The following is a 215624-nucleotide window of genomic DNA, read 5'->3' as shown; positions in this document are numbered from 1 at the left end:
CCTGGCGTCCACCGACCATGGCGTCCACCGACCATGGCGTCCACCGACCATGGCGTCCACCGACCATGGCGTCCACCGACCATGGCGTCCACCGACCATGGCGTCCACCGACCATGGCGTCCACCGACCACGGCGTCCACCGACCATGGCGTCCACCGACCATGGCGTCCACCGACCACGGCGTCCACCGACCACGGCGTCCACCGACCACGGCGTCCACCGACTCATCCTGTCCACCGTCTCGCCCTGTGTCTCCGACCTGCCGTGTGTCTCCGACCTGCCGTGTGTCTCCGACCCGTCCTGCGTCCGCCACTCCGCCCTGCGTCCCTCGACCTAAACTCGCCCCATAAACTCCTAGGCCAGCCCCGCAGTCTCCCGAAGGGCGGACTCTCGAAGGAGCAACTCCCGCAAGAAGCGCACTCTCCGGAGGAGTGCACTGCCCGCAGGTTGCAGCCGATCCCCGACAAGCGAGAACCGGACGAGAAGAGCCGAGCGCCCGATGGCCGCCCCGCCCCAACCCGCCGCACCATGCCTTCCTCGGCCGACGAACCGGCCGTTGAACAAGACCTGACAGACAGGCACTCCCGTAGTCCGCGCTCGACGACGTTCGCCGAGCGAGCCTCAGCCCTGATGCCCGGTCGTCAAGCCGACCCCTGCGGCGCCACCGAGCCGGACCGACGACTGCCAGCGCTAGACGACCACTGCTGGACGATCAGCGCCATTCGACCGGCCACTCCTCCCGGGCCGAAACGAAGGTCCCGTGCTGCGGCACCGTGAACACCCAGCCACACTCCCGCAGCCTTGCCACAGCCTTGCGCGCCGTGACCTTGGCAACCCCATGCCGCCGCATCAACGACTCCTCGCTCGGAATCGCCCGGTGGGGCCGCAGCTCACCCCTCCGAATCCGTAGCACGATCTCGTCCGCGATCCGCACGTAGATGGCCCTCGAACGCTTCCGCAACGGCACCCCGGGCGGCCCCACGAACGTGCCCTCTCCCCGAACGGTGTGGACCAGCCGGCGCCTGCGAAGCTCCCGCGCCACGTTGCGCGCCGTGGTGCGCGCGATCTCGAACTCCACCTCCATGGCAGCCTCACTCGGCACGGCGTCGCCATGCGTCAGCTCACCGCTGGCGATCCATTCCTCGATGATCTCGGCGACCTGGATGTAGAGCGGGACAGGTCCGTCACGGTCGAGCACGTTCCCAGCGTAGACGTGTCGATACAAGCAGTTGAGTGAGATCAAGCCTGGGGCCACGACTCTTTCGGTGAGACATAACTGCCACGCTGCGCAACGGTGTAAATCCAGCCCTGCTCTCGCAGGAGCGCCATGGCCCGTCGCACAGTCTCACGCGCGACGCCGTACTGGCTGACCAAGGCAGCCTCGCCCGGGATAGGACGCCGTGGGCTGAACTCACCTGACTTGATCTGTTCCGCGATGTCCGAGGCGATCTGCTGGTACAGCGGTACTTTTCGCTTCTTGCGAGGAGCTTCGTCGGGTGTGCCGACGAACGCCCCTTCGCCCTGAACGGTATAGACAAGACCCTCTTCGCGCAGAACGTGAATCGCCCGCCTGGCCGTGGTCCTCGCCACGCCGAACTCCTGCTGGATGTCGGCCTCGCTGGGCACCGGATGTCCGGAGGAGAGCCCGGCAACGCGCCGCCGGATGATGTCGGCGATCTGGAGGTAGATGTGGGTGTCGCCGTCGTAGTCGAGCACACAGGAAACATAGGCGAAGAGGTACAAGACCTGGCATATCATGCTGTCCGTTTAGACAGATGCTCCTTACTGCCTCCATGAGAAGATACAACTAGACGTACTATTTGGTCATGACCGAGCTCGCCCTCGCGCCGCGAGTCACCTGTCTCGCCGCTCATGTCCCTCGCCCCCTCCCCGGCCACGCCGCTCTGCATTGGGCACCCCCTCGTCCACTCATGGAACGTGTACGCGTGCGCGACTACACGTGCACCTGCCAGCTCGTCTCCTACGAGCTCTGCCAAGCCGGCGGCCTCTTCTTCATCCGCAGAACGCGCAGAGGCGACGGAAGCACCCTGATCGATGAGAGCCCCCGATTCAGACCTGCCGCCGTAAAGACGATATGGATGCGGCTTCTGCACGGCGGAATGACCTAACTTATCCCCGCATCAGACTTAAAAACCCGCCCCCGACACCAGATCATTGTGTATCAACTGACATCTTTGGCACCGGAAACTTTTGCCCCGAGAACCTTTGTGTCGAAATCTACGCGTCGACCTTTGCCTCGACCTCTTGCGCCACCTCGGCATCTTGCGTCGGCATCATCTACGCCCGAATCGAGATGACCCCCGCCGTTCGGAACCACTTAAGTGCACGCCCTGCACCCTGTGAACCGCTGTGCCCGTGAAGAACCCGGGCCTCCCGAACGGCCCACGGTCCCTGCCTGACTGAACTTCTGGGTCATCTCGAACGGAATCCCCGCTTCCCGGCTCGCCTGCCGCCGCCGAGCCGGGTCTGACACGACATCCGTATCAGGGATATCAAGGTGCTCAGGATGTCGTGTTCCACGGCCGCGGGTACGACCGCGCCCGTTGAGCGGACAGGTGAACTCCGCTCACCTGTCCCGTACACGGCAGGTGTTCCCCCTGCACCGCACCTGCCGTCGGCCATGCCCACGACCACGAGACCCGGCACGGCCGCAGTGCTGGAGATCGCCTGGAAAAGTACCTCAACGTTCGGTGGAGCTTCGTCGACGCTACTCGCGATCACGTCCTCCCCTCAAAGGGACGTCACCAAGAGCAAGCCGCCACGAGATTCCACCCAGTGCAGGTCCGACAGCACCGGCCCCGCTGACTGGCGAGGACCGACGCCGCCGAGGTGAATATCGCCCTATCGGAGGCTGGGATCGTACTGGGTTCTTTGCTGCCGGCACTGACGAAAGAGGCCTCCCGGCACTGCCCGGTAGGTGTTGGCAGAGGGCCCGTATTCCAAGCCGAAGCCGCGGACCCGGAATACGGGCACCTCTGCCGGGCGCACGTGAAGACGCCATCCTTCACGCGCTGCGCGCCTTCGCGCCGCAACCCCAGGCGGAACGCCCCGGTCAGAAAACCATCGACGCGACCGAGAACGCTTCGCCTGAGATCGGCGCGGAAGCATGGATATGACCCTCGCCCCAGGAGGCGGAGGACCACACCCACGACGAGCACTGGCCGGCTGACGTCCATAACGGCCTACCCGCGGCATTAGATTCTCATGGGCCGAGCTTGGACAACGGCAGATCGACGCTATACACAAGATGATTCCCTTTGGCGTTCGGTGGGCGAGTGGACGGCATTTACGTGGGGATTCGCCGCCAAGCGGTGTCCGTGATGATCAGGTGGTCAAGCAGTCGCAATCCGACTGTTTCGGCAGCCTCGACGAGACGGGCGGTCGCTTCCAGATCGGCGTTGCTCGGATCCAGGGAGCCGCTTGGATGGTTGTGCGCGAGGCCGAACATCGCGCCGCCCGTGGTGAGCACTTCAATGATCATCTCGCGAACCGGCATCGCCGTGTGATCGGCGCCGCCTTCGGTGACGACGGACCGTTTCAGCACCCGTCCGCCCGTGTCACACACGACCATGACCAGGCGTTCCTGTGTGTGTCCGCGGAGGAGAGGGGCGCAATGGCCGGCCAACTCGGTGGTGCTGGTGATGCGTTCGCGCTCAGGTTCGGCCTCGGCCCGCCGGGCGAGGTGGAAGGCGGCCGCGACTCTCGCCGCCTTGGCGGGGCCGATGCCCGGTACGGTGAGCAGCCGATGCGGGTCGGAACGGCCCAGCCTGTCGAGGTCTCCACAGTGATCGATGACTTGTGAGGCCAGATCCAGGGCGCTGGAGCCGCGGAACCCCGAGCCGAGGAGCACGGCCAGCAGCTCCCGGTCCGCCAGGGCATTCGCACCCCTGGACATGAGGCGTTCGCGGGGCCGGTCTTGCTTGGACAAGTCTTTGAGACGCATCGGCAACCTCCGCGACTGTTCTATCAACGACGGCCGACAATTCCCGGTCTGCTTCTGCTAGTCGTTGATCGCCTACCGGTAGAGATTTCGGGTAAAGCGGATAAATGCCGGGCCGGCTTCGCAACGAGCACACAACGCTCACTTCCGAGACGTAGATGATGCTGCTGCTGTGCCTTCTCAGGAAGCATTTATCGCCATTTTTCGCGAGGTGGCCCGACTGCCCACAGTTTGGGTGATCTCGTCTACGGTGGGGAGCACGAAGTTGTGTTGCTCGGATCAGACGACCCGAGCGTTGTACAGCAGCACGCCCTCTCATCCCGGAGGGCGCTGGTCACGACGAACGTGCGCAGAAACGGTCGCGCATGGGCGGAGGCCCACGACAAGACGGCAGTCGACCGAAAGCCGATGCCTCAACCGGAAGTCTTACTGCTGTTTCAGCACTGCCGGGTTTCCCTGCGGACAGGCACTCGCCACCCGACCGTCCGCCTCGATCAGGTCACGCAACTCGCGCAGCCGGACAGGCGGTCCCCTTCCTGCCCCCCGTACCCGAGCTCTGGTTGCGCGCGGAGGGTGTGACCGCAGCCAGCTTCAACTCCGTGACCTGCCGCTCACGGAGGCACGGCGACGCGACCTCGCGCCGCGGAACCCCTGGCGATCGCATGGGCGCCCCTCCCGCCGGCGCGGCAATCAACCGTCAACAGCGGAAGCTGAGACCCGCGGGCATGTCGCGCCGCCGACACTCGCCGACGAAGAGCGTCCTCGGCGCTGCGACATCACAGGCGACGAATAGGCGGAGTGGGGGTGATGACTGCCTTGCTCGCCTTGGGCTTCGACGTACTGATGCGGAGTATGGATGGTGGAAGGCTCCGGGCGAGGAAATGGTGGGGCTCGCCCGGAGCCTTTCCGGGGGTCGGCTGAGCAGCTCCTACGCAGGCATGCTGTACGTCACCCGGAACCGGTCCCCGGGAATGACGATGTCGCTCGTCTCAACGGGACGATCGCCCGCCCAATGCGTACGCTCCACGTGCAGCACGTGCACCCCCGCCGACAGGTCAAGTGCGTCGCTCTCGGCTGGGCGGGGAACGCGGGTGCTGACGCTCTCGACGACCTCGGTGACCTTGATGCCGTGTGCGTACAGCCTCGCGAACAGACTGCGCCGCTCCTCCTCGGTATGCGGCGCGAAGTCCATCGGTTCGTACGAGGTGGCGATCTGGAGCGGTCTGCCGTCGCCGCGGAAGACGTAGTGCGTCTTGGTCAGCGTCGTGGTCTCCCTGATGCGGAGGCGGCGAGCGATCTCGGGCCCCGCCTCGGCCGGCTCGCTGTGCCATTCCCAGGTCACGCGTCTGCCCTGAGACTGCAGATCGGCCGCTATCGGGGCCGGATGGTCGAGGTAACGCCAACGGTGGAGCGGGGTCAGAACGGGGCGTTCCCTGACGTAATGGCCAGAGCCGACGCGGCCGATGATGAGACCCTCGCTCGCGAGCACACGCAGCGCATGACGAGCGGCTGTCTCGCCCACCCCGTATTTGCGGGTCAACTGCGCCCGCGACGGAATGGGCGCACCGGGGGGAAGGGTGCCGTCGGTGATCTGTCGCCGAATGTCTTCGACGACACGCAGGTAGACCGGATCTGAGGTGGCCACTAGTCCATCCCTGGGGGGTTCGTGTGAGGCGATGCCCCATGTTGCCGTATTCGGCAGGTAACCGACCGTCATCGAAGGCTGCTGGAGCCCCAACTTTGCGATGGCGGAAAATTATCGGAGAAAGTCTGTAACGCAGCCGTAAGGGCTCCCGATTCTCCGGTAGAGGTCGTCGATGTGTGTACCCCCGAGCACATATCGGCGGCCTCTTCCATTGCTCGTCTTGTCTGGCTGATCGGCGCAACCTGCTGTGACGTCGTGGAACGCGACGGCTACCTGCTCAACGACCGGCCCGGCAACCGTCTGCGCCGAACGGCCCGCGGTAATGTTCTGGTCCGATATGTCCTCCTCGTTCGTATGAAGAGGGGAAGCGTTCGACTCGATCTCATGGTCGAGAGAGCATGGCCTGAGAAGCCTGATTCGTCCTTGTTTGCTCCAACTGCGCCCATATGACTCTCCGTGAAGCCCGGGCCGGTGACGTTCAGCCTGCGCAACGTCCTTCCTGGTGCCTGTGATGCCGAGGAGGGACTGTCCGCATCGGACATCCATCTGTATAGATGGTGCAAGCCGGACGAGACGTAAGCCAGGATCGGGGACGTGTTTCAGGCCGCGCCCGAGGCGCCCTTCGGGATTTTGGGGCGAGGTCGGAGGGGTGGAGCTGAGCCGGGGCATTGAGGAGGCCCGCGAGGCTGGTCTGTGGCCTCTCCACGGGACACACCGGCGGCTGAGGCCGACGGGCGCCTGCACGGGCCGTTCACGGGTCGGAGATGCGAGGCCAGGACATGAGACCGGCTCTCTTCGTGGAGGGGCGATCGAAGGGGTGCGGAACAGGCTTGTCCTGGAACTCGCGCAACACCAACGCCGTCGCCCGGCCCGCGCGGTACCCCAGCCCCGGCGCGGTGCAGTCCGGCCGACCCCGGCTCGGCCCAGCCCAGCACGGTACAGTCCGGCACGGCGCGGTGCAGCACGGCCGACCCCGGCTGATTTCGGCCCAGCCGGCTCCACCCGGTACATCCCGGCCTAGCTCGGTAGAGTCAGGCACGGCACCGCACGGCACGGTGCAGGCCCGGCCCAAACGGGGCGCAGCCCCGGCCCGGTCAGTGCGGCCCGGTCCGCCAGCCCGACAGCAGCGCAGCGCGATCGGCCCGTCCCGGCGCGCTGCAGCCCGGCCCAAATAGGGCGCGGCCCAGCCCAGCTCAACCCTGCCCGGCCAAAGCGGCCCAGCCCAGCTCGACCACGGCCCTCCGACTACGGCCCTCCGACTACGGCCCTCCGACTACGGCCGCCCGACCACGGCCCAGCCCGACCGCGCGCAGCCCGACCGCGCGCAGCTCGGCCAAGGCTGGTCCGGCCCACCAGGGCCCGGCGCGACGACGGCGCAGAGCGGTCCGGCGCGGCCCGATGCAGTGCAATGCGGCCCCGGGAAGGTGCGACCCGCCGCCGGCGCACCTTTATGAGGGGGCGGCCGACGTCCGGCGCTACGGCAACCCTTGGACGGACCGGTCGGGATAGTGGATCGACCTGTTGGGGTAGCCCGGTTCGTACGGAGTCAGGAGCGGATTGCCCGAGCCGGGTGGTTTGTGAGCCGAGCCTCGGGGGAGCGTCCGCCGAAATGCCCGCGAAAGCGGGCAAAAAGCGGTTCCAGGCAGGCAAAGCGGGGTGGCGGCGTCCAATGGATTTCCGAATCCAGGTAGCGTTCGCACTATGGCATCGCCAACTGGAACCACCGATGCGCCCTTCGGCCGCATGCTGACCGCCATGGTCACGCCGTTCACCGCGGACGGCGAAGTCGATTACGGTGCTGTGCGTCGGCTCGCCACCTACCTGGTGGACGAGCAGCGCAACGACGGTTTGATCGTCAACGGGACGACCGGGGAATCCCCCACCACCTCGGACGAGGAGAAGCAGCGCATCGTCAGCGCCGTCCTCGACGCGGTCGGCGACCGCGCGGCCGTGGTGGCGGGAGCGGGCACGAACGACACCCGCCACAGCGTCGAGCTTGCCAAACAGGCAGCCCGCGCCGGCGCGCACGGGTTGCTCGTGGTGACGCCTTACTACAACAAGCCTCCACAGGAAGGGCTCTACCGGCACTTCACCGCCGTCGCCGACGCGACCGACCTTCCCGTGATGCTCTATGACATCCCGGGCCGCAGCGGTGTGCCGATCAAGACGGAGACGCTCATCCGGCTCGCGCAACACGAGCGCATCGTGGCCGTGAAGGACGCCAAGGGCGACCTGTTCGCCGCCAGCCAGGTGATGACGGCGACCGATCTCGCCTTCTACTCCGGCGACGATCTGCTCAACCTCGCCTGGCTCTCGCTCGGCGCTGCCGGGTTCGTCAGCGTGGTGGGACACGTGGTGGGTGCCGAGCTGGCACGGATGATCCGCCTGCACAAGAGCGGTGACATCACCGGAGCTCTGGCCGTTCACACCCAGGTCGCGCCCGTGGTGGACGGCATCATGCTGCGCGCGGGTGGCGCGATCATGGCAAAGGCGGCACTGAGCATGGTCGGCGTGCCGGTGGGCCCGGTACGGCTGCCGCTCGTGGACGCCACAGAACAGCAAATCGCCGAGCTGCGTGCTTGCCTGGTGGCCGGCGGGGTGAAGTTGACAGACGTATAGGAACGGGGAGGAACTGGCAGTTTTGTACAGACCATTTGATAGTGGGGGCCATGCATGAGCCATCCGCATCCTGAGCTTGGCCCCCCGCCGGCGCTGCCTGAAGGCGGCCTGCGCATCGTCGCGCTCGGCGGGCTGGGAGAGATCGGCCGCAACATGGCCGTATTCGAATACGACGGCCGCCTGCTGATCGTCGACTGCGGGGTCTTGTTCCCCGAACCCGACCAGCCGGGCGTCGACCTCATCCTGCCCGACTTCGAGTACATCAGGGACCGCCTCGACGACATCGAGGCCATGGTGCTGACACACGCCCACGAGGACCACATCGGGGCGGTGCCGTACCTGTTGCGTGAACGACGCAACATCCCTCTGATCGGTTCCAAGCTCACTTTGGCCCTGATCGAGGCCAAACTCAGCGAGCACCGGATCCAGCCGAACAAGCTGGAGGTCGTCGAAGGCGAACGGCACGTCTTCGGGCCGTTCGACTGCGAGTTCCTCGCGGTCAACCATTCGATCCCGGACGCACTGGCCGTGGCGATCAGGACACCGGCCGGCATCGTCCTGCACACCGGCGACTTCCGCATGGACCAGCTGCCGAGCGATGGCCGGCTCACCGACCTCGGCGGCTTCGCCAGGCTCGGCAGTGAGGGCGTCGACCTGCTGATGTCCGACTCCACCAACGCCGAGGTGCCCGGATTCGTCACCAGTGAGCGAGAGATCGCGCCGGTCATCGACGAGGTGATCCGCACCTCCGAGCAACGAGTCATCGTCGCCAGCTTCGCCTCTCACGTGCACCGCATCCAGCAGGTCATGGACGCCGCCGCCAAGCACGGCCGCAAGGTCGCCCTGGTCGGCCGATCCATGGTGCGCAACATGGGCGTGGCCCGCGACCTCGGCTACCTCAAGGTGCCACCGGAGCTGATCGTCGACTCCCGGGACATCGAGGAGTGGCCGCCGCAGGACGTGGTGCTCATCTGCACCGGTTCGCAGGGCGAGCCCATGGCGGCGTTGTCGCGGATGGCCAATCGCGATCACCCGATCCGCATCGCCCAGGGTGACACCGTGCTGCTGGCGTCCTCGCTCGTGCCCGGGAACGAGACAGCGGTCAACAAGGTGATCAACGGGCTGACCAGGTGGGGCGCCCGGGTCATTCACAAGGGCAACGCGAAGGTGCACGTCTCCGGCCATGCGGCCGCCGGCGAGCTCCTGTACGTGCTGAACCTGACCCGCCCCTCGAACTTCATGCCCGTGCACGGGGAGTGGCGCCACCTGCGCGCTCACGCCAAGCTGGCCGCCCTCACCGGCGTTCCCGACGACCACATCGTCATCGCCGAGGACGGGGTCGTGGTCGACCTGATCGACGGCAGGGCGAGGATCGCCGGCGCGGTGCATGCCGGCTACGTGTACGTGGACGGCACCTCCGTGGGAGAGATCACCGACACCTCGCTCAAGGACCGCAGGATTCTCGGCGACGAGGGATTCATCTCCGTGGTCGTGGTCGTCGATTCGGCCACCGGCAAACTCACCGCCGGCCCCGAGATCCACGCTCGCGGCTCGGGTATCGATCCTGCGCAGTTCGACGAGTTCATCCCGCAGATCGAGCGGGCGCTCGAGGAGAAGGCCGCCGATGGCGTGGTGGACATGCAGGAGATCCGCCGCGTGGTCCGGCGTACGGTGGGACGCTGGGTGAGCGACACCTACCGGCGCCGACCGATGATCATTCCTGTGGTGGTCGAAGTCTGACCACCCTGTCGGTACGGCAGACGTCACTCTCGTCTGCCGTACCGAGGTCATCCGCCTTCGCCGCACTGACGTCACCCTCGTCCGCCGCGCTGACGCCACTCGATTCTGTCGCAGCGACGACCTACGCCTCTGTCGTACGGACGTCACTCGCTCTTGCCGTACCGAGGGCAGGCCTTCGCCGCCATCCAGTGCTGATGGAGGTGTGCCGTCGAGACCGGCGGACGACACAGCGGCTCTGCCCCAGTTGGTCATGGCTGTGCAGGCATCGTGGGCGACCGTGCCTGAGGCCCCATCACCTACGGTGGGCAGCGCAGTTCTGCTGCCTGGGGCCGACGGCTCGTTACTGCTTTCCGCGGGCAACGCCCTCGCGCTGCTGTTCGTGAGCAGCGACAGGTTTTCATCCCGGTACGAGAGCGCCGGCAGAACCTCAGCGTGCTGAACCCTCCTCCGTCGCTCATGCTGCCGTGATCGCCGAGGCCTTCGCCGAACCCTGCGGGGACGCCACCGCGGCTGCGGCTGTCGGAGAACCAGCGAAACGACGCCTTGGCCAGGGGCCTGGATAGTTCCGAGAGGTGGCTTCCGCCAGGCGCAAACTGTCCACAGCAATCCCAGGAGACGCCGAAGGCCGCGCCAAACGCCCTGAACGCAGCGGTGCGCGGTTCCGGGTAGGGAGGACGGCCCCGCGCTCGCCGCCGGCTCTGGACGGCGGCGCGCGCCCGCTTCCCGGGGCATGTCGCTGGGAAGCGGGTACGGCCGTGAGGATGGTGGGTGCATGCAAAACCTCCCTTCGACGTCACCTCAGACGTCCGCTTCGATATGCCGCAAAGAGGCGCCCCGGCCCAGGTCAGACGTCCCTCCGGCGAATCGCCCAAGTGGCGGCGAGGAGGGGCAGGACCGCATAGGCGAGCAGGACTGTGGTGGCGGTCGCGGGTGACAGGAGAGAGCCGAACACCGAGGAGGCATTGCCGTCGCCGGTGATCTGCCGGGGGAGGGCGCCGATCATGACCGAACCGAGCCGCTCACTCCATGGCTCGGGGATGTTGCCGATGATCATCGGGATCACGTAGACGAGGCCGACGATGACCGCGATCGATCCGGCGGTGGAGCGGAGCAGAGCGCCCAGACCGAGCCCGAGCAGTGCGAACACCGGAACCGTGAGGCTGAGAACGGCCAGGATGGGCATCCTGTCCATGAACGGGTCGGCGTACGCACCGGAGAAGCGGTCGCCGAGCACTGCCCGGGACACGGCGTAAGTGCCGAAGACAGCGATCGGACCGATGATCAGGCCCACTGTGCCGACGGTGGCCGCTTTGGCACCGAGAACCGGCCAACGCCGAGGGACGACCGCGAGGCTCGTTCTGATGAGCCCCGTCGCGTACTCAGAAGTCACGACCAACGCGCCCAGGATGCCCAGGCACAGTTGAGGCACGATCACCAGGACTTCTTCAAGATCTGCGATGCGCGCGTCCGGGCGCTTGTCCAGCGGCGCGCTGTCGTACATCCCTGCGGCCATCACCGCAAGCGCGAGGCCCAGGAGGATGGTCCCCAGGCTCATGCCGAGGATCACGTAGGTGGATCGGACTGAGCGGACTTTCAACCATTCGGCGGTAAGGACACTCATGACGCCGCTCCCTGGCAGGCGGTGAGACGGGTGCGGTGCTCGAAGCCGTTTGGGGCTGTACAGGGGGCCGAGCGGCGGTCTTTCGCGGGGATCATGCGTTTCTTCTCCTGAAGCAGGTGATGGCCGATGGGAAGGGCGGCGTCGGGATAGGCGATGAGGACGGCGAGGGCGGCCCATGGCGGGAGGAAGCCGCCGCCGAAGCGGATCGAGAGGCGTTCGCCGGCCAGTTGCGGGATGAGGCTGGGCAGCAGGAATGTGGCGACGCGGGTGTTCCAGGGCGAGGGAAGGAAGCCACGATGCCAGGAGGACGAGGAACACCGCCGCGACGGAGGCGACGACGCCTGCCTTAGACCTCAGGGCAGTGCCGATGGCCAGCTCGGTGAGGGCCAGGGCGGTGACCGACATCCCAGAAGCCAGCAGCATCGGAAGATCGTCGGAGTAGAGGCCTAGTTGAACACGAGGTAGCGACGGTCCGCGATCACCGGCTCAGCGCATGAATCCTCAGGAGTGCCGCACTCGCCGACATGAAGCTCCCCAGGACGACGAGAGCGTTGTTGCCCAGGAATGACCTAGTGGCGTGCGGGACTGTGCCGGGGCTTGTGCGGATCATGTCAGCACGTACTCGCTGGGCACGGCCAGCATGCCCAGGACCGCCAGGTTGATCTGGATGAGTGGCAGGAGGCCCTCTTCCGGGTTCGGGGGCGTGCAGAACCCAGGGTGCTCGGCCAGGTTGCTGAGGTGGAACGTCCAAGCCGGGCCCAGAACCACCATGAGGACCGCCGTGCCTAGGACCTGACAGAGGGAAAGGCAGTGGACGCTGCTTGAGCCGCTCGGCGGAGAGGGCGGCCCTCATCTGGCTGCTCCGTACTGGATGCTGTCGGCCGTCAGGGCCATGTAGGCGTCCTCTAAGGACGGATAGCGACTGGTCAGGTCGGCGACCGTGGCCTCGGTGATGAGCCGGCCTCGGCCGACGATGACGATGCGTTCGGCGGTGAGGGCCATCTCGCTCATCAGATGGCTGGACAGCAGGATCGTCCGGCCCTCGGCGGCCAGGGAACGCATGAGGTCGCGGATCCAGCGCACACCGTCAGGGTCGAGGCCGTTGACCGGCTCGTCGAACATCAGCACACCGGGATCTCCCAGCAGCGCGGCGGCGATGCCCAGCCGTTGCTTCATCCCGAGAGAGAAACCGGCCACGCGTTTTCGCGCCACACCAGCCAGGCCCACCTCCTCCAATACGTAAGCTACACGCCTCGGGCCGATGTCGTTGGTGCGGGCCAGGGCGAGCAGGTGGTTGTAGGCACTGCGGCCACCCTGCACCGCGCCGGCGTCCAGCAGAGCGCCGACCTCGTGCATAGGCTTGCGCAACGAGGTGTAGCGGTGGCCGTTGATCAGCGCCTGCCCGGAAGTGGGGGCGTCCAGGCCCAATATCAGGCGCATCGTCGTCGACTTGCCTGCGCCGTTGGGGCCCAGGAAACCGGTCACATGGCCGGGCTCGACGTTGAAGGTCAGGTTGTCGACGGCGAGAGTGCCGCCATAACGCTTGGTGAGGTGCTGAAGCTCGATCACGGCGTGAAGCTTGCCGGACGGCGGGCGGCAAGCGCGTCGGACCACGGTCCGAACTTCAAGGTCAGACCCCGGGTTGATGTGCGCACGCCGCCGCAGCGGCTACGGTTCCTCGCGTGGACGAGAACCCCGACAGGGTGAGCAGCAAGGACCGCGGCCCCTTCTTCGCCAGAGGCCTGGGGCGCGGGCAGTTGGTCATGCTCGACCTGGTGGCGGGGATCGTCATCGCCTTCGTGTTCCTCACGTCCGCGGCCGCTGCGGCGCACCTTCCGCCGTGGGCGAAGGTCGCACTGCCGCTCGGGCTCGGGTTGCCCTTGGCGTTGCGGAGGGTGTGGCCGATGCCTGTCTTCCTGTTCACACTGGCGCTCGCGGTCGTAGCTCAGATCACGGGCGCCGTCACGTTCTCCTACTTCGCGCCCGCGTACGCGCTCTACGTGGTCGCGCTGAACGAGCGAGCCGGCAGCCTGGTGCCGGTCTCGGCCATCGGGTCGCTGAGTCTGTTCACCGTCGCGGGGTTGGTGGTGGCGGGTACGCCGCAGACCGTCCCCTCATGGGTCGTGAACCTCGACGAGCCGTTGATGGGCATCGCGGCGCTAGGCGGCGCCTGGACGATCGGCAGAGCCGTGTACGAGCGCCGACTGTACGCGGCGCGCAATGCCGAGCGACTGGCTGCGCAGGCGGTGACACAGGAACGGCTGCGCATTGCCCGAGAACTTCACGACGTCGTCACGCACAACGTGGGCTTGATCGCGGTCAAGGCCGGAGTGGCGAATCACGTGATCGCGACCAGGCCGGAGGAAGCGCGGGACGCCTTGCGCGTGATCGAGACCGCGAGCCGCGGCGCCTTGATCGAGATGCGGCACTTGCTCGGGATGTTGCGATCGACTTCTGATGCGGCGGATCGAACCCCGGCCCCAGGGCTTGCTGGGCTGGACGGTCTTGTCCGACAAGCTCGGTCCGCAGGAATTGAGGTGCAGTTCGAGGCGCGCTTCCACGCTGCCACGGGGAAGAGGAGCGTGATCGGAAGCCCGAGCGAAGACCAGGACGATTCGGATGGACAGCACGTCGGTGGCGATGAGCTTGTCGGTCGAGATGCTTCAGGTCGAGGTGCTGCCGGTCGAGATGACGATGACCGGGGCGTCGAGCGGCCCAACGGCATCGATGGCGTCGACCGTGGCGGTGCGCGGCGTAATGGCGCGGGCCGTCGTAATGGCGCGGGCCGTAACGGCATGAGCGGTGCCACGGCTGGTGGCTCTGTGACTGATGACAGTACGGCTCGTGGCGCTGGTGGAGACGGCGCTTCAGGTGACGGTGGAGGGGCCGAGGGTGTACGGGTCAACGGTGCACCAGCTGGCCCCGCGGCTTCTGGGCCCGCGGCTTCTGGGCCCGCGGCTTCTGGACCCAGGGCTTCCGGACCCACGGCTTTCGGTACCACGGCTTCTGACACCGCCGCCCTAGGCGCTGGTGCTGATGGCGTAGCTGTTAGTGGTGTCGTGTCTGGCGGCGAGGGCGTTGGTGACCACGGAGTTGGTGGCGGGGGCATTGGTGGCACTACCACGGCCGCCGGGTCTTCAGTAGCGCGATTGCCTGAAGGGGTCGAGCTGGCTGTGTACCGGATCGTGCAGGAGGCGCTTACCAACGTGATCAAGCATGCCGCGCCGGCACGGTGCCGGGTCTCCGTTCTGGGTGATGGAAGGGACGTGAGGATCGAAGTCGTCGACGACGGTCCGGGCAGGAGAACGCTGCCCTCTGCAGGGGCCGGTCATGGGCTGATCGGTATGCGAGAGCGGGTGATGATGTACGGCGGCGCCTTTGAGGCCGGAGGTCTGCCTGGACGAGGATTTCGGGTATTCGCACGCTTGCCGTACGGGGAGGAGGTCACGTGATTCGAGTGGTCATTGCCGACGACCAGGCCTTGCTCCGGGGCAGCTTCAAGGTGCTGGTCGACTCCGAGCCGGACCTCGCTGTGGTCGGAGAGGCGGCCACCGGGGCGGAGGCGGTCGCGGTAGCCCTGAGGCAGAAGCCAGACGTAGTGCTGATGGATGTACGAATGCCGGAGATGGACGGTATTGAGGCCACGCAGCAGGTCAGAGAGGTGTCTCGGGTTCTGGTTGTAACCATGTTCGACTTGGATGCGTATGTTTACGATGCTCTGCGCGCAGGGGCGAGCGGGTTCTTGCTCAAGGACACACCTCCCGCCGAGCTGCTGGCTGCCATTCGAATTGTGGCCGGCGGAGAAGCGCTGCTGGCTCCCACAGTCACGCGGCGGTTGATTGAGCAGTTCGCTCGTAGTCCGGTGTTTCCCCAGGTGAAAGGGCTGAATGGGGTCACGGAGCGGGAGCGCGAGGTGCTCCTGCTGATCGCGCGTGGATTGTCGAACGGGGAGATCGCTCTGCATTTGCAAGTGAGCTTGGCGACGGTGAAGACGCACATCACCCGGCTGCTGGCCAAGTTGGAGGCTCGGGATCGGGCGCAATTGGTGATTGCTGCCTACGAGAGTGGGTTGGTCTCTGCCGCGCTATGAGCGGCCGAGGGGTGACGTTGTTAGGGCATGTCGATAGCAAGGCAAGTATGTCGTAGTAGTCCGGATGCGGTTTGCGGGACCGTATATCGGTAGTGCTTGGCTGTCGCTGGTATGACTGGGCGGTTGGGGCAGTTCGTCGGACTGGCGGCTTTGCGACTTTAGAGCCCCCTATTGATGTATTGGGTGATGGCGCTTTGAGTATGTGCCCCCGATGGGGTCGAGGGCACTGATTTCGGTTAGGATTCGCCGTTTTCCAACAGGCGGTCGAGCCGGATGCCCAGGTCGATCATCTCGCAACGGAGTGAGTCGAGGGCTCGCACGAGGTCGGAGTGCGAAGTTTTGAGATAGTCGTTGAGCTGGCAGCGAACGCCGGCCACCTCGTCGCCCCACGCTGCGAAATCTTCGGCTACGTCGGCTCGGAGTTCGGCGATGTCCGTTCGGAGGGCGGTGATGATACTCACGGTTGCCGTGCGGTCAGTGTCGGCGATCATGCACGCCTCCAGAGCCTCAACACGCAGTTTCAGACCGAGGATCTCCGTCTGCACGTCCACGCATTCCTACCTTTGCGGTAGTCGGGAGAGACGTCGGCCTCTCATGGCCGGGTCTCGCTTGCTGTTATCCATGGTCGCAAGCAGTTGAGGGTGCTGTGGCACGAGCGGTCGGCGGCGGGAGTGGGTTTGTACTTCTGCGTGTTGAGCCGTTCATCCCGGAGCCCCAGCATGTCCGATTTGGCCGGAGTTTCGGGGGGAAGAAAACTGCCCCTGAGGACAGCTGAGTCATGGCCGTTTTGCCTGTTATGCGTGGAGTGTGAGTGTAGGGGTGTGGTGGAAGCGTTCGCCGGGGTTGGCTGCGGATGTGGGAGATGAGGGCCGGGCCGGTGCGAGGGGTTCCGGTAGGGGCGGTTGTCGTCCTGGCGGAGATGGCATCGCCCCTTGATGGAATCTGTGTCTAACGGTTTCAATGATCGATAGCGACGCTAGTTCCCGCGATGGCTCTTGGTGCGTTTGTATACTGGTTCGGGCTGCTGTGGCTGGCTGGTATTCTTGACGCAGAATCGAGTGGTGCCGAAAGGGCTCGGGGAGTTATCAGTGGGGCCTGATATTTTCCCGGCTTGGCGTAGGGCATGGTCGCAGATAATACGGTTAAGTTCGGCGTTCTGATGACTGTGGTCACATGTCGATTGGATCTGGCCATATCCGGTCGCTTTGGGTGATGCTGCTTAGTCTGGTCCGTGTGGGGCAGGGGTGACTGCTATGGCGATGACGATGAAGAAAGCACTGCTGCGGACTGGTGTGGCCAGCGCTGTAACAGCGGTCGTGGGATCAATCGGAACGAATCCTCGTACTCGTTGGTATCGGCGGCTGCGGAAGCCTGGCTGGCAGCCACCGGCGCAGGCGTTCCCACTGGTGTGGACGCCGCTCTATGCGCTCATCGCGTTCGGGGGAGCGCGGGCGCTGTCTCAGGGGGACGGGCAGCAGCAGAAGGCGGTCGAGCGGGCTCTGGCTGGAAATTTGGCACTCAACGCGACGTGGTCTGCGATCTTCTTCCGGGCGCGTTCGCCTCGGTGGGCGTTGGCCGAGATAGCGGCGCTCAACGTCTCTAACGTCGTGCTCGTCCGGCAGGCTATGAAGGTCGATCGCGTGGCAGGGATTGTCCTGTTGCCTTATGCGGTGTGGACTCTGTTCGCGACGGCTCTCAACGCTTCCATCGTTCGGCGTAATCGCTGAGTGCTGGGGATTGAGCTGGTGGTCTGACTCGTGCAGTGCGGCGGGCGGGTCTGTCGAAAGCGCCGAGACGGTTGTTGGGGGCCTCGTGTGCGCTGGCGGTGGGATGCCTGCGGGACCGGGCGATTCAGCCGATGTCGGCATCGGGGCTGAGTTCACCTGGGGGCGAGCTGACCTGGAGGTGAAGTCGGCTGGGTCTACACAGCCCCGCGGGAACTGGCCTCGCCAGTGGGAACCGGCCTCGCCAGTGGGAACCCGGCCTCGTCAGTGGGCATCGGGCTCGCAGTGGGCATCGGGCTCTGAGGGGTTGCAAGGCTTGAGGGGGCAGGGCCTTGTACGGGGGGGCCGGGTTGGGCGGCGGATATGCGGCCCGGTGAGTCGCTTCTGATCTGATGGGCTGTCGCTGGCGCAGGGCTGTTCTTTGGTGCACAGGGGGCGGACTGAAGTCGATGTTCCGGTCTGCCTTCGGAGGCGGCTGGTGGTGTGGTTGTGGTGTGTCTAGGGGAGTGGCGTCTGGGTGCACGGGGGTTTGGGCTAGGTGAGTTGGCGTAGGGCCTCGGTTAGGGCTGCCAGGCGGGTGGGGGAGGCCAAACCTGCGTGGTACAGGTGGAAGTCGGTGGCGCCGGCCTTGGCGTACGTTCTGATGTGGTCGGCCAGGATCGATGCGTCCGCTGGGCGTGGGGGGAGCGCGAGGACGTAGGCGCCTACGCGCTGGGTGGGCGTGGTCAGGGTGGTCAGGTGAGTCAGGCGGGGCGCGTCCTGGCTGGGATCGCCCCAGCAACTGGCTATCAGGACGTCGGCGGCGGGGTCGCCTGACGGGAGAGCGGCGAAGGCGCCGGTTGCCCAGGGGTCCGGGTTGGCGTGCAGGGCGATGGGGATGTTCGGGGCGAGTTCGCGGATGGTCGTCAGGAGGCGGCGGCGCAGGGCTGCGGAGAGAGCGACGCGGGTGGTGCGTACTTCGTCGGCGAGGGGACCGAGGGCTTCTTCCACGGTGAGGAAGTCGAAGGTCGGGAGGGTGCGGTCGAGGACTGCGCGGACTCTCGCTTCGGTGGGCTCCGGGTGACGAGGGGCGCAGGATGTGCAGAAGCAGAGGGAGAGCAGGTCGGAGTCCACGGAGGTCCAGTCGGCGCCGGACGTCTTTTCGTGGACGCTCAGGTGGCTGAAGCCCATTGGGCCACAGGCTTCCAGGATGAAACCGTCAGGCGCGGCGAGCGTGAGGATCTCCCTGACGAGGTGGTCGCAGTAGTCGAGGACGTCGTCGTGGGCGGGGCACAGCGCGTACGGGTACGGGTCGCCGAAGGCGTTCCGGACGATCAGATCGGGGTTCGCGGCGCCTAGTCGGGAGTTGTGGGTCAAGACCGTCCAGGCGTGAACCTGGAGGCCGACCGCTTTGAGGGCGTCCCTCGCCTGCAGGAAGGCGTCGGCCGGTGTCCAGGTCGGGGACGCCGGGCGTAGGCGGGACCAGGCGGATGGCCGTACCGGGAGGTAGAAGGCGGGGTACGGGGCGTCCAGGACGCGGTGTGACGGGTGGTACGGAGTGGCGGCCCGGGTCGAGTGGTAGCTGGCGGCCAGGGCGATCGCGTCCACGCCGAGCGCGGCGAGGCGGTCGGGTGCGGACGGGTCGCCGACCACGTCCCAGGGGTAGACATATGCGATGTTCATGGGACCCACTCGGCTCCTGACGGATGAGGCGGCTGCTGCTGTTACGTGGTTACTGCTTGGCTTTGGCTGGCTTGGTCTTGAGGGGACGGCCCGGCCCAGGTAGGGCGTTGCGCGGTGCGGCGTTCTGGGTGGTTGTGCACGGCCCTGGTAGGCGGCTGCGTGGGGGTGGTGTGTCGGGAGGGTGTGCGGAGCGGCGTGCTGATCGGTTGTGGGGACGGTGTGTAGGGCGGTTGTGCATGCCTTGATGGGCGGCTGTGCGGGCGGTGTGCCGGGAGGTCGTGCTGGGCGGTTGTGGGGGCAGTCGTTGGGCCGCTCTTACTAGGCAGCGCGATGGGCGGCTGTGTTGAGGGGTGGGTGGTGGCCTGGTGGTCGGGGCGGTGCTGTTGAAGCGGTCGTGCGACTGCCTTGGCGGGGCGGTCGTTATCAGTTGATGGTGGTGACGACTGTGGTGGCTGTCCTGGTGGTGCTGCCGGTTTCGGGCGCAGGATCGCCGGTCGGTCGGGGCTGCTGTGGCGGGCAGCTTTGATGCGGCGGTTGTTTGGGCTGGGCTGGATGAGTGGAAACGGCGGTGGGAAGGGGGCGTTCCCGGCGGGCGGTTTGACAGTTAGAGGTGGGGGAGGGGGTAGGGAGGAGCAGCGGGGCGGGAGTTGAGTGGGGAGGTTGGGGGTTACCAGCGGGGGCGGGTGGCGGAGAAGGTTGGGTCGAAGCGTTGCATGTACGTCGTGTCGTCCCGTGCCACGATTCCGCACTTCTCGTACTGCTCGTGCATGCGGGCCAGCGCGTCCCGGTCGAGTTCCACGCCCAGGCCGGGGGCGGTGGGGACGGGGACGGCGCCGTCGGTGAAGCGGAGTGCGCCGGGGGCGATCACGTCCTGGCCGTCCTGCCAGGGGGTGTGGGTGTCGCAGGCGAACGTGAGGTTCGGCGTGGCGGCGGCGAGGTGGGTCATGGCGGCCAGGCTGATGCCGAGGTGGGAGTTGGAATGCATGGACAGCGACAGGCCGAACGTCGCGCACAGGCTTGCCACGTGGGAGGAGCGGACGAGGCCGCCCCAGTAGTGGTGGTCCAGCAGGAGTACGCCGATCGCGCCGGCGGCGATCGCGGGGGGCAGGTGGTCGGGGGTGACCACGCACATGTTCGTGGCGAGGGGCATGGGGACGGAGGCGGCGACCTCGGCCATGCCGGAGATGTCGGGAGTGGGGTCCTCCAGGTACTGGAGCAGGCCGTCGAGTTCGCGGCCCACGCGGATGGAGGTCGCGACGCTCCAGGCGGCGTTGGGGTCGAGGCGGAGGGGCACGCCGGGGAACGCCTCGTGCAGGGCTCTGATCGCGGCGATCTCCTCGTCCGGCGGGTAGACGCCGCCCTTGAGTTTGATCGACTTGAAGCCGTACTCCTTGATGAGGAGGGCGGCCTGCTCGACGATGCCCGCCGGGTCCAGCGCGGCGCCGAAGCGGTCCGGCTGGTCGCCGGGGTGGCCGGCCCACTTGTAGAACAGGTACGCGCTGTAGTCGACGGCGTCGCGGACGCGGCCGCCGAGCAGGTCGACGACGGGCACCCCGGCCGCCTTGCCGCGAATGTCCAGGCAGGCCACCTCGAAGGCGGCGAAGACCCGGTCGACGCTCTTCTCCTTGGTCGCGACGCCGGTCAGGCCGTGCAGGTCGGTGACCACGTCGCCGACGGCGGCGGCTATGCGGGCGTACATCTCGTTCGTGGCGTGGACGTCCAGCCCGACCAGGGCCTGCGCGCACTCGCGCACCTTGCCGAGGTGGCCGAGGTCGCCGTAGGTCTCGCCCAGCCCGGTCAGTCCCTCGTCCGTGACGACCTCGACAATGGTACGGAGGGCCCATGGTTCGTGGACCCCGGCGGCGTTGAGGAGGGGTGGATCCCGGAATGCGACTGGGGTGACGTGGATCTCCCTGATGATCATCTCGACCGCCGTCCATATATGTGAACAAGAGACAGATTTGTGGACAAGTATCCAGAACTGTAAGAATTGGGCTGAAGAAGTGTCAAGACTCCGAAGGGCCATTCGATGATCTACGGACACGACCCCAGGACCGGCCAGACCGTGGGCGACGCCCTGCCAGAGACCGACACCGCCGGGGTCGACCTGGTCGTTTCCGCCGCGGCGGCCGCCGGGCAGGCCTGGCGGGCCACGCCGGCGGCCGAGCGGGCGCAGGCGCTGGAGGCCGTCGCCGACGCCCTCGCCGCGCACGTGGACGAGCTGTGGCAGCTCGCCGACCAGGAGACCGCCCTCGGCGAGGTACGCCTGCGCGGCGAGGTCGCGCGGACGGCGGGGCAGTTCCGGCTTTTCGCCGAGGTGATCAGGGATGGCGGTTACCTGGAGGCGATCATCGATCACGCCGACGCCTCCCTGACCCCGCCGCGGCCGGACGTACGGCGGATGAAGCACGCGCTGCCGGGCGTGGTGGCGGTGTTCGCGGCGAGCAACTTCCCGTTCGCGTTCTCGGTGGCCGGGGGCGACACCGCCTCGGCGCTGGCGGCCGGATGCGCGGTGGTCGTCAAGGCGCACCCGGGGCACCCCAACACCTCGGAGCGGGTGGCGAAGATCGTACGGGAGGCGCTGCCGTACCCGGATCTGCTGGGGCTGGTCCAGGGCATGGGGGCCGGGGCGGACCTGGTCCAGCATCCGCTGGTGGTGGCGGCCGGGTTCACCGGGTCGGTGGCCGGGGGTAAGGCGATCCAGCAGCTGATCGACGAACGGGAGACACCGATCCCGTTCTACGGTGAGCTCGGGAGCGTCAACCCGGTGGTCGTGCTGCCGTCCGCGCCCGTGGACAAGGTGGCGGCCGGGTTCGCGGGGTCGCTGACGCTGGGGGTCGGGCAGTTCTGTACGAACCCGGGGCTGATGTTCGTGCCCGAGGGCGACGAGCTGCGCAAGGCGCTCGTGGAGGCGGTCGAGGGGACGAGCGGCGGGCCGATGCTCGCCGAACGGATCAGGGACGGTTACCTGGGCGGCGTCCAACGGCTCGGCGAGCTGCAGCTGCTGGCCGAGGGCAAGGCCGGGGAGGGGAGCTGGGCCGTGACGCCGAAGGTGTTCACCGCTGACCTGGCCACCTTCGCGGAGAAGCTGCCGGAGATCGGGGAGGAGTGCTTCGGGCCGGCGTCGATCGTGGTGACGTACCGCGAGGTGGGGGAGCTGCGGGCGGTGCTCGAGCGGCTGGACGGGTCGCTCACGGCCACCGTCCACGGGACCGATCCGGACGAGGCCGGCGAGGTCGTCGAGGTGCTCGGACGCAAGGCGGGGCGGCTCATCTGGAACGGCTGGCCGACAGGGGTCGCGGTGTGCTGGGCGATGCACCATGGCGGGCCCTGGCCGTCGGCCACCACGGCGTCCACCTCGGTCGGGGCTACGGCGATCGAGCGGTGGCTGGCGCCGACGGCGTACCAGGACTGGCCGGAGGGGTTGCTGCCGGATGAGTTGAAGGATGGCAATCCGCTCGGGATTCCGCGGCGGGTGGATGGGCGGTTGCAGCTCGGCGGCTGACGACCGACAACTGCGCGCTGATGGCTGACGGCGCGCTCATGGCTGTTGGCTCAGGTGGTGCCCGGCCCACGCTGGCTCGTGGCCCGTGGCCGGTGTCGCGCGGCTCGTGGCTCGTGGCTCGTGGCCGGTGTCGCGCGGCTCGTGGCTCGTGACTCATGGCTGGTGGCCGGCGGCTGTTGATTCGGGCCCGCGTGCACGGCTCACGCCTGAGTGCTGGTGCCATGTGGCTGATGTCCTGTGGCTGGTGTCGCGTGGCTGGTGTCGCGTGGCTGGTGTCGCGTGGCCGGTGCCACGCGGCTCCTGTCAGCTGACTGGTGTCGGCCGGCTCCTGTCGGGTGACTGGTGTCGGGTGGTCGTGCCGCAAGGTAAGGGCTCCTGCTCCACGGCTCCTGCTCCACTGCTCCTGGGGCGGGGGCGTGGTGAAGGGCCATGGGTGAGGGCGGTGGCTGATCGCCGGTGGCTGGTGGGACGCGGCTGGTGGTGACAGGGCGGCCGTGGTTGGAAGGGGTGCTGGGGGAAACGGGAGGCTGGGGAAGAGGTGCGGGGAGGGGGCGGTGGAGGCAGGGCCGGGGGAGGCGGGTCAGGCGCCTGCTATTTCCAGCCCTGCCCCCACAATCCGCTCAAGCCGTTCCACATGCTCCACCGACGGATCCACCAGCGGCGCCCGCACCCCGCCGACCTCCAGCCCGCGCAGCCGCACCCCTGCCTTCACCAGCGACACCGCGTACCCGGGCACCAGGTCGCGCAGCTCCACCAGCGGCAGGTAGAACCCGGTCAGCAGCCGCTGCACCAGCGCCTCGTCCCCGGCGGTCAACGCCTTGTGGAAAGCGATCGCGATCTCGGGCGCGAACGCGAACACCGCGCTGGAGTACAGCGTCACCCCGAGCCCGCGGTACGCGGGCATGGTGAACTCGGCGGTCGGCAGCCCGTTGAAGAAGGTGAAGTCCCGGTGGCCGGCCTCCCGCACCCGCAGGATGATCCGTTGGAGCAGGTCGAAGTCGCCGAGGCCGTCCTTGAGGCCGACGATGTTCGGCACCTGGGCCAGCTCGGTCACGGCCTCGGGGGTGAAGCGGGCGTTGCCCCGCTGGTAGATGATCACCGGCAGCTCGGAGGCGGCGACGGCCACGTCGCGGACGTACCGGACCAGGCCGGCGGCGGGGGCGTTGACGAGGTAGGGGGGCATGAGCAGCAGCCCGTCGGCGCCGCGCGCGGCCGCCTCGCGGGCGATCGCGCGGGCGGCGGGGAGCGTGCCGCCGGCCCCGCCGAGCACGGGCACCCGCCCCCCGGCGGCGCTGACGGCGGCGGTGACGGCCCGCCCGTACTCGCCGAGGTCGAGGGCGTTGAACTCGCCGGTGCCGCACGCGGTGAACACCGCTCCCGCCCCGGCCGCGACCCCGTCGGCGACGTGCCGGGCGAGCACCGCCTCCGCGAGCTCGCCGGCGGCGTCGAACGGGGTCACCGGGAAGAAGAGAACGCCATCTAGCCGCATCAACGGTCCTTTCCTAGCGGATGCCCTCCCGGCGGAGGGTGGCAGCGAGCTTGCGGGTGTGCTTGATCACCGCTTCGGTGACCCGTTCGACGTCGGCGGGCGGCAGGGCGGCGGGCATCGAGCAGCTGATCGCGTCCGTGGCCGGGATGCGGTAGTCGACGGCCACGGCCACGCAGGCCAGACCGGGCGTGCCCTGTTCGCGTTCGCAGGCCCAGCCCCGGGTGCGCACCTGGTCCAGCTCGCCGGTCAGTTTGCCCAGGTCGGTGATGGAGTGCTCGGTGAGTCCCTGGAGGGGGTCGGGGAGCAGGGCCACGACCTCGTCGTCGGTGAGCTGGGCGAGCAGGACCTGGCCGAGCGCGGTGACGTGGGCGGGCAGCCGCCGGCCGACCCTGGGGATGACGTGCGCGGCCTCGCGCGACTCCCTGGTGGCCAGGTAGAGCACGTGGGCACCGTCCCGGCGGGCGAAGTGCACCGTCTGCCCGATCTCGTCCCGCAGGTCCTCCAGGGTTTCCTGGGCGAAGGGCAGCGCGGGATCCTTGTCGAGGTACGCCGTCCCGGTGAGCAGCGCGTGCGGCCCGATCCCGAACGCCGAGCGGGCCGAGTCGGTCTCGACCCAGTTGAGCTCGACCAGCGTGCGCATGAGGGCGTGCAGGCTGCTGCGCGGGAAACCGGTGCGCTGCTGGAGCTCCGACAGCGTCAGGGTCTCGTGCGACTCCGCCAGCGCTTCCAGGATGCGTACGGTCCGCTCGGCGGACTTGACCAGCTGGGGCTCCATACTCGTCCCATCTCACTCCACAATGCCGACACATCCAGCATATGGGATAGCGTCCAGATACGTGGACGCTATCCCTTGACCGCTATCCCTTGATCGCCCCGCTGGTAAGGCCGCGCATGAACTGCCGCTGGAAGGCCAGGAACGCGATGATCGACGGCAGCAGCGCCAGCAGCGAGGCCGCGAGCAGCACCCCGATGCCGACCTCCTCGTCCGAGCGGAGCGAGCGCAGCGCGATGGGCAGCGTCCACATGGTCGACTCGGTCGCCACGATCAGCGGCAGCAGGTACTGGTCCCAGATCATGGTGAACCCGAAGACGCCGATCACGCCGAGCGCCGGCCGGCACAGCGGCACGATGATCGTGGCGAAGATGCGCAGCTCGCCCGCCCCGTCGATGCGCGCGGCCTCCTCCAGCTCGACCGGCACCTCCTTCATGAACTCGGTCATGACCAGGATCGAGAACCCCCAGGCACCGACGGGCAGGATCATCCCCGCGTACGTGCCGATGAGGTTGAGGTGCAGCACCGGCAGGTCGGCGAGGACGAGCGAGAGCGGGATCGCGATGATCTCCTCGGGCAGCATCATCGTGACCAGCATGAGCAGCATCACGACCGTCATGCCGCGGAACTTCTTGCGGGCCAGCGCGTACGCCGCGAAGACGCTCACCAGCATCTGCAGCAGCAGCCCGAAGCCGACGACCACGAACGAGTTCAGCAGGTAGAGGTAGACGTTCTTGTCCCCGGCCTGGATGAAGTTCTCCAGCGTGAACTCGTCCGGCCAGAGGGTGAACGAGGTGGGGTCGAGGGTCTTGCTGAACGCGCTGACCAGCAGCCCCACGAGCGGCCCCGTGAAGGCCACGACCATGAGCCCGTAGACGACGAAGCGCGCGGCGACGGCGAGCGGGCCCTTGCGCGACTCCAGCCCCAGTGCGCTGTCGAACCTCATGACGCCTGCCTCCTGCGCATCAGCTGCACGATCACCGTGAGCACGAGCGTGGCGAGGAACAGCACGATCCCGCCGGCCGAGGCGACGCCCAGCTCGTTCTTCTGGAAGCCGAGCTTGTAGATGAGCGTCATCAGCACCTCGGAGGAGTTGTTCGGCCCGCCGTTGGTGAGCACGTAGACCTCGACGAAGACGCGCAGCCCGCGGATGGCCGCGAGCGTGAACAGGATCCAGAACACCGGGCGCAGCGCGGGCAGCGTGATGTGCCGCAGCCGCCGCCAGGTGGAGGCCCCGTCCACGGCCGCCGCCTCGTAGAGCGTGCGGTCCACGCCGACCAGCCCGGCCAGGAAGATCATCATGTCGTACGGGGTGCCGCGCCAGACGCTCATGAGCATGATCGACCAGAGCGAGGAGTGCTCACTGGCCAGCCAGGGCTGCGGATCGACGCCCGCCCAGCCGATGATCACGTTGAGCATCCCGTTGTCGGCCGGATGGAACATGATCCGCCACACCTCGGCCACCGCCGCCATCGTCGTCACGACCGGCAGGAACGCCGCCGTCCTGACGAACCACAGGTAGCGCGCCGGCCCCTCGACGAGCAGCGCCAGCCCGAGCCCCAGCACGAGGGAGCCGATCGTGGTGCCGAGCGCCAGCACCACGCTGTGCCCGATGGCCGCGGCGAACAGGTCGTCGGTGATGATCGTGCGGTAGTTGTCGAGACCGACCCATTCGTCCCCGAGGAACGTCTGGACCTTGAACAGGCTCTTCCACAGGCCCACGACCATGGGGATGAACTTGAAGTACAGGAAGAGCAGCAGCGCGGGCGCCAGGAACAGCCAGGCGACCAGCGGCCCCCGCCACCGCGCCCGTCGGGCGCGGCGGCGAGGGGGCGCGGTGGCGGCTCCCGCCCGGGTCACGGTCGCGGTCATGACGCTTTCTGGCTCTGGAGTTCCTGGGTGAGCTTGGTGTTCAGCCCGTCCATGGCCGTCTTGACGTCCGCCGAGCAGTCGGCCCAGACGGTGTTGATCGCGTCGGCGGAGGTCTGCCGGATCGGCGCCCAGTTCGGCACCGGCGGCGCGTAGACCGCGAAGTCGTAGGACTCCTGGAAGACCTTCCAGCGCGGGTCCTGGCGTTCGGCGGCCATGTCCACGGTCCTGTTGACCGGCAGGCGGACGATGGCGCCGTTGGCGTCCTTGTTCATGCCGATCCGCTGGCCCTCGGGGGAGATCGCGAACTCGGCGAACTTCTTCTGCGCGTCCTGCAGCTGCGAGCCGGCCATGAGGTAGACGTTCTCGCCCTCGCCGAGGGTGCCGGGGCCGCCGGAGGGGCCCTTGGGCACGGGCAGGACCTCGATCTTGTCGGTGCCGACGCTCTTGACGAAGCGCGCGAGCACGTACGGGCCGACCAGGTAGATGCCGCCCTGGCCCTTCTCGAACACCTCGTGCGTGACGGTCGTGTCGTTGCTGACCGCGCCCGGGTTGACGGTCTTCGTCTTGCAGAACTGGTCCTGGAGGTACTGGACGGCCTCCACGAACCTGGGGTCGTTCGCGGTGGCGACGTACTTGCCGGGGCCGTTGGCCTTGAGGAAGTCGGCGCCGTTGGCGTAGATGAGGGAGGAGGCGTACCAGGAGGCGTAGCCGCGCTTGGTGCCGGCGGGGGCGACGAAGCCGCTGGTGTCCTTCTGGCCGTTGCCGTCGGGGTCCTTCTCGGTGAAGGCGACGGCCAGCTTGGTCAGGTCCTCCCAGGTCGCGGGCGGCTCCATGCCGACCTTCTCGCGCCAGTCCTTGCGGACGATCAGCGCGAACGCCTGGGCGGAGAAGGGCGCGGCGTAGAACTTGCCGTCGCTGCCCGCGGCGGCCTGCCAGGCCCGGTCGGCGAGGTCGCCGGAGCCGGATAAGCCCGCCTTGTCGACCTCCTGGAGCCAGCCCTGGCTGTGCATGTTGCCGAGTTGCGCGGTGTCGTTGATGACGATGTCGGGAAGCTGCCGCTGCGCGGCCTGCTGGTTGAGTTTGGTCTCGAAGTCGTCGAAAAGCGCGACGACCTTGGTCTTCACCCCGCTGGACCTGGTGAATGCGTCGGCGAGTTTCTGCGCCGTCTTGGCGGAGTCGGAATCGGGCGCCTGCCGGATCCAGATCTCCAGAGTGTCGTCGGTTGAACTCGATCCCCCGGAGCCGCAGCCGGTCACCGTTGCGGCGAGGGCCGCAGCGACCGCGACCCCCAGCAGACGACGTGACATCAGACCGCCTCCCGTTCACATACGTGGACATGAGTCGAAGACTTGAACTCGTGGCTGTGAACGTAACTAGCGCATGCTTCACGGTCAATATTCAAGTATGTGAATTTGGGTCAGAATCGTGTACACCATGAAGACATGCGCATTCTCATGACCGGTGCCGCGGGGAAAGTCGGCACGCTGCTCCGCCCCCGGCTCGCCCGCGAGGGTCGCGTCCTGCGGCTCTCCGATCTCCAGCCGGTCGAGCCCGGCCCGGGGGAGGAGCAGGTCGTCGCCGACCTCGCCGACCCGGCCGCCATGGCCGAGGCCGTCAAGGGCGTGGACGCCGTGCTCCACCTGGGCGGGCAGAGCCGCGAGCACCCCTGGGCCGACATCGTGCGGGCCAACATCGACGGCACGCAGGTGCTGCTGGAGGCGGCGCGCGAGGCGGGCGTACGCCAGCTCGTCCTCATGGGCAGCCACCACGCGGCCGGCTTCCACACCAGGCCGGCGGGCGGCGAGGACCTGCCGGACTACGCCTTCCCCCGCCCCGACACCTTCTACGGCGTCAGCAAGGTCGTCATGGAGGCCCTGGCCGGGCTCTACCACGACCGCTTCGGCATGAACATCACCGTCGTCCGGCTCGGCACCTGCAACGAAGGCCCGCTCGACACCCGCGGCCTGGCCACCTGGATCTCACCCGACGACCTGGCCCGCCTGGTCGAGGCCGCGCTGGTCGCGCCCGGCCTCCACGTGGTGTGGGGCGTCTCGGACAACACCCGCCGCTGGTGGTCGCTGAAGGAGGCCGAGTCCATCGGCTACGTCTCGCGCGACGACTCGGAGACGCTGGCGGCGCCCCTGATCGCCGAGCACGGCGAGCCCGACCTGTCGGACCCGGTGCACGACCGCGCGGGCGGCGTCTTCACACTGAAGGAGCTCGGCGGCCGCTGGTGACCGCCGACCATGGCAACCGGTTGCACGAACCTTGACGGGCAGAGCGGCAAAGGTCAAGGTTTGATCTGGCAACCGTTTGCAAGGGAGGACGGCGATGGCGGCGACGATCAAGGACGTGGCGCGCGCCTGCGGCGTGCACGTGTCCACAGTCTCCCGCACCTTCTCCGCGCCGCACCTGGTCAATCCTGCCACCAGGAGCCGGGTGCTGGCCGCGGCCGACGACCTCGGCTACCGGCCCAACCGGGCGGCCCGCGCGCTCACCACCGGGCGCACCTTCAACATGGGCCTCATCGTGGCCGACATCGCCAACCCGTTCTTCCCGCCGCTCATCAAGGCGGCCCAGGCGCAGGCCAGGGGCCGCGACTACCACGTGTTCGTGGCCGACACCGACGAGGACCCGCGGGTCGAGGAAGAGCTGATCAGGACGTTCACCAAGCAGGTGGACGGCGTCCTGCTGTGCAGCCCCCGCCTGTCCAACAAGATGATCGAGCGCCTGGCCGAGGACGTCCCGTTCGTGGTGGTCAACCGCCGCATCAAGGGCATGCCCGCGGTGCTCATGAACGTCGCCCAGGGCGCCAAGCTGGCCCTGGAGCACCTGGCCGGGCTCGGCCACCGCAGGATCGCGCTCGTGTCCGGCCCCATCGGGTCGTGGACCAGCAACGAGATGCAGGGTGTCGCCGCCGAGACGCCGGGGCTCGACCTCGTCTTCTTCGGCCCCAACCAGCCGACCGAGGGCGGCGGCCTGGCCGTGGCCGCCGACGTCGCGGCGTGCGGGGCGACCGCCGTGCTGGCCTACAACGATCTCGTCGCGCTCGGCCTCATCGAGGGGCTCGCCACGATGGACATCGGGGTACCAGACCAGATAAGTGTCATCGGGTTCGACGACATCCTGCCCGGCCGGCTCAACCGGCCGAAGCTCACCACGGTGGCCATGCCCGCCGTGGCCGCGGGGCGGATGGCGGTGGACCTGTTGCTGCAATCGGGGGGCGAGGGCGCGACGGTGACCCTCGACACCGCCCTCATAGTCCGCGAGTCCACGGGAAGGGCACAAAAATGATTTTCGGAACGCTGCCGTCCGGCGAGCAGGTGGAGCAGGTGGAGCTGTCGTCCGGACGGCTCCGCGCCGAGGTGCTGACGCTCGGCGCCGTCGTACGCTCGCTGGAGGTGTCGGGCCGCAACGTGGTGCTCGGGCTGGACACGCTGGAGGACTACCTCACCCGCAGCCGCTACTTCGGCGCGGTCGTCGGCCGCTACGGCAACCGCATCGCGGGCGGCCGCTTCACCCTCGACGGCGTCGAGTACACCCTGCCGGTCAACAACGGGCCCAACAGCCTGCACGGCGGCACCGAGGGCTTCGACTCCAAGGTGTGGGCCGTCGCCGACCGCTCGCCCTCCTCCGTCACGCTGACCCTGGTCAGCCCGGACGGCGACCAGGGCTACCCGGGCACGCTGACCGCGACGGTGACGTACACGCTGGAGGACGACGGCCTGCGCATCGACTACGCCACCGAGACCGACAAGCCGACCGTGGTCAACCTCACCAACCACTCCTACTTCAACCTCAAGGGGCAGGGCGAGGGCGACGTGCGCGACCACGTCGTACGCATCGCCGCCGAGCACTACCTGCCGGTCGACGCCGACAAGATCCCGACCGGGGAGCTGGCGCCGGTCAAGGGCACCCCGTTCGACTTCACCGAGCCGCACGCGCTCGGCGAGCGCATCGACGGCGGCTACGACCACTGCTACGTGCTCGACGGCGGCATGAGCGTCACGGCCGGCGGCCTCACCATGGAGGTCACCACGACCGAGCCGGGCGTGCAGTTCTACTCCGGCAGCATGCTGGACGGCACGGCCACGCCGTTCGGGCCGTTCGCGGGGCTGTGCCTGGAGACCCAGCACTTCCCCGACTCGCCCAACCAGCCGCAGTTCCCCTCCACGGTGCTGCGGCCGGGCGAGCGCCGGACCTCCACGACCACCTACCGGTTCACCACCTGATCGGGCCGAACGTGTAGGGGTCTTTGTACGGGTGTGCGGCGCGTCAGCGCGCGGAGTCCGGTGTCTCCGTCGTACCTTTGGCACCATGGCCACCCGTACGCCGAAAAGCGCATCCAAGGGGCCGGCGAAGCGGTCGACCCCGGCCCGCACGACGTCCGCGAAGCGGACGACGGCGTCGGCCGGGCGCCCCCGGCCGAGGACGGGCGCCTCCGGCCGCAAGTCCTCCGTCGCCCACCCCGATCCGATCAGCTGGGTCTTCACGATGATCGGCAAGCTGATCGTCGGGCTGTGGATGTTGTTCGCGGGCGGGGTCGGCAGCATGGCCCGCGCGCTCGGCAACAACGCCCGCGAGCTGGACCCGGCGCACCGGCGCGACGGGCTCGGGCTGGCCTGGCTCGCCGCCGCGATCGTGCTGGCCTCCATGACCTGGCGCAACGCCGACGGGGCCGTCTCCGGGGTGGTCAACGCGACCGTGCGCGGCGTGTTCGGCTCGCTGGCCTGGGCGCTGCCGCTGCTGCTCGGCCTGCTGGCCTGGCGTTACATGCGCCACCCCGACCAGAACGCCGACACCGGCCGCATGGTGATCGGCTGGGCGGCGCTGCTGGTCGGCGTGCTCGGCGTGATCCACGTGGCCAACGACACGCCGTACCCGGCCGGCGAGGGCCAGGGCATGGACAAGGTGTCGGCGGCCGGAGGCATGGTCGGCTTCATCGTCTCGGCGCCGCCGATGAGCATCCTGCCGTCGTGGATCACGATCCCGCTGCTGCTGCTCCTGTCGGCGTTCGGCGTCCTGGTGATCACCGCGACGCCGGTGCACCGCATCCCCGAGCGGCTGGCCGAGCTGCGGCACCTGCTCTTCGAGCGGCAGTCCGACCCGCTGCCGCGCGAGCCGAGCAGGAAGCGTCCCCGGACGAAGAAGCCCGCGGGCGACGGCGAGGGCGGCGACGGCGTCAAGCCCTACGACACGCCGGTGCTGTCGGAGAAGGACAAGGAGCGCGCCGAGCACTCGCCGGAGATCGTCCCCGGGCTCACCGACGAGGAGGACGCGGCGGTCGCCGCAGCCGCCGCGGCGGAGGCCGAGGCCGAGCGCAGGCCGCCGGAGCCGCCGCTGCCGACGCCCGCGCCGCGCAAGGTCGAGCAGCTCGTGCTGTCGCCGCAGGCGGGGCCGTACGCGCTGCCCGACCTGCAGTTCCTCAAGCCCGGCACCGCGCCCAAGCCGCAGACCAAGGCCAACACCACCGTGGTCAACGCGCTGACCAGCGTGCTGGAGCAGTTCAGCATCGACGCGCAGGTGATCGGCTTCACCCGCGGCCCGACCGTGACCCGCTACGAGATCGAGCTCGGCCCGGCGGTGAAGGTCGAGAAGGTCACCGCGCTCACCAAGAACATCGCCTACGCGGTCAAGTCCGCCGACGTGCGCATCCTGTCGCCGATCCCCGGCAAGTCGGCCATCGGCGTGGAGATCCCCAACGCCGACAAGGACCTCGTGGCGCTGGGCGACGTGCTGCGCTCGCAGGTGGCCCAGGCCGACCACCACCCGATGATCGTCGGCCTGGGCAAGGACGTCGAGGGCCGCACCATCGTGGCCAACCTGGCCAAGATGCCCCACCTGCTCATCGCGGGCGCCACCGGCGCCGGCAAGTCGGTCTGCGTCAACGGCCTGATCACCTCCATCCTCATGCGGTCCACGCCCGACGAGGTGCGCATGGTGCTGGTCGACCCCAAGCGGGTCGAGCTCAGCGTGTACGAGGGCATCCCCCACCTCATCACCCCGATCATCACGAACCCGAAGAAGGCCGCGGAGGCCCTGGAATGGGTCGTGGGGGAGATGGACCGGCGCTACGACGACCTGGCGGCGTCGGGGTTCCGGCACGTGGACGAGTTCAACAAGGCGGTGCGGGCGGGCAAGCTGCAGCCGCCGCCCGGCAGCGAGCGGGTCTACCAGCCGTACCCGTACCTGCTGGTGATCGTGGACGAGCTGGCCGACCTCATGATGGTGGCGCCGCGCGACGTCGAGGACTCGATCGTGCGCATCACGCAGCTCGCCCGCGCGGCCGGCATCCACCTGGTGATCGCCACGCAGCGGCCGTCCGTCGACGTCGTCACCGGCCTGATCAAGGCCAACGTGCCCTCCCGGCTGGCCTTCGCCGTCTCCAGCCTTACCGACTCGCGGGTCATCCTCGACCAGCCCGGCGCCGACAAGCTGGTCGGCCAGGGCGACGCGCTGTTCCTGCCGATGGGCGCGAGCAAGCCCATCCGGATCCAGAACGCGTTCGTCTCGGAGAAGGAGATCGCCGAGATCGTCGCGCACTGCAAGGCGCAGATGCAGGTCGAATACCGCGAGGACGTGGCGGCGGCGCCGGTCAAGCGGGAGATCGACGAGGAGATCGGCGACGACCTCGACCTGCTGATCCAGGCGGCCGAGCTGATCGTGACCACCCAGTTCGGCTCGACCTCGATGCTCCAGCGCAAGCTGCGGGTCGGCTTCGCCAAGGCGGGGCGGCTCATGGACCTCCTGGAGAGCCGCAACGTGGTCGGCCCGAGCGAGGGCTCCAAGGCGCGCGAAGTGCTCGTGAAGCCCGACGATTTGCCCGGTCTGCTGGCCGACCTGCGTGGCGAATGACCCCAATGCGGGGGCGAGCGGCGTCAACTGGTTGAATAGGAACCACTACGGAGAGTCGTGGTGGGGGAACCAGACGCCATCGGGGAGGCGTTCGCCGTGCAGGAACAGCAGAGCATCGGGGCCATGCTGGCGGCAGCCAGGCAGTCGGCCGGGATGTCGGTCGCGCAGGTCAGCGCGGCCACGCGCATCCGCGAGACCATCGTCCATTGCATCGAGCAGGATCTCTACGACCAGTGCGGAGGCCCGTTCTACGCCAGAGGCCACGTGAAGGCCATCGCCGCGGCCGTCGGGCTCGATCCCGAGGCCGTCGTCCACCAGTACGACCAGGAACACGGCGGGGCGCCGGAGCCGGTGCGGGCCTCGGCCGTCTTCCAGGCCGACAAGAAGATCAACCTGCCGGAGCGGCGGGGGCCCAACTGGTCGATGGCGCTGGGGGTGGCGCTGGCGATCGTGGTCGTGTTCGGCACGATGCGCATGCTCGGGGGAGCGGGCGACCAGGTGCAGGTGGCCGGGGTGCGGCAGTCGTCGGCCCGGCCGAGCGTGCCGCCCAACACCCCCATCACCGAGTCGCCCAAGGCGTCGCCGTCGCGCGGCACGCGTTCGAAGGAGATGGTGACGCTGCGGATCAGGGCCAAGCGCTCGTCGTACGTCGGGGTGCACGACGCCGATGGCCACCGGCTCTTCTCGGGCACGCTCAACGCGGGCAAGACCTCGGAATGGCGGGCGCCGGGCAAGGTGACCCTGCTGCTGAGCGACGCCACGGCGGTGACGCTGCAGGTCAACGGCAAGAAGGTGAAGCGGCTCGGGGAGCACGGGGAGATGGTGCGCACCTCGTTCGAGGCGCCGAAGGCACCGGTCAAGCAGAAGGCCCGCTAGCCGTCTCCGGTGGGCCAGTGCATCGGGTGGTGGCCAACTCCCGATACCGTAGTGTTCACCATGTCATCCCGCCGCACCGCATCGCTGATCACCCTGGGCTGCGCCCGCAACGAGGTCGACTCCGAGGAGCTGGCCGCGCGACTTGAGGCTGCCGGTTGGCAGCTCGGCGACGACGACCCCGACGTCGTCGTCGTCAACACGTGCGGCTTCATCGACTCGGCCAAAAAAGACTCCATCGACACGCTGCTCGCCGCCGCGGACTCCGGCGCCAAGGTCGTCGCCGCGGGCTGCATGGCCGAGCGCTACGGAGGCGAGCTGGCCGAGGCGCTGCCCGAGGCCAGCGCCGTCATCTCCTTCGACGACTACGCCGAGATCGGCGACCGGCTCGACGACGTGCTCGCCGGCCGGTCGCTGAAGCCTCACACGCCGCGTGACCGCCGCACCCTGCTGCCCATCTCGCCGGTCGAGCGCGCCGCCGCGCCCAAGACCGGCATTCCCGGCCACGGGGACCTGCCGTCGGGCGTCGCTCCCGCCAGCGGGCCCCGCGTGCTGCGCAAGCGGCTCGACGAGAGCCCCGTGGCCTCGCTGAAGCTCGCCTCCGGCTGCGACCGGCGCTGCACGTTCTGCGCCATCCCGTCCTTCCGTGGCTCCTACGTCTCGCGCGTCCCCGACGAGCTGCTGGCCGAGGCCGACTGGCTGGCCCATCGCGGGGTCCGCGAGCTGGTGCTGGTGAGCGAGAACTCCACCTCCTACGGCAAGGACCTCGGCGACCTGCGGGCGCTGGAGAAGCTGCTGCCGCGCCTGGCCGAGGTGGAGGGCGTCGAGCGGGTGCGGGTCAGCTACCTGCAGCCGGCCGAGCTGCGTCCCGGGCTCATCGACGTGATCTGCGGCACCGAGGGCGTGGCCCCCTACTTCGACCTGTCCTTCCAGCACGCCAGCAACGGCGTGCTGCGCCGGATGCGCCGCTTCGGCGACCCCGAGCGTTTCCTCGGGCTGCTGGAGAGCGTTCGCGAGCGCGCTCCCGAGGCGGGCGTGCGCTCCAACTTCATCGTGGGCTTCCCCGGCGAGACCGAGGAGGAGTTCGGCGAGCTGGTGGGCTTCCTCGAAGCCGCGCGGCTCGACGTCATCGGCGTGTTCGGCTACTCCGACGAGGACGGCACCGAGGCGGCCGACCTGCCCGGCAAGCTGGCGCAGGAGGTCATCGACGAGCGGGTGCGGGTGCTCACCGAGCTGGCCGAGGAGCTGACCGCCCAGCGGGCGGAGGAGCGCATCGGCACCGAGGTCGACGTGCTGATCGAGGACGACCTGGGCGACGGCGGCTACGAGGGCCGGGCCGCCCACCAGGGTCCCGAGGTCGACGGCTCGGTGACCGTGCAGGGCATCGGCCTGGTCAAGGGCCAGGTCGTGCGCGCGGTCGTGGTCGACGCCGAGGGGGTCGACCTGATCGCGCGCATCAAGGCCGGTCCATGAAGAAGGACGAGCGCCGTGCGGTGAGCCCGTGGAACATCGCCAACATCCTCACGGTCCTCCGGTTGGTGCTCGTCCCTTTCTTCGTGGTCTGTCTTTTCCTGCCCGGCACCGGCTGGCGGATCGCCGCGCTGGCGGTGTTCGGCGTGGCCTCGCTCACCGATCATCTCGACGGTGAGCTGGCCCGCCGCTACGGCCTCATCACCGACTTCGGCAAGATCGCCGACCCGATCGCCGACAAGGCGCTGACGGGCGCGGCGCTGGTGTGCCTGTCGGTCCTGCAGGAGCTGCCGTGGTGGGTCACGGTGGTGATCCTGGGGCGGGAGCTGGGCATCACCGCGCTCAGGTTCGTGCTGCTGCGGCACGCGGTGATCCCCGCCAGCTACGGCGGCAAGGTCAAGACCGTGCTGCAGATCGCGGCGATCGTCCTCTATCTCCTGCCGATGGCGCCGGACGTGCTGCGCTGGGTGGTGATGGGGGCCGCGCTCGTGGTGACGGTGCTCACCGGCGCCGACTACGTGTTCCGGGCGGTCAGACTGCGTAAGGTGGCCAGGCGGGCACGCGGGGAGTGATCGACGATGGACGTTGCGGATGCGCTGGCGCTGCTGGAGCGGCGGGGGGCGACGCTGGCGGTGGCCGAGTCGCTGACCGGAGGGCTGATCGGGGCGACCGTCACGGCGGTTCCCGGGGCGTCGCGGGTCTTCCGCGGCGGGGTGATCTCCTACGCCACCGAGCTCAAGCGCGACCTGCTGGGCGTGCCGGGCGAGCTCCTGGAGCGTGAGGGGGCGGTGCACCCCGAGGTGGCGGCGGCCATGGCGCGGGGCGTCGCGCGGGTCTGCGCGGCGAGCTACGGGATGGCCGTGACCGGGGTGGCCGGGCCGGAGCCCCAGGACGGCCGGCCCGTCGGCACCGTGTTCATCGCCGTCGCCGGTCCCGGCGGACAGGTCTGGGGACGCGAGTTGAGACTTGAGGGGTCACGCGAGCGTATAAGGGTAGAGACGGTGCACGAGGTAGTTGATCTCCTCTCAAGTGTGCTACAGGCGAACATAGGGGAACATTCCGGATGATTACCGTGTTACGTCCCGAGCGAACATGCCTTGCACGGTCTGACGCGGTGTCGGTGGATACGGGTACGGTGGAGCTGTGAGTGAGGTCCGTGAGCCAACTGCAAGCACCGAGCGCCCGGCAGGCGGGCCTGATGAGTCGCGCGGCGAGGCACAAGCGGCGAGCAAGGGGCGGCGACGCCCGGTGATGACGGCGAGGAGTATGTACGAAGCGAAGAAGACCAATGTGCGGCACGATCCGATCGCGCGGGGCGTGGTGAAGACATCCGCGCCGGGGAGGGAGCGACAGATGATTCTGCTGCGTCAGCTGCTCGGCGATGTGCTGAGGCGGTTGCGCGTGCGCCAGGGACGCACGCTGCGCGAGGTTTCCACGCTGGCCCGTGTCTCGCTCGGCTATTTGTCCGAGGTCGAGCGGGGGCAGAAGGAGGCGTCGTCGGAGCTGCTCGCGTCCATCTGCGGTGCGCTCGGAGTGCCACTCTCGCAGGTGCTGCGTGAGGTGTCCGACCAGTTCGCGCTGGCCGAGCTCCAGGCTGCTCCCGTGCTCGCCGATGTTCCCGAGCACGAGCGACTGCCTCTCGCGGAGACGGTTCCCGGATCGATCTCCGATTCCGTGTTCCCCGAAGTCAAGGACATGGTGGCTGCCTAACGAGGCTGGCAGCCGGCACACCACAGGATCAGCCGTTCCTGTGGCTGCGATCCCATCTCCCCTCGGCTGATGCGGGTGCCGCATCGGCGACAGGGTCTTCCTGCCCTGCCGTAGACCCACGTCGCGTTCGCCGGGCGGCGATCACCTGTCGTCACCGTGCCCGCGTGTTCGAGGTTGGCCGCCAGCAGGCGCTGTGCCAGCGATACGAGCCCGCCCAGATCCTCGATCTCCCCGACCTTCCTCCACGGCCAGATCCCCCGCAGGAACAAGGTCTCGGCGCGATAGATCGTGCCGATCCCCGCCAGGTTGCGCTGATCGAGCAGCGCCTCCCCGATGGTCCTGCCGGGCGCCTCGCGCAGCCTCCGCACGGCCTCGTCCGGGTCCCAGTCGGGCCCGAGCAGATCCGGCCCCAGGTGGCCCACCAGCCGCGCCTCGTCCTCCGTCCGTACGAGGTCCACCATCCTCAGCTTGCGGCCGAGCGCCGTGCAGTCGCGGTTGGCCAGGATCAGCCGCACCTGGTCGCCGGGCGGCACCCGGGCTCCCGGCCCGACGATCCGCCAGCTCCCGTCCATGCGCAGGTGCGTGTGCACGGACAGGCCGCCCTCGACGCGGGTGAGCAGGTGCTTGCCGCGCGAGAGCGTGGTCAGCACCTCGCGGCCGGTCAGGTCCGCGGTGGCGTGCCGCGGCACGCGGAAGTCGGACCTCGTGAGCACCCGTCCGTCGAGCGCGGAGCGCAGGCGGGCGGCCGTGCGGTGGACGGCGTCTCCCTCGGGCATCCTTCCAGTCTAGGAACCCGTTCCCTGCGGCTCGGCCGTGGACGTGGTCGGGGGAGATCAGGAACGTCGCGCTCTGGTGCACCAGGCGCTGAGCCGGGAGGTCAGTCCCAGGCGGCGGGGTCGGCGGCGAGCTGGCGGACGCGGTCGGGCAGCGTGCCGGCGGCGACCTGCTCCAGCGTGACCTCCTCCAGGATGGCGCGCTCGGTGGCGCGCAGCGCGATCCACACCTGCTGCAGCGACTCGGCCGGCCCCCGGTAGCCGACGTGCTCGGGCCGCTCGCCGCGTACGTTGGCGAGCGGGCCGTCCACCGCTCGGATCACGTCGGCGAGGGAGATCTCGCCCGCGGGCCGGGCCAGGACGTAGCCGCCCTCGGGGCCTCGCTGCCCGCGGACCAGCCCGGCGCGGCGCATCTGGAGCAGGATGTTCTCCAGGTATTTGGGAGGCATGTCCTGTTCCTTGGCGAGCTCGCCCACGGTCGTCGGGCCGGCACCCGCGGCGGCGAGTTCGGCGGCGGCTCGGAGGGCGTAGTCGACACGAGCGGAGAGGCGCATGTTCTCGATTATCCCTCCTGGTCAACACTGGTTAGCCGCACGGTCGTCGGATGGGGCAGGTGATCCGAGGCCCGGCGTCGTCCCGCGCGCGGCCCTCCGATACGGTGATCATGAAGAAATCTCGCGTTCACCTGCGACGTCTCTCGGGAACGCGAGCGCTAAACTTCCAACAATCTTTGCGATTTCGCAGTGACCGATGCGAAGTGACCGATTCGCAGTGGACCGACGGTGGGGATTCAGCGTGGTGGAGCGACGCCCAGGTGTGCCCAGGCTGCTGAGGGAGATCAACGACCGGGCCGCGCTCGAACTGCTGCTGGCCACCGGTCCCATGACCCGCGGCCAGATCGGCGACCTGACCGGCCTGTCCAAGGTCACGGCCTCGCAGACGCTGTCCAGGCTGGAGGAGCGCGGCCTGGTCGAGGTCGTCGGCACCCAGGCTGGCGGGCGCGGGCCCAACGCGGCCCTCTACTCGGTGATCCCCTCCAGCGCGTACGTCGCCGGCCTGGAGGTTGGCCCCGAACGCATCTCCTCGGCCGTCGCCGACATCCACGGCCACACCATCACCGAGATCACCGTCGACCCGAAGGGCCACGAGGACCCGGTCGCCGCCGTGCACGAGGCCATCGTCAAGGCCTGCCGCGGCGCCAAGGTCGGGCTGAGCAGACTGCGCGGCGTGGTGATCGGCACCCCCGGCGTGGTCGATCCGCGCAGCGGCGACGTGCGCTTCTCCTTCGACCTGCCCGGCTGGCACGAGGGCATCCACGGGGCGCTCGCCGGCGACCTGCGGCGCGAGGTGACGATCGAGAACGACGTCAACCTCGCCGCCATCGCCGAGCGCGCCGACGGGGCCGCCCAGGGCGTGGACGACTTCGTGCTGCTGTGGGCCAGCCGCGGCCTCGGCCTGGCGGTCATGCTCGGCGGCCGGCTGCACCGGGGGCGTTCCGGCAGCGCGGGCGAGATCGGCTACCTGCCGGTGCCCGGGGTGCCGCTGCCGGAGGACATCCGCACCGAGCCGGGGCGGCTGCCGTCGCTGGCGGGCGGCCTGCAGTCGCTGGTCAGCGCCGAGGCGGTGGCCGAGCTGGCCCAGGGCTACGGCTTCGCGGCCAGCAGCGCCGGCGAGTGCGTACGGGTCGCGATGGCCGCGGGCACGCGGGGCGAGCCGCTGCTCGACGAGATCGCCCAGCGGCTCGCGCTCGGCGTGGCCGCCGTGTGCGTGATCCTCGACCCCGGCCTCGTGGTGCTGGCCGGGGAGGTGGGGCAGGCGGGCGGCGACGCGCTCGCGTCCCGGGTGGAGGAGGCCGTGGCCCGCATCTGCCCGGTCCGGCCCCAGGTGGGCACCACCACGGTGACCGAGGGCAACCCGGTGCTGCGCGGCGCCGTGCTGGCCGCGCTCGACCAGGCCCGCGAGGAGCTGCTGGCCTCCTGAGTCAGGCGGTCTGGAGGAGCTCCACGGCCGCCTGGGCGTTGGCGCGGGCGGCCCCGTACGTCGCGATGTAGGCGGCGCTGTCCGGCCGCCACACCGGCAGCCCCATCTCGATGACGGTCGTGTCCGGCCGGGCCGTCACCAGCGCCGAGACCAGGTCCCGGCTCGCGGGGTGGCGATGGGCGTCCTTGACCACGACGACCAGGGACCGTCCGGCGGCCTTGGCCAGCAGCGCGGACGCGTCGGCGGCCGACGGCTCGACGCGGACGACCTCCGCCTCGGGCAGCCACGGCCCCACGCCCCACGGCACGTCGCCCACGGCGATCGTCGGCGGGGTGTCCACCTCGACCACCAGGGGCTCGACCAGGGGCTCGGGGACGCCGCTCAGCCGTACGGCGCGGCGGGCCGCGTGCAGGCCCACGACGTTGCGCTCGGCTGGCATCTCGCGGTCCCCGCCGAACCACTCCCGCAGCGCGGCCACCCGCGCCGCGGCCTCCTCCAGCCGCTCGCCCGACAGGCGGCCCTCGCGCACCGCCGAGACGATCTCGGCGATGATCGCCTGCACGTCGTCGTAGACGGGCAGCGGCCCGAGGCACAGCAGGTCGGCCCCGGCCGCGAGGGTCAGCACCGCGCCGCCGGCGAGGCCGACGCTGCGGGTGATGGCGTGCATGTCCAGGGCGTCGGTGACGACCACGCCGTCGAAACCGAGCTCGCCCCTGAGGAGCCCGGTCAGCGCCGCGCCGGACAGCGTCGCAGGCGAGTCGCCCGTCACGGCCGGCACGGCGACGTGCGCGGTCATCACCGACTTCGCCCCCGCCGCCACGGCCGCGCGGAACGGGGCGAGCTCCCGCTCGCGCAGCACGTCGAGGCCCACGTCCACGACCGGGATCGCCAGGTGGGAGTCCACGCGGGTGGCGCCGTGGCCGGGGAAGTGCTTGACGCAGGCGGCCACGCGCAGCGACTGCAGGCCTTCCACGGCGGCCACGGTGTGCCGGGCCACCAGGGCGGCGTCCGCGCCGAACGAGCGGGTGCCGATCACCGGGTTGTCGGCCTCGGTGTTGACGTCCGCGCTCGGCGCCATGTCGAGGTTGATGCCGCAGGAGGCCAGCTCGGCGGCGATGGCCCGGTAGACGCTGCGGGTCAGCCCGGGGTCGTCCACCGCCCCGAGCGCCGCGTTGCCCGGGTACGGGCTGCCGACGTGGTAGGCGAGCCGCGTGACGTCGCCGCCCTCCTCGTCCAGGGAGATGACGGGCTCACCGGCTCCCCGCAGCGCGGTGGTCAGCTCCCTCACCTGGCCGTGGTCGGCCACGTTGAACCCGAAGAGCGTCACGCCGCCCAGGCCGTGCTCCAGCTCGCGCAGCACCCAGTCGGGCGCCTCGGTGCCCTGGAAGGCGACGAGCAGTGTGCCGGCCGCCAGGCGGCGCAGCCCCCGATCACTCTGACTCATGGCTCCTCATCAAGTGGAAGATGGGCAGTGAAAATGGGCAGGGTCGTGCACGGCGCCGGCGGCGCCGTGCGGGGATGTGCCGCGTCAGCCCTTGACGGCCCCGGCGACCAGGCCGGAGACCATGCGGCGCTGCACGAGCAGGAAGAAGATGACGACCGGGATCGTCATCAGGGTGGATCCGGCCATGATCGCCCCCCAGTCGACGCCCTTCTGGCCGATGAAGTACTGCAGGGCGACGGGCATCGTGTAGCCCTCGGACTCCGACATCAGGTAGAGGGCGAAGACCAGGTCGTTCCACGCGGTGATGAACGAGAAGATGCTCGTCGCCACCAGACCGGGCGCGACCAGCGGGAAGAGCACCTTCCAGAAGGTCTGCATGCGCCCCGCGCCGTCGATCCAGGCCGCCTCCTCCAGCGACTTGGGGACCGCCGCGACGAACGTGCGGAGCATCCACACGCCGAACGGCAGCGTCAGCGCGACCTGGGTGACGATCAGCCCGATGAAGGTGTCGCCGAGCCCCACCCGCTTGACCATCATGTAGAGCGGGATGAGCAGCCCCTCGGCCGGCAGCATCTGCACGACCAGCAGCACGACGAGGAACACGCCGCGGCCCTTGAAGCGGAAGCGGGCGATGGCGGTGGCCGACAGCAGGGCGAAGGCCGAGCCGATGAGCACCGTCCCGAGCGCCACGATGGCGCTGTTGCGCATGTAGAGCCAGATGGAGTTGTTCGCGACGCCCTCGGTCAGCACCCGCGCGAAGTGATCGAAGGTGAAGTGCGTCGGGAACGGGACGAACTCCGTGGTGAAGATCTGGTCGTTCTCCTTGAAGCCGGTCGCCACCATCCAGTAGACGGGGAAGACGGCGTAGAGGAAGACCAGGACGCCGGCCGTGTTGAGGAGGATCTTGCCGAGCCTCTTGCGGGCGAGCGGGGTCACATCTCCTCCTGCTTCACGATCTGCCTGACGTACACGACGGTGATCACGAGCAGGACGATCGTCAGGACGACGGAGATCGCCGCGCCCATGCCCAGCTTCTGCGGGGCCTTGAACGCCTCGGCGACCGCGTACATGGACAGGTTGTAGGCGTCGCGGTTGGTGTGCCCGTTCATCAGCGTGTAGAGCTGGCTGAAGACCTTGAAGTCCCAGATGATCGACAGGATCGTCAGGACGGCGAAGACGGGCTTCAGCATCGGCAGGGTGATCTTGGTGAACGTGCGCCACGGCCCCGAGCCGTCGACCCTGGCCGCCTCGTACAGCTCGGCGGGGATGCCCTTGAGCCCGGCCAGCACCGACACCGCGACGAACGGGAAGCTGGCCCACACCACGCAGAAGACCAGCGCGATGTAGAGGGGCAGGGTGTCGGTGAGCCAGGGGGTGCCCACCCAGCTCCGCTGCCCGGCGGGCGGCGCGGCCAGCCAGTCGGGCAGCAGGTCGAGCGCCCAGTTGACGATGCCGGCCTCGGCGTCGAAGAGCGAGCGCCAGATGACGCCCTGCGCCACCGGCGGCACCGCCCAGGCGAACATGCACCCGATCACCACGAACAGCGACATCTTCCTGCCGAGCCGGTGCAGGAGCACCCCGACGGCGGTGCCGACGATCAGCGTGAGGCTGACCGCGACGAAGGCGAAGGCCACGGTGTTGCGGAGCGCCGCCCAGAAGATCTCGTTGGACAGGACCTTCTCGAAGTTCTCCAGGCCCACCGGCTCCGGCGGCTTGGTGCCGCGGACCTGGGCCAGGCCCACCTTCTGGAAGGCCATGACCGCGAGCTGGAACATCGGGTAGAGCAGCAGCCCCGCGATCACCAGCAGGCCGGGCACGAGCAGCACGTACGGGATGCTCCACGCCGGCAGCCCGCTCGCCCGCCCGCGGCCGCTCTCCTTCCTGCGCCGGTGACCCGGGGCGGGGGAGGAGCCCCCGTCCCGGGCGACCGTAGTCGGGTTCGCCATGCTCACTGGTTCAGGATCTCTTCGAGTTCCTTGTTGGCGTCGGCGAGGGCGGCGCCGGCGTCCTTCTTGCCCTCGATGACGGCCCGCGCGGCGTTCTGCAGCACCATCTTGGTGGCGTCGGCCTCGGCCCAGTTGGGGTCGGCGGGGAAGGCGCGGGCCTTGGCGAACGCCTGTGCGAACGCGCCCTGCGCCGGGTCCTCCTCAAGCTTGGCCAGGCTGTCCGGGTAGACCGGGAGCAGGCCGCCCTCGCTGGCGTAGCGGTCGGCCCAGGTCTTGCTGGTGGCCAGCTTGATGTACTCCTTGCCGAGGTCGGCCTCCTTGGTGCCGCCCCACAGCGCGATGTCGTTGCCGCCGAAGAAGGAGGGGGCGACGCCGCCGGTCTTGGCGGGCAGCGGGAAGAAGGCGAGCTTGTCGCTCTTCAGCTTGCCCTTCGAGTCCTCCTCGATGCCGGGGAGGTCCCAGCCCGCGGTGAGGTACATCGCGACCTTGTTGTTGGCGAAGCGCTTACGGATGTCGACCGTGTTGAGCGTGAGGTTCGCCTTGCTGGACAGGCCGCCCGTCACCAGGCCGGTGTAGGTCTCGAAGCCCTTGGCGAAGCCGGGCTCGGTGAGCTTGCCGACCCACTTGTCGCCCTCCTTGACGGCGAAGTCGCCGCCCTCGGACCAGGCGAACGCGGCCAGCAGGTGGTTGGCGTCGGAGCCGCCGTTGAAGGCGAAGCCGTCCACCCCCTCGCCCTTCTCCTTCTGGATCTTCTTGGCGGCGGCGACGAGCTCGTCCCAGGTCTTCGGGACCTCGATCTTGAGCTCCTCGAACCAGTCCTTGCGGTAGAGGACGGCGCGGGCGCCGGCGCCCCACGGCACGGCGTAGATCTCGCCGTCCACGGTCTCGTAGCCGTACAGGTTCTCGGGGATCTGCGCGCGGTCGCCCTCGCGGGCGATGTCCGTGATCGGGGTGAGCGCGTCCTGGCTCTGCCACATCGGGACCTGGTCGTTGCCGATCTCGGTCACGTCCGGGCCCGAGCCGGTGGCGGCGGCCGTGAACTTGTCGGCGACCTGCGGCCACGGGATCCACTCGAGCTTGACCTCGGCGCCGGTCTGCTGCTTGAACTCGGCGTTCAGCTCTTCCATGTACTTGGCCGCGGCCGGGTTGCTGTCGCCGAGGCGCCAGACGCTCAGCGTCTTGCCGGCGAACTTCGGGCCGCTGGCGGAGGCCGCGGCGCTCGGTGAGGAGGAGGGCGCCTCGCCGGAGCCACAGGCGGCCAGGCCCAGGGCCAGGGCGGCCGTGGTGACCGTAGTGGCTGTGATCTTCGCGATCCTCACAGGGTTCTCCCTTCCCGGGTGCTGGCCTACGGTCCGCACCAGGCTGATCGTCAAATGCCGAACGACGCTGCTAAACTAACAAGAAACTTTCTTAAAAGAAACGCTCGTTAGCCATTCGTGACGAGAGGGGTGCGGTAATGAGTCGAAGCCCGGGGGTTCCCCGGCTGCTGCGGCGGTTGAACGATCGCGCGGCACTCGAGCTCCTCCTCGTGGACGGCCCGCTCACCCGGGCCGAGCTGGGCGAGCGGACCGGGCTCTCCAAGGTAACCGCAGGTCAGCTCCTGGCTCGACTGGAGGAGCGGGGGCTGGTCGAGGTCGCGGGGGAGCGGGCGGGCGGCAGGGGGCCGCATGCCGCACTGTACGGGGTGGTGCCGTCCAGCGCCTACGTCGCCGGCCTGGAGGTGCTGCCCGACAGCCTCAAGGTCGGTGTGGCCGACATCACAGGCCGGATCGTGGTCGAGATCACGGTCAACCCCGCCGACGGCGGTGACCCGGTCCGCACGGTCCACGCCGCCGTGCAGCGCGCCTGCGGCACCGCCGGCATCGGGCTGGAGCGGCTCAAGGCGTTCGTCATCGGCACCAGGGGCGTCGTGGACCCGGTCAGCGGGGACGTGCGCTGGTCGTACGACCTGCCCGCCTGGCACGTCGGCGTGCTCGCCAGCCTCCGCCGCACCCTCGGCGCCTCCGTCACCATCGAGAACGACGTCAACCTGGTCGCCCTGGCCGAGCACACCTACGGCGCCGCCGTCGGCCACGACGACTTCGTGGTCATCTGGGCGGGCGTCGGCCAGGGCCTCGGCGTCATGCTGGACGGCCGGCTGCACCGCGGCATCACCGGCGGCGCGGGCGAGATCGGCTGGCTGCCGGTGCCCGGCGAGCCGCTGCCCGCCGACGTCTCCCAGCCGCAGTCCGGCTCCTTTCAGCGCCTGGTCGGCCACGACGCGCTGCGCGGCCTCGCCCGCGAGCACGGCGTGCAGGGGGCGACCGTCCCCGACCTGGTACGCAACGGCGGCGAGGACTTCCTCGACGCGGTCGCCGGGCGGCTGGCCGTGGGCGCGGCGGCGGTCACCGTCGTGCTCGACCCCGGCCTGATCGTGCTGAGCGGCGACGTGGGCCGGGCGGGCGGCGAGCGGCTGGCCGCGAAGGTGCAGGAGGCCGTGGCCCGCGTGTGCCCGAGCCGGCCCCCCGTCGTCACCACCAGGGTGGCCGGGAACCCCGTGCTGCGCGGGGCCCTGGTCGCCGCTCTGGACCAGGCCCGGGAACAGGTCTTCTCCGACACTGTGTGAAAATCGTTGCCCATGTGGCAGTCCCCGAACGACCCCAGGAACGATGTCGTGCTCATCTCGGACCCCCGGGTGGCCGCCATCCCGGTGCAGGAGTCGGACGAGCCGCTGGCCGAGGTACGCGGCCGGCTGCGGGTGGACGAGCGGCTGGCCGACCCTGACGGCGCCTGGGCGCACCTGCGCGCCGGGCTGCTGGAGCGGCTGGAGCGCGCCGAGGCCGGTCTGCCCGACGGCTACCACCTGCTGATCGTGGAGGGCTACCGGCCGATCGCCACCCAGTCCCTCTACTTCACCCGCTACCGCGACGAGCTGCTGGCCGCCAATCCCGGCATGACGGTCGAGGAGGCCCACGTCGCCGCCAGCCGGTACGTCTCCCCGGTCAGCGTGGCCCCGCACACCGCCGGCGCGGCCGTCGACCTCACCCTGTGCGACCCCGAGGGCGTCGAGTACGACATGGGCACCCAGGTCAACGACAACCCCGAGGAGAGCGCCGGCGCCTGCTACACCGCGGCCCCCGGCATCTCGGCCGACGCCCGCGCGCACCGCGACCTCCTCGCCGCCGTCCTGGAGCCGGCCGGCCTCGTCAACTACCCCACCGAGTGGTGGCACTGGTCCTACGGCGACCGCTACTGGGCGCTCGCCACAGGAGCGCCTCACGCCCTCTACGGCCCCACAGGTTTCACCGCCTGACCCCCTCGGGTCGGGAAGGTTTTCCGCGAGCTGTCGCCGGGGCACAACTCCTTGCGGAACTCACTCCCCCCAACGAGGTGCAGGCATGATTCCGCTGATCGGGATCGAAGAGGAATACCTCATCGTCGATCCCCGCACCCGCCACGTCTCTCCCCGGGCGACCGATGTCCTGGCCGCCACCACCGGGATGGCCGACGTGGTTCATGAGATCACCCGATTCCAGGTGGAGGCCCGTACGCCCCCCTCCACCGACCTGAGCGAGCTCGGCTCGCAACTGCGCGCCGTACGAAAGGAGGTGGCCGACGCCGCGCGGGCGTGCGGTCTCGCGATCGTCGCCAGCGGCATCCCCGTGCTCGGCGACGTGAGCTCGCCGCCGCTGACCGACGTGCCCCGCTACCTGCAGAGCAGGGTGGCCTACCGGGCGCTCCAGGACGAGATCACCATCTGCGCGCTCCACGTGCACGTGGACGTGCCCGACCGCGAGCACGCCGTCTACGTCGGCAACCACGTGCGCTGCTGGCTGCCGACGCTGATCGCGCTGGCCGCCAACTCGCCGTTCTTCGCCGGCCGCGACACCGGTTACGCCTCCTGGAGAGTGATCTCCTGGGGCCGGTGGCCGGTGGCGGGCGCGCCCCCCTACTTCGCCTCCTACGCCGACTACGAGCTGGCCGTGCGGGCACTCGACGACACGGGGGCGCTGATCGATCCCAAGACGGTCTACTGGGACACCCGTCCCTCGCCCAGCCTGCCCACGGTCGAGATCAGGGCGGCCGACGTGCCGCTCGACGTGAGCGACAGCCTCACACTGATCGGGCTCGTCCGCGCCCTGGTGGTGACCTCACTGGAAGCGGTACGCCGCGGCGACCACGGGCTGCCCGTCTCCTCCGAGGTGCTGCGCGCCGCCTACTGGCGGGCGGCCAGGGACGGCCTCGCGGGCGAGGGCGTGGACGTGCGCGACGGCACCCGCCTGCCCGCGAGCGTGCTGGCCTGGCGGCTGCTGGAGCACGTACGCCCGGCGCTGGCCGAGGCGGGTGACCTGGCCTTCGTGCAGGAGGGCCTGGACCGGCTGCTGCGCAAGGGGTCGGGCGCGATGCGCCAGCGGCGGGTGCACGCCCGCGGCCACGACCTGAACGACGTGGTGGACGACCTCATCGAGGCCACCGTCGCCTGAGACCCAGGCTTTCACTGGAGTGCGAGCGCCACGGCCACACCGAGGCCGAAGACGACCACCACGCCACGCAGGACCTTCGCCGACAGCAGTCTGGCCACGCGGGTGCCGAGGAAGCCACCCGCGAGGCTGGCCGGCGCGATCACCGCGACCGCCCCCCACCGCACGTCCGCGAAGAGCGAGAACGCCACCGCCGACACCGAGGTGATCACCAGCGCCAGCACGGCCCGTACGGCGTTGACCCGGTGCAGGCCGTCATGCAGGAACAACCCGAGCACGGCCAGCAGCAGCACGCCCATGCCGCCGTTGAAGTACGCGCCGTAGCACCCGCCGAGGAACACCCCGGCGTACACCCGGCGGCTCGGCGGCCCGTCGGCCGCGCCGCCGAGACGGGCGCGCAGCCACGGCTGGGCCAGCAGCGCGAGGCTGGCGAGACCCACCAGCCACGGCACGATCGACTCGAACACCCGGCCGGGCGTGACCAGCAGCAGCGCGCTGCCCGCCACCGCGCCCGTGACCGCCGTCGCCCCGAGCCTCACCACCCTGCGCCGCTGCCCGCGCAGCTCGGCCCGGTAGCCCAGGGCGCCGCCGAGATAGCCGGGCCACAGCGCCACCGCGTTGGTCACGGACGCGGTCAGGCCCGGATACCCCAACGCCAGCAGGGCGGGGAACGAGACGAGCGTGCCGCCGCCGGCCAGGGCGTTCACCACCCCGGCCAGCAGGCCGGACGCCGCCAGGAAGAGCAGCTCCGCGGGGCTCATCGGCCCGCGGCGTAGCCCTGGGCGCCACGCGGGTTGGCGGCGGCCTTGAGGAAGCCGCCGTCACGGGCCACCGCGCTGAGCCGCCCCAGCGACCACGGCCCCTGCACCTCGACCTCGTGCCCGCGCCGCCGCAGCTCGGCCACCACTCCGGCCTCAAGCCGCTCCTCCACGTGCAGCACGCCCGGCCGGGCGCCGCGCGGGAAGAACGAGCTGGGGAAGTGCTCGGTGTGGAACATGGGGGCGTCGATGGCCTCCTGCAGGTTGAGCCCGCCGTGGACGAGCGCCAGGAAGAAGTTCACGCTCCACTGGTCCTGCTGGTCGCCGCCCGGCGTGCCGAACGCCAGCCACGGCCGTCCGTCCTTGAGCGCGAACGACGGCGACAGCGTGGTGCGCGGGCGCGCCCCCGGCCGCAGCGACGAGGGCAGGCCCTCCTGCAGCCAGAACATCTGGGCCCGCGTGCCCAGGCAGAAGCCCAGCGCCGGGATGGTGGGGGAGCTCTGCAGCCAGCCGCCGCTCGGCGTGGCCGAGACCATGTTGCCCCAGCGGTCGACGACGTCCACGTGGCAGGTGTCGCCGCGGACCTGGCCGTCGGGCAGCGTCCGCTCCAGCCCGGCCGTGTCCACGGTGGGCTCGCCCACGCCCTCCGTGACCGGCACCCTGGCCCCGGGCAGGACGGGCAGCCGGGGCTCGCGCCCGCCGGGGGAGCCGGGCAGCAGGTCCAGGCTCGCCCGGGGGCCGATGAGCGCGCGCCGGGCGGCGTTGTAGGCCGGGTCGAGCAGGTCGGCGAGCGGCACGTCGGCGTCGCCGTACCAGGCCTCGCGGTCGGCGAAGGCGAGCTTGGCGGCCTCGGTCACCGTGTGGACGTAGTCGGCGCTCAGGTAGCCCATCGCGTCCAGGTCCACGCCGTCGAGCAGGGCGAGCTGCTGCAGGAACACCGGGCCCTGGCCCCACGGGCCGGTCTTGTACACCGTGTGACCCCGGTAGTCGAAGCCGACCGGCTCCTCGGTCGTGGCGCTCCAGCCCGCGAGGTCGTCGCCGGTCAGCAGGCCGCCGTGCACCTCTCCGGAGCTGTCGCGCCAGGCGGTCGTGGCGCTGAAGTCGGCGATCGCCTCGGCGACGAAACCCTCGTACCAGGCGTGCCGGGCGGCGGCGAGCTGGCCCTCACGGGTGCCGGACGCGGCCTCGGCCTCGGCGACGATCCGCCGGTAGGTGGCGGCGAGCACGGGGTTGGCCAGCCGCGAGCCCGGCTCGGGCACCCGGCCGCCGGGCAGCCAGGTGGCCGCCGAGGTGGGCCAGTCGGCCGTGAACAGGTCCTCGACCGCGGTGATCGTGGCCGAGACGCGCTCCAGCACGGGGACGCCGTGCTCGGCGTAGTGGATGGCGGCCGCGAGCACGTCGGCCAGCCGCCAGGTGCCCCACCGCTCCAGCAGGAGCATCCACCCGCCGAACGCCCCGGGAACGGTGGCGGCGAGCAGTCCGGTGCCGGGGACGACGTCCAGGCCCAGCTCGCGGAAGCGCTCGATGGTCGCGGCGGCCGGGGCCACGCCCTGCCCGCACACGACGTGCGTCCGCTGCTCGGCCTCGCTCCACAGCAGGATGGGCACCTCGCCGCCGGGGCCGTTCAGGTGCGGCTCGGCGACCTGCAGCACGAAGCCGGCGGCCACGGCCGCGTCGAAGGCGTTCCCGCCCCGCTCCAGGACGCTCATGCCGGTGGCCGAGGCCAGCCAGTGGGTGCCCGCGACCATGCCGAAGTCGCCCGTCAGCTCGGGCCTGGTGGTGAACAACGTCTCTCCTTCTTCCCGCTCCCCGGCCGGCGGCTCGGAGACTGTATACGACAGGGCCGGCGTCTCAATCGTTCGGGTGCCTGGCCGTCCGGCCGATCGCGGACAGGAACGAGCGCCGGGCGGCGGCCACGTGCGCGACCGCCCTGGCCTGCGCCTCGTCCTCGTCGCCCGCCACGATCGCCTCGCACAGCCCGAGGTGCTCGGTCCAGGAGTGCGGCCCGCGCACCGACGCCGTACGGCTGAAGACCCACTGCGCCCGTTGCAACATCGGCGTCATCATGAGGTGCAGGTAGGCGTTGCCCGCCGCCTCGCCCACGGCCAGGTGGAAGGCGGTGTTGAGGTCGGCCACCCGCTCCACCTCGCCGTTCTCGACGGCGTCCTTGGCCTGCTCCAGCACCGCGCGCAGCCGCCGCGCCGACTCCGGCGTGCGCTTGCGCGCGGCCAGCCGCGCCGCCAGCCCCTCGACGGCCATCCGTACGTCGAAGAGCTCCTCGCCCTCCTCCGCGGACAGGCGCGCGACCGTGGCCCCGAGACGGGGGACGACCTCGACGAAACCCTCGGCGGCGAGCACCCGGATGGACTCGCGGACCGGGTTGCGCGACACGCCGAGCGCGGCGGCCAGCCGGTCCTCGACCAGCCGTTCACCCTGGGCCAGCTCGCCGGACAGGATGCGGCGCCGCAGCTCCGCGGTGACCTCGTCACGCAAGGTCCGGTGGGCCGCGCCCAGCGTTAGATCGGTCATATCGGGCTTATCGTATACAAGATTTTCAGCCGTCCTGATCCGGCTCCCGCTTCCTGGACACCTCCCACAGGCGGTCGAACTCCGCCCTGAAGTGCTCGAACCAGAACAGGTCGCGGCGGCGCGTCACCGCGAAGACCGGATCGCGGCCCGCCGTGCTGTGCGTGCCCAGCTCCACGTACGCGACGCCGTGGTCGTCCGCCGGATCCAGCAGCACCACCCCGAACGCGGGCACGAACGGCAGGAACCGCACCTCGATCGCCCCCTCCAGCCCCTCCAGCAGGTGAAGCGTGGAGATGACCCGGTGCTCGAAGACCTCGCCGCGCCCGGCGATCGTGCTGCGCCGCGCCGCCTCCTCGGGAACCCCGCCGGACGGGTCGATGAGCAGCACCTTGACCGTCGCGCCCCGCTCCAGCGCCTTGCGCAGCTCCTCGACGTGCCCCCGCACCGTGCGGCTCAGCGTCACCCCCGCCAGGCGCAGGTCACGCGCCCGCCCCACCTGCTCGGCGAGCCCCTTCCGCTCGGCGGTCAGGAACGTGTCACCGGGGAGCCTGGCCTCGACCAGGCGGTTGAGCTCGGCGACCCGCGCCTCCAGGTCCGTCACCTGATGGCGGGGGCCGAGCGCGTTGACCGCGACGAGGGCGAGCGTGGCCAGCGTCGCCGCGCCCACCACCTTGGCGTCCACGACGTCGAAGACGCCGAGCACGCCCACCGCCAGCGCGATCAGCGCCGTGAGGTAGATCTCCAGGTTCTTGCCGGTGAGGAGGTCGGCCCGTAAACGCCGGAAGGAACTCATCCGGCTATTGTGATCGCTTCCCCGCCCTGCGGCGGAGGCCGGCTCTGCGGCGGAGGCCCGGCCCGCGGCGGAGTCCCAACCCTGCGGCGGAGGCCAAACCCCGCGGCGGAGGCCCGGCCCTGCGGCGGAGGCCCGGCCTGCCGCGGATCCCCGGCCCGCCGCGGAGCTTCGGTCAGGCGCGCAGGCGAAGGCCGCGCGGTGTGGGATGGAACCCGGCCGCCTCCAGGGCCGCCGCCAGCGGCGACTCCCCGATCGAGGCCCCGTCGGCGCGCTCGACGGTGAGCTTGCCGAGCGCGCCGTCGCGTACGGCGAGGGCCAGGGCGTCCACGGCCGGCTGCAGCCGCTCGTCGTCGGCGAACGACAGCAGGGTCTTGCCGCCGCGCTCCACGTAGAGGACGAGATGCCCGTCCACCAGCACCACCAGCGCGCCCGCCTTACGGCCCGGCTTGTGACCGACGTCGCCGGGACGCTGCGGCCACGACAGCGCGGCGCCGTACGGATTGGCCGGATCCGCCGCCGCCAGCACCACAGCCCGCCTAGCACCTTCCCGCCCGCCCCCGGGCCCGAACCCAGCGGGCCCCGGGCCTGGGTCGAGGGGTGGGGCGCCGGCGGCCGTCGGGGCGATGCCGGGTGCCATGGCGCGCATCCGGTCCACCGCCCCCGGCAGCGCGAACTGCGCACCCCCGAGCCCTTCGACGAAGTAGCCCCGCCGGCACCGCCCGCTCTCCTCGTACGCCCGAAGCACCTGGTAGACCGGCGTGAACCCGCCCGGCAGCCGCTCCGAGGTGACCGCCCCCCGCGTCACCACCCCGTGCCGTTCGAGCAGCGCCTCGGCCTGGGCCTGGGCCCGCTGGGTGGCGTCGGCCGCGGGCGCGGGCAGCAGCCACCACCGCCCCGCCACCGTCGGCGGCCCGCTGCGCGTGGGCAGCACCGCCCTCCGCCGCCGGGTCGTCGCCGGCCGGTGCGCGGGCCGCCCGGTGCCGAGCGTGGCCCGCAGCGGCGCCAGCGTGTCGCCGGAGATCCGCCCCGACCACACGAGGTCCCACAGAGCCGACACCAGCGTCTGGTCGTCCTGCGAGCCGAGCTGGTCGGAGATGCCGCGGAAGAACAGCGCGCCCCCGCCGCCCAGCAGCTCCAGCACCCGTTCGTGCACCGCCGTCATCGTGATCTCGGCGGGCTCGGGCAGCAGCAGCGGCGCGGTGTCGGCGAAGTAGAGCGACACCCAGCCGTCGCCGCCGGGCAACGACCCCTGCCCCACCCACATCACCTCGCCGGACGAGGTCAGCTCGTCCAGCAACGACGGGTGATAGCCGGGCACCCGCGCGGGCAGCACCAGGCTCTCCAGCGCCGACGCGGGCACGGCCGCCCCCTGGAGCTGCTCGATCGCCCGGACCAGCGCGTCCATGGCCCGCGCCGTCGCGCCGCCCCGCCGGTCACCGCCCGCCATCGGCCCGTCGGCGGAGGCGCCCGTGATGCCGTGCCAGGCCGGCAGGAACAGGGCGAGCGTCTCCGGCGCGACCGGCTCCACCTCCTTGCGCAGCCGGGCCAGCGACCGCCGCCGCAACATCCGCAGCACCCCGGCGTCGCACCACTCCTCGCCCCGCCCGCCGGGCCGGAACTCCCCGCTGACCACCCGCCCGGGCCCGGCCAGCCGCCGCAGGGCGTCGGTCACCACGGCCACGCCGAGCCCGAACCTGGCGGCGGCGGTGCCGGCGTGGAACGGGCCGCGGGTGCGGGCGTGCCGCGCCACCAGGTCGGCCAGCGGATCGGGCACCGGCTCCAGGAACACGTGCGGCACCCCCACCGGCAGCGGCACGCCCAGCGCGTCACGCAGCCGGCCGGCGTCCTCGACGGCCGCCCACTGCTCCTCGCCCGCGACGCGCACCCGGATGGCCCGCCGCGCCCGCTCCAGCTCCTCCAGCCAGGCCGGATCGCCGCCGCGTACGCTGACGTCGGGCGCCAGCAGCGGCCCGTGCGAGCGCAGCAGGTCGGCGAGGTCCTCGGCATCGCGCAGCGGCCGGTCGAGCCGGGCCAGCTCGCGCTCGGCGTCGGAGATGACGTCAGGATCGAGCAGCTCACGCAGGTCGGCCTGGCCCAGCAGCTCCGCCAGCAGCGACGTGTCCAGGGCCAGCGCCTGCGCCCGCCGCTCGGCCAGCGGCGCGTCGCCCTCGTACATGAACGCGCCCACGTAGTGGAACAGCAGCGACGCCGCGAACGGCGAGGCCTGCGAGGTCTCCACCTCCACCACCCGCACCCGGCGGGCGGCGATGTCGCGCATGAGCCGCACCAGCCCCGGCACGTCGAACACGTCCTGCAGGCACTCGCGCATCGTCTCCAGCACGATCGGGAACGAGGCGTACTGCGAGGCCACCCCCAGCAGATGGGCCGCCCGCTGCCGCTGCTGCCACAGCGGGCTGCGCCGCCCCGGCGTGCGGCGCGGCAGCAGCAGCGCCCGCCCCGCGCACTCGCGGAAGCGGGAGGCAAACAGCGCCGAGCCGCCCAGCTCCTCGGTGACGATCTGCTCGATCTCGTCGGCGTCGAAGGCCGCCACGTCGGCCGGCGGCTCGGCCAGCGTGTCGGGGACGCGCAGCACGATGCCGTCGTCGGAATGGAGCGCCTGCACGTCGACGCCGTAGCGCTCGCGCAGCCGCCGGTTGATCGCCAGCGCCCACGGCGCGTGCACCCGCGCGCCGTAGGGCGAGTGGATCACTATCCGCCAGTCGCCCAGCTCGTCGTGGAACCGCTCGACCAGCAGCGTGCGGTCGTCGGGCACGTAGCCGGTGGCCTGGCGCTGCTCCTCCAGGTAGGCGAGGAGGTTGCCCGCGGCGAAGTCGTCGAGCCCGGCCGCCCGCAGCCGTTCGGCCGCGCCGCCCTTGGCCTGCTCGCGCAGGAACTCCCCGATGGCCCGCCCCAGCTCGGCCGGCCGCCCCGGCGCGTCGCCGTGCCAGAACGGCAGTTTGCCCGGCTGCCCGGGCGCGGGGGAGACCAGCACCCGGTCGGCCGTGATGTCCTCGATCCGCCACGAGGTCGCGCCCAGCACGAACACGTCGCCCACGCGCGACTCGTAGACCATCTCCTCGTCCAGCTCGCCGACCCGGGAGGCCCGCTCGCCCACCAGGAACACGCCGAACAGGCCGCGGTCGGGGATCGTGCCGCCGTTGGTGACCGCGAGCCGCTGCGCGCCCGGCCGGCCCTGGAGCGTGCCGGTGACACGGTCCCAGACGACGCGCGGGCGCAGCTCGGCGAACTCCTCGCTCGGGTAGCGGCCGGCCAGCATGTCGAGCGTGGCCTCCAGCGCTGTGCGCGGCAGCGTGGCGTAGGGCGCGGCCCGCTTGACCACGGACTCCAGCTCGTCGACCGTCCACTCGTCCATCGCCGTCATGGCCACGATCTGCTGGGCCAGCACGTCGAGCGGGTTGCGCGGATAACGCATCTCCTCGATGTGGCCGGCCTGCATGCGCTCGGCCACCACGGCGGTCTGCACCAGGTCGCCGCGGTATTTCGGGAAGATCACGCCCTTGGACACCGCACCGACCTGGTGCCCGGCCCGGCCGATGCGCTGCAGGCCGCTCGCCACGCTCGGCGGCGCCTCCACGCACGCGACGAGATCGACCGAGCCCATGTCGATGCCCAGCTCCAGGCTGGAGGTGGCGACCACGGCGGGCAGCCGGCCCGACTTCAGCGCCTCCTCGATCTGCGCCCGCTCCTCCTTCGACACCGAGCCGTGGTGGGCGCGTACGACCTCCGTGACGACGCCCTTGGTGCCGCCCGCCTGCGCCATGACCTCGGCCGGGGTGCGCCGCGGCAGGTCGGACGGCGTCTCCCAGATCGACAGGTCGACGGCCTCCACGCCCTGGGAACGTTCGTAGGCCAGCTCGTTGAGGCGCGAGCACAGCCGCTCGGCCAGCCGACGGGAGTTGGCGAACACGATCGTCGAGCTGTGGGCCTCGATGAGCTCGAACAACCGGTCCTCGACGTGCGGCCAGATCGACCTGCCCCGCGGCTCCTCGCCGTCGCCGCCCTCCTCGGGGCCGGCGGCGGTCTCGGTCATGTCCTCGACCGGGACCACGACCTCGACCTCGATCCGCTTGTCGGCGGGCGGCTGCACCACCGTGGCCGGCCGCGCCCCGCCCAGGAACGCCGCCACCTCGCTCACCGGCCGCACCGTCGCCGACAGGCCGATGCGCTGCGCCGGCCGCTCCAGCAGCACGTCCAGCCGCTCAAGCGTGAGCGCCAGGTGGGCCCCGCGCTTGGTGGCGGCGACCGCGTGCACCTCGTCCACGATGACCGTCTCGACCCCGCGCAGCGCCTCCCGCGCCTGGCTGGTGAGCAGCAGGAACAGCGACTCCGGCGTGGTGATGAGGATGTCGGACGGCTTGGCCGCGAACCTCCTGCGGTCCTCCGCGGGCGTGTCGCCCGAGCGGATCGCCACCGAGATCTCCGGCACCGGCAGCCCGAGCCGCCGCGCCGTCTGCTTCAGCCCGGCCAGCGGCGCGCGCAGGTTGCGCTCGACGTCGACGGCGAGGGCCTTGAGCGGCGAGACGTAAAGGACCCGCGTGCCCCCGCCCGCCCCGGGATCACGGGGCTGCGCGGCCAGCCGGTCGAGCGACCACAGGAACGCCGCCAGCGTCTTGCCCGACCCCGTGGGCGCGACGACCAGCGTGTTGTCGCCGCGCGCGATCGACTCCCACGCCCCCTCCTGGGCGGCCGTGGGGGCCTCGAACGCCCCCGTGAACCACTGCTGGGTCATCGGGCTGAACTGGGCTAGCGTGCTCACCAGCCCATATTGCCTCGCGCCACCGACAGAAAACGCATTGTGCGGACGGCGGGTGGTTGAGCGGGCCTCCTGGCGGACATACAGCGACCGTGACCATTGACCACGCGGCCATCGAAGCCCGCCGTGCCGAGATCAGGCGCCGTCACGTGTTAGCGCGCCGGCCGTCGAGCAGCGCCCGTGGCCTGCACCATGTCGCCCTGCTCTCGTCGGACGTGGAGCGGACCGTCCAGTTCTACCAGGATCTGCTGGAGTTCCCGCTCACCGAGATCATCGAGAACCGCGACTACAAGGGCTCCAGCCACTTCTTCTTCGACATCGGCAACGGCAACCTGCTCGCCTTCTTCGACTTCCCCGGCCTCGACCTGGGGCCTTACCAGGAGGTGCTGGGAGGGCTGCACCACATCGCGATCTCCGTGGACCCGGCCACGTGGGAGCGCCTGCGCGGGAAACTGGAGATGGCCGGCGTGCCGCACCAGATCGAGAGCGGCGCCTCCATTTACTTCAAGGACCCCGACGGCGCGCGGCTGGAGCTGCTCGCCGACCATCTCGGTGAGATGTACGGCGCGCGGGTGCTGTGACCCCGCACGTGTCTGTCATCCACACCCCTCGGCACCCGCTCAGACGCGCATCCGCCTGACCGCCCGCTTGGAGCGTCAGCCGTCCGACTGAGGGTCTGCTCGGGGCGCCGACCATCTGCCTTGTGTCTGGTCGGACGCTGTTCATCCGGCTGAGCTCATCCGGATGAGCGGCGGCTCTGGAGGGTCAGCCGTCTGGCTGAGCGGCTGCTCGGGGTGCGGTCGAGCGGCTAGCGCCGCGAGGGCCGGCGCGTGCGCGGCTTGCCCGCCCGGGGCGCCTGCCTGATGCCGGCGTGCCGCTCCGCGCGCTCCGCCTTCTCCTTCTTGACGGCGTCACGTAACGCCGACAGCAGCCGGCGGCGTCTGGCCCTGTTGGCCTTCGTCGTGGGTGTCTTCGGGGGTGAAGACTTGTGGGTCTTTGGCATGGGGGTGTCCTACCCACCCCCTGGGCGCTTCCATACTTGATGGCATGCGGCTTACGGAATTCTGGCGGCGTATGAACGCACACTTCGGCGAGGCGTACGCCGAGTCGTGGGCCCGCGACTACGTGATCGCCCCGTTGGGTGGGCGCACCGTGATGCAGGCCCTGGCCGACGGCGAGAGCGCCAAGACGGTCTGGCGGGCGGTGTGCCAGGTCGAGGACGTCTCGTCCAAGCTGCGCTGACGCCGCTCACTCCTGGCCCTGGGAGGTGGCGTCCAGGGTCTGCCGGAGCGCGTCCGCCGTACGGCCGAGGTCGTCCGCGCCGCCCTGACCTCTCGGCGACCACAGGAACACCCAGCCGCCCGACGACGGGGTGGCGAAGACGAGCGTCTGGCGGCCCGTACGCGGATGCCACGCCCACAGCACCGGCTCGTCGCCGCCGACCATGCGGCTCACCAGTCCGTGGTCCGGCAGCAGCTCCGCGAGAGCCTGCAGATGGGCGCGTCGTTCACCGGTGTAGCCGCTCGCCACGTCACCGCCTCCAACCGTCGCCCCCTCCAGTGAGTCTCCCCAGCTCACCGCGCATGACAACACGCCGTCGCGAACGGTCGTGAACATCATCAGGGGCCCGCTCCCGCCGTGCTCCGGGTAACCTTCCGGCTCCCGTGTGTTCCTGCTGTGATCGAACAGCCGTTCGGCTACCATGGAGAACGCCGGGCCACGTCTTCCCCGGCAGTCGCAGAAAATGTCGGTGGCAGGCCGTAGCTTTCACTCGACTGATCGGACCACGACCCTCCAGGGGGAGTTCCCATGGCAATCAACGACCGCGAGAAGGCCCTCGAGACCGCACTCGCTCAGATCGAGCGGCAGTTCGGCAAGGGCTCTGTGATGCGCCTGGGCGACGACGCCCGAGCTCCCATCGAGGTGATCCCCACCGGGTCGATCTCCCTCGACGTGGCGCTCGGCATCGGCGGCCTCCCGCGCGGCCGCATCGTCGAGATCTACGGTCCGGAGTCGTCCGGCAAGACCACGATCGCGCTGCACGCGGTCGCCAACGCCCAGCGGGCCGGGGGCATCGCGGCGTTCATCGACGCCGAGCACGCCCTCGACCCCGAATACGCCAAGAAGCTGGGGGTCGACACCGACGCCCTGCTGGTCTCCCAGCCCGACACCGGTGAGCAGGCGCTGGAGATCGCCGACATGCTGATCCGGTCCGGTGCCGTCGACATCATCGTCATCGACTCGGTGGCCGCCCTGGTGCCCAAGGCCGAGATCGAGGGCGAGATGGGCGACAGCCACGTCGGCCTTCAGGCCCGCCTCATGTCGCAGGCCCTGCGCAAGGTCGCCGGCGCGCTCAACAGCACCGGCACCACCGCCATCTTCATCAACCAGCTGCGCGAGAAGATCGGCGTCATGTTCGGCAGCCCCGAGACCACGACCGGTGGCAAGGCGCTCAAGTTCTACGCCTCGGTGCGCATGGACATCCGCCGCATCGAGACGCTCAAGGACGGCACGGAGGCGGTCGGCAACCGCACCCGGGTCAAGGTCGTCAAGAACAAGATGGCCCCGCCCTTCCGGGTCGCCGACTTCGACATCCTCTACGGGGTGGGCATCTCCCGCGAGGGCGGCCTGATCGACATGGGCGTGGAGCACGGCTTCGTGCGCAAGTCGGGAGCCTGGTACACCTACGAGGGCGACCAGCTCGGCCAGGGCAAGGAGAACGCCCGCAACTTCCTGCGTAACCACCCCGACATGGCCAACGAGATCGAGAAGAAGATCAAGGACAAGCTGGGCGTGGGCCCGCGCCTCGATGCCCCGGCCGAGCCCGTCGCCGCTCCGGCTCCGGCGCCTGCCACCTCGGGCCGCGGCTCGAAGTCCACTCCGAAGCCGGGTGACGTCTGATCGTCGCCCATGAGTGACACGCCTTGGCCACAGGCGCCCCGGCCGCGGGGCGCCTGGCCCGACCACCCCTGCACCACTGGGGCCTGACCCGTGACTGACTCACCGACCCCTCCTCGTTCCCGTTCCGGTTCCCGGGCCAGTTCCGGTTCCAGTTCCCGTGACCTGGCCCGCTCCGCCGCGGACGGCTGGCCCTCCGTGGAGGAGTGGCGCGCCCAACGCCTCGCCCAACGCGCCTCGGACCCCTCCCAGGACCCCGGCGAGGAGCAGCCCGAGCCCTCCACCGACACCACCTCCGGCCCGGTGGACCCGGAGAACGCCGCCTACGCCCCCGGCGACCAGCACACTCCCCGCCAGAAAACCCCCGCAGCCAGCGCCAAAGCCACCAAGCCCCGCCGCCGCACCAAGCGACGCCCCCGCGAGGACGAAGACCGCACCCCCACCCCCCACACCGACGACCCCACACCGACGACCCCGGCCGAGGGCTGGTCGTCCGCCTCCCCCACTGAGGGATGGTCGCCCTCCGCCCCAGCCGAGGGCTGGTCACCCGCTACCCCGACCGAGACCTGGTCGCCCGCTGCCCCCGCCGAGGACCGGTCACCAGCCACCCCAACCGGGGCTTGGTCGTCCGCCTCCCCCACTGAGGGCCGGTCACCCGCTACCCCGACCGAGACCTGGTCGCCCGCCACTCCCACCGAGGGCCGGTCACCCGCTACCTCCACCGGGGCCTGGTCACCGTCGGTCCCCGCTGGGGCCTGGTCATCAACCCTCGCGGACGAACCACACTCGTCCGCCTCCTTCAGAGACCGTGCGGCGGCCGCCGCCACGTCCTTCTTCGGCGACGCTTCAAGCCACACTCCCGGCGAAGCCTCAAGCACCCACCCCTTCTTCGCCAACACACCAGCAGCACCTTCCACCGGCTCTTCCGACGGAGAGCCTGTGCTACCTGGGGGTTCTCCTGTCGATGCCGTAGCGCCCGCCGCGGACTCTTTGGAGGGAGATGCTGCCTCGGGCGGTGGCGATTCTGCTGGGCTTGCGTCTGGGGCCAGTCCCGTCGTCATGCCCATGGCCTCCGCCGGCCTGCGCGAGATTCCGCAGGAGGACTCGTCAGCCGACACGTCTGCTGGCGAGCCTCGCGAGATACCGTCCAGCCGTTCCCCTGCGGGGCCGCTGGGCATGCCGCTGAGTGGCCCTCGCGACGCGACGACAGACAGCCCGGGACCCTTCGTTCTGGAGGGCTCTGGATCGGCTGATGAGGCGCAGGAGCTTGAGAGCCGTTCCCGCACGTACGAGGCCGCTGACGTCCTCGACGTGCCGATCGGCAGCGCTTCGGATACGCCTTCAGATGGCTCTTCCGGCCTCCCCATAGGTGATCCTTCCGCAGCGAGCGGTTTTCGAGGCGAGACCGTACGCGGAGGCACTCCTCCGGCAGGGGGAAGCGACGCCGACCCCTTCGAGGTACACGCCACAGCGGATTCCGCCGAAGAGGATGCACAGCCGGATCCCCTCGAAGGGGGCGTAGCGGCGCATCCCGCTGAGGGCAGCACCATGCCGGATCCAACCCAGGAACATGGGACGGCGTATCCCTCCGTGCGGGAGATCGCGGTGGATCCCCCGCACGAGGACCTGACAGCGAATGCCGCCGAAGGGAACCAGGCGGCGGACCTCGCTGAAGAGGATGCCGTGGATGATCCCGCCGAGAACGCCACTACTCGGCGCTCCGCAGAGGAAACCGTCGTAGCGGGGTCCCCCGAGGAGGACGCCGATACCGAGGAGGACGGCACCGAGGGTGGCGTCACCACTCCGGGCGTCACCGCCGAGAGCGTGGCGGGGGGCGGTGGCGCTGCGGATGGTGGCGCCACGATAGGTGGCGCTGAAGAGAGTGGTGCCACGGAGGGCGGTGCTGCGGGTGTTGTCGCGGAGTCTCTTGAAGGGGCTTCGGGGGATCGGGGCGGCGAAAGGCGCTCTGCTGACGGTTCCAGTGCCCTGGACTGGGGTGGGAGTCTGCTGGGTGGTGGGGCTGAGGAGAGGCAGCGAGGCAGCGCGAGGAAAGGGGGGCGGGGCGGGCGTCGTGCCGGTAGTAAGGGGCGGCGGAGTTCCGGGCGTTCGGGGCTGCCGGATGGGCCCGATGAGGAGAGCCAGGCCGCGTCCGCGCCGCCGGCGGATCCGGAGTCGGTGGCTCGGGCCATCGTGCTTCGGCTCCTGACGATGGCGCCCAAGACGCGGGCTCAGCTCGCCGAGGCGCTTCGGAAGCGGGATGTGCCGGAGGAGGCGGCCGACGCGGTTCTCGATCGGTTCTCGGAGTTGGGGCTGATCAACGATGAGGCGTTCGCCGAGGCGTGGGTCGATTCCCGCCATCACGGGCGCGGGCTGGCCAAGCGTGCGCTGGCGGCCGAGTTGCGTCATCGGGGCGTGGACAACGACACGGTCAAGGAGGCTGTGGAGCGCCTGGATTCCGATCAGGAGGCGGAGACGGCTCGGCGGCTGGTGGATCGCAAGCTGGCGTCCACCCGCTCTCTCGATCCGCAGACCCGTACCCGCCGTCTGGCCGGCATGCTCGCCCGCAAGGGGTACTCCTCGGGGCTGGCGTACCGGGTGATTCGGGAGGCGCTGGATGAGGAGGGCATCGATGTGGAGGGCGATGGCTTTCCGTAGGGACGTGGCCGGCCGCCCGTCTGCCCCGTCTCCGGACGGGATCGGGGCGGCGAGGGGGGATTGCGGCATCGATGGATGATCTTGGGCTTGATGGGGAGTCACGGGCCCGTAAGACACGCTTGACGACTCGTTTGCTTGCTCGTGACCAGTTCGACGCATAACCTCGACGGCAGTGAGGAGTTACTCCGCGCAGTGCGGATTGCCATACCGGTGAGCGACGGACGAACGAGCGTGGTTGATGAAGGCGGGCGAGGTGTCGGCTGTGCGGGTCGACGCCCGGTCAGTCTTGGCTTGATATCGATCCCGGCACCGTACGGGCTTCGCGTGGCGTGCTTGTGACCCCTCCCATGGTCTGGGTCCGCGTTATGGGGTGTTGACGACGCGAGGAGGGCGGGGCGCACATGGGGCCGCTGGTCGTGGTGCTGATGGTGGCGGTGCTCGTGCTCGCGTTCGGGATGATCGTCGCGCTGCTCGTCGTCATACGCCGCACGTCCGGCACCGCACCCAAAGGGGTGGCGCGGCCGAGTCCCGAGCAGGTGCAGGTCGTGCACGAGGAGCTCGAACAGGCGCGTGAGGAGGCTCGGGAGATCCGCCAGAAGGCGGAGGTCGACGCCGAGGAGATGCTGCGCAGGTCCGAGGCGGCCGCCGAGAGCGCCGCGCGGATGCGGCAGGAGGTCGAGGCGGAGAGCCGCGTGCTCAAGACCGAGCTCAAGGAGCTGCGCGCCGACCTCGAACGCCGCGAGGCCCGCCTGGCCGAGCGCGAGCAGCGGCTGGACGAGGAGGCCCGCCGGCAGTCCGAGCGGGACAGGAAGCTGGCGGAGACGGAGATCGAGCTGGCCGGCCGGCGCGAGGAACTGCTGCAGGTGGAGGACGAGCGGCGGCTCATCCTGGAGCGGGTGACCGGGCTGACGGCCGAGCAGGCCAAGGCCGAGCTGGTCAAGGAGATCGAGAACCAGGCCAAGCGCGAGGCGGCGCTCATCGTACGGGAGATCGAGAGCCAGGCCCGCAAGGAGGGCGAGAAGCGCGCCACCAAGATCGTGACGCTGGCCGTGCAGCGGGTGGCGGCCGAGCAGACGGCCGAGTCGGTGGTCAGCGTGCTGCACCTGCCGGGCGACGAGATGAAGGGGCGCATCATCGGGCGCGAAGGGCGCAACATACGCGCCTTCGAGTCCACGACCGGCGTCAACCTCATCATCGACGACACGCCCGAAGCGGTGCTGCTGTCCTGCTTCGACCCGGTACGCCGGGAGACCGCGCGGCTCACCCTGGAGAAGCTCGTCCTCGACGGGCGCATCCACCCGCAGCGCATCGAGGAGGCGCACGAGCGCAGCCGGCAGGAGGTCCAGGACCTCTGCGCGCGGGCCGGGGAGGACGCCCTCGTCGAGCTGGGCATCACGGACATGCACCCCGAGCTGACGCTCCTGCTGGGCCAGCTCCGCTACCGCACCTCCTACGGCCAGAACGTGCTGAAGCACCTCATCGAGTCCGCGCACATCGCGGGCATCATGGCCGCCGAGCTGAAGCTGGACCAGCGGCTGGTCAAGCGGTGCGCCCTGCTGCACGACATCGGCAAGGCCCTCACGCACGAGGTCGAGGGCAGCCACGCGCTCATCGGCGCCGAGATCGCCCGCCGCTACGGCGAGGAGGAGGACGTGGTGCACGCCATCGAGGCGCACCACAACGAGGTCGAGGTGAAGACCGTCGAAGCGGTTCTCACGCAGGCGGCCGACGCCATCAGCGGCAGCCGGCCGGGCGCGCGGCGGGAGTCGCTGGAGGCGTACGTGAAGCGGCTGGAGCGGCTGGAGGAGATCGCGCAGTCGTACGAGGGCGTGGAGAAGGTGTTCGCCATGCAGGCCGGGCGGGAGATCCGGGTCATGGTGAAGCCGGACGCCATCGACGACATCCAGGCCCAGGTGATCGCGCGGGACGTGGCCAAGCAGGTCGAGGAGGAGCTGACCTATCCCGGGCAGATCAGGATCACGGTGGTGCGGGAGTCGCGGGCGACCGAGTTCGCCCGCTGAGCCGAGCGGAGCCGCCCCGGGGCCCGCGCCTTACGAGAAGATCTGCTGGTAGAAGGCGAGTTCGGCGGCCAGGGCGGCGGTGCGGGTCTCGGTGCGGCGGAAGCCGTGTGACTCGCTCTCGAACGCCAGATAGGTGCAGGCCACCCCGCGCTCCGACAGCGCGTCGGCGAAGGCCGCCGACTGCTCGGGCGGCACCACGGGATCGTCCAGGCCCTGCAGGAGCAGCATGGGGCAGGAGACGCCGCCGGCCAGGGCGAGCGGTTCGCGCTGGGCGTAGACCGCCGGGTCGGGGCGGCCGACGAGCCATTCCACGTACCGGGATTCGAAGTCGTGGGTGTGGGCGACGAGCGGGCTGAGGGCGCTGACGCCGTAGTAGGACACCCCGCCGGCGAAGACGTCCGAGCGGCAGCAGGCGGCCATCACGGTCCAGCCGCCCGCGCTGCCGCCGCGTACCGCGATCCTGGCCGGGTCGGCGAGCCCCTCGGCGGCCAGCCATTTCGCGGCGGCGACGACGTCGGCCACGTCCACCAGGCCCCACTGGCCGCGCAGGCGCTCGCGGTAGGCCCGGCCGTAGCCGGTCGAGCCGCCGTAGTTGACGTCGAGCACGCCGATGCCGCGCGTGGTGAAGAACGCCTTCTCCAGGTCGAACGCGCTGCCCGCGTGGGAGGTCGGGCCGCCGTGCACGAAGATCACGTATGGGGGAAGGCCCTCGGCGGCGGGCTCGTACGGCGGATAGAGGTAGGCGTGCACCTCCTCGCCCCCCGGCACCAGGACCGCGCGGGGGACGGGCAGGAGCGCGGGATCGGGCAGCCGTTCGGCGGCGTCCGGCCGCAGCGGCGTCGCGGCGCCCGAGGCGAGGTCGACGGTCGCGACGGAGCGGGGGACCGTGGCGGCGTAGCCGACGCCCGTGACGGACGTGCCGTCGGCGGTCAGCGCGGCGGCCCAGCCGCTGAAGGGGGTCTCCAGGTCGGTGAGGGTGCCCGACTCCGGGTCGAGCACGCCGAGCCGCAGGTCGCCGCGCCCGTGCAGGACCGCGAGCCGGTCGTCTTCGAGCACCGCGTACGGCAGGCCGCCGAGCTGCCACGGCGCCGCCGCGAACTCCTCCTCGGCGGGGCAGAGGGCACGGACGTCCTCGCCGTGCAGGTCGGTCTCGTACAGGTTCCACCAGCCGGAGGCGTCGGAGACGAGGTAGAGGTGGGCGTCGTCGCGCCAGGAGGGGGCCAGCACCGACTCGGCGGGGCCGCCCTTCACCGGCCATGACTCGCCGGTCTCCAGCCTGGTGACGCGGACCTCGGTGGCGTTCCAGGGCATGTGGGGGTGGTTCCAGCAGACATAGGCGAGATGTCGCCCGTCGGGGGACAGGGTGGGGGAGGCGTAGAAGTCGTGCCCGGTGACCCGTACGCGGGGCTCGGCGTCGCCGCCGAGGGGGACGGTCACGATGGCCCGGCTGACCGTGCCGTCGTCGGTGTGCCGTTCGCGTACGCACCAGACCTGCCCGTCGCGAACCAGCAGGTCGGCGTAGCGGGCGCCGTCCTGGGTGAGGGGCTGCGGTTTGCCGTCGGCGCCGAGCAGGTAGAGCCGCTGGTCCTCCAGGTTGGCGAAGACGACCTCGTTCGCAGGGGTCACGGCGTAGGGGTGGCCGCCGTACTCGTGGACCCTGGTGCGGGCGTTCCACGGGGGCGCGAGCAGGTCGTGGCAGGTGCCGTCGGGGGTGCGGCAGATGATCGTGGTGCGTCCGCCCTCGTCGGGGCGGTCCTCCGTCCACCACACCCGGCCGTCCCTGGCGGTGGGCCAGGCGGGGCGCGTGCCCGAAGCCGCCACGTCTCGCGTCGATATGGGGGAGGGCCAGAAAGGCATACCCGCATCCTGCCGGAAGATCACCGGCGGTGCCGCCAGGTCCCCCTAGATCACCGGCACTTCCGACCCCCGTCTGAGCTGCGCTCATGTTCCGCCAAGGGCTGCGGCTTCCCGCAGGAGCCGGCGGAGGACCCAGAGTGAGAAGGCGAGACCCCGAGAGGGGCAGGGAGGGTCAGGGGCAGGGTTCTGGGCGGGGGAGGGCGGCGGGGAGGGGGAGGCCGGTGTCGCCGAACCACTTGTGCAGCAGCCGGGTGGCCGTCCCGTCGTGCCACATCGCGGCGACCGCCGCGTTCACCGCCTCGCAGGTCGCCGTGTCCCCCTTCTTGATCCCGACTCCCCACCGCTCCTCGCCGATGGGATCGCCGAGCAGCCGGAACCGCCCGGGGGCGGCCGCCGCGTAGCCGGCCAGCACCAGGTTCTCGGTGCTCACCGCGTCGAGCTGTCCGGCGTCGAGCTTGCGTACGCAGTCGGAGTAGTTCTCGGCGGACACCAGGCGCGCCGGCAGGCCCAGTTTGCCGTCCGGCGGCGGGTCGACGATCCGCCGGTACGAGTTCGACCCCTTGGCCAGGCAGAGCCGCGTGCCGCGCAGGTCCTGGACGGTACGGATCGAGGTGTCCGTGGCGCGGACCATCGTGTCCTGGGGCACCGAGACGTACGGCCCGCCGAACGTCACCTTGGGCCTGCGCGCCTCGGTGATCGCGTAGGTGGCGAAGACCAGGTCCACGGCGCCGTTCTGGAGCATGGCCTCGCGGCTGGACGAGGGCGTCTCCCTCCAGGTGATCCGCACGTCCTCGCCGGGGGCGAGCGCCTGGACGACGTACTTGGCGACGTCGACGTCGAAGCCCTGCGGCTCGCCGGTGCCGGGCTTCAGCCCCAGCCCCGGCTGGTCCCACTTGGTGCCGACGGTGACCCGTCCGCTGCCCCTGACCTTTTCCACGACGGTGGCGTACGAGCCGCCGGAGCCGCAGGAGACGAGACACACGGCCAGGCAGAGGGGCGTCCCCGCGACCCGCATCCCACCACCGACCTCTCCCTGCGTCCAGGAGAAGTGTGCGTGCCGAAGATCGCGGGAGGGCCGCCACGCGAGCGGCCCTCACCGAGCCGTGACCCCTTCTTGGGGCTTTCCCTGCCAGGGGATCAGGTCCTCAGAGCGTGGCGGTGGCCCCTGCGCCGGCCCCTCCGGCGCCGACGGCCGGGGGAGCCGCGACCGGGCCCGCCGCGGACGTACGGCTGCGCCGGCTGCGCCGTTCCAGCCAGTGCGCGAGGGCGCCGAGTGCCAGGTTGATCAGCACGTAGATCAGCGCCAGCACGATCGCGCTCGGGATGAGGTTGCCGTAGTTGACCGCGAACTGCTTGAGCCCGGCGTTCAGCAGGTCCTCGTAGGCGATGATCCAGCCGAGCGCGGTGTCCTTGAGCAGCACGACCATCTGGCTGACGATCGCCGGCATCATGGCCGTCGTCGCCTGCGGCACCAGCACCAGCCGCATGACCTGCGACTTGCGCAGCCCGATGGCGTACGCGGCCTCGGACTGCCCCTTCGGCACGGCGAGGATGCCGGCCCGGACGATCTCCGCCAGCACCGACCCGTTGTACAGCGTCAGGCCGATGACCACGGCCCAGAACGCCGGCACGCTCATCGTGTAGCCGCTCAGCGTCGCCGGGCCGGCCTGCACGAAGAAGATGAGGATGAGCAGCGGGATGGCGCGGAAGAACTCCACGACGCCGCCGCACACCGTACGGATCACCTTGTGGTCGGAGAGCCGGCCGAGGCCGAACAGCACGCCGAAGATCACCGCGAGCACCGCCGCGACCACCGCCGCCTGCAACGTGCCGACCAGGCCGGGCAGGATGAACCCGGTCCAGGTGTCACCGCGCAGGAACGGCTCCCACTTGGCCGCGTCGAGCTGGCCCTTCTCGCCCAGCGTGGAGATGACCAGGTAGGCGATGAACAGCAGCACGGCGGCCGACAGCAGCGTGAGCGCGTTGTTGCGCAGCCGGGCACGCGGCCCGGGGGCGTCGAACAGGACGTTCGTGCTCATCGCGCCACCGCCATGCGCTTGGCCAGCCAGCCGAACAGGAAGCCGGTGGGAAGGGTCAGGACCATGTAACCGAAGGCGAAGCCCAGGAAGATGGGGATGGTGCCGCCGTAGTCGTCGAACATCTGCTTCATCTGCGCCGCGGCGTCGAGGTAGCTCGCCACGATGACGATCGTGGTGTTCTTGGCGAGCGCGATCAGGATGCTGCCGAGCGGCGAGATGACCGAACGGAACGCCTGGGGCAGCACCACGAGCCGCAGCGTCTGCGTGAACGTCAGGCCGATCGCGCGGGCCGCTTCCGCCTGCCCCATGGACACGGTGTTGATGCCCGAGCGCAGCGCCTCGCAGACGAACGTCGCGGTGTAGGCGGACAGACCGGCCACCGCCCACCAGAAGTAGTTGGTGGTGGGGTCGCCGGAGAAGGTGAGCTGCATCGTGTCGCTCAGCCCGAGTGCGCACAGGATCAGCACGAGGGTGAGCGGGGTGTTGCGCACCACGTTGACGTACGCCGCGCCGGCCCAGCGCAGGACGGGCGTCGGCGCGACCCGCATGGCCACCAGGACCGTGCCGAGAATGAGCGCGATGACGGCGCTGGTGAGGGTGAGCCTGATGGTCGCCCAGAACCCGAGGAGGATCTTGTCGAGCTCCTGGACGAGCGGCGAGAAATCAAAAAGGGCGGAGGTGTCCATGACTTTCCTCGTCAGGGGAGCTCACCGGCGGGCACGCAGACGCGCCCGCCGGTGAGTGACCGGGTCTTGGACGGGGATCAGGCGCAGCCCTCGGCGGGGGGCGCCGCGGTCTCCATCTTCAGTCCGGTGCCGTCGAAGTGCTTCGCCAGGAGCTTGGCGGCCGTGCCGTCGGACCACATCTCACCGATGATCTTGTTGATCTCGTTGCAGGTCTCGAGGTCGCCCTTCTTCAGGCCGACGCCGTACTTCTCGTCCGTGAACGGGGCGCCCGCGACCTTCACGCTGGAGCCCTCGCGCTTGGCGAAGCCGGCGAGGATCGTGTCGTCGGTCGTCACCACGTCGACGGCGCTGCTCTTGAGCTTGGCGATGCACTCGTCGTAACCGCCCGCGGGGACGAGGGTGGCCTCGACCTTGAGGTTCTGCTTGTTGGTGCCCTCGGTGATGTTCTTCCACGAGTTGGAGCCGCTGACCTGGCAGACCTTCTTGCCCTTCAGCGTCTCCAGGCTGGTGATCGAGGAGTCGTCGGCCCGGATCAGGGAGTCCTGGTGCGCCAGGTAGTAGGGCCCGGAGAAGGTCACCTGGGGCTTGCGGGCCTCGGTGATCGAGTAGGTCGCGATCACCATGTCGACCTGGCCCTGCTTCAGGAAGCTCTCACGGTTGGCCGAGCGGGCCTCCTTGAACTCGATCCCGCTCTCAGGAACGCCGAGCTTGCCGGCGATGTACTTGGCCACATCGACGTCGAAGCCCTCGACCGTGCCGTCAGGCTTCTTCAGCCCGAGCCCGGGTTGGTCGTACTTCACGCCGATGACGAGCTTCTTCTCGTCCTTGGCCTTCTGCAACACGGTGGTGGCCTCGCCGCCGCCGCAGGCGGTGAGACCGGCGATCATGGCGCCGGCCGCGGCCAGGGCAACACCCACCCGTCGGAACTGCATGTCCTACCTCGGCTCTCTCAATGCGTCAGAATCTTGGAAAGGAAATCCTTGGCCCGGTCGGTCTGAGGCGAGCCGAAGAAGGCGTCGGGGGTGTTCTCCTCGACGATCTGGCCGTCGGCCATGAACACCACCCGGTTCGCCGCCCGGCGGGCGAAGCCCATCTCGTGGGTGACCACCATCATGGTCATCCCATCGCGGGCCAGGCTCACCATGACATCCAGGACTTCCTGCACCATCTCGGGGTCCAGCGCGGACGTCGGCTCGTCGAAGAGGATCATCTTCGGCTCCATGGCGAGCGCCCGCGCGATCGCCACCCGCTGCTGCTGGCCGCCGGAGAGCTGCGCGGGGTACTTCTGCGCCTGCGCGGCGATGCCGACCCGCTCCAGCAGCTCCATGGCCCGCCGCTCGGCGGCCTCGCGGCTCTGGCCGCGCACCTTGATCGGGCCGAGCGTGACGTTCTCCAGGATCGTCTTGTGCGCGAACAGGTTGAAGGACTGAAAGACCATGCCGACTTCCGAACGCAGCCTGGCCAGCCCCTTGCCCTCCTCGGGAAGAGGCTGACCGTCGAAGACGATGCGGCCTCCGTCGATCGTCTCCAGCCGGTTGACGGTCCGGCAGAGGGTCGACTTCCCGCCCCCCGAGGGGCCGATGACGACCAGGACCTCGCCCCGGAAGACGGTCAAGTTGATGTCCTTCAGGACGTGCAGCGCCCCGAAGTGCTTGTTGACGTTCTCCAACCGTACGAGTGGAGCGCCGTCACCGTTGTCCGTCATGGGTAGAACCGTACGGGCCTCCAGGACGCTGGTCACTAACCGAGCGGTACCGATCCGATCACATCCGGCCGTCAAGCTGGCCTTTTAGATCGGTACGGACCGTCGGGAGCCGGACAACGACTACCCTGGAATGTGCCATGACTGTGACCCAGGAGGGCGCCCGCACGTACGAAGTGCGCACATACGGGTGCCAGATGAACGTCCACGACTCCGAGCGGCTTTCCGGCCTGCTGGAGGAGGCCGGCTACGTGCCCGCGTCCGGCGGCGAGACCGCCGACGTGGTCGTGTTCAACACGTGCGCCGTGCGGGAGAACGCCGACAACCGCCTGTACGGCAACCTCGGCCACCTCCGCCCCGCCAAGGTACGCAACCCGCGCATGCAGATCGCGGTGGGCGGCTGCCTGGCGCAGAAGGACCAGGGCGAGATCGTCCGCAAGGCGCCCTGGGTGGACGTGGTGTTCGGCACCCACAACATCGGCTCGCTGCCGGTGCTGCTGGAGCGGGCCCGCGTCGAGGGCGAGGCGCAGGTCGAGCTGAAGGAGTCGCTGGAGACCTTCCCCTCCACGCTGCCCACCAGGCGCGAGTCCGCCTACGCCGCCTGGGTCGCGATCTCGGTCGGCTGCAACAACACCTGCACCTTCTGCATCGTGCCGTCGCTGCGCGGCAAGGAGAAGGACCGCCGGCCGGGCGACATCCTGGCCGAGGTGCGCACGCTGGTCGAGCAGGGCGTCCTTGAGGTCACGCTGCTGGGCCAGAACGTCAACACCTACGGCGTCGAGTTCGGCGACCGGCTCGCCTTCGGCAAGCTGCTGCGCGCCTGCGGCGACGTCGAGGGCCTGGAGCGGGTGCGCTTCACCTCGCCGCACCCGGCCGCGTTCACCGACGACGTGATCGCCGCCATGGCCGAGACGCCCAACGTCATGCACCAGCTCCACATGCCGCTCCAGTCGGGCTCCGACCGGGTGCTGAAGGCCATGCGCCGCTCCTACCGCGCCGAGCGCTACCTCGGCATCATCGAGCGGGTGCGCGCCGCCATGCCCGACGCGGCGATCTCCACCGACATCATCGTGGGCTTCCCCGGCGAGACCGAGGAGGACTTCCAGGGCACGCTCGACGTGGTGCGGCAGAGCCGCTTCGCCAACGCCTTCACCTTCCAGTACTCCATCCGCCCCGGCACTCCGGCGGCCACCATGCCCGACCAGGTGCCGAAGGAGGTCGTCCAGGAGCGCTACGAGCGGCTGGTCGCGCTGCAGGAGGAGATCTCCTGGGAGGAGAACAAGAAGCAGGTCGGCCGCACCCTCGACGTGCTGGTCGCCGAGGGCGAGGGCCGCAAGGACGACGCCACGCGCCGCCTGTCCGGCCGCGCCCCCGACAACCGCCTGGTCCACTTCGCCGCCGGCGACGAGACGCCGCGGCCGGGCGACCTGGTGACGGTCGAGGTGACGTACGCGGCGCCGCACCACCTGGTGGCCGACGGCCCGGTGCGCGCGCTGCGCCGCACCCGCGCCGGCGACGCCTGGGAGGCCCGGCAGGGCGGCTCGGGGGCCGCTCCCGGTGTGATGCTCGGCATGCCGACCATCGGCCGCCCGGCTCCCGCTCCCGCCCCGGCGGCGAGTGGCTGCTCCCTCACCTGACCGCTCTGACCGGCGCGTTCGCTAACGGAGCCGAGCTTTCCCCTTACTGAAAACGATCTTTACTGTCAGTCCGGCCTATGTGATGATCGCTGGGTTTTGCCCGCGATTTTCGAAAGGGCCGGAGTGACTACACGACGATTACTCCCGGGGGAGGACCCCCGGACGCGGCGGCGCATCGCTCTCGTCAGCGCGCTGGCGCTGCCGCTTTCGCTCATGGCCGCCACCGCGGCCGCACAATCGATCTTCACCCCCATGTCCTCCGCGGCGAGCACGACGTCGCAGGCGGACACGACGGGGCTCGTGGCCGCGTACGGGATGAACGAGGGGACGGGCACGACGGTGTCCGACTCCTCGGGCCTGGGCAACACAGGCGAGGCGGAGAGCACGACCTGGGCCGGCGGCAAGTACGGCCAGGCGCTGTCCTTCAACGGCACCTTCAGCTGGGTCGCCGTCCCGCACGCCGCCTCGCTGCGCCTGACGACCGGTATGACGCTGTCGGCCTGGGTCAGGCCGTCCACCGTGGCCGCCTGGCGGAGCGTGGCCGCCAAGGAGCTGGGCAGCGAGGGGCTGTCCTACGGCCTGTACGCCTCCACCGACGGGTCGGTCCCGACCGGCTGGGCGCAGACCTCCGCCGACAGCTGGACCACCGCCGACGGCACGTCTCCGCTGGCGGTGAACACCTGGAGCCATCTCGCGGTCACCTACGACAACGCCGCGCTGCGGCTGTTCGTCAACGGTCGGCAGGTCACCCAGACCCCGCTGAGCGGCACCATCGCCGACGACGGCGGCGCGCTGCGGATCGGCGGGAACAACGTCTGGGGCGAGTTCTTCAAGGGCCTGATCGACGAGGTGCGGATCTACAACCGGGCGCAGAGCGCGAGCGAGATCCAGAGCGACATGGCCACGCCGATCACGGCGGCCCCGACCCCCACCCCGACGCAGACTCCGACCCCCACCCCGACCGATACGCCGACTCCGACAGTGACACCGTCGGACACGCCGACCCCGACGGTGACACCGTCGGACACGCCGACCCCGACGGTGACACCGTCGGACACCCCGACCCCGACGGTGACACCGTCGGACACCCCGACCCCGACAGTGACACCGACGGACACGCCGACCCCGACCGTCAGCCCCACGTCGACCCCCACCCCGACGCCGGACGGCCTAGTGGCGGCCTACGGGATGAACGAGGGCTCCGGCACCACCGTCAACGACTCCTCCGGCCACGGCAACACCGGCGCGGCCGCGGACACCACCTGGGCGACCGGCCGGCACGGCGGGGCCCTGTCCTTCAACGGCTCCTACAGCTGGGTCACCGTCCCGAACTCCACGTCCCTGACCATGAGCTCGGGCGTGACGGTCTCGGCATGGGTCCAGCCCACAACCTCGGGCGGCTCCTGGCGCACGGTGCTGCTGAAGGAGCACGAGTTCGGCGGCTCCTACGGCCTGTACGCCTCCACCACCACCGGCCCCTCGGGCTGGGTCATGACCGAGGCGGGCGAGGGGGGCGCCGTCAGGACCACCACACTGCCACTGAACCAGTGGAGCCACCTGGCCTCGACCTATGACGGCCAGGTCAACCGCCTGTACGTGAACGGCGTCCAGGTGGCCCAGTCCGCCCTCGGCGGTCACATCATCGACGACGGCGGCGACGTGCGCATCGGCGGGAACAACCTCTGGGGCGAGTACTTCAAGGGCCTCATCGACGAGGTGCGCGTCTACAACCGTCCCCAGACCGCGGCCGAGATCCAGTCCGACATGAACACCGCGATCGGCGCCCCGGCGCGGACCGCGGCGGCGGCGCGGGGGATGAGCGCGCCCGCCACCGACAAGAGCGTCGGCAAGCTGACCGCGACCGGCGTCCCGCACGTGACCACCTGGCTCGCGCCTGGCCGTTCCGGCGAGGCGACGGTCGAGGTGCAGCTCGCCCGGGCGCCCATGGCCGGCGAGCAGGGCGGCAAGGCCAGAACCGAGCGGGCGATCTGGTCCGGCCGGGCCACGGCCGCCGCGGGCGACTCCCTCGTGACCGTGCGGATTCCGAAGAGCCGGCTGCGGGCCGGACAGGAACTCAGGTGGCGCTTCCGTGTCACCGGCACGGGCGGCGCTGACGCCTGGAGCGACTGGCGCGCGGTGACCGTCAGGTGATCGGGCGGCGGGCGGCCATGAGACCGGCCGCCCGCCTCCTTCCCGGTCAACAGCCGTCGAGGATGGTCTCCATGGCCGACTTCTCGGCGGCGGTGACCCAGACGTCGTACTTCGCCTTGACGTCGATCTGGCGGGCGATGTACGTGCAGCGGTAGGACTTGAGCGGCGGCAGCCAGGTTGCGGCGTCGGAATCGCTCTTCTGGCCGTTCAGCGGGCCGTCCGTGGCCTGGAGGTTCAGCGGGTCGTTGGCGAACTCCTTGCGCTTGGTGGCCGACCACTGCTGGGCGCCCTTCTGCCAGGCGTCCGAGAGCGGGATGAGGTGGTCGATCTGGACGGCCGTGCTGGTGTCCTGGCCGCGCTTGAACTTGATCGTCTTGCCGCTGTAGGGGTCCTTCAGCGTGCCGGTCAGCACGATGCAGTCGTGCGTGCCGGACTTGAAGGTCTCGTCCTCCAGGTCGCGCTTGAGAATGTCGTTGCGGGTGTCGCAGCCGTTGCGGTCGACGTCGGCCCAGGAGGGGCCGAACTTGTCGCGGTCGAAGCCGGTGCGCGGGGCGCGGCCCTTGACCTGGAGCTTGGCGAGCTTCTTGCGGGCGTCGGAGATCGAGGCCGAGTCGGGCTTGGACGCCTTGCCGGAGGAGTCACCGGTGGAGAGCTGGGCGTCCAGCTCGCCGCACCCTGTCGCCAGCACCGCCACCGTGGACAGACCCGCCACCAACGCCCGTACGCGCACGTCGAACTCCCGAAACTCAAGGTTTTCGTAAAGCTTAGGGATAAATGCCCTCAAGAGCGTCGAGTAGCCATTCCGCGAGATAACGGGTGAACGACGACCGCACATGGATCCGGTACGTGTCCGCGGCCCGCCGCTCCAGCAGCACCGACGCCTGCCCCAGGAAGGTCTGGGCGTGGCCGGGGAACACCGACGGATGCAGGTCGAGCGGGCAGCCGGTGATCAGGACGTCGTCGGCCGCGGGGCCGGACAGCTCCAGAATCGTCCGCTGGTCCGACACGTCCACCCATTCCGGGCCGGGAGCGACGTTCCCGGTGACGAGCCACCAAGACGGGCCCAGCGCGAGGCCCATCCCGGGGTCTGCCCCCCGGACCTCCCACATGGGCTCGAAGGCGATCTCGCGCAGCCGCGCGGCCGGGGTGCTCGCCGCCTGGAAGCGGGCGGCGAACGCGGCGGCCGGGCTCTCGGCGGGCCGCGGCTCCCCCTGGTAGGGGCCCACTTCCACGGTCAGCGGCAGGCCGTCGCGGCGGTCGTTGCCAGGATCGAGGAAGACGGGGGAGCAGACGGTGACGGGGTGGGCCGCGCCGTCGCACACGGCGGTGAGCCGGTCGCCCGGCTCGACGTCCCTGACCAGGGCGAGCGCGAAGCCGCGGCCGAGCGCCGCGCTCGCGTAGCCGGAGGTGACGTGCCCCAGCGACGGCGTGCCGTCTCCGGAGGCGACCTGCCCGAGCGGGAGTGTGCCGTTGCCGGGGGTGAGCTGCCCGAGCGTCCCGCCGTCGGCGGGCGCCGGCGTGCGGACGAGTTGCGCGCCCTCGGGCACGACCGTCGCCGGGTCGTCGGGCAGCAGGCCGACCAGGCGTTTGCGGTCGGGGCGGGCGGTGTCCGGGCGGGCGTGGGAGCGCTTGCCGACGAAGTCGGGCTTGCGGGAGGAGACGATCCACGACATGCCGAGGTCCTGCGGCGTCACGGTGCCGTCGGTGTCCTGGCCGACGATGGCGAAGCCCTTCTCGGCGCGCAGCACGTGCATGGTCTCGGTCCCGTACGGCACCGCGCCCAGGTCGAGCACCGCCTCCCACAGCGCCCGGCCGTGCCGCCAGGGCACGTTCACCTCGTACGCCAGCTCGCCCGAGAAACTGATCCTGAACACCCGCCCAGGCACCCCGAGCACGTCGGTCTCCGCGTAGCGCATGAACGCCAGGTCCACCGCGCCGGGCGCGACGGCGGCGATCACCTCGCGGGCCCGCGGCCCGGCCACCGCGACCGTCGCCCAGTGGTCGGTCACCGAGGTGAACGACACCTCCAGCTCCGGCCACTCGGTCTGGTGCCACTCCTCCAGCCAGTCGAGCACGGCGGCGGCGTTGCCGGTGGTCGTGGTCATGAGATAGTGCGCCTCGGCCAGCCGGGTCGTCGTGCCGTCGTCGAACACCATGCCGTCCGCGCCGCACATCAGCCCGTAGCGGCAGGCGCCGACGGGCAGCGTGGAGTAGAGGTTCGTGTAGATCCGGTCGAGGAAGGCGCCCGCGTCCGCGCCCCGGACGTCGATCTTGCCGAGCGTGGAGGCGTCCATGGCGGCGACGCCGGTGCGCGCGGCCTCGCACTCGCGCCGCACGGCGGCCGCCATCGTCTCGCCCGCGCGCGGGAAGTACCAGGGGCGCTTCCACTGACCGACGTCCTCGAACACGGCCCCGAGCGCGACGTGCGCGTCGTGCATGGCCGTGGTCCTGACCGGGTCGGACAGCTCGCCCCGGTCGCGCCCGGCCAGCGTGGCAAAGGACACCGGCGTGTACGGCGGCCGGAACGTCGTCGTCCCCACCTGCCCCGGCGCCGCGCCCAGCAGGGCGGCCATCACGCCCACGACCACCACGCCCGAGGTCTTGCCCTGGTCGGCGCCGGTGCCCGCGGTCGTGTAGCGCTTGACGTGCTCCACCGAACGCAGCCCGGCCCCGGTGGCCCTGGCCAGGTCGGCCACGGTCACGTCCCGGTGCAGGTCGGCGAAGGCGGGCTCGGGCTCCGGCGAAGGACCGGTCACGGACCAGACGGCCGCCGGCGGGCGCTCGGGCCGCCGGTCGTCCTCGGGGACGCCTGACCCGTCCCAGGAGCTCCCGGCCGCCTCGGCCCCGGCGGCGTACCCGTCGGCGATGGCCTCGCTCGTGCCGTAGAGCCCGCGGCAGGCCCCGGCCGAACGCTCGGCCTGCGCGGACGTGCCCGGCACGAAGGCCAGCAGCTCCTCGTCGTAGCGGAGCCGGCCCTGGGACTGGCTGAACAGCTGCACCGCCGGGTTCCAGCCGCCCGCGACGGCCAGCAGATCGCACGCGAACTCCCGGTCGCCCGCCCGTACGCCGGTCAGCACGCCCTCGGCGTCGCCGGAGGTGCCCGTCACGACCTGCCCGGCCAGCACCTCCACCCCCTCGGCGGGCGGCGGGCCGGGCCGCGGGTCCACGATCGCCAGCACCTCCACCCCGGCGTCCGCCAGGTCGCGGGCGGCCTCGTAGCCGGAGTCGGCGCAGGCGAACACCACCGCCCGCCGTCCGGCCCGCACGCCGTACCGGTTGGCGTACGCGCGGGCGGCCGAGGCGAGCATCACCCCGGGCCGGTCGTTGCCGGGGAAGGCGAGCGAGCGCTCGTGCGCGCCCGTCGCCAGCACCACCCGCCGCGCCCTGATGTGCCACAGCCGCTCGCCGCGCGGCCGCCGCTCCACGGCGACCACGTAGTCGTGGTCGTAGTAGCCGACGGCGGTGGTCCTGGTCAGCACGCGGGCGGGCAGCTCCAGGCCGGCCACCCACTCCAGGGCGGGCCGGCCGTCCAGCGTGACCCGGCTGTTCAGCAGGTCGCCGCCGAGCCGCGGCTGGTCGTCGACGAGGATCACCCGCGCGCCCGCCCGCCCGGCGGCCGCCGTGGCCGCCAGCCCGGCCGGGCCGCCGCCGACCACGAGCACGTCGCAGTGCAGGTAGCCCTTGTCGCAGCGGCGCTCGTCCCGCGCGCCGGGGTCGACGCGGCCCTTGCCGCGCAGGCTCCATGCCTCCAGCCCGTCGTGCAGCTCGACCGTGGTGGCCGCGAGCATGGGGTCGGCGCCGACGCGGACCAGCGCGTTCGGCTCCTCGGGGCCGGCCGTGAAGACGCCGCGCGGGCGGCCCAGCTCCACGCTCCGGCCGACCACGCGCACCTCGTTACGCAGCAGCGCGGCGGCCAGCGTGTCGCCCGGCTCGCCCCGGTAGGCGCGGCCGTCGAAGGTGAATCTCATCTGATCTCCTGCGTGACCGTGTGCCGCTCGACGGTGAACCAGGTGCGGCAGCCGTGCGCGTGGAACCAGCGCTCGTGGAACCAGCCCTTGGGGTTGTCGCGCATGAAGACGTACTCGGCCCACTCGGCGTCCGTGGTCTCGCCGTCCGGGTAGGCGATGCCGGCCTGGCCGCCGTAGCGGAACTCGGTCTCGTCGCGCGGGCCGCAGAAGGGGCAGGGGATGAGCAGCATCAGTGCGCCACCGCCGCCGCGCCGTGCTCGTCGATGAGCGCCCCCGTGGTGAACCTCTCCAGCGCGAACGGCTCCGCGAGCGGGTGCGGGCGGCCGTGCGCGATCGTGTCGGCGTACACCCAGCCGGAGCCCGGGGTGGCCTTGAAGCCGCCGGTGCCCCAGCCCGCGTTGATGAAAAGGTTCTCGACCGGCGTGCGGCCGATGATCGGGGAGGCGTCGGGGGAGACGTCCACGATGCCGGCCCAGGTGCGCAGCACGCGCACCCGGCTGAAGATCGGGAACAGCTCCAGCGCCGCCGCCATCTGCGCCTCGATCACGTGCACGCCGCCGCGCTGGCCGTAGGAGTTGTACGCGTCGATGCCCGCCCCCATGACCAGCTCGCCCTTGTGCGCCTGGCTCACGTAGACGTGGACGGCGTTCGACATCACCACGCAGTCCAGCACCGGCTCCAGCAGCTCCGACACCAGCGCCTGCAACGGGTGCGACTGCAGCGGCAGCCGGAACCCGGCCAGCTCCGCCAGCACCGACGTGTGCCCGGCGGCGGCCAGCGCCACCTTGCCCGCCGCGATCCGGCCGCGCGTGGTGCGCACGGCCGCGACCCGGCCGCCGGTGATCTCGAAGCCGGTGACCTCGCAGCCCTGGACGAGGTCGATCCCGTACGCGTCCGCCTGCCGGGCCAGCGCCCATGCCACGTGGTCGTGCTTGGCGATGCCGCCGCGCCGCTGCAGCGTCGCGCCCAGGACCGGGTGCCTGGGCCGGTCGGAGACGTCGATGATCGGGCAGAACTTCTTCACCTCGGCGGCCTCCAGCCACTCGGCGTCCACGCCGTTGAGCCGGTTGGCCTCGACCCGGCGGCGGCCCTCGCGCACGTCGCCCAGGCTGTGCGCCAGGTTGAGCACGCCGCGCTGGCTGAACTGCAGGTCGTAGTCCAGCTCCTCGCTCAGCCCCTCCCACAGCTTGAGCGAGTGCTCGTAGATGGCGGCGCTCTCGTCCCACAGGTAGTTGGAGCGGATGATCGTGGTGTTGCGGGCCATGTTGCCGCCGGCCAGCCAGCCCTTCTCCAGGACGGCGACGTTGGTCAGGCCGTGGTTCCTGGCCAGGTAGTAGGCGGTGGCCAGGCCGTGGCCGCCGCCGCCGACGATCACCACGTCGTAGGACGGGCGCGGGTCGGGGTCGCGCCAGAGGAAGTCGGGGTGGGTGGTGGGCCGGGTCAACGCCTGATCTTCTCCATCCCGGGGTCGTACAGCGGCTCGGCGGCGACCTCCGCGGGGACACGGCGGCCGAAGTAGGAAATATCGACATTGGTCCCGGGGACGGCCAGCTCGGCCGGCAACCAGGCGTAGGCGATCGGGCGCTGGACGGTGTGCCCGTAGGCGGCGCTGGTGACGTATCCGACGGTGCGGCCGCCGTGCCGTACGGGCTCCTTGCCCATGACCACCTCGGCGCTGAGCAGCGGGACCAGCTTGCGGGTGACCTCGCGGCGCAGCGCGTCGCGGCCGAGGAAGTCCTTGTCGTCGCGGACGGCGAAGGCGAGCCCGGCCTCGTACGGGTTGTGCTCGCTCGTCATGTCCACCCCCCACAGACGGTAGCCCTTCTCCACCCGCAGGCTGTTGAACGCGGCCCGCCCGCCGGCCACCGCGAGGCCCCTGGCCCAGAGGGTGTCCCACAGCTTGAGCCCCATGTCGGCGGTGGTGTAGAGCTCCCAGCCCAGCTCGCCGACGTACGACACCCGCAGGGCCAGCACCGGAACGTGCCCGACATATCCGGACTTGCAGGTGAAGTAGCGGAAGCCCTCGTTCGACAGGTCCAGGTCCGTCAGCGGCTGCGCCAGCTCTCTCGCCCGCGGCCCCCACACCCCGACGCAGCAGGTGCCGGGCGTGATGTCGCTCACCCGTACGCCGCCCGGCGCGTGCCAGGAGAGCCAGTCGAGGTCGAGGTTGCCGTTCGCGCCGATCTGGAAGCGCTCCTCGGCCAGGCGGGCGACGGTCAGGTCCGAGCGGATGCCGCCCCTGGCGTCCAGCAGCAGGGTGTAGGTGACCGAGCCGGGCTTCCTGTCCACGTTGTTCGTGGTCATGCGCTGCAGGAACGCCGCCGAGCCCGGGCCGCTCACCTCGATCCGCTTGAGCGGGGTCATGTCGTAGAGCGCCACGCGCTCCCTGGTCGCGTGCGACTCGGCGGCCGCGATCGGCGACCAGTAGCGGCTCGCCCAGGCGTCCCGCTGCGCCGCGCCCTCGTCCGAGAGGCTCTCCAGCAGCGGCGCGTTCGCCTCGAACCACTGCGGCCGCTCCCAGCCGGACCCCTCCAGGAAGTACGCCCCCAGCTCCCGCTGCCGCACGTGGAACGGGCTGGTACGCAGCGGCCGCGGCGACTCCATCGGCTGCAGCGGATGGATGACGTCGTAGACCTCGACGAAGTTCTGCTTGCCGCGCTCCTCGACGAAAGCGGGCGAGAGCTGCGCCTGCTCGAACCTGGCCAGGTCGCACTCGTGCAGGTCGAACCCGGACGTCCCGTCCACCAGCAGCTCGGCCACCGCCCGCGCGACCCCCGCCGAGTGCGTCACCCACACGGCCTCGGCCAGCCAGAAGCCGTCGAGGTGCGGCGCCTCGCCGATCAGCGGGAAGCCGTCGGGGGTGAAGGAGAAGACGCCGTTGATGCCGTCCTCGTACGCGGAGCCGGCGAGGGCGGGCAGCAGCTCGACGGCGTCCCGCCAGGCCGGCTCGAAGTCCTCCTCGGTGAACGCCTGCACCGACGGCATCACGGTGCCCTTGGCCGGGATCTCCTCCTGGGTGACCGGCATGGGGCGGTGGGCGTAGGAGCCGATGCCGATGCGGTCGCCGTGCTGCCGGAAGTACAGGTCGCGGTCCTGGTGGCGGAGGATAGGGCCGGGGCGGCCCAGGTCGAGCGGGCCCGACTTGGCGTACTGGTGGGCGAGCGGCAGCAGCGGCACCGTCAGGCCGGCCAGCTTGCCGATCGACGGCCCCCAGAAGCCGGCCGCGCACACCACCACGTCGGCGGGGATCGTCCGGTGCTCCCCGCCGGCCAGCACCGACACGCCGGTGACCCGGCCGCCGTGCTGCTCGATGCCGACGACCGTGTGCCGTTCCAGGAAGCGCGCGCCGCGCTCGCTCGCCCGCGCCGCCTGCGTCTCGCCGCAGGCGGGCGCCGCGGCGAGTCCGTCCGTGGGCACGTGGAAGCCCCCGAACACCTTCGTACGGTCCAGCAGCGGCCACAGCTCCACGCAGGCGTCGGCGTCGAGCAGCCGGCCCTCGACGCCCCACGACTCGGCCCAGCCGAGCTTGCGGTGCAGGTCGGCCCAGCGTTCGGGGGTGGTGGCCACCTCCAGGCCGCCCACCTGGCGGAAGCAGTGCTCGCCGAGCGCCGTGTACTTGCGCACGGTGTAGGCGGCGAACTCCGTCATCGTCTTGGCGGGGTTGGTCTGGAAGACCAGGCCGGGCGCGTGCGAGCTGGATCCGCCCGCCGCGAACAGCGGCCCCTGCTCCAGCACGGTGACGTCGGTCCAGCCGCGTTCGGTGAGCTCGTCGGCCAGGGCGCACCCGACGATCCCGGCGCCGATGATCACCAAGCGGGGCCGACTCATGGCGCCTCCGGTTGTTCCTTAATGCGCAACACGCACCGGACTACGCAACGACCATAGATGGCCGCCCGCCCCTCGAACAAGACCTCCGTCCGCCTGTGGACCGCCGGAGCCGGCCCGCCGTACGCTCGTGATGGATCATGGCCTGTTCAGAGAGGTCGGCATGGCGCAGCGGCGCTTACTGGAAGGGCTGGGGGTCACCGTCGCCGAGGAGACGGCCTACCGCGCCCTGCTCCGGCACGGCCCCGCGACCCTCGGCGAGCTGGCCGCCGAGACCGGCTCCTCGGCCGCCGCCGTCCGCCGCGTGCTGCCCCGCCTCGAGGACCTCGGGCTCACCTCCCGCGTCGCCGGCCGGCCGCTCCGGCTCGTCGCCACCCCGCCGGACATCGCCGTCGACATCCTCGTCGCCCGCCGCCAGGAGGAGCTGACCCACAGCCGCGCCGCCGCCGCGCTGCTGGCCACCGAGGCCGCCGGGCGCGGCGGGCCGCAGCCTGAGGAGGTGCTGGAGGTGGTGACCGGGCGCGACGCCGTCGCCCGCCGCTACCTCCAGCTCGAACGCGACGCCATCCGGGAGCTGCTGGTGCTGGTGCATCCGCCGTACGCGGTGGACATCGGCGACGGCCACCGGCCCTCGCGCCGCGCCGCCCGCAGGGGAGCGCCCGTCGTCCGCGGCATCTACAGCCCGCTCGCCTTCGAGCAGCCCGGCATGCTCGCCCACACCCGCCGCGCCGTCGCCGACGGCGAGCAGGCCAGGCTGGGCGAGGTGCCGGTCAAGCTGGCCGTCGCCGACGCCCGCACCGCCATCCTGCCGCTGGCCTCGGACGAGGACCTGGCCGTCGAGAGCGCGCTCGTCGTGCACCCGTCAGCGCTGCTGGACGCCCTGGTCGGGCTCTTCGAGACGCTGTGGCGGGCCGCGGTGCCGCTGCGCCTGTCCGAGGACCGCCTCCAGCCCGACGGCCGGCCCCGCGCCCCCGACGCCGAGGTGCTCGCCCTGCTCGCCGGCGGCATGAAGGACGACGCCATCGCCCGCCAGCTCGGCCTCAGCCCGCGCACGGTGCAACGCCGCGTCCAGGTGCTCTGCGAACGCCTCGGCGCCCGCACCCGCTTCCACGCCGGCATCCTCGCCGCCCGACACGACCTGCTCAACGAATGAACGAGCAGCACGCCTAGGTGAGCAGGAAGCCGCCGTCCACCGGGAGGACGACGCCGGTGACGTAGGAGGACGCCTCGCTCGCCAGGAACACGGCGGCGGCCACCAGCTCGGCGGGGTCGCCCGGCCGCCGCATGACCACCCGCGCGTCCACCATCTGCTCGAGGTAGCCGGGCCGGTATTGGTCGGTCATCTCGGAGGCGAAGAACCCCGGCTCCAGGCAGTTGACCCGGATGCCGCGCCGCCCCGTCCACTGCTGCGCGAGGTCGCGGGTCAGCCCGGCGAGCGCCGCCTTGGAGGCGGTGTAGGCGGCCTGCGGCAGCCCGGCGGTGCTCTCGGCCAGCACGCTGCCGATGTTGACGATCGACGAGCCCGGCCGCATCACCCGCGCGCACGCCTGCGCCATCCAGTAGGCGCCCATCAGGTTGACCTCGACCACCTGGCGGAACTCGGCGGGCATCTCCTTCAGCGCGGGGACGGCGGTGCCGAGCCCGGCGTTGTTGACTAACACGTCGAGGCCGCCGAGGCCCTCGACCGCGGCGGCGGCGAGCGCCTCGCAGTCCTCGGGCTTCGCCACGTCGGCGGGCACGACCAGGCACCGGCGGCCGGTCTCCTCGACCAGCCGCCGCGTCTTCTCCAGGCGGTCGGCACGCCGGGCGCCGATCACGACGTCGGCGCCCGCCTCGGCCAGGCCGCGGGCGAAGGCCACCCCGAGCCCGGACGAGGCTCCGGTGACGATCGCCACCTTCCCGTCCAGACGGAACCGCTCCAGCACCCGCGCCGCCCTTCTCCGTTTTCGCCTACAGGCCGTATTCCTTGACGATGCGCTCGTGCCGGCCGACCTCGACGTCGATCTCGCGGGCGAGGTCGAGCCAGGCCAGCGGGTGCACCCACCGCTCGGTGGCGTCGTCGAGCAGGGCGTCGACCTCCTGCGGGCTGACGTCCGGCGGCACCGCGACCCAGCCGAACACGCCCGGCAGCGGCTCGCCCGAGGTGGGGTGGGTGACCTTGTAGTTCTCGTCGCTGTAGACCCACATCGGCCAGCCCCGCTCGGCCATGACCTCGGTGAACTCGGCCCAGTCGGACTCGCTCGGCGCGGCGCCGTCGAAGAAGTAGCTGGTGTAGCCGCCGGGGCGCAGAATGCGTACGGCCGCGAACGGCGGCACGAAGTTCTGCTGCTCCTGCGGGTCGTCGGGCACCGGCTCCAGCAGCTGCGGGTCGAAGACGACCAGGTCGCCGGCGTTGTAGTCCATGCCGCGCGGCTGCGGCAGGGCCAGCCGGGCGGTGGCGGGGCCGGTGCGGATGGACAGCACCTGGCGCTGGCCGCCGTCGGGCGCGGGGAGGATGACCCGGATGAGGCCCATCTCCTCCTCGATCGGGCCCTCCTTGGACTTGACCGGCATGCCGATCTTGGCGGCGCCCTTGCGGACGATGTCCCAGTCCTCGGCGGAGGTGGCCATGACGATCATGCGCCAGACGTCCTCGTCGGCCAGCTCGTCAAGGACCTCCACCAGCACCTGGGCGGCCCTGGCGTTCTGGTCGAGCTGCTGGGCGGCGCCGGACAGCAGGCGGCGGGCGTCGATGCCGGCCCCGGCCGCGACGGCGTGCTCGGCGGCGTCGAGCGCCTCCGGCCAGCGCTCGCGGGCGCTGTGCAGGCGGGCGAGCGCGACCTGCTGCGCGGCGTGCGGCAGCAGCGCGGCCATCTGCTCCAGCCGCTCGTCCTGGCGGGCCTCGATGAGCAGGGTGGTGAGGTAGGCGACGTCGTCGGCGTCGGCCTCGCCGATCTTGCCGGTGTCGACGAGGGTCTTCCAGTAGATGTCGGCGCCGGCCGCGGGGTAGCCGAGGAAGCCCAGCGTGGTGGTGTGGCGGCGGGTCGCCTCGATGTCGTCGCCGGACAGCGGCGCCAGCCAGCCCACCCACTTCTCGGGGTCGGCGTTGAAGCCGTCGGCCGCGTCGAACAGGCCCACCCGCTCCTCCAGCGTGCCGGGGGCCTCGTGCTCGGCGGTGGCGTCGGCGGCGGCCCGCAGCGCGGCGATGCGCTCGGTGAGGTCGTCGCCCGCGCGCAGCTCGGCGGTGCCGGACTCGGCGACGTCGGCCAGCAGCCTGGCCTGCCAGACGCCCTTGCGGCCGACGGCGAGGTCGCCGGCGATCAGCGCGAGCTCGACCCGGGCGCGGTAGCCGCCCATCATGCCGAAGTAGTCGATCCACTGGCGCAGCACCCGGCCGAGCTGCCAGGTGTTGGTGATCTGCGCGGAGCCGGCCATCAGGGCGACCGCGCGCGACCACTCGACGAACACGCGCGGGTGCTCGCCGACCACGTCGAGGTCGGGCAGCGCGTCGACGGCCTCGGCGACCCGGCCGAGCGTGGCGAGGATCAGCGCCCGGCGCACGCCGTCGCGGTGCTCCTTGGCCACCGGGTCGTCGGGCTGGTGGCCGGAGGCGGCCTGCAGGGCGTCGAGCGCGGCCTCGGCGCGGCCCGCGGCCAGCAGCGCGCGGGCGTGCTCGGCGCCGAGCTCCCAGCTCGGCGCGCGGCCGGCGGTGCGCAGCCGCTCGGTGGCGGACTCGGCGTAGCTGACGGCCTCGTCCGCCTTGCCGGCGTCGATCAGCGCGGCGACGTATTGGGTGACGAGGCCGGTGAAGGCGGGTCGCTCGGGGCTCAGGGCCTCCAGGTGGGCGCCCAGCGTCTCCAGGCGCTCGGTGGCGTAGCCGGGGCCGTCGGTGTTGGCCAGGGCGATGGCGAGGGCCTCGACCGCCGCCGGGGCGGACGGGCACTCGCGCACGTCTTCGCGCTGGGCGAACGCCAGCAGCTGCCGCGCGTCGTCGAGCGCGACCGCGCCCTGGGCGCGGTCGCCGATGCGGCCGACGAGGTGCCAGTAGCGGGCGTAGAACTCCAGCCAGGGCAGCTCAAGGGTCTCGGCCTGCTGCGCGATGGCGGGGGCCATGACGTCGAGCTGCGGGTATCGGCCCTCATAGGCCTGTGCGGGAAGGTCTCCCAGCGCCATGGCGAGGCCAACGTTGCCCGCCTCGGAAAGCTGCTGCTGGGTGTCGCCGACCCAGGCCCAGATGTCCACGTCCATGGGCAGTCAGTCTGCCAGGTCAACGAGCGTGCCCAAAACGCAGAAGGCCGATCAGCTCGTCCGTTTCGCTGTCGCCGAGCACGGAGAAGACCGGCGCCATGAGATCGTCGGTGCGCTCCTCGGCCTCGGCCCGGCGGGCCATGAGCTCAGGAGTCGGCTCGGGGTAGGGCTCCGGCCAGGAGAAGAACTGGGCGATCCGGGTGCCGGTGGCCTGTCCGAACGGGGTCGTGTCGTGCTCGGCGGCGAGCGTGGCCTCCAGCGGGTGCAGCCCGGCGGCGAGCACGACGTTGGCGTGCAGGCCGCCGCGCAGCTCGCGTACGCAGTGCATGAGCTGGACGGCGCGTGCCGGCGGGTCGTCGGCGAGCGGCACCGCCCGCCAGCCGGCGAACAGCGGCGCGCCCACGGACGACGCCGCGGCGACCACCGGCTCCAGCAGCTCGGCGAGCCTGGCGCAGCCCTCGTATCCGCCCAGCTTGCGCCGGCCCCAGGCGCGGCACACCTCTGCGTAGACCTCGACGGCGCGGTCGGCGGCGAGTTTGCGGCCGCCGTTCCAGCTCTCCTCGACGTGCTCGCGCGGGAAGAAGACGGCGACGGAGTGGACCACGTCGGCGTCGCACTCGCCGAGCACGCCGCAGCGGCCGCGGAAGTAGAGCTCGCGGGGGCCGAGGCCGTGCTCCTCGCAGGCGGCCTTGGCCTCCCGGGAGACCATGAAGCCGCCGCCGAGCTGCCCGATGGGCGCTTTCACCTGGACTGCGGTCGTGCGCGGGTCTGCCATGCCCCACCTCTCGGTTCGGGAATCAGACCCAGCATGCCTCAGCAGAACATCATTCTGCAAGCATGAGCTCGCCGCTGGCCACGATCACCGCCGGCCCGGACAGGTAGCTCGTCTCCTCTTCGAGGATGACGGTGAGCGTGCCGCCGAGCACCTCCACCGTCCAGGTGCCGGTGGTGTCGCCCGACAGGGCCGCCGCCGCGACCGCCGTCGCCACCGCGCCCGTGCCGCACGCGCGGGTCTCTCCCGAGCCGCGCTCGAAGACGCGCATCACCGCGCGGCTGACGCCCACCGGGTTGAACAGCTCGATGTTGACGCCGCTCGGGAAGACGCCGGTGTCGAAGCCGGGCTGGTGCGTGAGGTCGAGCTGGGCGACCGGATCGCCGATGGGGCAGGCCAGGTGCGGGTTGCCCATGTCGATCCGCATGCCGGGATAGTCGATGCCGCCCACGTGGGCCGTGCTCTCGCCGAGCACGTTCGGCTTGCCCATGTCGACCGTGACGTCGCCGTTCGGCTCCAGGTGCACCTGGCGCAGGCCGCCCCGCGTGGCGACGGCGAACCCGGAGGAGTCGGCGAGTCCCGCGTCGATGAGGTAGCGGGCGAAGACGCGCACGCCGTTGCCGCACATCTCGGCCATGCTGCCGTCGGCGTTTCGGTAGTCCATGAACCACTCCGCGGCGGACGCCTGCCCGGCCACCTCGTGGCTCCGCTTGGTGCGCACCACCCGGAGCACGCCGTCGGCCCCGAGTCCCGCCCTCCTGTCGCAGATCCTGGCGACGAGCGCGGCCGTCACGTCCAGCTCGCCGTCGTGATCGGGCAGGATGACGAAGTCGTTCTCGGTGCCGTGACCCTTCAGGAAGCGCATATTGCAAGTTTAGGGTGCGGGGTGTCCGGGGATCTCGGCGAGGGAGCGCTCGACAAGATCAGGGGCGTCGTACGGCAGCCACCGCACCCGCGGATCGCGCCTGAACCACGACTCCTGGCGGCGGGCGAAACGCCTGGTCGCCCGCACCGTCTCGGCCCGGGCCTGCTCCTCGCTCCACTCGCCGTTCAGGAAACGGATCACCTGCGCGTAGCCGAGCGCGCGGCCGGCCGTACGGCCCTCGGCCAGGCCCTGACCGAGCAGCGCGCGCACCTCCTCCACCAGGCCCGCCGCCCACATCCGGTCCACCCGGAGCTCGATCCGCTCGTCCAGCACGGGGCGCGGCACGTCCAGGCCGATCTGGACGCTCGGGTAGAGCGCGTCGTACGACGGCATCGTGGCCGAGAACGGCCGGCCCGAGTGCTCGATCACCTCCAGCGCCCGCACGATGCGGCGGCCGTTGCCGGGCAGGATCGCCGAGGCGGCGGCCGGGTCGAGGCCGCGCAGCCGCTCGTACAGCGGGGCCGGGCCGCGCTCGGCAAGCTCGGCCTCCAGCCGGGCCCGGATCTCGGGGTCGGTGCCGGGGAACTCCAGGTCGTCGAGCGCCGCCCGGACGTACAGGCCGCTGCCGCCGACCAGCACCGGCGTCGCGACCTTGTCGAACACCTCGCGCGCCAGCCGTTGGTACTCGGCCACGCTCGCGGTGACCGTGACGTCCCAGATGTCCAGCAGGTGGTGCGGCACGCCGCGCATCTCGGCGGGCGTCAGCTTCGCGGTGCCGATGTCCATGCCTCGGTAGAGCTGCATGGAGTCGGCGTTGACGCACTCGCCCCCGAGGCGGAGGGCGAGCTCCACGGCGAGGTCGGACTTCCCGGCCGCGGTGGGGCCGACGACGGCGATGACAGGCTGCTGGCGCACACGCACCAGTCTGTCGGAGGCCGGGGAGTGTCCGAGCCGCTCAGAGATCCAGCAGGGTCGGCTGCAGGTAGCCCTCGTGGGTGAGCAGCCACCGCTTGGTCTCCACGCCCACGCCGCCGCTGAACCCGCCGAGCCCGGTGCCCGCGATCACCCGGTGGCAGGGCACGAAGATCGGGATCGGGTTGGAGCCCATGATGGAGCCGATGCCCCGGGCGGGCACGCTCGTGCCGCTGAGCTTCGCCAGCTCGCCGTAGGTGACGGCGGACCCGTACGGGACCGCGTGCAGCGCCTGGAGCACCCGCCGCCGCGACCCCGCCATCAGCCGCCAGTCGATCGGCGTGCGGAAGGCGCGCAGCTCCCCGGCGAAATACGCGTCGAGCTCGGCGACGGCCGAGGCCGTACGATCCGGATCATGCACCTCGACCAGCCCGAGCCGCTCCGCCAGGCCCGCGCCGGAGCCCCAGCCCGACGCCACGAGCCCCGTCTCCGTGACGGCCAGCGTGAACGCGCCCACCGGCGTCGGCACCTCGGCCAGCGCCACCGTGCCCGCCGCGCCGGTCTCAGTGATGGTCATCATGTCCTCTCGTGAGCTCGTGGTGCTCGGCACCTCCAGCGCCGTTCCCACCCGACACCGTAACCACAACGGCTACCTCCTGCGCTGGGACGGTCAGGGTTTCCTCTTCGACCCCGGCGAGGGCACGCAGCGGCAGATGGTGCACGCCGGGGCGCGCGCGAACGACGTGCACTGGCTCTGCGTCACGCACTTCCACGGCGACCACTGCCTCGGCGTCCCCGGCGTCGTGCAGCGCATCGCCCGTGACCGGGTGCGGCATCCGGTGCGGGCGGTGTTCCCGGCCTCCGGGACGACGTACTGGCGGCGGCTGCGGCACGCCGCCGCCTTCGCCGACACCGACGTGATCTCCGAGCATCCCGTCTCCGGCCCGCTGGCCGCGATCGGGCCGCTGACCGCGCGCCGCCTGTCCCACCCCGTGGAGTCGTACGGCTACCGCGTCCAGGAGCCGCCCGGCCGCCGCATGCTGCCCGCCAGGCTCGCCGCCCACGGCATCCGCGGCCCCGAGGTCGGCGAGCTGCAGCGCAAGGGCTCCGTACGCGGCGTCACGCTGGAGGAGTGCAGCGAGCCCCGGCCGGGGCAGGCCGTCGCCTTCGTCATGGACACCCGGCTCTGCGACACCGTCTTCGAGCTGGCCAACGGGGCCGACCTGCTGGTCATCGAGGCCACGTTCCTGTCGGGGGAGAGCGCGCTCGCCAAGGAGTACGGGCACCTGACGGCGTACGAGGCGGGCCTCGTGGCGGCCGACGCGGGCGTGCGGCGGCTGGTGCTCACGCACTTCTCCGAACGGTACGGCTTCGACGACGAGCCCGCGTTCGTCGCCGAGGTGCGGCGCAGCTACGACGGGGAGGTCGTGCTGGCCCGCGACCTCATGAAGGTGCCGGTGCCGCGGCGTCAGTCCCACAGCGCGGCGAAGTAGCCGACGCCGTAGGGGGCGTCCCGCGCCAGCAGCGCCGTCATTTCCAAGATGGAAGTACGCAAGATGCAGCGCCGGGTGCGCCGCTCCCACCAGGCGCGAGCCGAGCAGGGCAAGCCGGTGGGCGGGCCTCGCCCCTTCGGCTGGCTGCCCGACCGCGTGACGCTCGATCCGGAGGAGCCCCCTGTCCTTCGCGCAAGGCCGCGCTTGAGTTCGCGGCCGGTCGCTCGCTGGACTCGATCGTCAAGGAGTGGCAGCGCCTCGGCGTCGTCACCTCACGGGGCAACCCCTGGATTCGGATGTCCCTGCGGTCCGCTCTGGAGAACCACCGCTGTGCGGCTGGCGGATGATCGGCGGGGAACTTCGTCCGTGACGCCCCACGGCATCCCCGTGGTGGGCCAGTGGGAGCCGATCCTGTCGCCCGACGAGTGGCGGGCTGTCATGGTTGTGATGGACAAGCGGAAGGGCACCGGGTCAACGGCGATGGAAGCGTCGGCGCGCCGATACCGACCGACGAGCGCGAACACCGGTACCTGCTGTCGGGCATCGTGCGCTGCGGCAAGCCGAAGGACGGAGACGGCCGCAATGGTCCGACGAGAAATGGCAGCGGATCGGGGTCATAAATCGGGATCATGAGTGACACCGGCGACCATCCTGGCTCAGGTCAAGGGGTGGCGGCATGAAGCCAGCGGGAGAAGTCGGGCATGGAGGCTCGCTGGAGAGCGGCCCTGATGTCGCAACCCGTCCGGCTCCACGGCGAACGAGTGACCGTGGATGCCGGGACGGGTGAGGCCTTGGACATCTACCGCACGGCCGACGAGTCCACCGGCTTCCTCCTCACGGCCTGCGGCAACCGGCGCGCCTCTCGCTGCCCGGCCTGCTCGGCCACCTATCGGGACGACATGTACCACCTGACCATCTCCGGCCTGCGCGCCACGAACGCGATGACCCCCACATCGGCCAACCGCTGTGCGCGGACTGCTACGACTACCGCAGTGCTGTCCTGTGGAACGCCCACGCGGGCGAGCTGTGGCGGCGCTTCACCCAGGCGCTACCCACAGCGCTGGCCCGGCTCGTCGGCATGCGCCGGGCTGCTCTGCGGCGTCTGCTGCGCATCTCCTACGCGAAGGTCGCCGAGTATCAGTCGCGGGGCCTGGTCCACTTCCACGCTGTGATCCGCCTTGACGGCCCCGACGGTCCAGCCGACCGCCCCCCGCCGTGGGCGACGGTCGCCCTCCTGGACCGCGCGATCAGGGACGCCGCCCGCTGCGTCGCGGTACCCATGCCCGGCGGTTCCGGAGCTGATCTGATGTGGGGTGACCAACTCGACGTCCGGCCCGTCTACGTCTCGACGGAACTGGACGGCGTGAGTGATCAGCGCGTCGCCGCCTACGTGGCCAAGTACGCGACCAAGGGCGCGGAGTCCGCCGGGACCGTGGACCGGCCCATCAAGAACGCGAGCGACATCGAACTCCTGCCCGTCACCGACCACGCACGCCGCATGATCTACACGTGCTTCGCCCTCGGCCGCCTGCCCGAATACCGGGAGATCTCGCTACGGCGGTGGGCTCACATGCTCGGCTACCGGGGCCACTTCTCCACGAAGTCACGCCACTACTCGATCACGCTCGGAGACCTGCGCCGGACTCGGGCCGAGTACCGCGCCGAGCAAGCGCGTCTTCTCCTCGGCCTACCGGCACCGGACCCGGACAAGGCCCTCACCTTGGCGGAGTGGTCCTACGCCGGAAGCGGTCACCGCCACGGGGAGGCGTTCTGGGCCGAAGTCACCCGCAACCGGATCGCCACAGCGAGGCGAATCGCCAAGCAATGTTCGGATTAGGATCATGGCTTATGGGACCTGTGCCAGCGACGCGCGGCGTTCTCTACGTGATCGCGTGTGGGGCGCCTGCGGCTGCCCATGTGCATGACCTGGTTCTGTTGGCTCAGGCCGCCGGATGGCAGGTGCATGTCGTCACGACCCCGATGGGCGAACGCTTCGTCGACGTTCCGCGACTGGAGCGATTGACCGGTGACCGAGTTCGCAGCACGTACCGGATGCCGGACGAACCGAAGGGGCTGCCCCCGGCCGACGCGGTGGTCGTCGCTCCGGCCACGTTCAACACGATCAACAAGTGGGCGGGCGGGATCGCCGACACGTTCGCGGTCGGGCTGCTGTGCGAGGTGATGGGCTTCGGTGTGCCGATCCTGGCCGTGCCCCTGCTCAAGGCGGCGCTCGCCCGGCACCTGGCCTTTGCCCGCAATGTCACCTGCCTTGAGGAGATGGGCGCGCGGGTCCTCTTCGATCCCGACGCCCCGCCCGAGTTCCGCATGCCATCCTGGGAACGAATCATGCAGGAGCTGCACAGCGTGGTCGGAGAGCGACACTCGCGGGAGTGATGTCATGGACGCCCGGCAGGAGATCGGCCAACGTATCGCTCGCGCACGCCGTCGGCGGGGCCTGTCACAGGCCGTCCTGTCCGGCCTCGTCGGCCGCTCCGAGAGCTGGCTCAGCCAGGTGGAACGAGGCCAGCGCTCGGTGGACAACCACACCGTGATCAACGCCCTCGCCGAGATCCTGGGCCTGGCCGTCGACGAACTCACCGCGAAGAAGAGCACCACCATGACGCGATACGAGGCCGCCCCCGGCATCCGGAGGGCCATGATGGGGTACGACGGCCTGTCCTCCTCCATTGCCCCCCACCTCGCGGGAGGGTCGGTGGAATCCCTCCTCTGGCTCCAGCATGAGATCCGTAGAGTGAACGATCTCTATCAGGCGACGCGCTACGACGAGGTCGGCCGCCGGCTGCCACGCCTGATCGTGGCGACGGAACTGGGCAGCCGTCACGCTCCCGCAGGTGCTCGCCGGGCCTATCAGACGCTCCGCTCGCTGACGTACCACTGCGCCACGACGACGCTGCGGCGAGTGGGCGAACCGGAGCTGGCGTGGGTGGCGGCGGATCGTTCTCTCGCCGCCGCCGAAGAGGCCGAACGGCCGCTGCTGGTCGCCGTGAGCGCGTACCGGCTCGGCTATGTCCTGATCCGGCTGCATGAGACGGAGCGGGCGCTACAGCTCGTCCTCCAGGCCGCCGACTCGCTGCGCCGTGGCCCGCGATCCTTGCCGGTGCTCGGCGCTCTCTACCTGGTCGCCGTCACGGCTGCTGCGGCGGCCTACGACCGGGCCGGTGTCGAGACCTTCCTCAACCAGGCACGGCACGCGGCCGATGCGATCGGTGAAGATCGTAACGACTTCTGGACGGCCTTCGGCCTGACGAACGTGGCCATTCACGAGGTGTCGGCAGCCGTCGAGTTCGGCGACGCCCGGCGAGCGATCAGCACCGGGGAGTCCGTGAACCTCTCGACACTGGCCACGGGCCTTGTCGGGCGGCGGGCACAGGTGCACCTGGACTTGGCTCGGGCGTACTCGATGCAGCGCAAGGACGCCGCCTCGGTCAACATGCTCCTGCAAGCGGAACGGCTCTCCCCCGAACTCGTACGGTATGGCGGGCGGCCCCGCGAACTGCTGACGCAGTTGCTCAAGCGTGAACACCGGGCGAGCACGCCCGAACTCAGGCCGCTGGCACAACGCGCTGGCATCATCTGACCCGCACTTTTCTGCGGGTTCTTGACCTTCACAGCGTTGCGGGCTGTGCTGATCGTCGCTGCCTACGGTTCCTGCTGACCGGATTCCTGGTGTCAGGAGGCAGTACCGATGAGCGTTCCCGTCAAGCACGTGAACACGGCGGCTTTCCCTGTGGTGGCCGCCGAACGCTTGCAGGTGGCCCTCAAGGATCACGACGTTACCGCCGAGGTGCACGACGGTTACGGCTTGGCGCTGGTGTCGGTGTGGGTCGGCCTGGTGGTCTGGTGCGATGGCCAGTGGTTCTGGTGGCGCGTGGGCTGGAACGAGCAACGTAAACAAGTCATGTACGCCCGTCACCCGGCGGACGAACCGGCGCGGGCCGCTCGCCGGGTGGCCTTCCGCTATGCCGAGCTGTACCGGAACCATCCGCGCCCGGGGCCGATTGCTGATCTCGCCTCGTCCACTCGATCGTGAGCGTACGGTGATTACGTCGCATGCTCGGGTCGTGATCAAGCAAATGCTGCACAGCCCGTCGCGCACTCGTTACTTGGCCTCATGCCTGATCGGGCGGAAGGGAATCGTTGTCGGCCTCCTGCGCGATGGCACCCTGGCCTTGGTCGAACTCGACGGCGACGCCGACGAGGCGCCGTATGGGGTGCGCCGCTGGGCCGTGCACCTGGACGACCTGGAGATCTACGACGACGCTGCGCCGCCGAAGCAGCCCGAAAGGCATCGGCTCGGGATAACGGAAAGTGGCAGTGAGGTCGTCCATGCCGTACCTGCCGACTCGACCGACAGCCTGTGTGGTGAGGCAGCCAAGCCCTTGCCGGTCTTGGGATGGTCCATGCCGTTCGCGCCCACGGCTTCGCGAGCGTGTCCCGAGTGCGTGCATGAGCTGGAACAACTCGCCCAGTTGGTGGCTGGTGCATCCCACGACCACTTTTCCCCCCGCCCCCGATACACCGGTTGAAAGTGTAGAGTCCTAGCCTCGTGACGGATCGCGTTCGATGCGGTACGACCGGAGCATGCGGTACGGGCAAAGGGGTGGGTACACGCCCGCGGAGCAGGCGCGGCGGGAGCGTGTACGGCTGCAGGCGGCCGAGTGGTTCGAGGCCGGAGAGTCGACCAGGACGGTCGCGGCGCGGTTACAGGTGCACGAGCGGTCGGTGACCCGCTGGCGCAAGGCATGGCGGGAGGCCGGCAGACCGGCGCTGCTGTCCAAGGGGCCGGTGTCGAGGGAGAAGCTGTCGGACCGGCAGTGGGCGCGGCTGGATGCCGAGTTACGGCGGGGCCCACTGGCCTGGGGATATGCCGAGGATCAGTGCTGGACGCTGGGCCGGGTCAAGACACTGATTGGACGGCTGTTCCACATCGGCTACACCATCGAGGGCGTGGGCAAGCTGCTGCACCGCCACGGCTGGTCGGTGCAGGTCCCGGCCCGGCGCGCGATCGAGCGGGACGAGGAGACCATCGCGTTGTGGAAGGCCGAGGTGTGGCCCGCGGTAAAAGAACCGCGGCGGACCTGGGCGCCTACCTCTGCTTCGAAGACGAAGCCGGGCAAGGGCTGAGGCCGCCGAAAGGACGCACCTGGGCACCGGTCGGCGCCCGGCCGGTGGTGACGGTCCGCGGCAGAGGCTCGGGCCAAGTCAACATGGCCGGCGTCCTGGCCTTCCGGGACGGCGAACGGCCGCACCTGTTCTACCGCATGCACATCTACCACGGCCGCAGGGGCGAGCCCAAGACCTTCTCCTGGATGGACTATCGGGACCTGATCGTGGCCACCCACCACCATCTGGGCGCGCCGCTGGTGTGGTGCTGGGACAACTTGAACGTGCACCTGGCCGGCCAGCTCGCCGACTTCGCCGCCCAGAACGCAGACTGGTTACGTATCGTCCAGCTCCCCGCCTACGCTCCCGAGCTCAACCCCGCCGAGGGCGTGTGGTCGCTGCTCCGCCGGGCCTTGGCCCACTTCGCCGTCACCGACCAGCCAGGTCTGGTCCGGATCGTCAAACGCAAGCTGAGGAAGATCCAGTACCGGCCTCACCTGCTCACCGGCTGTCTGACCCAGACCGGGCTCACCCTCGATACCCCGGCAAAGCCATGACCGACTCTACGAATTTAACCTGGTACTCGCCGATATCGGTAGACCCCTTTTATTGTGCGAGCCAGGAACTGTCCTTTGCTGGGAGCATTCATCAATTCCAGGTGCACGTGTAGGGGGACGTCGGCATATTGGTATATGGATCCGTTCTTGAATCGGATCTCCAGTGTCTGTGTGAGCGCATCGTACCCAACGGAATCCAAGTTGGAAGAGACGACGTTTTTTCGGTCCACTTCAACAGGTCCTCTATGTAGCATTGGTCTATGCGTTATCGGCGGCGAGCTTGATCGCTGCGTCGATGATGTCTTTTAGAATCTGGGGTGCATCGGACGTGGCATTTATTGCCGCGTGACGGTACAAGGCGGCACTCTTCCGAGGACTTCCGGAACCGCTAAGTTGGAGGTGTGAGAGTGCCGTATTCCATTCTGGCCACTCGGAGAGCAAAGTTCTTTCTAGGTCGTACTCGAACGCGGCGTATCGCTCGTTGACCTGTGTGCTTGGGTAGTCCTCTTGAGGCGCGTTTAGCCGTCGAAGTAGGCGCCTGTTTTCGGCTTTGGCGACATCCTTGCCTTTGTCTCCGTCGAAAACTACGAAGCAGGGTACTCCAAATTCTCGTAGAATGGCGTGAGCAAGTGCCAAGTTGCCCTTTCCGTTAACCTCGGCGACCACGACTCCGTGTGCTGCAAGACCCTCACCGCGCAGGGCTGCACCTTCGAGCACTGCTCGCTCTGTGTCTCCCTCCGTAAGTATGACGGATCGTGCGAAGAGGGCCTCGGGTAGATACTCCAGGGCCAGCTTCGCCAAGTTGCGCTCAACTGACTCCTGTCTTACGTCTCCGGCCAGGGATTGCTGTACATCCTCTTGAGTGGCGGTTCGCACTATTGTCTCGTACATGCCCTTTCCTGTGGAGGGCTGTCTCGTGAGTCGTCTAATCTCAGGGATTCCGTCCGCCGCCAAGAAGTAAGGGGCGTGGGTGGCATAGGTGACTTGAATCCCGCGTTTGCGATCGCTGGCCAATCGTCGGAGAGCGGCTGAGAACGCGCGAGCCTGAACGGGATGCTGGAACAACTCGGGTTCCTCAATGGCCAGGCAGATGACACGGTCGGTAGCGATTGCCTTGCGTCGGGCTAGAAGCTCAAGAGCGGATATTATGAGCGCACGTTGGAAACCGTGACCCTGTCGATCTACTTGTGTCACTGCGGCCCCGTCTCGAACGCTCACTTCGAACTGCACCGGAGGCGGCTTATAGGTAGGGACGCGAGGCTCGACGTCTACTCGGCGTCCGCGTGTAAACTCTTCGACAGCATTGGTCAACTCGTTGGAAAGGTCGGCGAGTTGTTGAGTGAAATGTTTGGTGTGAACCTCGCTGTGGCGCTCCACCAGCAGGCTGCCCAATAGTGCGAGATCTTCCTCGGCTGCGGTCCTGTCGATGGCCTGCTCTAGAATGCGTCCGATCACCGAAGCTTTTGAGTCTTGGGTTTCCTCGACGGCCCTCAAGTCTGCGCTGACGAAGACATAATCGAAAAGCCCAGACATTACTGCCTGGCCATTGAATCCGAAGAAATGACCGTCTGCGCTTAGTTCCCGTGATGACAGGCTGCCCTGATTCTGGCTCTCCCACACGGTCAGTGCGGATTCCATATCCCTTACGCTGCGAACCGCCGGAAGATCGAAATCGGGTCGCTCCTCGCGAAGTGTTTTATAAGCAGCTCGTTTGTCCTCTGCAGAGCGAGCAGTCCTGAATGCGTCGAACAGTGGGTTCGTGAACGCTCTGGCTGAGATCTTTTCGACTCCAGACTCCCAGCGCCGCCAGATGGTGACCGTTTCCGCCCCGGCTGGCGCGTACTTTCCCAACGCGTTCCGATCTTCCGGTGTAAGATCACTGAACTCAACTTCGACCACGATTTGGCGGCGGCCGGCTCCAACGGCCACGTCGTCTTCCGTGAGAGGAGTGCTCGATGCGCCATTGAAGAACCAGTTGAGGGCGCGAAGCACAGATGACTTTCCGATGCCATTGGGTCCGATGAACGTTGTGATGTTGTCGAACTGAATGTCGACATCGCGCAGGCAGCGAAAATTCTGGATACGCACTCTCTTGACTCTCACGAGAGAAGCCAAGCGTATCGCCGCCCCCGGCCGCAACAGCTTTCACTATAACTGCTTCTGCTGTCTCGTCGCTTCGTGGGCAGAATCCCCGGAGTGGTAGCGGAAGCGGTGCAGACGATCTTCAGTTCTCCTTCCTGCATAGCTGCGCGTTATTTGTCCGCAATGAGGAGATTTGGCGGGTCGCATGTCGGCTGGGAAGAAGAATTGTTACAGCGGCAGTACATTGTGATCTGGCCCACGGTCTCTGTGATCCTCGGCTGATGCTGCATGTAAGGGCAAAGTGTCTGCGCCAGGGACACCGGCCGGCGGTGGGCATCGAGGCGGCTCCACCTCGGCCGCCGCATGCTGCCCGCCAGGCTCGCCGCCCACGGCATCCGCGGCCCCGAGGTCGGCGAGCTGCAGCGCAAGGGCTCCGTACGCGGCGTCACGCTGGAGGAGTGCAGCGAGCCCCGGCCGGGGCAGGCCGTCGCCTTCGTCATGGACACCCGGCTCTGCGACACCGTCTTCGAGCTGGCCAACGGGGCCGACCTGCTGGTCATCGAGGCCACGTTCCTGTCGGGGGAGAGCGCGCTCGCCAAGGAGTACGGGCACCTGACGGCGTACGAGGCGGGCCTCGTGGCGGCCGACGCGGGCGTGCGGCGGCTGGTGCTCACGCACTTCTCCGAACGGTACGGCTTCGACGACGAGCCCGCGTTCGTCGCCGAGGTGCGGCGCAGCTACGACGGGGAGGTCGTGCTGGCCCGCGACCTCATGAAGGTGCCGGTGCCGCGGCGTCAGTCCCACAGCGCGGCGAAGTAGCCGACGCCGTAGGGGGCGTCGCGCGCCAGCAGCCTGCCGCGCGGCGCGGCGCCGGTGGCGGCCCCGGCGAGCACCTGGAGGGCGGCGCGGCCGGTGGCCCACAGCCGGTCGGCCTCCGCCGGGTCGAGTGCGGCGAGCGCGGCCGGGTCGGCGGCGTCGAGCGCCCGCGCCACCCGGTCGTCGAACGGGCCGGCGGCCTCGTCGTACCTGCCGGGCGCCTTCGGGGTCAGGCAGGCCGAGCCGTCGGCGAGCACCAGCAGCCCCACCCGTTCGCCGGACGCGGCCAGCTTCTCGCCGAGCGCCAGGCACTCGGCCGGCGCGGCGTCGAAGCCCACGGCCTGGCAGGCGTGGGGCACGCGCCCGTCCAGGAGGCAGCGGCCCACGGTCAGCGACAGCGGCAGGACGGGCTCGCCCGTGCCCGCGCCGGCGTCCAGGCCCCAGGGGCGCAGGCTGCCCGCCGCGCCGCCCGCGTACGCCTCGCTGTCCGCGGCCCCGCCCACCACGATCAGCACGTCGGGACGGGCGGCGAGCACGCCTTGGACGGCGGCGTCGCAGGCGGCGCGGAGCCGGGGCATCCCGGTCACGATCAGCGGGGTTTGCGGGCAGACGGCCGCGGCGGCAAGCACGAGCGCAAGCGTACGCGGCCCGTCACCGCCCGCCCCTCGCGAGGGCCGCTCAGAAGGGGCTGCCGCCCGCCTTGACCTTGGCCAGCAGCGCCACGGTGTGGGCGTGAGCGAGCCGGTGCAGGCCGGCCCCGAAGCTGACGCGCGCCACGCCCAGCTCGGCCAGCCGCGTGAGGCTCGGCGCGCCCGGCCGGAACAGCACATTCACCGGCCGGCCGCCGAGCGCGGTCACCAGGGCGCGGATCTCGTCCTCGTCGGCGAGCATGATGGGGTAGACGCAGTCGGCCCCCGCCTCCAGGTAGCGCTCCGCCCGCGCGAGCGCCTGCTCCCGTGAGGTCGAGCCGTGCAGGTAGGTGTCCACGCGGGCGTTGATCACCAGTGCCTGGCCGGCCGCCGCCCGCACCTCGGCCAGGAAGTCCGCCTGCTCGCCCGGGTCGATCAGCTCGCCGGTGCGCGGGTCGCTGTCCTCCAGGTTGCAGCCGGCCGCGCCGGCCGCCAGGAGGCGTTCGGCCAGCTCGGCGGGCTTGAGACCGTAGCCGCGCTCGACGTCGGCGGTGACCGGCACGTCCACCGCGCGGGCGATGCGGGCCACGGCGGACATCATCTCGTCCACCGGGACGCGCTCGCCGTCCTCGTGGCCGAGGACCCGGGCGACGGCGGCGCTGCCGGTCGCCACGGCGGGGAAGCCGGCCTCCTGGACGGCGCGCGCGGAGGCGGCGTCCCAGACGTTGGGCAGGATCACGGGCGTTCCGGGCACATGCAGCCCACGGAGGACACCGGCGTCGTCGATCGTCGTCATGCCCCTGACCCTAGGCGCGAGGTGGCCTGTCTCGAAGGTCCAATGATGGCCATAACCTCCGGACCACTTCGCCCCTGCCGCCTCCCGGCGTCAGCGGAGGCGGTTCAGCAGCCGCTGGTGGCGCACTGGCCGGAGACCAGGCCCCCGGGCCCGTCGGCCGGACTGTCGGCCTCCGAGGACTGCGGGGCCTTGGTGGGCGAGGTGGTGGCCTTCTTGCCGTCGCCGGTCTGCTTCGCGCCGGCGCCGCTGGCGGAGTCGCGGCTCGTGGAGGTGCCCGTGCCGGTCGAACCCGTGTCGGCCGCGCGGCCCGGGTCGGTGGCGGCGTCGCCCATGCTGCCGTCGTCGGGCAGGCCGTCGTCGGGGGCGTCGGTGCGGGCGTCGCCCATGGTGGCGTCGTCGGCGGCGTCGTCCTGAAGGTCGTCCTGGAGGCCGTCCTGGGCGCTGTCGTCGCCGCCGGTGCCCTGCGACGGCCCGGCCTCCTGCCGGGTGCCGGGGGTGGAGTCGCCGGAGGCCACCACGTAGCCCGCGCCGCCCGCCGCGATCAGCGCGACGAGCACTCCGGCCGCGATGGCGGCGGTCTTCTTGGTCTTCTTCTGGCGGGCGGCGCCGCGATTGTTCTTCGCCGGGCGTGAATCGCCCGGCCCGGTCAGGATCTCGTGGTGATCCGGTGCGGTCGGATCTTGCATGAGGGTGCAGCTCCTCGCGGTCGTATCGGGGAAAGCTCGCCGGCTTCCGCGGGTGATGGACCACACTAGCCGCATCGGCGGAATGCTCGCACACCAATCACAAAGGAATCACGACTTGTCCCCCCTTAGATCCATTTCTGCTGGTAGCCGGGGTCGCCTCGGGTCGGTCGCCGGAGCGGCCGGAGTCCTCGCCACCGCGGTTGTCGGCATATTCCTGGCATTCAGCGGCGCACCTGGTCCGGCCCCCCGAAGTACGCCGGAAAACCAAGGGGAAACGCCGATTTCCACAAGATCGAATTCATCGGACAGCACTCCGCGCGTCACTCGTATGACATTGATCGCATCTCCAACGGATGATGATGGAACGCTCCAATTCGCGGTGAGAACGCCGGTTCCGGCTCCCTGGGTGCGCGCCGTGCCCTCCCCGGGAGCGCCGGCGGACACCCCGCCCTTCCCGGACCTCGCGTCAGTGCGGTCCGTCCCGGGCGCGCGGCCTTCACCGGGGGCGCTGCCCGCCCCTTCCGCGCTCCGGCCGGCGGAGCCGGGGCCACCGGCGGCGCCCAGGCGGCCGACGGAGCCCAGACCGCCGGCGGAGCCCAGACCGCCGGCAGAGCCGCGTTCGCTGACGGAGCCTCGCCCCCGTGGCGCCGAGCCCGCCGCCCCGCCGCTGGGCCCCCGCCGTACGGGCTCTCCCACGCCGCAGCCTCCCCCGGAGGCCCCGCGCGAGGAGCCGCGCCCCGCGCATCCCGGGACCCCGATCGACCCCTGCGCGACCTTCCACGACTTCCGCCGCGACCCCTGCTACGCCTACCTGAACCGCCTCACGCGCTGACCCCTCCGGAAACGGGACCGCCCGCCTCCCCCGTGAACGGGGGAGGCGGGCGGGACGTTCCACAAGGGGATCTCAGCCGGGCAGGGTCAGTCGTCGTCGCGGTCGCCGCCGTTGTCGTCACCGTTGCCGTCGTCGTCCTTGTCGGCCGCCTTGGGGGCGTGCGCGGTCACCTTGCCGCTGGTGGCGTCCACGTCGACCTCGTGCACCTGGTCGCCCTTGACGAGCTCCAGCTCCCACTTGCCGGAGTCGTCGTGGTCCACCTCGCTCACCCAGGCGCCCTGGACCTGCTGGTGGGCCAGCTCGATGGCCTTCTCGGCGGTGATCTTGGGGGCGGTGGGCGCGGCGGTCGCGGCGTAGGCGGCGGCTCCGCCACCCGCCAGCAGCGTGACGGCCCCGGCACCGATGACGATGAACTTCTTCGTGTTTCGCATGACCCAAGGACATCGCGAACGCCGATAACCGCGCGCTAAGCGGCTCCTAAAACCACCTCAACACGCGCCCCGCCCCCGGACGGCGAGGAGACGGCCAGCCGGCCGCCGGACGACTCGGCCGTACGCCGGACGATGTCCAGCCCCAGCCCGGTCGAGCCGCCGCCGCTGATGCCGCGCTCCAGCAGCGCGGGATCGAACCCCGGCCCGGCGTCCTCCACGGTCAGCAGCGCGCCGTCCGGGTGCCCGGTCAGTCGTACCGACAACGCGGCGCCCTCGGGCGTGTGCGCGAAGACGTTGCCCAGCAGCGCGTCCACGCACGCCGCCAGCTCCTGGGCCCGTACGGCGACGCTCAGCGGCTCGCCGGGCAGCGTCACCTCGACCTCGCGCCCCTGGTCCTCGGCCAGCACCGACCAGAACCGCACCCGTTCGCGCACCACGGCGCCCGCCTCGCACGGCTCCCGGTCGGCCGTGCGGTTGCGCGCCTCCGTGATGAGCGCGCTCACCGCCCGTTCCAGCGCGTCCACCCGGGCCTGCAGCCGCGCCGCCTCCTCGGGCTCGCGCAGCGACTCGACGTCGAGCCGGAGGCCGGTCAGCGGCGTACGCAGCCGGTGCGACAGGTCCGCGACCGACTCACGCTCGGCGACCAGCAGCTCGTCGATCCGTCCTGCCAGGTGGTTGAGCGCCAGCGCCACCGAGCGCACCTCGGGCGGCCCGCCCGGCTCGGCCCGCGCGGCGAGGTCGCCGCCGGCCAGCCGGTGCGAGACGCGGGCGAGGCCGTCCACCGGCCGGGTCACGGCCTGCGCCAGCCGGTCGGCCAGCACGATCCCGAGCACCACCAGCCCCAGCCCCAGCGCGAGCAGCGCGGCCCACGCCTCGCGCACCCCCCGCATGAGCTCGGACTCCGGCACGAACACCCTGATCACCGCCGTGCCCTCGGGCGACTGGGCGGAGACCAGCACCTCCCTGCCGTCGTCGGCCTCGGCGGTCACGCTGCGCCCGGTGGCGGCCAGCCGCACCGCGGCCGAGCGCTCGGCCCGCGCGCCGAGGGTGGTGCCGTCCGGCAGGAACACCGTCACCGGCCGCGCCACCTGCTCCACCGCGAGCGGCAGGTCCGGCGTGCCGACGGCGACCGCCACGGACCCGGCCGTGGTGAGCGCCCGGTCCATGGCGCCGTTCTCGGCCACGGACCTGATGAGCACCGCCATCGGCACCAGCAGCGCGATCAGCACCAGCGACGTGGTGGCCGCCACCAGCAGCGCCAGCCAGCGCCTCATGCCGGCTCGACCAGCTTGACGCCGACCCCGCGCACGGTGTGCAGGTAGCGGGGCTCGGCCGCGGTCTCGCCGAGCTTCCTGCGCAGCCAGGACAGGTGCACGTCCACGGTCTTGTCGGCGCCCCCGTACGGGAGCTGCCACACCTCGGTCAGCAGCTCCCGCTTGGTCACCACCTCACCGGGCCGCGCCGCCAGGTAGTGCAGCACGTCGAACTCGCGCGGCGTCAGGTCGAGCTGCGTGCCGTCCAGCGTCGCGGTACGCGCCCGCGGATCCACCCGCAGCTCCCCGACCGCCAGCGGCTCGGGCGCCGACCCGCCCGCCCGCCGCAGCACCGCCCGCACCCGGGCGTCGAGCTGCGCCGCGCTGTACGGCTTGACCACGTAGTCGTCGGCCCCCGCGTCCAGCACGGGCACCATCTCGGCGTCCCCGTCGCGGGCGGTCGCCACGATGACCGGCACCCGGCTGACCGCCCGGAGCATCCGCAGCAGCTCCACCCCGTCCAGGTCGGGCAGTCCCAGGTCGAGCACGATGAGGTCGGGCCGGTCCTGCACGGCCAGTTTGAGCCCGTCGAGGGCGGTCGGCGAGGAGGACACCGCGTGCCCCAGCTCCCGCAGCCCCCGGCTGAGCGCCGTGCGGATCGCCACGTCGTCCTCGATGAGCAGAATGTCGGCCATAGCACGAACGTAGCCGCTCACTGACCCTGGCTTGGGACGCCTTAGCCTCCCTTTAACCCGCTCTTAGCCCGACGTGGGGGAAGCTGGCGGGGATGAAGAGATACCTGCTGGCATGGGCCGCCACCGCCGTCGTCGCGACCGGGACCTCCCTGGCCGTGCTCGGGCTCGTCGGCACCGGGGTCACCGGCGCCTCGGGGCACGTCCTGTCCGAGGAGGACGTGGCCGCCGCGCTCGCCACCGCCACCGTACGCGCCGCCGCCACGCCCGCCGCCGCGCCGGAAAGCAGCCGGCAGGGCAGGCTCATCCGCAGCGCGGGCGGCACGGTCATCGCCTCCTGCGACGGCGGCCTGGTGACGCTGCGCTCGTGGAGCCCGGCCCAGGACTACTCGGTCGACGGCGTCGAGCCGGGGCCGGCGGCCGAGGCAAAGGTCGAGTTCGAGCCGCGCGAGGGCGAGGAGATCGAGCTGACGATCGGCTGCTCGGCGGGCCGGCCGGTCCTGCTCCACGGCTGACCTTTTCAACCGGCCGTCGCGGAGCGATCATCGGAGCGACCCCCCTCAACGACGGAAGGGACCGCCGATGATCCGCCGCGTCCTCACCCCTCTGCTCGCCACTCTGCTCGCCGCCGCCGCCGTCACGGCCGCCACCGCGTCCCCGGCCCAGGCCCGCGCATGCAGGATCGACCACACCTGCGTGACCACGTTCTACTCCGACGGCACGTACACGACCGTCGTCGGGGAGCTCTACGAGGACTGCGCCGGCAACCGCTCCATGTGGGGCACCCGCGGCGTCCCGGTCTTCGTCGAGACGCCCTGCTGACGTCCGCGCGGGAGCCGTCAGCGGCTCCCGCGCACCTCGAGCGCGCCGAGCAGCTCCTCGGACGCCCTCGTGACGGCCTCGACCGCACGGTCGAACGCCTCGGCGTTGTGCGCGGCCGGCGCGCGGAATCCGGAGATCTTCCTGACGTACTGCAGCGCCGCGGCGCGCACGTCGTCCTCGCTGACGCTCTCGACGTAAGGAGGACGGAGGGTCTTGATGCTCCTGCACATGACTCAACCGTAATAGCCGATGCGCTCGCTTATCTCCTGGGCGCCCCGGGCCAGCAGCTCGCCCACCTCGGGCAGCCGCTCGGGCGTCAGCCGGTAGGACGGCCCTGACGCGCTGACCGCGGCCACCACGGTCCCGTCGCCGCCGCGCACCGGCGCGGCCACGGCGTTGAGCCCGACCTCCAGCTCCTCCACGGTGACCGCCCAGCCGCGCTCCCTGATCTCGGCCAGCCCGAGCGCGTCCGGCGCGGTGATCGTACGCGGGGTGTAGCGCTCCAGCTCGCCGCCGGGCAGCCGCAGCGCGCCGAAGGCGAGCAGCACCTTGCCGCTGGAGGTGGCGTGGGAGGGGGTGCGCTGGCCCACCCAGTTGTGGCCGCTGATCGCGGCCGGGCCGCGCACCTGGCTGATGTTGACCGTGGCGCCGTCCTGCGCCACCGCGACGTTGACGGTCTCGCCGACCGCGGCGGCCAGGCGCAGGCACACGGGCCGGCTCTCGCGGGCCAGGTCGAGCTGCGCGCTGGCCGCGCCGGCCAGCCTGATCACCCCGAACCCGAGCCGGTAACGGCCCCGGTCGCCGCTCTGCTCCACCAGCCCGCCCTGCTCCAGCGCCGCGAGCAGCCGGAACGCGGTGGACTTGTGCACGTCGAGCTCCGCCGCGAGGTCGGTCACCCGGGTGGCGCCCTCGCGGGCGAGGATCTCCAGGATCGCGATGGCCCGGTCGACCGACTGGACCGTCGTGCTGTTGCTCATGGCGCAACAGGTTACTAGGAGTGCGGGCCGAACTCCCTGCCGAAGTCGAGAGCGATCTTCCCCAGCCCCTCGGCCAGCTCCGTTCGGTCCAACGCGTCGATCCGCTCGGCCGGCCCCGACACCGACATGGCCGCCACCACCCGCTCGCCGTCGCGTACCGGCACCGCCATGCAGTGCACGCCCAGCTCCTCCTCGCCGAGGTCCATGGCGTAGCCGCGCTCGTGCACCGCCGCCAGCTCGGCGAGCATGGCGTCGATCTCGGTGATGGTGTTGGGGGTGCGGCGGGGCATGCCGGTGCGCTCGAACACCGCGACCGCCTCCTGCGGGGGCCGCCCCGCCAGCAGCACCTTGCCCACCGCCGTGCTGTGCGGCAGCACCCGCCGCCCCACCTCGGCGAACATCCGCAGCCGGCGCGGCGAGGACGCCTGCGCCACGTAGACGATGAAGTCGCCTTCGAGCACGGCCAGGTTCGCCGTCTCGCCGGACAGCTCCACCATCTTCTCGAGGTACGGCTGCGCCCGCACCCCGACCATGCCCTCCGCGACCCCGCCGAGCCGCACCAGCCCGCCCCCGAGCGCGTAGCGCCGGTCGGCCTCCTGGCGTACGTAGCCGCGGGCGACCAGCGTCTGCAGCAGCCGGTGGATCGTGCCGTACGGCAGCCCCGTGCGTGCCGCGATCTCCGACAGCCCCGCCTCGCCCCCGTGCTCGGCCAGCGCCTCCAGCACGTCGAGCGCCCGCTCCACCGACTGGACGCTCACAGGCTCACCCCGCGCAGGGAGGCGTCGAGGACCTCGGCCGTGTGCGCCACCCGGATGTCGTCGCCCGCCCGCCGCATCGCGGCCGCGATCTGCATCGTGCACCCCGGGTTGGCCGACACCAGCAGCTCCGCGCCGGTCGAGCCGACCGCCTTCGCCTTGCGGTCGCCGAGCTCGCGGGCGGCCTCGGGGCGGAAGATGTTGTACGTGCCGGCCGAGCCGCAGCAGATCGCCGACTCGGGGATCTCGCGCACCTCCAGCCCGGGGATGCCGGCCAGCAGCTCGCGTGGCTGCGAGCGTACGCCCTGGGCGTGGGCCAGGTGGCAGGCGTCGTGGTAGGCGACGGTGAGCGGCAGCGGATGCCGCTCGGCGACCGGCCCCAGCTCGGTCAGGAACTCCGACAGGTCGCGCACCTCGAACCGGGGCTCCTCGCCCAGCAGCTCGCCGTACTCCTTCATCGAGGAGCCGCAGCCCGCCGAGTTGACCACGACCGTGCTCACCCCGGCCCGCTCGAAGGCCCGGACCGTGCGCCGGGCCAGCCGCCTGGCCTGCTCCTCGCGCCCGGCGTGCACGCTGAGCGCGCCGCAGCAGCCCTGACGGGGCGGGATCACCACGTCGCAGCCCTCCATCGACAGCACCCGCGCCGTGGCCGCGTTGACCTGCGGGAAGAACTCGCGCTGCACGCAGCCGAGCAGCATGCCGACCACGGCCCGGCGCTCGCCCCTGGCCCGCACCACGCGCGGCAGCCGCTCGCGCCGCTCGACGCGGGGCGCGAGCGCGGCCATCGCGCCGAGGCTCGGGTTGGCCCTGCCGACGTAGCCGGCCATGCGCCGGGCGAGCGGCGTCACCGGCCGCGTCAGCCGCAGCCGGCGCGGATAGGGGAAGAGGCTGAACACGATGCCGCGCACCGCCCGCTCCTGGGGGTCGCGCTCGTGCCGCCGCTCCACCTCCACCCGGGTCAGCTCGATCAGCCGGTCGTAGCGCACGCCCGACGGGCAGGCGGTCACGCAGGCCATGCAGCCGAGGCAGGCGTCGAAGTGCCCGGCCATCTCCGGCGTCACCGGCGTGCCCTCGACGTGCTGCTTCATCAGGTGGATGCGCCCGCGCGGCGAGTCCATCTCCTCGCCCCACAGCACGTACGTCGGGCACGTCGGCAGGCAGAACCCGCAGTGCACGCAGTCGTTGATCAGTTTGGGGTCCATGCTCAGATGCCTCCCACGAACCGGCCGGGAGACATCCTGCGCCCGGGATCGAACCGTTCCTTGACGCGCCGCATCAGCGGCAGCGCGCTCACCTGCCCCCACCGGTCGAGCCCGGCGCGCGGCGCGGCCAGCACGTTCACCCGCCCGCCCCCGGCCTCCACCCGTCGCCGCAACCCGGCCAGGACCTCGGCTTCCACAGGTTCAGCCGGCACCAGCAGCACCCGCCCGGACAGCACCGACCCGCGCAGCGCCAGCCCGGCCCGCTCGGCCGCCTCCAGCACGGCCGCCAGGCCCGTGGCGGGGAACCGCGCCTCGACCAGCGTCTCGTCCCGGGGGACCAGCCCCCACCACGGGGGCGGCGCGTCGGAGATCTCGCCGCCGCCCACCAGCTCGCGCAGCGCCGCCGCCCGGCTCTCCGCCGCCGCACCCTCGGCCAGCACCGCGAGCACCGGGCGCGCGTCCGGCTCCGGCCGCTCCACCTCGGCGGCGCTCGGCTCGGCCTGCGAGGCGGCCAGCGCCGCCGCGATCCCCGGCAGGTCCGCCGCCTCGACCTCGGCACACACCCAGCGCCGCGCGGCGGGCAGCGGGTGCAGCCGGAACGTGGCCTCGGCGATGACGCCGAGCGTGCCGTAGGAGCCGGTGAAGAGCTTGCCGAGGTCGTAGCCCGCGACGTTCTTGACGACCTTGCCGCCCGAGCGGGCGATCGTGCCGTCCGCCAGCACCACCGTGACGCCGATGAGCAGGTCGCGCGGCGTGCCGTAGCGGAAGGCGCGCGGGCCGGCGGCCCCGGTGGCCAGCGTGCCGCCCACCGTCGCGTCCTCGGGCGCGTCGACCGCCAGCTCCTGGCCCTCGTCCGCGAGCGCGGCGGCCAGGGCGCCCATCGTCACCCCCGCCTGCGCGCGGACCACCAGGTCGCCCGCCGCGTGCTCCAGGACCTTGTCGAGACGGCTCAGGTCGAGCCGCACGTCGCAGCGCTCCGGGGGCGCCCCCCAGTGCAGCTTCGTGCCGCCGCCCGCGGGCACCACCGCGAGGTCCCGCTCGGCGCAGGCCCGCAGCACCGCCGCGACCTCCTCGACGCTCTCGGGCAGCGCGACCCACCGGGGGAGCACGCCGCCGACGGCGTCCCCGGGGCCCGCCTGCCCGACCGTCACACCCTCGATCAAAACTGCTCCGCCTTCCCCGACTCGACCAGCGGATGGACGCCCTTGCGCACGCCCGGCACCTCGCCGCACAGGCGCGGCGTGGGGAACACCTTGCCCGGATTGGCCAGGCCCTCCGGGTCGAACGCGCACCGGACGAGCTGCATGGTGTCGAGATCGGTCGCGCTGAACATCCGCGGCATGTAGCGCGCCTTGTCCACGCCGACGCCGTGCTCCCCGGTGATCGAGCCGCCGTGCTCGACGCACAGGTCGAGGATCGCGCCCGACACCACCTCGGCCCGCTCGCCCGCGCCCGGCTCGGCGTCGTCGAACAGCACCAGCGGATGCAGGTTGCCGTCTCCCGCGTGGAAGACGTTCGCCACCCTGATGCCGTGCTCGGCCGAGATCCGGTCGATGGCGGCCAGCACGCCGGGCAGCGCCGTGCGCGGCACCACGCCGTCCTGGACGATGTAGGCCGGGCTGATGCGGCCCACCGCCGCGAACGCCGACTTGCGGCCCTTCCAGATCGCCGCCCGCTCGGCCGCGTCCGCCGCCACGCGCAGCTCGAACGCGCCCGCGCAAATCTCCCTGAGCCGCGCGAACTGCCGCTCCACCTCCGCCGCCGGCCCGTCCAGCTCCACGATCAGCACCGCCCCGGCGCCCTCGGGGTAGGAGCAGGCCACGGCGGCCTCGGCCGCCTCGATCGCGAGCGCGTCCATCATCTCGATCGCGGCCGGCACGATGCCCGCCCCGATGATCTCCGAGACCGCCTGGCCGCCCTGCTCGATGCTCTCGTACGCGGCCAGCACCGTGGTGACGGCCTCCGGCGCCCGGCTGAGCCGTACGGTGATCTTGGTGGCGATGCCGAGCGTGCCCTCCGAGCCGATGAACGCGCCCAGCAGGTCGTAGCCGGGGTCCATCCGGTCCAGCGTGACCAGGTCGCCGTCAGGGGTGACGATCTCGCACGCCTCGACGTGGTTGACGGTGAAGCCGTACTTGAGGCAGTGGGCGCCGCCCGAGTTCTCCGCCACGTTGCCGCCGATCGAGCAGACCTGCTGGCTGGAGGGGTCGGGCGCGTAGTAGTAGCCCTGCTCGCGCACGGCCTCGGTGATGGCGAGGTTCGTCACGCCCGGCTCCACCACGGCCCGCCGGCCCGGCAGGTCGATCTCCAGGACGGCGCGCATCTTCGAGGTCACGATGAGCACGCCGTCCTCGCGGGGGAGCGCGCCCCCGGACAGGCCGGTGCCCGCGCCCCTGGCCACGAAGGGCACCCCGAAGTCGTTGCAGAGGCGTACCACCCGGGCGACCTGCTCGGCCGTGGCCGGCAGCACGACCACGCCCGGGGTCGCCCGGTGGTAGGTGAGGCCGTCGCACTCGTAGGTGCGCAGGCGCACCGGATCGGTGATGACCGAATCGCGGGGCAGCACCGAGAGCAACGCCGTCGTCAGTGTCTCCATCACGCCTTTTCTACGGCATCCGGGCGTAGGCGGGGAGGGTCAGGAACTCGGCGAAGTCGTCGTCGAGCGCCACTTCCTTGAACAGCGCCGTGGCCTGGCCGAACAGCTTCTCGTCGTACCCCGGCTCCTTGGCCGCCTGCTCCAGCTCCTCCGCGATGATCCGCTCGACCAGCTCCTTCGTCACCCGCTCGCCCGTGTCGGCCAGCGTGATGTCGTTGTGGATCCACTGCCAGATCTGCGAGCGGGAGATCTCGGCCGTGGCGGCGTCCTCCATGAGGTTGTGGATGGCCACCGCGCCGGAGCCGCCCATCCACGCGGCCAGGTAGCGCAGCGCCACGTCCACGTTGCTGCGCAGCCCGGCCTCGGTGATGTCGCCCGGCGTCTCGGAGACCGACAGCAGGTCGGCGGCCGAGACGGCGACGTCCTCACGCACCCGGTCGAGCTGGTTGGGCCGCTCGCCGAGCACCCCGTCGAAGACCTCCCTGCAGATCGGCACCAGGTCCGGGTGCGCCACCCACGAGCCGTCGAACCCATCGCCCGACTCGCGCGTCTTGTCCGCCCGCACCTTCTCCAGCGCCACCGCGTTGACCTCGGGGTCGCGGCGCGAGGGGATGAACGCCGCCATCCCGCCGATCGCGTGCGCGCCGCGCTTGTGGCAGGTGCGCACCAGCAGCTCGGTGTACGCGCGCATGAACGGCGCCGTCATCGTCACCGCGTTCCGCTCCGGCAGCAGGAACTCCCGCCCCCGGGTGCGGAACTTCTTGATCACGCTGAACAGGTAGTCCCAGCGGCCCGCGTTGAGCCCCGCCGAGTGCTCGCGCAGCTCGTAGAGGATCTCCTCCATCTCGAACGCGGCCGGGTAGGTCTCGATGAGCACGGTGGCCCTGATGGTGCCGTGCGGGATGCCGAGCAGCTCCTGCGCGCGGGTGAAGACGTCGTTCCAGAGCCGCGCCTCCAGGTGCGACTCCATCTTCGGCAGATAGAAGTACGGGCCCTTGCCCTTGTCGAGCTGCCGCTGCGCGCAGTGGAAGAAGTAGAGGCCGAAGTCGAACAGCGAGGCCGACACCGGCCGCCCGTCGACGTTCGCGTGCTTCTCGTCCAGGTGCCAGCCGCGCGGCCGGACCACGATCGTGGCCAGCTCGTCGTCCGGGCGCAGCGCGTAGGACTTGCCGCCGGTCTCGAAGTCGATCGCGCGGTCGAGCGCGTCGCGCAGGTTGAGCTGGCCGGCCACGCAGTTCTCCCAGAGCGGCGAGTTGGCGTCCTCGAAGTCGGCCAGCCACACCTTCGCGCCGGAGTTGAGCGCGTTGATGGTCATCTTCTTGTCGACCGGTCCGGTGATCTCGACGCGCCGGTCCTCCAGGCCGGACGCCGGGGACGCGACCTGCCAGTCGCCCTCCCTGATCTCCTTCGTCTCCGGCAGGAAGTCGAGGGTGCCGCCCGCCGACAGCTCCGCCTGCCGCGCCTGCCGGGCCTCCAGCAGCTCCAGCCGCCTGGAGTCGAACTCCCGGTGGAGCGCCGCCACGAAGTCGAGCGCCTGCGGGGTGAGGATCTCGTCGAACCGGTCGAGCCTCGGGCCGGTGATCTCCATACAGGGCCTCTTTTCCGCTCTGTGGAAAATGGATTCTGGATTGTGGAAGTGACGCTACTCTGCCCGGCCTTCCGGGTCAAAGACCGGGGGTCCCCCGGGTCGTCTTAGGGGACATCCCCGATGGGCGCGGGCGGCTCGCCGGGGGGAAGATCGATCCATGAGAACGATCGCGATCGCGGGTGGCCTGCTGGCCGGGGCCGCGCTGCTGACGGGCTGCGGACTGGACGCCATCGCCGGCCCCACCAACAAGGACACCAAGTCCTACGAGGTGACCGACCGGGTGACCGAGCTGCGGCTCGACGGCGCCTCCGGCGATGCCGTGATCACCGAGACCGGCGGCACGGCCGTCCGCGTCACCGAGACCCTGCGCTGGAGCGGCGACTCCAGGCCCACGCCCGAGCACAAGGTCGAGGGCGGCACGCTGGCCCTCTTCTACTCCTGCCCGTCCAGCCTGGGCACCTGCGGCGTCGACTACAGGATCGAGGTCCCCAAGGGGCTCGCCGTCGACCTGGAGACCGGGTCGGGTGACATCACGCTGCGCGCCCTCAGCGGGGACGTACGCGTCCACGTGGCCTCCGGCGACGTGGACGCCGCCGACCTGAGCGGCAAGAACGTCGTGGCCGACTCCGGCTCCGGCAACGTCGAGCTCAAGTACGCCACCGCCCCCACCAGCGCCCGGCTCAAGGCCGGTTCGGGGGACGTCTCCCTGTTCGTCCCCGACGGCGCCTACGACGTGTCGACCGACGTGGGCTCGGGCGACGTGGAGGTCTCGGTGAAGAACGACCGCTCCTCCCCGAACAAGATCTCCGTCAGCACCGGGTCGGGCAACATCAGCGTGTCAGCGCGATAACCAGGTGCTTACGCAGGGGATGTCGTGCCACCATCGGGGAAGACATCGAGGTGTCCAGACGTTTCCCTCATAGAGATGACACGAATGCACAAAAACACCGCACTCGACGAGTTCGAGACCACAGGCTTCGACACCGGGGAATTCGACCTTGAGGAGCGTCAGGCGCTGCGGCGCGTGGCGGGCCTCTCCACCGAGCTCCAGGACGTCTCCGAGGTCGAGTACCGGCAGCTGCGGCTTGAACGGGTCGTTCTCGTCGGCGTCTGGACCTCCGGCACCGCCGAGGACGCAGACAACTCCTTGCTGGAGCTCAAGCTTCTCGCGGAGACGGCCGGCTCCCAGGTGCTCGACGGCCTCATCCAGCGGCGCCAGAAGCCCGACCCCGCGACCTACATCGGCTCGGGCAAGGCCCTTGAGCTGCGCGACATCGTGGAGTCGACCGGCGCCGACACCGTGATCTGCGACGGTGAGCTGACCCCCGGCCAGCTCCGCCAGCTCGAAGACACCGTCAAGGTCAAGGTCATCGACCGCACGGCGCTGATCCTCGACATCTTCGCCCAGCATGCCAAGAGCCGCGAGGGCAAGGCCCAGGTCGAGCTGGCGCAGCTCCAATACCTGCTGCCGCGGCTGCGCGGCTGGGGTGGCAACCTGTCCCGCCAGGTCGGCGGACGGGCGGCGGGCGGCGTCGGCATCGGCGGCCGCGGCCCCGGTGAGACCAAGATCGAGCTGGACCGCCGCCGCATCCGCGAGCGGATGGCCAAGCTCCGCCGGCAGATCGGTGGCATGTCCACCGCGCGCGACACCAAGCGTCAAGCGCGCCAGCAGCGCGAGGTCCCGGCCGTGGCCATCGCCGGCTACACCAACGCCGGCAAGTCCTCGCTGCTCAACCGCGTCACCGGCGCGGGCGTGCTGGTGGAGGACGCGCTGTTCGCCACCCTCGACCCGACCGTGCGCCGCGCGCGCACGCCCGAAGGCAGGCTGTTCACGATCGCCGACACCGTCGGCTTCGTCCGCCACCTGCCGCACCAGCTCGTCGAGGCGTTCCGCTCCACGCTGGAGGAGGTCGCCGACGCCGATCTGATCCTGCACGTGGTCGACGGCTCGCACCCCGACCCCGAAGGCCAGCTCGCCGCCGTGCGCGAGGTGCTGGCCGACCTCGACGGCGTCTCGGGCATCCCCGAGATCGTCGTGGTCAACAAGGCCGACGCGGCCGACCAGGAGGTCCTCGACCGCATCACGCGGCGCGAGCGGCGCAGCATCGTGGTCTCGGCGCGCACCGGCAAGGGCATCCCCGAGCTCATGGAGCTCATCGAGCGGGAGCTGCCGCGGCTCGACCACGAGGTGCACCTGCTGGTGCCGTACGAGCGGGGCGACCTGGTCTCGCGGGCCCACAAGGAGGGCGAGGTGCTCTCCGTGGACCACGTCGAGGACGGCACGGTCCTTCACGCCCGCGTGCTGCCCAGTCTGTTCCAGGAGCTGGAGCGGGTGGGCAAGCCGGTGGAGCGCGTTTCGTAGAAGCACTTTCACGATTCACCCGGGGCGCCCCGCCGTACTGCGGTACGGTGGGGCGGTCCGATTGTCGGGCACGTCACGGCATGGCTGGGGAGGTCTTGCCGCAAAGCGTGCAGACTTGCCCAAAAGCGGCAGTGGTCCCTGAAGCCCTGGTATTGCTACGATTGGCCAGACCTGACGTAGGTCTGGCTGTCTTGGCTGAGGTTCGGCTTCCGGGTTTCGGATGATGACTGAAGGTGTCAAAGTCATCAGCGGGGGCCGCGTGAACGAGGTGGGGCTGGGTGACGGTGGGGATGACTGGTCTTTCTTCCGAATAACCCTGTACACCGGCCCGATATGTGAAATAACGTAACTGAACTGAAATCGCCGGATCATGACTCTGGCGATACGGTCACCGCACAACAGACGCGGATGAGAGCAGGAGACCCCCCATGTCGTCCGGACCCGGAGCGGACTCAGTGGGCGCGGCACAGGCCGTGCGCTGGGCCATGCGCTCGCGCGGGGGCTCGCGCAGGGCGGTGATGCGGTGACCGTTCGGCTCCTGACCAACATCGGCCGCCTCTGGACCGGCAACGAGGTCCTCAGCAACGCGGCCATCCTCGTGCACAACGACCGCATCGCGTGGGTCGGGCGGGCGCCCGACCTGCCGCAGAGCGTGCCCGGGGTCGTCGACGACATCGTCGACGTCGACCACGTGGAGAACCTCGGCGGCGCGCTGGTCACGCCCGGCCTCATCGACGCCCACACGCACCCCGTCTACGCCGGCAACCGCTACGCCGAGCTGGCCATCCGCACCGGCGGCTCCAGCGCCGCCTCGATCACCGCGGCGGGCGGCGGCGTCGGCTCGACCGTCACCGTGACCCGCGGCACCGACCCGTGGACCCTGTGCAACGGCGTACGCGAGCGGCTGCGCAGCTGGCTGCTCAGCGGCACCACCACCGTCGAGGCCAAGACCGGCTACCACCTCACGCGCGACGGCGAGCTCGCCGACGTGCGGCTCCTGCGTGAGCTGGAGAAGGAGCCGATGATGCCGCGCGTGCACGTCACGTTCCTCGCGGCGCACGTCGTGCCTCCGGAATACTTCGGCCGTCAGCGCGAATACGTCGAGGCCGTGGGCGCCTGGTGCGCCGACGCGGCCGCGGCCGGCGCCGACAGCGTCGACGTCTACTGCGACGAGGGCCACTTCACCACCGAGGAATCCCGCTGGGTCCTCGCCTCCGGCCGCAACGTCGGCCTGCTGCCGCGCATCCACGCCGGCCTCTTCGCCCGCCGCGGCGCCGTCCAGCTCGCCGCCGAGCTCGGCTGCGCCTCCGCCGACGGGTTGCACCACATGTCCGACGAGGACATCGCCATCATGTCCCGCTACGGCGTGCCCGCCGTGGTCTGCCCGGCCACCGCCCTCCAGCGCGGCCACCTCCCGCCGGTCCGCCAGATGATCAAGCACGGCGTGCAGATCGCGCTCGGCAGCGACCACAACCCCGGCTACTGCGGCATCACCTCGATGTCGCTGGTCATCGCGATGGCGGTGTCGGCGTTCGGGATGAGCGTCAACGACGCGCTGCGGGCCGCCACGCTGGGCGGCGCGACCGTGCTCGGGGCGCCCGACCGCGGCGTCCTCGCGCCCGGCCGCCTCGCCGACATCGTCCAGTGGGACGCCGACCACGAAGGCGCCTTCGCCTGGTCCTTCGGCCTCAAGCCACGCCGAGTGTGGCGGGGTGGGACGCCCGTTCAGTAGTTAGTCTCGGGGTATGCCGTCTTTGCCCCGAATCGCCGTCGTGACCGACTCGACTGCCTGCCTGGTTGACGAGGTGGACGGGGTTACGGTGGTCCCGATCACCATGATCGTCAGCGGCACCCCCCACGACGACCCCACCCCCCACGACGACCCCACCCCCCACGACGACCCCACGCCCCACGACGACCCCACGCCCCACGAGGACCCCATCCCCCACCCGAACCAGGCCCCTCCGGCCTCCTTCGACCCCACAGCTTTGGGCTCCGGCTCTGGTTCGGGCTCGGCCTCCACCTCCCGTCCCTCGCCCGCCCGCTTCGCCGCCTGCTATGCGGCGCTCGCGGAATCAGGCGTCACTGCAGTCGCCTCAATCCACTTATCAGCCGAAATGTCGGGCACCGTGGACTCCGCACGAGCGGCTGCCCGCGACGCGGCCATCCCGGTCGAGGTGATCGACAGCCGGTCCATAGGGATGGGCCTCGGCTACCCGGTCCTGGCCGCCGCCCGCGCCGCCGCCGCCGGCGCGTCATTGGAGACGGTGACATCGGCCGCCCGCCGGTGCGCCACGTCCACGCGGACGTACTTCTACGTCGACACCCTGGACAACTTGCGCCGCAGCGGCCGCATCGGCGCCGCCGCCCGCCTCCTCGGCTCGGCTCTCATGATCAAGCCTCTGCTCCACATCGTGGACGGCCAGATCTCCCTTCTGGAGAAGGTCCGCACCGCCACGCGCGCCATCGCCCGCCTGGAGGATCTGGCGGTGCAAGCGGCCGGCGACGGCCCCGTGGAACTGGCAGTCCAGCACCTGGCCGCCCGCCCCCGAGCCGAAGCCCTGGCGGAACGCCTCCGTAAACGCCTCCCCGCCCTCGCCGACCTTCAGGTGGTCGAGGTCGGTCCGGTCATCGGCGTACACGTGGGCCCTGGCATGCTCGGCCTCACCATCACCCCCCACACCTCTTGAGCCCCCACACTTCCTGGGCCCTAGCGCCTCCTCTTGAGCGGCCGCACCTTCCTGGGCCCGAGCGCTTCGTGAGCGGCCCCACTTCCTGGCCTTGGCGCCTTTTGAACCGGCGCACTCCCTGGGGCCCTGGCGCTTCCTGAGCGGCCGCACTTCCTGGGCCCGAGCGCGCCTCCTGAGCCGCCACCCCTCCTGAGCCCTAGTCGAGCCTGAGCTGCCACCCCTCCTGCGGCGCCCTCGCGCCCTCTGAGCCGAGCCTCCGTCCCAATCGCACGGCGTCCTCGGTACCTCTGCACCCCCTCTGGGCCGTTCGGACCCCGTGAGCCCTCGTAACGGCCTGTGCAGCGCTGCTATCCACAGGCTCTACGCCCATCGTCACCGCTATCCCCAGAACCCCGTTCGGCCCTTCGCCTCGTTCGCAATCGCCCTACTGTCTCTGCCGTGCGAACTCCCGATCCGACCACAGAGCGGGCCATAGCCGAATCCCGGCTACGGTCGCTCATCAACCCTCCACGCCGCCCCCGCCGTCTCTTGCCCTACCGTCGCACGCCCAGCCACGCCCCGCACAAGCTCACAACCCTCACCACCCGGGGCCAGGAGCTCGCCAAGAACCGCATACCCGGCACTCACCGCCACCAGGACAGTGCACCCCTCCACCCCACCGACCCATCTCCCCCCTTCCGCCGTTCCCGCGACGGCACCGCCACTCTTGACAGCACTCCCTACGCCGCCACCCCGAACCCCGGCACTTTCCGCCCCACCCACGACCTCGACGACTTGCTCGCCATCCGCGATGCCGGCCCCTTCTACTCCGGCCCTGAACTCACGAGCCCCCAGGACCACGACCTCACCTCAGAAGCCGCCGGATCCCCACCTGTCACCGACGACTTCGACCAGCACGCCTTCCCTTCGCCGGACAGCGGCCACCAGCCCTTCGAACCACCGCCGCGCCATCCCGACACCGCCGCCGCCCCCATCTCTCCCTCCTTCCAGGCATTCCGCGCCGCCCTGACCTCCCGGGCCCCAACCCTCGATCCCGGCAGGCCGGGCCTCCGCGTGCTGCTCGCCATCGGAGCAGTCGCGGTAGCGGCCGCCGTCTACTTCGTCTGGCAATCACAGCCAACCCCGCAACCGCTGCCGCCCCCCACCCCGACCGCCCTCGTGACACCCACCGCCGCCGCCACGATCAGATTGACCGTCCATGTCACCGGCAAGGTCCGCAAACCAGGCGTCTATCTCCTCCCCGCAGGCACCCGAGTGGCAGACGCGGTGACAGCGGCCGGCGGCCCCTCCCGTACCAGCGCGACGGGCTCCCTCAACCTGGCCAGACGCCTGATCGACGGCGAGCAGATCGTCGTAGGAGCCCCAGGAACATCCGCTGCCGTCCCCGGGGCGAGCCCGGCAGACGCCGTCCTCGACCTGAACACCGCGACCCCCGACCAGCTCGAACAACTCCCAGGCGTCGGCGAAGTCCTCGCCGCCCGCATCGCCGAGTTCCGCGACTCCCACGGCGGCTTCACCAGCGTCGAGCAACTACGCGAGGTCTCCGGCATAGGCCCGCGCAAGTACGCGGAGATCAAGCCGAAGGTCCGCATCTGACATGACCAGGCGCAAAGGCCCTCCGCCAAGCTCACAGCCACCAGGTGCGCAGCCAACCACGCCCCGACGAACCGAGTCCGATCCCCACCCAACCGCCATCAGCACGGCAGCAGCATCAGTACACAAGCCCACGTCACAACAGGACTCACCGAACGCCTCCAACGGCGAGCACGCACCGGACAGCGAGCACAAGCCCTCCTGGCCCCTCATGCTGCCTGCCCTGGCCGCCTGGGCCAGCGCCTTGGTTCTCCTGAGCTGCTCCGCCACCGTGGGCATGCTCGTCGCTGCCATCGCAGCCGTGGCCGCCGGAACAACCGCCTGGCACACCCGCCGCCGCCCCCGCTGGGGGAATCAGGACGCCACACGCCCCTCCACGTCCCGACAACCGCAAGCAGGCCAAGCGGGGATAGATGCCACTACCGAGCAGCACAGATGGCGCAATATCGTCCTAGCCTCACTGATCGCCGCAGCCGCGTCCTCAGCCTCTGTCGCACTCCGAGTACACGCCCTCACCACCGGACCAGTAGCCGATCTGGCGGCCAGGAACGTGACCATCACCGCCCAGATCGCGATCACCGATGATCCGAGACGCAGACCCCAGCACCACTACCAAGGCCCACAACAGTTCATCCAGGACAGGTACGTCGTCCCGGCCACCCTGAAGACCATCCGGTCGCACGCCACCACGACCACCGGCCACCAGTCAGTCAACGTCCCCATCACCGTCTTCGCCAGCGGCCGCACATGGGGTGCCCTGCTGCCGAGCCAGCAGGTTGAGGTCACCGGCCGCCTCGCCAGACCCACCCCTGGCGACCTGGAGGCGGCGATCCTCCTCGTACGCGGACCACCACGCGTACTGACGGCCCCGTCGCCCCTCCAAACCGCGGCCGGCAGCCTGCGAGCGGGCCTGCGTACCGCCGCCGACGCGTTGCCTCCGGACCAGCGCGGCCTCCTGCCCGGCCTCGTGGTGGGCGACGTCTCCCGCATGGACCCCCAGGTGTCGGCCGACCTCAAGGAGACCGGCCTGAACCACTTGAACGCGGTGAGCGGCGCCAACCTCGCCATCGTCGCGGGCGCTACGCTCGCGCTGTCCCGCCTGCTCAGGCTCTCCCTCACCACGAGAGCCGGCTTCGCCGCCCTTGCCATGCTCTGCTTCGCCGTGGTGGCACGTCCGTCGCCGAGCGTCCTGAGAGCGCTCCTCATGGGGTTGGCCGCCTGCGTAGCCCTGGCCACGGGCCGCGCCAAGGACGGGTTCGCGGCGCTCTCGGCGACCGTTCTGCTGTTGACGTTGTTCGCTCCCGAGCTGGCCCGCTCCTACGGCTTCGCCCTGTCGGTGGCGGCCACCGCCGGCATCCTGCTCATCGCCCCACGCTGGCGCGACCGCTGGTCACGGACGACCGCGAACAAGGAAGACGCCGCCGAGCACCAGGATGCGCGACCGGGAGGCGGCCGTCTCCTGCTGCCGCGCTGGCTGGCGGAGGCGGTGGCCGTGCCTGCGGCGGCGCAGGTGGCCGTGACGCCTGTCCTCGTGCTGATGTCGGGTCAGGTGACGCCCGTGGCGTTGCTCGCGAACCTGCTCGTCGCCCCGGCCGTGGCGCCGGCGACGTTGCTGGGGTTCGGGGCGGCGCTCGTCGCGCCCCTCTGGCCGGACGCCGCCGCGCTGCTGGTCATCCCCGCCGGGTACGCCGTCGGCTGGATCATCACGGTCGCCGGTTGGGCCGTCGATCTGCCGTTCGCCACGGTCCCGTGGCCGAGCGGGCTCGCGGGACTCGGCCTGCTGGCTGTCACCGTGGCCGTGGTGATGATCGTGCTTCGCCGTCGGGCTTGGCGCGTGCTGGCGTTGACCCTCGCGGGTACGGCGCTGGTGGCGGTGCTGGTCGTCCGCCCGCTCGTGGGGTCATGGCCGCCGGACGGATGGCTCATGATCATGTGCGACGTTGGCCAGGGCGACGGCATGGTGATCGCGGCTGGAGCCGGGCAGGGCGTGGTGGTGGACACCGGACCGGACCCGGTCCTCATGGATAAATGCCTGCGAAGAGCCGGCATCAAGGACGTACCGCTGCTTGTGCTCACTCACCCGCACGCCGACCACGTCAACGGTCTACCTGGGGTGTTGAGGAACCGGCGAGTCGGGGCGGTGGTCATCAGCTCCCGTCCTACCAACCCGCAGGCGAGCACCCGCATCTCGGCCGACCTGGCACGCCGCCGCATCCCCGAATGGGCGGTGGCGCCGGGGACCGGTTGGCGGTTCGGGCCGTCGGAGGTGAGCGTCATCGCGCCCGAGGCCGGCGGCGGCCCTGCGCACGGGCAGGGGGAGGGAAGCACGATCAACAACGCGAGCGTGGTGCTGTGGGTCCGCTGGCGGGCGGGGTCGATGCTCTTCGGCGGCGACCTGGAGACCGAGGCCCAGGACGAGCTGTTACGCCGGCATCCCGTACGCGCCGACATTCTCAAGACGCCCCACCACGGGTCGAACCGTCAGTCACCGGCCTTCCTCGCCTCGCTGGGAGCACGGGCGGCGCTGATCAGCGTGGGAGCCGACAACGACTACGGCCACCCTGCCCCGTCTACGCTCGCCCTGTTGCAACGCATCGGTGCCAGGCCCTACCGGACCGACCGATCAGGCGACCTGGCCGTGGTGGAGCGCGACGGCGGCCTGGCGATCGTGGCGCGGGGTGATCCCAGGGCACCGAAGGCGTACGGCCCACGCCGCGGGGACCGCGGCGACCAAGGGGACCACGGCGGCCACGGCGGCCACGGCGGCCACGGCGGCCACGGCGGCCGCGGGGACCAAGGCGGCTACGGGGACCACGGCGGCTACGGGGACCACGGGGACCACGGGGACCACGAGCATCAGGGAGAAAGGCTGCCTGGGGATGAGCTGGGGCAGAGCCGCGCCTTGAGGAGACGATCGCCTTCCGACGCACACGCCTTCGAGGAACAGGTGGCCTCAACTAGCTGGTGATCGCCGAGTCCTCGCGGATGAGATTGCAGAAGACGCAAGCCGTGATCGCGAGTCTGGCAGAGGGCTGTCGGCATGGGTGGCACGTCTGCGGCGGATCTCTCAGCGGTTCTTGTGCTGGCCGCCTCGCCCGGACGGCTCGCTTCGACTGCCATGTGAGGGGCGTGGGGTGTGGGGTTCGAGTACCGGGTTGTCGGCGGTGCATGGCATGCTGCCTGGCATGGCGGCAACCGATCCAGCACCTGTGACCCTGGTCCTCGGCGATGAGGAACTGCTGGCCGAGCGGGCGGTGAGTGGCGTGGTCGCGGCGGCGCGGGCCGTCGATCCGAGTGCCGAGGTGCACGACCTCGTCGGTGGCAAGGTGACGACGGGGGAGCTGACCCAGCTGACCTCGCCGTCGTTGTTCGGGGATCGGTCGGTGGTGGTGATCCGGAACGCGCAGGATCTGCCCAAGGACGTGATCACGAAGATCGTGACGTACGCCAAGCAGCCCTCCGACGACACTGTGCTCGTGCTGGCGCACCCCGGCGGGGTCAAGGGGAAGGCGCTGGTCGACGGGGTGAAGAAGGCCAAGGCCGCGGTGATCACAATCAGCAAGGTCACCAAGGCGGGCGAGCGCCTGGACTTCATCAAGGGGGAGTTCAAGCGGGTGGGGCGAGGGATCGCGCCGGACGCGGCGCAGGCGCTGCTCGACGCGGTGGGCAATGACCTGCGGGAGCTGGCGGCGGCGTGCAGCCAGCTGGCGTTCGACACGGATGACAAGACGATCGGTACGACCTCCGTGGCCCGCTACCACAAGGGGCGGGCGGAGGTCAGCGGGTTCAACGTGGCCGACTCGGCCATCGAGGGGCGGCTGGCGGAGGCGCTGGAGCAGCTTCGGTGGGCGCTCGGCACGGGAGTGGCGCCAGTGCTGCTGGTGAGCGCGCTGGCCAACGGGTTGCGTTCGCTGGCCAAGGTCGCCGGGGCACCGCGCAACGCGCGGGGGGCGCAGCTCGCCGGTCAGCTCGGCATGCCGCCCTGGAAGGTGGACCGGGTGAAGCGGCAGCTCAACGGCTGGGGGCCGGACGGGTTGTCGAGGGCCATCCAGGCGGTGGCCGACGCGGATGAGCAGGTCAAGGGCGGGGGAGCGGATCCGGCGTACGCGCTGGAGCACACAGTGCAGGTCATCGTGGCGAGCCGCACTGGTAGGTGAGCGGATGGAGCCCCACCGGCAGGTGGCTGGATGGGCCCGCGCCGGTAGGTGAGCGGATGGAGCTGTGCCGGCAGGTGGTCGGATGGGCCCGCGCCGGTAGGTGAGCGGATGGAGCTGTGCCGGCAGGTGGCTGGATGGCGGCGCATCGGCGGGTGAGCGGATGGGGCTGTACCGGTAGGTGGCTGGATGGGCCCGCGCCGGTAGGTGAGCGGATGGAGCTGTGCCGGCAGGTGGCTGGATGGCGGCGCATCGGCGGGTGAGCGGATGGGGCCGTACCGGTAGGTGGCTGGATGGGCCCGCGCCGGTAGGTGAGCGGATGGAGCTGTGCCGGCAGGTGGCTGGATGGTGGCGGACCGGCGGGCGAGCGGACGGGGCTGAGCCGGCAGATGACTGGATGGCGGCGCACAGGCGGGTGATTGCAGCGAGCCGCGACCTTAGGTGACCTTCGGTGCTGCTGCCGTCGTTGTCGCTGCTTCTTCCGCCGTTGCCGTTGCCGTCGCTGGCGCCGCTGTAGGTTCTGTGGCCTCGTCGGCTGTGGGTGATGCTGCTGGAGTGTGGGCCGGGCGGGTGGGGAGTTGTTTGCGTGGCCCAGCCGGGGAGCCCCTTTGCGCCGGAGAGGGTAGTCGGCGCAAAGGGGCGGCAGGTGGACAGGCCTCAGGTCAGAGGCGTAGGCCCACCAGGAGCGGGTCGTGGTCGGAGGAGCGGAACGGGTCGGGGGCGTACAGGTAGGGCGGGTTGAACTCGGTGTTGTAGTCCATGAACCGGCCCTCGTCGGCGTTGATGTGCCAGATCGTGGCGCCGGTCACGAGCTTGCGTGCCCCCTTGTCGGCGAGCACGTGGTCGAGCTCGCCGGACAGGCCCTCGAAGACGTAGCTGTAGCGGCCGTCCTTCTTGACGTGCTTCTTGCTCAGGCTGGTGAGCCTGGCATCCTCGAGGACGTGGATCGGGTCCTCCTCGCCGTAGGCGTTGAGGTCGCCGAGGACGAGCGCGTTCGGCAGCCGCAGGTCGTCGATCAGGGCCAGCACCGCCTGGGCCTGCTTGACGCGCTTGGCGTTGTAGCAGCTCTGCCCGTCGCCCTGGTCGGCGTCGGCGCCGCTCGCGGTCTCGTCGCCGTCGGTGCAGCCCTTGGACTTGAAGTGGTTCACCAGCACGGTGAACGTCTTGCCCTTGCCATTGGCGGGCCCGAAGGTCTGCGCGAGCGGCGGGCGGTTGAAGATCGGGTCGGCCGAGGACCGGGCCGCGCCGATCGGGGTCACCTTGCCCGGCTTGTAGATCAGCGCGGTCTGGATGAGGTCGGTGCCCGGGTTCGGGTGGGTGATGCCCTTGTAGGTGCCCGCGCCGGCCTTGGCGTTGAGGGCGTCGACCAGGGCGTTCAGCGCCACGTCGCCGTTGCGCTCGACCTCCATCAGGCCGGCCACGTCCGGGTCGAGCGTGGTGATGGTGGCGACCAGCTTGGCGAGCTGGCGGTCCCGCTCGGCGGCGTTGGTCGCGCCACGGGAGCCGAGCGTGGTGAACCAGTTGAGGGTGTTGAGGCTCGCCACCCGTACGTCGCCGCCGACCTTCTCGGGGCGGGTGGGGCGCGGGTTCTCGGCGGTGAAGACGACGGGCTTGGTCGGCTGCACGCGGTAGCGGTCGAAGCCGTAGCTGAGGACGCCGGTCAGGTCCTCGACCTCGTCGCCGAGCCGTACGCTCGCCGCGCCCTCGGTGTGGTACGGCAGCGTCGCCGGGTTCTGCGCGTTGGAGCCGTCGTCCAGCAGGATCGTACGCCGCGCGTCCTTCGCGGGGTCCACGCCCTTGCGGTCGGTCGGCTGCCACAGCCGCTCGTCCTCGGCGAGGGTGATCTCACCGAACCGGCCGAGGTTGTAGACCTCGGAGGCGGCGAGGTCGTCGGGGAAGGTCACGAGCATGTTCTCGTACCGTTCGAAGGTGACGTCCTTGGGGAGCGGCAGCTTCACCTTGACGGGCTTGACCGTGCCGGTGCCGCAGACGTTCACCGACGTGACCGGCGAGAGCTCGGTGAGGCCGTTGAACTCGACGGCCTTGCCGGAGACGAGCACCCGGTCGCCGGGCTTGACCGGCGAGGACGAGAAGGCGAACAGGCCCTCGGAGGTCGCCGGGTCGGCGTCCGGGGTGAGGGACTGCAGGTAGAAGCCGCCGAGTCCGCCGGAGCCCTGGAAGGAGCCGGTGACGACGCCTTCCACCCGTACGTTCTGCCCGGCGAGCGGACTGGTCTCGCCGTTGCCCTGCACCTGGGAGATCGGGTGCGTGGCCGGGGTGTCGCAGGTCTCGGAAGGAGTGGAGGTCGGCGTCACCGTGGGCGTAGCCGTGGGAGTCACTGTGGGGGAGGGGGACGGGTCGGCGCCGCAGGGGGCCGGGGCGGTGGCGGAGTTGCGCGGCGCGGGGGCCGCGGACTCGAAGTCGGCGCCGTTGTCGTCGGTGTCGGCGCAGCCGCCGCTCCTGCGGAAGGCGGCGGTCGCGTTGGTGAGCGCGGGAGCCGGGGCGCCTTCGGAGAAGTTCGCGCTGCCGTACCCGACCAGGTCGGCGAGCAGCGCGAGCTGCTCGTCGGAGCAGGGCGCGGTGGAGCCGTTGCAGGCCAGGCCGGAGGCGGAGCGGACCAGCGCGACCTTGCCCGCGCTGCCGCTCATGTTGATCGAGCCGGTGCTGTCGGGCTGGGGGAGCGCGCCGCTCGGGGTGGTGCCCGCCGCGAGCTGCACCAGGTGGTACTGGCCGGGGGCGAGGGTGCCGGAGAGCGCGGCCGTGTTGGCGGCGAAGTTCCCGGTGCCGGTGGCGCTGGTGTACTGCACCGACCAGCCGTCCAGCGGCACGGGGGCGGCGCTGCGGTTGAACAGCTCCACGTAGTCGTTGGTGAAGGGGGCGCCGGAGTTGCCGCCTCCGCCGTAGACCTGGCTGATGACCACGTTCGCGGGAGCCGCGGACGCGGAGGTTGCGGGCAGGGCGGCGAACGTGGCGGCGAGGGCGCCGGCCGCTAAGAGGATCACCGGGACCCGGGACTTTGCATGCATGTCGGCGAGCGTAAACCGACAAACCACCAGAACCCTATGTAAAGAGTAGACGAGCCGTGAACTTTCGGACGTAAGCCTCGATCAGCCGGCCGGCGCGGCCAGGTCGGCCTCGTGGACGACGCCGTCGCTGATCTCCAGGACCCGGTCCGCCAGCGTGATCAGGCTGGGATCGTGGGTGGCGACCAGCGCCGTGACGCCCTCGCTGCGCACGAGCGCCCGCAGCAGCTCCATGATCTGCCGCCCCGTCTGCGAGTCGAGCTGCCCCGTCGGCTCGTCGGCCACGAGGAGGCGGGGCCGGTTCGCCAGGGACCTGGCGATCGCCACCCGCTGCCGCTGGCCGCCGGACAGCTCGAACGGCCGCTGGTTGGCGTGCTGCTCCAGGCCCACCAGGGCGAGCAGCATCCGGACGCGGGCCTCGCGCTCCTCGACCGGCATCCGGGCCAGCCGCATCGGCACCCCGACGTTCTCGGCCGCCGACAGCACGGGGATCAGCCCGAACGACTGGAACACGAAGCCGACCACGTCCCTGCGCAGCTCCAGCAGCGCGTCCTCGGACATCGCCGTGACGTCCTGGCCGGAGATCAGCACCCGGCCCGCGTCCGGCCGGTCCAGGCCGCCGATCTGGTTGAGCAGGGTGGTCTTTCCGGAGCCGGAGCGGCCGCGTACGGCGACCAGCTCCCCGGGACGCACGACGAACGACACCTCCCGCAGCGCCACGACCTCCTTGGGGCCGCTGCGGTAGACCTTGCGCAGCCCCTCCACCACGACCAACGGTTCATCGCTCATCAGAGGGCTCCTCCCGTGCGGGCCACACGCCGATGTGGTCGCTCTCCAGCTCGAGGCGCACCCGGCGCTCCATGTTGAGGGCGTTCATGAAGTCGCGGGGGAGCTGCAGCCGCCCCACGCGGTCGAGCACGGCGTACTCCTCGGCGACGATCTCGCCCTCGGCGCCCTCGCGGCGCAGCGTCTCGCTGCTGGTACGCCCGTCGCGGATGCCGATCGTCCGGTCCACCTGCCCGGCCACCATGGGATCGTGGGTGACGATGACGACGGTCACGCCGAGCTGCCGGTTCGCGGTGCGCAGCGCGTCGAAGACCTGCCCCGAGGTCTCGCTGTCGAGCTCGCCCGTGGGCTCGTCGGCGAGGATGAGCTGCGGGGAGTTGGCCAGGGCGACGGCGATGGCCACCCGCTGCTGCTCGCCGCCCGACATCTCGGGGATCTTCCGCCCGGCGCAGGAGGCCACGCCGAGCAGCTCCAGCAGCTCCATGGCCCGGCCGCGATCTTTGCGCGGCACGCCGGCGAGCTTCATCGGCAGCTCGACGTTCTCCCTGGCGTTCAGGTAGGGCAGCAGGTTGCGGGCCGTCTGCTGCCAGATGAACCCGACCACCGACCGCCGGTAACGCAGCCGGTCCTTGGGCGTCATGGACAGCAGGTCCATGCCCGCCACCCTGGCCACCCCGGCGGTCGGCACGTCGAGCCCGGACAGCACGTTGAGCAGCGTCGACTTGCCCGATCCCGACGCGCCGACGATGGCGACCAGCTCGCCCTCGTCGATCACCAGGTCGAGGCCCTGCAACGCGACGACCTCGACGCCTTCGGTCTTGTAGATGCGGACGAGGTTGTCGCAGACGATGTGCGCGTCGCCGCCGAAGGCCGCCTTCCCGCGCGTGGCCTTGGCCTCCAGCTCGGACAGGGTGGGATTCATCGTGAGTCCTCCGGCAGGAACGCGTTCATGAGAGGTCTCCCGCGCGCAGCGCGGCGCCGAGGCCGCGCCGCCGGTCGAGCGCGGTGTGCGCGTACGCGCCGAGCACCGCGACCAGGGCCAGCCCGGCCGCCAGCGCGCCCGGCGTGAGCAGGTCGGGGGAGTAGCCGCCGACGGGCAGGTCTCCGGCGTACGCGGACAGGTCGACGCCGGGGCCGAGCGCGGCCGGCAGCGCCAGCCCCAGCCCGAACCCGACGACCGCCGTCACCAGCACCATCGGCAGCACCTCCAGCATGGTGAGCCGCTGCGCCTGCCGGTCCGACAGCCCGAGCGTACGCAGGAACGCCACCGCCCTGGCCCGGTCGGCGGCTCCCACGACCAGCGACAGGATCACCGCCACCAGCGCGTAGAGCGCCAGCGCCGCGGTCACCACGACCAGCGTCGTCAGGACCGCGCCGGTGAGCGGATCGCCCTGGATGGCGGCCAGCGCCCCCTCCTGGGACTCCACGGTGGCCGACGGGACCAGCCGCGCCAGCTCGCCCGGCGCGACATCGCCCTTGATCAGCAGCGTGTTGACGGCCGGCCGGGTCAACGTGTCCAGGGGCAGGACGAGGAACTTCCCGGTGCGGTAGAAGCCGGGCACCGCGTCGACGACGCCGGCCACCCTGGCCTTGATCCGCGACTGCCAGCCGACGTCGAGCGTCCCGCGCTCCCGCAGCTCGGGCGAGACCAGCGCGGACGGGCCACCGGGCAGCTCGGGCAGGTCGATGGGCGCCCCGGCGAGCAGCCGCCGCCACTGGGCGACGTCCACGGCGATGGCCTCGGCGCGTTCGCTGGTGTAGCCGAGCTGCACCCGCGCGGTCTGGGCGGTCACCACCTGCTCGACGCCCGGCGTCGCGCGGATCCTGTCGATCGTCGCGGCCGGGATCTCGATCGTCGAGGTGATCTTGATGGGCGCGCCCACCTGCTGCCAGGACGCCAGCCGCTGCGTACCGGTGATGCCGTCCGAGATCACCGCGGCGAACACCGACACGGCCAGCGCGGGCAGCAGGATCAGCACCGGCAGCCCGCCGGCCGCGCGGGCCCGCGCCGCCCTGGTCAGCCCCAGGAACGGCACCGCCGCCCGCCCGCGCGCGGCGAGCCGGACGAGCAGCCGCAGTGGGTACGGGTAGCACCGCACCGTGACCAGCGCCGCCGCCAGCGTCAGCGCGATCGGCACCAGCAGCAGGAACGGATCCAGCCCCGCCTGCGCCGACAGCCCTCGCGCCCGCAGCAGGTAGGCCCCCGTCAGCGCGAGCACCACGACCAGCGCCTCCACCGTGATCCGCCGCGCCGTCGGCCGGGCCGCGGCCACGTCGTCGCGCCGCTCGTGCAGCGGCGTCCGGTGCGCGAGCGCCACCCGCGCCGCCCCGAACCCGACGCCCGCCACCAGCACGAACGCCGGTCCGAGATGCGCGAGCGGCAGCACGGGGCCGGGGACGAGGAAGGCGAGGGCGTACCCGGCCAGCGCGGCGGGGACGACCGCCGCCGCGGTGAGCGCCGCGCCCGTCCCCGCCACCTGCCGCAGCGAGCCGCCACGGGCGCGGGCGAGCGCGAGCGCCCGGTCCAGGCGGTCGGTGAGCAGCCGTACGCCGAGCACGATCACGCCGAGCGCGACCGCGAGCAGCCCGGCGAGCAGCAGGTACATGACGGTCTGCGCGGTGGCCAGCGCCGCCGTGAAGTCGCCGAGCACCTTGGGCAGCCCGGTCTCCAGCCGGTAGGGGGCGGACGTCGTGGCCTGGAGGGTCAGCACCCGTTCGAGCTCGGCGACCCCCGCCTCGACGCCGGGCACGGCCAGCGCGCTCGCGGCCCGCCCGTTCACCGGCAGCACCCAGCGGTAGGTCAGGTTGCGGGACTCACCGCTCAGCGCGGCGAGGCCGGCGTCCGGGATGAGGGTCGTGGTGTGGAGCTCGAAGTCCAGCTTGCCGGGCGGCTGCAGCTTGGTGACGTGCAGGATGTCGGTGTTGTGGGTCCAGTAGCGGTCGGCGGGGTCCTTGGCGCGGAAGACGCCGACGATCCGTACGGCCGCGAAGTCGCTCTCGCCGAGCGTCCGGGTGTCGCCGAGGCGGAGGTTCATCTGGTCGAGGGCCTCCTCGACGACCCCCACCTCGAACAACGGGATCTGCTGCCCCTGGAAGCGCGTGGTGGAGGGCGCGCCGGGCGCGCGGCCCGCCACCCAGTCCACCCGCCGGTCGGCGTCGGACAGCCAGCCCAGGTTGATGTAGGTGTTCCCGCCGGTCCCGGTGACGGGCGTGAGGGTGGTCTTGGCGCTCATGTGCCCGTCGGGGGCGACCAGCGGACGCAGCGTGGCGGGCAGCAGCGCCCGCAGGCGCCGCTCGCGCTCGGCGAAGGCGGCGGGCTCGTGCAGGTCGTCGCGGGGGGAGCGGGACTCGCCCGCGACGGTCAGGTCCGTACGCACCGCGGGCGCGTCGGTCAGCGCGCGTTGCAGCGCCCGGTCGAAGGCCGCCTGCGTGGCCCGGGGCAGCCCCGAGACCAGCAGGCAGGCGAGCGCGGTCAGCACGAAGAGCACGATCAGCGCGCCCGCGTGCGCCCGGGCCAGCAGCGGGATCCTCACCGGTCCTCCAGGATCTGCCCGCGCCGCAGGCGCCGCGCCAGCCCGGCGACGATGGCGAACAGCACCGCCGCCACCAGCGCCAGCATCAGGCCCGTGGCGCCCCACGGGATCTCCAGCAGCACGCCTGGCGTGACGGCCGACGCCTGCCCGGTCAGCACGATGTGCGGCACCACCAGCGCTCCGACGGCCACCGCGAGCCCCGTACCGGCGACCAGCGACAGCCCGACGACGAACGCCTGCTCGACCGCCAGCAGCCCGAACATCTGCCGCGCGCTCGTGCCGAGCGCCCGCAGCACCGCGAACTCGGCCCGCCGCTCGCGCGCCGCGACGGCCGCGTTCACCAGGAAGCCGAGCCCGGCGAACACCAGCGCCGCACCGAAGCCCAGCATCAGCGCCCCCTGGAGCCCGCTCGCGAGCGGGTCGTCGCGCAGCCTCGCCGCGAGCTCGCGCTCGTCGACGACGCTGACGTCCCAGCCGGGCTGCTCGCGCAGCGCGGCGCGGGCGGGCGCGGGGTCGGCGGCGGCCAGCCACCACTCGGTGGCCGGTCTCGGCGGCTGCGCCGCGCCCAGCTCGTACGCCTGCAACGTCCCCCAGTCCACCAGCAGCGCCTGCTGCCCGGCCACGGCCGTCGGCATGCTGTCCACCACGCCCACCACGGTCACCTGGAGCACCCGCCGGTCGATGCTGACCGGTCCGGTCTGCCCGGCGTCCAGCTTGAGCGCGGCGGCGAGGTTCGCGGTGAGCACCACCGGCAGCGGCCCGGGGGCGGCGCCGGGCCCGTACACCGCGGCGGCCGGCCGGTCGGCCGCCATCACCGACAGCGCGGCGGCGGGCACCTCGCGGCCGTCGGCGCTGATCCCGGTCACCTTCACCGTGGCCTCCGCGCGGGACGCGCCCGCGATCAGGCCGCGCAGCGTCAGCGGATAGCTGATCTTCCCTGACCGCCCGGCCAGCTCCTTCAGGTCGAGCTCCACCTGGTTGTCACCGGTACGCAGCGGGCCGAGCGGCAGGTCCCGCCACACGCCGAGCGCGTCGGAGAGCACCAGCCTGGCCGGCAGCGCGGCGTCCGCCTCGGCCCGTACGGTCAGCGTGGCGGGCTCGCCGGGCAGCGTCAGCCCGCCCGCCTGATTCCCCGCGAGGGCGCGGGACAACTGCGCGACGCTCTGCTCCGACAGGTCGGCCCGCAGGTGGAACAGCTCGCCGAGCCGGGCCGCGTCCAGGCCGAGCAGCAGCGCGCTCTCGCCGCTGACCTCGCTCTGTCCCCGGAAGGCGGGGGAGTGGGCGGTGACGCCGGGCAGTGCGGTGAACGCCGTGCCGCGCCCGAGCGCGCCCAGCTCCGGCCCGTCCGGCGGCCCGGACAGCCGCAGGTCCGCCCCCGCCTGGTGCCGGGCCTGGTCGAGCTGGGAGGCCCGCCAGGTCGCCGCCGTGGCCAGGGAGACCACGCCGATGGCGATCGCCATGGTCAGCAGCAGCGCCGGCCCCGCGTACGTGAGCGGCCGCCGGCTCACCTGCCAGGCCCCCAGCGCGGGGGCCAGCGTCCGCCGCCGGGCGGTGAGCCGCGCCGCCAGCCTCGACACCCGCGGCACCAGCCGCAGGCCCAGCATGCCGCCGGTGAGCAGGGCCAGCGCGGGCCCGGAGATGATCAGCGGGTCGATGCCGAGCCCGCCGCCGGCCGTCGTGGTGACCGGCGCGCCGTAGCGGCGCAGCTGCCAGATCGCGAGCCCGGCCACCGTCAGCAGCGCGAGGTCCGCGCCCGCCCGCTCGACCAGCCCGCGCCCGCCGCCGCGCCCGCGCGCCGACTGCTCCTCCACGTACGTGCGCCGCGCCCCCGCCAGCGCCGGCAGCGCCAGCAGCACGGCCGCGGCCAGCGCCACCGCCGAGGAGACCAGGAACGTGCCGAGATCGGGAGACGGCGCGAGCCGCACACCTGTGGACCTGATCCACGGCAGCTCGCCGACCAGCGCCAGCAGCGGCGGGCCGAGGAACGGCGCGACGATCGCGCAGGGCAGCGCCACCAGCAGCGCCTCGCCCCCGGCCAGCGCGGCCAGCCGGCCGGTGCCCGCGCCGCGCGAGCGCAGCAGCGCCACCTCCATGCGCCGGTGCTCGGCCAGCAGCCGGGCGGTGAGCATCAGCGCGTACGCGGCCAGCAACAGCAGCTGCAGCACCGGGATCAGCATCGTCGAGCGCGCCACCAGGGACGCCGTGTCGAGCTGAGTGAGGATCTCGGGCAGCCGCCCCGACGCCACGCAGCTCGGGCAGCCGCCCTCCTTGAGCCGCTCGCCGACCTGGCCGAGCGCCGCCGCCAGCGGGCGCAGCCGCTCGGGCGTGAGCGCGCCGAGGTCGGGCTCGGCCGTCCAGGTGGCGTTGACGCTGGTCGCGAAGCGGGCCAGGAAGGTCTCGCGGGGGATCATCAGCGGGCCGTACGTGGTGAAGTCGCCGCGTTCGACGCCCCGCGTGAGCAGCGGCTCGTTCGCCCAGCGCTCGCCCGCGGGGTCGGTGAGCTGGAAGACGCCGACCACGCGCACGGTGACCGGGCGCGGGTCGAGCCGGCCTTTCGTGGTGAACTCGCGGCCCACCTCCAGGCCGGCGGCGGAGGCGGCGGGCAGCGACAGCGCCGCCTCGACGGCCGGGCCGCCGGGCCGCGGCCAGCTCCCCGAGACGAGCCTGGCGTGCCGGTCGAGCCCGTCGTAGCTGCCGAACCTGAGCAGCTCGGGCTGCGGCTCGCCGTCCTGGCCCGGCATCACGTAGGAGTCGGAGCGGAAGCTGGTGCCGATCGCCGGGGCGGCGCCGTAGGCGCGGGTGAGCTCGTCGCGGACCGCGTGGTCGTACCTGGGGAAGGTCTCGGCGGTGACGGGCGCGCTGATGACGGCGGCGGTCTGGCGGAACGAGGCGGTCTCCATCGTCCGGCGGACGCCCGCGTCGGCGATGGAGGAGGCGTACATCGTCAGCGCCACCAGCGTGGTGGTGGCCAGCAGGATCGCCCCGAACGCGGCCAGCAGGAGCAGCGGCTCGCTGAACGCCCGCTTGACGACCAGCGGCCCCCGCATCCGATCCCCCTCTTGTCCGTTGAGTGCACCTTCGGGGAGGGGCCGGACGCAATCAAGGTGATCTTTGGAACGGTGACTCACCCGATACGGCGGTGTGATATCGAAACCGTGACGAAACCGTGGAGAAAACGAGAACGCCGCCCCCTAGGGGAGCGGCGTCCGCAATGACAGGCCCGGCGTGCCGCCGGGCCTTGGCCTTACTTGGCGGCCAGCGCGGCGGCCTGCTTGGCGATGGCCGACTTGCGGTTGGCGGCCTGGTTCTTGTGGATGACGCCCTTGCTGACAGCCTTGTCGAGCTGGCGGGCGGCGGCCTGCTGCAGCGCGGCGGCCTGTGCCGCGTCGCCCTGCTCGGCGGCCTCGCGGAACTTGCGGACGGCCGTCTTCAGAGAGGACTTGACCGCCTTGTTGCGCAGACGAGCCTTCTCGTTCTGCTTGTTGCGCTTGATCTGGGACTTGATGTTCGCCACGAAGAAGCCTCGGTGAAAGTCTGAGTGATGGATGGGGCGCGCGGGCTCGAGAGAGGGCGCGCCACACACGCAGTTGAACAGATTACCAATAACCCAGGCGGCTCCTCAAATCAACAGCCTGGGCGAATGGGCTGTCACGAGTCTACGGCCATCCAGCCGGTCATCGGATACCTCCGAGGGAACCCCCGCCTCCAGGCGGGGGAGGAATCGGACTCTGCGGAGCAGGGCAGGGGCAGGCGATCCGCCGCCAGGCGGACCGCCGTCGAAACGCCGCACGACACCGCACGGTTCGGTATTGTGTTCGACGGTGGCGACAACTAAGCCACCTGCCGAATGATCAGAAACACCCTCGCCGCCGGGCTGGCGGAGAGCTGAAACGCCTGTGGAGCTGGTGTAAGACCTCAAGGGAAGTCCTTCCTGGCGGGCGACCGGCAGTGAAGCAGGAACCCTCACGGGTGACCGTGGGAATCCCCCTCGTTTACGAGGGGGAGGATGTCAAGTACTCCCGCCAGTCCTCCTCGGTGGCGGCGAAGTCCACGTAGAGGGCCGGGCCGAAACGTTGGCGGGGGCCGTGCCCGGTCAGCGCCAGGCGGGCGCCCTCGGCGGCCGCGCCGATGAGCAGGTGCTTGCCCGCCGGCGTCAGGTCCAGGGCCAGCTCGGCCTAGCGGGCGACGTGGCCGCCGTAGAGGGACCGGGCGGGCGTGCCGGAGACGTACGTCATAACGGCGCCCGCGCGGTCAGGCGCAGACCGGGGTACGGCTCGATCTGGGGCGCCGAGGTGGACAGCGGCCCGGTGTAGCGCCGGGCGAGGCGGCCGCCCTCATCGAATGGTCCGGAATGGACGTACACGTCCTTGATCCCCGTCGCCCCCAGCCGCCGTGCCAGCCGCTCGACGTCCGCCTCCCCGCGCCGGCCGTCCACCCACATGTGCCCCAGCCACAGAGCGTCATCTCCCGTGCTCTTCGCCCACGCGGCCGGGGCACCGGTAAACTGGACGCGGAGCGCTGCGGCGAGCAGGCCGGCCAGCGCGACCACGACGACCAAGGCAAGCGCGAGCAGGCGCAGGCCGCGGCGGATGACGGTCCGGACAATCATCCGGGCATGTCACCATAGAAGACTGCCTGACCTCAAATCTGTTGAAACGGACTTCGGTGCGCACTCAGCCTGGCCAGACCGACCCCGCGTTGATCCGCAACTTCTGCATCATCGCGCACATCGACCATGGCAAGTCGACCCTTGCCGACCGGATGCTGCAGATCACCGGGGTGGTCGACGACCGCTCCATGCGCGCCCAATACCTCGACCGGATGGACATCGAGCGCGAGCGCGGCATCACCATCAAGTCGCAGGCGGTCCGCCTGCCGTGGGACGGCCACGTGCTCAACATGATCGACACACCGGGCCACGTCGACTTCACCTACGAGGTCTCCCGGTCGCTCCAGGCGTGCGAGGGCGCGATCCTGCTGGTCGACGCGGCCCAGGGCATCGAGGCGCAGACGCTGGCCAACCTCTACCTGGCCATGAACGCCGACCTGCACATCATCCCGGTCCTCAACAAGATCGACCTGCCCGCCGCGCAGCCGGAGAAGTTCGCCGAGGAGCTGGCAGGGCTCATCGGCTGCGACCCGTCCGACGTGCTCAGGGTCTCGGGCAAGACCGGCGAGGGCGTACGCGAGCTGCTCGACCACGTCGTGCAGACCATCCCCGCGCCGGTGGGCGTCGCCGACGCCGCCGCGCGGGCGCTGATCTTCGACTCCGTCTACGACACCTACCGCGGCGTGGTCACCTACGTCCGGGTCGTGGACGGCCACCTGGGCAAGCGCGAGCGCATCCTCATGATGTCCACCAGCGCCACCCACGAGACGCTGGAGATCGGCGTCATCTCGCCCGAGCCCAAGCCCGCCGACCTCGGCCTCGGCGTCGGCGAGGTGGGCTACCTCATCACCGGCGTCAAGGACGTCCGCCAGTCGCGGGTCGGCGACACCGTCACCTCGGCCGCCAAGCCAGCCGGCGACATGCTGGCCGGCTACGAGCACCCCAAGCCGATGGTGTTCTCCGGCCTCTATCCGATCGACGGCGACGAATACCCCGAGCTGCGCGAGGCGCTCGACAAGCTCCAGCTCAACGACGCCGCGCTGGTCTACGAGCCCGAGACCTCAGCCGCGCTCGGGTTCGGCTTCCGCGTCGGCTTCCTCGGGCTGCTCCACATGGAGATCGTGCGCGAGCGGCTGGAGCGCGAGTTCGGCCTGTCGCTCATCTCCACCGCGCCCAACGTGATCTACCGGGTCGTCATGGAGGACGGCAAGGAGTTCACGGTCACCAACCCGTCGGAGTTCCCGGCCGGCGGCAAGATCGCGACCGTCCACGAGCCGGTGACCAAGTCCACGATCCTGGCGCCGTCCGAGTTCATCGGCGCGATCATGGAGATCTGCCAGGGGCGGCGCGGCCAGCTCCTCGGCATGGACTACCTGTCGGAGGACCGCGTCGAGATCCGCTACACGCTGCCCCTCGGCGAGATTATCTTCGACTTCTTCGACCAGCTCAAGTCCCGCACCCGCGGCTACGCCTCGCTCGACTACGAGCCGGCCGGCGAGCAGGAGGCCGACCTCGTCAAGGTCGACATCCTGCTCCAGGGCGAGCCGGTCGACGCCTTCAGCGCGATCGTCCACAAGGACAAGGCCTACACCTACGGCGTCGACATGGCCAAGAAGCTGCGCGAGCTGATCCCGAGGCAGCAGTTCGAGGTGCCGATCCAGGCCGCCATCGGGGCCCGGGTGATCGCCCGCGAGAACATCCGGGCCATCCGGAAGGACGTTCTGGCCAAGTGCTACGGCGGTGACATCTCCCGTAAGCGCAAGCTGCTGGAGAAGCAGAAGGAAGGCAAGAAGCGGATGAAGATGGTCGGCCGCGTCGAGGTGCCGCAGGAGGCCTTCGTCGCCGCGCTGTCCACCGAGTCCAGCTCCGACAAGCCGAAGAAGTAGCCGGTCTCAGAGGTTGAGCACCTCGGGCGCGCGGGCGAGGGCTCGCCAGCGCGCCCCCGGGTCGTCGAGCAGGCGGCGCTCGCGCAGGTCCATGAGGCCGCCGACGCCGGTCAGCGCGGCGGCCTGCGCGCCGTCCCGCACCCGCAGGAACTCCTGCCTGACCCGGAACGTCTTCCCCGCGCCCCACTCGAACGCGCACGTCACGTCCACCTCGTCGCCGCCGCGCAGCTCGCGGCGGAAGCGGATGGTGTTCTCCAGGGTGACCGGGCCGATGCCGGCGGCGAGCATCTCGCCGAGCTCGATGCCCGCGGCGCGCAGGCACTCCCAGCGGGCGTGGTCGCCGTACTGGTGGTAGACGGCGTTGTTGAGGTGGCCCTGCGTGTCGAGCTCGTAGCCGCGTACGGCGACGCGTACGGAGAAGGTCACGGCCGGCCCTCCAGCCAGGCGTGCGACTTCGCGGTGAGGTAGCGCAGGCCGTCGTCGCCGAGCTCCACCCACTCGCCGCGCGCCCAGCCGCCGGTGGTCTGCGGGGCGAACCCGTGCCGCTGGAACAGCGCGGACGCCTCCTTCTGGGTGAGCCCTCGCCGCCCCCACTCCCTGATGACCCGCGCGGTGCGCTCGTCCTCGCCGGCCTCCTGCTCGTCGCCGAGCGCCCCGGCCAGCTCCTCCAGGCCGCGCGCGATGGTCCGCAGCGCACTCTGGATCTTCGGAACGTCCATCGATCGCTCCTTCGATCGGTATCAATTGCCTTCCGATGGTAGGGGCTACGCTGGAACCATGGAAGTGGTGCAAACGGCGCGAATGCTCCTATCTCGCGTCACGGCCGACGACCTGGAGGCCGTGCACGAGCTTCACTCCGATCCGCGTACCAGCGTGTACAACCCGGCCGGCCCGTCCCCGGACCTGGAGTCCAGCCGCGCGATGCTGGACCTGTGGCTGGCCGACTGGGCCGAACACGGCCTCGGCTACTGGGCCGCCCGGCCGCTGACGTCACCGGACCTCATCGGCGTCGGCGGTCTCCGGCACGCCGTCGTGGACGGCGCCGAGGTGCTCAACCTCTACTACCGATTCCATCCGATGTCCTGGGGCCACGGGTACGCCGTGGAGCTGGTCAGAGCGGCGCTGCGCATCGGCGGCCCGCTAGGGACGGTCGTCGCGGTCATCCGCGACGTCAACACCCGCTCGCTCCGGGTGGCCGAGCGCGCGGGGATGCGCCGGGACCGCGCGATCCCGTACGGGGGCGTGCCCAGCTACGTCTACGTCGCCCTGCCGGCCCGCAGGACGTAGCCCGCCAGCGCCGCCGCCCCCGTCACGGCCTGGGCCGCCAGGTACGGGCCCGGCTGCGGGGGAGCGGTGGACAACGCGAGGAGAGCGGGCAGGCACCCGACGAGGGCCAGGTCGAGCCCGGTGACCGCCCAGAGGACGGGACCGAGGGGGACCGGACCCGCGCCCGTGTCGATGACGGGCAACGAATGATCGACCGGCTGCCGCCGCACCACCCGCAACGCCCCAGCCGCCAACCCCGGCGCCGCCAACACCCCGAACAACACCACCACGGCAACGCCCTCACCGCCCCCGGCGACACTCGCCTCGCGAGCGCCCGTCCCGGGCCCGTGCCCTGGGGCGCCCGCTCCGGGTACGACGGCGCTCGGTCCGTGCTCTGGGACGCCCGTTCCCGCTCCTGCGGCGCTCGCTTCCGGCCCGGCGGCGTTCGACTGGTGCGCCGGAGCGCCCGCCACCGGGGCAGCGCTGCTCGTCGCCTGGACCACGGCAGGGGCCGGGGACGGCGGCGCGGCCGTCAGAGTGAGGCCCGCGAGGGCGGCCGAGGTCCAGAGGGCCGCGAGCAGGGCGGGCAGCACCGCACGCGCCGCCAGCGTCGATCGGTGGCCGATGCCGAGGAGCCGGGCCAGGGCCGGGTTGGCGGCGTCGCGGCGCGCCCCCGTCGCGGCGGAGGCCGCCACCGCCAGCCCGCCCGCCAGCACCACCACCCCGAGCATGCCGGGCGCGCCGCCCGCCTGCGCCAGGAGGGCCGGCAGCCCGGCCGTGGCCAGCGTGAACGCCAGCCGTCCCGGCCGCCGCGCAAGCCGCCTCCAGTCCTGCCAGGCGGTCGCGAACGCCGCCGGCAGCGCCGGCCACCTCCGCGACCTGAGCCTCCTGCCCCGCCAGTGGTTGTCCTCGGCGATCCAGGTGAGCGCACTGGGATCGACCCCCGTGGCCGCGTCCGCGACGTGCCCGCCCCGCGTGGAGGCGGCGGCGATCTCCCGAGCCGGGATCCGGCCGAACGCCCGCCACGCCTGCCACGCCAGGAGGGCCGAGCCCGCCGCCGCGAGCGAGGCGGCGACGGCCACGGCGGTCAGGGGAGCGCCGGAGGCGATCGCGAGCACCGTACGGGCCTGGCCGCTGACCGCCACCACGGCCACCACCAGGAGCGCGACCATCGCCACGACGAGCCACACCTGCCACGACTGGGACGCCCGCGCCAGCACGGCCAGCGCCATCGCGCCAAGGCTCGCCGACACCCCGAGCACCAGCGCGCCGAGCACCCGCCAGGCGAGCTGGTCGGGCGCGCCCAGCACGGCCACCAGCCCCAGCCCGAGCACCAGCCCCGCCGCCACGGCGACCATCAGCAGCGCCCGCCCGGTACGCCCGAGCACCTGCCTGCGGTCCAGTGGCGACAGCAGCAGCCAGGACGCGTCCGGCGCCGTCATCATCACCGGCCCGGCGGCCCGCGCCACGGCCAGGAACCCGGCCAGCCCGAGCGCCAGCAGCGCCACCCCCGCCCCCATGCGGGCCGGCTCGACGGCCCCCGCCGCCCCGGCCAGGTCGGTCAGCAGCTCCGACACCGGCTGCCCGGCGACGGCGGCGAACATCAGCAGGCAGAAGAGGGTGACGTACCGGTCGAGCGACGTCGATCGGGTCCGGCTCCGCGCCCGCAGGAACCCGCGCACCGCCCGCACACCACCCTGCCCCTGCCCCTGACCCACGCCACCGCCCACACTCATGCCGCCACCAGCACCGGCACCAGCACCGACGCCGCCACCCCCGCTCACGCCGCCATCCCCGCCGGTGAGATCAGCCGCCCGTGCGCGGCCAGGCCGGAATCGTGCGTGGCCATGACCACGGTGCCGCCTTCGTCCCGGTACGCCGTCAGCAACTCCGCCAGGCGCAGCCGGAACCCGAGGTCCAGGCCGCGTTCCGGCTCGTCCAGCAGCAGCACGCTGCTCGGTCTCAGCAGCGTGGCCGCCAGCGCGAGCCGCTGCCGCTGCCCGGTGGACAGGTTGAGCGGCGCCGCGTCCGCCCGCTCCACCAGGTCGAACACCTCCAGCGCCGTCCCGGCGTCCATCCGGGCACACGGATGCACGGCCGCCATCAGCTCCAGATGCTCGCCCGCCGTCAGCCCCGGGTACCAGGCGGGCTCGTCGCCGAGATGCGCCACCCTGCGCCAGAACGCCGCGTCGTCCACCGGCGGGGCCCCGAACACGTGTACCTCGCCGCCCGAGACCGGCTGGAGCCCGGCGAGGGTGCGGAGCAACGTCGACTTGCCGGAGCCGTTCGGGCCCACGACCGCGACGATCTCGCCTGGTGACACGGTCAGTGTGAGCTCGCGCAGCACGGGGTTGCCGCCGAGCTCGACCGTGAGGTTCTCGACACTGATGATCGGCTCGTCCACCGTTCGAGCCTAGCCAGATCCCCGTGCGCACAGGCGATTCTGTCGGTGCCGTCGTCTACCTTCTGTTCCGAACACCTGTGCGACTGGAGGTCGGCATGATTGCTTCTGAGCGCTTCGAGCGTGCTGCGGTGCTGGGGGTCGCTGTGGCGGAGGAGGCCAGGCGGCTGCTGAGCCGGCATCTCGACCCTGCGGCGAGCGAGGAGGGGGCGGACGGCACCGTGCTGGTCGACGTGCCCTATCCCGACGCCGCAGTGGTCACGGCCCTGCTCGACGTGGCGGCCGAGTGTTTCGGCGAGCGGGGCGGCTCGGTCGAGGAGACGCGGCAGGCGGCGTTGGAGACCTTGTTACAGCTCGCCGGGTTCGACGACGAGTCGCAGCTCAACTCGGGCGGGGGGATGCGGTAGAAGGCGGCCGTCTCGGCCCGTCCGCAACGTCAGGAGGGGAGGACGGGCAAGTCCGGGGGCCGATGCTCTCGCCGGCGCCGACCACGGTGACCTGTGCGGAGCTGCCCCGCATCGTGGCAGCGGCTGTGCAGACGATCTGGTCGACGGCCGGCGCCGACAGCTCACCGGCCGGAGCGGACAGGGTCACCACCAGCTGGCCGGCCGGGCCGGCGGTCAGCGAGAACGGGCCGGCGTCGGGCGGGACCTCGGAGGTGAGCCCGTGCGCCTGTTCCCTCGGCGTGGGGCCGGCCGCCAGCAGCGCGAGCGTGTCCGCCGGGGTCAGCCGCCCGTCGGGCCGTGCCACCACGCTGAGCCGCCCGTCCTTGACCAGGTAGAGGGTGACCGTCGTGGCATGCTGGACGGGCCCGCTCGGCGGATCACCGGCGAGGATGACATCGCTGGGCCGCACGCCACACCCCGCCACGGCGACAAGCGCGACGAAGCCCACGACGAGCCCGACGAAGTCCGCAGCGAACACGCGACGGGCGAACCGAGTCCTCACACCGAACCTCCGTCGGGGTTGCCTGCTTGGCTGGGCGAGGCGGTGAACCGGGTCCTCACGCCGGATCTCCGTGCGAGTGTGAGGTGCGGTGGGGTGGAAGCGGTGAACCGGGTCCTCATGCCGGGTCCTCCTCCGGATCGGAGGATCGGCGGGGCAGGCGCAAGGTGAAGAGGGCGCCTCCGTCCTCGGCGTTGGTGACGGTGATGTCCCCCTGGTGCAGGCGGGCGTTCTCGCGGGCGATGGCCAGGCCGAGGCCGTTGCCCTCGGACCTGGTCCTGGCCGCGCCGGCCTTGTAGAAGCGGCCGAACACGTGCGGCAGCACCGCGTCGTCCAGCCCCGGCCCGTGGTCGCGGACCTGCAGTTCGATCCACTCCGGGTCGGCGGACAGGCGCACCGACACCGGTGGCTCGCCGTGCCGCAAAGCGTTGCCGACCAGGTTGGCGAGGATGACGTCCACCCGGCGCGGGTCCAGCCGGGCCGTCACCCCGGACGGCAGCTCGGCCTCCACCCGATCCGGCCAGCCCCGGGCACGCAGGGTCGCGTGCACCAGCTCGGCCACGTCGATGTCGTTCAGCGCGAGGGCCGCGACGCCGGCGTCGAACCGGCTGACCTCGATCAGGTCGTTCACCAGGCCGGTGAGGTTGTGCGTCTCCTGGCTGACCAGCCGGGCGGCCCTGGCGGCGGGGTCGGGCAGCCGGGCCGCCTCCTCGTCGAGGACGTCGGCGACCGCGGCGAGCGCGGCCAGCGGGGTGCGCAGCTCGTGGGACACGTCGGCCACGAACCGGCGGGCGTCGGCCTCCATCGCACGCAGCTGCTCGACGTGCCGTTCCAGCTCGGCGGCGGTGTTGTTGAACGTACGCGCCACGTCGGCCAGCTCGTCGGAGCCGCGGACCTCGATCCTGGTCCGCAGGTCGCCCTCGCCCAGCAGGCGCGCCGCCCGGCCCAGTTCGCGTACCGGGCCCAGCACGCCGCGGGTGGCCAGCGACGCGAGGACGACCGCGAACGCCAGCGCCGCCCCTCCGGTGAGCCAGGCGCGGGTGGCGAGCTCGTCGATGCTGCGCTGTTCGGCGAGCAGGCTGCGCGCGACGTAGACCTCGATGCCGGACGGCTGCGCCGGCCGGCCCCGTTCGGTGACCAGCAGCGGCATGCCGACGATCAGCCAGGGTGAGCCCTGCCACGCCACCCGCTGCCACGCGGTACGGCCGCCGGCCACCGTCCGCCGCATCTCCGGCGAGATCACCGAGAGAGCCTGCACCCGAGCCTCCGGCCCCGGGCCTTCGTGCCCCGGCGCCGGTGGCTGGGGAGGGCGGACCGGCGCGTACCGCTCGCCGTAGACGGCGACCGAGAAGTCGGACTGGGCGGCCGCGGCGATCTCGGCGAGCTCCTCCTGGTCCGGCGTGGCGGTCGGCAGCGGGTAGAGCGCCTGCAGGCGGCTGGTCAGCGCCTGCACCGCGGCGTCCTGGGTCCGCTTCAGGATGGCGTTGCGGGCCTGGACGTAGCTCCCGCCGGCCACCGCCGCCGCGGTGACCACGCACAGCAGCGCGAACGCGAACAGCAGCCGGGCCCGCAGCCCCAGGCTCGGTCGAGGCGCCACCGCGGGCTCACACCGGCCCGAACCGGTAGCCGAACCCGCGCACCGTCTGCACGTAGACGGGTGCCGCCGAGTCGTCCTCGATCTTCGCGCGCAACCGCTGCACGCACGCGTCCACCAGCCGCGAGTCGCCGAAGTAGCCGTGCTCCCACACCGACTCCAGCAGCTGCTGGCGGCTGTGCACCCGGCCGGGCGTGCTGGAGAGCACGAGCAGCAGGCGCAGCTCGGTCGGGGCGAGGCTGACCGGCACGCCGCGCTTACCGACCACCAGCCCGGCCCGGTCGATGGTCAGGTCGCCGTGCCGTTCGAGCTCGGCCTGCTCGCGGCCGATCCGCCGCAGCACCGCGCGGATGCGGGCCTCCAGCACCCTGGGCTGCGCGGGCTTGACCACGTAGTCGTCGGCGCCCGACTCCAGCCCGGCCACCACGTCCATGTCGTCGCCGCGCGCGGTCAGCATGATGATCGGCACGTTCCCGGTGGCCCTGATGCGGCGGCAGACCTCGAACCCGTCCATGCCGGGCAGCATCAGGTCGAGCACGACGACGTCGGGGACGTCCGCGCGCAGCCGGTCCAGCCCCTGCTCGCCGGACTCCACCGCGCGCACCCGGTGCCCGTGCCGGGACAGCGCCAGCTCAAGGCCCTCCCGCACGGCCGGGTCGTCCTCGATGAGCAGTATTCGCGACATGCCCCCGGGTTTCACCGCACACTCCGTAACTCGCCCGTCGGTCGACCCCAACCACTGTCGGCCGGTCGTGTCCTCGTCCCGTCAGCGCCATGTCATGGTTGTGTCACGGTCGCACGAGCGGGGGTCCCCGTCGACGAACGCGTCGACGAACGGTGACATACGGCTGACGACGCGCGCACATTCGGCGCCAATCGTAGTTCGCCATGAACGAACCACGCACCATCCCACCTCGGCCCCGGGACCGGCTGTACGCCGCCGTCACGCTGGTGCTCGCCGTGCTGCTGCTGCCCGTGGCGTTCGTCCGCCGTCCTGGCCGCGCCCGCGAGCTGGCCTGCGGCTGGGTGCTGGCGATGCGTTTCCCCGCCGAGGACCTGACCGGGCTCACCGAGGGCGCAAGGGCGGCGTTCACCGCGGCGCGCACCGAGGCGCTCTGGCGGCACCGCCAGCTCATCGGCCTCACCTCGGGCTATCGCGACCCCGCCGTCCAGCAGCGGATGTTCGACGAGGAGGTCCGCCGCTCCGGCTCTCCGGCCTCGGCACGCATGCTCGTGCTGCCGCCGGCGGAGTCCGGCCACGTGAAGGGCGTCGCGCTGGACGTCCGTCCCCATGAGGGCGCGCGGTGGCTGGAGGAACACGGCGCCCGCTACGACCTCTACCGCCTGTACGACAACGAATGGTGGCACTTCGAGCACCGCCCGGAGTGCGGCGGCACGCCCCCACCACGACGGCCCCATCCGGGCGCGGGCCACGTCATCGGGAACTAGCCGCTCAGGGCGAAGCCGGCCGCGGCCTCCGCGTGCAGCCGCGCGCTCGGCAGCAGCGGAACCGGGGTGTCCTTCTCGGTGATCAGGAGCTCGATCTCCGTGCAGCCGAGGATGACACCCTCCGCTCCGCGGTCCGCGAGGCCGGCGATGATCCGGGCGAACGCGTCCCTGGACGATTCCCTGAGCACCCCGCGCACCAGCTCGTCGAAGATCACGCGATGGACCAGCTCCCGCTGCTCCCGCGGCGGGACGACCACGTCGAAGCCGTGGGCGGCCAGCCGGTCCCGGTAGAAGGGCTGCTCCATGGTGAAGCGGGTGCCCAGCAGGCCGACCCTGCGCATCCCCCTGGCCCGGACCTCGGCGCCCACGACGTCGGCGATGTGCAGCACGGGCACGCTCGCGGCGCGTGCCACGTCGTCGCTCACCCGGCTGAAGGTGTTGCTGCAGACGAGCAGGACGCCGGCGCCGAGGCTCTGCAGTTTCCGGCCGGCGTCGGCCAGCAGCGCGCTCACCTCGTCCCAGCGGTCGGCGAAGATGAGGTCCTCGACGGTCGTGTAGTCGACCGACCAGATGAGGCTGTCGGCGGAATGGCTGCCGCCGAGCCGCTCGCGTACCCGCTGGTTGATGATCTGGTAGTAGATCACTGTCGACTCCCAGCTCAACCCGCCGATGAGGCCGATGGCGCGCATGGAACTCCGTTTCACTGGTTTGCGGTGGCGAGGGCCCTGGCGCAGGCGCCGAGCCCGTACTCGCTGGAGGCCTTGACGAACACCACGTCGCCCGGTTCGAGGAGGGCGGTGGCCAGCTCGATCGCCTCTTTCACGTCTTCGACGGCGTGGACGGCCACGCCCCGGCCCGAGGACCGCGCAGCCTCCGCCGTCGCGAGCGGATCGCCCGTGCCGACCGTGATCAGCACGTCGAAGCGGAGGCCGGCGACGAGCCGGCCCACCTCCGCGTGCCGGGCGCGGGAGGCGTCCGCCTGCTGCCCCATCCCGCCGAGGACGGCGACGGTACGGCGGACGCCGGCCAGGGCCTTGGCCGCGCGCAGCCCGGCCCGCATGGACTCGGGGTTGGCGTTGTAGGCGTCGTCGACGACGGTGACGCCGTCGGGTCGTTCCGTGATCTGCAGCCGGCCCGCGGAGCGCCGCCGGGCGGCGGTCAGCCCGTCCGCGATCTCGGCGGCGTCCAGACCGAGCGCGGTGGCGACGGCGGCCGCGGCCAGGGCGTTGCTCACCTGGTGCTCGCCGATGAAGTCGAGCGCGACCGGAGCGCGGCCGGAGGGCGTCACCAGCTCGAACGCCGTCCGCGCCCGCTCGTCCATCCGCACGCGTTCGGCGCGCACCCGCGCCCGCGGCGACCTGCCGTACAGCAGGATCTGGGCCTCGGTGCGGGCGGCCATGCCCAGCACGTACGGATCGTCGGCGTTGAGCAGCGCGTGCCCGTCCGCGGGCAGCGCCTCGACCAGCTCGCCCTTCGCCTCGGCCACGTCGGCCCGCCCGGTCCCCATCCGTTCCAGGTGCGCGGTGCCGACGTTGAGCACCAGCCCGACGCGGGGCGGCGCGATCCCGGTCAGGTACGTCAGATCGCCCTTCCTGCTCGCGCCCATCTCCAGCACCAGGTGGCGGGTGGCGGCGTCGGCACGCAGCACGGTGAGCGGCAGCCCGAGCTCGTTGTTGTACGACCGGTCGGTGGCGACCGTGGCCGCGTGCCGTTCGAGCACCTGGGCCAGCAGGTCCTTGGTGGTGGTCTTGCCCACGGAGCCGGTGAGGCCGATCACGGTCGGGCTGATGCGCCGGAGCAGCTGCCTGGCCAGCAGGCCGAGCGCGAGCCGCACGTCGGCCACCACGAGGGCGGGCACGCCGACGGGCCGCGCGGCCAGCACGGCCACGGCCCCGGCCGCGACGGCGGCGGCCGCGTGGTCGTGACCGTCGGTCCGGGCGCCGGCCGTCGCGGCGAACAGCCCACCGGGCGCCACCTCGCGGGAGTCGACCGCCGCGGGCGCCGTCACCAGCGCCCCGGGGTCGGGCACGTCGTGCGGGCTCGCGCCGCAGGCCCGCGCGATCTCGTCCAGCGTCATCGGGATCACGAGCCGCTCCTCGCGAACGCGAGGTCGATGAGGCGGCGCAGCAGCTCCGGGTACGGGACGCCGCTCGCCGCCCAGGCCCTGGCGTAGACGGACCGGGAGGTGAAGCCGGGCATGGTGTTGATCTCCAGCACGTACAGGCGTCCCGTGTCCTCCTCGTGGAGGAAGTCGACCCGGGCCAGGCCGTAGCCGCCGATCGCGCGGAAGGCGCGCAGGGCCAGCTCGCGCACCTCCCCGGCCACCCGCCCTGTCAGGACGGCGGGGATGGTGGCGATCTCGGCCCCGCTGAGGTATTTGGCCTCGTAGTCGAGCCAGTCGCCGGGCACGATGAGCTCGCCCGGCACCGAGACGTCCGGGTTGTCGTGGCCGCCGAGGACGCCGCAGATCAGCTCGCGCGCGGTCACGCCCTGCTCGACGACGACCGTCCGGCCGTGGGCCAGCGCCAGCTCCACGCCCGCGCGCAGCTCCGCCATGCCGGTGACGCGGGAGATGCCGATGGAGGAGCCCAGGCCGGCCGGTTTGACGTACATCGGCCAGTCGAGCGGCTTCACCAGCTCCCCGTGGTCGGTGGCGGTGCGCCATTCGTGCGCGCTGAACCACACGTACGGGGTGACCGGGATGTCCTCGGCCAGGAACGCGCGCCGCATCGCGACCTTGTCCATGGCCACGGCCGAGGCCAGGACGCCGCACCCCACGTACGGGATGCCCAGCGTCTCCAGGTGCCCCTGGACCACGCCGTCCTCGCCGAACGGGCCGTGCAGCACGGGGAAGACCACGTCCGCCACGTCGCGCCGCAGGTCCACCGGCCATCCGCCGTCGCGGCCGATGATGACGGGGACGGGCTCGTACCGATCCCTCGGCAGGGCGGCGAGCACGGACTGCGCCGATTGCAGGGACACCTCGTGCTCGGCGGACGGGCCGCCCGCCAGCACGGCCACACGTATGCGTCGGGCCACGATCGATCAGCCTTTCTCGGCAGCGGGACAGGGCCCCACCACTGTCGGCTGATCATGTCCGCGCCTCGTCAGCGCCCTGTCATCGTTGTGTCACGGACTCGCTCGCGACAGGAAGCTCGGCTACCGTTCAGGAATGCGCATCATCTCGGTAAATGTCGGCGTCGCGGTGACGGCTGAGTGGTCGGGGAGGCTCGGACGGACCGCGATCGACAAGCAGCCCGCCGGGCACCGCGTCCCGGTGCTCCTCAACGGGCTCGCCGGCGACGAGCGCGCCGACCACAAGCACCACGGCTCCTCCGACCAGGCGGTCTACGCCTACGCCCGGGAGGACTACGACTGGTGGCAGGACCGGCTCGGGCGGGAGCTGCGCGACGGGCTCTTCGGCGAGAACCTCACCACGGCGGGGCTCGACGTCAACGGGGCCGTCATCGGCGAGCGGTGGCGGATCGGCGGCGCGCTGCTGGAGGTGACCAGGCCCCGGGTGCCGTGCGTGGTGTTCCGCAACTGGATGGACGAGCCGGCGTGGGTCAGGCGGTTCACCGAGGCGGGACGGCCGGGTGCGTATCTGCGGGTGATCGAGACCGGTGACGTGGGGGCGGGCGACGAGGTGGCGATCGTCGCACGGCCCGGGCACGGGGTGACGATCTCCGACTGGTTCCTGGCCCGCCACGGCGACGGGGACGCGCTGCGGCGCGTGCTGACGCTGCCGGGCCGCGACCCGCACTGGGACGAGCTGGCGGCGAGGACCCTGGGGACGCCGGTCCGGAGCGCCGGGCAGGACGAGCCCGCGGCGGCTCCGGCCGGCTGAGTCCCCGGCCGGGGTGTCAGCGGAGGACCGAGTACAACGCCGACGTCAGGGAGGCGCGCGAGTCGTCCTGGTCGATGGACCACATCATCGAGCCGCCCAGCCCCTTGAGCCGGATGTACGCCGCCTTCTGCACCAGCACCGCCGGATCGTCGTACGACCAGAACTCGTTGCCGTCGTACAGCCACATCGCGCCGGTCAGCAGGTCCCGGTAGCGCTTGCCCGGCTTGTTCACCAGGTCCTTGTAGTCCTCGTTGCCGGCGGCCCACTTGCCGGGCGCGGGGCCGGTGGCGGGCTTGTAGAGGCCGTCGCCGCCGCCGGTCACGCCGGTCCAGCCCTGGCCGTAGGCGGGCACGCCGATCACGAGCTTGCGGGCGGGCGCGCCCCGCGACAGGTAGTCGCGCACGGTCTGGTCGACGCTGTACCTGACGGGGTTCGGGTCGCGGCGGTCGGTGAGGAGGTTGCCGTTGTGCCCGGTCTGCGGCTCCCAGGTGCCGTGCAGGTCGTAGCCCTGGACGGTGGCGAAGTCGAGCTGCTTGAAGACGCGGCGCACCTCGTACCCGGCGTCGATCTTGGCGGCGGCGGCCGGCAGGAAGGCGCTGAGCTCGGCGTCGCGGGCGTAGGCGTCGAGCTGCCCGCGCAGCTCCTCGACGAACAGCGTGAAGTTGCGCCTGTCCTCGGGCCGGATGACGTTCCCCTCGGCTCCGGCCGAGCCGGGCCACTCCCAGTCCAGGTCGATGCCGTCGAAGACGCCGGCGCCCGCGCCCGGCTCCAGCCCCGGCAGGTTGCCGCGCAGCCACAGGTCGACGCAGGACCGGGCGAGCTTCGCGCGCGAGTCGGCGGTGAGCACGGCGTCGGAGAAGTACTTGGACCCGGTCCAGCCGCCGAGCGAGATCAGCACCTTGAGCCCGGGGTGCTTGGCCTTGAGCTTGCGCAGCTGGTTGAGGTTGCCGTTGAGCGCCTGGCCGGGCGCGTCGGCCACGCCGTCCACGCTCTGCTCGGCCGGCACCGGACGCTGCCAGTCGGCCCACGGGTCCGCCGAGTAGCAGGAGCCCCCGGCGTCGACGAAGCCGAACGCGTAGTTGAGGTGGGTGAGCTTGGCGGCGGCGCCGCTGACGTCCACGTCCCTGACGTGGTAGTCGCGGCCGTAGACACCCCATTGGATGAAGTACGCGACCCGCTTGAAGCCGCTGCGGGTCTGGGCCTCGGCGGGCGCGGAGACCGCCGTGAGTCCCAGTAAGAGCGAGAGCATGATCAGGGTCTTCTTCTTCACCGGGCGACTCCCGTCAACTCATAAGAAACTTTCCTATAAGTTGACGTGATGGTAGAGCCCGCGTACCAGGGCGTCAACGATCCCGCAGGCGGGACCACCCCCTGACGACCGGCAGACTGGAAGGGTGCCATCCACCCTGCCCGACGGCGACCCCGCGCCCAGCACGGGCGAGCTGCCCGACAGCGCCCTGCGCGGCCTCGGCGAGCGGCCGTTCGGCTTCTACGTCCACGTGCCGTTCTGCGTGACCCGCTGCGGCTACTGCGACTTCAACACCTACACCGCCGCCGAGCTCGGCCCCGGCGCCTCCCAGCGCGACTACGCCGACACGGTCGTGGAGGAGGTGCGCCTCGCCAGGCGCGTCCTGGGCGAGCGCGAGCTGCCGGTGGACACCGTGTTCTTCGGCGGGGGCACCCCCACGCTGCTGCCGCCCGAGGATCTCGCGCGGATCCTCGCGGCGATCGACTCCGAGTTCGGGCTGCGGCCGGGGGCCGAGGTCACCACGGAGGCCAACCCCGAGTCCGTCGATCCCTCCTCGCTGGAGAAGCTGCGCCACGGCGGGTTCAACCGCATCAGCTTCGGCATGCAGAGCGCCCGCGAGCACGTGCTGCGCGTGCTCGACCGCAAGCACACGCCGGGACGCCCGGCGGCGGCCGTGCGCGAGGCCAGGGAGGCCGGGTTCGAGCACGTCAACCTCGACCTCATCTACAGCACGCCGGGGGAGTCCGACGACGACTGGCGGGCCTCGCTGGCCGCCGCGATCGAGGCCGGGCCCGACCACGTGTCGGCCTACTCGCTCATCGTCGAGGACGGCACCAGGCTCGCCGCCCGCATCCGGCGCGGCGAGCTGCCCCTGCCCGACGACGACGTGGCCGCCGACCGCTACCTCATCGCCGACGAACTACTGGCCGAGGCGGGCTTCCACTGGTACGAGGTGTCCAACTGGGCGACCTCCGAGCAGGCCCGCTGCCGGCACAACCTGCTCTACTGGACCGGCGGCGACTGGTGGGCCGCCGGGCCCGGCGCGCACAGCCACGTGGGCGGCACCCGCTGGTGGAACGTCAAGCATCCCGCCGCCTACGCCCAGCGCCTGGCCGCCGGCGTCTCGCCCGCCCACTCCCGTGAGGTCCTGGACGCGGACGACCGCGCGGCCGAACGCCTCATGCTGGAGCTGCGCCTGGTCACCGGCTACCCGCTCGGCGACGTGGCGCCGCGGGCGCGCCCGGTGGTGGCGGACGCGCTGGCGCGGGGGCTGCTGGAGCCCGAGCCGTTCAAGGCCGGGCTGATGGTGCTCACGCTGAGGGGGCGGCTGCTGGCCGACGCCCTCGTACGCGACCTGCTGGTCTAGGTGATCATCCGGATGGAGAGCGGGTAGCGGTAGCGCTGGCCCTTGTTCGTGGCCACGGCCGCCTGGATGTGGAAGATCAGCGACAGCACCCAGATCACCGGCAGCAGCAGGACGCCGATGAACACCACCGACAGGACGCCCGCCACCACGTAGCCGATGAACATCGTGATCTGGAAGTTCAGCGCCTCCGCCGCCTGGTCGCGGACGTAGGGGGACTGGTCACGCTTGATCAGGTAGATGATCAGCGGGCCGATCCAGGAGGCGAGCAGGCCGAGCAGGTGCGCCAGCATCGCCATCGTGGTGTCGTCGGTGCCGGGGCGGGGGCCGTGCATTCCTGGCACGTACGGGCCGCCGGGGGGCTTCGCGTAGCCGTAGCCGGGCGGGGGCTGCTGCTGGTAGCCGTAGCCGGGCTGCTGGCCGTAGCCGTAGCCCGGCTGTGACGGGGGCTGCTCGCCGTACCCGTAACCGGGCTGCTGACCGTACCCGTAGGCGGGCTGGGACGGGGGCTGCTGCCCGTACCCGTAGCCGGGCTGGGAGCCGGGCTGCTGCCCGTATCCGTAGCCGGGCTGGGAAGGGGGTTGCTGGCCGTATCCATAGCCGGGCTGGGAAGGGGGTTCCTGCCCGTACCCGTAACCGGGCTGGGAGGGCGGCTGCTGGCCGTAGCCGTAGCCCGGCTGCTGGGGGACGGCCGACGGCGGGACGTACCGGGTCGCGTCGTCGTCCGGCGGCGGGGCGTGGGGATCCTGGCTCATCATGTCTCCGTAACGAAGTCGATCAGTTCTTCGACCCGGCCGAGCAGTTCGGGCTCCAGGTCGGTGAAGGTCGAGACGGCGCCGAGGATGCGCCGCCAGGCGTCGGCCGGCTCCAGGCGCCAGCCCAGGGCGGCGATCACGCCCTCCTTCCACGGCACCCCGCGCGGCACCTCGGGCCAGGCGGGGATGCGCAGCACGGACGGCTTGACCGCCTGCCAGATGTCGACGAACGGATGCCCCACGACGAGCACGTCCGGCGAGGTGATCTCGGCGGCGATCCGGCTCTCCTTGGAGCCGGGGACGAGGTGGTCCACGAGGACCCCCAGCCGCCGCCCCGGTTCGGGGCCGAACTCGGCGACGATGTCCGGCAGGTGGTCCACGCCTTCGAGGTATTCGACCACGACCCCCTCGACCCGCAGGTCGTGGCCCCAGATCTTCTCCACGAGCGCGGCGTCGTGCACGCCCTCGACGTAGATGCGGCTCTCCCTGGCCACGCGGGCCCGCAGCCCTTCGACGGCGATGGAGCCCGACGCGCTGCGCCGGGGGCCTTCGGGGGCGGCGGCCGGCGCGGGGCGCACCAGGGTCACCGGCCTGCCCTCCAGGAGGAACGCGGCCGGCGCCAGCGGGAACAGCCGCCGCCTGCCGAACCGGTCCTCCAGCGTGACGGCCTCCTTGTCGCAGGCCACCACGGCGCCGCAGAAGCCGCTGTCGGCGTCCTCCACGACGAGATCCGGCTCGGCGGGCACCTTCGGAATCTTGCCCTTGCCGGGCCGCCGCCAGTTACCCGCCAGAACATCACCGTCGTACACAGGGGGGACCGTAGCAAATCACCCGGCGGCCGCAAGGCGCTTGCGCGCGGAGGAGCGGCGCACCAGGACCACGATGGTGGCGATGATCGCGAGCAGGATGCCCGCGCCGGGGATCGCGAGCAGCGCGACGACCCCGCCGACCACCCCGCCGGCGGCGGACGACAGCGGCTTGCCGACGCCGTACTTGACCGCGGCCGACTCCTCGTTGCTGCAGGTGAGCTGGTAGTCGCCCTTGGCGGGCGCGTTGACCACGAGGATCTGCTCCCACACGACGCCGTTGACCGTGACGGTCTGCGAGCCGCCGGTCTTGGCCAGCTTGGCCTGCCCCGATCCGCCGGCGATCTGGCACGAGTATGTGACCGGCGTGTCGGAGGAGAGGTAGACGGCGGGCTTGTCGGCCGGGTCCACGGTGACGGTGACGTTCTCCCCCGAGGCGAACGTCTTGGTGGGCGCGAGGTCGTTCACGCCGCCGGCGACGCCGTTCACGAAGAGCACGATGCCGAGGACGCCGCAGAGCACGGCCACGATCCAGGCGCCGCCGACCCACCACAAGCTGGGTTTGATGGCTTTGGAATCGATTCGTGGTGGGAACTGTGGTTGTTGGCCGTATTGTCCGTACTGAGGCGGCGGACCATACGGCTGTGGAGGCGTGCCGTATCCCGGCTGCCCACCGTATCCGGGCTGCGGCCCGTATGCGGGCTGGGAGCCGGGCTGCGGGCCGTATCCGGGCTGAGGCGGGAATGGCTGATGGTGGTACGGACCCTGTCCGGGCGGTGGCCCGTACGGGGGCTGTGCTTCGTCCGACATGTCCGCAAGTGTGAAGCCTGTCGCTTGTAAGACGCTAGCAAGAGGATGGGAGCCGGTGTCATCGCACCCTGTGGGCGAGAGCCGTACACTTGGCACTCGGGAACACAGAGTGCTAGGCACCGCGTTTTCCCTACGGGCAGAGGCAGGAGGTGAGCACGTGCTCGACGAACGGAAGCTGGCGGTGCTCCGCGCCATTGTCGAGGACTACGTGTCCACCAACGAACCGGTGGGCTCCAAGGCGCTGGCCGAGCGCCACAATCTGAAGGTCTCCCCGGCGACGGTCAGGAACGACATGGCCGCGCTGGAGGAGGAGGGCTACATCACCCAGCCGCACACGAGTGCGGGGCGGGTGCCGACGGACAAGGGCTACCGCCTGTTCGTCGACCGGCTCTCGCAGATCAAGCCGCTGTCCGGCGCCGAGCGCCGGGCGATCGAGACGTTCCTGGCCGGCGCCGTCGATCTGGACGACGTGGTGATGCGCACGGTGCGGCTGCTCGCGCAGCTCACCCGGCAGGTGGCCGTCGTGCAATACCCCACGCTCACCCGTTCGACCGTCCGGCACGTCGAGCTGGTGCCGCTGAGCGAGCGCCGCGTCATGCTGGTGCTCATCACCAACACCGGCCGCGTCGAGCAGCGCGTCGTCGAGCTGCCCGAGGCGCTGGAGGACACCCGCATCGCGCACCTGCGCGCGGTGCTCAACTCCGGCCTCGACGGCTGCCAGCTCAGCAGCGTTCCCGAGCTGGTCGCCGACCTGCCGGAGCGGCTGCCCGTGGAGGACCGGCCGGCCGCCGCCACGATCCTGTCCGTGCTGCTGGAGACCCTGGTGGAGCGGTACGACGAAAAGATCGTCTTCGCGGGTGCGGCCAACCTCGCCGGAGCGGACTTCTCCGTCGGCCTGCGCGACGTGCTGGAGGCGCTGGAGGAGCAGGTCGTGCTCATGCGGCTGCTCGGCGAGACCTCCCCCGACACCCCGTCCGCCCTCACCGTACGGATCGGCTCGGAAAACCCCTACCTCCAGGGCACATCCGTGGTCGCGACCGGATACGGTCTTGGCGACAACCAACTCGCCCGGCTCGGTGTGCTGGGTCCCACCAGGATGGACTATCCCGTGACGATGGGCGCCGTGCGCGCGGTGGCTCGCTACGTCAGCCAGATCCTGGCTGCATCATAAGAGGTCGATAAGTGGCAAACAGCGACTATTACGCCACCCTCGGGGTGCGGCGTGACGCGAGTCAGGACGAGATCAAGAAGGCATACCGCCGGCTCGCCCGCGAGTTGCACCCCGACGTGAACCCCGATCCTGACACCCAGGAGCGGTTCAAGGAGATCACGCAGGCCTACGAGGTGCTGTCCGACCCGAACAAGCGCCAGATGTACGACCTGGGGGGCGACTCCTCCTTCGCCGGCGCGGGAGCGGGCGCCGGGGGCTTCGGCGCCGGCTTCCCGTTCAGCGACATCATGGACGCCTTCTTCGGCACCGCCGCGGGCGCCCGTGGCCCGCGCTCGCGCGCCCGCCGGGGTCGCAACGCCACCATCCGGGTCGAGCTCGACCTGCGCGAGACGGCGTTCGGCACCACTCGTGAGCTGGTCGTCGACACGGCCGTGGTCTGCGAGGTCTGCCACGGCGCCGGCGCCTCGCCCGGCACCCACCCCGACACCTGCGACATGTGCAACGGGCGCGGCGAGATCTCCCAGGTCACCCGCTCGTTCCTGGGCCAGGTCATGACCTCGCGGCCGTGCCCGCAGTGCGGCGGCTTCGGCACCATCATCCGCCACCCCTGCCAGGAGTGCTCGGGCGACGGCCGGGTGCGCACCCGCCGCACCATCAAGGTCCGCATCCCGGCGGGCGTCGAGGACGGCACCCACATCCAGCTCGCCGGCGAGGGCGAGGTCGGCCCCGGCGGCGGCCCGCCCGGAGACCTGTTCCTGGAGATCGTCGAGCGCGCCCATGAGATCTTCGAGCGGCGCGGCGACGACCTCCACTGCACCGTCCAGCTCCCGATGACGGCCGCCGCGCTCGGCACGGTGCTCGCGGTCGAGACGCTCGACGGCACCGAGGAGGTCGACGTCCGGCCCGGCACGCAGTCCGGCCAGGTCATCACCATGTTCGGGCGGGGCGTGCAGCGCCTCAACGAGTCCGGCCGGGGCGACCTGCTCATCCACGTCAACGTCGAGACCCCCTCGAAGCTCGACACCCAGCAGGAGGACCTGCTGCGCGAGCTGGCCAGGCTGCGGGGCGAGGAGCGCCCGCCGGGCAAGTTCGCGCCGGGCCAGCAGGGTTTCTTCTCGCGCCTGCGCGACGCGTTCAACGGCAGGTGACGTGAGCGTTCCGGTGTTCATCGCCCCCGAGCTGGGCGACGGTCCGGAGCTGACGCTCGACGGCCCCGAGGGGCGCCACGCCGCCTCGGTGCGCCGTCTGCGGGCCGGCGAGCGGGTCGATCTCACCGACGGGGCCGGCCGGGTCGCCGAGTGCGTGGTGCGCGAGGCGTCCAAGGACGCGCTCGGCCTGGACGTGCTGCGCCGCTACGAGGTGCCGGCCCCGCGACCGCGGCTGACCGTGGTCCAGGGGCTGCCCAAGGGCGACCGGGGCGAGCTGGCCGTCGAGATGATGACCGAGGCCGGGGTGGACGTCATCGTCCCCTGGTCGGCCTCGCGCAGCATCGCCCAGTGGAAGGGCGACAAGGTCGCCAAGGGCCTCGGCCGCTGGCGTGCGACCGCGCGCGAGGCGGGCAAGCAGTCCCGCCGCTTCCACCTGCCCGAGGTGAGCGAGCCGGCCACCACCGCGCGGGTGGCGGAATTGCTGGCCGGGGCGGCGCTCGGGCTGGTGCTGCACGAGGAGGCGGCCGAGCCGCTGTCGAAGGTGGCGCTGCCGGCCGAGGGCGACATCGTGGTGGTCGTCGGGCCGGAGGGCGGCGTCTCGGACGAGGAGCTCGACCGGTTCAAGGCCGCGGGGGCGGCGCCGGCGCTGCTCGGGCCGACGGTGCTGCGCACGTCCACGGCGGGGGTGGCGGCGGCGGCCGTGCTGCTCACGCGCACGGGCCGGTGGTGAGCCGCCGGTCGACACCTGGTGCTAAGGGGTGGTGCCGCCGCCGGTCTCGATGAGCGGGGTGGCGATCTCGGCGGGGCTCTCGCTGATGCTGTCGGCCGGGCACTGCTCGGTGGGGCACGTCGAGGGCTGAGCGGCGGGGTCGGCCTCCGTGGGCGCCGGCGACGCCGACGTGGCCGGGCAGTCGTCGCCCGGGGTCGCGGCCACGGGCGGGCAGGTGGTGGTGGTCTCCGTACGCGGGGTCGGCGACGGCCGGCTCGTGGACCCGGCGGTCCTGGGCGGCTTGCTCGGCGACTCGGTGGTGGGCTCCGGCGGCACGACGACCGGGTTGTCCTGGCTGGGCGGAGGCGGGGGCGGCTGATGGGAGCGGGTGGTGGAGGAGTTGGACGGCACCCTGCCCGTGGTCTCCTGATCGACCACCGTGATCGGGCTCTCGTTGATCACCTTGGACCGCAGCTCGGGCACCACCATGACGATCGTGCCGGCCACCAGGACGGCGCTGGCCGCGGCCGCGCCGGCCCGCCACCAGAAGAGGTTGCGCACGCCGCGCCGCTCGATCCTGGCACGGATGATCTCCAGACCGTCCGGCGAGGGCACGACCGCGTCCGCCTCCGCGCGGAGCGCACGGCGCAGGAGGTCGCCGTGCTCGTCGGGGCGAAGGGTCATGACATTTTCTCCAGGACGGATCGCAACGCGGCCATGCCACGGGCGGTGTGGCTCTTGACCGCGCCCTTGCTGATGCCCATCGCGTGAGCGATCTCAGCTTCGGACAGATCACCGTAATACCGCAGAACCAGTGCTTCTCTCTGCCGGGTCGGGAGGGCTCGTAACGCCTCGATGACGGCGGACCGTTCCAGCTCGCCGATCGCGCCGTTCTCGGCGCTCGGCGCGTCGGGCAGGCCCTTGGGCGCGTATTTCTCGACGACGGCGCGGTGGCGCAGCACCGAACGCGAGCGGTTGACGACGGACTGACGGAGGTAGGCGAGTGCTTTGTCGGGGTCGCGCAGCCTGCGCCAGGCGCCGTGAATGGCGACGAACGCGTCCTGCACGACCTCCTCGGCGGTCGCGATGTCGCGCACCAGCAACACAGCGAGACGCACCAACGACCGAAAGTGCGCGCTGTAGAGCGCGGTAACGGCCATGTCGGCATCCCACTCGACCGGCACCGCCCCCATCGACCTGTCGGCCAGAAGGGTTTCGGTGGTCACATCAGTGGGACGCGCGGCCTTCCCAGTGGGTTTACGCTCTTCCGGTTCTTGAGGTTTCCCCGGTTCCTTAGGGTGCATTACCCAGTCGTGTCCTCGCCAGGTGGCGCTCGCCCGACCCTGAATCGTCTTTTTTGTTGAAGTGTCGCACACCCACCCTAACCGCGTTGATCTTCCCGCGCACGACACCGCCGATTACCGATTCGCAACGGACCGGCGGGCGGGAGGCGGGTCGGTATGGTGCTGCTGTGAAGGACTGCCTCTTCTGCAAAATCGTCGCCAAGGAGATTCCCGCCGAGATCGTCTACGAAACCGGCAGGACACTGGCGTTCCGCGACATCGACCCCAAGGCGCCGACCCACGTCCTGGTGATCCCCAAGGAGCACCACGCGGACGCGGCGGCGCTCGCCGAGGCCGACGACGGCCTGGCCGACGAGGTGCTGAAGACCGCGCACGCCGTGGCCGTGCTCGACCAGGTGGCCGAGCGCGGCTACCGCGTCGTCTTCAACACCGGACCCGCCGCCGGGCAGACCGTCTTCCACACGCACGCCCATGTCCTGGGCGGCCGCGACCTCACCTGGCCGCCCGGTTAGAGCCGCCCGGTTAGACCTGTTGTGGTGTCGAGAGGGGCCGGTGCGGTGATATTGACGCGAGCAAACCGCCTGGCCCCGGATACGATGGGCGGAGAAGAACTCCGCAAGAGACCGGGAGGCATCAGGCCACTGGCCTGCCCATGTCCGAACTACATGAATCCCGACGCACGGCACCTCCCTCGCGCACTCAAGCCAAGGTGCTGATTCCGGACGAATACCCGATGGTCAGCCTCCTCGGCTCCCGTGATGAGCTGCTTCGCGTCATCGAGGGCGCTTTCAAGGCCGACATCCACGTACGGGGCAACGAGATCACCGTCACCGGCAGCCCGGACGAGAGCGGCGTCGTCGTGCGCCTGTTCGAGGAGCTCGTCGAGGTGCTCCGCAGCGGCGGCGAGCTCACCCCCGACGCGGTCGAGCGCAGCATCGCCATGCTCCGCATGACCTCCGACCGTCCCGCCGAGGTGCTGTCGCTCGACATCCTGTCCTCGCGCGGCCGCACGATCAGGCCCAAGACCGTCAACCAGAAACGCTACGTCGACGCGATCGACAAGCACACGGTCGTCTTCGGCATCGGTCCCGCCGGCACCGGCAAGACCTACCTGGCCATGGCCAAGGCGGTCCGGGCGCTGCAGGAGAAGCGGGTCAACCGCATCATCCTGACCCGCCCGGCGGTCGAGGCCGGCGAGCGGCTCGGCTTCCTGCCCGGCACGCTCTACGAGAAGATCGACCCCTACCTGCGCCCGCTCTACGACGCGCTGCACGACATGGTCGACCCCGACTCCATCCCCAAGCTGATGGCCGCCGGGACGATCGAGGTCGCGCCGCTCGCCTACATGCGCGGCAGGACGCTCAACGACGCCTTCATCATCCTCGACGAGGCACAGAACTCCTCGGCCGAGCAGATGAAGATGTTCCTCACCCGGCTGGGGTTCAACTCCAAGATCGTGGTGACCGGTGACGTCACGCAGGTCGACCTGCCCTCGGGCACGGTCAGCGGGCTGCGGGTGGTCCAGGAGATCCTCGACGGGATCCCCGACATCCACTTCGCCCGCCTGTCCAGCGCCGACGTCGTCCGCCACAAGCTGGTGAGCGAGATCGTCGACGCCTACGGGCGCTACGACGCCTCGCAGGCGGCCCAGGAGCCCAAGGCCATCCAGCAGCGGGGGAAGCGCCGGCCATGAGCATCGAGATCAACAACGAGTCCGGCGTAGGCGTCGACGAGGAGAGCCTGGTCGCGCTGGCCACGCACGTGCTCGGCGAGATGGGCATCAACCCGCTCGCCGAGCTGTCCATCGTCGTGATCGACGAGAACGCCATGGCCGAGCTGCACGAGAAGTGGATGGGCGAGCCCGGCCCCACCGACGTGCTCGCCTTCCCGATGGACGAGCTGCGCCCCGGCGGCGGCGCGCGCGGCGACTCCGAGAGCCCGGCCGACCCGGCGCTCCTCGGCGACGTCGTGCTCTGCCCGCAGGTGGCCGCCCGGCAGGCCCAGGAGGCCGGCCACGCCACCGCCGACGAGCTCGAACTGCTGTGCACGCACGGCATCCTCCACCTGCTCGGCTACGACCACGCCGAGCCGGAGGAGCACAAGGAGATGTTCGGGCTCCAGGCGCAGCTCCTGGAGTCGTGGCAGGAGGTGCGCGACTCGCGGTGAACGTGCCCTGGTTGCTCCTGGCCGTCGCGCTCGTCATCATCGGTGGCCTGATCGCCAGTGCGGAGACCGCGCTGACGCGCATCTCCCGCGTGCGGGCCGAGGAGTTCGTCCGCGACGGCCGGCGGGGGGCGCGGCGGCTGCAGGCCATCGTGACCGACCCGCCGCGCTATCTCAACCTGCTGCTGCTGCTCCGGCTGAGCTGCGAGCTGGTGGCCACGGTCATCGCCACGCTGCTGTTCATCGACGTCATGGAGGACCAGGGCTGGGCGTACGTCTGGGCCGCGGTCGTGATGATCGTGATCAGCTACGTGGTGGTCGGGGTCATGCCCCGCACGCTGGGCCGCCAGCACGCCGAGCCGGTCGCGCTGGCCAGTGCGCCGGTCGTCTACGGGCTCACCCGCATCTTCGGCCCGCTGCCCAAGCTGCTCATCCTGCTCGGCAACGCGCTCACGCCCGGCAAGGGGTTCCGCGACGGCCCGTTCACCTCGGAGGCCGAGCTGCGTGACCTGGTCGACCTGGCCGAGGAGCGCCGGGTGATCGAGCCGGACGAGCGCGAGATGATCCACTCGGTGTTCGAGCTGGGCGACACGCTCGTGCGCGAGGTCATGGTGCCGCGCACCGACATGGTCTACATCGAGCGCGGCAAGACGATCAGCCAGGCGCTGTCGCTGGCGCTGCGCAGCGGCTTCTCCCGCATCCCGGTCGCGGGCGAGAACGAGGACGACGTCGTCGGCATCGCCTATCTCAAGGACATCGCCCGCAAGATCCACGAGTCGGGCGAGGGCGGCGGCAAGGAGCCGGTCGAGACGATCATGCGGCCGGCCGCGTACGTGCCGGAGAGCAAGCCCATCGACCAGCTCATGCGCGAGATGCAGGCCCGGCAGATCCACATCGCCATCGTCATCGACGAGTACGGCGGCACCGCCGGCCTGGTCACCATCGAGGACGTCCTGGAGGAGATCGTCGGCGAGATCACCGACGAGTACGACCAGGAGGCCCCCCGGGTCGAGCGGGTCCCCGACGGCGCCCTGCGGGTCACCGCCCGGATGCCGGTCGACGAGCTGGCCGAGCTGTTCGACACCGAGATCGAGGTCGACGACGTCGAGACCGTCGGCGGCCTGCTGGCCCACGCGCTCGGCCGGGTGCCCATCGCGGGCTCCCACGCGGAGGTGGCCGGGCTGTCGCTGACCGCCGAGACGCTGGCCGGCCGGCGCAACCGCATCAGCACCGTCGTCGTACGTCGCGTGGCCTCCCCCGAGGAGGACGAGGAGTCGGTCCCGGCGAACGCGGGGCAGGAGTAGGCGGGAAGGCCGCTCGCAAGCGATCTACAAGTTTTCTGCAAGCACCGTCGGGCACTCTGTGAATCACGACATCCAGTGCGGTGGGTGTCAAGGGGGAGGCGTCCGAACGCCGGGTGGGGTTCGCGGCGGGAGGACGACTCCAGGGGGGACGACAGCGTCCCGGCCGGGCGGCCGGCTGAGGCGCTGATCGGCGTAAAGGGTGTTCTTGTCCGGCATACCGGATGAGGACACCCTTTTTGCGTGTCGCCGAGATCCCCTCGTGAGCGCCCAGGGCATTTTCCGCGCTGGGGGAATCATGAGACGAAGACGGAGGACCGCCGCCACGGCCCTGCTCGCCTGGGCGCTCGCCGGAGTGCTCACGGGCGCGCTGGCGGGCTGCGGCGGCGGAGGCGGGGAGAGCTTCATCGACCCGCGCGCGATGGCGCAGCTGCGTGAGGCGCTCAGCAAGGAGCCGAGCCTGCCCGACGGCTTCACGGCCCGGCCCGACCAGGCGTGGCGGATGCCGTTCGGCCCGGCGCAGCGCAGTTGCCGCGCGCTGCTGGAGCCGGCCGCCGGGCACGCGCCCGGCCAGGCGCTCACCGCGCAGGCGGCGGTCAGCTACCAGGGCGACGGACTGGGGGAGCAGGCCGGGGTGGGCCTGGCCCGGTACGCCGGCGGGGAGGCCGGGGCGCACCTCGACGAGCTGGACAGGGCCCGCAGGGAGTGCCAGGTGGTGCGCACCTCGTCGGGGACCGACCTGTGGCTGAGCGAGCTGCCGCCGGAGGCCGCCGGGGACGACGCCGTCGGCGCGCGGCTGCAGGGGCGGCTGCACGGGTATCCGTACGCGCTGGACGTGGTCTTCTCCCGGGTGGGCGACACGCTCGTGTCGGTGGTGCACACGGGCATGAACGACGTGGACCCGGCACGCACCAGGCAGGTGGTCGAGGCGGCCATGGCGATGGCCGGCACCTGATCCGGGGCGCCTAATCTAGAGCGCGTGACTCTCGACCCTGAAGACAGCAAGATCATCACCTTGGCGCGGGCCGCGCGGGCGCGCAACGGCTCGGCCGAGGGCGCCGCGGTGCGCGATGAGACCGGGCGCACCTACTCGGCGACCGACGTCAAGCTGGCCGCGCTCTCGCTCTCGGCCGTGCAGGTCGCGGTGGCCATGGCCATCTCCAGCGGCGCGCGGTCCCTGGAGGCGGTCGCGGTGGTGACCGAGGGCGAGCCGGGCGACGCCGACCGGGCCGTGGCCGCCGAGCTGGGCGTGCCGACGCTGCTCGTGGCCGGCCCCGACGGCACGCTGCGGAGCTGACATGCCGATGTCCCCGTTCCTCGCCAGGCTGCGCGAGAAGGTGGGCGGCGACCTGCTCATGCTGCCCTCGGTGACCGGGTTCGTCTTCGACGGGACGGGGCGGCTGCTGGTGGCCAGGCACGGCGACGTGGGCCTGTGGGCGGCGCCCGGCGGCGGCGTCGACCCCGACGAGCGCCCCCAGGACGCCGTGGCGCGCGAGCTGCGCGAGGAGCTCGGCATCGAGATCGAGGTACGCGGCCTGGTCGGCGTCTACGGCGGCCCGGAGTTCCGCGTCCGCTACCCCAACGGCCACCAGGTCGGCTACGTCATCGCCGGCTACGCCTGCGTGATCGTCTCCGGCGATCCCGAGCCCGACGGCGACGAGATCAACGAGTGCCGGTGGGTGAGGGAGGAGGAGCTGGCCGGCCTCGACACCACCGCCTGGATGCCGCTGGCGGCGCCCGAGGCGTTCGCCTGGTGGCGTGAACACGCCCGCCGATAGGACAGAATGCAGAGGTGACCTCGCCAGACAGCCATCGCGCCGGATTCGCCTGCTTCGTGGGCAGGCCGAACGTCGGCAAGTCCACGCTGATGAACGCCCTGGTCGGCTCCAAGGTGGCGATCACCTCCTCCAAGCCGCAGACCACCAGGCGCGCCATCAGGGGCATCGTGCACCGTCCCGACGCCCAGCTCGTCATCGTGGACACCCCCGGCCTGCACCGCCCGCGCACGCTGCTCGGCGAGCGACTGGACAGCCTGGTGCTGTCCACGCTGACCGAGGTGGACGTGATCGGCTTCTGCGTGCCGGCCAACGAGCCGATCGGCAAGGGCGACCGGTTCATCGCCGACAAGCTGTCGGCGGTGAAGAAGACGCCGGTGGTGGCCGTGGTCACCAAGTGCGACCTGGCCTCGCGCGAGCAGATCGCCGAGCAGCTGCTCGCGGTGTCGCAGATCGCGGAGTTCGCCGACGTGGTGCCGGTCTCGGCGCAGTCCGGCGAGCAGCTCGACGTCGTCGGCGACGTGCTGATCAAGCACCTGCCGGAGTCGCCGCCGCTCTACGAGGACGGCACCCTCACCGACGAGCCCGAGCAGGTGCTGGTCGGCGAGCTGATCAGGGAGGCCGCGCTGGAGGGCGTACGCGACGAGCTGCCCCACTCCATCGCCGTGGTCGTCGACGAGATGCTGCCCCGCGAGGGGCGTGACGACCTGCTCGACATCTACGCCCACATGTTCGTCGAACGGCCCTCGCAGAAGGCCATCGTCATCGGGCACAAGGGCGAGCGGCTGCGCGAGGTGGGCACCAAGGCCCGCAAGCAGATCGAGGCGCTGCTCGGCACCCGCGTCTACCTCGACCTGCGCATCAGCGTGGCCAAGGACTGGCAGCGCGACCCCAAGCAGCTGCGCCGCCTCGGCTTCTACGACTGACCTGCTACGACTGGCCTGCGGGCCTGGCCCTCCTGACCAGCGCCAGGACCCCGAGCACGACGAGCGCGAGCGCGCAGGCCAGCGTGGCGAACCAGCCGGCCCTGATCACCGGCGTGACCGACAGCAGGCCGAGGTCCACCGAGAGCCGGTCCCGCACGCCGCCCCCCTGCAGCTGGAACATCAGGGTGGCGGCCACGGCCAGCCCGCCGGGCAGCACGGCCAGGGCGGCGAGGCGCGGATGCGCCAGCAGCCCGGCGAGCCCGCAGGCGAGCGCCGCCAGCCCGGCCAGCAGGGCATGGACGCCGAGCCCGTCGTCGATGCCGCGCACGTCGCCCGACACCCCGGCGCCGAGCACGCCGATCCTGGCCTCGACGCCGGCCCAGGGCAGGATCGCACAGAACACCAGGAGCGCCGCGACGACGGTCACGGCCAGCGGGTAGCCGCGGCCGGGGCGGCGGACGAGCTGCAGGTCTTCGGCCACACGATCAGGGTATGCCGGGCCGCGCGCCACCGCCACGGCCTGCGACAGTGTCGTCACCATCTCCGGACACCGCGCGCTCCCCACGTTCCAGGCGGGCGCGCAGCTCCACCGCGTCCGTGGCGAGGGCCGACACCACCGTGCCGGACGCCGCCAGCGGCAGCACCGCGAGCCCGTCGGACACCAGGGGCTCCTTCGCGGTGGCGGTGAGGAACGTGGTGCCGAGGCAGCGCGCCCCGCCGAGCACCGCCGGGGAGGCGTCGAGGCCGGGATCGCCGAGCGTGAGCTCCTGCCGCAGCAGCGGGCGGCCGGCGAGGGTGGCGTCGAAGCGGGTGCGGCAGCGGCCGGGCCGCTCGCCGTGCCGGCCGAGCACGATCTCCTCGCGCCACAGCACGCTCGCCTCCGGCTCCAGCTCCAGGCGGACGATCAGCCGGTGCGCGCAGCCGGCGGCGAGCACCGTCGGCTCGGGGACGAAGCGGAGCCGCGCGCCCGCGCCGACCCGGGCGGTGACCAGCAGCTCCGACTCGCCGGTGCCGGGTAGGACCAGCGTGCCGGCCACCGACGCCAGCTCCAGCGTCGTACGGGGAGCGACGTCCAGGTCCAGCCACAGGCGGTCACCGCCGAGCGGGCCGGCCGCCGTCGAGACCAGGTGCACGGTGTGCGGGCCGGTCTGGCGCAGCGTCAACGGCGGCGCCGAGGCCAGCCGCCGCAGCACGCTCCGCCCGCCGGGGCCGAGCGCCGTCCCCACGGCCGCGGCGGCACGCATCCCGGCCGCACGCATCAGGAGGCGGGGGCGGCGTGCGCGTGGGACCAGGTGGTCACCTGGTCGCTGACCCAGCTCGCGACCGCGCCCGCCGACGGCTGCTCGCGGATCGAGGTGAACAGGACCGGGCGCTCGCCGCGTACGGCGGCCGCGTCGCGATCCATCACGCCGAGGTCGGCGCCCACCATCGGCGCCAGGTCCGTCTTGTTGATCACCAGCAGGTCGGCGGTGGTGACGCCGGGCCCGCCCTTGCGCGGCACCTTGTCGCCGCCCGACACGTCGAGGACGAAGATCTGCCGGTCGGCGAGCCCGCGGCTGAACGTGGCCGTGAGGTTGTCGCCGCCGCTCTCCACGATGACCAGGTCGAGCGGCCCGAACCGGTCCTCCAGCGTCTCGACGGCGTCGAGGTTGGCCGCGATGTCGTCGCGGATGGCGGTGTGCGGGCAGCAGCCGGTCTCGACGGCGAGGATGCGCTCGGGGTCGAGCACGCCCGCGCGGCGCAGGAAGTCGGCGTCCTCGGTGGTGTAGATGTCGTTGGTCACCACGCCCAGGGACATGACGGGCCCGAGCGTCCGGCACAGCGCGGCCACCAGGGCCGTCTTGCCGCTGCCCACGGGTCCGCCCACGCCGAGGCGCAGCGCCCGGCCGTGGCCGTCGGGAGCGTGGTGGTGGTCGTCGTGTCGAGCGCCCATGTGAAGGGTCCTTCCTAGGAGACGAACAGCCGGACCTCGGCCCTCGCGTGCTGCTCGGCGAGCAGGTCCAGGGCCGGGGCCGAGCACGCGGGCAGCTCCGCCCATGAGCCGGGCGGGTGCGCCCGTCCGGCCACCGCCGCGAGGTCGGGGCCGAGGGCGGCGAGCAGGGCGTGCACGGCGACCGGGTCCAGGCCGAGCAGCCGGACCGCCGCCGTGGCCGGGCCGCTGACCGCGTGGTACGCCGCCGCCAGCGCCGCCTCCCCGGCCGTGGCCCCGGCGGCGTACGCGGCCACGCCGAGCGCGACCGGGTGGTGCGGGCTCGGCGTCCGCCGCGCCAGCTCCTCCAGAGCCTCGGCCGGCCACACCCGGCGGGCGACCCGCAGCAGCAGGCGGCCCTGCGTACGGGACGCCGCCCGCTGGGCGGGGGAGGCGGTGCGGGCGTCGGCCTCCTCGTCCAGCAGCTCCCACCCGGGACGCTCGGCCACCACGGCGGCGTGCGCGGCGGCGGCGAGGGCGGCGGCCAGCGCGCCCGCCGTGTGCAGGCGGCCCCGCAGGAACCGCTCCAGGGACGGCACGTCGTGCACCGCCCCCGACGCGATCGCCCGCTCGGCGCCGCCGGAGTGCGCGTGGCCGCCGGCCGGCAGGCGGGAGTCGGCGAGCAGCAGCAGACCTGGACTCAGCATGAGGTCATCAGAACAGGAAGTAACGCTGGGCCATGGGCAGGCTGACGGCCGGGGCGGGCTCGATGAGCTCGCCGTCGACCCGCACCTCGAACGTGTCGGCCGCCACCTCGATCCTCGGCAGGGCGTCGTTGAGCGGCATGGCGGACTTGCCGCGCCGGCGTACGTCGGCGGCAGGAGCGAGCCGCCGCCGCACGGCGAGCCGGTCGGCGAGCCCCGACTCCAGCGCCATCGGCGCCACGAAGTGCAGCGAGGTGGCCGCGGCGGTGACCGGCGAGGCGCCGAACATGGGCCGTGGCAGCACCGGCTGCGGCGTCGGGATGGAGGCGTTGGCGTCGCCCATCTGCGCCCAGGCGACCACGCCGCCCTTGAGCACGAGGTCCGGCTTGACGCCGAAGAACGCCGGGTCCCACAGGACGAGGTCGGCGAGCTTGCCGCGTTCGACGGAGCCGACCTCGCCGTCCAGGCCGTGGGCGACGGCCGGGCAGATGGTGTATTTGGCGACGTAGCGGCGGGCCCGCAGGTTGTCCGCCGGCCCGTCGCCGAGCCGCCCGCGGCGGGTCTTCATGACGTGCGCGGTCTGCCAGGTGCGGATGATCGTCTCGCCGATGCGGCCCATGGCCTGCGAGTCGGAGCCGATCATCGAGATCGCGCCCATGTCGTGCAGCACGTCCTCGGCGGCCATCGTCGTGGGCCGGATGCGCGACTCGGCGAAGGCGAGGTCCTCGGGGATCGACGGGTTGAGGTGGTGGCAGACCATCAGCATGTCGAGGTGCTCGTCGAGCGTGTTGACGGTGTGCGGCCGGGTGGGGTTGGTGGAGGAGGGCAGCACGTTGGGGTAGGCGGCGACGCGGATGATGTCGGGGGCGTGGCCGCCGCCCGCGCCCTCGGTGTGGTAGGCGTGGATCATCCGGTCGCCGATGGCGGCGAGCGTCGACTCGACGAACCCGGCCTCGTTCAGGGTGTCGGTGTGGATCGTCACCTGTACGCCGGTCGCGTCGGCCACCCGCAGGCAGGCGTCGATGGCGGCCGGGGTGGTGCCCCAGTCCTCGTGCAGCTTGAAGCCGGAGGCGCCGGCGCGCAACTGCTCCAGCAGGCCCTCGGCGCTGACGGTGTTGCCCTTGCCGAGCAGCGCGAAGTTCAGCGGGTAGGAGTCGAGCGACTCCAGCATGCGGCCGAGATACCAGGTGCCGGTCACGGTGGTGGCCTTGGTGCCGTCCACGGGTCCGGTGCCGCCGCCGACGATCGTGGTGACGCCCGATCCGATGGCCTCGTCGAGGAGCTGCGGGCAGATCAGGTGGACGTGCGAGTCGACGGCCCCGGCGGTGAGGATCTTGCCGTTGCCGGAGAGGATCTCGGTGGACGGGCCGATGACGAGGTCCACGCCGTCCATGGTGTCGGGGTTGCCGGCCTTGCCGAGGCCGTGGACGCGGCCGTCGCGGATGCCGACGTCGGCCTTGATCACGCCCCAGTGGTCGAGGATGACCGCGCCGGTGATGACGAGGTCCATCGCGCCCTCGGCGCGGGTGGCGCGCGACTGCCCCATGGACTCGCGGATGACCTTGCCGCCGCCGAACACGGCCTCGTCGCCGGCGCCCGCGGGCCCCATCGACAGGTCCTCGGTGACCTCGATGAACAGGTCGGTGTCGGCCAGCCGGATCCGGTCGCCGGTGGTGGGACCGTAGAGCGCGGCGTAGCGGGCCCGCGAGAGGTCAGCCATCGAGCGGCCCCGCCCACTCGGGACGCAGGCCGGGGACGATCCGGCCGCCGGCCAGCGGCACGAGCGTGACGTCGCGCTCGACGCCCGGCTCGAACCTGATCGCGGTGCCCGCGGGCACGTCCAGCCGCATCCCCCACGCCGCCTTCCTGTCGAACTCCAGCCCCGGGTTGACGGCCGCGAAGTGGTAGTGGGAGCCCACCTGGACCGGCCGGTCTGCCGTGTTGACCACGCGCAGCGTCGTCCGTTCGCGCCCGGGGTTGAGCGGGTGGGAGCCCTCGGGGTGCGCGTACTCGCCGGGGATCACGGGATCGGCCTGTGCACGGTCACGAGCTTCGTGCCGTCGGGGAACGTGGCCTCGATCTGCACGCGTTCCAGCATCTCCGGCACGCCCTCCATGACGTCGGCCCGGCTCAACACCGCGCGGCCGGCCTCCATGAGCTCGGCCACGGTGCGCCCGTCCCTGGCGCCCTCCATGAGGAACGAGGCGATGACGGCGGTGGCCTCGGGGTGGTTGAGCCGCAGGCCCCTGGCCTGCCGCTCGCGCGCCACCCCGGCGGCGACGTGGATGAGCAGCCGTTCCTGCTCGTGTGAGGTAAGCCGCATGGCCGGACCATAGGAACCGGGGGTTTCGCCGCCGTTGCCGGGGGATGTCGGGTCTGTTTCGCGCTGCGGAGAAGGCGCACATGACGGGTTATGTGCACTTGTGAAGATCCGGCAAAGGCGTATTAACGCCCGGGATCCGCGCGCGAAACGCGCCGGGGTCACCTTTCTCGCAGAACCGGTCGGCAGGAAGGAACCGCCATGCGCATCTCCCGCCCGATTGTCTCAGGAGCCCTCGTCCTGGCCTTAGCGGCCTGCGGATCCAACGCCCAGCCGGCCGCCGAGGCCCAGGAGATCAAGGTCGGCCTCCTCCACTCGCTCAGCGGCACGATGGCGATCAGCGAGGTCACCGTACGCGACGCCGAGCTGCTGGCCATCGACGAGATCAACCGGGCGGGCGGGGTGCTCGGCAAGAAGCTCGTCCCCGTGGCCGAGGACGGCGCCTCCGACTGGCCGACCTTCGCCGAGAAGGCCACCAAGCTCATCAGGCAGGACAAGGTCGCCACCGTCTTCGGCGGCTGGACCTCCGCCAGCCGCAAGGCCATGCTCCCGGTCTTCGAGCGCTACAAGGCGCTGCTGTGGTATCCGGTGCAGTACGAGGGCCTGGAGAGCTCGCCGTACATCTTCTACACCGGCGCCACCACCAACCAGCAGATCATCCCCGGCCTCGACTACCTGAAGGAGCAGGGCAAGAAGAAGGTCTTCCTGGTCGGCAGCGACTACGTCTTCCCGCGCACCGCCAACAAGATCATCAAGGCGTACGCGGCCGCCAACGGCATGGAGGTCCTCGGCGAGGAGTACACCCCGCTCGGCCACACCGAATACTCGACCCTCGTCAACAAGGTCGTCCAGGCCAAGCCGGACGCCGTGTTCAACACCCTCAACGGCGACAGCAACGTCGCCTTCTTCAAGCAGCTCAAGAGCGCCGGCGTCACCGCCGAGACGATGCCCGTGCTGTCGGTCAGCGTCGCCGAGGAGGAGGTCACCGGCATCGGCGTGGACAACATCGCCGGCCACCCGGTCGCCTGGAACTACTACCAGACCACCGAGACCCCGGCCAACGAGGCGTTCGTCAAGGCGTACAAGGCCAAGTACGGCGCGAACAAGGTCACCTCCGACCCGATGGAGGCCGGCTACAACGCCGTCTACCTGTGGGCCGAGGCCGTCAAGAAGGCCGGCACCACCGAGGTCGAGGCGGTGAAGAAGGCCGCGCCCGGCATCTCGCTGGACCGCCCCGAGGGCAAGGTCACCATCGACGGCGAGAACCAGCACCTGTACAAGACCGCCCGCATCGGCATCATCCAGCCCGACGGGCTGATCAAGCAGGTGTGGGACTCCGGCGAGCCGATCAAGCCCGACCCGTACCTGAAGGGCTACCCCTGGGCGGCCGGGCTGGCGGCCTCCTGATGACGGCCTTCGTCAACCAGCTCCCCATCGGGCTGTCCATCGGGGCGGTGCTGCTGCTCGTGGCGCTCGGGCTGACGTTCACGTTCGGCCAGATGGGCGTGATCAACATGGCGCACGGGGAGTTCATCATGGCGGGCGCGTACACCGCGTTCCTCATCGGCGACCTCGTGCTCGCGCTCCCGGCGGCGTTCCTCGTCGCCGGGGCCATGGGGCTGGTCCTGGAACGCGCGGCCGTCCGCCACTTCTACGGCCGCCCGCTGGACACGCTGCTGCTCACCTGGGGCGTCAGCCTGGTGCTGCAGCAGCTCGCCCGCGACCTGTTCGGCGCGCCCAACGTGCAGGTGCCCGCGCCCTCCTGGCTGGCCGGGGGCGTCGGCATCCTGCCCTACAACCGGCTGTTCATCATGGCGCTGGCCGTCGCCGGCGTGGTCGCGGTCTGGGTCTACCTCAACCGGACCGCGCTCGGGCGGCGTACGCAGGCGGTGGTGCAGAACCGGCGGCTCGCCGCGACCAGCGGGATCGACACCGGGCGGGTGGACATGCTGACGTTCTTCGTCGGCTCCGGGCTGGCCGGCGTGGCCGGGGTGGCGCTCACCCTCATCGGGCCGGTCGGGCCGGGGCTCGGCACGTACTACATCGTGGACGCCTTCCTCGTGGTGGTCGCGGGCGGGCTCGGGCAGCTGCGCGGGGCGGTGCTCGCGGCGGCCGGGCTCGGCCTGCTCAACTCCTACGCCGAGTTCTGGTCGGACGCCTCGCTGGCGAAGGTGATCGTGTTCGCCGTGATCATCGCGTTCCTCCAAGTGCGCCCGCAGGGGATGTTCGTGCTCCGATCGCGGGTGCTCACATGAGAGGGCTGATCCGGCGCAACCTGCCGTTCGCCGCCGTCGCCGTGGTGGCGCTGGTCGCCGCGCCGCTGCTGCTGGAGCCGTTCCGGCTGGGCCTGCTGGCGAAGTACCTGTGCTACGCGATCGTCGCGCTCGGCATCGGGCTGGCGTGGGGCAAGGGCGGCATGCTCACCCTCGGGCAGGGCGTCTTCTTCGGGCTCGGCGGCTACGCGATGGCGATGTACCTCAAGCTCACCGAGGCCGGGCCCGGCGGGCTGCCGGACTTCATGGTGTGGAGCGGCGTGGAGGAGCTGCCGGCGCTGTGGGCGCCGTTCGCCAGCCCGGTCCTCGCGCTCGCGATGGCCGTGCTCGGGCCGATGGCGCTCGCGGCGGTCCTCGGCACGCTGGTGTTCCGGCAGCGGGTGCGCGGGGCGTACTTCGCGATCCTCACCCAGGCGCTGGCCGCCGCCCTGGTCATCCTGCTGGTCGGTCAGCAGGGGCTGACCGGCGGCACCAACGGCATGACGAACTTCTTCGAGCTGTTCGGCCAGGACCTCGCCGAGGACTCCACGCAGCGCGGGCTCTACCTGGTGACCGCGGGCGTGCTCGGCGTCCTCTACCTGGCCACCCGGCAGCTCGTGAACAGCCGCTTCGGCCGGCTGCTGGTGGCGGTGCGCGACGGCGAGGACCGGGTGCGCTTCCTCGGCTACGACCCGGCCCTCGTCAAGACCGTCACCTTCGCGATCTCGGCCGGCATGGCCGGGCTGGCGGGCGCGCTGTTCGTGCCGGTCGTCGGCATCATCTCGCCGGCGCTGCTCGGCGTCGTGCCGTCGCTGGAGCTGGTGGTCGCGGTGGCGGTCGGCGGGCGGCACGTCCTGGCGGGGGCCGTGCTGGGCGCGGTCGTCATGGGCTACGCCAAGACCGCCTTCAGCGAGCAGTTCGCCGACGGCTGGCTCTACCTGCAGGGCGCGCTGTTCATCCTGGTCATGACCCTGGCGCCCAAGGGGATCACCGGGCTTCTCGGGAAGGTGCGCCGTGCTCGAACTGCGTGACGTGCGGGTGGAGTTCGACGGCTACCGGGCGCTCGACGGCGTGGACCTGACGGTCCCCGAGGGCGAGTTGCGCTTCCTCATCGGGCCGAACGGCGCGGGCAAGACCACGCTGATCGACGTGATCACCGGGCTGACCCGGCCGGTCGCGGGAAGCGTGCGCTTCGCCGGCCACGACCTGGCAGGCCGCAAGGAGCACCAGATCGTCCGGCTCGGCGTCGGCCGGACGTTCCAGACGTCGGTGGTGTTCGAGGAGCTGACCGTCCTCGAGAACCTCGACCTGGCGGCCGGTTTCCGCAGCCCGCTCTGGTCGCTCGCCCGGCGGCGCCGCGGCGTCTCCGAGGCCGTCGCCGAGGCCCTGGCCAGGACCGGGCTCGAAGAGCTCGCCGAACGTTCAGCGGGCGTTCTCTCGCACGGCCAGCGCCAGTGGCTGGAGATCGGGATGCTGCTGGCGCAGCGGCCGCGGCTGCTGCTGCTGGACGAGCCGGTGGCCGGCATGTCCGGAGACGAACGCGAGCGCACCGGCCGGCTGCTCACCGAGATCGCCGCGGACCACACGGTGATCGTGGTCGAGCACGACATGGAGTTCCTGCGGCGGCACGCGTCCACCGTGACCGTGCTGCACGAGGGCAAGGTGCTCGTGGAGGGGTCGGTGGAGCAGGTCAGCGCCGACCCGCGGGTGCAGGAGGTCTATCTCGGGAGGAGGCCGAGCGATGCTGCTGTCGGTGAACGGACTTGAGTCGGGGTACGGACGGGCGCGCGTGCTGTTCGGAGTGTCGCTGGAGGTGGAGCCCGGCCGGCTCGTCTGCGTGATGGGCCGCAACGGCGTCGGCAAGACGACCCTGCTCAACACCGTCATGGGCGTGCTGCCCGCCACGGCCGGCACGGTCACCTTCGACGGCCGCGACGTGACCGGGCTGAAGCCGCACGAGCGGGTCAGGCTCGGCATGGGGTACGTCCCGCAGGGCCACCAGTGCTTCCCCCAGCTCTCGGTGCTCGGCAACCTGCTGGTCACCGTCGAGGCCGCCAAGCAGCCGAAGGAGGCCGTGGACGAGGCCCTGGACCTGTTTCCGGCGCTCAAGCCCATGCTCAGGCGGAGCGCCGGGCACCTGTCCGGCGGCCAGCAGCAGCAGCTCGCGATGGCCCGCGCCCTGGTCACCCGTCCCCGGATGCTCATCCTGGACGAGCCGACCGAGGGCATCCAGCCGTCGATCATCCTGGAGATCGAGGCGGCCATCGAGCGGCTGCACGCCGCCGGGCTGGCGGTGCTGCTCGTGGAGCAGTATCTGGACATCGCGCTGCGGCTCGCCGACCGGTTCGTCATCCTCGACGCCGGGCACGTCGTCCGCACCGGGAACGCCGAGGAGCTGCGGCGCGACGACGTACGCAGGCTGCTGGCGGTGTAGGCCGCTCACGCGGAGGAGCCCAGGAGGGCGAGCAGGCTGCGGGCGTTCGCGGCGCCCCGGCGCTCGCCCGTCCTGTCGAAGATCTCCAGCGCCGCCCTTGCCAGCTCGCCGGCCCGCCCGGCCGCGCCCTCCGCCCGGCCCACCCGGGCGAGGGCCAGCAGGGCGTGGGCGTCGAGCAGCCGGTCGCCGAGGCGTACCGCGAGGCTTCTCGCCTGCTCGGCGGCGGCGCGGGCGTCCGGCTTGCGCCCCTGCGCGAGGCGCGCCGCCGCGAGCTCCAGCAGCGTGTCGGCCTGCCGGTGCCGGTCGCCCAGCGCGGCCAGCCGGTCCACGGCGGCGGTCAGCCGGTCGGCGGCCTCGTCCAGGCGTCCCGCGCGGCGCAGCACCATGCCGAGGGCCTGCTCGGCGTCGGCCGCGTCGCGCTGGTTCTCCGCCCGTGAAAGGCAGGCCAGCAGCGTGCGCTCGGCCTCCTCCAGCCGGCCCAGCTCCAGGTGCACCCGGCCGAGCCTGCGGGTGGCGCGGGCGCTCTCCCTGGGCTGTCCGGCCAGCTTGGCCAGCGCCGCGAGCAGCAGTTCCTCGGCCCGCGCCCAGTCCCGCTCGGCCAGGTGCAGATCGCCCAGGTCCAGCAGGACGAGCCCCTCGCCGTCGCCGGAGCGCCGCGCCGACACCAGCGCGAGAGAGGTGACGGCCCGCCAGTCGTCCAGGAAGCGCTGCCGCTCCAGGTAGGGCGCCAGCAGGTGCGCGAGCCGCCAGCACGGCCCGTCGAGGCCGGCCGCGTGCAGGTCGGCCACCAGGCTCACCAGGAAGCCACGTTCGGCCGCCAGCCACTCCACCGACTCGCGGATGTCGCGGGTCGCCACGGTCGTCGCGGGATCGCCGGACACCAGCTGGAAGCGGGAGGCGCGGACCCGTTCCAGCACCACCTCCGCGAGCCGCGGCAGCACCTCGGGCACCGGCCGCTCGCGGGCGAACAGCCGGGTCAGGTCGTGCAGCCGGTAGCGGACCTGGCCCGCCACGTCCACGCCGTGCGTCTCCAGCAGCCCCGCGTCCACCAGCGCCTCGGCCTGGCCGCCCAGCAGGTCGGTCACCCAGTCGGCGAAGTCGGGGGCCGACAGCGCGCCGAGGCCGCGCAGCGTGCGCCTGGCCGCCTCCGGCAGCCCGTCGAACCCGATCGCGAACACGCTGCGCACCGCCAGGTCGCCGGCGTGCAGCCGGTCCAGCCGCTCGTGCTCGTCCTCCAGCAGGCGGACCAGGTAGCCGACGGTCCACTCGGGGCGGGCCGCGAGGCGCGAGCCCGCGATGCGCAGCGCGATCGGCAGGCCGCCGCAGAAGCGGGCCAGGCCGCGCAGCCCGTCGTCGCCCGCCCGGCCCGAGCTCCTGGCCAGCAGCTCCAGCGCCGCCGCGTCGTCGAGGACGCCCACCGACAGCCGCCGCGCGCCCGGCAGCCCGCCGAGCGGCGAACGGCTGGTCACGACCGTCGGGCAGGCGCTGAGCAGCGGCCGGACCTGCGCCTCGCCGACGGCGTTGTCCAGCAGCACGAGCAGCCGCCGGTTGGCGGTGTAGGCGCGGAACAATCGCTCGCGCTGCTCCAGCCCGGCCGGGATGGCCTGCGCGGGGCAGCCGAGCCAGCGCAGGAAGTCCTCCAGGACGGCGGCCGGGGTCGTGGTCTCGCGCAGGTCGGCGTACAGGATGCCGTCGCCGAAACGCTCGCGGGCCCGCCAGGCCGCGTGCACCGCCAGCGCCGACTTGCCCGCCCCCGCCTGCCCGTGCACCACGACCAGCCCGCCGACCACCTCGCTCAGCAGGTCCTCGCGGCCCGTGAAGTCGGCCACGTCGGGCGGCAGCAGCACCGGCGGGCCGGCCGAGACGTGCAGCGACACGTCGTCGTGCAGCATGCGGTGGTAGAGGAGCTGCAGCTCCGGGTCCGGCTCGATCGCGTGCCCGCCGTCGAGCCGGTCGCGCAGCACCGCGTACGCGGCCAGCGCGTCCACCCGCCGCCCGCTCCGGTAGAGCGCCAGCATGTACTGGCCGCGGAAGCGCTGCCACAGCGGATACCGCTTGGTGAGCTGACGCAGCTCCGCCAGCAGCTCGCGGTGCCGCCCGGCGTCCAGGTCGGCCTGGACCCGCCGCTCCAGGGCCAGCAGCCGCAACTCCTCCAGCTCCTCGCGCAGCCGCCGCGTCTCCACCCACCGCACGCCGTCAGGGTCCAGGTCCTCCAGCGCCTCCCCGCGCCACAGGCCCAGAGCCTCCTCGTACGCGCCCTCGCCCACCAGCAGCCGGAACCGGTCCACGTCGAGCCGGCCGTCGCCGAGGTGCAGCACGTACGCGCCGGAGACGGTCGCGATCGTGTCCTGGCCGATGAGCTTGCGGAGCTGCCCGACGTAGCCGCGGATCAGCGAGTCGGAGCGCTCACCGCCCTCGCGCGGCCACAGCAGCCGCCGCAGCCGCTCGGCGGTGAGCGGCCGGCCGGCGTTGAGCAGGAACATCGCCAGCAGATCCCGGTGCTTGGGCACGGCCGGGGTGCGGTCCGCGCCGTCGGCGTCCCGGACCTCCAGCGGCCCCATGATGCGGAATTCCACCGCCCTTCCTTATCAGGCCCCTGGAGCTCCGGCTACCCGGAAAGGTCAACCCGGCGCCGAGCCGCCGGTCCAGGCGAGGGCCGAGCGCACGATCTCCTCCAGCCGGCCGCTGTGGGCGCCGCGCCAGTAGACCTGGCCGCAGTCGCGGCAGCGGCCGTAGGCGTCGTAGCTGCGCCTGGTGCCCGACTCCAGCTGCCGGGAGATCTCCTGCTTGTCGACCGGGTCCAGCTCGCCGTTGCAGGCCGTGCAGCGCGACCACGGGCGCAGGGGCGGCGAGAAGCGGTCGAGGAGGTCGTGCAGCTGGTCGGCGGGGTCGGAGCCGCGGACGTACGCGCCGAGCCACAGCGCGCGGCGGCGCAGCAGGCCGCGGTCCTGGGTGAGCAGGACCCTGCGCTCGGCGTTGGCCTGCGCCACGAGCGAGGGGTCGTCCATGTCGTTGTGGTAGGCCGCGTCGACGCCGAGCAGGCGCAGGCGGCGGGCCAGGGTGCCGAGGTGCACGTCCAGCAGGAAACGGGGGTCGTCGGGCAGGCGCTGGGGCCGGGGCTTGGGCGGGACCTCCGCCACGTCCCCGGGCGCGAGCTGGTAGGAGAAGGGCACCGGGCGGCCGGCCACGGTGAGCTGGCCCACCTCGGTCAGCGGGACGCCGGTGGACTCCACGTGGTGGCCCAGGGTGGAGGTGCCGTCCGGCGTCACCTCGTGCCACTCCTGGCGGCGGCTCACGGGCAGGAACATCCTCAGCTCTGGGGCGATGCGCAGGCGAGCGGTGGTCACAAGGTCCATTCTGCTCCGGCGGATAACGTGAGTTCATGTCCATTACCCGCCGGTCGCTGCTCGCGCTGCCCCTGGCGGCGGCCGCCTGCTCGGGCGGCGGCCCGCCCGAGGCCGAGCTGCGGCTGGTCACGGGGCAGACCGGCGGCGCGTACGGGCAGCTCGGCGACCGCCTGGCCGGGGAGCTGCGGCGGGACGGGCTCCGCGTACGGGTGCTGTCCACGGCGGCCAGCGTGCAGAACCTGACGATGATGGCCGACGGGCGCGCCGACGTCGGCTTCGCGCTGGCCGACACCGCCGACGACGCGATCCGGGTACGCCACCAGGCGGTCGCGGCGCTCGGCCGCGTCTACATGAACTACGTCCACCTCGTCGTGCCCGCCGGGTCCGGGATCGCCGCCGTCGGCGGCCTCGCCGGGCGCAGGGTCGCGATCGGGGCGGAGGGGTCGGGCACCGCGGTGACCGCCACCCGCGTGCTCGCCGCGGCCGGGCTCGCCCGCCCGCCCGAGCTGGTCCGGCTGGAGCTGGACGCGTCCATCGCGGCGCTGCGGGCCGGGGAGGTGGAGGCGTTCTTCTGGTCGGGCGGGGTGCCGACGCCCGCGCTTGAGGCGGCCGGCGGGATCCGGCTCGTGCCGCTGGACCCCATGGTGACGGTGCTGCGGCGGGAGTTCGGCCCCGTGTACGAGCACGGCACCGTCCCCGCCGGCGCGTACGGCGCGGCCGGGCCGGTGGCCACCGTCGGGACGCCCAGCTACCTGATGTGCCGGGCCTCGCTGGGGGAGGACGTGGCGTACACGGTGGTCGAGACGGTGTTCAGGGCCCGTGACCGGCTCCAGGCGCCGTCCGCGCCCGGCGGGCGGCTCGACCCGCGCTACGCCATCGGCACCGGGGTGGTGCCGCTGCATCCGGGCGCGATCCGGTACTACCGGTCGGTCTACGGCTGAGGTCCTTGGAGAGAAAGGGCGGAGCCGGGCTGAGGTCCTTTGAGAGAGAGGGCGGAGCCGGGCTGAGGTCCTTGGAGAGAGAGGGCGGAGCTGGGCTGAGACCCTTCCAGTGCCCGGCTCTGGTGGGCCAGGAGGCGCAGGGCGTCGGCGGAGCCCGGGTCGTCCGGGGTGTAGAACTCCAGCCGGTGGTCCGGGCTCTCGGGCTGGAGCCAGACCTGGTAGGTGACGTTCACGGCGCCGACGGTGGGGTGCCGCAGGCGCATGGCCCCCACGGTGCAGTCGGCGACCTCGCCGGCCGCCCACATCGTCGCGAACGCGTCGCTGCGCATCGTGAGCTCGCCGATCAGCTCCGCCAGGCGCGCGTCCGTGGGGAACCGCCCGGCGGTGAGCCGCAGGTAGGCGACATGGACGCGGGCCAGCTCGTCCCAGTTGCGGTGCAGGTCGCGGGTGAGCGGGTCGAGGAAGAACATCCGCGGGACGGACGGGCGGCCCGCCGGCTCCCACGGCGCGTCGAAGGGAAGGTGCTCGGCGACGAGCGCGTGACCGGCGCGGTTCCAGGCGAGCACGTCGCCCCGGCGGCCGAGCACGATCGCCGGCGTCGCGTCCGCCAGGGAGCGCAGGAGCGCGAGGACCCGCGGGTGCGGCTCCTCCGGCGGCGGTTCCGAGAGGCCGGGCCGCGCGGGCTGCCGGGCGAGGTTGTGCAGGTGCACGGTCTCGACCGGGTCGAGCCGCAGCACCCGCGCCAGCGCGTCGAGCACCTGCTCGGAGGCGGTGTCCGCGTGCCCCTGCTCCAGGCGCGTGTAGTAGCCGACGCTCACCCCCGCGAGCTGGGCGAGCTCCTCGCGCCGCAGGCCGGGGACCCGGCGGGCGGTCCCGAAGGTGCGCAGACCGATCGCGGCCGGCGTCACCTGGTCACGCCGGCTCTTCAGAAACGCTCCGAAACTCTCCACGCCGTCGATCGTAGGCCGAGCGGCGCCCCGGAGGGTGTCCCTGTCAAGTGCACCCACGCCAGGGGGATGGCTGCCGGGCCCCCTCCTGGCGGACCGTCGATGCCATGTCTCGACAGCACACGCACACCTCGCCGGGGCCGCGGGCCTGGCTCGGCCTGGTGGTGATCCTCGGGCCCGTCCTGCTGGTCTCCATGGACGGGTCCATCCTCTTCCTGGCGATGCCCCGGATCAGCCAGGACCTCACGCCGACCGCCGACCAGGCCCTGTGGATCCTGGACGTCTACGGCTTCGCCGTCGGCTCCCTGCTGATCGCGTTCGGCAACCTCGGCGACCGGTACGGCCGGCTGAAACTGCTCATGATCGGCGCGACGGCGTTCGGGATCGGCTCGGCGGGAGCGGCGTTCGCGCCCGGCCCCGAGCTGCTGATCGTCGCCCGCGCGCTGATGGGGGTGGCGGGCGCCACGCTCCTGCCGTCGGCCCTCGCGGTGCTGAGCGAGCTGTTCGCCGACCCGCGGCGGCGGGCGCAGGCCATCGGCGTCTTCGCGGCGGCGTTCGCGGCCGGGTTCGCCATCGGCCCGGTCGTCGGCGGCATCCTGCTTGAGCGGTTCTGGTGGGGCTCGGTCTTCCTGATCAACCTGCCCGTCGTCGCCCTGTTCCTGCTCCTCGCGCCCATCCTGCTACGCGAGGTCCGGGCGACTCGCCCGGGTCGCGTCGACGTGCTCAGCGTCGTGACCTCGGCGGCCGGTCTCCTGCTCGTCATCTACGCGCTCAAGCACGCCGCCGCCGAAGGCCCGTCGGCCGTCGCGGTCGTGCCGGGGATGGCGGGGGCGGCGCTGCTGGCGTGGTTCGCGCGCAGGCAGCGCGGCCTCCGGCACCCGCTGGTGGACTTCTCGCTCTTCCGCGACCGGGTCTTCACGGTGGCGATCATCACCGGGCTGCTGCCGCTGGCGGCCTGGTCGGCGACCGCGTACCTGGCGGGCGTCTACCTGCAGTCCGTCCTCGGCCTGCCCGTCCTGCGCGCGGCCCTGCTCGCGCTGCCCGGCGCCGTGGTCCTCACGGTCAGCTGCGTCGTCACGCCCCTCGTGGCCGGCCGCGTCGGGAAGCGCGCCGCCCTCGCGGTCTGCCACTTCTCCATCGCGGCCGGTCTGCTGCTCCTGCTGCCCACGGCCGTCACGGGCGGGACGGGCTGGTACGTCGCCTCCACGGTCGTCGCGGGCATCGGCTACGGCATCTCCTTCAGCGTCGTCGCCGACACCGCCGTCGGCGCCGTCCCTCCGGCACGAGCGGGCTCGGCGGGCGCGATCGCGGAGACCAGCAACGAGTTGGGCAACGCCCTCGGCATCGCGCTCCTCGGCTCGCTCGCCGCCCTGGTCTTCCGCCTCCAGGGGCCGGACCTGGCGCCCACCCTCGGCGAGACCCTCCGGCTTCCCGGCCTCGCGGCGGCGGCGGCCGAGGAGGCGAAGACGGCCTTCGTGACCGGCCTGCACGTGGCCGCCGCCGTGGCCGGCGTCCTGCACCTGGCACTCGGCGTCTTCGCTGCCCGCCGGCTCTCCAACTCGGCACGGACCGGCCCCGGAATCCGACACGGAGCTCACGAGGGGAGACGGAGCTCCACGGTCAGTCCGTGAGGAACGGTGGGCAGGAGGTGGAGGGCGCCGCCGCAGGCGCGGGCCAGCTCGGCGGCGATGGCCAGGCCGAGCCCGCTCCCCGGCACGTTCGCGTGCGAGCCCGCCCGCCAGAAGCGCCCCAGCGCCTCGGCCCGCTCCTCCTCGCCCAGCCCCGGCCCGTCGTCGGCCACCCGCAGCACCCCGCCGGCCAGGGTGACGGTCACCGTCCCGCCCTCGGGGACGAACTTCTGCGCGTTGTCCAGCGCGATGTCGGCGATCCTGGCCGCCGCCTCCGGCACCTCGCCGTGCTCGGGGGCCACCAGGGCGAGCCCCTTGGCCGCGTACACCTCGCGCCAGACCGCGAGGCGCGGCCCCAGCGGGACCGGCCGGGACTCCAGCCCTGCTCCCGCCTCCACTCTGGCGAGGGTCAGCAGGTCCTCCACCAGCAGCGCCAGCCGGTCCAGCTCGGCCATCGCCTCGGCGTACTCGGCCGAGCCCTCGGCCTTCAGATGCGGCTCCAGGTTCTCCAGCCGCAGCCCCAGCACGGTGAGCGGGGTGCGCAGCTCGTGCGAGGCGTCGGCGACGAAGGCCCGCTGCCGCTCCATCGCCCCCGCCACGGCGTCGGCCATCGCGTTGAAGCGCTCCTCCAGCCGCCGCAGCTCCGACGGCCCGGCCCCCGGATGCGCCCGCGCGTCCAGCCGGCCCCGCGCGATGGCCCGCGTGGTGCGGTCCAGCTCGGTGACCGGGCGCAGGATCCAGCGGGCCAGCCGCCTGGCCACCAGCGCGCCGAGCCCGAGCGCGGCCAGCGCGCCGAGCGCCAGCGCGCCCCACACCAGCGACACGTCCAGCCGGGCGCGGCCCGCCGGGGCCTGGAGCAGCACCACGCCCGAGAGCTGCGCGTCCCGCCCGGCGGGCTCGGCCAGCAGCGCGTACGCCGGCCCGAACGGCGTCGTCATCGGCAGGTCATCGGTGGTGCGGCCGGACAGCGCCAGGCGGGTGGCCTCCCGGTCGTCGGCGGCGAAGGAGCCGGCGGTGAAGCGGACCGAGCCGTCCCGGTCGCGCACGCGGACCGCCGCGCCGTACAGGTCGGCGTAGCGGCGCACCTCCTGCACCAGGCCCGCGTAGTCGCCCTCGCGCGCCGCCTGGTCGGCCAGCTCGGCGAAGCGGGTGGCGTCGGCGCGGCGGTCGAGGAGCAGCCGGTTCGTTCGGTGGGAGGCGTACGCCCAGCCGAGCGGCACCGCCAGCGCCGCGATGAGGATCGCGATCAGCGTGGTGAACGTGACCACCAGCCGCGCGTTCATCCGGCTGAGCCCAGCCGGTAGCCCGTGCCCCGCAGGGTCTCCACCAGCCCCGGCCGGCCCGTCTTGGCGCGCAGCCCCGCCACGTGCACGTCCAGCGACCGCGACGCCGACAGCAGCGGGTCGCCCCACACCTCGTCGAGGATCTCCTCCCGGCTGCGCACCACGCCGGGCTCCCTGGCCAGCAGCGCCAGCACGTCGAACTCCCGCCGGGTCAGCGTCACCGCCTCCCCGGCCACCGTCACCTGCCGCGTCTCCAGGTCGATGCGCACGTCGCCGACCTGCACCACGTCGTCGCGGCGCGGCAGCGGGCGGGTGCCGCGCCGCACGACCGCCTCCATACGGGCCATCAGCTCCGCCGTACGGAACGGCTTGACCAGGTAGTCGTCGGCCCCCGAGCGCAGGCCGCGCAGCACCTCGCGCTCCTCGGTGCGGGCGGTCACCACGATCAGCGGCACGGCCGACACCCGGCGCAGGCGGCGCAGCACGTCGAGGCCGTCCATGTCGGGCAGACCCAGGTCCAGCAGGACGAAGTCGACGCCCCCCGCCAGGCGGAGGGCGTCGACGGCCAGACCCGCCCGCGTCACCCGGTGGCCGTGCCGGGCGAGCGCCGTCGTCAGCGCGGCGGCCAGCCGGTCATCGTCCTCGACCAGCAGAACTCGCATGCCGCTAGGGTAGACGCGCGCGGGCTACACGCGTTCCGGGACGGCCCCCGCCGTCTGCTCGGCCCGCGACAGGGCCGCGTCCCGGGTCTCGCGCATGAACAGGTAGACGACGAGCGAGACGGCGGCGCAACCGGCGACGTACCAGAAGAAACCGGATTCCATCTTCGCGTTCTTGAACCACAGCGCCACGTACTCGGCGGTGCCGCCGAACAGCGCGTTCGCGATCGCGTACGGCAACGCCACCCCGAGCGCCCGCACCCCGGTCGGGAACAGCTCGGCCTTCACCACCGCGTTGATCGAGGTGTAGCCGGTGACGATCACCAGCCCGGTCAGCGACAGCGCCAGCGCCCCGCCGAACCCGCTCGCCCCGCCGAGCGCCGTCATCAGCGGCACCGTCCCCAGCATCGACCCGATCCCGAACGTGATCAGCAGCGGCCGCCGCCCGATCCGGTCCGACAGCGCCCCCGCCAGCGGCTGCAGGCACATGAAGACGAACAGCGCGCAGAAGCTCACCAGCGTGGCCGTCTCCTTCGCCAGGCCCGCCGTGTTCGACAGGTATTTGGTGAGGTAGGTCGTGTAGGTGTAGTACGCCACCGTGCCGCCCATCGTCAGGGCGATCACCAGCAGCGCCTCCCTCTTGTGGGCGAGCAGCCCCCGGATCGTCCCCCGGTCCGAGCTCTCCTCGGCGTGCCGCTCCTCGTCGTACGCCTCGGTCTCCAGCAGGCTCCGCCGCAGGTAGAACACGACCGCGGCGGCGAGGGCGCCGACCACGAACGGGATGCGCCAGCCGTAGGAGCTGAGCGCCTCCTTCGACATCGTGTTCTGCAGGATGATCTGCAGGCCGAGGCCGACGAGCTGGCCGGCGGTCATCGAGACGTACTGGAAGCTGGAGGCCAGGCCGCGGCGGCCGCGCGGGGTCGCCTCCGTGAGGTACGTGGCGCTGGCCGCGTACTCGCCGCCCACCGACAGGCCCTGGAGCAGCCGGGCGACGACCAGCACCAGCGCGCCGAAGTAGCCGACCGACTCGTACGTGGGCGCGATCGCGATCAGCAGGGCGCTGGCCGACATCAGCGTGACCGTCAGCGTGAGCGCCGCCTTGCGGCCCCGGCGGTCGGCGTAACGGCCGAGCAGCCAGCCGCCGAGCGGGCGCATGAAGAAGCCGACGGCGAAGATCGCCGCGGTGTTGAGCAGCTTGGCCGTGTCGTCGCCCTCCGGGAAGAAGGACGCGGCGAAGTAGACGGCGAAGCTGCTGTAGACGAACCAGTCGTACCACTCGACCAGGTTGCCGACCGAGCCGCCGACCACCGCCTTCCACGGCACACGGGGTTTGCTCACTTGGGGACCTCCAGGGGGCTGGGGGAGTACCTGCAGGTCAGAGCCTCACCCCAGGAAGGAGCCCGGACAAGGTGGAGGGGCCGAGATCTAACGTCCGCTTAACATCGGCGCCTTCCGGCGGAAACGTCAGCGCAACGGCGGGTTCGCCAGCTTCGCCCGCTCCAGGGCCATCTCCGCCCACCACGTGCCCGCCTCCGGCGCGACGACGCCCCGCTCGGGGTCCTTGTCGCCCTTCGTGCCGCGCCGGCAGTGGCCGCCGGAGGTGCCGGGACGGGCGATCCACAGGTAGGCGTCGGCCAGTTCCTCGCCCGTCTCGGTCGTCGGACGGTCGCCGACGCCCCTGCCCGGCGGGTTGCACCAGGTCTGCGGGTCCGCGTAGTGCTTCTCCGGCGCCCAGGAACCCTGCCCGTTGCGCGCGGTGTCGACGACGAAGTGCGGCAGCGCGGCCGGGTCCACCGGCGCGTCGGGCGGGCAGCCGGAACGGCCGGCGCGGCGCAGGGCGACACAAACCGAGAGCTTCTTGCCGTACCCGACGGCCTTCGCGGTGCGCTGGAAGGCGGCGGCGTTGACGAAGAAGCCGTCGGTCTCGCCGACGCCCGCCTTGAGCAGGCGCTCGGCCATGACCTCGGTGCCGGGGTAGAGGTCCTGGGCGCCGTCGAGGTAGACGGCGGTGCGCGGGTTCGCCTTGAGCGCCCCGGCCGCCGCGCGCAGGGCCGCGTAGCGCTGGTCGGGGGAGCCCTGCGGGTCGCAGTTCTTCGTGCCGGGCAGCTTGACCAGGCTGCCCGGCTCCAGGACGACCACGGCCGGGGACGGGCCGATCTGGCCGGCGATCCCCTCGATCCAGCTCTGGTACGCCGCCAGCTCCGCCCGCGTGGCGGGCCGGCACTGGTCGCTGCCCGGCAGGTAGTTGACCAGGAACACCGGGACCCCGCCCGCGGCGTTGTCCACGGCTTGGGCCACCTTGTCGCGTACCTCCGGGTTGCCGAGGCGGATGGCGTGCGGGACCTTCGCCAGCTTCTCCATCAGGGCGGCGTCCTGGGGGCGGTCCTTCTTCCAGAGGGCCGCCTGGCCGGCGGCGTTGGGCTCTTCGGGGGAGTAGAAGGCGACGGGACGGGCGGCGCGCAGCGGGTTCCCGTTTTCTGGCGCGGTGGCCGTCGTCCTGGGATCGCCCCGGCCGCTCACCCGGGAGGCCGCGCCGGGCGAGGCGTTCTCGGCGGGCGAGCCGCCGCCGGGCCCGGCCACCCCGTTCAGCACCAGCCCCACCGTCACCCCGGCCACGGCCACGGTCACCGCCGCCACCCCGGCCACGACCCTGCCCCGCCTCCGGCCACCGGACGGCGCGGTCGTCCCCTCGTCTCCCGCCGCGCCCTCACCCTCCGCCGCGTCTTGGGAGGCCGGCGGGGGAGGGGCGGGAAAGGCGTCCGCAGGGAGGGCCGAGGGATTGGCGGCGCTGAGACGGTCCAGGAGGTCCTGGGCCGTGGGCCGCCGCGCCGGGTCCTTGGTGACCGCGGCCTCGACCAGCTCCCGCAGCACCCCCGACAGCCCGTGCAGCTCCGGAGCCTCGTTCACGATGCGCAGCAGGATCGTCGGCACCGAGCCCGTACCGAACGGCGACACCCCCGACGCCGCGAACGCCACCGTGCACCCCCACGAGAAGATGTCCGACGCGGGCCCCACCCGCGACCCCGACACCTGCTCGGGCGACATGTACGCGGGCGTCCCCACGATCGCGCTGCTCACCTCCGCCTCGGTGAAGCGCGCGATCCCGAAGTCGATGACCTTGGGCCCCACCTGGGAGAGCAGCACGTTGGACGGTTTGAGGTCCCGGTGCACCACGCCCGCCCCGTGGATGGCCCGCAGCGCCACCGCCATGGCCGCCGCGAGCCCGTCCAGCGCCGACCCCGTCAAAGGCCCCGACGCGCGTACCGCGTCACCGAGGCTCGGGCCTTCGACGTACTCGGTGACCAGGTAGGCGGGGTCGCCGTCCACGTCGGCGTCGAGGACCGGGGCGGTGCAGAAGCGGGCGACCCGCCGCGCCGCGGCGACCTCCCTGGCGAAGCGGCGGCGGAACCCGGGGTCCGCGCTCATCCGCGCGTTGATCAGCTTGACCGCCACCCGGGCGCCGTCCGGCGCCCGCCCGAGGTAGACGATCCCCATGCCGCCCTCGCCCAGCCGGCCCAGCAGGGTGTAGGGCCCGGCCTGGCGTGGATCCCCGTCGCGCAGCGCGTCCAAGGTCATAAGCCGTCAGAGTAACCCGCCCGCAGGAGCCTGGGGAGGGTCACAGCTCAAGCCGCCAGGTGTGCCACTCGTCGAGCAGCCGGAATCCCATGGCCTCGTTGATGGCCAGCATGTGGACGTTCGTGCCGGCGTTCCAGGTGATGACGCGGTCGAGGTGCGGCTCGCTCTCGCGCAGCCACAGCAGGTTGGCGAGCTTGACGAGCAGGCCGAGGCGGCGGCCCCGGTGCGGGCGCAGCACCACCGTGTCCACCTGGCTCGCCCAGCCGTCGGAGCGGTCGGCCTTCAGGACGATGCGGGTGAAGGCGGCGGGCGCGCCGTCGCCGGCGCGGCGGGCGATCGTCGTGTAGCAGGTCTGGCCCGCCTCGGCGATGCTCCGCTCGCGCTCGCCGACCCGCTCGGCGTCGTAGCGGCTCGCCTCGACGCCGGCGTCGCGCGGCGCGTCGTTCATGCCGTCGAACAGCGTGGCGAGGTCGTCCAGCAGCTCCGGCCCCGCCGGGCCCACCCACTGCTGGAGCGTGTAACCCTCGACCGCCGGCGTCAGCGCCCGCAGCGCCGCCGGGTCGGCCGCGCGCAGGTCGAGCGTACGGCGCGCCTCGGTGACCGAGGGCGTCATGCCGTGCGCCCGCGCGAACCGCGCGCCCGCGCCCGTGGCCGGCGTCTCGGTGAGCAGCAGCCGGCGGCCGTGCGCGCGGGCCCGGCCCACGGCGTGCTCGAACAGCGCGGCGCCCAGTCCGCGCCCGCGCCGCTCGGGCCGCACCACCAGGGGGAACACCGACGCGGTGTGCGTGTTGTCGAGGCGCGGCAGCCCCAGGCTGTAGCCGCCGGCGACGTTCCCGCGCTCGATCGCCACCCACATCTCCACTCCCTGGCCCGGCCGGTCGGCGCCGAAGTTCAGGCGGAAGCGGGGCAGGGTGGGGAGGGGGCCGGGGTCGTCGGCGTTGGCCGCCACGTAGGCGTCGTACAGGCCCGCGACCATGCCCTCGTCCCGGCCGAGATCGACTCGCTGGACAGTCATCCGGTCAGCATAGGCACGGCGTGCGGCCGGAGGACCATGATCGAGTCTTCCAGGGTCGCCACCATGGCGAAGGGGAACCGGTCGAGCTCAAGGCAGAGGGCGACGTCGTCAGGATGGGCTCCTTCACGCACCCCCTCCGCCAGCTCGGCGGCGGCACGTGACCCGGCGGCGCGGCGGAGGAATTCGGCCGCATCCGTCCCGGCCTCGGCGGCGCGGTGAGCGATGTACTGGGCGCACGCCAGATCCTCGTCGGCCTGCCCGTCCTCGCCGGTGACCACGAACGTGACGCTGTCGCACCCGCGTGCCCGCAGGAGCCGGGCCGTCGCCTCCGCCACCACGAAGCCGGCGCACAGCACCAGCGACGCCTCCTTGACGGCGAGGGCGCCGACCGTCCCCGCCGTGGTCTTCTGCACGACGGTCCGTCCGCCGAGGTCAAGGGAGCGCAGCAGGGCCGGCGAGTTGACGGCGTCGAACCCGGGCGCGGGCGGACCGTCCTTGAGCGCCACCCAGTCCGGGTGGCGGGCCTTGAGCGCGAGGGCGTCGTCCAGCGACTCGGCGAGCACGATCTTCTCCGCCCCCTGGGCGAAGGCCCAGGCGGCCACGGTGTAGGCGCGCATGACGTCCACCACGACCGCCACCGACGGGGTTTCGACCAACTCAGTGATGCCAAAGAAACGGGGGTTCACTCAAATGATGATCGCGCACTCCGGAGCGCGGGTCACTGGCGGTAGTTCTCCACCTGGCCGGCCGGGCGGACCGCGGCCTCGTCCGGGTCCTCGCCCGCGCCGCGCCGGGCCCGGCGCTGCCTCAGCAGGTCCCAGCACTGGTCGAGCGCCGTCTCCAGCTCCTTGACGCGGTTGTGCTCGTCGTCCGTCGTCACCTCGCCGTTCGAGAGCTTCTCGCGCAACTGGTGCTCCTCGTCGACCAGGGCGCTGATCCTCGTCAGAATCTCGTCATCACTCATGCCAAGACTCTAATCCGAACGTGATAGAACACGCCCTATGTCTGGTATCGCGCTGGTAAGGAAGCCCGGCCCCCGTATCGCCGAGGGCATCGTGACCCACCTCCAGCGCGAGCCGGTGGATCCCGGTCGGGCCCTCGACCAGCACGAGGCGTACGTCGCCGCGCTGGAGGCGGCCGGCCGGCGGATCGTGTACGCCGAGCCCGCCGACGACCTGCCCGACGCGCCGTTCGTGGAGGACGCGGTGGTGGTGTCGGGCCGCGTGGCGGTGCTGACCCGGCCCGGCGCGGCCGAGCGGCGGCCCGAGGTGGAGTCCGTGGCGCGGACCGTACGCGACCTCGGGCTGAAGACCGTCATGATCGCCCGGCCGGGCACGCTCGAGGGCGGCGACGTGCTGCAGTCCGGCCCCACCGTCTACGTCGGCCGCTCCGCCCGCACCAACGAGGAGGGCATCCGCCAGCTCGCGGCCCTGCTGCCGGAGCGCCGCGTCGTGCCCGTGGACGTACGCGGCGTCCTGCACCTCAAGTCCGCCGTGACCGCGCTGCCCGACGGCACCCTCATCGGCGACCCCCGCCACGTGGACCTGCCCGGCCTGCTGGTGCCGCCGGAGGAACCGGGCGCCCACGTCGTCCCGCTGGGCGGCGAGAGCGTGCTGATCGCGGCCTCCGCCCCGCGTACCGCCGAGCTGCTGGAGCGGCGCGGGCTCGCCGTCACGGCCGTGGACATCTCGGAGTTCGAGAAGCTCGAAGGCTGCGTGACCTGCCTCAGCGTGCTCGTCGAGGAGTGAGCCGCGACACACCGTTTCTCGCGATCTGAGATAACGCACAGCGCATACCGAGACGTCTGATAGCGTGCAAGACATGCTGCGCGGGCTCCTTCTTAGCTGCCGCGGCGGGGGCCTTTAAGGCCGGCTCCCTCGCCGCGGAGCCAGTCATGCGCGTCGGCCGCTTCCTTTCCGAACCGCCCGACGAGGAGCAACGACCATGACCGCTCAGCAGCCCAGCCGGATGCCGATCCATCGCTATCAGCCCTTTCAGCCCGTCAAGCTGACCGATCGCACCTGGCCCGACAAGGTCATCACCAAGGCGCCCCGCTGGTGCGCGGTGGACCTGCGCGACGGCAACCAGGCGCTGATCGACCCGATGGACTCCCACCGCAAGCTCCAGATGTTCGAGCTGCTGGTACGCCTGGGCTTCAAGGAGATCGAGGTCGGCTTCCCCGCCGCCTCGCAGACCGACTTCGACTTCGTCCGGCAGATCATCGAAGAGGACCGCATCCCCGATGACGTCGTCATCCAGGTCCTGACGCAGGCGCGGCCCGAGCTCATCGAGCGCACCTTCGAGTCGCTGCAGGGCGCCAAGCAGGCCATCGTCCACCTCTACAACTCCACCTCCACGCTGCAGCGCCGGGTCGTCTTCGGCCAGGACAAGGAGGGCATCACCGCGATCGCCGTCGAGGGCGCCAAGCTGGTGAAGAAGCTCGCCGACGCGAGCGACGTGGACGTCTTCTTCGAGTACTCCCCGGAGTCGTTCACCGGCACCGAGCTGGAGTACGCCGTCGAGGTCTGCGACGCCGTCAACGAGGTGTGGCAGCCCACCCCCGACCGCAAGGTCATCATCAACCTGCCCGCCACGGTCGAGATGGCCACCCCCAACGTCTACGCCGACCAGATCGAGTGGATGAGCCGCAACCTGCGCCACCGCGACTCGATCGTGCTGTCGCTGCACCCGCACAACGACCGCGGCACCGCCGTCGCCGCCGCCGAGCTCGGCTACATGGCCGGCGCCGACCGCATCGAGGGCTGCCTGTTCGGCAACGGCGAGCGCACCGGCAACGTCTGCCTGGTCACGCTCGGCATGAACCTGTTCTCCCAGGGCGTCGACCCCGAGATCGACTTCAGTGACATCGACGAGATCCGCCGCGTCACCGAATACTGCAACCAGCTTCCCGTGCACCCGCGCCACCCGTGGGGCGGCGAGCTGGTCTACACCGCCTTCTCCGGCTCCCACCAGGACGCCATCAAGAAGGGCTTCGAGCACCTGGAGCGCGACGCCGCGGCCGCCGGGACGCCGGTGGACGAGTTCACGTGGGCGGTCCCCTACCTGCCGATCGACCCGAAGGACATCGGGCGCACGTACGAAGCCGTGATCCGGGTCAACAGCCAGTCCGGCAAGGGCGGCGTGGCGTACATCATGAAGTCCGACCACCAGCTCGACCTGCCGCGCCGGCTGCAGATCGAGTTCTCCAAGGTCGTGCAGGCCCGCACCGACAGCGAGGGCGGCGAGGTCAGCCCCGCGGAGATGTACGAGATCTTCCGCGACGAATACCTCCCCAACCCGGCCAACCGCTGGGGCCGGCTGAGCCTGCTGGCGCACCGCAGCGAGTCCACGGTCGACGACAAGGACCGCATCAGCGCCGACATCCGCCTCGACGGCGAGATCCGCGAGGTCGGCGGCACCGGCAACGGCCCCATCTCGGCCTTCATCGACGCGCTCGGCGGCGTCGGCATCGACGTACGGGTGCTCGACTACTCCGAGCACGCCATGAGCTCGGGCAGCGACGCCAAGGCCGCCTCCTACCTGGAGTGCGACGTCAACGGCGAGGTGCTGTGGGGCGTCGGCATCGACGCCAACACCACCACCGCCTCGCTGAAGGCCATCATCTCGGCGGTCAACCGCGCCTCCCGCTGACGCCGTACCAAGACCGCGCCTCACGGACGATCGTGGCGCGGTCTTGGTCTTTCTGCAGAACGCCCGTAGGAGCCTATGATGCGGCCTGACTACAAGAAAACTTTAGTTTCGTGCAGAGATGTGCGCGGAACTAAAAGCGACTTGTAGTTCCAGCGGCCTAGACTTGCCGCATGTCGATCGAACGGCATCGGCGGTCCGGACACGTACGCCGCGACAGGCTCTGGGAACTCGCCGCGAGCCAGCGTGGCTACTTCACCGCAGCTCAAGCCGTCGAACTGGGCTACTCCCACCAGGCTCAACACTTCCACGCCCAGCAGGGGAACTGGCTGCGCATCGGACGCGCGCTCTACCGCCTTCGGGAATTCGCCATACTGCCGGGGGGAGATCATGATCATTTTGTCCGTTGGTGGCTCTGGAGCGGCCAACGGGCCGTTGTCTCACATCTCAGCGCGCTCGCAGTTCACGATCTCGGGATCGCCAATCCGGCTGAGATCCACCTGACCGTCGGACGAGGGTTCCGGCAGAAGAACGACCAAGTCGTCCTGCATCGCGCGGAGCTGCCTGCGGACGACGTCGAGGATCGCGAAGGGTTCAGAGTGACCACGCCGGTGCGAGCGATCAGCGAGTCCGCCGCAGACGGGGCGGACCAGGACGTGATCGATTCGGCCGTCTCCGAACTGCTGCAGCGCGGGGGAGCCACCCGAGGCCAGCTCATTCGAGCGGCACAGCGCCTCGGAAGCCGCGCCGAGCTAGGGGTCGAGCGGGCGCTGAGGGCGGAGCGGACATGACCCGCTACCGGAACGCGGTCGCGCTGCGCCAGGCACTGGAGAGCAGGCTCAAGAGGCAGGCGGATGAGAACGGCACCGACCTCGGCAGGCTCCGCCGCAGGGTTCTCTTCGAGCGGGCCTTGGCGCGCCTGTCCGCGTCCCAGCCGGGGCGGTGGATTCTCAAAGGCGGCATGGCGATGGAGTTCCGGCTGCTGGATCGGGCGAGGTCGACCAAAGATCTCGACATGGCGATCCGCTCCGGCCAGCTCGATGGCGACGGCCTGCGGGACGAACTCATCGAGGCTCTCGGCTCGGACCCCGACGGCGACAACTTCGTCTTCCAGGTGGCCCCTCCCACCGAGTTGAAACCGGACGGCGAAGGTCGCCGGGCGTACCGCTTCGGGATCCAGGGCCGGTTGGCAGGTAAGGAGTTCGCCCTGTTCAGGCTGGACGCAGTCATGCGCCCGGAGGAGATCGCGCAGACTGACCAGCTCATGCTGCCGGGGACGCTCGCTTTCGCCGAGGTCCCGTCGCGCAGTGTCGAGGCGGTCCACCCTCGTCAGCACTTCGCCGAGAAGCTGCACGCGCTGACCAGAGACTACGGAGACCGGCCGAACACCCGCGTGAAGGACCTGGTGGATCTGGTCCTGCTGATCGAGAACGGCCTGGTCCCCGATGGCGAGCTTGTCGACGTCTGTCGCCATGTCTTCGCGGTCAGGGCGTCACATGCTCTTCCCGAGGAGATTCCCGACCTGCCTCCTCGATGGGACATCGACTATCCAACTCAGGCACAGGGACTGACGATTGTGCCCGCAGACCTGTCGTCGGCGCTCGCATTCGTACGGGACTTCTGGGAACGGACGATCGCTTGGACAACGGACGGCGAGACTTCCGAGAAGGCCCCGAGCGAGTCGAAGGGCCTTCTCGGAGGATCGTTCGAGGTGGCTAGTCGAACTCACCGTCCTTCACCCCGTTGACGAAGGCGTCCCATTCGCCCGGGGTGAAGACCAGGGCCGGGCCGGTGGGGTTCTTGCTGTCGCGTACGCCGCGGTGCCCTCCGGAGAGGGTGGCGATCTCGACGCAGTTGCCGCCGTTGCTGCCCGAGTGAGAAGACTTGGTCCACGTGGCTGCGCGCAGTTCGTGGGTCAGCTCGTCCATCGTTGCATCGTCTCCTCGATCAATCTGATGGATTCCCGTTGAGACAGAGCTTCGGAGCGGATTCCTTCGTACCTGAATGCCAGGATCCTTACGCTCTCTGTCCCGTCGGTCACCTGGGCGTCGCAAGCGGCCTCGACGTACGCCGTGGCGGGGGCTCCGTGCGCCTGGCTGATGGCGAAGCCGCCGAGGAGCCCGGTGGTGGAACGCGCGCCGAGCGGAAGGATCTGGATGGTGATCCGCGGCGCCGTGCCGAGTTCGGCGAGGTGGGCGAGTTGGGCGGCCATCACGGCGTGACCGCCGATCGGGCGGTGCAGGACTCCTTCGTCGAGAACCGCCCAGAGCATCGGGGGCTTGGGCCGGTGGAGGATGGACTGGCGCTCCATGCGCGCCGTGACGTTTGCCTCGATCTCCTGCGTCGTCACGCCGGGCTCGCCGCTGAGGATCGCTCGCGCGTAGTCCTCGGTCTGGAGCAGGCCGGGGACGACCAGGGGCTCCCATGTGCGGATCGCCTCCGCCGTGGCCTCCGCGTCGAGCCAGGGCCGGAACCATGGGGGCGCCGACGCGTGGCTGACCATCGGCCAGAGCCGCATCAGCGCGCCTTCCGCTTCCAGCGCCTCGTCGCAGTGGCGGGCGAACTCCTCGGTCGGTGACCGTCTGGCCGTCTCGATCATGCTGATCGTTCCGACGGAGTACGGCACCGCCTTCGACAGGCGGATCTGGGACCAGCCTCGGGCCTTGCGATGGCGCCGCAGTTCGAAGCCGAAGAGCGCGGTCGGCGAGTCAGAGGGACATAGCTCGCTTTCCTTTGGCATCTGACCTCCTGGGGGGTCACCGCCGTTCCGACAGGATATTTGTCGGAACGGTTGATGGCGTCGTGAAGTCAATCGGCTACACAATGTAGCCAAGGGTTGGCGCGGAGCCGAGGGTTATCGGCTCGAACCCGTCGGATCGGCCGCCCTCCCACAGCGGATATTCATGAGGTGTTGAATTCGGGCGACAGCAGACTTACGCTCCTTAGAGAACGGTTCGTTCACTAAGGAGGGCGTCATGGGGTTGGTGGTGACCGGGCTGATCCTGGCCATGCTGCTCGCGGCGCTCGATCAGACGATCATGGCTCCCGCGCTGCCCGTCGTGGCCGGTGACCTCGGCGGGCTCGACCAGATGCCCGGCGTCGTCACCGCCTACCTCGTCGCCGCCACCGTCTCCATGCCCGTCTACGGCAAGCTCGGCGACCGCTACGGCCGCAAGCCGACGCTGCAGGCCGCCGTCGTCGTGTTCGTGACCGGGGCCGTCCTGTGCGCGCTCGCCACGTCGATGCCGCAGCTCATCGCGTTCCGCGTGGTGCAGGGGCTGGGCGGCGGCGGGCTGATGATCGGCGCCCAGGCGACCATCGGCGAGCTGGTCAGCCCGCGCGAGCGGGGGCGCTTCCTCGGCTACTTCGGCTCGGCGTACGTCGTGGCCGCCGTCGGCGGTCCGCTGATCGGCGGGTTCCTCATCGACCGGGTGAGCTGGCGGTGGATCTTCGCGATCTACCCGCCGCTCGGGCTGCTGGCGCTGGTCCTGCTCACCGTGGCGCTGCGGCTGCCGCGGCCCGAGGGCGGGCGGCGGCCCCTCGACGTGGCCGGGGCGCTCGCGCTGGGCGCCCTCGTCGTGGGCGTGGTGCTGGTCGGGCAGACCCGCGAGCCGGTCCACCTGCTGGTGGCCGCGGGCGGGCTGGCCGGCTGGCTGGTCAGCGCCAGGTACGCGGCCGACCCCATCATGCCGCTGCGGCTCTTCCGCGAGCGGGCCTTCGCCGTGCCCGTGGCGATCAGCCTGCTCATCGGGTTCGCGCTGTTCGGGACGATCACGTACATGCCGGCCTACCTCCAGATCGCGCACCGCGCCGGCGCCACCCAGGCCGGGCTGCTCGTGACCGCGCTCATGGGCGGGGTGCTGGCCGCCACGATCGTCTCCGGGCGGCTGATCACCAGGACCGGCCGGTACAAACCGTTCCCCGTCGCCGGGACCGCCGTCGCGGCGGCCGGGCTCGCGCTCGTCGGGCTCACGGCCGGCTCGCCGCCCGCGCTGGCCGTGTCCATGCTGGTCACCGGGCTGGGGGTCGGCCTGGTCATGCAGGTCATGCTGCTGGCCGCGCAGAACGCCGTCCCCTACGCCGACCTCGGCACGGCCACCTCGTCGGTCACGTTCGTGCGGCAGATCGGGGCGTCGGCCGGGGTCGCGGTCGTGGGCGCCTTCATCACCCTGCGGTCCGGGATCTCCGCCACCGAGACCCCGGCCGCGCTGCCCGACGGCGTGCGCGAGTCGTTCGCGACGGCCGTGCCCCCGGTGTTCGGGGCCATGGCGCCGCTGCTGGTCGTGGCGTTCGGGCTGGCGCTGGCGCTGCCGGCGCGCCCGCTCCGCACCACGGCGCACGCCGATGACATCCCCGTGAAGGAGAACTCGTGAGACTCGTCGCGCCCCTGGACGCCGTCGGCCGTGCCGACCTGCCCCTGGCCGGAGGCAAGGGCGCCAACCTGGGCGAGCTGGTCAGGAACGGCTTCCCCGTGCCGCCCGGCTTCGTCGTCACCACCCACGCCTACGACCTCGCCGGCCGGGACGGCGAGCTGCCCGCCGGGCTGCGGCGGGAGATCGCCGCCGGGTACGAGGCGCTCGGCGCCGGGCCGGTGGCCGTGCGGTCGAGCGCGACCGCCGAGGACCTGCCGGGGGCCGCGTTCGCCGGGCAGCAGGACACCTACCTCAACGTGGTGGGCGAGCAGGCGCTGCTCGACGCGGTGCGCCGCTGCTGGGGCTCGCTCCACACCGAACGGGCCGTCGCCTACCGGGCCAGGCTCGGCATCGACGACGCCGGGGTGAGCATCGCCGTGGTCGTGCAGCGCATGGTCGAGGCGGACACGGCGGGCGTCCTGTTCACCGCCGACCCGGTCACCGGCGACCGGGAGCGCATCGTCGTCGACGCGGGCGCCGGTCTCGGGGAGGCCGTCGTCTCTGGCCTGGTCACGCCCGACCACTACGAGGTGGACCGCCGGGGCCGCATCGCCTACCGGCCCGGCCGGGGCGAGGTCGTCGTCCGGAGCGCTCCCGGCGGCGGCGTCGTCCACGAGACCCGCCCCGACGGCCGGACGGCACGGCTGCCGGACGCCGTCGTGGCCGAGCTGGCCGGGCTGGCCCGCCGGGTCGCCGCCCACTACGGCCGCCCCCAGGACATCGAGTGGGCCTATGCCGCCGGCCGCCTCCACCTGCTCCAGGCGCGGCCCATGACGGCCCTGCCGCCGCCCCCGCCCGGCCGGCTCAATACGGTGCGGCGCCGGCTCACCGGCATCCTGATGGAATACCTGCCGGTCCGGCCGTACCCGATCGACATGACGACCTGGCTGCCGTACGGGCCTGCGGGGCTGATGGGCAAGGTGACCGGCGCGTTCGGGATCCGGGGCGGATTCGAGGGGTTCCTGCGCGAGGAGGACGGCGTCGTCGTCGCGCTCGTCCCGCCGAGGCCCCGCCCGACGGCCAGGGCGCTGACCGCGCCGTTCCGCCTCGCGGCCAAGGCCAGGAGGTACGACCCCGCCCGCTGGACCGAGGACCGCCGCTTCACCGGCTACCTGGCGGCGGCGCGCGACCTGGCCGCCCTGGACCTCGGGACGCTGCCGTGGGAGGAGCTGATCCGCGTGCCCAGGAAGGCGCTCGACCTGGTCGCCCCGGTGGCCGACCTGCGCATCGACTACCTGCCGGGCACCGGGCTCGCGCTGCTGCGGCTGCTGGCGGCCGTCAAGCTGCTGCGCCGGGGTGCGCTCTTCCCCGGGCTGCTGGCCGGCGCGGTCACCCGGACGAGCGAGACCAACCGGGCGCTGGAACGGCTGGCCGAGCTGGCCGTCCGCACCGGCGCGCTCGACGACGGCCCGAAGCCCGCCGAGTTCCTGGCCGCGTTCGAGGAGTTCCTGCGCGAGTACGGCCACCGCGAGACCGCCAGCCCCATCCTCGTCACCCCGCCCACCTGGGCGGACGCGCCGGAGACCGTGCTCGGCCTGGTCCGGATGCTGGCCGCGCACCCCGCGCCGGCGGCCGGGGAGCCGGGCGACGCCCTCGACCGGCTGCTCGGCCACCCGCTCCTGCGCGCCCCGAGGCGGCGGGAGCGGATGCGGCGCTGGGTGGCCGCCGCCCGCGCCGGGATCGCCTTCCGCGAGGACAGCCATTTTTACTTCACGCTGCCGCAGCCCGTCCTGCGCCGCTCGCTCGTCGAGCTGGGCCGGCGGCTGTGCGCGGCCGGCCTGCTCGACCGCCCCGAGGACGTCTTCCACCTGCGGCTGGAGGAGCTGGAGTCGATCGGCGGCGAGGCCGCGCTGAGCGGTGCCGACGGGGCCCGGCTGCGCGAGCTCGCGCGGGCGCGGGCGGCGAAACGGGAGGAGCTGGCCGGCGTACGCCTCATCGACCCCGCCGCCGTCTTCCCTTCCGCGGCGGCGGACGGGGACGCGCTGGTGACCGGCGCCCCGGCGAGCGCGGGCACCGCCACCGGGCCGGTGAAGGTGATCAGGGAACCCGCCGAGTTCGGCCGGCTGGCGGCGGGCGACGTGCTCGTCTGCCCCTACACGAACCCGTCGTGGACGCCGCTGTTCCAGCGGGCCGCGGCCGTGGTCGTGGACAGCGGAGGGACGGCCTCGCACGCGGCGATCGTGGCGCGGGAGTACGGCGTCCCCGCCGTCATGGGCACGGGCACCGGGACGTCCGTGCTGGCGGACGGCCAGGTCGTGACCGTGAACGGTGACGCGGGCACGGTCGTCCCCGCTGCCTAGGATGGCTGTCATGGTCACCGACCACCGCAAGCTGCCCCGCCGCAGAGGGGAGGCGCTCAACGCCGCGATCCACCGGGCGACGCTCGACGAGCTGGCCGAGAGCGGCTACGCCGGGCTCACCATGGAACGGGTGGCCGAGCGGGCGAAAACCGGCAAGGCGTCGCTCTACCGGCGCTGGCCGTCACGCCTGGAGCTGGTGGCCGAGGCCGTGCGGACCGTCCTGCCCACGCCCGAGTCGGTCCCCGACACCGGGGAGCTGCGCGGCGATCTGATCGCCATGCTGGGGCAGGCCGCGCGGGCCCTGTCGGGGCCGGCGGGGGAGGCGCTGCGCGGGCTCCTCGGGGAGGCGCTGAGCAGCGGCTCGCAGCTCGGCGCGATGCGCAGGACGTCGCAGGGGATGGGCAGGAAGGCCATGGAAGAGGTCGTGCGGCGGGCGGTCGAGCGGGGGGAGGTCGATCCGGGGGTGATCACCCCTAGGCGGCTGGACGCGGGGCATGCGTTGCTGCGGCACCACTTCCTCTTCGACGGCACACCCGTCCCCGACGAGCTGGTGGTGCAGATCGTGGACGAGGTGCTGGTGCCGCTCCTGACGAGAGGGTGAGGGGCACCCCCGGCCAACTGTCCGGTGCCGCCGCTCATGGAAGGGTGAGGCCCATGGTGGCGGCGGTGAGGCGCATGGCGTGGTCGAAGGCGGGGCGGCGGTCGTCGATGACGTTGTTGAACTGGCCGAACACCTCGAAGTTGACCCACCCGTACAACGTCGTCCACGCCGCGGCGGACGCCCACACGACCTCGTCCGGCACGCCGGGCATCAGCTGGCTCAATGCCCTCGCCTGCGAGGCCAGCTCGGGCGGCGGCGCGGGCAGGCGGTCGGGCAGACGCACGGTCCCGGCCCGCCAGGCGTCGGCGATGAGCGCCCCGAGCACGGTGACGTCACGCGCCCGAGCCGCCACGGTGTCCTGCGGAGCGTGGTAGCCGGGCACGGGGGAGCCGTAGAGCAGGGCGTACTCGTGGGGGTGCGCGAGCGCCCAGTCCCGCACCGCGTGGCAGGCGGCGAGCCACCGCCCCAGGTGGTCCTCCCGCGGGCAGGCGGCCTCGCCCTGCTCGACGGCCTCGCCGAGCGCGTTGTAGCCGTCGATGATGAGGGCGGTCAGCAGGTCGTCGCGGCTCGGGAAGTAGCGGTAGATGGCCGAGGAGACCATGCCCATCTCCCGTGCCACCGCGCGCAGCGACAGCCCGCCCGCGCCCTCGGTGGCGAGCTGGCGGCGCGCGATGTCGGTGATCTCCCTGGTGAGCTCGGCCCGGACACGTTCTCTGGCGGTGCGGCTTGCGGTCATGACGTCAGGCTATCAGAGCGGTGCGAAAAAACGAGAGCAGTGCTCTTGACGATTGTCGCTCTCTTGAGAGAGCATTGCTCTCGTAAGTGAACGGCAGTAACGACCGCTGGAGTCCCCCCGATGCTCACCCTCGCCAAGCATGCCAACGCCGCCCTGATGTTCTTCCTGGAGCTGGGCGTGCTGTTCGCCGCCGGCTACTGGGGCTTCACGGTCAGCCAGAACTGGGCGCTGAAGCTGCTGGCCGGGCTCGGCGCCCCGGCGCTGTTCATCGCGACGTGGGCGCTGTTCGGCGCGGGCGGCGGCGCGAACGCCGTCTACCCGCTCACCGGCCTGGCCCGCGCCGCTCTGGAGATCGTCTGGTTCGGCGGCGGCGCGCTCGCGTTCTATGCCGCCGGCGCCGCGACCCCCGCGGCCGTCCTCGCCGTTCTCTTCGTCGTCAACGCCGTCCTCCGTCTCGCATGGAAGCAGGTCTGATCATGGGTAAGCACGTCGTCGTCGGATCCGGGCAGGTCGGCGGCCATCTCGCCGCCAAGCTCCTCGACCAGGGGCACGAGGTCGTCGTCGTGACCCGCTCCGGCCGCGGCCCCGAGGGCGCGGTCAAGGTCGCGGCCGACATCGCCGACCAGGCCAGGCTCGTCCAGGTCGCCCAGGGCGCGGACGTCCTCTACAACTGCGTCAACCCCGCCTACCACCGCTGGCTGACCGATTGGCCGCCGATGGCCGCGTCGTTCCTCGCCGCCGCCGAGTCGAGCGGCGCCGTGTACGTCATGCTCGGCAACCTCTACCCCTACGGCCCGGTCGCCGGCCCGATGACCGAGGACCTGCCGCTCGCCTCCACCGACCCCAAGTTCCAGGTACGCGCCACGATGTGGGAGGACGCCCTCGCCGCCCACCGGGCGGGCCGGATCAGGGTCACCGAGGTGCGCGGCTCCGACTACTACGGCCCCGGCGCCACCGACCAGTCCTACCTCGGCGACCGCTTCATCAAGCCGCTGCGCGCCGGCCGGGCCGTCCCGATCGTCTGGCCGGCCGACGTGCCGCACGCCTGGACGTACCTGCCGGACGTGGCCGACGCGCTCATCGTGGCCGGGGGCGACGAGCGGGCCTGGGGGCGGCCCTGGCACGTGCCGACCGCCGAGCCGCTGACCTTCCGTCAGATGGGGGAGCGGATGGCCGCCCTGCTCGGCAGGCCCGCGCCGCGGCTCGTCCGGATCCCGTGGCCGGTGCTGCGGGCGGGCGGGCTGTTCTCGCCGATGATGGGGGAGCTGGGGCACGTCCGTCACCAGTTCACGGCGCCGTACGTGCTGGACTCCTCGGCCTTCCAGCGGACGTTCGGCGTCGCGCCCACGCCGGTGGACGAGGCGCTGAAGGCTACGCTCGGCCTGTGAAGACAGCAATCATCGGCCTGGGCGACATCGCGGAGAAGGCCTATCTGCCCGTGCTCGCCGCCCAGCCCGGCCTCGACCTGCACCTGTGCACCCGCAACACCGCCCGGCTGGACCGGCTCGGCGACGCCTACCGCGTCGCCCGCCGCTCCACCAGCGTGGACGAGGTCATCAAGGCGGGGGTGGAGGCGGCGTTCGTGCACGCGGCCACGGAGGCCCATCCGGAGATCGTCGAGCCGCTGCTGGCCGCCGGGGTGCACGTCTACGTCGACAAGCCGATCGCGTACACGCTGACCGAGTCCGAGCGGCTGGTGCGCCTGGCGCGGGCCGAGGGCAGGTCGCTCATGGTCGGCTTCAACCGCCGCCGCGCCCCCGGCTACGCCGCGCTCGCCGCGCTGCCCCGGCACCTGGTCGTCATGGAGAAGAACAGGGAGAACCACCCCGACGACCCGCGCAGGGCGGTCTTCGACGACTTCATCCACGTCGCCGACACGCTGAGGTTCCTGCTGCCCGGCCCGGTCACGGACACCACGATCAGGACCAGGGTCAGGGACGGCCGCATCGAGCACATCGTGCTGGAGCTGTCCGGCGACGGCTGCACCGCCCTCGGGATCATGAACAGGGTGAGCGGCGCGAGCGAGGAGTCCTGCGAGGTCATGGGCGACGGCGTCAAGCGGCGGGTGGTCAACCTCGGCGACGTGGTCGACTACCGCGGCGGCGAGACGCTCACCCGGCGGCCCGACTGGGTGCCGGTGTCCCGTCAGCGCGGCATCGAGCAGGTCTGCGTGGAGTTCCTGGACGCGGTCCGCGCGGGCCGGGTGCTGGACGCGGGCGACGCGCTCGCCACCCACGCCCTGTGCGAGGAGATAGTGGCGCGGGCCGGCTGAGGTCAGTCCTCGCGTTCGGCGCGCATCTCCCGGTCGGCCCTCGCCAGCATCCGCTCGAAGGGCCGGCCGCCCAGCCGGGTCAGCACCGTGTAGCCCTTGGCGTCGCTCAGCGGGCTCGACGACGACACCACGCCCGCGACCGCGCCGCCGTACAGCGCGGGCCCGCCGCTGCCGCCCGCGGCGGCGTGGCAGTTGCGGGTGACCATGAGCCCCGGCCCCTCCGAGACGCCCTCGGTCGTGTCGCCCAGGCACCGGTGCAGCCGCACCCCCGGATAGCCCTTGCCGGCCGGGTAGCCCAGCAGCTCCAGGCCGCGCAGCGCGGTCCCGCGCGTGGTCGGCATGGGCGCGAGGCCGCGCCCGGTGACCGCCTCCAGCGGGCGGCCCCGCCGGGTGACGCCGGCCAGCCCCACGTCGTACGGCAGCAGCTCCGTCGAGTACGGCCGGTGCCGCCACCGCGCCGGCACCCACGAGCGCACCACCGGCCACACGCCGTGCCGCGCCCGCCCCCGGTCGTAACCGGGCAGGAAGGTCAGCCGCCCGAGCTGCCGCCCCTGGTGGTAGAGGCAGTGCGCGGCCGTCAGCACCAGGCTGCGGCTGCGCGAGCCGATCACGGTGCCGCCGCACATGATGTCCTGGCCGGTCGCCGCGTCACGCCCGACCAGCACGCCGGTGAGCTGCCGCGCCCCCGTGAAGGGGCGCGGCACCGGGGCGTAGCCGAGGCGGTCGCCGTCGGGGGTGAGCACGCGCGGGGCGGGGATGTTGCGTTGGGACACCTCGATGACGGCGCTTGGATCGAGCAGGAGCAGGGACAGCACCAACCTGAGCACCCTCCAACAGGTAGCAGAAGATGATCAGCGCCCCGACCTGCGACATCCGGGTTTACTAACTCGTGTACTGGGAACCGAGCGCGCGCAGCCGCTCGTGCGCGGACTCGTAGACGCCCGGCCCGCCGAGGTACGCCTTGGGCAGCTTGGCCACCATCGTGTAGTTGGTGTCGCACACGTTGCCCACCGGCGCCTCCCCGGCCTGGCTGACGAGCTGGTAGGCGTCCAGGGTGTCGAGCCCGGTCAGCTCGGCGGCCCAGGTGACCAGGTCGTGCTGGCTGATCCGGTAGGCGTCCTCCAGCGGCCGGGCCGAGCCCGTGGACATCAGGTGCAGGTCGTCCTCCAGCCGCGGCCACGGCGTGGCCACGCCCTTGATCAGCTCGACCGCGACCACGGTGTTCATGGCGGACTCGACCGCGGTGCCGCACACCTCGCCGTGGCCCTGCCTGGCGTGCCCGTCGCCGATCGCGAACAGGCCGCCCTCGACGTTGACGCCCAGATAGACGGTGACGCCCGCGCGCAGCTCGGGGGTGTCCATGTTGCCGCCGTGCGCGTCGGGGGTGATGGTCATGCGGGCCTCGTTCGCGCCGGGGGCGACGCCGACCGTGCCGTGCATGGGGTCGAGCGGCAGCTCCACGCTGAAGTCGCTGGAGCGGGCGTGGTAGACGGCCACGCCCTTGTCGAGGTCGAGGTCGTAGCGCCAGACGCGCTCCTCCAGCGGCGGCTGGAGCATGGCCGTGGTGTGGGTGCCGGTCAGCGCGCCGAAGTGCGGGAACGTCGTGGACACCGCCCAGTCCCGCGCCGGGGTGATCCGTACGAAGTGCAGCGCCAGCGTGTCGCCGGGCTCGGCCCCCTCCACGTGGAACGGCCCGGTCACCGGGTTGAGGTAGGGGAACTCGCACACCCGCGACGGCAGGTCGTCCACCGTCCGCACCAGGCCGCCGAAGCAGTCCTCGGTGAAGATCTCCAGGATCGTGCCCGGGCGCACCTTGCCCACCGGCGGCCGGCCGCCGAAGGTGTAGCTCAGCTCCTCGGGCTTCGGGCGGTAGGAAACGACGTTCACACGACCTCCTTGGGAAGCTCGGGCCGGCGGCCCGCCAGATAGGTGATGCCGAGCACGACCAGGCCGAGCAAAAGCCACAGGCCGCCGACCCACTGGGCCGCGACGTTCTGGTTGATGACGACGGCGGCCAGCACGAGGAAGCCGACCACGGGCACGACCAGGTGCGCCAGCAGGTTACCGCTGCGCTTCCTGATCAGGTAGTGGACCATGACGGAGACGTGCAGCATCAGGAACGCGAACATCGCGCCGAAGTTGACCAGCGAGGCCAGCTCCCCGATGCCGTTGTCCCGGGTGCTCATGAAGATCCCGAGGACGAGCGAGATGGCGGCCACCACGAGCGTGGCGTTGACCGGGACCTTGTGCTTGGGATGCACCTTGGCGAGGAACGACGGCAGCATCCGGTCCCGGCCCATCGCGAACAGCAGCCGCGAGGTGGCCGCCTGCGCGACCAGCGAGTTGGCGAACCCCCACGCGACGGCGGTGGCCACGGCGGTGAGCGCCGCCAGCCAGGGCCCGCCGGCGAACTCGGCGGTGTCGTAGAAGGCGTTGCCGGCCTCGTCGCCGTTCGCGATAAGGTCGGCCCGGCCGGGGGTGAGCAGCGCGGCCACCCACGTCTGCACCACGAACAGCACGGCGGCGACGGCGAGGGCGGCCAGCATGGACCGGCCGAGCCTGCGGGCGTCCTCGCGGTTCTCCTCGGCGAGCGTCGAGATGCCGTCGAAGCCGAGGAACGACAGCACCGCGACCGACGCCGCGGCCAGCACCACGCTCCAGCTGAACCCGGCCGAGTCGAACAGCGGCGTGAGCGCGCCGGTCTGCGCCTTGCCCTGCGCCAGGGCGACGCCGCCGACCACCAGGAAGATCGCCAGCACGACCAGCTCGGCGGCCAGCATGATCCGGGTGATCCTCGCGGTCATCTGGATGCCGAGGTAGTTGACGACGGTGTTGAGCACCACGAACGCCGCCAGCCAGGCCACGACGGGGACGGCGGGCACGAAGGAGTTCATGGCCACGCTCGCGACCAGGTAGAGCAGGGACGGCACGAGCACGTAGTCGAGCAGGATCGCCCATCCGGCGATGAACCCGACCGGCGCGGCGATCCCGCGCCCGGCGTAGGTGTAGACGGACCCGGCCATCGGGAAGGCGCGGGCCATCTGCGCGTACGACAGCGCGGTGAACGCCATCGCCACCAGGCCGATGAGGTACGCCAGCGCGACCATGCCGTGCGAGACGGCGAAGACGTTGCCGAAGATGCCGAACGGCGCGATCGGCACCATGAAGATCAGGCCGTAGATCATGAGGTCGGCGAAACCCAGGGACCGCTGTAGTTCCTGGCGGTAGCCGAACTGCTCGACGGTGCTCATGGACGTGGCTCCTAGCTGCGTCAGGGGGGCGATTGGCACCTTAGAGCCAAAGCTTTCTAGAGAAAAGGTTTCTCCAGAAAGAATTGGAGGCCGTCCGCGCGGGCCAGGTGGACCGGGTGGGCCACCTGCCGGTCCCGCAGCGTGAGCCGGCCCCGCCCGCTGGTGATCGTGGCGCCCTCGGCCACCGCGTCCAGGGCGGGCACCGCCAGCGAGCCCGCCCGCCCGCACAGCGCCGCCAGCATGGCGACCGCCTCGTAGCAGCCGTGGCCGTGCGCGTTGAGCATGGGGGCGTCGGGGCCGAAGCGGGCCGCGTACCGCTCGGCGAAGTTCAGCGCCGGCTCGGTCGTGAGGTCGCGGAAGTAGCCCATGGACGCGTACAGCTCGCCGGTGCCGTCGCCGCCGATGCCGAGCAGGCCGTGCTCCTCCAGGGCCCCGCAGAGCCGGGCCGCGTCCAGCCCGGCGGCGGCGTAGGCCCGGTTGAAGGCCACCAGGTCGCTGCCGATCAGCGTGAGCAGGATCGCGTCGGGCCGGGCGCCGGCGACCCGGTCCAGCCAGCGCGTCGCCTGCCCGTAGCCGGCGAGGCCCTCGCCCACGACGCTCGCCCCGGCCGCGCCCAGGCGGACGCGGGCGGCCGCGTGCACCAGCCGGGGCCAGACGTAGTCGTTGCCCAGCAGGAACCAGCGGCGGGCCCGGCGGGTGCGGATCAGCCAGTCGATGGCCGGTTCGAGCTGGCGGCGCGGGGTCTCGCCCAGGAAGTAGACGCCGGGGGCGTGGCCGCCGCCCTCGTACGGGGGCGCGTACACGAACGGCACCCGCCCGGCGAGCGCCGCCACCACCTCCACCCGCACGTCGCTGGCGTGCGTGCCGGCGACCGCCTGGACCGTGCCCGAGGCGACCAGCCCGGCGACCTCGGCGGCCACCTCGCGGGCCGGCCGGCCGCCGTCCACCAGGACCAGCTCCACCGGCCTGCCGAGCACCCCGCCGGCCGCGTTGAGCTCCTCGGCGGCCAGCACGGCGCAGTTGATCGCGCAGGGGCCCACCAGCCCGAGCACCCCGGACACCGGCACGACGAGGCCGATCCTGAGCGAGTCGGAGGGGAGGAGCCGCGCTTCTAAGGGATCGACGACCGCCGCCACGCCGACGAGTATCCTCCGGAATAGCTCCCCTAAGAAAGGACCTTTGTCCATGAACGACTCCGGTCTCGGGTCCTCACTCGCCTACCTGCTGAGCTGTGCGGAGCGGAGCGTCACCCGCGGTCTCGCCGCCGTGCTGGCCGGCGAGGACGTCACCGTCGAGCAGTGGCGCATTCTGCGGGCGCTGGCCGAGGGCCGCGGGCATTCCATGGGCGAGCTGGCCGAGGCCGTGCTGATGCCGCATCCGACGTTGACCAAGGCGGTGGACCGGCTCATCGACCGGGCGCTGGTCTACCGGGGGCCGTCGAAGGGCGACCGGCGGCGGGTGGCGGTGTTCGTCTCCGACCGGGGGGCCGAGCTGCTGGCCCGCACCGACGGCGCGGTGGCCGAGCACCACCGGCTCATCGCCGACGCCTTCGGCCACGAGCGCACCGAGCGACTGATGCGCGACCTGGAGACCCTCACGGCCGCGCTCGACTACGCCGAGCTGCGCGTCTGAGCCGCCCGATCGCGACGGCCCGGCCGCCCGCCGAGGGCGGCCGGAGCCTTTCGAAGGTCAGCTCACGGGTAGAGCCCGCGCATCTGGTGGGCCTCGGCCACCCGGCCGACGCCGATGACGTGCGCCGCCTGCCGCAGCGTGAGCCCGCGGGCTCCGGCGAGCGAGCGCACCTCGGCGAAGGCGTTCTCCATGAGGTCGCGCAGCTTGACCTCGACCTCGCCGGAGCTCCAGGAGTAGGCCTGCATGTTCTGCACCCACTCCAGGTAGGAGACGATCACCCCGCCGGCGTTGGCGAGGATGTCCGGCACGACCGTGGCGCCGTTGGCGTTCACGATCTCGTCGGCCTCGGGCGTGAGCGGGCCGTTGGCGCCCTCGACGATCAGGCGGGCGCGCACGCGGGGCGCGTTGGCCTCGGTGATCGCGCCTTCCAGCGCCGCCGGGACCAGCACGTCCACGTCGAGCTCCAGCAGGTCGTCGAGCGGCAGCTCGTCGGCGTGCGGGTAGCCGCGCACGGTCCCGTGCTCGGCCGCGAAGGCGCGCAGGCGGGAGACGTCGAGGCCGCCGCTCGCGTACACGGCGCCGCCGACATCCGAGACCGCGACGACCTTGCAGCCGGCGTCGGCGAGGTACTGGGCGGCGAGCGCGCCCACCTTGCCGAAGCCCTGCACGGCCACGCTCACGCCCTCGGGCGAGCGGCCGAGCGCGGCCAGCGTGGCGATCTGCACGCCGCGCGAGGTCGCGCCGGCGCGGCCGAGCGAGCCGCCCAGCGTCATCGGCTTGCCGGTGACCACCCCGGGCACGGAGTAGCCGGCGCTGACGCTGTAGGTGTCCATGATCCAGGCCATGGTCTGCTCGTCGGTGCCGACGTCGGGCGCCGGGATGTCCTTCTCCGGGCCGATCAGCGGCAGGATCTCGTTGACGTAGCGGCGGGTGAGCCGCTCCTGCTCGACCACGGTGAGCGTGGCCGGGTCCACGGCGACGCCGCCTTTGGCGCCGCCGTACGGGATGCCGACCAGCGCGCACTTCCAGGTCATCCACATCGCGAGCGCGGTGACCTCGTGGATGTCGGTGCCGGGATGAAAGCGGATGCCGCCCTTGGCGGGGCCGCGGGAGACGTTGTGCTGGACGCGGAAGCCCTGCACGACGTCGAGTCGTCCGTCCTCGCGCCGCACCGGGACCGAGACGGTCAGCGAGCGGCGCGGCGTCGCCAGCACCGTACGCAGCCCGCCGTCGAGCCCGAGGTGCTCGGCGGCCTGGTGGAGCTGGTGGAGGGCGGAGTCGAGGGCCTGTTGGCCCGGGGTGATCAGGGCCGGCGTCTTTGACGGCACCATGATGCTCATGGAAGAGTGTCCTCCTGGTATATACGCCCGTTTTGCGTAGAAAGCGCCATTGCTTTCCACTTAGGGCGAGGTTGTCACGATCATCCTAGGGCGGGGCGTTTCAGGTTGCCTAGCCGTTGGTAGAAATCCAAGCCGATGATCGAGATGCCGTGACCCTGCCACTCTGGCAGGCTGGGCCGCGACAATGTGCCGAAACATCGAAACGGAGGGTCGGATGCCCGCACTCGTGGTGGGGCCGATGCTCAGACACGTCGATTCCCATAGCGCCTCGATCTGGGTGGAGACCGCCGAACCCTGCACGGTCGCCATCGAGGCGGAGGGCAGGACTTACCGGTCGCCTACCTTCACCGTGCACGGACACCACTATGCGATCGTGGATCTCGTCGAGCTCACCCAGGATATCCCGTCGTATTCCGTCACCCTCGACGGGGAGCGCGTATGGCCGCTGGCGGGTCGCCCGCCGAGCCGGATCCGGCTGATGCCCGAGAGCGGGGCCCGGCGGCTGGCGTTCGGCTCGTGCCGCACCAGCGTGCCGCACGACCCCGCCACCGTGCGCGTCCACGGCGAGGACGTGCTGCGCTCCTACGGCCGCCGGCTCTACGAGGCGCCCGACGAGGAGTGGCCCGACCTGCTGCTGCTCATCGGCGACCAGGTCTACGCCGACGCCCCCTCCCAGGACATCCTGGCCTTCATCCGGGCCCGCAGGGACACCGCGCCCCAGGACGAGATCGCCGACTTCGAGGAGTACGCCGAGCTCTACCGCCAGGCCTGGACCGAGCCCGACATCCAGTGGCTGCTGTCCACCGTCCCGACCGCGATGATCTTCGACGACCACGACCTGCGCGACGACTGGAACACCTCCCAGCCCTGGCGCGAGCAGATGGCCCGCACCACCTGGTGGCAGCGGCGGGTGGTCGCCGGGCTCGGGGCCTACTGGGTCTACCAGCACCTCGGCAACCTCTCGCCCGCCGAGCGGGCCGCCGACCCGCTCATGCGCACGCTGCTCGACCTCGGCGGCCGTGACGGCGCCGCCGAGCTCGACGCCTTCGCCGAGAAGGCCGACGCCGAGCCGAGCAGCAACCGCTGGAGCTACGCGCGCGACCTCGGCGACGCCCGGCTGATCATGGTCGACACCCGGTGCGCGAGGCAGCTCACGCCCGGCGACCGGCGCATGCTCGACCCCGACGAGTGGGCCTGGCTGGAGGAGCAGCTCGCCGCGCCGGCCGAGCGCCTGATCATCGGCTCGTCGATCCCGTTCCTGCTGCCCGAGGGCGTCCACGGCGTCCAGAACTGGAACGAGGCCCTCGCCGACGGCAAGTGGGGGTCGCGGGTGCGGGAGTGGTCGGAGCGGTTCAGGCAGGCGATCGACCTGGAGCACTGGGCGGCGTTCCGGCGCTCGTTCGAGGACCTCGCCAGGCTGCTGGTCAGGACCGGCAAGCCGGTGATGATCCTCTCCGGCGACGTCCACTACTCCTACCTCGCCAGGACCAACAGGGGGCAGATCTTCCAGATCGTCTGCTCGCCCATCCGCAACCCGCTCAGCCGCCTGCTGCGCTGGGCCAATGTGGTCACGCAGTTCTCGGTCGCCACACTGGTGGGCGGCCTGCTGGCCCGCCTGGCGGGTGTCCGTCGGCCGCCGTTCCGCTGGCGGATCACCAAGGGGCCGTTCTTCCAGAACGCCATCGCCGAGCTCGCCCTCCCCGACGAGGTGAGCTGGTACGAATCCCGCAACGACACCCTGCGCCGGATCGACTCGGTGCGGCTGCGCTGAGCCGCCGGCGCAGGGTGCGCCCGCTAGCCCTTGTTCCTGAACTCGTAGACGGCGTCGGCGAGCTGGTCCACCGCCCAGACCAGGTCGTCCTCGCTGATCACGATGGGCGGGGCCAGCCGGATCGTGGAGCCGTGCGTGTCCTTGGCCAGCACGCCCCGCTTCATCAGCGCCTTCGACACCTCGCGCCCGGTGGCGAGCGCGGGGTCGATGTCCACGCCGGCCCACAGGCCGCGCCCGCGCACCTCGACCACGCCCTTGCCGACCAGCTCGCGCAGCCGGGTGTGCAGCACCTCGCCGAGCTTGGCGGCCCTGGCCTGGAACTCACCGGTGGCGAGGATCTCGATGACGGCGTTGGCGACCGCGCAGGCGAGCGGGTTGCCGCCGAAGGTGGAGCCGTGCTGCCCCGGGTGGATCACGCCGAGCACGTCGCGGTTGGCGGCGATGGCCGACACAGGGACGACGCCGCCGCCGAGCGCCTTGCCCAGCACGTAGATGTCCGGCACGACCCCCTCGTGGTCGCAGGCGAACGTCTGGCCGGTGCGCCCGAGCCCCGACTGGATCTCGTCGGCGATCATCAGGACGCCCTCGGCGGTGCACAGGTCGCGCACGTCGCTCAGGTAGCCGTCCGGCGGCACCAGCACCCCGGCCTCGCCCTGGATGGGCTCGACCAGCACGGCCACGGTGCTCGCGTCCATCGCCGCCCTGATCGCCTCGACCGACCCGTACGGCACGATCCGGAAGCCCGGGGTGTACGGCCCGAAGCCGTCGTGCGCGTCGGGATCGGTGGAGAAGCTGATGATCGTGGTGGTGCGGCCGTGGAAGTTGTTCTCCATCACGATGATGTTCGCCTGGTCGGGCTCGACGCCCTTGACGTCGTAACCCCACTTGCGGGCCACCTTGATGGCGGTCTCCACGGCCTCCGCGCCGGTGTTCATGGGCAGGATCAGGTCCTTGCCCGTGAGGTCGCCCAGCCCGGCGCAGAACTGCGCGAACTGGTCGTGGTAGAACGCCCGGCTGGTCAGGGTCAGCCGCTGGAGCTGCTCCTGGGCCGCCTCGATGATCTTCGGGTTGCGGTGGCCGAAATTCAGCGACGAATAGCCGGACAGGCAGTCCAGATATCGCTTGCCGTCCACGTCGGTGACCCAGGCCCCCTCGGCCTCGTGGACCACGACGGGAAGCGGGTGATAGTTGTGCGCGCTGCGGCGCTCGCTCAGCTCGATCAGCTCTGCGCTGCTGGTCATGTCAGTTTTCCCCCCTGATTTCCAGTGTGCAGCACTTCGGCCCGCCGCCCGCCTTGCGCAACTCCGACAGGTCGACCGGAATCACCTCGTACCCACGGCGCTTGAGCTCCAGCTGCAGCGTGGACGCCTCGGCGTTGATCACCACGTTCCTGCCGTCGCTGACCGCGTTGAGTCCCAGCACCTCGGCGTCCTCGGCCCCGGCGAGCACGGCGTCGGGGAACATCCGGCGCAGCACCTCCTGGCTGCCGGGCGAGAACGCCTGCGGGTAGTAGGCGACGTTGCGGCCGTCCAGCGGGAACAGCGCCGTGTCGAGGTGGTAGAAGCGCGGGTCCACCAGGGTCAGCGAGACGACCGGGCGGCCCAGGAACTCCTGCGCCTCCTTGTGGGCCACCACGTCGGTGCGGAACCCGGTGCCGGCCAGCACGACCTCGTCGAGCGTGAGGAAGTCGCCCTCGCCCTCGTTGACGTGCGCGGGCTCCAGCACCGGGTAGCCGCGCTCGGCGAACCACCGCAGGTAGGCAGGGCCCTCCGGGCCGCGCTGCGGGAAGGCGAAGCGGGCACCGTAGACGCGGCCGCCGACGACCAGCGCGCCGTTGGCGGCGAAGACCATGTCGGGCAGGCCGTCGATCGGGTCGATGAGGTCGACCCGGTGCCCGAGCTCCTCGTAGGCCGCTTTCAGGCCCTCCCACTGGCGGACGGCGACGTCGCGGTCCGCGCCGGCCTCGGGATGCATCCACGGGTTGATGGCGTACTCGACCGTGAAGTAGTCCGGACGGCACATCAGGAAGTGTTTGGGCATGCGGCTTCTCCGTCGCACTTATGCGGGCACAGGGGGACGGACACAGCCTAGGAATCACATTTGCGCAGGCCAAGCGGGTGGCATTGCGTCGTCGCGCGGGTCTGTTGCGAGTTTCACCCGATCAGCCGCGTTTCGTTGCGCAGCACCCCGGAAGGGGCGTCCACCAGGCGCGACAGCACGATCGCGCTCTTGGTGCGGACCACGAAAGTCTCCGCCGCGATGCGCTCGATCACCCGCTCCACGTGCCGCACGTCGGTGGCCCTGATGTGGAGTAAGGCGTCCGCCTCGCCGGTGATCGTGGCCGCCCCCACCACCTCGGGGAACTTGGCCACGGCCAGCGCGATGTCCGACGGCTTGGTCTTGCCCTGGCAGAACAGCTCGACGTACGCCTCGGTGGTCCAGCCCAGCGCCTCCGGCGCCACCCTGGCGCTGAACCCGGTGATCGCGCCGCTCTCGCGCAGCCGGTCGACCCGCCGCTTGACCGCCGAGGCGCTGAGGCCCACGAGCTGCCCCACCTCCGCGTAGGTCGCGCGGGCGTCGTCCACGAGCGCCGCGATGATGTCACGATCGAGCCGGTCCAGTTCCACGCGCCCTGTATACCGCCTGGCCAGGCTGGCGCGCGACGAGCGGCGCGCGGGAGACTGGTCCCTCGCGATCGATGACGAAGGGTTTCCGCCGTAATGAGCACCGCAGCCTTCCCCGAGGGCTTCGTCTGGGGAGTGTCCACCTCGGCCTACCAGATCGAGGGAGCGACGACGGCCGGCGGGCGCGGCCGGTCCATCTGGGAAACCTTCTCCGCCGACGGCGCCGAGGCGTGCGACCACTACCACCGCTACCGCGAAGACGTGCGGCTGATGAAGGACCTGGGCATCGCCGCGTACCGCTTCTCGGTGAGCTGGGCGCGGGTCTTCCCCGAAGGCTCGGGCAAGCCCAACGACGCCGGGCTCGACTTCTACGACCGGCTTCTGGACGCGCTGCTGGAGGCGGGGATCACGCCGTACGCCACCCTCTACCACTGGGACCTGCCGCAGGCGCTGGAGGACGCGGGCGGCTGGCCGGAGCGCGAGACCGCACACCGCTTCGCCGACTATGCGGCGGCCGTCGCCGCGCGGCTGGGGGACCGCGTGGACACCTGGTTCACCGTCAACGAGCCCTGGGTCGCGGCCTTCCTCGGCTACGGCTCCGGCATCCACGCCCCCGGCCGCACCTCGCCCGCCGACGCCTTCCGCGCCGCCCACCACCTGCTGCTCGCGCACGGACTCGGCGTCCAGGCCCTGCGCGCGGCCGGCGCGGCGAAGGTCGGCGGCGTGCTCAACATCTCGCCGGTGCTGACCCCCGGCCAGGTCGGCGACCCCGGCCGGCCGCTGTCGGAGGAGGACGCCGAGGCGGTGGGCCGCATCGACGCCCTGGTCAACCGGCAGTTCCTGGACCCCATGCTGCGCGGCTCCTATCCCGCCGAGCTGCTGCCCATCGTCGAGCGCACGGCCGGGCTCGACCATGTGCGCGACGGCGACCTGGAGCTCATCGGCCGGCCGATCGACCTGCTCGGCGTCAACTACTACACCCCGCTCGTGGTGCAGGCCCAGCCCAGCGAGCCCGCCGACCCCACCTACCCGGGCAGCGAGGGCGTGCTGTTCTGCACCGTTCCCACGGCGGTCACCGCCATGGGCTGGCCCATCGTCCCCGGCTGCCTGTCACTCGTGCTGCGCCGCCTCGCCGCCGAGTTCCCCGGCACCGAGCTGATGGTCACCGAGAACGGCGCCGACTTCGTGGACGTCGTCACCGGCGACGGCATCCACGACGTCGAGCGCATCAGCTTCATCGAGGAGCACCTGCGCGCCGTGCGCGCGGCCGTCCAGGAGGGCGTGCCGGTCCGCGGCTACCTCGTCTGGACGCTGCTGGACAACCTCGAATGGGCCGACGGCTACCGGCGCAAGTTCGGCCTCGTGCACGTCGACTTCGCCACCCAGCGGCGGCGGATGAAGGACAGCGCGCTCTGGTACCGCGACGTCATCCGGCGTAACGGCCTGCTGGAGTCGCGCCCGAAGCGGCCCACCCTGGAGACCGTGGCCGCCCGCGCCGGCGTCTCCCGCGCCACCGTCTCCCGGGTGGTCAACGGCGAGGCGTCCGTCCGCCCCGAGGTCCGCGAGACGGTGCTGCTGGCGATCAAGGAGCTCGGGTACGTCCCCAACGCCGCCGCCCGCAGCCTCGTCACCCGCAGCACGAACTCCGTCGCGCTGGTGCTGTCCGTGCCGCGCCAGGGCGGCGACCAGCTCACCGCCGCCGTCGTCCAGTACGTCACCAGCGTCCTGGAAGGCGCCGGCAAGCAGATCACGCTCATGCTGGCCGACACCGCCGAGAGCCACCGGCGCATCGTCCAGCACGTCGAGGCCCGGCTGGTGGACGGCGTCGTGCTGCTGCCGCCCGACCGCGGCGACACCCTGGCCGAGCGGCTCTCGCGCACCGGGGTGCCGGTCGTGCTGCTGGGCAAGCCCGCGATCGCCTCGCTGGTGCCGTACGTGGACGTCGACAACGCGGGCGGCGCCGCGGCCGCCACCGAGCACCTGCTGGCCGGCGGCCGGAGCCGGATCGGCATGATCACCGGCCCCCTGGAGCTGGTCGCCATGCAGGACCGCCTGGCCGGTCACCGCGACGCGATGCGCCGGGCCGGCCGGCAGCCGCTGCTCGCGCCCGCCGAGCTCACCCGCTCCTCCGGGGCGGCCGCCACCCGCCGGCTCCTCGGCGACGAGCCCGCGCTCGACGCGGTCTTCGCCGCCACCGACCAGCTCGCGCTCGGTGCGCTGCAGGCGGCGCGGGAGGCCGGGCGGCGGGTGCCCGAGGACCTGGCGGTCGTGGGCTTCGACGACGTGGACGCCGCCTCGGCGGTCGTCCCCGGGCTCACCACGGTCAGGGTGCCGGTGGCCGAGCAGGCGCTGGCGCTGGCCCGGCTGCTGCTGTCGCGGCTGGAGGGCCGCCACACCGAGTCGGTGGCGCTGCCGGTCCGGCTGGTCGTGCGGGAGTCCGCCTAGTCGGGCCGCTCGTCGAGGGTCTGGAACAGGCGGGGGAAGACCTTGGAGACCTTCGCCAGCAGATACTCCCCGTAGGTGCCGGTGAAGTCCACCTGGCTGTCCCAGCGGTGGCCGGGGGCGTAGGGGAGCGGCGGCACCTCGCTGTCCCAGCCGGGGTCGAAGAAGAACGGGAAGCTGAGCCGCTCGTTCCCGCTGAGGTTGCGCACCCGGTGCGGGGTCGAGCGGTAGTGGCCGCCGGTCAGCTTGTCGAGCATGTCGCCGATGTTGCACACGAACGTGCCCTCCAGCGGCGGCGCGTCGATCCAGCCGTCCCGGGTGCGGACCTGGAGGCCGCCGTTGGCGTCCTGGAGGAGCAGCGTGAGCAGGCCGTAGTCGGTGTGCTCGCCGACGCCCCAGCTCTCCGGGTCCGGCGGGGCGGGCGGATAGTGGAAGACGCGGAACAGGATCGTCGGGTCGGCCGTGCAGCCGGTGCGGAAGTAGTCCTCAGCCAGCCCCAGGCTGAGCGCGACGCCGGACATCACCGTCTGCGCCACTTCGGTCATGCGGTCCAGGTAGGCCAGCACCGCCTCGCGCAGCTCCGGCACCTGCGCGGGGAACAGGTTGGGGCCGTGCAGCGGCAGCGGGCCCGGGGGCTCCTCCGCGCCGAAGTAGACGCCCTCCTTGAGGTCGGGCCGGCCCGAGGTCAGCTCGCCGCCGACGGGGAAGAAGCCCCGCCAGGCCCGGCCGCCCCGGTCCATCGCGATCTCGTTCTTGACCGGCTCGGGCAGCGCGAAGAAGCGGCGGGCGGCGGCGTCCAGGTCGGCGATCAGCCCGGCCGGCACGCCGTGGCCGGCGACGTAGAAGAAGCCGTTGTCCCGGCAGGCGGCCCCGATGGCGCCGGCGACGGCGGCCTTGCCCGCCTCGTCCTCCCCGAAGAGGGGCGCGATGTCGATGACCGGCAGTTCGCTCATCGCCCCATTGTTGCCCAGATGGACGGATGCCGCGCCCGCGCGGGCCCCCCTGCGCGGGCGCGGCCGCCGGTCAGGAGGTGGAGAAGGTGAACCAGTTGACGTTGACGAAGTCGGCGGGCTGGCCGCTGCTGAAGGTCAGGTAGACGGTGTGCGTGCCGGTCACCCCGGAGATGTTGGCCGGGATGGTGCGCCAGCTCTGCCAGCCACCGGTGTTCGCGAGCGCGAAGTCGCCGATGGGGGTGGCCGTGGGGCTGTCGAGGCGTACCTGCACCAGGCCGCTGACCCCGGCCGCCGCGCCCGACGCCACCCTGGCCTTGAACTGGGTGGCCGCCGTGGAGCCGAAGTTCACGCCGTCGTAGCGGAGCCAGTCGCCGTTGCCGATCGCGCCGACGTTCTGG

Annotated in this window: 195 protein-coding genes and 1 pseudogene (1 of these 196 cut by a window edge); 83 read left to right on the top strand and 113 right to left on the bottom strand. The window is 71.5% G+C overall.

Annotation, left to right across the window (positions count from 1 at the left end; all coding sequences use genetic code 11):
- Window positions 1-712: 712 nt before the first annotated feature.
- The 4 genes from ABD292_RS03145 to ABD292_RS03130 all read right to left on the bottom strand — a co-directional run bounded on the left by ABD292_RS03145 (window position 713) and on the right by ABD292_RS03130 (window position 5606).
- Window positions 713-1198 carry a GntR family transcriptional regulator gene (locus ABD292_RS03145; protein WP_344205038.1) on the bottom strand — a complete coding sequence of 162 codons (486 nt, stop codon included), beginning with the start codon at window positions 1196-1198 and terminating at the stop codon, window positions 713-715.
- 41 nt (window positions 1199-1239) lie between these two features.
- A complete protein-coding gene (locus tag ABD292_RS03140) occupies window positions 1240-1716 on the bottom strand; it encodes a GntR family transcriptional regulator (protein ID WP_344205036.1) in 477 nt (158 codons plus the stop codon).
- Window positions 1717-3307: 1591 nt separating this feature from the next.
- On the bottom strand, window positions 3308-3964 hold the full coding sequence (gene radC / locus ABD292_RS03135; RefSeq protein WP_344205034.1) for a RadC family protein: 657 nt from the start codon (window positions 3962-3964) through the stop codon (window positions 3308-3310).
- Window positions 3965-4889: 925 nt separating this feature from the next.
- Entirely contained in the window at window positions 4890-5606 is a 717-nt protein-coding gene (locus ABD292_RS03130; RefSeq protein WP_344205032.1) for a GntR family transcriptional regulator, read from the bottom strand.
- Window positions 5607-7307: 1701 nt separating this feature from the next.
- Between ABD292_RS03130 and dapA the strand changes: the two genes are divergently transcribed.
- Window positions 7308-8225, top strand: a complete 918-nt coding sequence (gene dapA / locus ABD292_RS03125; RefSeq protein ID WP_344205030.1) for a 4-hydroxy-tetrahydrodipicolinate synthase — start codon at window positions 7308-7310, stop codon at window positions 8223-8225.
- A gap of 54 nt (window positions 8226-8279) precedes the next feature.
- The gene (locus ABD292_RS03120; protein WP_344205029.1) at window positions 8280-9965 is read left to right on the top strand and encodes a ribonuclease J; all 1686 of its coding nucleotides are present in this window, start codon (window positions 8280-8282) and stop codon (window positions 9963-9965) included.
- An 844-nt stretch (window positions 9966-10809) separates the two neighbouring features.
- Here the strand turns inward: ABD292_RS03120 and ABD292_RS03115 are convergent.
- From ABD292_RS03115 to ABD292_RS03105, 3 genes and pseudogenes are all read right to left on the bottom strand, one after another.
- A complete protein-coding gene (locus tag ABD292_RS03115) occupies window positions 10810-11586 on the bottom strand; it encodes an ABC-2 transporter permease (protein ID WP_344205028.1) in 777 nt (258 codons plus the stop codon).
- Between the two features lie 606 nt (window positions 11587-12192).
- On the bottom strand, window positions 12193-12357 hold the full coding sequence (locus ABD292_RS03110; RefSeq protein ID WP_344205027.1) for a hypothetical protein: 165 nt from the start codon (window positions 12355-12357) through the stop codon (window positions 12193-12195).
- A gap of 144 nt (window positions 12358-12501) precedes the next feature.
- Window positions 12502-13155, bottom strand: a pseudogene (locus ABD292_RS03105) (ABC transporter ATP-binding protein); the annotation flags it as partial.
- Window positions 13156-13268: 113 nt separating this feature from the next.
- On the opposite strand from ABD292_RS03105, the gene ABD292_RS03100 reads away from it, so the two are divergent.
- Both ABD292_RS03100 and ABD292_RS03095 read left to right on the top strand, forming a co-directional pair.
- Window positions 13269-15038: a sensor histidine kinase gene (locus ABD292_RS03100; RefSeq protein ID WP_344205024.1), complete on the top strand. Its 1770-nt coding sequence runs from the start codon at window positions 13269-13271 to the stop codon at window positions 15036-15038.
- Window positions 15035-15676 carry a response regulator gene (locus ABD292_RS03095; RefSeq protein WP_344205022.1) on the top strand — a complete coding sequence of 214 codons (642 nt, stop codon included), beginning with the start codon at window positions 15035-15037 and terminating at the stop codon, window positions 15674-15676. The genes ABD292_RS03100 and ABD292_RS03095 overlap by 4 nt, the downstream gene beginning before the upstream one ends.
- Before the next feature lie 236 nt (window positions 15677-15912).
- Here ABD292_RS03095 and ABD292_RS03090 read toward each other — a convergent pair whose 3' ends face one another.
- Window positions 15913-16227 carry a hypothetical protein gene (locus ABD292_RS03090; protein WP_344205020.1) on the bottom strand — a complete coding sequence of 105 codons (315 nt, stop codon included), beginning with the start codon at window positions 16225-16227 and terminating at the stop codon, window positions 15913-15915.
- Window positions 16228-16929: 702 nt separating this feature from the next.
- Here ABD292_RS03090 and ABD292_RS03085 point away from each other — a divergent pair.
- Entirely contained in the window at window positions 16930-17403 is a 474-nt protein-coding gene (locus ABD292_RS03085; protein WP_344205019.1) for a TspO/MBR family protein, read from the top strand.
- Window positions 17404-17934: 531 nt separating this feature from the next.
- Here the strand turns inward: ABD292_RS03085 and ABD292_RS03080 are convergent.
- Both ABD292_RS03080 and ABD292_RS03075 read right to left on the bottom strand, forming a co-directional pair.
- Window positions 17935-19062: a hypothetical protein gene (locus ABD292_RS03080; RefSeq protein WP_344205018.1), complete on the bottom strand. Its 1128-nt coding sequence runs from the start codon at window positions 19060-19062 to the stop codon at window positions 17935-17937.
- Between the two features lie 667 nt (window positions 19063-19729).
- The gene (locus ABD292_RS03075; RefSeq protein ID WP_344205016.1) at window positions 19730-20986 is read right to left on the bottom strand and encodes a glucarate dehydratase family protein; all 1257 of its coding nucleotides are present in this window, start codon (window positions 20984-20986) and stop codon (window positions 19730-19732) included.
- A 105-nt stretch (window positions 20987-21091) separates the two neighbouring features.
- Here ABD292_RS03075 and ABD292_RS03070 point away from each other — a divergent pair, with 105 nt between their 5' ends.
- Window positions 21092-22567, top strand: a complete 1476-nt coding sequence (locus ABD292_RS03070) for an aldehyde dehydrogenase (NADP(+)) (RefSeq protein WP_344205015.1) — start codon at window positions 21092-21094, stop codon at window positions 22565-22567.
- 580 nt (window positions 22568-23147) lie between these two features.
- On the opposite strand, the gene ABD292_RS03065 is transcribed toward ABD292_RS03070, so the two are convergent.
- From ABD292_RS03065 to ABD292_RS03045, 5 genes are all read right to left on the bottom strand, one after another.
- Complete coding sequence (locus ABD292_RS03065) at window positions 23148-24056, bottom strand: 5-dehydro-4-deoxyglucarate dehydratase (RefSeq protein ID WP_344205012.1); 909 nt, start codon at window positions 24054-24056, stop codon at window positions 23148-23150.
- A gap of 13 nt (window positions 24057-24069) precedes the next feature.
- Window positions 24070-24831, bottom strand: coding sequence for an IclR family transcriptional regulator (locus ABD292_RS03060; RefSeq protein WP_344205011.1), 762 nt, complete (start codon window positions 24829-24831; stop codon window positions 24070-24072).
- Window positions 24832-24913: 82 nt separating this feature from the next.
- A complete protein-coding gene (locus ABD292_RS03055) occupies window positions 24914-25774 on the bottom strand; it encodes a carbohydrate ABC transporter permease (RefSeq protein ID WP_344205009.1) in 861 nt (286 codons plus the stop codon).
- Window positions 25771-26700: a carbohydrate ABC transporter permease gene (locus tag ABD292_RS03050; RefSeq protein ID WP_344205008.1), complete on the bottom strand. Its 930-nt coding sequence runs from the start codon at window positions 26698-26700 to the stop codon at window positions 25771-25773. Before ABD292_RS03050 ends, ABD292_RS03055 begins: the two co-directional genes overlap by 4 nt.
- Entirely contained in the window at window positions 26697-28007 is a 1311-nt protein-coding gene (locus ABD292_RS03045; RefSeq protein WP_344205006.1) for a sugar ABC transporter substrate-binding protein, read from the bottom strand. Before ABD292_RS03045 ends, ABD292_RS03050 begins: the two co-directional genes overlap by 4 nt.
- Before the next feature lie 135 nt (window positions 28008-28142).
- Between ABD292_RS03045 and ABD292_RS03040 the strand changes: the two genes are divergently transcribed.
- The 9 genes from ABD292_RS03040 to ABD292_RS03000 all read left to right on the top strand — a co-directional run bounded on the left by ABD292_RS03040 (window position 28143) and on the right by ABD292_RS03000 (window position 37608).
- Window positions 28143-28937, top strand: coding sequence for an NAD-dependent epimerase/dehydratase family protein (locus ABD292_RS03040; protein WP_344205005.1), 795 nt, complete (start codon window positions 28143-28145; stop codon window positions 28935-28937).
- Between the two features lie 94 nt (window positions 28938-29031).
- Window positions 29032-29994, top strand: coding sequence for a LacI family DNA-binding transcriptional regulator (locus tag ABD292_RS03035; RefSeq protein WP_344205004.1), 963 nt, complete (start codon window positions 29032-29034; stop codon window positions 29992-29994).
- Window positions 29991-30932: an aldose epimerase family protein gene (locus ABD292_RS03030; protein WP_344205003.1), complete on the top strand. Its 942-nt coding sequence runs from the start codon at window positions 29991-29993 to the stop codon at window positions 30930-30932. The genes ABD292_RS03035 and ABD292_RS03030 overlap by 4 nt, the downstream gene beginning before the upstream one ends.
- Before the next feature lie 85 nt (window positions 30933-31017).
- On the top strand, window positions 31018-33555 hold the full coding sequence (locus tag ABD292_RS03025; protein WP_344205002.1) for a DNA translocase FtsK: 2538 nt from the start codon (window positions 31018-31020) through the stop codon (window positions 33553-33555).
- Window positions 33556-33615: 60 nt separating this feature from the next.
- Window positions 33616-34431: a helix-turn-helix domain-containing protein gene (locus ABD292_RS03020; RefSeq protein ID WP_344205001.1), complete on the top strand. Its 816-nt coding sequence runs from the start codon at window positions 33616-33618 to the stop codon at window positions 34429-34431.
- Between the two features lie 60 nt (window positions 34432-34491).
- On the top strand, window positions 34492-35901 hold the full coding sequence (gene rimO, locus ABD292_RS03015) for a 30S ribosomal protein S12 methylthiotransferase RimO (RefSeq protein WP_344204999.1): 1410 nt from the start codon (window positions 34492-34494) through the stop codon (window positions 35899-35901).
- On the top strand, window positions 35898-36470 hold the full coding sequence (gene pgsA, locus ABD292_RS03010; RefSeq protein WP_344204998.1) for a CDP-diacylglycerol--glycerol-3-phosphate 3-phosphatidyltransferase: 573 nt from the start codon (window positions 35898-35900) through the stop codon (window positions 36468-36470). Before rimO ends, pgsA begins: the two co-directional genes overlap by 4 nt.
- A gap of 6 nt (window positions 36471-36476) precedes the next feature.
- A complete protein-coding gene (locus ABD292_RS03005) occupies window positions 36477-36965 on the top strand; it encodes a CinA family protein (RefSeq protein WP_344204997.1) in 489 nt (162 codons plus the stop codon).
- A 286-nt stretch (window positions 36966-37251) separates the two neighbouring features.
- Window positions 37252-37608 (top strand): helix-turn-helix domain-containing protein, encoded by a 357-nt coding sequence (locus ABD292_RS03000; protein ID WP_091084154.1) that lies wholly within the window; start codon window positions 37252-37254, stop codon window positions 37606-37608.
- On the opposite strand, the gene ABD292_RS02995 is transcribed toward ABD292_RS03000, so the two are convergent.
- A complete protein-coding gene (locus ABD292_RS02995; RefSeq protein ID WP_344204996.1) occupies window positions 37605-38384 on the bottom strand; it encodes a DNA-formamidopyrimidine glycosylase family protein in 780 nt (259 codons plus the stop codon). The genes ABD292_RS03000 and ABD292_RS02995 overlap by 4 nt on opposite strands.
- A gap of 101 nt (window positions 38385-38485) precedes the next feature.
- Window positions 38486-38935 (bottom strand): RrF2 family transcriptional regulator, encoded by a 450-nt coding sequence (locus ABD292_RS02990; RefSeq protein ID WP_091083967.1) that lies wholly within the window; start codon window positions 38933-38935, stop codon window positions 38486-38488.
- A 244-nt stretch (window positions 38936-39179) separates the two neighbouring features.
- On the opposite strand from ABD292_RS02990, the gene ABD292_RS02985 reads away from it, so the two are divergent.
- Window positions 39180-40361, top strand: coding sequence for an ROK family transcriptional regulator (locus tag ABD292_RS02985; RefSeq protein WP_344205297.1), 1182 nt, complete (start codon window positions 39180-39182; stop codon window positions 40359-40361).
- A 1-nt stretch (window position 40362) separates the two neighbouring features.
- On the opposite strand, the gene ABD292_RS02980 is transcribed toward ABD292_RS02985, so the two are convergent.
- The 4 genes from ABD292_RS02980 to ABD292_RS02965 form a co-directional block, all read right to left on the bottom strand.
- On the bottom strand, window positions 40363-41805 hold the full coding sequence (locus ABD292_RS02980; RefSeq protein WP_344204994.1) for a glycoside hydrolase family 3 protein: 1443 nt from the start codon (window positions 41803-41805) through the stop codon (window positions 40363-40365).
- An 84-nt stretch (window positions 41806-41889) separates the two neighbouring features.
- A complete protein-coding gene (locus ABD292_RS02975; RefSeq protein WP_344204992.1) occupies window positions 41890-42741 on the bottom strand; it encodes a carbohydrate ABC transporter permease in 852 nt (283 codons plus the stop codon).
- Entirely contained in the window at window positions 42738-43751 is a 1014-nt protein-coding gene (locus ABD292_RS02970) for a carbohydrate ABC transporter permease (RefSeq protein WP_344204991.1), read from the bottom strand. The genes ABD292_RS02975 and ABD292_RS02970 overlap by 4 nt, the downstream gene beginning before the upstream one ends.
- A 2-nt stretch (window positions 43752-43753) precedes the next feature.
- Window positions 43754-45070, bottom strand: a complete 1317-nt coding sequence (locus ABD292_RS02965; protein WP_344204989.1) for a sugar ABC transporter substrate-binding protein — start codon at window positions 45068-45070, stop codon at window positions 43754-43756.
- A 137-nt stretch (window positions 45071-45207) separates the two neighbouring features.
- Here ABD292_RS02965 and ABD292_RS02960 point away from each other — a divergent pair, with 137 nt between their 5' ends.
- The 3 genes from ABD292_RS02960 (at window position 45208) to ABD292_RS02950 (ending at window position 48214) form a co-directional block, all read left to right on the top strand.
- Window positions 45208-46356: an ROK family transcriptional regulator gene (locus ABD292_RS02960; RefSeq protein ID WP_344204987.1), complete on the top strand. Its 1149-nt coding sequence runs from the start codon at window positions 45208-45210 to the stop codon at window positions 46354-46356.
- Window positions 46357-46368: 12 nt separating this feature from the next.
- Window positions 46369-47043 carry a M15 family metallopeptidase gene (locus ABD292_RS02955; protein ID WP_344204986.1) on the top strand — a complete coding sequence of 225 codons (675 nt, stop codon included), beginning with the start codon at window positions 46369-46371 and terminating at the stop codon, window positions 47041-47043.
- Window positions 47044-47128: 85 nt separating this feature from the next.
- On the top strand, window positions 47129-48214 hold the full coding sequence (locus tag ABD292_RS02950; RefSeq protein ID WP_344204985.1) for a carboxylate-amine ligase: 1086 nt from the start codon (window positions 47129-47131) through the stop codon (window positions 48212-48214).
- Window positions 48215-48225: 11 nt separating this feature from the next.
- Here the strand turns inward: ABD292_RS02950 and ABD292_RS02945 are convergent, their stop codons facing one another.
- The 5 genes from ABD292_RS02945 to ABD292_RS02925 all read right to left on the bottom strand — a co-directional run bounded on the left by ABD292_RS02945 (window position 48226) and on the right by ABD292_RS02925 (window position 57041).
- On the bottom strand, window positions 48226-48972 hold the full coding sequence (locus ABD292_RS02945; protein ID WP_344204983.1) for a sulfite exporter TauE/SafE family protein: 747 nt from the start codon (window positions 48970-48972) through the stop codon (window positions 48226-48228).
- Window positions 48969-50717, bottom strand: coding sequence for a gamma-glutamyltransferase family protein (locus ABD292_RS02940; RefSeq protein ID WP_344205295.1), 1749 nt, complete (start codon window positions 50715-50717; stop codon window positions 48969-48971). The genes ABD292_RS02945 and ABD292_RS02940 overlap by 4 nt, the downstream gene beginning before the upstream one ends.
- A gap of 103 nt (window positions 50718-50820) precedes the next feature.
- Complete coding sequence (locus ABD292_RS02935; protein ID WP_344204981.1) at window positions 50821-51498, bottom strand: GntR family transcriptional regulator; 678 nt, start codon at window positions 51496-51498, stop codon at window positions 50821-50823.
- 25 nt (window positions 51499-51523) lie between these two features.
- Complete coding sequence (locus ABD292_RS02930; protein ID WP_344204979.1) at window positions 51524-52291, bottom strand: hypothetical protein; 768 nt, start codon at window positions 52289-52291, stop codon at window positions 51524-51526.
- 172 nt (window positions 52292-52463) lie between these two features.
- Window positions 52464-57041 (bottom strand): ATP-dependent helicase, encoded by a 4578-nt coding sequence (locus ABD292_RS02925; protein ID WP_425564986.1) that lies wholly within the window; start codon window positions 57039-57041, stop codon window positions 52464-52466.
- 116 nt (window positions 57042-57157) lie between these two features.
- On the opposite strand from ABD292_RS02925, the gene ABD292_RS02920 reads away from it, so the two are divergent.
- The gene (locus tag ABD292_RS02920) at window positions 57158-57646 is read left to right on the top strand and encodes a VOC family protein (protein WP_344204977.1); all 489 of its coding nucleotides are present in this window, start codon (window positions 57158-57160) and stop codon (window positions 57644-57646) included.
- Between the two features lie 227 nt (window positions 57647-57873).
- Here ABD292_RS02920 and ABD292_RS02915 read toward each other — a convergent pair whose 3' ends face one another.
- On the bottom strand, window positions 57874-58068 hold the full coding sequence (locus ABD292_RS02915; RefSeq protein WP_329583084.1) for a hypothetical protein: 195 nt from the start codon (window positions 58066-58068) through the stop codon (window positions 57874-57876).
- Between the two features lie 44 nt (window positions 58069-58112).
- Here ABD292_RS02915 and ABD292_RS02910 point away from each other — a divergent pair, with 44 nt between their 5' ends.
- Entirely contained in the window at window positions 58113-58307 is a 195-nt protein-coding gene (locus ABD292_RS02910) for a DUF3046 domain-containing protein (protein WP_026214037.1), read from the top strand.
- 6 nt (window positions 58308-58313) lie between these two features.
- Here the strand turns inward: ABD292_RS02910 and ABD292_RS02905 are convergent, their stop codons facing one another.
- Window positions 58314-58595 (bottom strand): hypothetical protein, encoded by a 282-nt coding sequence (locus tag ABD292_RS02905; RefSeq protein WP_344204975.1) that lies wholly within the window; start codon window positions 58593-58595, stop codon window positions 58314-58316.
- 279 nt (window positions 58596-58874) lie between these two features.
- On the opposite strand from ABD292_RS02905, the gene recA reads away from it, so the two are divergent.
- From recA to rny, 3 genes are all read left to right on the top strand, one after another.
- Window positions 58875-59966 carry a recombinase RecA gene (recA, locus tag ABD292_RS02900; protein WP_344204974.1) on the top strand — a complete coding sequence of 364 codons (1092 nt, stop codon included), beginning with the start codon at window positions 58875-58877 and terminating at the stop codon, window positions 59964-59966.
- 1056 nt (window positions 59967-61022) lie between these two features.
- Window positions 61023-62618, top strand: a complete 1596-nt coding sequence (gene recX / locus ABD292_RS02895) for a recombination regulator RecX (protein ID WP_344204973.1) — start codon at window positions 61023-61025, stop codon at window positions 62616-62618.
- Window positions 62619-63019: 401 nt separating this feature from the next.
- Complete coding sequence (gene rny, locus ABD292_RS02890; RefSeq protein ID WP_344204972.1) at window positions 63020-64639, top strand: ribonuclease Y; 1620 nt, start codon at window positions 63020-63022, stop codon at window positions 64637-64639.
- Window positions 64640-64669: 30 nt separating this feature from the next.
- Here the strand turns inward: rny and ABD292_RS02885 are convergent, their stop codons facing one another.
- The 6 genes from ABD292_RS02885 to ABD292_RS02860 all read right to left on the bottom strand — a co-directional run bounded on the left by ABD292_RS02885 (window position 64670) and on the right by ABD292_RS02860 (window position 70926).
- Entirely contained in the window at window positions 64670-66460 is a 1791-nt protein-coding gene (locus tag ABD292_RS02885; RefSeq protein ID WP_344204970.1) for a S9 family peptidase, read from the bottom strand.
- 208 nt (window positions 66461-66668) lie between these two features.
- Entirely contained in the window at window positions 66669-67511 is an 843-nt protein-coding gene (locus ABD292_RS02880) for a glutamate ABC transporter substrate-binding protein (RefSeq protein ID WP_344204968.1), read from the bottom strand.
- A gap of 130 nt (window positions 67512-67641) precedes the next feature.
- The gene (locus ABD292_RS02875) at window positions 67642-68535 is read right to left on the bottom strand and encodes an amino acid ABC transporter permease (protein ID WP_344204967.1); all 894 of its coding nucleotides are present in this window, start codon (window positions 68533-68535) and stop codon (window positions 67642-67644) included.
- Window positions 68532-69221, bottom strand: a complete 690-nt coding sequence (locus tag ABD292_RS02870) for an amino acid ABC transporter permease (RefSeq protein ID WP_344204966.1) — start codon at window positions 69219-69221, stop codon at window positions 68532-68534. Before ABD292_RS02870 ends, ABD292_RS02875 begins: the two co-directional genes overlap by 4 nt.
- Window positions 69222-69298: 77 nt before the next feature.
- The gene (locus ABD292_RS02865; RefSeq protein ID WP_344204965.1) at window positions 69299-70153 is read right to left on the bottom strand and encodes a glutamate ABC transporter substrate-binding protein; all 855 of its coding nucleotides are present in this window, start codon (window positions 70151-70153) and stop codon (window positions 69299-69301) included.
- A 17-nt stretch (window positions 70154-70170) separates the two neighbouring features.
- On the bottom strand, window positions 70171-70926 hold the full coding sequence (locus tag ABD292_RS02860; protein ID WP_344204963.1) for an amino acid ABC transporter ATP-binding protein: 756 nt from the start codon (window positions 70924-70926) through the stop codon (window positions 70171-70173).
- 137 nt (window positions 70927-71063) lie between these two features.
- On the opposite strand from ABD292_RS02860, the gene miaB reads away from it, so the two are divergent.
- Window positions 71064-72560 carry a tRNA (N6-isopentenyl adenosine(37)-C2)-methylthiotransferase MiaB gene (gene miaB, locus ABD292_RS02855; protein ID WP_344204961.1) on the top strand — a complete coding sequence of 499 codons (1497 nt, stop codon included), beginning with the start codon at window positions 71064-71066 and terminating at the stop codon, window positions 72558-72560.
- Window positions 72561-72683: 123 nt separating this feature from the next.
- Entirely contained in the window at window positions 72684-74711 is a 2028-nt protein-coding gene (locus tag ABD292_RS02850) for a LamG domain-containing protein (protein ID WP_344204959.1), read from the top strand.
- Window positions 74712-74757: 46 nt separating this feature from the next.
- On the opposite strand, the gene ABD292_RS02845 is transcribed toward ABD292_RS02850, so the two are convergent.
- Genes ABD292_RS02845 through ABD292_RS02825 form a run of 5 tightly spaced genes read right to left on the bottom strand, consistent with a single transcriptional unit; the run spans window position 74758 to window position 82507 of the window.
- Window positions 74758-75441 (bottom strand): HNH endonuclease family protein, encoded by a 684-nt coding sequence (locus ABD292_RS02845; RefSeq protein WP_344204957.1) that lies wholly within the window; start codon window positions 75439-75441, stop codon window positions 74758-74760.
- A gap of 34 nt (window positions 75442-75475) precedes the next feature.
- The gene (locus ABD292_RS02840; RefSeq protein WP_344204956.1) at window positions 75476-78679 is read right to left on the bottom strand and encodes a 2Fe-2S iron-sulfur cluster-binding protein; all 3204 of its coding nucleotides are present in this window, start codon (window positions 78677-78679) and stop codon (window positions 75476-75478) included.
- Window positions 78676-78909, bottom strand: coding sequence for a sarcosine oxidase subunit delta (locus ABD292_RS02835; protein WP_344204955.1), 234 nt, complete (start codon window positions 78907-78909; stop codon window positions 78676-78678). Before ABD292_RS02835 ends, ABD292_RS02840 begins: the two co-directional genes overlap by 4 nt.
- Window positions 78909-80123 carry a sarcosine oxidase subunit beta family protein gene (locus tag ABD292_RS02830; RefSeq protein WP_344204954.1) on the bottom strand — a complete coding sequence of 405 codons (1215 nt, stop codon included), beginning with the start codon at window positions 80121-80123 and terminating at the stop codon, window positions 78909-78911. The genes ABD292_RS02835 and ABD292_RS02830 overlap by 1 nt, the downstream gene beginning before the upstream one ends.
- Window positions 80120-82507 carry a GcvT family protein gene (locus ABD292_RS02825; protein WP_344204952.1) on the bottom strand — a complete coding sequence of 796 codons (2388 nt, stop codon included), beginning with the start codon at window positions 82505-82507 and terminating at the stop codon, window positions 80120-80122. The genes ABD292_RS02830 and ABD292_RS02825 overlap by 4 nt, the downstream gene beginning before the upstream one ends.
- Before the next feature lie 130 nt (window positions 82508-82637).
- Between ABD292_RS02825 and ABD292_RS02820 the strand changes: the two genes are divergently transcribed.
- On the top strand, window positions 82638-83657 hold the full coding sequence (locus ABD292_RS02820) for a helix-turn-helix domain-containing protein (RefSeq protein WP_344204951.1): 1020 nt from the start codon (window positions 82638-82640) through the stop codon (window positions 83655-83657).
- A 13-nt stretch (window positions 83658-83670) separates the two neighbouring features.
- Here the strand turns inward: ABD292_RS02820 and ABD292_RS02815 are convergent, their stop codons facing one another.
- Genes ABD292_RS02815 through ABD292_RS02790 form a run of 6 tightly spaced genes read right to left on the bottom strand, consistent with a single transcriptional unit; the run spans window position 83671 to window position 89860 of the window.
- Window positions 83671-84429 carry an SDR family NAD(P)-dependent oxidoreductase gene (locus ABD292_RS02815; RefSeq protein WP_344204950.1) on the bottom strand — a complete coding sequence of 253 codons (759 nt, stop codon included), beginning with the start codon at window positions 84427-84429 and terminating at the stop codon, window positions 83671-83673.
- Window positions 84430-84454: 25 nt separating this feature from the next.
- The gene (locus tag ABD292_RS02810) at window positions 84455-86731 is read right to left on the bottom strand and encodes a tetratricopeptide repeat protein (RefSeq protein WP_344204949.1); all 2277 of its coding nucleotides are present in this window, start codon (window positions 86729-86731) and stop codon (window positions 84455-84457) included.
- A gap of 19 nt (window positions 86732-86750) precedes the next feature.
- A complete protein-coding gene (locus ABD292_RS02805) occupies window positions 86751-87506 on the bottom strand; it encodes an SCO6745 family protein (RefSeq protein WP_344204948.1) in 756 nt (251 codons plus the stop codon).
- Between the two features lie 49 nt (window positions 87507-87555).
- Window positions 87556-88368, bottom strand: coding sequence for a diaminopimelate epimerase (gene dapF / locus ABD292_RS02800; RefSeq protein WP_344204947.1), 813 nt, complete (start codon window positions 88366-88368; stop codon window positions 87556-87558).
- 9 nt (window positions 88369-88377) lie between these two features.
- Window positions 88378-89283 carry a tRNA (adenosine(37)-N6)-dimethylallyltransferase MiaA gene (miaA, locus tag ABD292_RS02795; protein WP_344204946.1) on the bottom strand — a complete coding sequence of 302 codons (906 nt, stop codon included), beginning with the start codon at window positions 89281-89283 and terminating at the stop codon, window positions 88378-88380.
- Between the two features lie 40 nt (window positions 89284-89323).
- Entirely contained in the window at window positions 89324-89860 is a 537-nt protein-coding gene (locus tag ABD292_RS02790) for a methylated-DNA--[protein]-cysteine S-methyltransferase (protein WP_344204944.1), read from the bottom strand.
- Between ABD292_RS02790 and ABD292_RS02785 the strand changes: the two genes are divergently transcribed.
- The 9 genes from ABD292_RS02785 (at window position 89859) to ABD292_RS02750 (ending at window position 96454) form a co-directional block, all read left to right on the top strand.
- Complete coding sequence (locus tag ABD292_RS02785; protein WP_344204942.1) at window positions 89859-90773, top strand: ribonuclease Z; 915 nt, start codon at window positions 89859-89861, stop codon at window positions 90771-90773. The two genes, ABD292_RS02790 and ABD292_RS02785, sit on opposite strands and share 2 nt — an antisense overlap.
- 701 nt (window positions 90774-91474) lie before the next feature.
- Window positions 91475-91945 carry a replication initiator gene (locus ABD292_RS48870; RefSeq protein ID WP_425564975.1) on the top strand — a complete coding sequence of 157 codons (471 nt, stop codon included), beginning with the start codon at window positions 91475-91477 and terminating at the stop codon, window positions 91943-91945.
- Window positions 91852-92610, top strand: coding sequence for a replication initiator (locus tag ABD292_RS02780; protein WP_344204941.1), 759 nt, complete (start codon window positions 91852-91854; stop codon window positions 92608-92610). The genes ABD292_RS48870 and ABD292_RS02780 overlap by 94 nt, the downstream gene beginning before the upstream one ends.
- A complete protein-coding gene (locus ABD292_RS02775) occupies window positions 92598-93167 on the top strand; it encodes a flavoprotein (RefSeq protein ID WP_344204939.1) in 570 nt (189 codons plus the stop codon). Before ABD292_RS02780 ends, ABD292_RS02775 begins: the two co-directional genes overlap by 13 nt.
- 4 nt (window positions 93168-93171) lie before the next feature.
- Window positions 93172-94371, top strand: coding sequence for a helix-turn-helix domain-containing protein (locus tag ABD292_RS02770; protein WP_344204938.1), 1200 nt, complete (start codon window positions 93172-93174; stop codon window positions 94369-94371).
- A gap of 108 nt (window positions 94372-94479) precedes the next feature.
- Window positions 94480-94824, top strand: a complete 345-nt coding sequence (locus ABD292_RS02765) for a hypothetical protein (RefSeq protein WP_344204937.1) — start codon at window positions 94480-94482, stop codon at window positions 94822-94824.
- 31 nt (window positions 94825-94855) lie between these two features.
- On the top strand, window positions 94856-95320 hold the full coding sequence (locus tag ABD292_RS02760; protein ID WP_344204936.1) for a hypothetical protein: 465 nt from the start codon (window positions 94856-94858) through the stop codon (window positions 95318-95320).
- Window positions 95321-95375: 55 nt separating this feature from the next.
- Window positions 95376-95918, top strand: coding sequence for a winged helix-turn-helix domain-containing protein (locus ABD292_RS02755; RefSeq protein ID WP_344204935.1), 543 nt, complete (start codon window positions 95376-95378; stop codon window positions 95916-95918).
- Window positions 95828-96454 carry a transposase gene (locus ABD292_RS02750; RefSeq protein WP_344204934.1) on the top strand — a complete coding sequence of 209 codons (627 nt, stop codon included), beginning with the start codon at window positions 95828-95830 and terminating at the stop codon, window positions 96452-96454. The genes ABD292_RS02755 and ABD292_RS02750 overlap by 91 nt, the downstream gene beginning before the upstream one ends.
- 14 nt (window positions 96455-96468) lie before the next feature.
- On the opposite strand, the gene ABD292_RS02745 is transcribed toward ABD292_RS02750, so the two are convergent.
- Together ABD292_RS02745 and ABD292_RS02740 are read right to left on the bottom strand one after the other, a co-directional pair.
- Window positions 96469-96708 (bottom strand): KTSC domain-containing protein, encoded by a 240-nt coding sequence (locus ABD292_RS02745; protein WP_344204933.1) that lies wholly within the window; start codon window positions 96706-96708, stop codon window positions 96469-96471.
- Window positions 96709-96712: 4 nt separating this feature from the next.
- Window positions 96713-98557 (bottom strand): AAA family ATPase, encoded by a 1845-nt coding sequence (locus ABD292_RS02740; RefSeq protein ID WP_344204932.1) that lies wholly within the window; start codon window positions 98555-98557, stop codon window positions 96713-96715.
- A gap of 342 nt (window positions 98558-98899) precedes the next feature.
- Between ABD292_RS02740 and ABD292_RS02735 the strand changes: the two genes are divergently transcribed.
- Window positions 98900-99355 carry an MBL fold metallo-hydrolase gene (locus ABD292_RS02735; RefSeq protein ID WP_344204931.1) on the top strand — a complete coding sequence of 152 codons (456 nt, stop codon included), beginning with the start codon at window positions 98900-98902 and terminating at the stop codon, window positions 99353-99355.
- On the opposite strand, the gene ABD292_RS02730 is transcribed toward ABD292_RS02735, so the two are convergent.
- From ABD292_RS02730 to ABD292_RS02705, 6 genes are all read right to left on the bottom strand, one after another.
- Window positions 99331-99981: a class III extradiol ring-cleavage dioxygenase family protein gene (locus ABD292_RS02730; protein ID WP_344204929.1), complete on the bottom strand. Its 651-nt coding sequence runs from the start codon at window positions 99979-99981 to the stop codon at window positions 99331-99333. The genes ABD292_RS02735 and ABD292_RS02730 overlap by 25 nt on opposite strands.
- A gap of 49 nt (window positions 99982-100030) precedes the next feature.
- Entirely contained in the window at window positions 100031-100777 is a 747-nt protein-coding gene (locus tag ABD292_RS02725; protein WP_344204928.1) for an isocitrate lyase/PEP mutase family protein, read from the bottom strand.
- Window positions 100778-100881: 104 nt separating this feature from the next.
- Window positions 100882-101463, bottom strand: coding sequence for a hypothetical protein (locus ABD292_RS02720; RefSeq protein ID WP_344204926.1), 582 nt, complete (start codon window positions 101461-101463; stop codon window positions 100882-100884).
- A 918-nt stretch (window positions 101464-102381) separates the two neighbouring features.
- Window positions 102382-102726 carry a PepSY domain-containing protein gene (locus tag ABD292_RS02715; RefSeq protein ID WP_344204925.1) on the bottom strand — a complete coding sequence of 115 codons (345 nt, stop codon included), beginning with the start codon at window positions 102724-102726 and terminating at the stop codon, window positions 102382-102384.
- A 35-nt stretch (window positions 102727-102761) separates the two neighbouring features.
- Window positions 102762-104000: a sensor histidine kinase gene (locus tag ABD292_RS02710; protein WP_344204924.1), complete on the bottom strand. Its 1239-nt coding sequence runs from the start codon at window positions 103998-104000 to the stop codon at window positions 102762-102764.
- Complete coding sequence (locus tag ABD292_RS02705; RefSeq protein WP_344204923.1) at window positions 103997-104674, bottom strand: response regulator transcription factor; 678 nt, start codon at window positions 104672-104674, stop codon at window positions 103997-103999. The genes ABD292_RS02710 and ABD292_RS02705 overlap by 4 nt, the downstream gene beginning before the upstream one ends.
- Window positions 104675-104766: 92 nt before the next feature.
- Between ABD292_RS02705 and ABD292_RS02700 the strand changes: the two genes are divergently transcribed.
- Both ABD292_RS02700 and ABD292_RS02695 read left to right on the top strand, forming a co-directional pair.
- On the top strand, window positions 104767-105186 hold the full coding sequence (locus tag ABD292_RS02700) for a hypothetical protein (RefSeq protein WP_344204922.1): 420 nt from the start codon (window positions 104767-104769) through the stop codon (window positions 105184-105186).
- 67 nt (window positions 105187-105253) lie between these two features.
- Window positions 105254-105493: a DUF6289 family protein gene (locus tag ABD292_RS02695; protein WP_344204920.1), complete on the top strand. Its 240-nt coding sequence runs from the start codon at window positions 105254-105256 to the stop codon at window positions 105491-105493.
- Window positions 105494-105510: 17 nt separating this feature from the next.
- Here ABD292_RS02695 and ABD292_RS02690 read toward each other — a convergent pair whose 3' ends face one another.
- From ABD292_RS02690 to aceB, 7 genes are read right to left on the bottom strand one after another with little or no spacing between them, the layout of a single operon-like run.
- Window positions 105511-105723, bottom strand: a complete 213-nt coding sequence (locus ABD292_RS02690; RefSeq protein WP_344204919.1) for a DUF2277 domain-containing protein — start codon at window positions 105721-105723, stop codon at window positions 105511-105513.
- Between the two features lie 3 nt (window positions 105724-105726).
- Complete coding sequence (locus ABD292_RS02685) at window positions 105727-106470, bottom strand: IclR family transcriptional regulator (RefSeq protein ID WP_344204918.1); 744 nt, start codon at window positions 106468-106470, stop codon at window positions 105727-105729.
- A gap of 14 nt (window positions 106471-106484) precedes the next feature.
- Window positions 106485-107228: an IclR family transcriptional regulator gene (locus ABD292_RS02680; RefSeq protein WP_344204916.1), complete on the bottom strand. Its 744-nt coding sequence runs from the start codon at window positions 107226-107228 to the stop codon at window positions 106485-106487.
- Window positions 107225-108427, bottom strand: coding sequence for a (Fe-S)-binding protein (locus tag ABD292_RS02675; protein ID WP_344204915.1), 1203 nt, complete (start codon window positions 108425-108427; stop codon window positions 107225-107227). The genes ABD292_RS02680 and ABD292_RS02675 overlap by 4 nt, the downstream gene beginning before the upstream one ends.
- Window positions 108428-108429: 2 nt before the next feature.
- Window positions 108430-109590 carry an FAD-binding oxidoreductase gene (locus tag ABD292_RS02670; RefSeq protein ID WP_344204914.1) on the bottom strand — a complete coding sequence of 387 codons (1161 nt, stop codon included), beginning with the start codon at window positions 109588-109590 and terminating at the stop codon, window positions 108430-108432.
- Window positions 109587-111023 (bottom strand): FAD-linked oxidase C-terminal domain-containing protein, encoded by a 1437-nt coding sequence (locus ABD292_RS02665; protein ID WP_344204913.1) that lies wholly within the window; start codon window positions 111021-111023, stop codon window positions 109587-109589. Before ABD292_RS02665 ends, ABD292_RS02670 begins: the two co-directional genes overlap by 4 nt.
- Before the next feature lie 10 nt (window positions 111024-111033).
- Window positions 111034-112611 carry a malate synthase A gene (gene aceB, locus ABD292_RS02660; protein ID WP_344204911.1) on the bottom strand — a complete coding sequence of 526 codons (1578 nt, stop codon included), beginning with the start codon at window positions 112609-112611 and terminating at the stop codon, window positions 111034-111036.
- Window positions 112612-112768: 157 nt separating this feature from the next.
- Between aceB and ABD292_RS02655 the strand changes: the two genes are divergently transcribed.
- The 7 genes from ABD292_RS02655 to holA all read left to right on the top strand — a co-directional run bounded on the left by ABD292_RS02655 (window position 112769) and on the right by holA (window position 123413).
- Window positions 112769-113461: a DUF4097 family beta strand repeat-containing protein gene (locus ABD292_RS02655; RefSeq protein WP_344204910.1), complete on the top strand. Its 693-nt coding sequence runs from the start codon at window positions 112769-112771 to the stop codon at window positions 113459-113461.
- Window positions 113462-113545: 84 nt separating this feature from the next.
- Window positions 113546-114973 (top strand): GTPase HflX, encoded by a 1428-nt coding sequence (gene hflX, locus ABD292_RS02650; RefSeq protein ID WP_344204909.1) that lies wholly within the window; start codon window positions 113546-113548, stop codon window positions 114971-114973.
- A gap of 523 nt (window positions 114974-115496) precedes the next feature.
- Window positions 115497-116705 carry an imidazolonepropionase gene (hutI, locus tag ABD292_RS02645; RefSeq protein ID WP_344204908.1) on the top strand — a complete coding sequence of 403 codons (1209 nt, stop codon included), beginning with the start codon at window positions 115497-115499 and terminating at the stop codon, window positions 116703-116705.
- A gap of 40 nt (window positions 116706-116745) precedes the next feature.
- On the top strand, window positions 116746-117663 hold the full coding sequence (locus tag ABD292_RS02640) for a DegV family protein (RefSeq protein ID WP_344204906.1): 918 nt from the start codon (window positions 116746-116748) through the stop codon (window positions 117661-117663).
- Between the two features lie 528 nt (window positions 117664-118191).
- Window positions 118192-119259: a ComEA family DNA-binding protein gene (locus ABD292_RS02635; protein WP_344204905.1), complete on the top strand. Its 1068-nt coding sequence runs from the start codon at window positions 118192-118194 to the stop codon at window positions 119257-119259.
- A 547-nt stretch (window positions 119260-119806) separates the two neighbouring features.
- Window positions 119807-122224 carry a ComEC/Rec2 family competence protein gene (locus tag ABD292_RS02630; RefSeq protein WP_344204903.1) on the top strand — a complete coding sequence of 806 codons (2418 nt, stop codon included), beginning with the start codon at window positions 119807-119809 and terminating at the stop codon, window positions 122222-122224.
- Between the two features lie 217 nt (window positions 122225-122441).
- Window positions 122442-123413, top strand: a complete 972-nt coding sequence (holA, locus tag ABD292_RS02625; RefSeq protein WP_344204902.1) for a DNA polymerase III subunit delta — start codon at window positions 122442-122444, stop codon at window positions 123411-123413.
- Between the two features lie 659 nt (window positions 123414-124072).
- Here the strand turns inward: holA and ABD292_RS02620 are convergent.
- From ABD292_RS02620 to ABD292_RS02590, 7 genes are all read right to left on the bottom strand, one after another.
- Window positions 124073-126436 (bottom strand): ExeM/NucH family extracellular endonuclease, encoded by a 2364-nt coding sequence (locus tag ABD292_RS02620; protein ID WP_344204901.1) that lies wholly within the window; start codon window positions 126434-126436, stop codon window positions 124073-124075.
- 81 nt (window positions 126437-126517) lie between these two features.
- A complete protein-coding gene (locus ABD292_RS02615; RefSeq protein WP_329582946.1) occupies window positions 126518-127222 on the bottom strand; it encodes an ABC transporter ATP-binding protein in 705 nt (234 codons plus the stop codon).
- Entirely contained in the window at window positions 127212-128141 is a 930-nt protein-coding gene (locus tag ABD292_RS02610) for an ABC transporter ATP-binding protein (protein WP_344204900.1), read from the bottom strand. The genes ABD292_RS02615 and ABD292_RS02610 overlap by 11 nt, the downstream gene beginning before the upstream one ends.
- A gap of 25 nt (window positions 128142-128166) precedes the next feature.
- Window positions 128167-130752 (bottom strand): FtsX-like permease family protein, encoded by a 2586-nt coding sequence (locus tag ABD292_RS02605; protein WP_344204899.1) that lies wholly within the window; start codon window positions 130750-130752, stop codon window positions 128167-128169.
- Window positions 130749-133799: an FtsX-like permease family protein gene (locus tag ABD292_RS02600; protein ID WP_344204898.1), complete on the bottom strand. Its 3051-nt coding sequence runs from the start codon at window positions 133797-133799 to the stop codon at window positions 130749-130751. Before ABD292_RS02600 ends, ABD292_RS02605 begins: the two co-directional genes overlap by 4 nt.
- Window positions 133800-133996: 197 nt before the next feature.
- Window positions 133997-134266, bottom strand: coding sequence for a 30S ribosomal protein S20 (gene rpsT, locus ABD292_RS02595; protein WP_344204897.1), 270 nt, complete (start codon window positions 134264-134266; stop codon window positions 133997-133999).
- Between the two features lie 717 nt (window positions 134267-134983).
- The gene (locus ABD292_RS02590; protein ID WP_344204896.1) at window positions 134984-135361 is read right to left on the bottom strand and encodes a hypothetical protein; all 378 of its coding nucleotides are present in this window, start codon (window positions 135359-135361) and stop codon (window positions 134984-134986) included.
- 56 nt (window positions 135362-135417) lie between these two features.
- Here ABD292_RS02590 and lepA point away from each other — a divergent pair, with 56 nt between their 5' ends.
- Window positions 135418-137247 carry a translation elongation factor 4 gene (gene lepA, locus ABD292_RS02585; RefSeq protein WP_344204895.1) on the top strand — a complete coding sequence of 610 codons (1830 nt, stop codon included), beginning with the start codon at window positions 135418-135420 and terminating at the stop codon, window positions 137245-137247.
- 6 nt (window positions 137248-137253) lie between these two features.
- Here the strand turns inward: lepA and ABD292_RS02580 are convergent, their stop codons facing one another.
- Both ABD292_RS02580 and ABD292_RS02575 read right to left on the bottom strand, forming a co-directional pair.
- On the bottom strand, window positions 137254-137673 hold the full coding sequence (locus ABD292_RS02580; RefSeq protein WP_344204894.1) for an acyl-CoA thioesterase: 420 nt from the start codon (window positions 137671-137673) through the stop codon (window positions 137254-137256).
- Window positions 137670-137966 carry a hypothetical protein gene (locus ABD292_RS02575; RefSeq protein ID WP_091083820.1) on the bottom strand — a complete coding sequence of 99 codons (297 nt, stop codon included), beginning with the start codon at window positions 137964-137966 and terminating at the stop codon, window positions 137670-137672. The genes ABD292_RS02580 and ABD292_RS02575 overlap by 4 nt, the downstream gene beginning before the upstream one ends.
- 58 nt (window positions 137967-138024) lie before the next feature.
- On the opposite strand from ABD292_RS02575, the gene ABD292_RS02570 reads away from it, so the two are divergent.
- Window positions 138025-138534 (top strand): GNAT family N-acetyltransferase, encoded by a 510-nt coding sequence (locus ABD292_RS02570; protein ID WP_344204890.1) that lies wholly within the window; start codon window positions 138025-138027, stop codon window positions 138532-138534.
- Here ABD292_RS02570 and ABD292_RS02565 read toward each other — a convergent pair.
- Complete coding sequence (locus tag ABD292_RS02565; protein WP_344204889.1) at window positions 138504-140249, bottom strand: DUF6297 family protein; 1746 nt, start codon at window positions 140247-140249, stop codon at window positions 138504-138506. The genes ABD292_RS02570 and ABD292_RS02565 overlap by 31 nt on opposite strands.
- A 44-nt stretch (window positions 140250-140293) precedes the next feature.
- Window positions 140294-140917 carry a heme ABC exporter ATP-binding protein CcmA gene (gene ccmA, locus ABD292_RS02560; RefSeq protein ID WP_344204888.1) on the bottom strand — a complete coding sequence of 208 codons (624 nt, stop codon included), beginning with the start codon at window positions 140915-140917 and terminating at the stop codon, window positions 140294-140296.
- A gap of 95 nt (window positions 140918-141012) precedes the next feature.
- Here ccmA and ABD292_RS02555 point away from each other — a divergent pair, with 95 nt between their 5' ends.
- Entirely contained in the window at window positions 141013-141321 is a 309-nt protein-coding gene (locus ABD292_RS02555) for a hypothetical protein (RefSeq protein WP_344204886.1), read from the top strand.
- On the opposite strand, the gene ABD292_RS02550 is transcribed toward ABD292_RS02555, so the two are convergent.
- The 3 genes from ABD292_RS02550 to ABD292_RS02540 form a co-directional block, all read right to left on the bottom strand.
- Entirely contained in the window at window positions 141296-141862 is a 567-nt protein-coding gene (locus ABD292_RS02550; protein ID WP_344204885.1) for a GerMN domain-containing protein, read from the bottom strand. The genes ABD292_RS02555 and ABD292_RS02550 overlap by 26 nt on opposite strands.
- A gap of 115 nt (window positions 141863-141977) precedes the next feature.
- A complete protein-coding gene (locus ABD292_RS02545) occupies window positions 141978-143456 on the bottom strand; it encodes an ATP-binding protein (RefSeq protein WP_344204883.1) in 1479 nt (492 codons plus the stop codon).
- Between the two features lie 7 nt (window positions 143457-143463).
- Entirely contained in the window at window positions 143464-144138 is a 675-nt protein-coding gene (locus tag ABD292_RS02540) for a response regulator (RefSeq protein ID WP_344204881.1), read from the bottom strand.
- Window positions 144139-144341: 203 nt separating this feature from the next.
- On the opposite strand from ABD292_RS02540, the gene vanY-N reads away from it, so the two are divergent.
- The gene (vanY-N, locus tag ABD292_RS02535; RefSeq protein WP_344204879.1) at window positions 144342-144902 is read left to right on the top strand and encodes a D,D-peptidase/D,D-carboxypeptidase VanY-N; all 561 of its coding nucleotides are present in this window, start codon (window positions 144342-144344) and stop codon (window positions 144900-144902) included.
- Here vanY-N and ABD292_RS02530 read toward each other — a convergent pair.
- The 3 genes from ABD292_RS02530 to ABD292_RS02520 are packed head-to-tail and all read right to left on the bottom strand — an operon-like array spanning window position 144899 to window position 147941.
- A complete protein-coding gene (locus tag ABD292_RS02530) occupies window positions 144899-145591 on the bottom strand; it encodes an aspartate/glutamate racemase family protein (protein WP_344204878.1) in 693 nt (230 codons plus the stop codon). The two genes, vanY-N and ABD292_RS02530, sit on opposite strands and share 4 nt — an antisense overlap.
- An 11-nt stretch (window positions 145592-145602) precedes the next feature.
- Complete coding sequence (locus ABD292_RS02525) at window positions 145603-146988, bottom strand: UDP-N-acetylmuramoyl-tripeptide--D-alanyl-D-alanine ligase (protein WP_425564971.1); 1386 nt, start codon at window positions 146986-146988, stop codon at window positions 145603-145605.
- Window positions 146985-147941, bottom strand: coding sequence for a D-alanine--D-alanine ligase family protein (locus ABD292_RS02520; RefSeq protein WP_344204877.1), 957 nt, complete (start codon window positions 147939-147941; stop codon window positions 146985-146987). The genes ABD292_RS02525 and ABD292_RS02520 overlap by 4 nt, the downstream gene beginning before the upstream one ends.
- A 133-nt stretch (window positions 147942-148074) precedes the next feature.
- Here ABD292_RS02520 and ABD292_RS02515 point away from each other — a divergent pair, with 133 nt between their 5' ends.
- Window positions 148075-148749 carry an MOSC domain-containing protein gene (locus ABD292_RS02515; protein WP_344204876.1) on the top strand — a complete coding sequence of 225 codons (675 nt, stop codon included), beginning with the start codon at window positions 148075-148077 and terminating at the stop codon, window positions 148747-148749.
- Window positions 148750-148765: 16 nt separating this feature from the next.
- Here ABD292_RS02515 and ABD292_RS02510 read toward each other — a convergent pair whose 3' ends face one another.
- Window positions 148766-150019 (bottom strand): glycoside hydrolase family 18 protein, encoded by a 1254-nt coding sequence (locus tag ABD292_RS02510; protein ID WP_344204874.1) that lies wholly within the window; start codon window positions 150017-150019, stop codon window positions 148766-148768.
- A 124-nt stretch (window positions 150020-150143) separates the two neighbouring features.
- On the opposite strand from ABD292_RS02510, the gene hemW reads away from it, so the two are divergent.
- On the top strand, window positions 150144-151364 hold the full coding sequence (gene hemW, locus ABD292_RS02505; protein WP_344204873.1) for a radical SAM family heme chaperone HemW: 1221 nt from the start codon (window positions 150144-150146) through the stop codon (window positions 151362-151364).
- On the opposite strand, the gene ABD292_RS02500 is transcribed toward hemW, so the two are convergent.
- Genes ABD292_RS02500 through ABD292_RS02490 form a run of 3 tightly spaced genes read right to left on the bottom strand, consistent with a single transcriptional unit; the run spans window position 151361 to window position 153477 of the window.
- On the bottom strand, window positions 151361-152119 hold the full coding sequence (locus ABD292_RS02500; RefSeq protein ID WP_344204872.1) for a DUF4870 domain-containing protein: 759 nt from the start codon (window positions 152117-152119) through the stop codon (window positions 151361-151363). The genes hemW and ABD292_RS02500 overlap by 4 nt on opposite strands.
- Window positions 152116-152925, bottom strand: a complete 810-nt coding sequence (locus ABD292_RS02495) for a DUF3097 domain-containing protein (protein ID WP_344204870.1) — start codon at window positions 152923-152925, stop codon at window positions 152116-152118. Before ABD292_RS02495 ends, ABD292_RS02500 begins: the two co-directional genes overlap by 4 nt.
- Before the next feature lie 18 nt (window positions 152926-152943).
- Entirely contained in the window at window positions 152944-153477 is a 534-nt protein-coding gene (locus tag ABD292_RS02490; RefSeq protein ID WP_344204869.1) for a hypothetical protein, read from the bottom strand.
- A gap of 412 nt (window positions 153478-153889) precedes the next feature.
- On the opposite strand from ABD292_RS02490, the gene hrcA reads away from it, so the two are divergent.
- From hrcA to ABD292_RS02475, 3 genes are read left to right on the top strand one after another with little or no spacing between them, the layout of a single operon-like run.
- Entirely contained in the window at window positions 153890-154903 is a 1014-nt protein-coding gene (gene hrcA, locus ABD292_RS02485; protein WP_344204867.1) for a heat-inducible transcriptional repressor HrcA, read from the top strand.
- 11 nt (window positions 154904-154914) lie between these two features.
- Window positions 154915-156051: a molecular chaperone DnaJ gene (gene dnaJ / locus ABD292_RS02480; RefSeq protein ID WP_344204866.1), complete on the top strand. Its 1137-nt coding sequence runs from the start codon at window positions 154915-154917 to the stop codon at window positions 156049-156051.
- Between the two features lies 1 nt (window position 156052).
- Window positions 156053-156781, top strand: a complete 729-nt coding sequence (locus ABD292_RS02475; RefSeq protein ID WP_344204865.1) for a 16S rRNA (uracil(1498)-N(3))-methyltransferase — start codon at window positions 156053-156055, stop codon at window positions 156779-156781.
- 21 nt (window positions 156782-156802) lie between these two features.
- Here ABD292_RS02475 and ABD292_RS02470 read toward each other — a convergent pair whose 3' ends face one another.
- Both ABD292_RS02470 and ABD292_RS02465 read right to left on the bottom strand, forming a co-directional pair.
- Window positions 156803-157444, bottom strand: a complete 642-nt coding sequence (locus tag ABD292_RS02470) for a hypothetical protein (protein ID WP_344204864.1) — start codon at window positions 157442-157444, stop codon at window positions 156803-156805.
- Complete coding sequence (locus ABD292_RS02465; protein ID WP_033408433.1) at window positions 157441-157953, bottom strand: SigE family RNA polymerase sigma factor; 513 nt, start codon at window positions 157951-157953, stop codon at window positions 157441-157443. Before ABD292_RS02465 ends, ABD292_RS02470 begins: the two co-directional genes overlap by 4 nt.
- Window positions 157954-158231: 278 nt before the next feature.
- On the opposite strand from ABD292_RS02465, the gene ABD292_RS02460 reads away from it, so the two are divergent.
- The 8 genes from ABD292_RS02460 to era all read left to right on the top strand — a co-directional run bounded on the left by ABD292_RS02460 (window position 158232) and on the right by era (window position 164229).
- Window positions 158232-158576 carry a histidine triad nucleotide-binding protein gene (locus tag ABD292_RS02460; RefSeq protein ID WP_344204863.1) on the top strand — a complete coding sequence of 115 codons (345 nt, stop codon included), beginning with the start codon at window positions 158232-158234 and terminating at the stop codon, window positions 158574-158576.
- Between the two features lie 140 nt (window positions 158577-158716).
- On the top strand, window positions 158717-159757 hold the full coding sequence (locus ABD292_RS02455; RefSeq protein WP_344204862.1) for a PhoH family protein: 1041 nt from the start codon (window positions 158717-158719) through the stop codon (window positions 159755-159757).
- Window positions 159754-160230 (top strand): rRNA maturation RNase YbeY, encoded by a 477-nt coding sequence (gene ybeY, locus ABD292_RS02450; protein ID WP_344204861.1) that lies wholly within the window; start codon window positions 159754-159756, stop codon window positions 160228-160230. The genes ABD292_RS02455 and ybeY overlap by 4 nt, the downstream gene beginning before the upstream one ends.
- The gene (locus tag ABD292_RS02445; protein ID WP_329582853.1) at window positions 160227-161531 is read left to right on the top strand and encodes a hemolysin family protein; all 1305 of its coding nucleotides are present in this window, start codon (window positions 160227-160229) and stop codon (window positions 161529-161531) included. Before ybeY ends, ABD292_RS02445 begins: the two co-directional genes overlap by 4 nt.
- A 295-nt stretch (window positions 161532-161826) precedes the next feature.
- On the top strand, window positions 161827-162483 hold the full coding sequence (locus ABD292_RS02440; protein WP_344204860.1) for a hypothetical protein: 657 nt from the start codon (window positions 161827-161829) through the stop codon (window positions 162481-162483).
- 24 nt (window positions 162484-162507) lie between these two features.
- Window positions 162508-162825, top strand: a complete 318-nt coding sequence (locus tag ABD292_RS02435) for a cytidine deaminase (RefSeq protein WP_344204859.1) — start codon at window positions 162508-162510, stop codon at window positions 162823-162825.
- Between the two features lies 1 nt (window position 162826).
- Window positions 162827-163306 carry an NUDIX domain-containing protein gene (locus tag ABD292_RS02430; RefSeq protein WP_344204858.1) on the top strand — a complete coding sequence of 160 codons (480 nt, stop codon included), beginning with the start codon at window positions 162827-162829 and terminating at the stop codon, window positions 163304-163306.
- A 14-nt stretch (window positions 163307-163320) separates the two neighbouring features.
- On the top strand, window positions 163321-164229 hold the full coding sequence (gene era, locus ABD292_RS02425) for a GTPase Era (RefSeq protein ID WP_344204857.1): 909 nt from the start codon (window positions 163321-163323) through the stop codon (window positions 164227-164229).
- 4 nt (window positions 164230-164233) lie between these two features.
- On the opposite strand, the gene ABD292_RS02420 is transcribed toward era, so the two are convergent.
- Genes ABD292_RS02420 through ABD292_RS02390 form a run of 7 tightly spaced genes read right to left on the bottom strand, consistent with a single transcriptional unit; the run spans window position 164234 to window position 169165 of the window.
- A complete protein-coding gene (locus ABD292_RS02420) occupies window positions 164234-164710 on the bottom strand; it encodes a hypothetical protein (RefSeq protein ID WP_344204856.1) in 477 nt (158 codons plus the stop codon).
- A gap of 4 nt (window positions 164711-164714) precedes the next feature.
- Window positions 164715-165473, bottom strand: a complete 759-nt coding sequence (locus ABD292_RS02415) for an urease accessory protein UreD (RefSeq protein WP_344204855.1) — start codon at window positions 165471-165473, stop codon at window positions 164715-164717.
- A 14-nt stretch (window positions 165474-165487) separates the two neighbouring features.
- Window positions 165488-166162: an urease accessory protein UreG gene (gene ureG, locus ABD292_RS02410; protein WP_344204854.1), complete on the bottom strand. Its 675-nt coding sequence runs from the start codon at window positions 166160-166162 to the stop codon at window positions 165488-165490.
- Between the two features lie 14 nt (window positions 166163-166176).
- Window positions 166177-166845: an urease accessory protein UreF gene (locus tag ABD292_RS02405; protein WP_344204853.1), complete on the bottom strand. Its 669-nt coding sequence runs from the start codon at window positions 166843-166845 to the stop codon at window positions 166177-166179.
- 7 nt (window positions 166846-166852) lie between these two features.
- Entirely contained in the window at window positions 166853-168562 is a 1710-nt protein-coding gene (locus tag ABD292_RS02400) for an urease subunit alpha (protein ID WP_344204852.1), read from the bottom strand.
- Window positions 168555-168866 carry an urease subunit beta gene (locus tag ABD292_RS02395; protein ID WP_344204851.1) on the bottom strand — a complete coding sequence of 104 codons (312 nt, stop codon included), beginning with the start codon at window positions 168864-168866 and terminating at the stop codon, window positions 168555-168557. Before ABD292_RS02395 ends, ABD292_RS02400 begins: the two co-directional genes overlap by 8 nt.
- Window positions 168863-169165 carry an urease subunit gamma gene (locus ABD292_RS02390; RefSeq protein WP_329582825.1) on the bottom strand — a complete coding sequence of 101 codons (303 nt, stop codon included), beginning with the start codon at window positions 169163-169165 and terminating at the stop codon, window positions 168863-168865. The genes ABD292_RS02395 and ABD292_RS02390 overlap by 4 nt, the downstream gene beginning before the upstream one ends.
- Window positions 169166-169363: 198 nt before the next feature.
- Here ABD292_RS02390 and urtA point away from each other — a divergent pair, with 198 nt between their 5' ends.
- From urtA to urtE, 5 genes are read left to right on the top strand one after another with little or no spacing between them, the layout of a single operon-like run.
- Window positions 169364-170569 (top strand): urea ABC transporter substrate-binding protein, encoded by a 1206-nt coding sequence (urtA, locus tag ABD292_RS02385; protein ID WP_344204850.1) that lies wholly within the window; start codon window positions 169364-169366, stop codon window positions 170567-170569.
- Entirely contained in the window at window positions 170569-171417 is an 849-nt protein-coding gene (gene urtB / locus ABD292_RS02380; protein WP_329582820.1) for an urea ABC transporter permease subunit UrtB, read from the top strand. Before urtA ends, urtB begins: the two co-directional genes overlap by 1 nt.
- Entirely contained in the window at window positions 171414-172445 is a 1032-nt protein-coding gene (gene urtC / locus ABD292_RS02375; protein WP_344204848.1) for an urea ABC transporter permease subunit UrtC, read from the top strand. Before urtB ends, urtC begins: the two co-directional genes overlap by 4 nt.
- Window positions 172429-173181 (top strand): urea ABC transporter ATP-binding protein UrtD, encoded by a 753-nt coding sequence (gene urtD / locus ABD292_RS02370; protein WP_344204847.1) that lies wholly within the window; start codon window positions 172429-172431, stop codon window positions 173179-173181. Before urtC ends, urtD begins: the two co-directional genes overlap by 17 nt.
- On the top strand, window positions 173156-173848 hold the full coding sequence (urtE, locus tag ABD292_RS02365; protein WP_344204846.1) for an urea ABC transporter ATP-binding subunit UrtE: 693 nt from the start codon (window positions 173156-173158) through the stop codon (window positions 173846-173848). Before urtD ends, urtE begins: the two co-directional genes overlap by 26 nt.
- 5 nt (window positions 173849-173853) lie before the next feature.
- On the opposite strand, the gene ABD292_RS02360 is transcribed toward urtE, so the two are convergent.
- Together ABD292_RS02360 and ABD292_RS02355 are read right to left on the bottom strand one after the other, a co-directional pair.
- Window positions 173854-176424: an AfsR/SARP family transcriptional regulator gene (locus tag ABD292_RS02360; RefSeq protein WP_344204845.1), complete on the bottom strand. Its 2571-nt coding sequence runs from the start codon at window positions 176422-176424 to the stop codon at window positions 173854-173856.
- A 45-nt stretch (window positions 176425-176469) separates the two neighbouring features.
- Window positions 176470-177204, bottom strand: a complete 735-nt coding sequence (locus ABD292_RS02355) for a Mut7-C RNAse domain-containing protein (RefSeq protein WP_344204843.1) — start codon at window positions 177202-177204, stop codon at window positions 176470-176472.
- A gap of 26 nt (window positions 177205-177230) precedes the next feature.
- Here ABD292_RS02355 and ABD292_RS02350 point away from each other — a divergent pair, with 26 nt between their 5' ends.
- Window positions 177231-178136, top strand: coding sequence for a TAXI family TRAP transporter solute-binding subunit (locus tag ABD292_RS02350; protein WP_344204842.1), 906 nt, complete (start codon window positions 177231-177233; stop codon window positions 178134-178136).
- Here the strand turns inward: ABD292_RS02350 and ABD292_RS02345 are convergent.
- A complete protein-coding gene (locus ABD292_RS02345; protein WP_344204841.1) occupies window positions 178127-179086 on the bottom strand; it encodes a helix-turn-helix domain-containing protein in 960 nt (319 codons plus the stop codon). The two genes, ABD292_RS02350 and ABD292_RS02345, sit on opposite strands and share 10 nt — an antisense overlap.
- Window positions 179087-179190: 104 nt before the next feature.
- Between ABD292_RS02345 and ABD292_RS02340 the strand changes: the two genes are divergently transcribed.
- Window positions 179191-180714 carry an MFS transporter gene (locus ABD292_RS02340; RefSeq protein WP_344204840.1) on the top strand — a complete coding sequence of 508 codons (1524 nt, stop codon included), beginning with the start codon at window positions 179191-179193 and terminating at the stop codon, window positions 180712-180714.
- Here ABD292_RS02340 and ABD292_RS02335 read toward each other — a convergent pair.
- The 7 genes from ABD292_RS02335 to ABD292_RS02305 all read right to left on the bottom strand — a co-directional run bounded on the left by ABD292_RS02335 (window position 180678) and on the right by ABD292_RS02305 (window position 188208).
- On the bottom strand, window positions 180678-181994 hold the full coding sequence (locus ABD292_RS02335; RefSeq protein ID WP_344204839.1) for a sensor histidine kinase: 1317 nt from the start codon (window positions 181992-181994) through the stop codon (window positions 180678-180680). The genes ABD292_RS02340 and ABD292_RS02335 overlap by 37 nt on opposite strands.
- Window positions 181991-182656 carry a response regulator transcription factor gene (locus tag ABD292_RS02330; protein WP_344204838.1) on the bottom strand — a complete coding sequence of 222 codons (666 nt, stop codon included), beginning with the start codon at window positions 182654-182656 and terminating at the stop codon, window positions 181991-181993. Before ABD292_RS02330 ends, ABD292_RS02335 begins: the two co-directional genes overlap by 4 nt.
- A 24-nt stretch (window positions 182657-182680) precedes the next feature.
- Entirely contained in the window at window positions 182681-183991 is a 1311-nt protein-coding gene (locus ABD292_RS02325; protein WP_344204837.1) for an MFS transporter, read from the bottom strand.
- Window positions 183992-184117: 126 nt separating this feature from the next.
- Window positions 184118-186229, bottom strand: coding sequence for a protein kinase domain-containing protein (locus tag ABD292_RS02320; protein ID WP_344204835.1), 2112 nt, complete (start codon window positions 186227-186229; stop codon window positions 184118-184120).
- A 40-nt stretch (window positions 186230-186269) separates the two neighbouring features.
- Window positions 186270-187244 (bottom strand): GNAT family N-acetyltransferase, encoded by a 975-nt coding sequence (locus tag ABD292_RS02315; protein ID WP_344204833.1) that lies wholly within the window; start codon window positions 187242-187244, stop codon window positions 186270-186272.
- A complete protein-coding gene (locus tag ABD292_RS02310; protein ID WP_344204832.1) occupies window positions 187241-187900 on the bottom strand; it encodes a 2-phosphosulfolactate phosphatase in 660 nt (219 codons plus the stop codon). Before ABD292_RS02310 ends, ABD292_RS02315 begins: the two co-directional genes overlap by 4 nt.
- A gap of 62 nt (window positions 187901-187962) precedes the next feature.
- A complete protein-coding gene (locus ABD292_RS02305; RefSeq protein WP_329582781.1) occupies window positions 187963-188208 on the bottom strand; it encodes a DUF2630 family protein in 246 nt (81 codons plus the stop codon).
- 37 nt (window positions 188209-188245) lie between these two features.
- Here ABD292_RS02305 and ddaH (ABD292_RS02300) point away from each other — a divergent pair, with 37 nt between their 5' ends.
- The 4 genes from ddaH (ABD292_RS02300) to ABD292_RS02285 all read left to right on the top strand — a co-directional run bounded on the left by ddaH (ABD292_RS02300) (window position 188246) and on the right by ABD292_RS02285 (window position 192639).
- Window positions 188246-188992 carry a dimethylargininase gene (ddaH, locus tag ABD292_RS02300; RefSeq protein ID WP_344204831.1) on the top strand — a complete coding sequence of 249 codons (747 nt, stop codon included), beginning with the start codon at window positions 188246-188248 and terminating at the stop codon, window positions 188990-188992.
- A gap of 196 nt (window positions 188993-189188) precedes the next feature.
- On the top strand, window positions 189189-190895 hold the full coding sequence (gene leuA / locus ABD292_RS02295; protein WP_344204830.1) for a 2-isopropylmalate synthase: 1707 nt from the start codon (window positions 189189-189191) through the stop codon (window positions 190893-190895).
- A gap of 170 nt (window positions 190896-191065) precedes the next feature.
- On the top strand, window positions 191066-191683 hold the full coding sequence (locus ABD292_RS02290; protein ID WP_344204828.1) for a type IV toxin-antitoxin system AbiEi family antitoxin domain-containing protein: 618 nt from the start codon (window positions 191066-191068) through the stop codon (window positions 191681-191683).
- Window positions 191680-192639: a nucleotidyl transferase AbiEii/AbiGii toxin family protein gene (locus tag ABD292_RS02285; RefSeq protein ID WP_344204826.1), complete on the top strand. Its 960-nt coding sequence runs from the start codon at window positions 191680-191682 to the stop codon at window positions 192637-192639. Before ABD292_RS02290 ends, ABD292_RS02285 begins: the two co-directional genes overlap by 4 nt.
- Here ABD292_RS02285 and ABD292_RS02280 read toward each other — a convergent pair.
- Entirely contained in the window at window positions 192608-192820 is a 213-nt protein-coding gene (locus tag ABD292_RS02280) for a DUF397 domain-containing protein (RefSeq protein WP_344204824.1), read from the bottom strand. The genes ABD292_RS02285 and ABD292_RS02280 overlap by 32 nt on opposite strands.
- A complete protein-coding gene (locus ABD292_RS02275; protein ID WP_344204822.1) occupies window positions 192808-193632 on the bottom strand; it encodes a helix-turn-helix domain-containing protein in 825 nt (274 codons plus the stop codon). Before ABD292_RS02275 ends, ABD292_RS02280 begins: the two co-directional genes overlap by 13 nt.
- A gap of 235 nt (window positions 193633-193867) precedes the next feature.
- On the opposite strand from ABD292_RS02275, the gene ABD292_RS02270 reads away from it, so the two are divergent.
- The 3 genes from ABD292_RS02270 to ABD292_RS02260 are packed head-to-tail and all read left to right on the top strand — an operon-like array spanning window position 193868 to window position 198205.
- Window positions 193868-195265, top strand: a complete 1398-nt coding sequence (locus ABD292_RS02270; protein ID WP_344204820.1) for an MFS transporter — start codon at window positions 193868-193870, stop codon at window positions 195263-195265.
- Window positions 195262-197604, top strand: coding sequence for a PEP/pyruvate-binding domain-containing protein (locus ABD292_RS02265; protein WP_344204818.1), 2343 nt, complete (start codon window positions 195262-195264; stop codon window positions 197602-197604). Before ABD292_RS02270 ends, ABD292_RS02265 begins: the two co-directional genes overlap by 4 nt.
- 10 nt (window positions 197605-197614) lie before the next feature.
- Entirely contained in the window at window positions 197615-198205 is a 591-nt protein-coding gene (locus tag ABD292_RS02260) for a TetR/AcrR family transcriptional regulator (RefSeq protein ID WP_344204816.1), read from the top strand.
- A gap of 34 nt (window positions 198206-198239) precedes the next feature.
- On the opposite strand, the gene ABD292_RS02255 is transcribed toward ABD292_RS02260, so the two are convergent.
- Complete coding sequence (locus ABD292_RS02255) at window positions 198240-198941, bottom strand: TetR/AcrR family transcriptional regulator (protein ID WP_344204814.1); 702 nt, start codon at window positions 198939-198941, stop codon at window positions 198240-198242.
- Between the two features lie 120 nt (window positions 198942-199061).
- On the opposite strand from ABD292_RS02255, the gene ABD292_RS02250 reads away from it, so the two are divergent.
- The 3 genes from ABD292_RS02250 to ABD292_RS02240 are packed head-to-tail and all read left to right on the top strand — an operon-like array spanning window position 199062 to window position 201213.
- Window positions 199062-199415: a YrdB family protein gene (locus tag ABD292_RS02250; RefSeq protein ID WP_344204812.1), complete on the top strand. Its 354-nt coding sequence runs from the start codon at window positions 199062-199064 to the stop codon at window positions 199413-199415.
- Window positions 199416-199417: 2 nt separating this feature from the next.
- The gene (locus ABD292_RS02245; RefSeq protein ID WP_344204810.1) at window positions 199418-200329 is read left to right on the top strand and encodes an NAD-dependent epimerase/dehydratase family protein; all 912 of its coding nucleotides are present in this window, start codon (window positions 199418-199420) and stop codon (window positions 200327-200329) included.
- The gene (locus ABD292_RS02240) at window positions 200326-201213 is read left to right on the top strand and encodes a Gfo/Idh/MocA family protein (RefSeq protein ID WP_344204809.1); all 888 of its coding nucleotides are present in this window, start codon (window positions 200326-200328) and stop codon (window positions 201211-201213) included. Before ABD292_RS02245 ends, ABD292_RS02240 begins: the two co-directional genes overlap by 4 nt.
- A 2-nt stretch (window positions 201214-201215) precedes the next feature.
- On the opposite strand, the gene ABD292_RS02235 is transcribed toward ABD292_RS02240, so the two are convergent.
- Genes ABD292_RS02235 through ABD292_RS02220 form a run of 4 tightly spaced genes read right to left on the bottom strand, consistent with a single transcriptional unit; the run spans window position 201216 to window position 205600 of the window.
- Window positions 201216-202040, bottom strand: coding sequence for a trypsin-like serine peptidase (locus ABD292_RS02235; protein WP_344204808.1), 825 nt, complete (start codon window positions 202038-202040; stop codon window positions 201216-201218).
- Window positions 202041-202095: 55 nt separating this feature from the next.
- Window positions 202096-203100, bottom strand: a complete 1005-nt coding sequence (locus tag ABD292_RS02230; RefSeq protein WP_344204807.1) for an acetamidase/formamidase family protein — start codon at window positions 203098-203100, stop codon at window positions 202096-202098.
- A complete protein-coding gene (locus tag ABD292_RS02225; protein WP_344204805.1) occupies window positions 203097-204464 on the bottom strand; it encodes an APC family permease in 1368 nt (455 codons plus the stop codon). The genes ABD292_RS02230 and ABD292_RS02225 overlap by 4 nt, the downstream gene beginning before the upstream one ends.
- A gap of 56 nt (window positions 204465-204520) precedes the next feature.
- Window positions 204521-205600: a substrate-binding domain-containing protein gene (locus ABD292_RS02220; RefSeq protein ID WP_344204803.1), complete on the bottom strand. Its 1080-nt coding sequence runs from the start codon at window positions 205598-205600 to the stop codon at window positions 204521-204523.
- Between the two features lie 49 nt (window positions 205601-205649).
- Here ABD292_RS02220 and ABD292_RS02215 point away from each other — a divergent pair, with 49 nt between their 5' ends.
- A complete protein-coding gene (locus ABD292_RS02215; RefSeq protein ID WP_091083688.1) occupies window positions 205650-206096 on the top strand; it encodes a MarR family winged helix-turn-helix transcriptional regulator in 447 nt (148 codons plus the stop codon).
- 62 nt (window positions 206097-206158) lie between these two features.
- Here ABD292_RS02215 and ABD292_RS02210 read toward each other — a convergent pair whose 3' ends face one another.
- Window positions 206159-207436, bottom strand: a complete 1278-nt coding sequence (locus tag ABD292_RS02210; protein ID WP_344204802.1) for a Glu/Leu/Phe/Val family dehydrogenase — start codon at window positions 207434-207436, stop codon at window positions 206159-206161.
- A gap of 214 nt (window positions 207437-207650) precedes the next feature.
- Between ABD292_RS02210 and ABD292_RS02205 the strand changes: the two genes are divergently transcribed.
- The gene (locus ABD292_RS02205; RefSeq protein ID WP_344204800.1) at window positions 207651-209207 is read left to right on the top strand and encodes an alkaline phosphatase D family protein; all 1557 of its coding nucleotides are present in this window, start codon (window positions 207651-207653) and stop codon (window positions 209205-209207) included.
- A gap of 23 nt (window positions 209208-209230) precedes the next feature.
- On the opposite strand, the gene rocD is transcribed toward ABD292_RS02205, so the two are convergent.
- From rocD to ABD292_RS02190, 3 genes are all read right to left on the bottom strand, one after another.
- Window positions 209231-210448: an ornithine--oxo-acid transaminase gene (rocD, locus tag ABD292_RS02200; RefSeq protein ID WP_344204798.1), complete on the bottom strand. Its 1218-nt coding sequence runs from the start codon at window positions 210446-210448 to the stop codon at window positions 209231-209233.
- A 1-nt stretch (window position 210449) separates the two neighbouring features.
- Complete coding sequence (ddaH, locus tag ABD292_RS02195; RefSeq protein ID WP_344204796.1) at window positions 210450-211247, bottom strand: dimethylargininase; 798 nt, start codon at window positions 211245-211247, stop codon at window positions 210450-210452.
- A gap of 113 nt (window positions 211248-211360) precedes the next feature.
- A complete protein-coding gene (locus ABD292_RS02190) occupies window positions 211361-211834 on the bottom strand; it encodes an Lrp/AsnC family transcriptional regulator (protein ID WP_329582728.1) in 474 nt (157 codons plus the stop codon).
- A 93-nt stretch (window positions 211835-211927) separates the two neighbouring features.
- Between ABD292_RS02190 and ABD292_RS02185 the strand changes: the two genes are divergently transcribed.
- A complete protein-coding gene (locus tag ABD292_RS02185; protein WP_344204794.1) occupies window positions 211928-214276 on the top strand; it encodes a GH1 family beta-glucosidase in 2349 nt (782 codons plus the stop codon).
- Here the strand turns inward: ABD292_RS02185 and ABD292_RS02180 are convergent.
- Both ABD292_RS02180 and ABD292_RS02175 read right to left on the bottom strand, forming a co-directional pair.
- On the bottom strand, window positions 214273-215226 hold the full coding sequence (locus ABD292_RS02180; RefSeq protein WP_344204793.1) for an isopenicillin N synthase family dioxygenase: 954 nt from the start codon (window positions 215224-215226) through the stop codon (window positions 214273-214275). The two genes, ABD292_RS02185 and ABD292_RS02180, sit on opposite strands and share 4 nt — an antisense overlap.
- Window positions 215227-215296: 70 nt before the next feature.
- A protein-coding gene (locus ABD292_RS02175) for a glycoside hydrolase family 16 protein (RefSeq protein ID WP_344204792.1) crosses the window boundary here: on the bottom strand, window positions 215297-215624 show its 3' end. It continues 1085 nt past the right edge of the window; 328 of the gene's 1413 nt are visible here — the last part of the coding sequence; its start codon lies beyond the right edge, outside the window — the gene reads right to left on this strand; its stop codon occupies window positions 215297-215299.

It is taken from the genome of Nonomuraea bangladeshensis, from assembly GCF_039529455.1.
Lineage (GTDB): Bacteria > Actinomycetota > Actinomycetes > Streptosporangiales > Streptosporangiaceae > Nonomuraea > Nonomuraea bangladeshensis.
Note: the sequence above shows the minus strand (reverse complement) of the source record. Positions and strands in the feature narration are given on the sequence as shown.

Coding starts and splice junctions, on each gene's coding strand:
- ABD292_RS03080 (WP_344205018.1), bottom strand. CDS start 19,062: ATGAACATCGCATATGTCTACCCCTGGGACGTGGTCGGCGACCCGTCC.
- ABD292_RS02225 (WP_344204805.1), bottom strand. CDS start 204,464: ATGAGCACCGTCGAGCAGTTCGGCTACCGCCAGGAACTACAGCGGTCC.
- ABD292_RS02565 (WP_344204889.1), bottom strand. CDS start 140,249: ATGAGTGTGGGCGGTGGCGTGGGTCAGGGGCAGGGGCAGGGTGGTGTG.
- ABD292_RS03115 (WP_344205028.1), bottom strand. CDS start 11,586: ATGAGTGTCCTTACCGCCGAATGGTTGAAAGTCCGCTCAGTCCGATCC.
- vanY-N (WP_344204879.1), top strand. CDS start 144,342: ATGAACGAACCACGCACCATCCCACCTCGGCCCCGGGACCGGCTGTAC.
- ABD292_RS02530 (WP_344204878.1), bottom strand. CDS start 145,591: ATGCGCGCCATCGGCCTCATCGGCGGGTTGAGCTGGGAGTCGACAGTG.
- dapF (WP_344204947.1), bottom strand. CDS start 88,368: ATGCGCTTCCTGAAGGGTCACGGCACCGAGAACGACTTCGTCATCCTG.
- miaB (WP_344204961.1), top strand. CDS start 71,064: ATGACTGTGACCCAGGAGGGCGCCCGCACGTACGAAGTGCGCACATAC.
- ABD292_RS02655 (WP_344204910.1), top strand. CDS start 112,769: ATGAGAACGATCGCGATCGCGGGTGGCCTGCTGGCCGGGGCCGCGCTG.
- ABD292_RS02470 (WP_344204864.1), bottom strand. CDS start 157,444: ATGACCCTTCGCCCCGACGAGCACGGCGACCTCCTGCGCCGTGCGCTC.
- ABD292_RS02995 (WP_344204996.1), bottom strand. CDS start 38,384: ATGCCCGAGGGAGACGCCGTCCACCGCACGGCCGCCCGCCTGCGCTCC.
- ABD292_RS02960 (WP_344204987.1), top strand. CDS start 45,208: ATGAGTCGAAGCCCGGGGGTTCCCCGGCTGCTGCGGCGGTTGAACGAT.
- ABD292_RS02825 (WP_344204952.1), bottom strand. CDS start 82,507: ATGAGTCGGCCCCGCTTGGTGATCATCGGCGCCGGGATCGTCGGGTGC.
- ABD292_RS02755 (WP_344204935.1), top strand. CDS start 95,376: ATGCGGTACGGGCAAAGGGGTGGGTACACGCCCGCGGAGCAGGCGCGG.
- ABD292_RS03045 (WP_344205006.1), bottom strand. CDS start 28,007: ATGTCACGTCGTCTGCTGGGGGTCGCGGTCGCTGCGGCCCTCGCCGCA.
- ABD292_RS03000 (WP_091084154.1), top strand. CDS start 37,252: ATGATTCTGCTGCGTCAGCTGCTCGGCGATGTGCTGAGGCGGTTGCGC.
- ABD292_RS02390 (WP_329582825.1), bottom strand. CDS start 169,165: ATGCGGCTTACCTCACACGAGCAGGAACGGCTGCTCATCCACGTCGCC.
- ABD292_RS03070 (WP_344205015.1), top strand. CDS start 21,092: ATGATCTACGGACACGACCCCAGGACCGGCCAGACCGTGGGCGACGCC.
- ABD292_RS02840 (WP_344204956.1), bottom strand. CDS start 78,679: ATGAGATTCACCTTCGACGGCCGCGCCTACCGGGGCGAGCCGGGCGAC.
- ABD292_RS03120 (WP_344205029.1), top strand. CDS start 8,280: ATGAGCCATCCGCATCCTGAGCTTGGCCCCCCGCCGGCGCTGCCTGAA.
- ABD292_RS03110 (WP_344205027.1), bottom strand. CDS start 12,357: ATGGTGGTTCTGGGCCCGGCTTGGACGTTCCACCTCAGCAACCTGGCC.
- ABD292_RS02745 (WP_344204933.1), bottom strand. CDS start 96,708: ATGCTACATAGAGGACCTGTTGAAGTGGACCGAAAAAACGTCGTCTCT.
- ABD292_RS02945 (WP_344204983.1), bottom strand. CDS start 48,972: ATGAGCCCCGCGGAGCTGCTCTTCCTGGCGGCGTCCGGCCTGCTGGCC.
- ABD292_RS02735 (WP_344204931.1), top strand. CDS start 98,900: ATGCTGCCCGCCAGGCTCGCCGCCCACGGCATCCGCGGCCCCGAGGTC.
- ABD292_RS02400 (WP_344204852.1), bottom strand. CDS start 168,562: ATGGCTGACCTCTCGCGGGCCCGCTACGCCGCGCTCTACGGTCCCACC.
- ABD292_RS02860 (WP_344204963.1), bottom strand. CDS start 70,926: ATGACGGACAACGGTGACGGCGCTCCACTCGTACGGTTGGAGAACGTC.
- ABD292_RS03060 (WP_344205011.1), bottom strand. CDS start 24,831: ATGGAGCCCCAGCTGGTCAAGTCCGCCGAGCGGACCGTACGCATCCTG.
- ABD292_RS03065 (WP_344205012.1), bottom strand. CDS start 24,056: ATGCGGCTAGATGGCGTTCTCTTCTTCCCGGTGACCCCGTTCGACGCC.
- recX (WP_344204973.1), top strand. CDS start 61,023: ATGCCCATGGCCTCCGCCGGCCTGCGCGAGATTCCGCAGGAGGACTCG.
- ABD292_RS02570 (WP_344204890.1), top strand. CDS start 138,025: ATGGAAGTGGTGCAAACGGCGCGAATGCTCCTATCTCGCGTCACGGCC.
- ABD292_RS03055 (WP_344205009.1), bottom strand. CDS start 25,774: ATGAGGTTCGACAGCGCACTGGGGCTGGAGTCGCGCAAGGGCCCGCTC.
- ABD292_RS02930 (WP_344204979.1), bottom strand. CDS start 52,291: ATGAGTTCCTTCCGGCGTTTACGGGCCGACCTCCTCACCGGCAAGAAC.
- hflX (WP_344204909.1), top strand. CDS start 113,546: ATGCACAAAAACACCGCACTCGACGAGTTCGAGACCACAGGCTTCGAC.
- rocD (WP_344204798.1), bottom strand. CDS start 210,448: ATGACCAGCAGCGCAGAGCTGATCGAGCTGAGCGAGCGCCGCAGCGCG.
- ABD292_RS02330 (WP_344204838.1), bottom strand. CDS start 182,656: ATGCGAGTTCTGCTGGTCGAGGACGATGACCGGCTGGCCGCCGCGCTG.
- ABD292_RS03035 (WP_344205004.1), top strand. CDS start 29,032: ATGGCGGCGACGATCAAGGACGTGGCGCGCGCCTGCGGCGTGCACGTG.
- ABD292_RS02790 (WP_344204944.1), bottom strand. CDS start 89,860: ATGATGACCATCACTGAGACCGGCGCGGCGGGCACGGTGGCGCTGGCC.
- ABD292_RS02865 (WP_344204965.1), bottom strand. CDS start 70,153: ATGCAGTTCCGACGGGTGGGTGTTGCCCTGGCCGCGGCCGGCGCCATG.
- ABD292_RS02540 (WP_344204881.1), bottom strand. CDS start 144,138: ATGTCGCGAATACTGCTCATCGAGGACGACCCGGCCGTGCGGGAGGGC.
- radC (WP_344205034.1), bottom strand. CDS start 3,964: ATGCGTCTCAAAGACTTGTCCAAGCAAGACCGGCCCCGCGAACGCCTC.
- ABD292_RS02870 (WP_344204966.1), bottom strand. CDS start 69,221: ATGGACACCTCCGCCCTTTTTGATTTCTCGCCGCTCGTCCAGGAGCTC.
- ABD292_RS02285 (WP_344204826.1), top strand. CDS start 191,680: ATGACCCGCTACCGGAACGCGGTCGCGCTGCGCCAGGCACTGGAGAGC.
- ABD292_RS03050 (WP_344205008.1), bottom strand. CDS start 26,700: ATGACCGCGACCGTGACCCGGGCGGGAGCCGCCACCGCGCCCCCTCGC.
- ABD292_RS02720 (WP_344204926.1), bottom strand. CDS start 101,463: ATGCAAGATCCGACCGCACCGGATCACCACGAGATCCTGACCGGGCCG.
- ABD292_RS02810 (WP_344204949.1), bottom strand. CDS start 86,731: ATGGACGTGGACATCTGGGCCTGGGTCGGCGACACCCAGCAGCAGCTT.
- ABD292_RS02320 (WP_344204835.1), bottom strand. CDS start 186,229: ATGACCTTGGACGCGCTGCGCGACGGGGATCCACGCCAGGCCGGGCCC.
- ABD292_RS02715 (WP_344204925.1), bottom strand. CDS start 102,726: ATGCGAAACACGAAGAAGTTCATCGTCATCGGTGCCGGGGCCGTCACG.
- ABD292_RS02675 (WP_344204915.1), bottom strand. CDS start 108,427: ATGGACCCCAAACTGATCAACGACTGCGTGCACTGCGGGTTCTGCCTG.
- ABD292_RS02430 (WP_344204858.1), top strand. CDS start 162,827: ATGCCGATGTCCCCGTTCCTCGCCAGGCTGCGCGAGAAGGTGGGCGGC.
- ABD292_RS02785 (WP_344204942.1), top strand. CDS start 89,859: ATGTCCTCTCGTGAGCTCGTGGTGCTCGGCACCTCCAGCGCCGTTCCC.
- urtC (WP_344204848.1), top strand. CDS start 171,414: ATGAGAGGGCTGATCCGGCGCAACCTGCCGTTCGCCGCCGTCGCCGTG.
- ABD292_RS02980 (WP_344204994.1), bottom strand. CDS start 41,805: ATGAGTCAGAGTGATCGGGGGCTGCGCCGCCTGGCGGCCGGCACACTG.
- ABD292_RS02615 (WP_329582946.1), bottom strand. CDS start 127,222: ATGAGCGATGAACCGTTGGTCGTGGTGGAGGGGCTGCGCAAGGTCTAC.
- ABD292_RS02775 (WP_344204939.1), top strand. CDS start 92,598: ATGTTCGGATTAGGATCATGGCTTATGGGACCTGTGCCAGCGACGCGC.
- ABD292_RS02515 (WP_344204876.1), top strand. CDS start 148,075: ATGCGCATCATCTCGGTAAATGTCGGCGTCGCGGTGACGGCTGAGTGG.
- ABD292_RS02910 (WP_026214037.1), top strand. CDS start 58,113: ATGCGGCTTACGGAATTCTGGCGGCGTATGAACGCACACTTCGGCGAG.
- holA (WP_344204902.1), top strand. CDS start 122,442: ATGGCGGCAACCGATCCAGCACCTGTGACCCTGGTCCTCGGCGATGAG.
- ABD292_RS02275 (WP_344204822.1), bottom strand. CDS start 193,632: ATGCCAAAGGAAAGCGAGCTATGTCCCTCTGACTCGCCGACCGCGCTC.
- ABD292_RS02940 (WP_344205295.1), bottom strand. CDS start 50,717: ATGGTCGCGGGCACCCACTGGCTGGCCTCGGCCACCGGCATGAGCGTC.
- ABD292_RS02405 (WP_344204853.1), bottom strand. CDS start 166,845: ATGCTGAGTCCAGGTCTGCTGCTGCTCGCCGACTCCCGCCTGCCGGCC.
- rimO (WP_344204999.1), top strand. CDS start 34,492: ATGTCATCCCGCCGCACCGCATCGCTGATCACCCTGGGCTGCGCCCGC.
- ABD292_RS02255 (WP_344204814.1), bottom strand. CDS start 198,941: ATGACCGCAAGCCGCACCGCCAGAGAACGTGTCCGGGCCGAGCTCACC.
- ABD292_RS02590 (WP_344204896.1), bottom strand. CDS start 135,361: ATGATTGTCCGGACCGTCATCCGCCGCGGCCTGCGCCTGCTCGCGCTT.
- ABD292_RS02355 (WP_344204843.1), bottom strand. CDS start 177,204: ATGGACCTTGTGACCACCGCTCGCCTGCGCATCGCCCCAGAGCTGAGG.
- ybeY (WP_344204861.1), top strand. CDS start 159,754: ATGAGCATCGAGATCAACAACGAGTCCGGCGTAGGCGTCGACGAGGAG.
- aceB (WP_344204911.1), bottom strand. CDS start 112,611: ATGGAGATCACCGGCCCGAGGCTCGACCGGTTCGACGAGATCCTCACC.
- rny (WP_344204972.1), top strand. CDS start 63,020: ATGGGGCCGCTGGTCGTGGTGCTGATGGTGGCGGTGCTCGTGCTCGCG.
- ABD292_RS02215 (WP_091083688.1), top strand. CDS start 205,650: ATGAACGACTCCGGTCTCGGGTCCTCACTCGCCTACCTGCTGAGCTGT.
- ABD292_RS02990 (WP_091083967.1), bottom strand. CDS start 38,935: ATGCGCCTCTCCGCTCGTGTCGACTACGCCCTCCGAGCCGCCGCCGAA.
- ABD292_RS02665 (WP_344204913.1), bottom strand. CDS start 111,023: ATGGAGACACTGACGACGGCGTTGCTCTCGGTGCTGCCCCGCGATTCG.
- ABD292_RS02280 (WP_344204824.1), bottom strand. CDS start 192,820: ATGGACGAGCTGACCCACGAACTGCGCGCAGCCACGTGGACCAAGTCT.
- leuA (WP_344204830.1), top strand. CDS start 189,189: ATGACCGCTCAGCAGCCCAGCCGGATGCCGATCCATCGCTATCAGCCC.
- ABD292_RS03075 (WP_344205016.1), bottom strand. CDS start 20,986: ATGATCATCAGGGAGATCCACGTCACCCCAGTCGCATTCCGGGATCCA.
- ABD292_RS02770 (WP_344204938.1), top strand. CDS start 93,172: ATGGACGCCCGGCAGGAGATCGGCCAACGTATCGCTCGCGCACGCCGT.
- ABD292_RS48870 (WP_425564975.1), top strand. CDS start 91,475: ATGGAGGCTCGCTGGAGAGCGGCCCTGATGTCGCAACCCGTCCGGCTC.
- ddaH (WP_344204796.1), bottom strand. CDS start 211,247: ATGCCCAAACACTTCCTGATGTGCCGTCCGGACTACTTCACGGTCGAG.
- ABD292_RS02835 (WP_344204955.1), bottom strand. CDS start 78,909: ATGCTGCTCATCCCCTGCCCCTTCTGCGGCCCGCGCGACGAGACCGAG.
- ABD292_RS02970 (WP_344204991.1), bottom strand. CDS start 43,751: ATGGCGAACCCGACTACGGTCGCCCGGGACGGGGGCTCCTCCCCCGCC.
- ABD292_RS02950 (WP_344204985.1), top strand. CDS start 47,129: ATGATTCCGCTGATCGGGATCGAAGAGGAATACCTCATCGTCGATCCC.
- ABD292_RS03030 (WP_344205003.1), top strand. CDS start 29,991: ATGATTTTCGGAACGCTGCCGTCCGGCGAGCAGGTGGAGCAGGTGGAG.
- ABD292_RS02350 (WP_344204842.1), top strand. CDS start 177,231: ATGTCCATTACCCGCCGGTCGCTGCTCGCGCTGCCCCTGGCGGCGGCC.
- ABD292_RS02705 (WP_344204923.1), bottom strand. CDS start 104,674: ATGGCCGACATTCTGCTCATCGAGGACGACGTGGCGATCCGCACGGCG.
- ABD292_RS02500 (WP_344204872.1), bottom strand. CDS start 152,119: ATGATGAGCCAGGATCCCCACGCCCCGCCGCCGGACGACGACGCGACC.
- ABD292_RS02205 (WP_344204800.1), top strand. CDS start 207,651: ATGCCCGCACTCGTGGTGGGGCCGATGCTCAGACACGTCGATTCCCAT.
- ABD292_RS02305 (WP_329582781.1), bottom strand. CDS start 188,208: ATGAGTGATGACGAGATTCTGACGAGGATCAGCGCCCTGGTCGACGAG.
- ABD292_RS02455 (WP_344204862.1), top strand. CDS start 158,717: ATGTCCGAACTACATGAATCCCGACGCACGGCACCTCCCTCGCGCACT.
- ABD292_RS02610 (WP_344204900.1), bottom strand. CDS start 128,141: ATGAATCCCACCCTGTCCGAGCTGGAGGCCAAGGCCACGCGCGGGAAG.
- ABD292_RS03005 (WP_344204997.1), top strand. CDS start 36,477: ATGGACGTTGCGGATGCGCTGGCGCTGCTGGAGCGGCGGGGGGCGACG.
- ABD292_RS02290 (WP_344204828.1), top strand. CDS start 191,066: ATGTCGATCGAACGGCATCGGCGGTCCGGACACGTACGCCGCGACAGG.
- ABD292_RS02260 (WP_344204816.1), top strand. CDS start 197,615: ATGGTCACCGACCACCGCAAGCTGCCCCGCCGCAGAGGGGAGGCGCTC.
- ABD292_RS02250 (WP_344204812.1), top strand. CDS start 199,062: ATGCTCACCCTCGCCAAGCATGCCAACGCCGCCCTGATGTTCTTCCTG.
- ABD292_RS02690 (WP_344204919.1), bottom strand. CDS start 105,723: ATGTGCAGGAGCATCAAGACCCTCCGTCCTCCTTACGTCGAGAGCGTC.
- ABD292_RS02915 (WP_329583084.1), bottom strand. CDS start 58,068: ATGCCAAAGACCCACAAGTCTTCACCCCCGAAGACACCCACGACGAAG.
- ABD292_RS02820 (WP_344204951.1), top strand. CDS start 82,638: ATGGATCATGGCCTGTTCAGAGAGGTCGGCATGGCGCAGCGGCGCTTA.
- ABD292_RS02685 (WP_344204918.1), bottom strand. CDS start 106,470: ATGAGCAACAGCACGACGGTCCAGTCGGTCGACCGGGCCATCGCGATC.
- ABD292_RS02465 (WP_033408433.1), bottom strand. CDS start 157,953: ATGGGGGCGGTGCCGGTCGAGTGGGATGCCGACATGGCCGTTACCGCG.
- ABD292_RS02620 (WP_344204901.1), bottom strand. CDS start 126,436: ATGCATGCAAAGTCCCGGGTCCCGGTGATCCTCTTAGCGGCCGGCGCC.
- ABD292_RS02335 (WP_344204839.1), bottom strand. CDS start 181,994: ATGAACGCGCGGCTGGTGGTCACGTTCACCACGCTGATCGCGATCCTC.
- ABD292_RS02695 (WP_344204920.1), top strand. CDS start 105,254: ATGATCCGCCGCGTCCTCACCCCTCTGCTCGCCACTCTGCTCGCCGCC.
- urtE (WP_344204846.1), top strand. CDS start 173,156: ATGCTGCTGTCGGTGAACGGACTTGAGTCGGGGTACGGACGGGCGCGC.
- ABD292_RS02315 (WP_344204833.1), bottom strand. CDS start 187,244: ATGACTGTCCAGCGAGTCGATCTCGGCCGGGACGAGGGCATGGTCGCG.
- ddaH (WP_344204831.1), top strand. CDS start 188,246: ATGTCTGGTATCGCGCTGGTAAGGAAGCCCGGCCCCCGTATCGCCGAG.
- ABD292_RS02880 (WP_344204968.1), bottom strand. CDS start 67,511: ATGCGGGTCGCGGGGACGCCCCTCTGCCTGGCCGTGTGTCTCGTCTCC.
- ABD292_RS03040 (WP_344205005.1), top strand. CDS start 28,143: ATGCGCATTCTCATGACCGGTGCCGCGGGGAAAGTCGGCACGCTGCTC.
- ABD292_RS02875 (WP_344204967.1), bottom strand. CDS start 68,535: ATGAGCACGAACGTCCTGTTCGACGCCCCCGGGCCGCGTGCCCGGCTG.
- ABD292_RS02415 (WP_344204855.1), bottom strand. CDS start 165,473: ATGCGTGCCGCCGCGGCCGTGGGGACGGCGCTCGGCCCCGGCGGGCGG.
- pgsA (WP_344204998.1), top strand. CDS start 35,898: ATGAAGAAGGACGAGCGCCGTGCGGTGAGCCCGTGGAACATCGCCAAC.
- ABD292_RS02555 (WP_344204886.1), top strand. CDS start 141,013: ATGATTGCTTCTGAGCGCTTCGAGCGTGCTGCGGTGCTGGGGGTCGCT.
- ABD292_RS02245 (WP_344204810.1), top strand. CDS start 199,418: ATGGGTAAGCACGTCGTCGTCGGATCCGGGCAGGTCGGCGGCCATCTC.
- ABD292_RS02180 (WP_344204793.1), bottom strand. CDS start 215,226: ATGAGCGAACTGCCGGTCATCGACATCGCGCCCCTCTTCGGGGAGGAC.
- ABD292_RS02710 (WP_344204924.1), bottom strand. CDS start 104,000: ATGAGGCGCTGGCTGGCGCTGCTGGTGGCGGCCACCACGTCGCTGGTG.
- ABD292_RS02765 (WP_344204937.1), top strand. CDS start 94,480: ATGAGCGTTCCCGTCAAGCACGTGAACACGGCGGCTTTCCCTGTGGTG.
- ABD292_RS02700 (WP_344204922.1), top strand. CDS start 104,767: ATGAAGAGATACCTGCTGGCATGGGCCGCCACCGCCGTCGTCGCGACC.
- ABD292_RS02935 (WP_344204981.1), bottom strand. CDS start 51,498: ATGACCGATCTAACGCTGGGCGCGGCCCACCGGACCTTGCGTGACGAG.
- dapA (WP_344205030.1), top strand. CDS start 7,308: ATGGCATCGCCAACTGGAACCACCGATGCGCCCTTCGGCCGCATGCTG.
- ABD292_RS03025 (WP_344205002.1), top strand. CDS start 31,018: ATGGCCACCCGTACGCCGAAAAGCGCATCCAAGGGGCCGGCGAAGCGG.
- ABD292_RS02805 (WP_344204948.1), bottom strand. CDS start 87,506: ATGGCAGACCCGCGCACGACCGCAGTCCAGGTGAAAGCGCCCATCGGG.
- ABD292_RS02955 (WP_344204986.1), top strand. CDS start 46,369: ATGTGGCAGTCCCCGAACGACCCCAGGAACGATGTCGTGCTCATCTCG.
- ABD292_RS02780 (WP_344204941.1), top strand. CDS start 91,852: ATGCGCCGGGCTGCTCTGCGGCGTCTGCTGCGCATCTCCTACGCGAAG.
- recA (WP_344204974.1), top strand. CDS start 58,875: ATGGCAATCAACGACCGCGAGAAGGCCCTCGAGACCGCACTCGCTCAG.
- ABD292_RS02600 (WP_344204898.1), bottom strand. CDS start 133,799: ATGCGGGGGCCGCTGGTCGTCAAGCGGGCGTTCAGCGAGCCGCTGCTC.
- ABD292_RS02575 (WP_091083820.1), bottom strand. CDS start 137,966: ATGGACGTTCCGAAGATCCAGAGTGCGCTGCGGACCATCGCGCGCGGC.
- ABD292_RS03085 (WP_344205019.1), top strand. CDS start 16,930: ATGGCGATGACGATGAAGAAAGCACTGCTGCGGACTGGTGTGGCCAGC.
- ABD292_RS02185 (WP_344204794.1), top strand. CDS start 211,928: ATGAGCACCGCAGCCTTCCCCGAGGGCTTCGTCTGGGGAGTGTCCACC.
- ABD292_RS02440 (WP_344204860.1), top strand. CDS start 161,827: ATGAGACGAAGACGGAGGACCGCCGCCACGGCCCTGCTCGCCTGGGCG.
- ABD292_RS02925 (WP_425564986.1), bottom strand. CDS start 57,041: ATGACCCAGCAGTGGTTCACGGGGGCGTTCGAGGCCCCCACGGCCGCC.
- ABD292_RS02210 (WP_344204802.1), bottom strand. CDS start 207,436: ATGAGCATCATGGTGCCGTCAAAGACGCCGGCCCTGATCACCCCGGGC.
- ABD292_RS02340 (WP_344204840.1), top strand. CDS start 179,191: ATGTCTCGACAGCACACGCACACCTCGCCGGGGCCGCGGGCCTGGCTC.
- ABD292_RS02270 (WP_344204820.1), top strand. CDS start 193,868: ATGGGGTTGGTGGTGACCGGGCTGATCCTGGCCATGCTGCTCGCGGCG.
- urtB (WP_329582820.1), top strand. CDS start 170,569: ATGACGGCCTTCGTCAACCAGCTCCCCATCGGGCTGTCCATCGGGGCG.
- urtA (WP_344204850.1), top strand. CDS start 169,364: ATGCGCATCTCCCGCCCGATTGTCTCAGGAGCCCTCGTCCTGGCCTTA.
- ureG (WP_344204854.1), bottom strand. CDS start 166,162: ATGGGCGCTCGACACGACGACCACCACCACGCTCCCGACGGCCACGGC.
- ABD292_RS02725 (WP_344204928.1), bottom strand. CDS start 100,777: ATGACGACGATCGACGACGCCGGTGTCCTCCGTGGGCTGCATGTGCCC.